Origin of the sequence: Paenibacillus sp. NPDC056933 (assembly GCF_042674385.1) — a bacterium.
Lineage (GTDB): Bacteria > Bacillota > Bacilli > Paenibacillales > Paenibacillaceae > Paenibacillus.
Map to the genome: position 1 here is coordinate 346030 of NZ_JBHUQN010000001.1, position 184754 is coordinate 530783.

156 protein-coding genes and 3 pseudogenes (1 of these 159 running past the window's edge) are annotated in these 184754 nt (G+C 47.8%); 93 read left to right on the forward strand and 66 right to left on the reverse strand.

Annotation, left to right across the window (positions count from 1 at the left end; genetic code table 11):
• The 5 genes from ACFTRD_RS01440 to ACFTRD_RS01460 form a co-directional block, all read left to right on the forward strand.
• A protein-coding gene (locus tag ACFTRD_RS01440; RefSeq protein ID WP_379377299.1) for a substrate-binding domain-containing protein crosses the window boundary here: on the forward strand, window positions 1-977 show its 3' portion. Its footprint begins 250 nt before the window's first position; only the last 977 of its 1227 coding nucleotides appear in the window; the start codon falls outside the window, past its left edge; it ends in the stop codon at window positions 975-977.
• Between the two features lie 121 nt (window positions 978-1098).
• Window positions 1099-2160 (forward strand): galactose ABC transporter substrate-binding protein, encoded by a 1062-nt coding sequence (locus ACFTRD_RS01445; RefSeq protein WP_062320799.1) that lies wholly within the window; start codon window positions 1099-1101, stop codon window positions 2158-2160.
• Window positions 2161-2234: 74 nt separating this feature from the next.
• Window positions 2235-3740, forward strand: coding sequence for a sugar ABC transporter ATP-binding protein (locus ACFTRD_RS01450; RefSeq protein ID WP_379377302.1), 1506 nt, complete (start codon window positions 2235-2237; stop codon window positions 3738-3740).
• A gap of 14 nt (window positions 3741-3754) precedes the next feature.
• The gene (gene mglC / locus ACFTRD_RS01455; RefSeq protein WP_379377304.1) at window positions 3755-4774 is read left to right on the forward strand and encodes a galactose/methyl galactoside ABC transporter permease MglC; all 1020 of its coding nucleotides are present in this window, start codon (window positions 3755-3757) and stop codon (window positions 4772-4774) included.
• A gap of 670 nt (window positions 4775-5444) precedes the next feature.
• Window positions 5445-7016 carry an ATP-binding protein gene (locus ACFTRD_RS01460; RefSeq protein WP_379377306.1) on the forward strand — a complete coding sequence of 524 codons (1572 nt, stop codon included), beginning with the start codon at window positions 5445-5447 and terminating at the stop codon, window positions 7014-7016.
• 101 nt (window positions 7017-7117) lie between these two features.
• On the opposite strand, the gene ACFTRD_RS01465 is transcribed toward ACFTRD_RS01460, so the two are convergent.
• The 3 genes from ACFTRD_RS01465 to ACFTRD_RS01475 all read right to left on the reverse strand — a co-directional run bounded on the left by ACFTRD_RS01465 (window position 7118) and on the right by ACFTRD_RS01475 (window position 11160).
• On the reverse strand, window positions 7118-8950 hold the full coding sequence (locus ACFTRD_RS01465; RefSeq protein ID WP_379381107.1) for an ABC transporter ATP-binding protein: 1833 nt from the start codon (window positions 8948-8950) through the stop codon (window positions 7118-7120).
• Window positions 8934-10655: an ABC transporter ATP-binding protein gene (locus tag ACFTRD_RS01470; RefSeq protein ID WP_379377308.1), complete on the reverse strand. Its 1722-nt coding sequence runs from the start codon at window positions 10653-10655 to the stop codon at window positions 8934-8936. Before ACFTRD_RS01470 ends, ACFTRD_RS01465 begins: the two co-directional genes overlap by 17 nt.
• A gap of 70 nt (window positions 10656-10725) precedes the next feature.
• Window positions 10726-11160: a MarR family winged helix-turn-helix transcriptional regulator gene (locus tag ACFTRD_RS01475; RefSeq protein ID WP_379377310.1), complete on the reverse strand. Its 435-nt coding sequence runs from the start codon at window positions 11158-11160 to the stop codon at window positions 10726-10728.
• Window positions 11161-11380: 220 nt separating this feature from the next.
• On the opposite strand from ACFTRD_RS01475, the gene ACFTRD_RS01480 reads away from it, so the two are divergent.
• From ACFTRD_RS01480 to ACFTRD_RS01495, 4 genes are all read left to right on the forward strand, one after another.
• Window positions 11381-12310 carry an NUDIX hydrolase gene (locus tag ACFTRD_RS01480; RefSeq protein ID WP_379377312.1) on the forward strand — a complete coding sequence of 310 codons (930 nt, stop codon included), beginning with the start codon at window positions 11381-11383 and terminating at the stop codon, window positions 12308-12310.
• Between the two features lie 110 nt (window positions 12311-12420).
• Window positions 12421-12918 (forward strand): riboflavin biosynthesis intermediates N-glycosidase, encoded by a 498-nt coding sequence (locus ACFTRD_RS01485; RefSeq protein WP_379377314.1) that lies wholly within the window; start codon window positions 12421-12423, stop codon window positions 12916-12918.
• Window positions 12899-13849, forward strand: a complete 951-nt coding sequence (locus tag ACFTRD_RS01490) for a TIGR02452 family protein (RefSeq protein ID WP_379377316.1) — start codon at window positions 12899-12901, stop codon at window positions 13847-13849. Before ACFTRD_RS01485 ends, ACFTRD_RS01490 begins: the two co-directional genes overlap by 20 nt.
• Before the next feature lie 45 nt (window positions 13850-13894).
• A complete protein-coding gene (locus ACFTRD_RS01495; RefSeq protein ID WP_379377318.1) occupies window positions 13895-14317 on the forward strand; it encodes a macro domain-containing protein in 423 nt (140 codons plus the stop codon).
• Between the two features lie 173 nt (window positions 14318-14490).
• Here ACFTRD_RS01495 and ACFTRD_RS01500 read toward each other — a convergent pair whose 3' ends face one another.
• The 6 genes from ACFTRD_RS01500 to ACFTRD_RS01525 all read right to left on the reverse strand — a co-directional run bounded on the left by ACFTRD_RS01500 (window position 14491) and on the right by ACFTRD_RS01525 (window position 20973).
• On the reverse strand, window positions 14491-15438 hold the full coding sequence (locus ACFTRD_RS01500; protein WP_379377320.1) for an iron-hydroxamate ABC transporter substrate-binding protein: 948 nt from the start codon (window positions 15436-15438) through the stop codon (window positions 14491-14493).
• 91 nt (window positions 15439-15529) lie between these two features.
• The gene (locus ACFTRD_RS01505; RefSeq protein WP_379377322.1) at window positions 15530-16546 is read right to left on the reverse strand and encodes a FecCD family ABC transporter permease; all 1017 of its coding nucleotides are present in this window, start codon (window positions 16544-16546) and stop codon (window positions 15530-15532) included.
• Between the two features lie 2 nt (window positions 16547-16548).
• A complete protein-coding gene (locus ACFTRD_RS01510) occupies window positions 16549-17520 on the reverse strand; it encodes a FecCD family ABC transporter permease (RefSeq protein ID WP_379381109.1) in 972 nt (323 codons plus the stop codon).
• Between the two features lie 201 nt (window positions 17521-17721).
• The gene (locus ACFTRD_RS01515; protein ID WP_379377324.1) at window positions 17722-19440 is read right to left on the reverse strand and encodes a helix-turn-helix domain-containing protein; all 1719 of its coding nucleotides are present in this window, start codon (window positions 19438-19440) and stop codon (window positions 17722-17724) included.
• Window positions 19441-19473: 33 nt separating this feature from the next.
• Window positions 19474-20223, reverse strand: a complete 750-nt coding sequence (locus ACFTRD_RS01520) for an ABC transporter permease (protein WP_379377326.1) — start codon at window positions 20221-20223, stop codon at window positions 19474-19476.
• Window positions 20224-20232: 9 nt separating this feature from the next.
• On the reverse strand, window positions 20233-20973 hold the full coding sequence (locus ACFTRD_RS01525) for an ABC transporter ATP-binding protein (protein WP_379377328.1): 741 nt from the start codon (window positions 20971-20973) through the stop codon (window positions 20233-20235).
• A 269-nt stretch (window positions 20974-21242) separates the two neighbouring features.
• On the opposite strand from ACFTRD_RS01525, the gene ACFTRD_RS01530 reads away from it, so the two are divergent.
• Window positions 21243-22244, forward strand: a complete 1002-nt coding sequence (locus tag ACFTRD_RS01530; protein ID WP_379381111.1) for a Gfo/Idh/MocA family protein — start codon at window positions 21243-21245, stop codon at window positions 22242-22244.
• Window positions 22245-22265: 21 nt separating this feature from the next.
• Complete coding sequence (gene pcp / locus ACFTRD_RS01535; protein ID WP_379377330.1) at window positions 22266-22886, forward strand: pyroglutamyl-peptidase I; 621 nt, start codon at window positions 22266-22268, stop codon at window positions 22884-22886.
• Between the two features lie 799 nt (window positions 22887-23685).
• On the opposite strand, the gene ACFTRD_RS01540 is transcribed toward pcp, so the two are convergent.
• Both ACFTRD_RS01540 and ACFTRD_RS01545 read right to left on the reverse strand, forming a co-directional pair.
• Window positions 23686-24528: a 1,4-dihydroxy-6-naphtoate synthase gene (locus ACFTRD_RS01540; protein ID WP_379377332.1), complete on the reverse strand. Its 843-nt coding sequence runs from the start codon at window positions 24526-24528 to the stop codon at window positions 23686-23688.
• Window positions 24525-25400, reverse strand: coding sequence for a futalosine hydrolase (locus tag ACFTRD_RS01545; protein ID WP_379377334.1), 876 nt, complete (start codon window positions 25398-25400; stop codon window positions 24525-24527). The genes ACFTRD_RS01540 and ACFTRD_RS01545 overlap by 4 nt, the downstream gene beginning before the upstream one ends.
• Before the next feature lie 685 nt (window positions 25401-26085).
• Here ACFTRD_RS01545 and ACFTRD_RS01550 point away from each other — a divergent pair.
• The 12 genes from ACFTRD_RS01550 (at window position 26086) to ACFTRD_RS01605 (ending at window position 38309) form a co-directional block, all read left to right on the forward strand.
• On the forward strand, window positions 26086-26475 hold the full coding sequence (locus ACFTRD_RS01550; protein ID WP_379377336.1) for a GntR family transcriptional regulator: 390 nt from the start codon (window positions 26086-26088) through the stop codon (window positions 26473-26475).
• Window positions 26468-27370: an ABC transporter ATP-binding protein gene (locus ACFTRD_RS01555; protein WP_379377338.1), complete on the forward strand. Its 903-nt coding sequence runs from the start codon at window positions 26468-26470 to the stop codon at window positions 27368-27370. Before ACFTRD_RS01550 ends, ACFTRD_RS01555 begins: the two co-directional genes overlap by 8 nt.
• Window positions 27345-29372: a hypothetical protein gene (locus ACFTRD_RS01560; protein WP_379377340.1), complete on the forward strand. Its 2028-nt coding sequence runs from the start codon at window positions 27345-27347 to the stop codon at window positions 29370-29372. The genes ACFTRD_RS01555 and ACFTRD_RS01560 overlap by 26 nt, the downstream gene beginning before the upstream one ends.
• Before the next feature lie 243 nt (window positions 29373-29615).
• Window positions 29616-30701, forward strand: coding sequence for a hypothetical protein (locus ACFTRD_RS01565; RefSeq protein WP_379377342.1), 1086 nt, complete (start codon window positions 29616-29618; stop codon window positions 30699-30701).
• Between the two features lie 110 nt (window positions 30702-30811).
• Window positions 30812-31333 (forward strand): nickel-responsive transcriptional regulator NikR, encoded by a 522-nt coding sequence (gene nikR / locus ACFTRD_RS01570; protein ID WP_379377344.1) that lies wholly within the window; start codon window positions 30812-30814, stop codon window positions 31331-31333.
• A gap of 305 nt (window positions 31334-31638) precedes the next feature.
• On the forward strand, window positions 31639-33285 hold the full coding sequence (locus ACFTRD_RS01575; RefSeq protein WP_379377346.1) for an ABC transporter substrate-binding protein: 1647 nt from the start codon (window positions 31639-31641) through the stop codon (window positions 33283-33285).
• Window positions 33286-33326: 41 nt separating this feature from the next.
• Complete coding sequence (locus ACFTRD_RS01580) at window positions 33327-34322, forward strand: ABC transporter permease (protein ID WP_379377348.1); 996 nt, start codon at window positions 33327-33329, stop codon at window positions 34320-34322.
• On the forward strand, window positions 34319-35314 hold the full coding sequence (locus ACFTRD_RS01585) for an ABC transporter permease (RefSeq protein WP_379377350.1): 996 nt from the start codon (window positions 34319-34321) through the stop codon (window positions 35312-35314). Before ACFTRD_RS01580 ends, ACFTRD_RS01585 begins: the two co-directional genes overlap by 4 nt.
• A gap of 2 nt (window positions 35315-35316) precedes the next feature.
• On the forward strand, window positions 35317-36273 hold the full coding sequence (locus tag ACFTRD_RS01590) for an oligopeptide/dipeptide ABC transporter ATP-binding protein (protein ID WP_379377352.1): 957 nt from the start codon (window positions 35317-35319) through the stop codon (window positions 36271-36273).
• On the forward strand, window positions 36263-36865 hold the full coding sequence (locus ACFTRD_RS01595) for an ABC transporter ATP-binding protein (protein WP_379377354.1): 603 nt from the start codon (window positions 36263-36265) through the stop codon (window positions 36863-36865). The genes ACFTRD_RS01590 and ACFTRD_RS01595 overlap by 11 nt, the downstream gene beginning before the upstream one ends.
• Before the next feature lie 251 nt (window positions 36866-37116).
• A complete protein-coding gene (locus ACFTRD_RS01600; RefSeq protein WP_379377355.1) occupies window positions 37117-37434 on the forward strand; it encodes a transposase in 318 nt (105 codons plus the stop codon).
• An 11-nt stretch (window positions 37435-37445) separates the two neighbouring features.
• Window positions 37446-38309, forward strand: coding sequence for an IS3 family transposase (locus tag ACFTRD_RS01605; RefSeq protein WP_379377357.1), 864 nt, complete (start codon window positions 37446-37448; stop codon window positions 38307-38309).
• A gap of 212 nt (window positions 38310-38521) precedes the next feature.
• On the opposite strand, the gene ACFTRD_RS01610 is transcribed toward ACFTRD_RS01605, so the two are convergent.
• The gene (locus ACFTRD_RS01610) at window positions 38522-39703 is read right to left on the reverse strand and encodes a MalY/PatB family protein (protein ID WP_379377359.1); all 1182 of its coding nucleotides are present in this window, start codon (window positions 39701-39703) and stop codon (window positions 38522-38524) included.
• A 503-nt stretch (window positions 39704-40206) separates the two neighbouring features.
• Window positions 40207-42207: a S9 family peptidase gene (locus ACFTRD_RS01615; RefSeq protein ID WP_379377361.1), complete on the reverse strand. Its 2001-nt coding sequence runs from the start codon at window positions 42205-42207 to the stop codon at window positions 40207-40209.
• A 341-nt stretch (window positions 42208-42548) separates the two neighbouring features.
• On the opposite strand from ACFTRD_RS01615, the gene ACFTRD_RS01620 reads away from it, so the two are divergent.
• From ACFTRD_RS01620 to ACFTRD_RS01645, 6 genes are all read left to right on the forward strand, one after another.
• Window positions 42549-43100, forward strand: coding sequence for an STM3941 family protein (locus tag ACFTRD_RS01620; RefSeq protein WP_379377363.1), 552 nt, complete (start codon window positions 42549-42551; stop codon window positions 43098-43100).
• A 57-nt stretch (window positions 43101-43157) separates the two neighbouring features.
• Window positions 43158-44024 carry an aldo/keto reductase gene (locus ACFTRD_RS01625; RefSeq protein WP_379377365.1) on the forward strand — a complete coding sequence of 289 codons (867 nt, stop codon included), beginning with the start codon at window positions 43158-43160 and terminating at the stop codon, window positions 44022-44024.
• Between the two features lie 182 nt (window positions 44025-44206).
• A complete protein-coding gene (locus tag ACFTRD_RS01630; RefSeq protein ID WP_379377367.1) occupies window positions 44207-44617 on the forward strand; it encodes a GntR family transcriptional regulator in 411 nt (136 codons plus the stop codon).
• Entirely contained in the window at window positions 44610-45308 is a 699-nt protein-coding gene (locus ACFTRD_RS01635; RefSeq protein WP_379377369.1) for an ABC transporter ATP-binding protein, read from the forward strand. Before ACFTRD_RS01630 ends, ACFTRD_RS01635 begins: the two co-directional genes overlap by 8 nt.
• Window positions 45305-46045 (forward strand): hypothetical protein, encoded by a 741-nt coding sequence (locus tag ACFTRD_RS01640; protein WP_379377371.1) that lies wholly within the window; start codon window positions 45305-45307, stop codon window positions 46043-46045. Before ACFTRD_RS01635 ends, ACFTRD_RS01640 begins: the two co-directional genes overlap by 4 nt.
• A gap of 136 nt (window positions 46046-46181) precedes the next feature.
• Entirely contained in the window at window positions 46182-46679 is a 498-nt protein-coding gene (locus ACFTRD_RS01645) for an LURP-one-related/scramblase family protein (RefSeq protein WP_379377373.1), read from the forward strand.
• A 405-nt stretch (window positions 46680-47084) separates the two neighbouring features.
• Here ACFTRD_RS01645 and ACFTRD_RS01650 read toward each other — a convergent pair whose 3' ends face one another.
• Together ACFTRD_RS01650 and ACFTRD_RS01655 are read right to left on the reverse strand one after the other, a co-directional pair.
• Window positions 47085-47978 (reverse strand): WYL domain-containing protein, encoded by an 894-nt coding sequence (locus ACFTRD_RS01650; protein ID WP_379377375.1) that lies wholly within the window; start codon window positions 47976-47978, stop codon window positions 47085-47087.
• Window positions 47926-49281 carry a helix-turn-helix transcriptional regulator gene (locus ACFTRD_RS01655; RefSeq protein ID WP_379377377.1) on the reverse strand — a complete coding sequence of 452 codons (1356 nt, stop codon included), beginning with the start codon at window positions 49279-49281 and terminating at the stop codon, window positions 47926-47928. Before ACFTRD_RS01655 ends, ACFTRD_RS01650 begins: the two co-directional genes overlap by 53 nt.
• A 423-nt stretch (window positions 49282-49704) precedes the next feature.
• Between ACFTRD_RS01655 and ACFTRD_RS01660 the strand changes: the two are divergent.
• The 3 genes and pseudogenes from ACFTRD_RS01660 to ACFTRD_RS01670 all read left to right on the forward strand — a co-directional run bounded on the left by ACFTRD_RS01660 (window position 49705) and on the right by ACFTRD_RS01670 (window position 52643).
• A pseudogene (locus ACFTRD_RS01660) lies at window positions 49705-51197 on the forward strand (TROVE domain-containing protein).
• A 79-nt stretch (window positions 51198-51276) separates the two neighbouring features.
• Complete coding sequence (locus tag ACFTRD_RS01665) at window positions 51277-52083, forward strand: nucleotidyltransferase domain-containing protein (RefSeq protein WP_379377379.1); 807 nt, start codon at window positions 51277-51279, stop codon at window positions 52081-52083.
• A gap of 308 nt (window positions 52084-52391) precedes the next feature.
• A complete protein-coding gene (locus tag ACFTRD_RS01670) occupies window positions 52392-52643 on the forward strand; it encodes an RNA-binding protein (RefSeq protein WP_192264376.1) in 252 nt (83 codons plus the stop codon).
• Window positions 52644-52718: 75 nt separating this feature from the next.
• Here the strand turns inward: ACFTRD_RS01670 and ACFTRD_RS01675 are convergent, their stop codons facing one another.
• On the reverse strand, window positions 52719-53507 hold the full coding sequence (locus ACFTRD_RS01675; protein ID WP_379377382.1) for an S-layer homology domain-containing protein: 789 nt from the start codon (window positions 53505-53507) through the stop codon (window positions 52719-52721).
• A gap of 217 nt (window positions 53508-53724) precedes the next feature.
• On the reverse strand, window positions 53725-54645 hold the full coding sequence (locus ACFTRD_RS01680; RefSeq protein WP_379381113.1) for an AEC family transporter: 921 nt from the start codon (window positions 54643-54645) through the stop codon (window positions 53725-53727).
• 122 nt (window positions 54646-54767) lie between these two features.
• Between ACFTRD_RS01680 and ACFTRD_RS01685 the strand changes: the two genes are divergently transcribed.
• The 3 genes from ACFTRD_RS01685 (at window position 54768) to ACFTRD_RS01695 (ending at window position 57660) form a co-directional block, all read left to right on the forward strand.
• Entirely contained in the window at window positions 54768-55283 is a 516-nt protein-coding gene (locus tag ACFTRD_RS01685) for a mismatch-specific DNA-glycosylase (protein ID WP_379377384.1), read from the forward strand.
• Between the two features lie 228 nt (window positions 55284-55511).
• Complete coding sequence (locus ACFTRD_RS01690) at window positions 55512-56084, forward strand: RNA polymerase sigma factor (RefSeq protein WP_379377386.1); 573 nt, start codon at window positions 55512-55514, stop codon at window positions 56082-56084.
• Window positions 56065-57660 (forward strand): hypothetical protein, encoded by a 1596-nt coding sequence (locus ACFTRD_RS01695; protein ID WP_379377388.1) that lies wholly within the window; start codon window positions 56065-56067, stop codon window positions 57658-57660. Before ACFTRD_RS01690 ends, ACFTRD_RS01695 begins: the two co-directional genes overlap by 20 nt.
• Window positions 57661-57806: 146 nt before the next feature.
• On the opposite strand, the gene ACFTRD_RS01700 is transcribed toward ACFTRD_RS01695, so the two are convergent.
• Entirely contained in the window at window positions 57807-58865 is a 1059-nt protein-coding gene (locus tag ACFTRD_RS01700) for a LacI family DNA-binding transcriptional regulator (RefSeq protein WP_379377390.1), read from the reverse strand.
• 261 nt (window positions 58866-59126) lie between these two features.
• Between ACFTRD_RS01700 and ACFTRD_RS01705 the strand changes: the two genes are divergently transcribed.
• Complete coding sequence (locus ACFTRD_RS01705) at window positions 59127-60446, forward strand: glycoside hydrolase family 125 protein (RefSeq protein WP_379377392.1); 1320 nt, start codon at window positions 59127-59129, stop codon at window positions 60444-60446.
• A 310-nt stretch (window positions 60447-60756) separates the two neighbouring features.
• Here ACFTRD_RS01705 and ACFTRD_RS01710 read toward each other — a convergent pair whose 3' ends face one another.
• On the reverse strand, window positions 60757-61812 hold the full coding sequence (locus ACFTRD_RS01710) for a Gfo/Idh/MocA family protein (RefSeq protein ID WP_379377394.1): 1056 nt from the start codon (window positions 61810-61812) through the stop codon (window positions 60757-60759).
• Window positions 61813-61886: 74 nt separating this feature from the next.
• Window positions 61887-62774: a sugar phosphate isomerase/epimerase family protein gene (locus ACFTRD_RS01715; RefSeq protein WP_379377396.1), complete on the reverse strand. Its 888-nt coding sequence runs from the start codon at window positions 62772-62774 to the stop codon at window positions 61887-61889.
• 130 nt (window positions 62775-62904) lie between these two features.
• On the opposite strand from ACFTRD_RS01715, the gene ACFTRD_RS01720 reads away from it, so the two are divergent.
• The gene (locus tag ACFTRD_RS01720) at window positions 62905-63792 is read left to right on the forward strand and encodes a helix-turn-helix transcriptional regulator (protein WP_192264398.1); all 888 of its coding nucleotides are present in this window, start codon (window positions 62905-62907) and stop codon (window positions 63790-63792) included.
• A 116-nt stretch (window positions 63793-63908) separates the two neighbouring features.
• Here ACFTRD_RS01720 and ACFTRD_RS01725 read toward each other — a convergent pair whose 3' ends face one another.
• On the reverse strand, window positions 63909-64592 hold the full coding sequence (locus ACFTRD_RS01725; protein ID WP_192264402.1) for a serine/threonine protein kinase: 684 nt from the start codon (window positions 64590-64592) through the stop codon (window positions 63909-63911).
• A 579-nt stretch (window positions 64593-65171) separates the two neighbouring features.
• Here ACFTRD_RS01725 and ACFTRD_RS01730 point away from each other — a divergent pair.
• Window positions 65172-66089 (forward strand): PD-(D/E)XK nuclease family protein, encoded by a 918-nt coding sequence (locus tag ACFTRD_RS01730; protein WP_379377399.1) that lies wholly within the window; start codon window positions 65172-65174, stop codon window positions 66087-66089.
• 157 nt (window positions 66090-66246) lie between these two features.
• Here the strand turns inward: ACFTRD_RS01730 and ald are convergent, their stop codons facing one another.
• On the reverse strand, window positions 66247-67380 hold the full coding sequence (gene ald, locus ACFTRD_RS01735; RefSeq protein ID WP_379377401.1) for an alanine dehydrogenase: 1134 nt from the start codon (window positions 67378-67380) through the stop codon (window positions 66247-66249).
• Window positions 67381-67570: 190 nt separating this feature from the next.
• Between ald and ACFTRD_RS01740 the strand changes: the two genes are divergently transcribed.
• On the forward strand, window positions 67571-69241 hold the full coding sequence (locus ACFTRD_RS01740) for a PucR family transcriptional regulator (RefSeq protein ID WP_379377403.1): 1671 nt from the start codon (window positions 67571-67573) through the stop codon (window positions 69239-69241).
• A gap of 55 nt (window positions 69242-69296) precedes the next feature.
• Here ACFTRD_RS01740 and ACFTRD_RS01745 read toward each other — a convergent pair whose 3' ends face one another.
• Entirely contained in the window at window positions 69297-69578 is a 282-nt protein-coding gene (locus ACFTRD_RS01745) for a hypothetical protein (RefSeq protein ID WP_379377405.1), read from the reverse strand.
• A 348-nt stretch (window positions 69579-69926) separates the two neighbouring features.
• On the opposite strand from ACFTRD_RS01745, the gene ACFTRD_RS01750 reads away from it, so the two are divergent.
• Window positions 69927-71996 (forward strand): nSTAND1 domain-containing NTPase, encoded by a 2070-nt coding sequence (locus ACFTRD_RS01750; RefSeq protein WP_379377407.1) that lies wholly within the window; start codon window positions 69927-69929, stop codon window positions 71994-71996.
• A gap of 308 nt (window positions 71997-72304) precedes the next feature.
• On the opposite strand, the gene ACFTRD_RS01755 is transcribed toward ACFTRD_RS01750, so the two are convergent.
• The 3 genes from ACFTRD_RS01755 to ACFTRD_RS01765 all read right to left on the reverse strand — a co-directional run bounded on the left by ACFTRD_RS01755 (window position 72305) and on the right by ACFTRD_RS01765 (window position 75927).
• Window positions 72305-72613 carry a hypothetical protein gene (locus tag ACFTRD_RS01755; protein WP_379377409.1) on the reverse strand — a complete coding sequence of 103 codons (309 nt, stop codon included), beginning with the start codon at window positions 72611-72613 and terminating at the stop codon, window positions 72305-72307.
• A 114-nt stretch (window positions 72614-72727) separates the two neighbouring features.
• The gene (locus ACFTRD_RS01760) at window positions 72728-74425 is read right to left on the reverse strand and encodes a sigma-54 interaction domain-containing protein (protein ID WP_379377411.1); all 1698 of its coding nucleotides are present in this window, start codon (window positions 74423-74425) and stop codon (window positions 72728-72730) included.
• A gap of 578 nt (window positions 74426-75003) precedes the next feature.
• Window positions 75004-75927, reverse strand: coding sequence for a proline dehydrogenase family protein (locus tag ACFTRD_RS01765; protein WP_379377413.1), 924 nt, complete (start codon window positions 75925-75927; stop codon window positions 75004-75006).
• Between the two features lie 242 nt (window positions 75928-76169).
• Here ACFTRD_RS01765 and pruA point away from each other — a divergent pair, with 242 nt between their 5' ends.
• Together pruA and rpoN are read left to right on the forward strand one after the other, a co-directional pair.
• Entirely contained in the window at window positions 76170-77717 is a 1548-nt protein-coding gene (pruA, locus tag ACFTRD_RS01770) for an L-glutamate gamma-semialdehyde dehydrogenase (RefSeq protein WP_379377415.1), read from the forward strand.
• Window positions 77718-77840: 123 nt separating this feature from the next.
• Window positions 77841-79145, forward strand: a complete 1305-nt coding sequence (gene rpoN / locus ACFTRD_RS01775; RefSeq protein ID WP_379377417.1) for an RNA polymerase factor sigma-54 — start codon at window positions 77841-77843, stop codon at window positions 79143-79145.
• A 153-nt stretch (window positions 79146-79298) separates the two neighbouring features.
• Here the strand turns inward: rpoN and ACFTRD_RS01780 are convergent, their stop codons facing one another.
• Window positions 79299-80732 carry an aspartate ammonia-lyase gene (locus ACFTRD_RS01780; protein ID WP_379377419.1) on the reverse strand — a complete coding sequence of 478 codons (1434 nt, stop codon included), beginning with the start codon at window positions 80730-80732 and terminating at the stop codon, window positions 79299-79301.
• 323 nt (window positions 80733-81055) lie between these two features.
• Between ACFTRD_RS01780 and ACFTRD_RS01785 the strand changes: the two genes are divergently transcribed.
• The 3 genes from ACFTRD_RS01785 (at window position 81056) to ACFTRD_RS01795 (ending at window position 84333) form a co-directional block, all read left to right on the forward strand.
• Window positions 81056-82333, forward strand: a complete 1278-nt coding sequence (locus ACFTRD_RS01785) for a methyl-accepting chemotaxis protein (RefSeq protein WP_379377421.1) — start codon at window positions 81056-81058, stop codon at window positions 82331-82333.
• A gap of 203 nt (window positions 82334-82536) precedes the next feature.
• A complete protein-coding gene (locus tag ACFTRD_RS01790) occupies window positions 82537-83382 on the forward strand; it encodes a hypothetical protein (protein ID WP_379377423.1) in 846 nt (281 codons plus the stop codon).
• A 243-nt stretch (window positions 83383-83625) separates the two neighbouring features.
• Window positions 83626-84333, forward strand: coding sequence for a stalk domain-containing protein (locus ACFTRD_RS01795; protein WP_379377425.1), 708 nt, complete (start codon window positions 83626-83628; stop codon window positions 84331-84333).
• Window positions 84334-84439: 106 nt separating this feature from the next.
• Here ACFTRD_RS01795 and ACFTRD_RS01800 read toward each other — a convergent pair whose 3' ends face one another.
• Complete coding sequence (locus ACFTRD_RS01800; RefSeq protein WP_379377427.1) at window positions 84440-85414, reverse strand: ring-cleaving dioxygenase; 975 nt, start codon at window positions 85412-85414, stop codon at window positions 84440-84442.
• Window positions 85415-85891: 477 nt separating this feature from the next.
• On the opposite strand from ACFTRD_RS01800, the gene ACFTRD_RS01805 reads away from it, so the two are divergent.
• Window positions 85892-86653 (forward strand): YwaF family protein, encoded by a 762-nt coding sequence (locus tag ACFTRD_RS01805; RefSeq protein WP_379377429.1) that lies wholly within the window; start codon window positions 85892-85894, stop codon window positions 86651-86653.
• Between the two features lie 96 nt (window positions 86654-86749).
• Here the strand turns inward: ACFTRD_RS01805 and ACFTRD_RS01810 are convergent, their stop codons facing one another.
• From ACFTRD_RS01810 to ACFTRD_RS01820, 3 genes are all read right to left on the reverse strand, one after another.
• Window positions 86750-87544 (reverse strand): SDR family oxidoreductase, encoded by a 795-nt coding sequence (locus tag ACFTRD_RS01810; RefSeq protein WP_379377431.1) that lies wholly within the window; start codon window positions 87542-87544, stop codon window positions 86750-86752.
• Window positions 87545-87700: 156 nt separating this feature from the next.
• On the reverse strand, window positions 87701-87958 hold the full coding sequence (locus tag ACFTRD_RS01815; RefSeq protein WP_379377433.1) for a YqkE family protein: 258 nt from the start codon (window positions 87956-87958) through the stop codon (window positions 87701-87703).
• Window positions 87959-88451: 493 nt separating this feature from the next.
• A complete protein-coding gene (locus ACFTRD_RS01820) occupies window positions 88452-89099 on the reverse strand; it encodes a peptidylprolyl isomerase (protein WP_379377435.1) in 648 nt (215 codons plus the stop codon).
• Between the two features lie 255 nt (window positions 89100-89354).
• Between ACFTRD_RS01820 and ACFTRD_RS01825 the strand changes: the two genes are divergently transcribed.
• Complete coding sequence (locus ACFTRD_RS01825) at window positions 89355-90566, forward strand: MFS transporter (RefSeq protein ID WP_379381115.1); 1212 nt, start codon at window positions 89355-89357, stop codon at window positions 90564-90566.
• 189 nt (window positions 90567-90755) lie between these two features.
• Here ACFTRD_RS01825 and ACFTRD_RS01830 read toward each other — a convergent pair whose 3' ends face one another.
• From ACFTRD_RS01830 to ACFTRD_RS01840, 3 genes are all read right to left on the reverse strand, one after another.
• Window positions 90756-90956, reverse strand: a complete 201-nt coding sequence (locus tag ACFTRD_RS01830) for a hypothetical protein (protein WP_379377437.1) — start codon at window positions 90954-90956, stop codon at window positions 90756-90758.
• Between the two features lie 38 nt (window positions 90957-90994).
• Window positions 90995-91372 (reverse strand): hypothetical protein, encoded by a 378-nt coding sequence (locus ACFTRD_RS01835; protein ID WP_379377439.1) that lies wholly within the window; start codon window positions 91370-91372, stop codon window positions 90995-90997.
• 80 nt (window positions 91373-91452) lie between these two features.
• Window positions 91453-91614: a hypothetical protein gene (locus ACFTRD_RS01840; protein ID WP_192264458.1), complete on the reverse strand. Its 162-nt coding sequence runs from the start codon at window positions 91612-91614 to the stop codon at window positions 91453-91455.
• A 147-nt stretch (window positions 91615-91761) separates the two neighbouring features.
• On the opposite strand from ACFTRD_RS01840, the gene ACFTRD_RS01845 reads away from it, so the two are divergent.
• Window positions 91762-92043, forward strand: a complete 282-nt coding sequence (locus tag ACFTRD_RS01845) for a hypothetical protein (protein ID WP_379377442.1) — start codon at window positions 91762-91764, stop codon at window positions 92041-92043.
• Window positions 92044-92207: 164 nt separating this feature from the next.
• Window positions 92208-94109 (forward strand): ATP-binding protein, encoded by a 1902-nt coding sequence (locus ACFTRD_RS01850; RefSeq protein WP_379377444.1) that lies wholly within the window; start codon window positions 92208-92210, stop codon window positions 94107-94109.
• A 76-nt stretch (window positions 94110-94185) separates the two neighbouring features.
• Here ACFTRD_RS01850 and ACFTRD_RS01855 read toward each other — a convergent pair whose 3' ends face one another.
• Window positions 94186-94428, reverse strand: a complete 243-nt coding sequence (locus ACFTRD_RS01855; protein ID WP_379377446.1) for an NHLP leader peptide family RiPP precursor — start codon at window positions 94426-94428, stop codon at window positions 94186-94188.
• 54 nt (window positions 94429-94482) lie between these two features.
• Complete coding sequence (locus tag ACFTRD_RS01860) at window positions 94483-95430, reverse strand: hypothetical protein (RefSeq protein WP_379377448.1); 948 nt, start codon at window positions 95428-95430, stop codon at window positions 94483-94485.
• A 220-nt stretch (window positions 95431-95650) separates the two neighbouring features.
• Here ACFTRD_RS01860 and ACFTRD_RS01865 point away from each other — a divergent pair, with 220 nt between their 5' ends.
• Window positions 95651-96388 (forward strand): hypothetical protein, encoded by a 738-nt coding sequence (locus ACFTRD_RS01865; protein ID WP_379377450.1) that lies wholly within the window; start codon window positions 95651-95653, stop codon window positions 96386-96388.
• Window positions 96389-96444: 56 nt separating this feature from the next.
• On the opposite strand, the pseudogene ACFTRD_RS01870 reads toward ACFTRD_RS01865, so the two are convergent.
• The 5 genes and pseudogenes from ACFTRD_RS01870 to ACFTRD_RS01890 form a co-directional block, all read right to left on the reverse strand.
• Window positions 96445-97747, reverse strand: a pseudogene (locus tag ACFTRD_RS01870) (IS3 family transposase).
• A gap of 409 nt (window positions 97748-98156) precedes the next feature.
• Window positions 98157-98987, reverse strand: a complete 831-nt coding sequence (locus ACFTRD_RS01875) for a polymorphic toxin type 44 domain-containing protein (protein WP_379377452.1) — start codon at window positions 98985-98987, stop codon at window positions 98157-98159.
• Between the two features lie 831 nt (window positions 98988-99818).
• Window positions 99819-100262: pseudogene (locus ACFTRD_RS01880) on the reverse strand (HTH domain-containing protein); the annotation flags it as partial.
• 138 nt (window positions 100263-100400) lie between these two features.
• The gene (locus ACFTRD_RS01885; protein ID WP_379377454.1) at window positions 100401-101654 is read right to left on the reverse strand and encodes an acyltransferase; all 1254 of its coding nucleotides are present in this window, start codon (window positions 101652-101654) and stop codon (window positions 100401-100403) included.
• A 161-nt stretch (window positions 101655-101815) separates the two neighbouring features.
• Complete coding sequence (locus tag ACFTRD_RS01890) at window positions 101816-102820, reverse strand: LCP family protein (RefSeq protein ID WP_379377456.1); 1005 nt, start codon at window positions 102818-102820, stop codon at window positions 101816-101818.
• A gap of 191 nt (window positions 102821-103011) precedes the next feature.
• Between ACFTRD_RS01890 and ACFTRD_RS01895 the strand changes: the two genes are divergently transcribed.
• The 5 genes from ACFTRD_RS01895 to ACFTRD_RS01915 all read left to right on the forward strand — a co-directional run bounded on the left by ACFTRD_RS01895 (window position 103012) and on the right by ACFTRD_RS01915 (window position 113408).
• Window positions 103012-103563 carry an undecaprenyl-diphosphatase gene (locus ACFTRD_RS01895; protein ID WP_379377458.1) on the forward strand — a complete coding sequence of 184 codons (552 nt, stop codon included), beginning with the start codon at window positions 103012-103014 and terminating at the stop codon, window positions 103561-103563.
• A gap of 195 nt (window positions 103564-103758) precedes the next feature.
• The gene (locus ACFTRD_RS01900) at window positions 103759-105495 is read left to right on the forward strand and encodes a methyl-accepting chemotaxis protein (RefSeq protein ID WP_379377460.1); all 1737 of its coding nucleotides are present in this window, start codon (window positions 103759-103761) and stop codon (window positions 105493-105495) included.
• 332 nt (window positions 105496-105827) lie between these two features.
• Window positions 105828-108821, forward strand: a complete 2994-nt coding sequence (locus ACFTRD_RS01905) for a glycoside hydrolase family 9 protein (protein ID WP_379381117.1) — start codon at window positions 105828-105830, stop codon at window positions 108819-108821.
• A gap of 54 nt (window positions 108822-108875) precedes the next feature.
• Entirely contained in the window at window positions 108876-112157 is a 3282-nt protein-coding gene (locus ACFTRD_RS01910; RefSeq protein ID WP_379377462.1) for a glycoside hydrolase family 48 protein, read from the forward strand.
• A gap of 435 nt (window positions 112158-112592) precedes the next feature.
• On the forward strand, window positions 112593-113408 hold the full coding sequence (locus ACFTRD_RS01915) for a C40 family peptidase (RefSeq protein ID WP_379377464.1): 816 nt from the start codon (window positions 112593-112595) through the stop codon (window positions 113406-113408).
• 99 nt (window positions 113409-113507) lie between these two features.
• Here the strand turns inward: ACFTRD_RS01915 and ACFTRD_RS01920 are convergent, their stop codons facing one another.
• On the reverse strand, window positions 113508-114416 hold the full coding sequence (locus ACFTRD_RS01920; RefSeq protein ID WP_192264489.1) for an ArsR/SmtB family transcription factor: 909 nt from the start codon (window positions 114414-114416) through the stop codon (window positions 113508-113510).
• Between the two features lie 376 nt (window positions 114417-114792).
• On the opposite strand from ACFTRD_RS01920, the gene arfA reads away from it, so the two are divergent.
• Window positions 114793-116298, forward strand: coding sequence for an arabinosylfuranosidase ArfA (gene arfA / locus ACFTRD_RS01925; protein ID WP_379377467.1), 1506 nt, complete (start codon window positions 114793-114795; stop codon window positions 116296-116298).
• Window positions 116299-116850: 552 nt separating this feature from the next.
• On the opposite strand, the gene ACFTRD_RS01930 is transcribed toward arfA, so the two are convergent.
• The gene (locus ACFTRD_RS01930) at window positions 116851-117624 is read right to left on the reverse strand and encodes an MBL fold metallo-hydrolase (RefSeq protein WP_379377469.1); all 774 of its coding nucleotides are present in this window, start codon (window positions 117622-117624) and stop codon (window positions 116851-116853) included.
• Between the two features lie 128 nt (window positions 117625-117752).
• Here ACFTRD_RS01930 and ACFTRD_RS01935 point away from each other — a divergent pair, with 128 nt between their 5' ends.
• Window positions 117753-118184 (forward strand): Lrp/AsnC family transcriptional regulator, encoded by a 432-nt coding sequence (locus tag ACFTRD_RS01935; RefSeq protein WP_379377471.1) that lies wholly within the window; start codon window positions 117753-117755, stop codon window positions 118182-118184.
• A gap of 14 nt (window positions 118185-118198) precedes the next feature.
• On the opposite strand, the gene ACFTRD_RS01940 is transcribed toward ACFTRD_RS01935, so the two are convergent.
• From ACFTRD_RS01940 to ACFTRD_RS01955, 4 genes are all read right to left on the reverse strand, one after another.
• Window positions 118199-118420, reverse strand: a complete 222-nt coding sequence (locus tag ACFTRD_RS01940; RefSeq protein ID WP_379377473.1) for a hypothetical protein — start codon at window positions 118418-118420, stop codon at window positions 118199-118201.
• Window positions 118395-118559: a hypothetical protein gene (locus ACFTRD_RS01945; RefSeq protein WP_379377475.1), complete on the reverse strand. Its 165-nt coding sequence runs from the start codon at window positions 118557-118559 to the stop codon at window positions 118395-118397. Before ACFTRD_RS01945 ends, ACFTRD_RS01940 begins: the two co-directional genes overlap by 26 nt.
• 111 nt (window positions 118560-118670) lie before the next feature.
• A complete protein-coding gene (locus ACFTRD_RS01950; RefSeq protein WP_379381119.1) occupies window positions 118671-120416 on the reverse strand; it encodes an ABC transporter ATP-binding protein in 1746 nt (581 codons plus the stop codon).
• A gap of 106 nt (window positions 120417-120522) precedes the next feature.
• Window positions 120523-122265 carry an ABC transporter ATP-binding protein gene (locus ACFTRD_RS01955; protein WP_379377477.1) on the reverse strand — a complete coding sequence of 581 codons (1743 nt, stop codon included), beginning with the start codon at window positions 122263-122265 and terminating at the stop codon, window positions 120523-120525.
• A gap of 363 nt (window positions 122266-122628) precedes the next feature.
• On the opposite strand from ACFTRD_RS01955, the gene ACFTRD_RS01960 reads away from it, so the two are divergent.
• The 8 genes from ACFTRD_RS01960 (at window position 122629) to ACFTRD_RS01995 (ending at window position 134317) form a co-directional block, all read left to right on the forward strand.
• Window positions 122629-123552: an S-layer homology domain-containing protein gene (locus tag ACFTRD_RS01960; protein ID WP_379377479.1), complete on the forward strand. Its 924-nt coding sequence runs from the start codon at window positions 122629-122631 to the stop codon at window positions 123550-123552.
• 1073 nt (window positions 123553-124625) lie between these two features.
• A complete protein-coding gene (locus ACFTRD_RS01965) occupies window positions 124626-125597 on the forward strand; it encodes an ABC transporter permease (protein ID WP_379377481.1) in 972 nt (323 codons plus the stop codon).
• Between the two features lie 16 nt (window positions 125598-125613).
• Complete coding sequence (locus ACFTRD_RS01970; protein ID WP_379377483.1) at window positions 125614-126522, forward strand: carbohydrate ABC transporter permease; 909 nt, start codon at window positions 125614-125616, stop codon at window positions 126520-126522.
• A 41-nt stretch (window positions 126523-126563) separates the two neighbouring features.
• Window positions 126564-128159 carry an extracellular solute-binding protein gene (locus tag ACFTRD_RS01975; RefSeq protein ID WP_379377486.1) on the forward strand — a complete coding sequence of 532 codons (1596 nt, stop codon included), beginning with the start codon at window positions 126564-126566 and terminating at the stop codon, window positions 128157-128159.
• 92 nt (window positions 128160-128251) lie between these two features.
• A complete protein-coding gene (locus ACFTRD_RS01980; protein WP_379377488.1) occupies window positions 128252-129538 on the forward strand; it encodes an alpha-L-fucosidase in 1287 nt (428 codons plus the stop codon).
• Window positions 129539-129601: 63 nt separating this feature from the next.
• Entirely contained in the window at window positions 129602-130624 is a 1023-nt protein-coding gene (locus tag ACFTRD_RS01985; protein ID WP_379377490.1) for a carbohydrate-binding family 9-like protein, read from the forward strand.
• Between the two features lie 7 nt (window positions 130625-130631).
• Entirely contained in the window at window positions 130632-133265 is a 2634-nt protein-coding gene (locus ACFTRD_RS01990; RefSeq protein ID WP_379377492.1) for a transglutaminase domain-containing protein, read from the forward strand.
• A 5-nt stretch (window positions 133266-133270) separates the two neighbouring features.
• Window positions 133271-134317 carry a glycoside hydrolase family 18 protein gene (locus ACFTRD_RS01995; protein ID WP_379377494.1) on the forward strand — a complete coding sequence of 349 codons (1047 nt, stop codon included), beginning with the start codon at window positions 133271-133273 and terminating at the stop codon, window positions 134315-134317.
• A gap of 151 nt (window positions 134318-134468) precedes the next feature.
• Here the strand turns inward: ACFTRD_RS01995 and ACFTRD_RS02000 are convergent, their stop codons facing one another.
• The 3 genes from ACFTRD_RS02000 to ACFTRD_RS02010 form a co-directional block, all read right to left on the reverse strand.
• Complete coding sequence (locus ACFTRD_RS02000) at window positions 134469-136769, reverse strand: helix-turn-helix domain-containing protein (protein WP_379377496.1); 2301 nt, start codon at window positions 136767-136769, stop codon at window positions 134469-134471.
• Between the two features lie 327 nt (window positions 136770-137096).
• Entirely contained in the window at window positions 137097-138623 is a 1527-nt protein-coding gene (locus ACFTRD_RS02005; RefSeq protein WP_379377498.1) for a glycoside hydrolase family 43 protein, read from the reverse strand.
• A 9-nt stretch (window positions 138624-138632) separates the two neighbouring features.
• Complete coding sequence (locus ACFTRD_RS02010) at window positions 138633-140321, reverse strand: ABC transporter substrate-binding protein (RefSeq protein ID WP_379377500.1); 1689 nt, start codon at window positions 140319-140321, stop codon at window positions 138633-138635.
• A gap of 186 nt (window positions 140322-140507) precedes the next feature.
• On the opposite strand from ACFTRD_RS02010, the gene ACFTRD_RS02015 reads away from it, so the two are divergent.
• On the forward strand, window positions 140508-141371 hold the full coding sequence (locus ACFTRD_RS02015) for a helix-turn-helix domain-containing protein (protein WP_379377502.1): 864 nt from the start codon (window positions 140508-140510) through the stop codon (window positions 141369-141371).
• Window positions 141372-141533: 162 nt separating this feature from the next.
• On the opposite strand, the gene ACFTRD_RS02020 is transcribed toward ACFTRD_RS02015, so the two are convergent.
• The 3 genes from ACFTRD_RS02020 to ACFTRD_RS02030 form a co-directional block, all read right to left on the reverse strand.
• Complete coding sequence (locus ACFTRD_RS02020) at window positions 141534-142103, reverse strand: YdeI/OmpD-associated family protein (protein WP_379377504.1); 570 nt, start codon at window positions 142101-142103, stop codon at window positions 141534-141536.
• Between the two features lie 23 nt (window positions 142104-142126).
• Window positions 142127-142636: a DinB family protein gene (locus tag ACFTRD_RS02025; RefSeq protein ID WP_379377506.1), complete on the reverse strand. Its 510-nt coding sequence runs from the start codon at window positions 142634-142636 to the stop codon at window positions 142127-142129.
• 80 nt (window positions 142637-142716) lie between these two features.
• On the reverse strand, window positions 142717-143634 hold the full coding sequence (locus tag ACFTRD_RS02030; RefSeq protein WP_379377508.1) for a helix-turn-helix transcriptional regulator: 918 nt from the start codon (window positions 143632-143634) through the stop codon (window positions 142717-142719).
• A gap of 256 nt (window positions 143635-143890) precedes the next feature.
• Here ACFTRD_RS02030 and ACFTRD_RS02035 point away from each other — a divergent pair, with 256 nt between their 5' ends.
• On the forward strand, window positions 143891-144238 hold the full coding sequence (locus ACFTRD_RS02035) for an ArsR/SmtB family transcription factor (RefSeq protein ID WP_379377510.1): 348 nt from the start codon (window positions 143891-143893) through the stop codon (window positions 144236-144238).
• Window positions 144239-144268: 30 nt separating this feature from the next.
• Window positions 144269-144784: an SRPBCC domain-containing protein gene (locus ACFTRD_RS02040; protein WP_379377512.1), complete on the forward strand. Its 516-nt coding sequence runs from the start codon at window positions 144269-144271 to the stop codon at window positions 144782-144784.
• Between the two features lie 78 nt (window positions 144785-144862).
• Here ACFTRD_RS02040 and ACFTRD_RS02045 read toward each other — a convergent pair whose 3' ends face one another.
• A complete protein-coding gene (locus ACFTRD_RS02045; RefSeq protein ID WP_062323924.1) occupies window positions 144863-145780 on the reverse strand; it encodes an ArsR/SmtB family transcription factor in 918 nt (305 codons plus the stop codon).
• A gap of 335 nt (window positions 145781-146115) precedes the next feature.
• Between ACFTRD_RS02045 and abnA the strand changes: the two genes are divergently transcribed.
• The 7 genes from abnA (at window position 146116) to ACFTRD_RS02080 (ending at window position 154749) form a co-directional block, all read left to right on the forward strand.
• Window positions 146116-147093, forward strand: coding sequence for an arabinan endo-1,5-alpha-L-arabinosidase AbnA (abnA, locus tag ACFTRD_RS02050; protein WP_379377515.1), 978 nt, complete (start codon window positions 146116-146118; stop codon window positions 147091-147093).
• A 132-nt stretch (window positions 147094-147225) separates the two neighbouring features.
• A complete protein-coding gene (locus ACFTRD_RS02055; RefSeq protein WP_379377517.1) occupies window positions 147226-148566 on the forward strand; it encodes an ABC transporter substrate-binding protein in 1341 nt (446 codons plus the stop codon).
• Window positions 148567-148812: 246 nt separating this feature from the next.
• Window positions 148813-149703 (forward strand): carbohydrate ABC transporter permease, encoded by an 891-nt coding sequence (locus tag ACFTRD_RS02060; protein WP_062324023.1) that lies wholly within the window; start codon window positions 148813-148815, stop codon window positions 149701-149703.
• A gap of 26 nt (window positions 149704-149729) precedes the next feature.
• Complete coding sequence (locus tag ACFTRD_RS02065) at window positions 149730-150572, forward strand: carbohydrate ABC transporter permease (protein ID WP_062323920.1); 843 nt, start codon at window positions 149730-149732, stop codon at window positions 150570-150572.
• Between the two features lie 56 nt (window positions 150573-150628).
• Complete coding sequence (locus ACFTRD_RS02070; RefSeq protein ID WP_379377520.1) at window positions 150629-152050, forward strand: arabinan endo-1,5-alpha-L-arabinosidase; 1422 nt, start codon at window positions 150629-150631, stop codon at window positions 152048-152050.
• A gap of 669 nt (window positions 152051-152719) precedes the next feature.
• On the forward strand, window positions 152720-153700 hold the full coding sequence (locus tag ACFTRD_RS02075) for a glycoside hydrolase family 43 protein (RefSeq protein ID WP_379377522.1): 981 nt from the start codon (window positions 152720-152722) through the stop codon (window positions 153698-153700).
• 194 nt (window positions 153701-153894) lie between these two features.
• Window positions 153895-154749 carry an EcsC family protein gene (locus ACFTRD_RS02080; RefSeq protein WP_379377524.1) on the forward strand — a complete coding sequence of 285 codons (855 nt, stop codon included), beginning with the start codon at window positions 153895-153897 and terminating at the stop codon, window positions 154747-154749.
• 552 nt (window positions 154750-155301) lie between these two features.
• On the opposite strand, the gene ACFTRD_RS02085 is transcribed toward ACFTRD_RS02080, so the two are convergent.
• The 7 genes from ACFTRD_RS02085 to ACFTRD_RS02115 form a co-directional block, all read right to left on the reverse strand.
• On the reverse strand, window positions 155302-156570 hold the full coding sequence (locus ACFTRD_RS02085; protein ID WP_379381121.1) for an MFS transporter: 1269 nt from the start codon (window positions 156568-156570) through the stop codon (window positions 155302-155304).
• Between the two features lie 356 nt (window positions 156571-156926).
• Entirely contained in the window at window positions 156927-157418 is a 492-nt protein-coding gene (queF, locus tag ACFTRD_RS02090) for a preQ(1) synthase (protein ID WP_192264557.1), read from the reverse strand.
• A 123-nt stretch (window positions 157419-157541) separates the two neighbouring features.
• A complete protein-coding gene (gene queE / locus ACFTRD_RS02095) occupies window positions 157542-158252 on the reverse strand; it encodes a 7-carboxy-7-deazaguanine synthase QueE (RefSeq protein ID WP_379381123.1) in 711 nt (236 codons plus the stop codon).
• Between the two features lie 127 nt (window positions 158253-158379).
• A complete protein-coding gene (gene queD, locus ACFTRD_RS02100) occupies window positions 158380-158871 on the reverse strand; it encodes a 6-carboxytetrahydropterin synthase QueD (RefSeq protein WP_379377527.1) in 492 nt (163 codons plus the stop codon).
• The gene (gene queC / locus ACFTRD_RS02105) at window positions 158868-159548 is read right to left on the reverse strand and encodes a 7-cyano-7-deazaguanine synthase QueC (RefSeq protein WP_379381125.1); all 681 of its coding nucleotides are present in this window, start codon (window positions 159546-159548) and stop codon (window positions 158868-158870) included. The genes queD and queC overlap by 4 nt, the downstream gene beginning before the upstream one ends.
• 366 nt (window positions 159549-159914) lie before the next feature.
• Window positions 159915-160619 carry an AIM24 family protein gene (locus ACFTRD_RS02110; RefSeq protein ID WP_379377530.1) on the reverse strand — a complete coding sequence of 235 codons (705 nt, stop codon included), beginning with the start codon at window positions 160617-160619 and terminating at the stop codon, window positions 159915-159917.
• A gap of 18 nt (window positions 160620-160637) precedes the next feature.
• Window positions 160638-161093, reverse strand: coding sequence for a hypothetical protein (locus ACFTRD_RS02115; RefSeq protein WP_379377532.1), 456 nt, complete (start codon window positions 161091-161093; stop codon window positions 160638-160640).
• A gap of 336 nt (window positions 161094-161429) precedes the next feature.
• Between ACFTRD_RS02115 and ACFTRD_RS02120 the strand changes: the two genes are divergently transcribed.
• From ACFTRD_RS02120 to ACFTRD_RS02130, 3 genes are all read left to right on the forward strand, one after another.
• Window positions 161430-161597 (forward strand): hypothetical protein, encoded by a 168-nt coding sequence (locus ACFTRD_RS02120; RefSeq protein WP_192264566.1) that lies wholly within the window; start codon window positions 161430-161432, stop codon window positions 161595-161597.
• Window positions 161598-161804: 207 nt separating this feature from the next.
• A complete protein-coding gene (locus tag ACFTRD_RS02125; protein ID WP_379377534.1) occupies window positions 161805-162509 on the forward strand; it encodes a hypothetical protein in 705 nt (234 codons plus the stop codon).
• Window positions 162510-162670: 161 nt separating this feature from the next.
• The gene (locus ACFTRD_RS02130) at window positions 162671-163636 is read left to right on the forward strand and encodes a helix-turn-helix transcriptional regulator (RefSeq protein ID WP_379377536.1); all 966 of its coding nucleotides are present in this window, start codon (window positions 162671-162673) and stop codon (window positions 163634-163636) included.
• A 64-nt stretch (window positions 163637-163700) separates the two neighbouring features.
• Here ACFTRD_RS02130 and ACFTRD_RS02135 read toward each other — a convergent pair whose 3' ends face one another.
• Entirely contained in the window at window positions 163701-164369 is a 669-nt protein-coding gene (locus ACFTRD_RS02135; RefSeq protein WP_192264573.1) for a 3'-5' exonuclease, read from the reverse strand.
• A gap of 526 nt (window positions 164370-164895) precedes the next feature.
• Between ACFTRD_RS02135 and ACFTRD_RS02140 the strand changes: the two genes are divergently transcribed.
• Window positions 164896-166674: a proline--tRNA ligase gene (locus ACFTRD_RS02140; RefSeq protein WP_379377539.1), complete on the forward strand. Its 1779-nt coding sequence runs from the start codon at window positions 164896-164898 to the stop codon at window positions 166672-166674.
• Between the two features lie 616 nt (window positions 166675-167290).
• Here ACFTRD_RS02140 and ACFTRD_RS02145 read toward each other — a convergent pair.
• The 3 genes from ACFTRD_RS02145 to ACFTRD_RS02155 all read right to left on the reverse strand — a co-directional run bounded on the left by ACFTRD_RS02145 (window position 167291) and on the right by ACFTRD_RS02155 (window position 170156).
• Entirely contained in the window at window positions 167291-169069 is a 1779-nt protein-coding gene (locus tag ACFTRD_RS02145; RefSeq protein WP_379377541.1) for a 5'-nucleotidase C-terminal domain-containing protein, read from the reverse strand.
• Between the two features lie 190 nt (window positions 169070-169259).
• Window positions 169260-169667, reverse strand: coding sequence for an ImmA/IrrE family metallo-endopeptidase (locus ACFTRD_RS02150; RefSeq protein WP_192264581.1), 408 nt, complete (start codon window positions 169665-169667; stop codon window positions 169260-169262).
• 42 nt (window positions 169668-169709) lie between these two features.
• Complete coding sequence (locus ACFTRD_RS02155) at window positions 169710-170156, reverse strand: helix-turn-helix domain-containing protein (RefSeq protein WP_379381127.1); 447 nt, start codon at window positions 170154-170156, stop codon at window positions 169710-169712.
• A gap of 870 nt (window positions 170157-171026) precedes the next feature.
• Between ACFTRD_RS02155 and ACFTRD_RS02160 the strand changes: the two genes are divergently transcribed.
• From ACFTRD_RS02160 to ACFTRD_RS02190, 7 genes are all read left to right on the forward strand, one after another.
• Window positions 171027-171509 carry an ArpU family phage packaging/lysis transcriptional regulator gene (locus tag ACFTRD_RS02160; RefSeq protein ID WP_192264584.1) on the forward strand — a complete coding sequence of 161 codons (483 nt, stop codon included), beginning with the start codon at window positions 171027-171029 and terminating at the stop codon, window positions 171507-171509.
• A gap of 98 nt (window positions 171510-171607) precedes the next feature.
• The gene (locus ACFTRD_RS02165) at window positions 171608-173284 is read left to right on the forward strand and encodes a GAF domain-containing sensor histidine kinase (RefSeq protein WP_379377544.1); all 1677 of its coding nucleotides are present in this window, start codon (window positions 171608-171610) and stop codon (window positions 173282-173284) included.
• 18 nt (window positions 173285-173302) lie between these two features.
• Complete coding sequence (locus tag ACFTRD_RS02170) at window positions 173303-174040, forward strand: response regulator (protein ID WP_379377546.1); 738 nt, start codon at window positions 173303-173305, stop codon at window positions 174038-174040.
• Between the two features lie 191 nt (window positions 174041-174231).
• Window positions 174232-174807 (forward strand): NADPH-dependent FMN reductase, encoded by a 576-nt coding sequence (locus tag ACFTRD_RS02175; protein WP_379377547.1) that lies wholly within the window; start codon window positions 174232-174234, stop codon window positions 174805-174807.
• 59 nt (window positions 174808-174866) lie between these two features.
• The gene (locus ACFTRD_RS02180; protein ID WP_379377548.1) at window positions 174867-175346 is read left to right on the forward strand and encodes a VOC family protein; all 480 of its coding nucleotides are present in this window, start codon (window positions 174867-174869) and stop codon (window positions 175344-175346) included.
• Entirely contained in the window at window positions 175336-175971 is a 636-nt protein-coding gene (locus ACFTRD_RS02185) for a VOC family protein (RefSeq protein ID WP_379377549.1), read from the forward strand. Before ACFTRD_RS02180 ends, ACFTRD_RS02185 begins: the two co-directional genes overlap by 11 nt.
• Before the next feature lie 94 nt (window positions 175972-176065).
• Entirely contained in the window at window positions 176066-177088 is a 1023-nt protein-coding gene (locus ACFTRD_RS02190) for a hypothetical protein (protein WP_379377550.1), read from the forward strand.
• Between the two features lie 59 nt (window positions 177089-177147).
• Here ACFTRD_RS02190 and ACFTRD_RS02195 read toward each other — a convergent pair whose 3' ends face one another.
• A complete protein-coding gene (locus ACFTRD_RS02195; protein ID WP_192264594.1) occupies window positions 177148-177630 on the reverse strand; it encodes a hypothetical protein in 483 nt (160 codons plus the stop codon).
• Between the two features lie 351 nt (window positions 177631-177981).
• Here ACFTRD_RS02195 and ACFTRD_RS02200 point away from each other — a divergent pair, with 351 nt between their 5' ends.
• The 7 genes from ACFTRD_RS02200 to ACFTRD_RS02230 form a co-directional block, all read left to right on the forward strand.
• Window positions 177982-179838, forward strand: coding sequence for a DUF4127 family protein (locus ACFTRD_RS02200; RefSeq protein WP_379377551.1), 1857 nt, complete (start codon window positions 177982-177984; stop codon window positions 179836-179838).
• 335 nt (window positions 179839-180173) lie between these two features.
• Window positions 180174-181079, forward strand: coding sequence for a hypothetical protein (locus tag ACFTRD_RS02205; RefSeq protein ID WP_379377552.1), 906 nt, complete (start codon window positions 180174-180176; stop codon window positions 181077-181079).
• 201 nt (window positions 181080-181280) lie between these two features.
• The gene (locus tag ACFTRD_RS02210; RefSeq protein WP_379377553.1) at window positions 181281-181481 is read left to right on the forward strand and encodes a YqzN/YkzM domain-containing protein; all 201 of its coding nucleotides are present in this window, start codon (window positions 181281-181283) and stop codon (window positions 181479-181481) included.
• Window positions 181481-182944: a phage tail sheath family protein gene (locus ACFTRD_RS02215; RefSeq protein WP_379377554.1), complete on the forward strand. Its 1464-nt coding sequence runs from the start codon at window positions 181481-181483 to the stop codon at window positions 182942-182944. Before ACFTRD_RS02210 ends, ACFTRD_RS02215 begins: the two co-directional genes overlap by 1 nt.
• A gap of 96 nt (window positions 182945-183040) precedes the next feature.
• A complete protein-coding gene (locus ACFTRD_RS02220) occupies window positions 183041-183448 on the forward strand; it encodes a phage tail tube protein (RefSeq protein ID WP_062323853.1) in 408 nt (135 codons plus the stop codon).
• A 183-nt stretch (window positions 183449-183631) separates the two neighbouring features.
• Complete coding sequence (locus ACFTRD_RS02225) at window positions 183632-184066, forward strand: phage tail assembly chaperone (protein WP_062323851.1); 435 nt, start codon at window positions 183632-183634, stop codon at window positions 184064-184066.
• Between the two features lie 228 nt (window positions 184067-184294).
• A partial coding sequence (locus ACFTRD_RS02230) for a hypothetical protein (RefSeq protein WP_379377555.1) occupies window positions 184295-184754 on the forward strand: 460 nt, incomplete at its 3' end.

A 184754-nucleotide genomic window follows, 5' to 3' on the forward strand; every position in this document is an offset into this window, starting at 1 on the left:
CAATGATTACACCAGCCGGAACAGGCGAATTGGCGGAAGCGATAAGGCTTGGGGCTGAAGCAGCTGCCAAGGAGGCGGGGGCGGAGCTGATTACGGTGGAGGCCTTCCCATCCGCAGGGGTTAATTACGCACCATCTAACCCCGACTTTACAGCAGGACAGCGAAAGGTCAACCAAGAACATTTGCCAAATGGGAATTATCCACTGAGCGAAAGTGAACAAGCTCAGGTCGATGCCGTATCGCTGGCACTGGAAGAGGGAGCCTCGGCACTGTTGATTGATCCCTTGAGTGAGAGGGCACTCATAGAGATTATCCAGAAGACCCAAACAATGAATGTCAACGGAGCGGTCATCCCCGTGATTGTGCTGAACGATGAGTTTCCTGTAAAAGGTATAACAAGTGTCATCTCGATGGATAACGTCGAGGCTGGACGGCAGGCGGGCCAGGCCATGGCTGATCTTCTCGGAGGACGAGGACGTGTAGCCTTACTGGGTCCTGATCCGGTAAACCCGGGTCTGATTCACCGGGAGCAAGGGGTGGAGGAATCACTGGCCAAGTATCCGGGCATTCATGTGGAGCCTCCATTCGTATGCAGCACCCGGGATGGTTGTTGGCAGGCAGCGAAGCAACTGCTGGACCAGCAGGAGGTGGATGGTTTCATTGCCCTGCAGGAACCTGCTTCTCTGGGAGCAGCCGATGAACTGAATCGGCGTACGTCGGGGAATAACGGGATAAAGGCAAAGATTGTGGGATTTGGCAGTGAGCAGCAGCAGCTGGAGCAGTTGCAGGAGGGTAAAATCCAACACTTAATTGTACAAAACGGATTCAGTGCAGGATATCTTGGTGTGAATCAGGCCGTTGCGAGGCTGAACAATCAACAAGTGCAAGCAAGGGTGACGCTGGAAACGAAACTGGTCAGTACGGACAATATGTTCTGGATGGATAATCAGAAGCTGCTGTTTCCTTTTGTACAATGAAGGTTCATTTCAGGAAGATTTCGATAAAACAGAGGAAGATATTGTATTCGAATTCAAGGTAAACCCTTTCATAATAAAGACATCGGTGAAGCCGAATGAACTTGGGGGAGGTCATTAGGATATGAAAAAAACGTGGATGACGCTGCTGCTTACGGCATGTATGGTTGCAGCGGCGGGGTGCAGCAGTGGCGGAGACAGCGCAGGCGGAAGTACAGGAACGGACACAGGAGGTCAGGCAGCGGCAGGGACAGAAACGCCGAAAATTGGCGTGGCAATCTATAAGTTCGATGACACGTTCATGACAGGGGTACGGAATGCGATGACCGCAGCAGCGGAAGGCAAAGCGACGCTGGATATCGTGGACAGCCAGAACGCACAGCCGACCCAGAATGAAAAGGTCGATCTGTTTGTATCCAAGAAGTACAATGCGATGGCCGTGAATCCGGTTGACCGGACCGCAGCAGGTGTCATCATCGATAAAGCCAAAGCCGCAAGCATTCCGGTCGTCTTCCTGAACCGTGAGCCGGTTGCCGAAGACATGAACAAGTGGGATAAAGTATATTACGTTGGAGCCAAAGCGGAAGAGTCCGGCACGATCTCCGGTCAGCTCATTGTGGATTACTGGAAAGCCCACCCGGAAGCGGATAAAAACGGTGACGGCAAGCTGCAATACGTCATGCTGAAAGGCGAGCCAGGCCACCAGGATGCAGAGCTGCGGACCAAATATTCCGTTCAGGCAATCCAGGACGCAGGTATTGAAGTGGAAGCACTGGCGGAAGATACCGCGATGTGGGATCGGGTCAAAGGCCAGGAGAAAATGCAGGCGTTCCTTGCCTCTCACGGAGACAAGATTGAAGCGGTATTGGCAAACAATGATGACATGGCACTCGGAGCCATTGAGGCGTTGAAGGCAGCTGGATACTTCAAGGACGGCAAAACGATGCCGGTTGTCGGTGTAGATGCGACTGCTCCAGCCATTCAGGCCCTTCAGGACGGAACGATGCTGGGCACGGTGTTGAACGATGCCAAGAACCAGGGCGCAGCGACGGTTGCCCTCGCTTCCGTACTTGCGAAGGGTGAGACACCGACAAAGGAAAATACGGGATATGATATCACGGATGGCAAATACGTCTGGATTGCCTACAAAAAAATTACGAAAGACAACATTGCCGACGCCCAATAACAGCAGCAGACAGGGACGTCCGTCATGAGATGGCGTCCTTTTTTGCCGGGTTTTATGGAAAGGGAGGATGAAAGATGGAATCACCTTACCTGCTGGAGATGGACGGAATATCCAAAGCATTTCCGGGTGTGCAGGCACTGAGTCAGGTCACATTGAAGGTAAAGCCGGGAACGGTTCATGCGCTGATGGGGGAGAACGGAGCGGGCAAATCCACGCTGATGAAATGTCTATTCGGCATGTATCGCCCAGATGAAGGAACGATTCGGATGGACGGCAATGAGGTAGAGATTCCGAGTTCCAAGGCGGCGCTTCAGCATGGCATATCGATGATTCATCAGGAGCTGAATCCGGTACCTCATCGTCCGGTGATGGAGAACATCTGGCTGGGACGCTTTCCAATGAGGGGATTGCTGGTGGATGAGAAACGAATGTATGCAGATACACTGGCCTTGTTCAAAGATCTCAATTTGGACATTGATCCGAAGGCACAGGCTGGAACGCTATCCGTTTCCAAAATACAGTCGATGGAAATCGCCAAAGCGGTCTCTTTTCAATCCAAAGTCATCGTGATGGATGAGCCCACGTCCTCGCTCACGGGTAAGGAAGTGGATCAGCTCTTCGCCATTATTAATCAGCTGCGTAGTCGCGGGGTATCCATTATCTACATTTCGCACAAGATGGAGGAAATTCTGACGATTTCGGATGAGGTCACGATTATGCGGGATGGTTTTGTGGTGGGTACCTGGGAGGCTGCCGATTTAACGACAGACCTGATCATTACCCGCATGGTGGGACGTGATTTGGATGAACGGTTCCCGGAACGTACGAATGTACCTGGAGATGTGATATTGAAGGCAGAAGGCTTAACTTCCAGTCAGCCGCATTCGTTCCGGGATGTGACATTTGATTTGCGGAAAGGCGAAGTGCTTGGAATTGGCGGTCTTGTTGGGGCACAGCGGACGGAATTGATTGAGTCATTGTTTGGCTTACGCGGACTTGCTTCAGGGACGATTTCGATCCATGGGCGAAAGGTGAAGATCAAGTCACCCGCCGCAGCAAAGCGTCATAACATTGCCCTGCTGACCGAGGAGCGAAGAGTCACGGGAATATTTCCGGTGTTGTCCGTGTATGAGAATACCATTATTGCGAGTCTTGGTCGTTACCAGAATCGGATGGGGCTGTTGGATGAGAAGCGGGGCCGAGAGGAGGCACGCGAGCAGACCCAGAAGTTCAGAACCAAGACGCCTTCGGTTAACACGCTGATTCGCAACCTGTCTGGTGGTAATCAACAGAAGGTACTTCTCGCTAGATGGTTATTGACCGACCCGGAGATTCTACTGCTTGATGAACCGACACGCGGAATTGATGTGGGCGCCAAATTTGAAATCTACACCATTATTACGGAACTGGCCCGACAGGGCAAAAGCATTATTATGATCAGCTCGGAGATGCCCGAACTGCTGGGGATGTCGGATCGAATTATGGTCATGAGTGAAGGGCGGCTCACTGGAATTGTGAACGGTGCCGAGGCAACAGAGCAGGATATCATGAGGCTGGCCGCACAGCAGCGGATGGCTTAGTCAGGAGGGAACACATGAATACACAGGTAATCAATCAGGTGAAGCAGTATGTGGCGCAGAGCGCGATCTTTATTGTGCTGATCCTGCTCGTCATTGGTATTGCCATTGCCGATCCGCACTTTCTTGCTTTCTCTACACTTCGGGATATATTACAACAGTCCTCCACACGGGCTATCATTGCGCTGGGTGCGGCGTTTATCCTCGTAACGGGAGGAGTCGATCTCTCCGCAGGACGGGTCGTTGGTCTAACGGCTGTCGTATCCGCATCCATGCTGCAAATCGACGAATATGCCAATCGGTTCTTTCCTGATCTGCCACACCTATGGGTGGGATTACCGATCGTCATCGGGATCATCGCGGGCCTGGCAGTCGGTCTCGTCAACGGCATCATTGTAGCCAAATTACATGTTCCACCCTTTATCGCGACACTGGGCACCATGGTTGCGGTATATGGTCTGAACTCGATTTATTTTGATACGGAGCCGAATCAGTCCCAACCGATTGGTGGACTGAGACCTGATTTTACCGTTATTGGATCTGGTTACATTGATCTTGGCGGTGGTTATTCCATTCCGTATATCGTATTGATTGCCATAGCGGTTGCGCTGATCTGCTGGGTCGTCTTCAACAAGACCCGCCTCGGGAAGAACATGTATGCGATCGGTGGCAACATTCAGGCTGCGCATGTGTCCGGCATTCACGTGGCACGCAATCTGATTGCGTTGTATGCCATTGCAGGTGCACTGTATGGACTGGGCGGTGTACTGGAAGCCGCGCGTACGGGCGGGGCAACGAACAATTACGGCAATATGTATGAGCTTGATGCCATAGCCGCTTGCGTTGTGGGGGGCGTCTCCACCGCAGGTGGTATTGGAACGGTGCCCGGTGTTATGGCAGGGGTGCTGATCTTTGGAGTTATCAACTATGGTCTGACCTTTATCGGTGTAAGTCCTTACTGGCAGCTCATTATTAAAGGATTGATTATTGTGGCTGCGGTGGCATTTGATATCCGTAAGTATATGGCGAAAAAATAGAAATGCTGTAATGAAGTATAAGCCAGCTTCCTGGAATGACAGGGGGGCTGGCCTTATACTTGTTTTATTTTTCTAATGGAATATAGCCCATATTACACCGTAAAGTGGAAAGATCATCACGCTAGTGATCAGCATGAAACCACCGACCTTGTAGGCCACCTTTGTACCATAGTGAGTATGATACTTGCGGGCAATCAAAAAGGAAAATAACCAAAAGATTGCCGCAGCCACAAAGGGAATATGAAATCCTTGATTTCCATTGCTATAAATAGGCAAGTTCAGTAGAGTAAACAAATAGTGGCTGAACTGCACCTTTTCTTGCCCCAAGGAAAATTAAACGCAAACCCCATAGCCAGCACAAGTAGAGAAAGGGTTCCGATGCCCAACGGTTTTCTTTGTTGTATCATACGTTTTCCTCCATAACCAAGTTTACCTCCTAAATAAATCCATTACATGTATTGTATCACAGTACGGATCATTATAATTGGAGGATTGTTTCGTATTCTCCTTTTTCCTATAAACCGTTTGTCCTACTTTATTTATAAACTTATACATTCATGTGAATTTGACGATCCTCCAATAATCGACAACATCAGCTAATCATAATCGATATAATACATGTAAATATGATCTTAGATGTGAGTACAGTCAAAAGGGGGGGCGAGGCTGTTTGCTGAGTTACACGATGAAAATGGTTATTTTCCCGTTGGGATGTCTGCTTGTTATCCTGTCCTCTTATTTTCTAGGGCTTACTCCCCATCTTGCGTTAATGATATGTGCTGGTGTGTTATTTGTAGCAAGTATATACGGGGAAAAACGGTATCCAGTATTGCGTAACATCCATTGGGTCTTTCTCGGCATATTCCATTATTTCAGTGAACTGAACTGGTGTAATATGTTGTATTACCTGCTTATTATGTTGATGATTCATGATAAACAGCGTGTCACACAGACATTACCCATTTCGATGTTGATCGTGTTCGAATATACCGTGATTCGGCTTTCGTATGTGACGATAGATACATATAATTTGCTGGTGTCCATGTTTGACATGTTAACAGCGATTGTCATCATCTTGTTGTATCATACCTTGATTAATAGCGAGACAGAGAGACGAAGACTACGGGAAAAAAATCATTTTCTTACTATGCACGACCCGCTCACCGGGTTACTGAATTACGAGGGATATATGAATGTATTGAAGGAAACGGCAGACGAGCAACGATCTTTTTTGCTGATTATTTTGAACATTCAGAATTTCAACGGATTTGACAAAGAGGTTGAAGACAACTGGAGTAATATAATCAAAGCCACAGGCGAGAGTGTGTCGAAACAATTTGAAGATGCGTATGGCGTATCCCGGTATGCGGGGGATCGGTATGCTGTGGTTTTGCCTGAAATACAAAATATCGAAGAGCGCATGGCTTCACTGCTGACCGGGGAATTAAAGGGGCTGCAGGTAAACTACATTATTTCCCTATATCCGGGAATGTCTGAGACATTGCAGCACTTTATTACGCTCTCGGAGGACAGGTTGTTCCAGCAGCAGCGCAGCAAATGGTTGAAAAATGAAGAGGAGGTCTTCCGTTCGGAAAGACTCCGGGCTGTAGGCGAACTGGCAGCTGGCATGGCTCATGAAATCCGTAATCCGCTGACTGCCATTCGGGGATTTTTGCAGTTATCACGAGGACAGGCGTTTAATATCGCTCCTTGGTATGAGGTCATTATGGGTGAGGTAACACGGGTAACGGATCTGACGGCCGAGTTTTTACAGTTTTCCAAACCACAGGCCAATCACATGAAGCCCGAACGAGTGGGGCAATGCCTTGAACGAGTCATGTCGTTAACCGAATCGGATGCGGCATCGCGCGGGCATCAGATTACCCTTAAAATGACTGGTGAGCCAGTTGTGGTAAATATGGATCGTGACAAGATCGTGCAGGTCCTGATTAACCTGATCCGCAATGCCTTTGAAGCTATGGCTGACCCCGGTGAGGTACTTATTGATCTGTTGCATGATGGAGACCAAGCGCTGATCTCCATTACCGATACGGGCAGCGGTATTCCAGAGAATTCACTGGCAACGATCTTTAATCCATTCTATACAACCAAGGAAGAGGGGACTGGATTGGGGCTGGCGCTCTGTCAGAAAATCGCTCAGGACCATCATGGGAAAATTACCGTTCGTAGTGAAATGGGGGTTGGCTCTACATTCACTCTTCATCTGCCTATAGGAGCTTAACGCCAATGACAAAACGCCGCAAATCGGATTCCTGAAGAATCGTTTGCGGCGTTATTTTACCGTGTTTTTGGTGTGTTCGAATCAAAAGAAAATAGACTCCCTCAGCTGAGTTGACCTTGTTGCAACTGATAGTAAAAACCTTGCTGTTGCATCAACTCATCATGGCTGCCTCGTTCGGCGATCTTGCTGTCATCAATGACCAGAATCTGATCAGCCTCACGAATTGTGCTTAGCCTATGGGCAATGACAAAGCTGGTGCGATCCTTCATCAAGGTACGCATCGCTTCCTGAATCTGCATTTCGGTGCGTGTATCAATGCTGCTGGTCGCTTCATCCAGAATAAGAATGGCAGGATCAGCGAGAATGGCACGAGCGATGGTTAACAGTTGTCGCTGTCCCTGACTCAGATTGCTGCCACCGGAAATGATCGGGGTATCATAACCCTGCGATAACTTGCGGATGAAGGCGTGGGCATTGGCGAGCCGCGCCGCTTGTTGAATCTGTTCATCCGTTGCATCCGGTTTGCCGTAGGCAATATTGTCACGAATGGTGCCGGAGAACAGATAAGCATCCTGTAACACAATGCCAAGCTCGCACCGCAGCTGGTCTTTCTCAAGTTCCGAGATGTCACAGTCATCAATGGTGATCCGTCCGCCCGTAATCTCGTAAAAACGGGGCAGCAGGTTGATAATGGTCGTTTTGCCTGCGCCAGTCGGCCCGACAAGCGCAATCATCTCACCTGGCTTTGCGGTGAAGCTGACCTTTTTCAGGATTTCCCTCTCGGGGGTATACCCAAAAGATACATCCTCAAATACAACTTTCCCCTGAATCTGCCCCAACTGTTTCTTCTGTTCTTCCACGTATTCACTTGGTGTATCCATAATGTGGAACACGCGTTCAGCACCTGCAATAGCTGCTTGAATCAGGTTGTACTGGTTCGCCAAATCATTGATGGGCCGCTCAATCTGCCGGGAGTAAGCAAGGAAACTTACAATCAGCCCGATGGACGTCAGATCATGATAAGCCATCCATCCACCTACGGCTGCCAGTATGGCAAAGCCGATATTGTTCATAACATTCATCGTCGGCCCAACCAGACCCGATACGCTCTGAGCCTGGGTACTGGAAGTGCGAAGCTTCTCGTTCAGATTCTGAAAATGTTGTTGTGCCTGCTCCTGGCGGTTATAGGCTGCAACCACCTTTTGTCCGGCAATGGTTTCCTGAGCGTAGCCATTAAGCTCACCAAGCAACTTTTGCTGGGCGGTAAAATGTTTGCGCGTTCTTGAAGCGATCAGCCGAGTGGCGATCGTAATCAGGGGAACCGTGACCAGACTGAGCAATGTCAGTCGGACATCCAGGGCTAGCATAATCGACAGGGAGCCAACCAGCAAGATGGCGCTGGACATCAATTGAGTTACACTTTGATTCAGTGTCGTGGACACGTTATCGATATCATTGGTAGCCCGGCTCATCAGATCGCCGCTTTGATTTTTATCAAAAAAGTGGATGGGCAGCTGCTGCAGCCGTGAAAACAGGGCATGGCGCAAATCCTTCACTGTCAGTTGGGACACACCAATCATGACATAGGATTGAGCCCACATCATGAACGAGCCGAGGACGTATACGGTTAGCAATAACATACAGTCTTTCAGCAGGCCATCCGTCATTTTGGGAACGATATGTTCATTGACCGCACGACCGAGAAGATAAGGTCCTGCCAGATTCAATAACGTCCCAAGAGCCGTCAGTACCAGAGCAGTGATTACCCCTTTGCGATGTCGGCCCATGTATGACCACACCCTGATGATGGCATGCCGGGCATTCTTGGCTCTTACTTTGGGAACCGGACCCCGGCCGGGTGGCCCGGGTCTTCCAATCGGCGGAACAACGGTCTGATGGATGGAGGAAGAAGCGTTTTTAGCCAAATTGAACATCCTCCTTCCGTTGCTGCGAATAATAGATGGATTGGTAAAGTGACGAATGGGCCATGAGATGCTCATGTGTACCACTTGCCAAGATTTCGCCTTCATCAAGCACGTAAATACAGTCTGCATCCTTCACGGAAGATATCCGTTGTGCAATCAGGAAGGTGGTACTGTTTTTCATTAGTGAATGCAGCGCCTTCTGAATGCTTGCTTCGGTACGCAGATCGACGGCACTGGTGCTGTCGTCCAGAATCAGAACCTCAGGTTGCATGAGCAGGGCACGGGCAATAGAAATCCGCTGTTTCTGCCCACCCGAGAGATTGACCCCGCGCTGACCCAGCTCCGTGTCATACCCATCTTTCAAATTCATAATAAAATCATCAGCTGCCGCTGCTTGAGCTGCGGCACGCAGTTCGGCTTCCGTTGCATCAGGTCTGCCGAAGCGGATATTATCCCGAATGCTGCCACTGAACAGGATGGACTCCTGTAATACGATGGACACACGTCTGCGAAGATCCTGGAGATCCCAGTTACGCACGTTTACTCCATTCACGAGCACTTCACCCTGTGAGGCATCATACAAGCGGGGGATCAGCTGTACAAGGGAGGTTTTGCCTGATCCTGTAGAGCCGAGCAAGGCCACTTTTTCTCCCGGCCGAGCCGTCAGCGTAATTCCGGAGAGAGTATGTTCTCCATCATAGCGGAAATATACGTCCCTGAATTCCACCTGACCTGCTCCTTTACGAGACATATCATCTCCCGATTGGATATCAGGCTGGGTGTGAAGCACCTCGTTGATGCGTGTTGCAGACACTTTGGCACGGGAGAAGCTCATCATCATCATGCCGATTGAGGTAAGTGATGAGAGAACAACTGTTACGTAGTTGATAAAAGCAATCAAATCCCCGGCGGCAATATCGCCTCCGACCACCTGAAAGCCTCCAAACCACAGCACCGCTACAATGGTCGCATTCAGCATCAGGCTTAATACCGGTGCATTCAGCGATACGATGCGCCAGGCCTTCACTGCCGTATGGGTATAATCTTCATTGGCTTGCTGGAAACGCTTCTTCTCCTGACGTGCGCGTGCAAAAGCTTTGACGACACGAATGCCGGCAAGATTCTCCTGAAGAACGGCGTTCACCTTGTCGAGCTTGTTCTGAACGCTGGCGAACAGTGGATAGGAAGCGGAGATCAGGATGTATAAAATGATAAACAGAATCGGCACGGACAAAATGAGAATGAGCGCCAGTTTGACACTGATCGTAAACGCCATAATAATACTGCCGATAATCAGCATCGGCGAACGGATAAACATACGCAGAAGCATCTGTACAAAGGTCTGCATCTGAGTAATGTCACTCGTCAGTCGCGTGATCAGCGAACCCTCCTGGAAGGTATCCAGATTACGGAACGAGAACTTCTGGATATGATCAAACAATTCCTGGCGCAGATCGGTGCCATATCCAACCGCAGCTTTGCTTGAAAACAGCGTACATCCTGCACCGCCAATCCATCCGATTAACGCAAAAAGAAGCATAAATATACCTGTAGTCACGATGTGGGACAGGTTCCCTGCAAGAACACCATCATCCACAATGCTGGACATCAGCTTGGGTTGAAGCAGATCCATGGCAACCTCAAGGACCATGAGCAGCGGAGCAAGAATGGCCGCTGACTTATACGGGGTAAGGTATCGTTTTAACGTCCACAATGGGAAAAATCACCTCATTCGTTATGGAATAATCATGTTGCAAATATTCTTGCAGACAGAAACACCTCATTTAATATTCTCGCAGATTCTGAACCATGCGCTGGACGAGCGCCGACATCAGCTGCGATTCCTCGGGTGTAAAATCTTTCTGGGCTTGGCGATCGAGCTCCTGGAATACTTCTTTCAGTTCCTTAAGCGCAGCACGGCCCTGATCGGTCAGATAGACACGCAGACTGCGCAGATCCTTCGAATCAGCTTCACGCCGTATAAACCCTGAGCTTTCCATACGTTTCAGCATTACCGTCACCGTTGCTGGGGCTCGGCGAAGCTGTTCGGCCAGTTGTTTCTGGGTCTGACCATCTTCACGTTCAAGCTGGAACAGCAGCGGCGGTTGTCCAGGATATAACTCAGGGTGGTTGACAAGCTTCTCATGAACCTTGTAACGCTGTAGCTTGACGAGTTCTGATAGTTGGCCCATTAACCGTTCATTTCGAGTTGATTTCATAAGCGCTTCCATCCTTTTAATTAGTCGACTAACTAAATGATAAGTTTCATTTGACATATCGTCAAGTGATTTTTGACATTCATAGGAGGGATGCTTGAGCTGCCATAATGAACTTTTACAAGGAGATGGGAAATATTGACGCAGGACTGAAGGATATGTTAGATTGTTATTAACTTATTGTTAATAACAAAATGTTAATAACAGAATGGGGTCTTTCGAAATGACATATGAGGGTAATTCTGATCAAAATCCATTAGACCATCAGAATCACGTGAATATTAGTGAACAACAGTTTCTTGAAACCTATGACGCGGGAGATTACGAACATCCTTCCGTAACGGTGGACATGTTGGTATTTACGATACGAAGTGAAACGCAGGAGAACTATCGCAAACTTGCGGAGCCAGAGCTCCAGTTACTGCTGATTCGTCGGGGAGGTCATCCCTATATGGGGCAGTGGGCGCTTCCAGGTGGATTTGTCTCCATGCAGGAATCGTTGGAAGATGCCGCTAGACGGGAACTTTTTACCGAAACCGGACTGGATGATATCTATCTGGAGCAGCTGTATACCTGGGGGGATGTGCATCGTGATCCACGTACGCGTGTAATCAGCTGTTCCTACATGGCGCTGGTCGACAGCAGCGAACTGCAGCTTCAGGCTGGCGATGATGCCAGCGAAGCAGACTGGTTTCGGATGGAACAGCGGCTTCTGGAGGAGAAACGCCATATCCATGAGCGTGGACGCGTGACGGAGCGCAGGGTGCAGTTAATTTTGACCAATGGAACAGAGCAATTGTCGGCTGTCATTGAGACGAAGGAAACGTTGGAAGGCAGAGTGCGCAGCAGCAATATCACCGTGAATGAGGTTCAAGGAATTGCTTTTGATCATGCGAAGATCATTCATTACGCGCTGGAACGTCTGCGGGCGAAGGTGGAGTATACGGATATTGCTTTTAATTTGATGCCGGAGACATTTACACTAACCGCTCTTCAGAAAGTATACGAGACCATCAGTGGCAAAAAACTGCTGGCTGCAGCTTTCCGGCGCAAAATCGCCGATTGGGTCATCGAAACGGGGGAGTATTCGGGGAAAGCCGGACATCGCCCATCCCGCTTATACAGACTGAACCCGGAAAGATTGGTTCCGTAGACGTTGATATGTATGCAAAGAAGACCATTCAAAGGCAAAGTGATTCAAGATAGAAGATGCATTGCATTCAACTATCGAATGATGGATCAACAAGTTAGGAGGGGATATCCATGGAGAAGTTTACATTTTTCTGGCGCACAGCGTCTCCGTTCTCACAGTGGCACAAGGCGGATTTTACCGTGAATGGCGTTCAATACACGAGTGCAGAGCAATATATGATGCACCAGAAAGCACTGCTGTTCGGCGATCAGATCACGGCAGATAAGATCCTGAAAGCAAGCTCCGCTTCGGTACAAAAAAAGCTTGGCAGACAGGTCGCAGGATTCGACCAAACGGTATGGGAAGCGGAGTGCAAACGTATTGTCTATGATGGCAACGAAGCCAAATTCACCCAAAACGGACAACTGTTGACCATGCTGCTCGCCACCCGCGGTACGACGCTTGTGGAGGCAAGCCCGGATGACCGCATCTGGGGTGTTGGACTGGCGGAAGAAGACCCGCGCATTCGTAATAGAAGAACATGGCGGGGAACCAACTGGCTGGGTGAGATCCTCACCCGTCTTAGAGAAAATATAGGAAGTGATGAAGATGAACGACCAACAACGTAAGAACGATTCTCTGAACAACAATTACAGTAAAACAACAGGCGTTAATAACACGAGCGTACGTTCCAAACGATCCCGTATCGCCCATCAGACGCTGGCTATCCTGGAAGAAGGAGAATACGTGAACGGGTATGATCGCAGGGTTCGGATCGGTGCGGATTTACAGCGAGCGATCCGGGATTCGGTATTATACCGTCCGTTGGAGCTTGTCGCTCTTCGAGAAAAGAGAGCTAAAGAGGTGGTACAATTGCAATCTTTGGCCGGAGCTCCTGTCGAGGCTTCAACCGTTCGCATTGAGGTTACGGGCGAGACTACACTCGCAGCAGCTTCACGCCTTTCTGTGGATGAAGGCAGGGAAGATGTCGTTTGCCTGAACTTTGCATCAGCGAAAAATCCCGGCGGCGGCTTCCTGGGAGGCAGCCAGGCACAGGAGGAAAGCTTGGCCCGGGCTACAGGCCTGTACCCATGTATCGCCCAAATGAGCGAAATGTATGATTACAATCGCAAGCTGAGATCCTGTTTGTACTCGGATTACATGATCTATTCGCCTGCTGTTCCGGTGATTCGTGATGACGAGGACCGGCTGCTCGACAAATATAATTTGACGGCATTCATCACAGCGCCTGCTGTAAATGCAGGAGTGGTGAGAGAGCGGGAAGATGCCGATGATCAGCAGATTGAGTCCGTCATGAAAGGGCGCATTCGCTATATTCTGGACGTGGCTGCGCTGCATGGACATCGAACCATTGTACTAGGTGCATATGGCTGCGGCGTATTTAGAAATGATCCGGCGAAGGTAGCGACGTATTTTCATGATGTATTGGTGGGAGAGAACTTCAGGTCTTCCTTTGAACGAATTGTATTTGCCGTATTGGACCGGACAGCGGGACAGAAAACGCTCAAGGCATTTGAAGATCGTTTGGCTGGAGAGTGATCTGGAAAAGTAAAAAATTCAAAAGGTGTAAGGGGGAGTATACACATGGAGTTTCGTGAGATACAGCAGGATTTGTTTGCCATGGATGACACCTACACGCTTGCACACTGTATTTCCGCAGATGCCCGCATGGGTGCAGGAATTGCTGTACAGTTTCGGCAGCGATTTGGATTGGAGGTTCTCCAGGAACAGGCGCAGCAGGAGCCGCTTGAGATCGGACAGTGTTACCGGGTAGGACGGACACTGAATCTGGTCACCAAGGCCAAGTTCTCGAACAAACCGACCTATCAGTCGTTCACTCGTGCGGTGGAATCCATGCGTGACATCTGCGTTAGAGACGGTCTTAACCAAGTGGCGATGCCACAGATTGGCTGCGGACTGGACAGGTTGAAGTGGGATAAGGTGAGGGGCATTATTCAGGACACTTTTGCCGAAACGGATGTTGAGATTGTCGTTTGTACCTTGTGATTAGACCATGCCGACGGACTTTCACCTACAGGAATACAAGTATGGATACAAGCATGGATACAAAAAACCTCTGCTTTGAGCGGATGGAGAGAGAGCATGTTAGCTGACTCTGTTCCTATCTTCAAAGAGAGGTTTTTTTGGTGTTTTTTTATATGTTGTGCGTAAGGATCATTTTATTTCTTGGAGAACATTTCTTTAGCCTCATCCATGGCCATTTTATTGCCGATTGAAGAATAGTCCAGCCAAGGCTGAGCACCGATCGGGTAGACATGGCCTGCTTTGACCGCCTTCAGCCCTTGCCAGATCGGATTGTTTTGCAGTTCTTTGAACATGTTCTGAGCCTCGTCATCCGAGTTCACGACAACGAAGATCGCATCTGCATCAAAGTCGGGCAGCACCTCACGGGAAACAACTTGATAGGGTTTGGACGAATCGAATTCCTCAATGCCTTTGGCTGGGGTCAATCCCAGATCTTCATACAAGATTGGACCCATTGGACGGCGCTTGCTGAATACACGCAATTCTTTGGCGGTAACACGGATAGCCATTACGGTGCCGTCACCGATTGTATCATGGATCAGGGATTTCACTTCTTCCGTTTCAGTCGCATAATCCTGAATGTATTGCTCGGCTTCTTTTTCACGGTTCACCAGTTTACCAATGACTTTCAGGTGGTCGCGCCAAGTGCCATCATCCAGATTGAAGACGTGTACAGGGGCAATTTTTTCGAATTTGGCAATATCATCACCGGAGAATTCTTCGTCCAGATAGATGACATCCGGTTTCAGAGCAAGCAAGGCTTCCATATCCGGGTCCTTCACGGGACCGAGCGGCGTTGTATTTTGAAGACGGTCAGCAACATGGGACAGGAAACCTTTGGCTTCCCCACCGATCACCGAACCAACGGGCGTAATGCCGAGAGACAGCAGGTCATTGGTCAGATGGATCGACATGGATGCGATGCGTTGTTCACCGGAAGCTGAATTGGTGTCTTGTGCAGCGTTCGAAGTGTCCGTAGCAGAACCTTCCGATGTAGAGGATGAATCCTTGGCGTTCCCGCAGGCAGCGAGTACAAGCACCAGACAGATGCTCACGAAGAGCATAAGGTTTTTCTTTAACATGTGTAATCTCAATCTCCTTGAACATCTCATGGATGTAGTTTTTATGTTGAAAATAACGATGAAATCCTTCGGGTTGTTCCGGATAAAGCCATTACTTGGTTCGTACCAGCAGGTATAAAAAGTAAGGTGCGCCTATCGCTGCAACCACCACGCCTGCCGGAATGGCATTGGGCTGAAAGATCGTTCGCCCGACCGTATCGGCGGCGACCAGGATCACCATGCCGATGAGTCCAGCGGCCGGGATCAGATGGCGATGCATCGGGCCAACCAGTCTGCGGGCCAGATGCGGCGCCGCCAGACCAATGAATCCGATCCCGCCGGCCATGGACACACTGACGGCAGATAAGGCTACCGTACACAATAGCAAAATCACACGTTGGGATCTGACGGGTGTACCAATACTCGTGGCGGCAGCATCTCCCAGATTGAAGGCATCCAGCGTTTTGGAGCGGCTCCATATGTACGAGATGCACAGCACAACCCATGGAAGCAATGCTTGAACATGAACCCAGTCTCTGCCCCAGACGCTGCCTGCCAGCCAACGAGCGGCGAAGGAATAGGTATCTTCATCCAAACGAAGAGACAAATATAGTGTCAGCGCATGGAAACCGGCTGCTACGGCAATGCCCACCAGAATGAGTTTAATGGGGGACACTCCATTATGCCGATCATAGGATAGCAGCATGATAATCAGCGCCGCGGAGACACTGCCTGCAAAAGCAAACAATGGAATCAGCAAAGCAACGGACCCCTCCATGGAATGGGAGAAGGTTACAAATACCATCAATCCAAAAGCCGCTCCTGCATGTAATCCGAGAATACCCGGGTCGGCCAGTGGATTGCGGGTAATGCCTTGCAGCGCAGCACCAGCAATACCCAATCCGGCCCCAGCCAGTACAGTAACCAGAATGCGTGGCAGCCGATAGTCGAATAATACAATCTGATCATCCGGCGTACCATTGCCGAGAAGGGTATGAAGCACGGCCATTGGTGACAAGCGAATCGTGCCTGTGTTGAGGCTGATCACGATAACGGCACAGGCGATACAGAGCAGGGTTACGCTGACTGCTATGGAACGTTTGCCTCGTGAGGGTGTATTGGTGTTCATTACTATAGAGCCCTCCTTTCTTTCCGGGCCAGATAGAGGAAGAAGGGCACACCGACAAAGGCGACCATAATGCCTACTGCCAATTCTTCGGGCGGGTTCACAATGCGTGAGCCCAGATCAGCGAGCACCAGCAAGACGGCTCCGAGCAGGGAGGACATCGGAATGATGAGCCGATAATCCACCCCAACTAATTTGCGAGAAATATGTGGAATGACCAGTCCAACGAAGCCGATCGAGCCCACAGCGGACACGGATACACCAGCCAGCACAACAACCGCCGTCAGGGCGAGCAGTCTGGTCCAGCGGAGGTTAATCCCGAGATTAATCGCAACTTCTTCTCCGAGCGACATAAGGGAGATCCGACGGGCCATAGGCAAAGTGAGCACGAGAGTAACCAGTAGAACAGGCAGAATCAGCTTCAGATGCCGCCATTCAATCCCCCCGAAACCACCCGCATACCAGAAGGCCAAATCTTGGCTCAAGTCAAAATATATGGCGACACCAGTGCTGAGCGAACTCAGCATGGCTGCAATAACGGCACCCGCAACGGTAAGCCTTATGGACGACAGACCTCCGGGTGCCGCCATACCCAGCAGGAAAATGAGCAGCGTGCCGAGCACTGCCCCTGTAAATGACAGGAACATGATCCAGCCATAAGGCAATCCCGGCCAAAAGGCGAAGCTAAGCGCCACGACAAAGGTAGCACCTGCATTGATCCCCAGAATGCCGGTGTCTGCCAGCGGATTGCGTGTGATTCCTTGCATGAGCGCCCCGGCTACAGCAAAGGCTGCGCCAATGACAGCAGCGGCAATGACACGTGGCAGCCGCAGCTCGTGAATAATCTGATGTGGCGTCAAAGCCGGGTTGTACTGAAATATGGCAGTCCATACGGTCTCCAGTGTTAGTCCCTTGGCACCAAGAGAAATGGCGACAAACATACTAAGCAGCAGTGCGGCAATGGCCGCCAAAAACATCAGGCTAACCGTCACTGCGGATTTTTTTGATTTGGACGGACGTTGTGACAGTCCCGGATGTTGAATGCGGGTCACTCCTTTGTTACCAACAACGCTTGCTGTTGTTATTGATTATCATTATCAATTAGTGAACATTATAAAATCTTAATTCAGGCCCGTACATGGCATAAATTAAGATTATAGAGATGGACATTTTATAGATTACAGAAATGCGGGTTTGTTCGTCAACATGGAGAGCGCTTCATCGAGCTGGATGTTGATGGAATACGGAGCGTATACCACCCATGAATTCCAGTCTATAACATGCACACGTCCAGCTTTTACCGCGGGATAGTTTTTCCACAACGGATCAGCAGTAATATGTTGCAACAGGGTGCTGCGTTCATGGATGGACGTGACTGCAATCAGGAGTACATCTGCTTCCAAGCCATCCCAGTCTCCAGGCGTGAAAGACATCCAGTTGAAACCGACACCAGCTGGTTTGCCTGCCAGTTCTCTCTGAATTCGATCAGGAGCGGCCAGTTGCAGACTGCGGTAAAAGACATGGCCGAAATTGCGGTTGCTGTACATGCGCGGTCCTTTTGCGGTCAGGGTACAGACAGCGACGGTGACCTCACCTGCCGTTTCCCTGATCTTTTTGCGAGCCCGCTCTGCCTTGCGCTCATGCCGATCCAGCCACTCCTTTGCCGCTTGAGTACGATCCACAATAAAGGCAATTTTCTGCAAATGACCGAACACGTCTGTCTCATTCCAGGGGATGGTGATGATTGGAGCGACATCTCCGATATGTTCCATCGCTTTAGCGGCTGCATTGTCCTTGGTCAGAATCAAGTCGGGATTCACATCCAGGAATGCCTGACGTCCCTGTTCCCATGGTTCATAGGCATGGAATGGCAGGGTCAACGATTGGGGAACATGGGGCAGATGGCCCTGGATTTGAGCTGCACATGGTGTGATGCCAAGCGTCATCAGGTGATCGGTGTATGGATAGGAGAGTGAGACGATATTTCGATGTACCTGCTTGGCATAGGAAGTTGGCGCATAACCCGCGTGGTTCCTAAAGCGGCGGCTGAAATAGAATTCGTCCCGATAGCCTACCTGGCGGGCGATATCACGAATACGCAGTTCTGAAGTCATGAGCAATTCCTTGGCCCGATTCATTCGTAAATGAGTGATATATTCGATTGGATTTTTCTGCATCCGGCTCTTGAATAGCTGGGAATAATACGATGGATGCATGCCGGCCAGTTCCGCCAGCTTCTCCAGCTTGATTTCGTTCATATAGTTTTCCCGCATGTACTGCAAGGTTGATCTGAGCCACTGCTCTGGCTCGTCCTGTTCTTCCGCATCCGACTGGCCTCCCTGCGGCCAGAGCGTATGAAGCAGATCGGTCAAAAGCAGCTGCACTTTCAGGCTGGTCTGTGAAGCTTCAGTTGTTAATTGTGCGGCAATTCGCTGTATCCCATAGTAAGGACCCTGAATCCACCCTGTTACAGGTGAACCAAGCTCTCGCTTATATATTCGCCGTTCTTCCGTTTTCTCAGCCACTCGAAACAGATCGAAATGGATGATATACAATTCAATCTCATGGTCAGCATCAGAGAAAAGCTCCAGAGAAGTTCCAGGTGTAGACAAGAAGGCGGATTTACGAGTGACGAGGGATTCGATACCGTTCGCTACCAGTTTGCCCGTGAATTTGTGCATATAGACAAAGGTATGGTGAGGGAGCTCGGTCTGACGCCATCGCCAATGCGTGTTCAAGGTAACCAACTCTGCATGACGCAGTTCGAGCAGCGCATCGTTCAGAAAAGATTCCATTTCCGTTCGTGTCATGGATTCATCAGTGCGTTTCGGCTGATCTGGTTGGGCTAACGTATGGGTGGTCTTCCGGTTATTATTGGTGATGGGATGGGTTAACATGGTGTGGCCTCCTTTCCTCGCGAAGTTGATATATCATAGCGAACGCAGCCGCATATCCGATGTGAACCACTGTCGGTATGTCATCAGGCTAAGCAGGATGCTGGTAATAGCGGCTGAACTGGTAAACGCGAACACGATTAAAATCTGGTAACGGACGGCCTCAACCGGATCGGCACCCGCAATAATCATGCCTGTCATCATGCCAGGAAGCTGTACAAGTCCTACCGTTTTCATGCCATCGATCGTGGGGATCATGCTGGATTTTACGGAACGTTTTAATACGTCCTGAAAAGCACGTCTTGGCGTTGCACCCAGTGCAAGCAGGGATTCAATCTCTCCTTTGGAGGACTCGACCTCGCGTTTCATCTGATTCAGGAACAGCCCGGACACCACCATGGCATTACCGATGGTCATCCCGCTCAATGGAATAATGTATTGGGGAGTAGGCTCTACAATCCCAAGTCCCAACAACAGCCCCATCATGAGCAGCTCCGTAACCGTAATGGCAGCCGCAATATACAAGGAAATCCAGCGAAGTCCTTTGCCGCGTTTGCCAGCATTAATGGAGGCTACTATAATCATGAATCCGACAATGGCAATGATGAGAGCAGGGTGATCCGAGTTAAAAATAAATTGAAGTACATATCCGACAAGCAACAGCTGTACAGCGGAACGAATGGTTCCTATGGCAATATCCTTTTCCAGATCAAGCTTCTGCCAGACAGAGATGAGCATGGTGAGCATCACAAATATAATGGTAAAACTCAGAGCAATGAGTGACATGATTTCTCCTTATTCTGCCGCAGGGGCAGGGTGCATAATGAATTGTCTGGCCAGGTCGGTGGACGGGTTGTCAAAAAAGTGGGCTGTCGGCTGGCGCTCCAGCAGTGTCTGATTGCCCATAAACCAGGTGGTTGTACTGAATGATTGTGCCTGTTCCTGATCATGGGTAACCCAGACGAGAGAAGTACCTTCCTGCTGGCTCCAGCGGGTCAATTGCTCTTCCACCAGGCGGGCGTTTGTCCGATCCAGGGAGGCGGTCACTTCATCCAGCAGCAGTACCTCAGGACGAAGCATCATGGAACGGATTAGGGCTATGCGCTGTTTCTCCCCACCGGAGAGGTCGATGGCCCGCTTTTGAATATCAAGATTTTCCAATCCCATCCCTGCAAGCAGGCGTCGGGCGAGATCCTGATCGTATGGCTGCCTGTGAAGCAGGTGCACCGTTTTCAGGTTATCTTCCACACTGCCTGCCAGCATGACAGCCTGCTGTGCGACATAAGTCATGCGCATGCGCCAAATACGGGGATCGGAATCCCGATAAGAAATTCCTTTCCAGATCAGGTCTCCTTCATCAGGAATATCCAGCAGGGCGAGAATGCGGAGCAATGTGCTTTTCCCTTGACCGGATGCACCGAGTATGGCAATACGCTCCCCCTGCTCCACTCCCGCGTTCACTTGTTCGAATAAAATACGCTGCTCGGTTAAACCAATACGTTTCACAAGTTTATCAATGGTTAAAAGTGTGGACAAAGTCGGGTCGTCCTTTCATCCGTGATCTGCAATCATCTTAGCAAAAATACGGAATAATTGAAATGAGAGTGAATCTCAATTGGATCATTGAACGTAGTTCATTGAAATTAGAGCATGAAATGTAGTTCGTTGGATATAAAGCTTTGCATGTGAAAGATGAAACCGGTCTGACGCAAGCGGTTCTTTTTGGTAAAATAAAGAAGACTCCGTGTTGGCCTAATCGAGATCGTGATCTTTTTAAATATTTTGATATCAGGGGAGGCTTTATGATGACGAAAATTGTTGGACGGGACAAAGTGAATTGGGGCATTATGGGTACGGGATGGATTGCATCCCAGTTCGCGCGGGATCTGGAGCATGCCGGGAACGCCGTAAAAGCGGCGGTGGGTTCACGAACTGCGGGTAGCGCAGAGAAGTTTGCAGCTGAATATGGTTTTGCACGCGCTTACGGTTCATATGATGAGATGCTGCAGGACCCTGAAGTGGATATTATTTATGTGGCAACACCGCATCCGTTACATAAGGAAAATGTGCTTGCCTGTCTGGAAGCAGGCAAAGCGGTACTCTGTGAGAAACCGTTTACGATGAATGCCCGTCAATTGGAGCAGCTGGTGGAGAAGGCGCGTGAGCGCAAGCTTTTTCTCATGGAAGGCATGTGGACACGCTTTCTGCCGCCGATTACCCAAGCGAGAGCATGGATTGCGGAAGGCAGAATCGGCGAGGTACGTCTGGTCAAAGCAGATTTTGGTTTCCGTGTAGGCTGGGAGCCGGAAGGCAGGTTGCTTAACCCGGAGCTGGGTGGGGGTGCTTTGCTGGATGCGGGTGTGTATCCGATCTCGTTTGCGTCCATGATTTTTGGCGAGCAGCCTCAGCATGTGTGGAGTACGGCGAATATTGGACAGACGGGTGTGGATGAACAGTTCTCCGTACTGTTGTCTTATTCGGAAGGTCGTTCTGCATCGCTGAATGGGGCGATTCGTCTTAACTTGAGTAACGAAGCGGTCATATATGGCACGGAAGGGTACATTCGTTTACCGTTTTTCCTGGCGGGCAAAGAAGCCTATCTGCACGTGAATGGCCAGGACGAACCGGAGAAATTTACCGATGACCGGACGTGTATTGGATATGCGTTTGAAGCGGAGGAAGCAGGGCGCTGCATTCTGGAAGGACGGACGGAGAGCAGAACGATTCAACTGGACGAATCCCTGGAGATTATGAAGCTGATGGACACGATTCGTGGGCAGTGGGGCCTGCGGTACAAATCCGAGTAAATAGACAGGAGTGGAAAAACGATGGTGAAAATTCTGATCTCCGGATTTGAACCTTTTGGCGGGGATGCAGTGAATCCGACGGGCGAGCTGATGGAGGCACTTGCGCATGAAGTGATGGAGGGAGCAGAGTTAAAAACAGTGCTGCTGCCTGTGCACTTCGATGAATGTGCAGATCTGCTCATCTCAGAGATGGAATCCTATCAACCGGATGTTGTCATCGCCTGTGGTTTGGCCAAAGGCAGGACAGCCATTACACCTGAACGGATTGCTGTTAATGTCAAAGATATTCCTCCTGGCTCCTATGCGGACAACCAGGGCCACCTTCCCGTAGACGAGCTCATAGTGGAAGGCAGCCCAGACGGTCTGTTCTCTACATTGCCGATTCGTGCGATGGTGAATAACATGGGGGCAGCAGGCATCCCGGCTGCGGTGTCCAATACGGCAGGCACGTATATTTGCAACAATACGATGTACCGTGTGCTGGATCATATCCGATTGAAACAGCTTCCGATTCGTGCCGGATTTGTACATTTTCCGGCTTCAACAGAGATGGCTGTGCTTCAGCCTTCCGTGCCCTCACTGCCCATTCCTATGATGCTGGATGCCCTGCGGGTTATGATTCGCACGGTAGTGGCGGAGTAATTGAGTTCGTCGCGTTGTAAGTTGAAGAAGAACGATGATTTTAAAATGGATGGAAGAACGGTGAGACCTGATATGTGGTGGGATCAACACATGCTGAGTGTTGGATCAAGAATGTGTAGAGGTTCGTTTTATTGTTGAAATAGCTTAAAAAGGGGTGTCCTATGGTCATGAACATGACTTTACAGGACATCCCTTTTTGTTATAGGTAGTGGCATTGAGTGGCTGTACAGCCACTTGGGGGCGTTGAACAAATAAAAAAACGATGAACCAACCAACCAATGAACAGCGAAGTAGCGAATCGACAAACTAACCAACCAGCTGACGACCGAACCAACGAAGAAGCGAACGGAGGCACAAACGATCTAACGAATCGGTCGAACAAATCAACCCACGGACCACTCGTTCTACAGACCAATCAACGAAAGAACGAACTGAGACACAGGCGTTCTAACGAACCGACGAATCAATCAACCCACAAACCAATCGGTCCAGCCATCACATCTAATGAACTAGAGTCACGCTAATGGGCGAAATTCCACAGATTCTGAAATCTAACGAATCACAGAAGCGCTATTTCGGCATTCTTTTTGTTTTTTCTGTTTTTTCGCCGAGTTTTACCAGAATAACGTGACTGAGATTCGTTAATATTGCCATTCCGCTCGATCCTGCTTAATAAGGTGTTACCGATTCTTTAGCGCATTAGTCACGAAGATTATCAGCATGGAGACGGTGCCCAACAAAAGCATAGGAACGAGATTTGGCACAGCTTCATTGCCATTTTCTGCCGGGTGAGCCAGAGTTAGATCCGCAATAAATCGAGATCAAACTCGGGAACAAGTCCTTCTTTCATCGCTCTTCCAAGCAACGCCGTAATTGCACCGTAACCGTCATCGCCCAGGTTGGCGCTGAACTCGTTAACATACAAGCCAATATGCTGTGCAGTGACATCAGGGTCCATCTCTTGTGCATGTTCCATGACGTATGCTTTGGACTCATTCGGATGCGCCCAAGCATATTCTACCGAGGCACGTGCCCAACCCGCAAGAGCATGCGCATCCAGGTTGCGACGCGCGATGATCGCGCCCAGCGGGATTGGCAGGCCAGTGTCGCTTTCCCACCAGTTACCGAGATCTGTCATCAGCTTGAGATCATAGTTTTGGTACGTGAAGCGTGCTTCATGGATAACCAAGCCGGCATCGATCTTGCCATCCCGGACAGCAGGCATAATCTGATCGAATGGCATAACGACAATCTCGCCTACGCCGCCGGGTACATTTTGTGCTGCCCAGAGACGGAATAACAGGTAGGCAGTCGAACGTTCGCTTGGAACAGCAACACGGCGTCCTGAGAGGTAGGCCGGATCGGTTGTGCCGTTAGCGGTCAGAACCAGTGGGCCGCATCCTCTGCCAAGTGCGCCGCCCGCAGGCAAGAGCGCATAATCATTCAGCACATAAGGCAGTGCTGCATAGGATATTTTCATAACTTCAGGTGTATCTGGTCCATCCGGATTAGCCGCAAGGCCGTTGGTTATATCGATGTCCGCATACCGGACATCCAGCTCCGGTGCACCTGGAATCAGTCCATGCACCCAAGCGTGAAAGATAAATGTATCGTTGGGACAAGGGGAAAATGCAATTTTCATGATGTAAGTACCTCCCGTAAAATGGAACTTGCAGCCTGGAGCGCACCCAGGGCGTCCTTGATGCGCCAGGCGTCGCGGTCGCGTGGACCGACCGCGTTGGATATAGCCCGCAGTTCAAGTGCTGGCACGCCGAACTGCTGGGCTGCGGTTGCTACGCCGAAGCCTTCCATGCCTTCGGCGGCGGCATCCGGCACGCGGCGCAGCAGCTCCGCGGCCGTCTCGGCAGTTCCGGTCGCCGTGGATACGGTGACCGCCGTGCCTCCGCTGACAGCGAGCCCTGCCCGCTGCAGCTCATGGCGCAGGCGCGTGGCAAGCTCCGCGTCCGCCGCCACACTGGACGAGCCGAAGCCGAGCTCGTCCACGCTGAGGAAGCCGTCTGGCGTCTGCGAGCCCAGATCGGCGGCAACCATGGCGTCGGCCACCACAAGGGAGCCGACGTCCGCCCGGCCGGGGAACCCGCCGCCGATGCCGGCACTGACCACCAGCGTATACGCTGGGGTCAGTCCGGTCCCGGCCAGGGGCCCCGGCCTTGAGGATGCGGCAGATGCCTGTGCCGCATCGGGTTCGGTTGGCGCGGCGGAGCCCTGCGCCAGCGCATTTGCGCCAGCCGCTGCTGAGGCAAAGGCCAGCGCGGCAGCGGTTCCCGCTGCGGCCGAGGCGGGGCCAACGCCCGCAGCAATCACATCAAAACGTTCCGCAGCCTGATTACCCAGGCCGCGCAGTACAGCCTCTTTTTCCGCATCAACGGCGGTTACAATTAATACACGCTGTATCGAAGCTGCTAATGCCGGGGTTATTTCTGAGCTTTTTACCCTGTTTGTGGTTTCTGAACGATTACCCTCTATAGAATCATTCTGTCTCTGTTCATTCATCCCGAACTCTCCCTTGTAAAGTGTTAGATTCAAAACGGTATAAATGCATCCCGAATGGGATGTGCAAGATAATCAAGAATAATGATGTCTATCTGAACGGGACGTTTCACCGGATTTTGTCCTTCAAATAGGCGGAATCCAAGAATAATCGAACATTTTGTGCTTGAGTGCTAGAGCCTGTCCTGTCCACCTTTTGAAAGGTAACTATTACAATATGTACCGTACATGCGGACAGAGAGAGACAGTTCTATACAACGAGCGAAGCGAGCAAGTGAACAATTACAACTTTCTTCTCCATCATAACGGAAGGGGAAAGATCAGAACAAGCTTTGAACGTATATAGCCCGAAAAGCGTGTTAACCAACTATAACAACCAGCCCGATCCGATCCGAACCAAACAGTTCAATCCAAACAGTTCAATCCAAACTAATCCGCCAATCCGAACTAAGAAATTGCATCCTTTTTATTTTCAGGTAATCTATTTCTTTATTTTATATGTCATTTTAATCATATATAAACCTAACGCGAATCATAAGAGAAGTCAAAGTAAAGGATTGACAATCTGTATTAACTGTATTAATAATAGTAGTACAGTTAATACACCTTAGTGTTGGATACATACACTTCACATACAGTCATCGTTCTTCAATAGGGTATTACTACATTTTCAGAGAGGAGGTGCGGGATGTTCGAATTGGATGTACGCAGCCGTAAGGCGATCTATGAGCAGCTGGTGGACAAAATCAAAGAAATGATCGTGTACGGTGTTCTCCAACCCGATGAGCAGCTGCCTTCCGTTCGCACGCTGTCCGGGCAGCTTACCGTTAATCCGAATACGATTCAGAAAGCGTACCGGGAACTTGAACGTGAAGGTTATATCTATTCATTGCAGGGAAAGGGGAGCTTCGTATCATCGTCCGTGGAACATCCGAATGCAGCCATGAGAGATGAAATTAGAGCCGCTCTGGTGAAGCTGATTGCGGAAGCTTCATATTCCGGTTTAACTAAAGCCGATATGACGCTTTTATTTGAGGAAGCGATGGCCCGTATAGAGAAGGGGGAGCCTCATGATTGAGCTGAATCAGGTCATTAAGGCCTTTGAACAGGAAAAAGCCGTTGATGGCGTAACGATGCAAGTACATAAAGGATCGATCTACGGTTTGCTCGGTTCAAACGGGGCAGGCAAAACGTCGCTGCTCAAAATACTGGCAGGCATCTATCGTCAGGATAGCGGGACAGTTCGCATGGATGGCCAAGAAATATATGAAAATATGGACCTTAAGGGACGCACGATTTTTATGGCAGATGCGCCATACTTTTTCCCGCAATCGTCCATCGCTCAGATGGCCGCCTTCTATCGTTCGGTATACCCACGCTGGAATGAGGAACGCTTCGTACAACTCGGTAGTGTATTTAAACTGGATGTCAAACGAAAACTGCATCGCATGTCCAAAGGCATGCGCCGTCAGGCAGCCGTGTGGCTCGGGCTCAGCTGTATGCCTGAAGTACTGCTCATGGATGAGCCGATTGATGGACTTGATCCGGTCATGCGGCAGCAGATCAAGAATCTGCTGTTCCAGGAAGCAGCGGAGCGTCAGGTGACGATTCTGATCTCATCCCACAATTTGCGTGAGATTGAAGACCTGTGCGACCATGTTGCCATCATGCACAAAGGGCGGATTATTGTAGAGAAAGACTTGGATGATCTGAAGGCTGATACACATAAAATTCAGGTCGCTTTCCGTCATCCTGATCATGCCAAGGCAATGGATGAACAGGTGAATATTTTGCATGAAGAGAAGCGGGGCAGTGTCTCCCTGTTTATTGTGAAAGGTAATCGCGAGGCTGTAACGGAACGATTCCGTGCATTTGATCCCTATCTGCTGGATGTGCTGCCGCTGACGCTGGAAGAAATATTTATCTATGAAATGGAGGATGCAGGATATGATATTCAACCGATTGTTCTGTAACCGGGGCATCCTGATCCAAAATTTCAGGCAGCATGGATGGATCGGCATCCTGTACCTGATCACGTTGTTGTTTTCACTACCACTTTATATCGCAACCGAGTATCGGGAAGTGCCACAGAAGATTACGAGTTTGTTCCAGGCGAATGGGGAAGTACAAATCCTGTTTGCCATTACCTTGCCGGTAGCTGCGGGAATATTTTTATTCCGTTATATTCAATCCGGTGCGCCTTCGGATCTGTTCCACGGTTTGCCGCTGCGCCGCAAGCATCTGTTAACCGTGAATTTGTTGACAGGATTTATGATGATCCTGCTTCCGATCTGGATCACGACTGCCATTACAGGCTGGGTATGGGCGGTTTTGGATCAGCCCGCGTTTACATTCGGAGGTAGTTCAATCTGGATGTGGGGACTCAGTATGAGCATCTACTCGTTGTTTATGTTCATGCTGACCGTGGTGGTAGGCATGTGCATCGGACAGTCCGTATTGCAGGGACTCACCGTGTACGCGCTCCTTTTGTTACCTGTTGTCGTATGGTTCATTTTATCTCTGCATCTTCAGCATTACCTGCTGGGATATCCGTACGATGATGTTGGGCGAAATGCAGTAAAAATATCTCTAGTCCTTCGCATGGATTCGATTGGTGGAGCTCCTGTGATCCGTTGGGAACTCATTATCTATTCATTATTAACGCTGTTGTTCATCCCGCTGACTTACGTATTCTACGCGAAGAGACAGGTGGAATCCGCTACCCAAGCGGTGACGTTTACGCTTGTTAAACCCATATTCCGATTTGGTTTAATGTTTACGCTGGTTTTAATTGGCGGAGCCTACTTCACCATTATTGCTCCAAGAGGATCATCGGGGTGGGGGATCTTCGGATATATCCTCGGTGGAATTGTTGGTTATATTGTTGCCGAGATGATTATCCGCAAGACGTGGCTGATCTGGAGCAGCAAACTGTTGCCCAAGCTCGCTCTATATGGCATCGTGGCTGGATTGATTCTGTACGTACCTGTTGCCGATTGGAATGGATATGCTGAACGGGTGCCTGAACTGAACAAGGTCAACAGTATCAAGCTTGGCGGAGATCGTTACACTTATAGCAATGGTATCAATCAGAAGGTGGATGATGGACCATTTTATTCGGATGATCCGGAATATATGGAAGCCGTTATCAATCTTCATCAGAAGATCGTGGATTCCGATCTGCCTTTGCTGGGTGATCCTATCAATCCAGGTCTGGTAAATGATGAGTATGTTTTTATGAACTACAAGTTGGATAATGGCAAGGTGATGAAACGCAAATATTACATTCCCGAACCTGAATTTCGTCAGGAATTGATGGCGCTGAAGCAGTCTCAGGCTTACAAAAAATTTGCATTTGATACGTATAAGCTGGATGAGGACGCGCTAAGTATTGGCATTCGCTCAACGATTAGTTCATACCGAAAAGTATATATTAGCAATCCGAATCAAGTTCGTGAATTCAAGGAATTGCTGAAACAGGACATTATGGACCAGACCTACGAGGAACAACGTTCTCCGTGGCAGTCTTTTGCATACGCGGAAATGAATCAGGATTCCTCATCGAATGACCCTTTACAACCCAAGGAGATGTGGAATTTTGAGATCAAACCAAGCTATGACCGGGTACTGCACTGGCTCAAAGAGAACAAATTATACGAGCAACTGGAATTTTCAGTAGATGAGGTGGCTTCCGCACAATTTGTAAAGCAGGAGATCAACAGTCCCGGAAATCCTCAGATGGTGTACCCTCAGTCAGATTATATCGACGGGAATCTAAGCGGCAACAAACAGATCGCTACCAAAAATAAAAAAATTATCAGCGAATTGCTTCAACGTCAACGGTCCGGTTATCAAACAGAGAGAGATACCATCTATCAGATCAAATTGAATGTCACCCGTGGGGAGAACATCTATATGATACTGAAAGAAGAGGACCTGACGGAAGAGATGAAAGCCATCCTGGTCGGACAGTAAGGTTATCTTTATACGGGAAGGGTTCTCCCGTTGAAACAACTTGATTTCTCTAACTGACTTGACCAGATACTACGTATGGAATATATTAGAAAAAGGTAGTGGTTCGATTCGAAATGATGACCATTTTCGGCGAATCCCATATGGAACGGCTTATGAGGGAAGCACCCGTAAGAGCAGGCAATACGCCTGACTTGCGGGTGCTTTTTTGTTTTTTCTACTTTCCATATCAGGGAGCGCAATCGAATGACCGCTCAGGTACATCCAGCAGGTTATATCTATCAATTCAATCGAAGGGAGCAGAAGAGAATGCAAACCGGAATAGTAGAGGACAGGAGCAATCATCAGGCGAGTCTTTGTTCATGTCTAGGACAAGCCAGACAAAGCCGCTCAAATGAGGAGAATGAAGAGGAGCAACAGATTATGGACCAATTCCAAAAGAGAAGCGTTAGAGAACATACTCTCATAGGGACACGACCTGGATCTCGCCCTAACCTTCGCGCTAACATATGGACCCGTATGAGCCTGGGACTCATCATCATGTTCAGTATGAGTGTGATTTATTATTCTTCCCCTGCTGAAGGTGCGGGCCCTGAGCTTGGTGTAACCGCGCAGAAAGCATGGGAGAGCGTGCTGAGCAAGGCCGATTCACAGACAAAGTTGTCCCTGCAACGAGCGTATGAGAACGTGGGGAACTGGACGACCCAAGAGCAGTCTTGGGAACAAAAAACAAAGACACTACATGCCGCGAATACGTCGGAATTGGCAAGGTTGCGTGTGGAAATCAGGCAAACTGATGACGCGAAGATCGCAGGTCTAGCTGAAAAGGTAAAACAAACCGAGGCCCGGTATGAGCCTTTGTTTGCCTTGTACAGTTCAGTAAATAAGCAGCTGGACGCCGCCAAAGCGATCAAAAACAAGGAATGGAGTGCTGCTATTCGTACCCAAGCGGATACGTTGAAACCTGTTGTTCAGCTTGCCCGAGAAGACATACGTTTCAAGAAAAAGGAGCTTGCCGAAGCACGCAAACGAAAGAGCACAGAAGTGAAACGGTTGCGCACTGTACTGGCTGGAGCTGATCCAGTGAAGAAGCAGATTCAAACGGGCAAAAAACAGGCGAGCCTGTCAAGAGAGCGATATTCAAATGCGTTACAACAGTTCAAACAGAATACAAAGCAAGGTCAGCCATCACGTGTATTAAGCTCGTTGAACGCACTGGCTGCTGCGGCAGAGAAATGGGCTGGCTCCAAACAGCATATTTATACACTGGAACAGAAGGTAAGCGCCACCTATGCCAACGTCAGACAGGAACTGGCCAAGAGATCCAAATAAAATAGAGAGATACTTTATTCTTGCTGCCACAACAGAGAAACAACTGTACAGTCGATGAGAAGACAGGACTGTGGTACACTCGAAGCAAACGAGGCGGCAGGAGGATATGAATGGTAGACAAAGATGATTTGACCCGGTTCGGCGTGGCATTTCCCACACCTCTGATCGAACAGTTTGACCAGTATATTGAAGAGCAGGGATACAAAAATCGATCGGAAGCTTTCCGTGATTTGGTCCGTAAAACATTGCTGGAGCCTTCTGCATTGCATTCCGAGCAGGATGTAGCTGGAACCATTGTGATGGTGTATGACCATCATATTAGTGATCTCCCTATTCGGTTAATGGAGCTGCAGCACGAGGCACACCATGATATCATCTCCAATATGCATGTGCATCTGAACCATGATCAGTGTCTGGAGGTGATTGCGGTGCGGGGCAACTTAGGACGATTGCGTCATCTGCATCAGCAGATCCAGGTTCAAAAAGGAGTACTGTATGCAGAGCTGTCCGTCACGTATGTGGATGAGCTTAATAAAATGGCAAGCCATCATAACCATAGTCACAATCATGATCAAAATCGCCATAGTCATCACCATCACCATCACCATCATCCTAATTCTTCAACGGATTAACTTGAAAATTTCTTCCGACCCATTGGTTTTAGCTGACTTTGCCCATAGCTCATATGTAGAACAACAGATTAAACGGTACAATGCCGATAATCTGTTGTTTTTTTTGTTTGTTATAATACCTCACTTCAAATAGCGTTCCGTCTACCGATCCTCCTGTGAATATCATTTTAATTCCCTGTAAGTGAAAATAAATGGATTTCGAAGTTAAGTTTATTGACACATAAAATCTTTTTTGTGCTACAATTTTCAAAAAAAGTGACACGAAAATGAATTGTACAGCAGAACGCAGAGGGGGAACAGTGAAGATGGGCAGATTTTCATGGGGAAAACGATCGGTTCGAGCGGGGTTAGGCATTTTGCTTAGTTGTACAGTTGGGTTATCGGGATGTACGCAGGGGGCATCCTCATCGATAACAGAGAGCGTTCAGCAGGCGGCTTCTCTTCCCAAAGACGAACTGGTGCTGGCCGTTGGCACGGAACCCGAAGGTGGATTTGATCCAACTACAGGTTGGGGACAGTACGGTTCGCCACTCTTTCAGAGTACCTTGTTGAAACGGGATGCCAAGCTTCAACTGGTCAATGATCTGGCGACAGACCACTCCGTCAGTAGAGATGGGCTGACTTGGACCGTCAAACTCCGGGATGATGTCAAGTTCTCCGATGGCGAGCCACTGACGGCCGAAGATGTCAGATTTACGTTTGAGACGGCTGCGAAGAGTGGATCGGTCATCGATTTGACCAATATGGCTGAAGTGAAGGCCCCGGATGCAACAACTGTCGTCTTTACATTAAAGTCACCACAGTCCACGTTTATCAGTCTTCTGACTACGCTGGGCATTGTGCCTGAGCACGCCTATGGTTCCGATTATGCGGAGCATCCGGTCGGGTCCGGTCCATACAAGCTGGTACAGTGGGATAAGGGGCAGCAGGCGATCGTTGAGGCTAACGAGCAATATTATGGGAAAAAGTCCGCATTCCGCAAATTGACGTTCCTCTATCTGGATGAAGATGCGGCCTTTGCAGCAGCACAGGCGGGTACTGTTGATATTGCGGCTATCCCGGCGGCATTCAGTAAGCAGCAGGTAAGCGGTATGAAGCTGGAATCGGTAAAAACCGTCGATAACCGGGGCATCATGTTCCCGATGCAACCTGCAGGCGCCCAGTCTGGTGACGGGCTACCAGCAGGCAACGATGTTACATCCGACATCTCCATTCGCAAGGCAGTAAATGTTGCAATTGATCGTAATGCTCTGGTGGAAGGTGTACTGGAGGGGCATGGGCGTCCGGCCTACTCGGTCAGTGATGATTTGCCTTGGGGTAATCCGGTTTCTGTATTTGCAGATGCGAATCCGGATGAAGCGAAGCAGATTCTGGCGGCTGGCGGCTGGATAGATTCAGATGGCGACGGTTTTGTTGAGAAAAACGGCGTAAAGGCTGAATTCAATCTGCTTTATTTTGCTGGGGATTTAACAAGACAATCTCTGGCACTGGCTGCTGCGGATATGGTAGCCCAGGCAGGGATCAAGATCAATGTGGAGGGCAAGAGTCGCGAAGAGACGAAAAAGCTGGCCTATACCAATGCCGTATTATTTGGCTGGGGAAGTCATGATCCGCTTGAGACTTACAACCTCTACAGTAGTACCCATAAAGGGGAAGGGTATTACAATACAGGGTTGTACAACAACCCAACCGTAGACTCTTGGATGCAACAGGCCCTCCAAGCGACAACGGAAGAAGAGGCACTACCCTTTTGGCAGAAAGCCGAGTGGGATGGATCAACAGGATTCAGTTATCAGGGTGATGCGCCATGGGCATGGCTGGTGAATATTGATCATCTGTATCTGGTGAAAAATGGTCTGAATATCGGTGAGCAGCAAATCCATCCACATGGTCACGGGTGGCCAGTGACATCCAATCTGGAGGAATGGTCCTGGAATGACGATTCGAAATAAAAGCTCTGCAGTAGCTTTAGCCTGAATTGGGGAGAGATTGGATGACAGACGGAGTGAGATGGGCCAGATTTATCGGATTTAAAATGTTGCGGCTTGTATCTTTACTGGTGGGAGTCAGCGTGGTGTCTTTTATACTGATGCAGTTCTCTCCTGTGGACCCGGTCGAGGCCTACATTGGTGGAGACATGATCAGGGTGAGCGCAGAGCAGCGCACGCTTATTGAGGAACGTTGGGGACTCAATGATTCACCCGTAGAGCGACTGCTTACGTGGGGACAGGCGCTGATTCAGGGTGATCTGGGAACCTCGATGATCTACAGGCAGCCGGTTGCAGATATCATCCAGGAACGATTCATGAATTCTGTTGCTCTTATGGCGGTGGCATGGCTGTTATCCGGTCTGATCGGATTCGGTCTGGGGGTCGTTGCTGCCATGAGGCGGGATTCGCGGCTGGATCGTCTGATCTGTTGGTACTGTTACACCCTGGCTTCCACACCGGTATTCTGGATGGCCTTGTTACTGCTCATGGTATTCGGTGTGTGGCTTGGGTGGCTCCCGGTTGGACTTGGTGTGCCTGCGGGCATGACGGCAGATCAAGTGACATGGGGGGATCGGGCGAAGCACATGATATTGCCTGCGTTGACTTTGAGTTTGACGGGCGTGGCCGCGATCGCCCTGCATACCCGGCAGAAGCTGGTGGATGTGCTGGACTCGGACTATATTCTTTTTGCAAGGGCACGAGGTGAACGAGGTGTTCAATTGTTTCGTCGCCATGGATTCAGACATGTCGTACTGCCAGCATTGACGCTGCAATTTGCTTCATTTAGTGAATTGTTTGGTGGGGCCGTGCTCGCGGAGCAGGTGTTTTCCTATCCCGGACTGGGGCAGGCAACGGTTCAGGCCGGATTGCGCGGTGATGTGCCGCTGCTGTTGGGGCTTGTGCTGTGTAGTGCCGTATTTGTGTTTACAGGCAATATGATTGCCGACATTCTTTATCGTATTATTGATCCGCGCATCAAGGAGGAGGCGATAGGATGAAACAGACATTGGAGCGTCCCTCCCGGCCTGCGGGTCAGACTGCACAGCAGCCAAAAGCAAATTCTGTAAATGGTGAGGAGAGCAACAAGAGGGATTGGGGATCAATACGTCCACGTCCACATGCTCGTGGAGCAAAAGGGTATACCGATCCCGGCGTCAGTAATCTTCGTTTCCGTAATCCGCGCAAATGGGCACTTATCTGGGGAACTTTAGGCGTAATCTGGATTGCTGTCGTATGGCTGACGGGCAGACTGCTTCCTGCTGAATCGACGCTGACATCCTTGATAGATCGGAATCTGGCTCCAACCTGGGCGCATCCTTTCGGTACGGATTGGCTGGGGAGAGATATGTTCATGCGCACATGGAGAGGATTGGCAACGAGCATTCAGGTAGGTTTGCTGGCGGCTTGTGGTGGTGGACTCATTGCGCTGGTGCTGGGTCTGACTGCTGCTTCAGGGAAAGCTGCGGATCGGGTGATCTCATGGGTTATTGACCTCTTCCTGAGCGTTCCCCACCTGGTATCGCTGGTGATGCTCGCCTTTGTATTCGGTGGAGGTTTGCCTGGGGTGGCGTTAGCCATTGCCCTGACCCATTGGCCGAATCTGGCCCGAATTGTACGGGCAGAGATGATTCAGCTGAAATCATCGGAGTATATTCACATCTCACGGAGATTGGGTCATTCGCGAATGCGTATTGCGGTTCAGCACATGCTGCCTCATCTGATCCCACAGCTGTTCGTGGGAGTGCTGCTGATCTTCCCTCATGCGATTCTGCATGAGGCAGCGATTACGTTTCTGGGGCTGGGGCTGTCGCCGCAGCAGCCAGCGATCGGAATTATTTTATCAGAGTCCATGAGATATTTGTCCGCAGGTATGTGGTGGTTGGCCTTTTTCCCGGGACTCGCATTGCTGTTGGTCGTTCGTGCGTTCGATGTGCTGGGGAGTAGTTTGAAGACATTAACGGGAACCGGCAGTTCAAGGGAGGGGGTGTAGACATGGCTCTTCTTGAAGTAGAGGGAGTATCGGTTTCGTTTCGGCGTGCGCGGGGATGGTTTGGGCACGAGGAGAACCTTGTTATTCAGGATCTGAATCTGTCTGTTCATGAAGGTGAGATTGTAGCGGTCGTAGGGGCGAGCGGATCGGGGAAAAGTGTACTGGCACAGGCGATCATGGGCATTCTTCCTGCCAATGCCAGGCTGGAAGGCCGGATTAGCTATGCGGGCGAACCCTTGACTCTGGAGCGGCAGCTTCATTTGCGAGGCGATGAACTGGTGTACATTCCGCAATCGGTCAGTTATCTGGACCCGCTGTTGAAGGTAGGCAGACAGGTTCAGTGCGTAAATCAAAAGTCTGGACGGCATCCCCGATCGACGCCCCGATCCGTGATGCAAAAGGCAGAGCAGGAGTTGTCAGGACGTTATCACTTGCCTCAGGGCACATCGGACAAATATCCGTTTGAGCTATCAGGCGGCATGGCTCGGCGGGTGTTGATGGCAACGGCCACCTCCGGTGATCCGAAACTCATTATTGCAGATGAGCCAACACCTGGCATCCATCCTGAAGTGCTGGCTGAAACGATGAGGCATTTTCGTCAACTGGCCAATGAAGGCGTCGGTATCCTTTGGATTACTCATGATATTACGACTGCCTTGACGGCAGCGGATCGCATATCCGTATTTTACGCAGGTTCCAATGTAGAGACGGCACAGGTTGGTGATTTTACGGAAACGGGCGAACGTTTGCGGCATCCATATACAAAAGCGCTTTGGAACACGTTGCCGCAGAACGAATTCCAACCTCTATCTGGTACCCAGCCTGTAGCGGGTCAACGGTTGTCAGAGGGATGCTCATTTGCACCACGCTGCATCGGAGCGACTACGGCATGTACCAGTGGCCGTCCTGAACTGCGCAAGGTTCGCTATGGTGAAGTGAGGTGCATTCATGCCACTTGAAGCCAGAAAGACAGGTTATCGTTATGGTAAAGAAGCTTGGGTATTTCAGAATGTAAACATGGAATTACATCCGGGGGAAGCCGTTGGCTTGTGGGGTCCTAGCGGTTGTGGCAAAACAAGTCTGGGGCGTATCCTTGCCGGGTATGCGAAACCAATGACAGGTCAAGTGCTGCTGGATGGCAATCCGCTTCCCCAAACCGGAACCTGTCCGGTTCAGCTTGTATTCCAGCATCCGGAGAAAGCCGTGAATCCACGCTGGCGGATGCGCCGTGTACTGAAGGAAGCGGCAATCGAGGATCAGGAGCTGCTTGACGCCTTGGGCATTCAGGAGAATTGGCTGGATCGCAGGCCCGGTGAGTTGTCGGGCGGTGAATTGCAACGATTCTGCGTTGCACGTGCACTCGGCACAGCAACTCGTTACCTGATCGCCGATGAGATGACTACCATGCTGGATGCCATTACCCAGGCACAGATCTGGCATACCGTAATGAACATCGCCCGTCAGCGCAACCTGGGGTTGTTGGTCATCAGCCATGATCGGGAATTGCTGGACAGGTTATGCGATCGGATTGTGCAGATGCCAACTTCATAGCTTACGGGGGGATAAACAGTTTTCGAATATAAAAGGGGTGTCCGGGCAGTCAATCATGAACTTAATCATGGAATGACTACAGGGACAGCCCCTTTTGGAATTTTAACGAACTCAATGCTTTAACGAACCGAGCGCGTGTTATTAGACGAAATTCTACAGTTTCGGTGTTGGAACGAATCATATGGAGCTAGAATAAAAAGTGGACACCCGTTAACGGACGGAAGGATAATAAAGCTAACGGAGGTGTCCACATGGGAGAACAGCGGCAACGATATAACGAAGAATTCAAGAAACAAACGGTCAAATTTATTCAAGAGCAGACGAAGACACTTGGAGATTTGGCAGAAGAACTCAACATTCCAAAAAGTACCTTGCACCAATGGATGAGTAAGTACCGCGAGCTAAAACATGAGCCTGTTGCTAGCATAGATCGAGTGAAGGAACTGGAAGCAGAGCTTCAAGAGATGCGCCGGTTGCTTCAAGAGAAAGAGCACACGCTTGCGGATACACAAGAAGAACTAGCGATTGTAAAAAAAGCAGTGCACATCTTCAGCAAACCAAAGAGCTAAGATTTCAGTTTGTGGAAGACCATCGCTCCGAGTTTCCTTTGGAGAAGATGTGCAAAACCTTTCAAGTATCACGGAGCGGATATTACAAATGGCGAATGGAACGAGCCAGCAAGCGACAGAACCGCAAAGACGAGGTTATGAAGCGTATTCGGTATCATTTTTACGACCACCAGATGCGGTGTGGAAGCCCGAAAATTACGTATCTGCTCCATTTAGAAGGGCTGCGAATCTCTTCACGTACCGTCAGTATATACATGCGTCAAATGAATCTACGTTCTGTGGTCATGCCCAAATATCGTGTTCAGACTACGGATTCCAAACACGACCATCCCGTTGCGCCGAATACGCTGAATCAGCAATTCAAAACATCCAAACCGAATACGGTATGGGTTACCGACATCACCTACATTCCTTGCCGAGGAGGTCGTCTGTACCTCGCCAGCGTTCTGGATTTGTGCACACGTGAAATTGTAGGCTGGCGTCTATATAACCATATGGAAACCAGCTTGGTGATGGGTGCATTGGAGGAAGCTTACAAGACCAAACGCCCCGCTCCGGGATTACTCCATCACTCGGATCGCGGCTCTCAGTACACGTCAAAAGAATACGTGGAGCAACTGAAATCATACGGAATGGAATCAAGTATGAGCCGCCGAGGAAACTGTTATGATAACGCCTGTATTGAGTCATGGCACAGTATTTTAAAGAAGGAACTCATTTACTGTAACCCTCGTTTTAAGACGCCGGAAGAGGCCTATACCGCCATCTACCAGTACATTGAGTTCTATTACAACCGCAAGCGAATGCATGGCGCGCTAGGGTACCTTTCCCCTGCTCGATTTGCGATGAATTTTACGGACAAATCCGCAGCGTAGTGTCTACTTTTTTGACATAGGTCCAATAGACACCTTATATGCCCTTACTGCCTGAATTTCCACAGAGTTTTGCCATAATGACAATAATAAAGTAGCTGGAGTTCGTTAGCCTTCCCATTTCACGCTAAACTTCGGAATAAGGTGTAACCGATTCATTAGCGTCTTGAATTTACTTTAACGTAATTTACTTTAACGTAATCTACTTACTTATCCTACAGTTTGCTCAGCAGCACAGACAATCTGCGCATGGCTTCTTCAACTGTTGAACGTGGACAGGCCACATTGATGCGCATGAATCCTGTACCTTCCGCTCCGAAATTGCTTCCATCATTGAAGGCAAGTCCTGCTTCCTTGAGCAGCATATTGCACAGTTGCGATTGCGGGACTTTCAGCTTTCGGAAATCCATCCATAACAGGTAAGTCGCTTCTGGAAGATGGATTCCGATTTGCGGCATATGTTCCATAACGTACTGCTGCACATATTCCATATTTCCACGGATATAGGCAAGACAATCATCCAGCCATTGCTCAGCACCGTTGTACGCAGCTTCAGTAGCGACAGCTCCCAGCGTGCTGATGCTGGCAAGCCCCATCGTCTTCACACCCTGCATGAATGATTCACGCAGCTTGGCATTCGGAATGATGATATTGGAAGTGCACAGACCTGGAATGTTGAACGTTTTACTCGGTGCTGTACAGATAATGCTGAGATCAGCGACAGCTTCGGAAATAAGGGCCAGCGGCGTATGAGTGCTGCGCTGATGAACGAGATCAGCATGAATCTCATCCGAGACCATAATGACATTATATTGCACACACAGGGTGGCGAGGCTTTCGAGCTCCTCACGAGTCCACACACGCCCGACCGGGTTGTGGGGACTGCACAAAATCAGCATTTTGACACGGCCAGTCTTGAAGCAGGATTCCAGATGCTCCAGATCCATGGCGTAATGTCCGTTGTTTTCTATCAGAGGATTGGTCATCAGTTCTCTGCCTTGACCACGTACCACTTCATAGAAGGGCGCATACACCGGAGTCTGGATTACTACCGCATCTCCCGGTTCAGTGAATCGTTGTATGGCAATGCTGAGTGCAGGCACAATACCCGGGGTGAATACAATCCATTCATCGTTAATGCTCCAGTTGTGACGTCGCTCCATCCATCCCGCCACCGCTGTATGGTACGCATCGGTTCGCACTGTATAACCAAAAATCCCATGTTCCATTCGATTCTTCAGCGCCTGAATGACCGATGGTGGAGCAGCGAAGTCCATATCGGCAACCCACATGGGTAGTGCATCCGCGACGCCAAAGATTTCTTCAAGCGCATCCCATTTCTCTGATCCGGTCGTGAGCCGGTTAATCGGCTCGTCAAATGTACTTTTATTATTCATTGCATAAATCCCCCCTTGATATCCGTTCCTTCGACTACAATCGACAGATTATTATCTAATAAATCCGGTAATTTCGCAACTTGCAAATCATCTGGATGAACTCCATGATGTATGTCCCGAAATCCGGGACTTTATTCATGTAAGAACAGGTTTCCGAGCTGTCGCATAGCCTAAAGACGAAAAACACTAATTTTGTAAGTCGCTAGTCCTGTTTTTCGTGTAAAACGTTCACAACCTCTCTATGATTCCACCATTTGGTATCGCCGTATCTAGCAGGACAACAAGTGATCCAATTCATTTCTTTCATATAATCAACAAGGCATAACACCTTAGTAACAGTTCCGTATCCAAGTCTTAAACAGCAAAAACCACCAGGGCAGGTCATATGTATGACGGCTGCCACTGGTGGTTTTCGCTGATCCTATACTCTAACCGAGTGTAAAGAAGTGAAATAGGAGAATTGCATTTATCTATTATTTTATGAATTTAATCTTACTACGCCATTACAGGTGCTCATTAAACCATCCAGCTATATGTTCCAGACGGCGAACTCGTAAGTGGGGATTACCTCCCCGTGACAACTCGTGGTTGGCTCCCGGGAAACGAACGAACCGGGTCGTCTGTTTGCGCCGCTTTAAGGCAACATACAGTTGTTCAGCCTGTTCAATCGGACAACGCAGATCCTGCTCACTATGTAATATCAGCAGCGGCGTGCTGACGTTACCGACATAAGCGAGTGGGGAGTGTTTCCACAACTTCTCGGTGTCATCCCATGCATTACCGCCAATCTGATCCTCCGTGAAAAAGAACCCAATATCACTCACCCCGTAGAACGAGAGCCAGTTAGAGATGGAACGCTGAGTGACAGCTGCCTTGAAACGGTCGGTATGTCCAACGATCCAGTTGGTCATAAAGCCGCCATAGCTGCCGCCAGTGACGCCCAAACGGGATTCGTCGATAAACGAATATCGGGACAACGCGTAATCCATCGCTTCCATCAGATCCCGGTAATCTCCACCGCCATAATCACCCCGGCAGGCATTCACGAATTGCTGTCCGTATCCGAGCCCTCCTCGCGGATTGATATATACAACAGCGTATCCCTGTGCTGCGAGGATCTGGAACTCATGCATAAACGTAAAACCATACATCATATGTGGACCGCCATGAATCTCAAGGATGGTTGGGACTTTGACTCCTTCTACCATGCCAGTTGGTTTCAGCATCCAGCCTTGCAGTCGCAGGCCGTCAGAGGAATCGAACCAGAAGGTCTCTGGTGTGCTAAGTTGAATCTCTTCATCCAGTTGAGGATTGCTATGGGTCAAAGGTATGGGCTTGGCCCCGATCTCATCAGGTTGAGTATATAGATAAAGATCACCAGGACTGAGTACATCAGCTACGGCTGCAACGATCTGACCATTCTCCAGCTCAGCAAACTGATAGAACTCTTTCCCGGCTTCTAAAATATATTCGGCATTGCTGCCGTCCCGCGCAAAACGGGCAATACGGACACTGCCTTCAATAGTAGCAAGACAGAGGATGGATGAACCATCATGACTGAATACCGGACCCGTATTCGTCAGGTGTGAGCGCATATCACCAACGAGGCTGTGATTCATCTGTACATCCCAATCCTTGCTCAGACACGTGGGTTTGCCGCCTGAGATCGGAAGTGTGTAGAGCTTCACCAACGTAGCATTTCCATAAGAGCGGTCGCTGGCAAGCAGCGCAAGGGATTGTCCATCGGGTGCGTACGTCAGTCGGCCAAAAGAATATCCTTCGGGAGTCAACTGCTGGACGTCTGATCCGTCTGCCTTGGCACGATACACATGGTTGGTCAAGGTGTAATCGTTATGTTCTTCGCCCTCTTCCGGCATCTGGGCAATCCAGGCAATGGACTCTCCATCTGGTGACCACGCATAGTCTCCAACATCATAATGTCCTGTGGTTACAGGGGCAGCCTCACCGCCCTCGGCTGGAACACGAAAGAGATGGGTTCGTCTACCGTTCCACAGTCCACTGCTGTCAGATTTCATTCGAATTCGGTCCACAACGAGTTCTTGCAGCGGTTTTTTATCTGTATTTTCAGTTTCTTCTTCGTCTTTTTCGCTCATGTCGACAGATGATTTAACCAGGAGAGTAAGCCCATCCGGTGACCAGAGGAGGGAGCTGACACCATGTTTCAAGTGGCTGATTTGCCGTGCTTCTCCTCCATCTGAGGCGATTAGCCACACTTGTGTTTTACCTTCATGTTCCCTTAGAAAAGCAAGTTGTGTTCCATCCGGCGACCAGGCAGGAGCATGATCTTTCTCTCCAGAAGTGAAAGGTCTGTCCTTCTGGTTCTCCAGGTTGAGGAGTCTCAGGTGAGAAGAATAACCGTCTCGTGCTTCATTTGTTTTTCGGCTTACATATACTACTTGTCCGCCCTGAGGGGACGGAGTCGGATCATTAACCCATGTAATATGATATAGATCTTCCGAGGTTATGCCGCGCAGACTGTTCATTATTTGTCCTCCCACCATGATTCAGAATATTTAATTTCCTAACCTTTCCATTTATATTAACGGAAAGCATAGGTCAGGACAATACGATTTTGGACGAACGTACTCCTGTTTCTTAACAATATCACCTGTCGGAAAAGGGATTATTGGTAGCATGACGAATCCTAATGTTGAACAGTCATGAAATGGACGAAATGCTGCCTGAAAATGATGTTTAATGTCAGTGGAATCTGTTTAATGAACCATGCAATTTAAGTATATTTGGCAAACCAGCTCATTTAATGAGCTGTACCCCGTTTATATATAACATTCAGTCTCAGTCACCATGAAGGAGGAGCATCACAGTGTCCACATCCCATGATCAACAGCACGTGGAATACCCGAGCCGGAAACGAATGGCATGGCTTACAGTCGGGGCAGCACTTTTTGTAGCAGCCGGATTTTTTTTAATGTTTGATGATGCTTCTGCCAAGGGCTCCGCCATTTCTTCTGTAATAGGTTTGTTCTCCATTTTGTTTTTTGGGCTTTGTCTCTGCTACAGCCTGGTGAAGATGATGAAGAAGGAGCCTTCCTTTGTTGTAGATAAGCATGGATTTGTGGATTCATCTTCGTATGCATCAGGAGGGTTAATTGCCTGGAAAGATGTTGAGAATATTTTTATGTATGAATTCATGGGACAGAAGATGATCGGGGTTAAATTGTGGGACGAGAAAGCTTTTTTGGATCGTCAGAACGGAATGAAACGCAAATTAATGACAGTAAACAGCAGTATCGTTGATGCTACCGTAAGCATTGCTCAGAAAAGCCTCACCCTGCCACTGGATCAGCTGTATATCCTGATGGTGGAGCGTTGGAAGCGTGCTAATGAGGGGGAACAAGGAAGAGATGATCTGTGATCGGTTTAATAATGAATAAATAGGGATGATGAGTAGTTTCGGATTGGAGGAATACAGATGATATATGGAAATCAGACGCGTACGATCCAGCTACCCGATGGGACAACACTGCCTGCAATCGGACAGGGAACATGGAACATGGGTGAGAAGCAATCCAGTCGGAGAGAAGAAGTTCAGGCATTGCGTTATGGTATTGAACGTGGAATGACGGTGATTGACACCGCTGAGATGTATGCAGAAGGCGGGGCAGAAGAGGTAACTGGTGAGGCCATAGTAGACTGTCGGGATGATGTGTTCCTGGTATCCAAGGTGTATCCTCATCATGCGGATCGGAAGCAAATGATCACCGCTTGTGAGCGCAGCCTATCACGTCTGGGTACAGATCGCCTGGATCTGTACTTGCTGCACTGGCGTGGAGGTGTGCCGTTGGAAGAGACGGTCGAAGCCATGGAACAGTTGAAACAATCAGGCAAAATATTGCGCTGGGGTGTCTCGAATCTGGACACAGAGGACATGCAGGAACTATGGAACATTCCGGGTGGTCATCAATGTGCCGTGAATCAGGTGCTGTATCATGCAGCTTCTCGTGGTATTGAATATGAACTGCTTCCCTGGCTGAGGGAGCGCCATGTTCCGGTCATGGCGTATTGTCCACTGGCACAAGGGGGGAGGCTTCGCAAAGGATTGATGGAACATTCAGTCATCCGTGAGATTGCGAAGGATCGAGGGGTCAGCCCTTCACAAATTGCGTTATCCTGGGTTATCAGGGATGGAGACGTAATGGCAATCCCCAAGGCTGTGCAGCTGGATCATGTTGAAGAGAACGCTGCAGCGATGGACGTTATTTTGAGCCAAGATGAAGTGGTTCGGTTGAATGAGGCATTCCCTCCACCGGAGGGCAAAATGCCTTTGGATATCGTGTAGATACCTTCTGGTTAGACCAATCACATCATACAATGAATTTTTCAGGAGTAGCATCAAGAGCAGATCTCGGGATCTGCTCTTTTTTTTGCATATATATCAAAATAATTAAATGGGCTTTACAATACCAAAACACTAGTGTACTATGTAACTAACACACAGATACAGAGAGGAGCGAGAACATTGTGAGCATCGAATTTGACAACAACTTGCCAATCTATCTGCAGATCATGCAGTACATCAAAAGACAGATTGTGACCGGGGCACTTAAGGCAGGCGATAAAATTCCTTCGGTTCGTGAGCTCGCGGCCGAATTACAGATCAATCCCAATACGGTACAACGGACATTTCAGGAGTTGGAGCGGGAAGAAGTGGTTGAAACGAAGCGAGGTCTGGGCCGATACGTGACAAGTGAGGAGTCGAAAATTATGACGATCAAAAAAGAGATGGCTGGTGAATTGTTGGAGCGTTTTCTGACAGGAATGCAGGAACTGGGCATTGAAGAACAGGATATCGTAACGATCGTGGCTGATGCCGTTTCAGAAGGAAAGCAATCACTGCATCGCGATGGAAGAGGAGGAGCAGTGAATGAGTAATATTCTTGAGCTGAACCATGTAAGCAAAATGTATGGAGGTAAGAAGGCCCTTCATGACATCACGCTGGATATCGCACCAGGCCGAATTGTAGGGCTGCTCGGCAGTAACGGCAGCGGCAAAAGTACGCTGATGAAGCTGGTTGCAGGATTGCTTCATCCCAGCAGTGGAGATGTTCGTGTCACGGGAAAAGCGGTTGGGTTGGAAACGAAGTCGTTGGTATCCTTTATGCCGGACCGCCCGTTGACCGAGAATTGGATGAAGGTACGGGACGCGGTTGCGTATTACCGCGATTTCTACGCTGATTTTGATGAAGCCAAAGCCAGAGAGATGCTTGATTTCATGAAGCTGGGAGAGGGAGAACGGGTACGGCACTTGTCCAAGGGCATGAATGAGCGCCTGCAGCTCACACTGGCTCTTTCCCGTAAGGCTCGCCTTTATTTGCTGGATGAACCGATTGGCGGGGTGGACCCGGTTGCCCGGGGCAAAATTCTGGATGCCATTGTGAAGTTCTATGACGAAGACAGCAGTCTCATCATCTCTACACATCTTGTAACGGATATCGAACGAATTTTTGATGAAGTGATCTTCATCCGTGAAGGCGAATTGGTGATGCGGGAAGAAGTGGAGACACTGCGACTCAAGTACGGTAAAAGTGTGGATGAGATGTTCAAGGAGGTCTATGCGGAATGATGACATTGCTGAAGTATGACTTTAGAAGGAATTGGAATACGCTGTTGGCTGGGCTCGCTGTATTGATTATTGTTCAAATTGGGCTGGCATTGTTTTTTTCTGAAGTAACAGGGAGTATTATAGGCGTTATTGCATATGTAGGAGCAGGTGTGGCCATTTATGTGAAAATGATCAAGAGCTACAGGTCCAATATCCGTTCATATAATCGCCGTCTTGTACCTGTAAAAGGACTGTCTCACATCTTGTCTCCGATCATATTCGGAACACTCTGCTGGCTGGGCTTAATGATTGTTGCCGCCATTCACTACTTTATTTATAGTGCAACGCACACAGGCATAAACTTTGCCAGCTACATTAACGATTCGGGCATTCATCTTTCGGAGATTCTTAATTTGCTGCTGTTTCTCTGGTGGGTAGCTTTGTTCGGTATCATAATCATCTTTCTCTCTATCTCCATTGGAGGCAGCTTCCGCTTTAAAACAGGACCTTGGATTAGTATTGTCGCATTTTTCCTACTAATCAATCTTATTAGCTGGCTGGAGAATCTCATCTTCTCGGGTCGCTTTAACCCGAACGAATTGTTTCAGTTCACGAAAGAAAGTACAGGGCTCTCCATTACGTCCAATCGAATCATATGGTCAGATGGAACATGGGCGAATATCATCTTTGAAATCATTGTGGCTGTGATTTTGGTTGGCGTTGCTGTATACCTGAATAATAAAAAAGTTGAAGTCTAAGTAAAGATTCTGTCAGCTGCAGGTTGAGCTGACAGATTTTTTTATTTTGAAGCAATTCCCAGTTCTTATACGTAGATAGGGATATATGTCGTTTTGCATAAGGGAGGAAGGTTTATTTCTTGTAAGGAGGGGTTTTATGGAACTCTATTTTAGAGATAATTTCTTTAATGCGGGGCACACGGAGATTATGAACCATGAACAGGAACAGGCAGGTCATCTCGATTTGAAAAGTGCCTTTGGCTCATCGCTGGATGTATTTGATAACTCGGGGCTGATCTGTAGCGGTAAATTTCGCATGTTAAGTAACCGTTGGGATGTGACTTCAGCCGATGGAAGGGAATGGGACGTTTTACGGGCGAGGATCAGCTTTTTCAGTAAAAAGTATGAGTACGATGCTGGAACGCGTGGGGTATATGAGGTTTCCGCTCCAGTGTTTTCGCAGGAATATGATATTACCGGGATGGGCGGCAGAATCGTGGCAAGTTTCAGGCGTACAAGTGGCTGGTTCAGTTCAGGGGCTTTTGTGTTAGACAACCAATCGGAACAACTGAACTCATATGAATTGATTGCAGTTGTGATGGGCGTGCATGCAATTAATAAAAGAAGGAATTCGGCTGCCAGTAGCAGCACCTAGAGGCAGGCGAGTGGAGTGAAGTGAAGTGAAGTGGGATTAACTGTCCCGAAAGCAGCTTCACTGCCCATTCCAATCTCTGTTGCCTACGCTAACGAATCCCTGGCACCTTATAGGGAGGATTATCACCGATTCCTAAGGATAACGAACTTCACAGTCGCTATTCCGTTGGAACCCTGCCAGTGGTTCGACAGGGCGAGGAAATAACGAGTCTGTGATTCGTTAAACGGCCAATCTGTTGTTAGGAACTCGAATAGAGCCTGCTCGGTTCGTTAAACGTTTGTGAAGCAAATCATCAAAAGGGGTGTCCCGTCATCTTCATGACTATGGGGTAGCCCCCTTTGTGTATTATGGAAAATTAAATTATTGGAAAATCATCGGCAAATGGTTGGCAGAAAAAGATGTACTTTAGGCAGAATCACTGCCATCCGCCTTGGTTAAAGGGCCTTCTACAGGGTGGTTTCGCACCTCTCCATAAGTCCGTTCAGTCTGTACTTCAGGCTCGGATTCAGCATATCGCGCCAATACCTTGGCGGCTGTCTCCGACATTCGCGCTCGAAGGGCAACATGATCTGCAATCCGTACCCGTTTGCCCAGAAAACGCATTTTGGACAGCACATAATCCATCTCATTCCGCGGTATGGTCAATTCAATGCGGTACGTCTGATGCGCTTCCACATATTCTACCTGCTTCTCGAAGCAGGAGAAGGCATACAGAATTCGCGACAACTCCTGATTGAACTCCGGCAGGACTTCGATCGTCACGGTCGTCTTCCGATTCTCCGTTAATATAGCGATTTGAGCAGTGTATTGAGAAGCGAGTTCCGGTTGGATCGGCTGGGCTTCCGCAGCAATGATGCTGTGCAGCTTGGTTGACATCAGCTTGCCGTAGTGTGGAGCATACCAGAGCACGTACCATTCCTTTTTAACCATGGAATATTCGAGCTTGTAGGGGAATCCAAACTGATCCTGGCTGATTCGCCGATTGCGGCCACGCCCTGTCAAACGAAACCCCTGCTGATGCAGAATGATCTGTCGTAACGGTTTGAGCAGCGGGTGAAAGACGCTATTTTCTTCACTTTTGGCTTTTTCGGTGAGGTAATCCTGAAGATCCAAATTTTGCTCTGCCTCCAGCATGTCATGCATTTTGTGCAACGTGTCAGGATTCAGCGCTTCTGGTGCGGCAGGGTGATTCAGCATCATGCGCAGCCAGGCCCGTTCTTGTGAAGTCCAGGTGAACAGTCCGGTTTCATTCAATCTCGTCATCATCTGGTAGTTGAACATCTTCTCGAACAGATTCATAATATTGCGCAATCTCCTTCCATTCCTTAATCATCTCCTGACGCAGCCTATGGGGTGCAATCACCTCGCAGCTTGAACCAAAGCTCCGAAGCCACGGCTTAATCTCGGTGGTACCATTGACCTGGATTTCATACAGAAAAGTATCATCGGTTTCAGGCGTAATTGAACCCCATTGGCCTTGCAGACGTACCCGATCCAGAATGAAGTTGCGCTGGCCGTCCTGAGGATGGAAGAATCGGGCTTGAACCGTTACCGTGTTCCCCGTATCCACCAGCCAGCTGTAGCGGCTGATCTCGGCCCACTGCTGCTTCAGTTCGTGCATATATTCGTCTTCGACCGAATCCTGTTCCTCCAGCTGTGTAATGCCCTCCATTCGGAATTTTACAAAGCCACGGCGTCCCTGATATCCAATCACATACCAGCGACCATACTGATGGTCATAGACGACTTCAAGCGGTACGATCCGATTGGATCGTCCTCCTGCTTCCCGTTCAAAGCGTGGATTCGTATTCTGCGAGCTGTAACTGGATGGTCTTTTGGGTGAATAATAGAGAAACTGGACATGTTTTCGCTGGCGAATCGCACTAAGCAGGGTGTACAGATGTGCTTCGTCCAGAATGCGTGAATAATAGTGGTATTTGTATATAAATGGTTCGGTGGCTTCTTCCTGCGGATAGTTTGCGGTTATGGCTTTTTTGAGACTGTCCCGCAATAAATATCCCTGGACGGACGGAACCTGGGTGTTCGCCATGATATCCACAAAATCATACAGCTCCAGCTGTTCTTCCACGGTTAGCCCCGTGAGTACGTCCTGCTGCAAAAGATAACGATAAGGCCTGCCTCCGGGTTCCTTGCGGATCACCCCGACCTCTTCCAGATACTTCAGATCAGAGCGAATCGTCTTTTCGTCAGGCAGCGCCAGATCGTCTGGCAGGTCAGCGCAGCAGGCGTCCAGCAGTTCCATCGCGGTCAGGGCTTTATCCTGTAAGGTATGCAAAAGGACGGAAAGACGTTGAACCTCAGTCTCTTTCATCGACTTGGCACGAAAAAGGAAGAGCAGCAGGGGTTCTGCGGATTCCCCATATTGGAAGCGCACGAGATCTGCCATCTCTTTGCTGTGTTCCGAACCGGTGCGTTGGTCCACGACAGTCTGCATGATTTCTTTTAATCGGCGTTGGGTTTTATCAAAGGTATGTACGGATATGCCGAGCCGTTCGGCATACTGTTTGCGGTTATATGCACCGCTTGTCAGGGACAACATGCGCAGAAACTGAATTTCTTTGTCAAAGCTCTCTTTAGCCATGAGCATTCACTCCTTGTTATCCCTTCATTGTAGCAGGATGAGTGACGCGTTTCATTTTAAACTTATGAAGGTTGAATCCATTTCATAATACCTTTGGGCTGCTTCAATCGTTACAAAACGATATTTTTATGAGTTATGAAATTGATTCGTCGCCATACTTTCGCCATGTTCGCGTGCAAATGTGTGAGGCATAATAAGGTTGTGAAGCGGGGCAGCAACAAGCTCTGCGGATCAAGGTTCCGAGGCGCCAGGGAGGGTTACTTCGACTGTTAATCGACCAGGTCGTTGGTTCGAATCCAATCGCCGCCGTTCATGGCGGTGTAGCTCAGCGGTAGAGCGGGTATTATACCTTCCCACCTTTTTCCTCGGAACATTTTATGTTGGAACATGAATGAATTAGACTCACACCGGGAGGTCATGAGTATGAGTAGAGCGAAACAATTATTCAATCAACCTCAGCCAACCATACGCAATCATGAGGGCTACGGAGCCTATGAGCGATTGGTGGAGGAACAATATATACAGCTGTTGATGACCAATACATTGAACAACACGTTTTATGCAGATACACAGCAACTGATGGATGATGCGATGGTCAGTCATCAGGAGATGGCTGAGGTCGATGCGGGGTTTATGGCGCGGGCGCTGGTCTATGCTCGTAATGAAGGCATGATGCGGTTACAGCCTCTATACGGCCTGGCACTCTTGTCCAAAGTGGATCCAGATCAGTTTGCGAAGGTATTCTCCAAGGTGGTACAGACACCGGCTGACTTGGCCGATTTTCTAACGATTCTAAGAGGAACGGGTCGGGGGCAGGGCGGTCGGGCGGTGAAACGTCAGGTGAGTCTCTTTTTGAACGGGATCAGCGAATACTGGGCGATTAAATACAACGGACGCGGGCGTGGATACAGTTTGGGCGATATGATCGCTACAGCACATCCCAAGCCGACAGATATGAAACAACAGGCATTATTCCGTTATTTGCGCGGACATGAGGTAGATCTTGCAGATCTGCCGCAGTTACAGGCGCTGGAGAAGCTGAAATCCATCCCAAACCCGGCAGTCAGATGCATCTGATCGAAAAAGGTAAACTGCCGTATTCGGTGGTCACTTCGATCATGCAGCCGACACGTACGGTATGGGAGGCGTTGATGTCCCAGATGCCCACCTTTGCCTTGTTACGTCATCTGAATGCGATGGATCGGGCGGGAGTTTTTGAAAAATCGAAAAATATCGATTACGTAACGGGCCGTCTTACGGATGCAGAATCCCTGCGTAAGTCGCGCATCTTGCCTTTCCGCTTCGCCAGTGCATATGAAATGATCGCAAGAGAAGAGCTTCGATATGCTTTGCGGGAAGCGGTGGAGCTATCGATTGGCAACTTGCCAGCGCTGCCGGGAAGAACCGCGATTTTCCTGGATCGCTCAGGTTCCATGCAAGGGGATTATTTGCGGATTGGTTCGGTGCTGGCACTGGCACTTTATAAACAAACAAGAGGTAATTCGCTGTTCTGGCTATTCGACCATATGGTTGAAGATGCTCGTCCGAAGATGAATGAGAGCATCCTTTCCCAGGCTCACCGGATTCGCGCACAAGGTGGAACGGACACGGGGCGTCCTGTACGAGAGCTTCGGGATATCGGAGAGAAAGTGGATCAGATCATTATGATCACTGATGAACAGCAGAATGAAGGCAGTCCGTTATATGCCGAGCTTGAGCGTTATCGCCGGATGATGAATCCGGAGCTGAAGGCGTTTATCGTGGATATTGCACCGTACCAGCAGGCGATGTTACCGCCACGGGATGGTAAAACCTTTTATATCTATGGCTGGAGTGAAACGGTACTGACGTATATTGCAGAGACTGTGGCGGGATATGATACACTCGCAAACCGGGTGCGGGCGATGGAAATTTAATTCATTTGCAAGAATGACCCGTAACGGGGAGGTCACCCGTGAAATTATAACGTGATTGTGCTTAAAGGAGGCAATGGACATGACCCATGTTCATGAAGAAATGAGAGAAACGATTAGACAGCAGCTGAAGCAGATTGAACAGGAGGAGCAGGTGCGAATCATCTATGCCTGTGAATCGGGCAGCCGGGCGTGGGGATTTCCTTCACAGGATAGCGATTATGATGTGCGTTTTCTATATGTGAGACCGCTGGAATGGTACTTGTCCATTGAGGAACAAAGGGATGTGATCGAACGTCCGATCAGCGATCAGCTAGATATCAATGGTTGGGATTTGCGCAAAGCTTTGAAGCTGTTTCGCAAGTCAAATCCACCGCTGCTGGAGTGGCTGCAATCCCCAATTCAGTATGATGAACCGTACAGCGTGGCAGAGCATATTCGTGCCCTATCGCCTTTGACCTTTTCACCGAAGTCCTGCATGTATCATTATCTGAATATGGCGAAGGGGAATTTTCGGGATTATTTGCAGGGTGAGCAGGTGAAGATCAAAAAGTATTTCTATGTGCTGCGCCCATTGCTCGCCTGCGGCTGGATCGAACGTTATGATGCGATGCCACCGATGGGATTCGAAGAGCTTGTGCAAGAGCTTGTGCCTCAAAGCGCGCCGCTCTATACGGAAATCCATGAATTGCTGCGGCGGAAAAAGGCAGGCGAGGAACTGGATCTGGAACCGCAGCTACCAGCCATACAGGCGTATTTGGCGGAGAAGATCGAACATTTTGAACGACTGGCCTCCCGGATGGAGAATGAGCAGATTATTCCATATGAAGAATTGGATCGGATCTTCTGTTTTGCGTTGCAAGAGGTGTGGCCTCCAACCTGCCATTAAAGTACGAGGTCGTGCGTATTTGCACATCATGAGTCTGAACCGGTGGACCCACGTTTATTACAGGATTGGTGGAGCATGGGACTTCTGATTCCTTTGGATGCAAGGTTATAGGGCAGGTTTGGTAGATCCAAGCCTGCTTTTTGTCTATTTTTTGTCAAAATACTATAATCGAGATAATTAAAATTAGGAGTTTTAACATTAATATAAATAACTTAAGCCCTATATGTTTCCAATCTGTTCTGGGTAATAATGAATAGTAAGTAAGTAATCATTGGAATCTCACCACGTAACGATAGGGGGTAACCTGTATGGCGTCAATTATTCTGCTGGTGAAACAGGCGGAGGACGATGAAAAGGTTATTTATCGATTCGGACCGAATGAGCGGAAGATGGGACTCATTGAGATGAATAAGGTCAAGGAAAGTGTGAAAGAACTGGAGCCTGTTCAGGTTGAGGGAGTGAGCTCAAGTTTTTATTTCAATCGGGCTGCTCAGCGACTGGTTCGATGTTTGTTCAGAGAAGGCGGCAAGTTCCCGGAACGGACGACATGTGAATCTTAGTATAAAACCATTAAAATAAAACACTCTGTATCCATTGTTGTAGTTGGATACAGAGTGTTTTTGCGTTTTGCGTCTCTACTTGCTCGAATATTTTGTAAGTGTACCTTTTTCTTTTAGATCGAGATATAGCCTGTGAAGGATGGTTGCAGCTTCAGCTCTTGTAATTGCTTTTTTGGGATTAAAGAGCCCTTCATTGGTGGTCATTATGCCTTCCTTTTGAAGAGCTGCTAATCTTCTTGCTAATATACTTGAATGGTCATCTGCAGGCTCTAGTTCATCAAAAAGTAAAGGATACAATTTGTTCGTTCCATCAAGGGTATAATCATATCGCCCATCATCTAGTAGGTCATCACTATACTCGCGTTTAGGAATATCTTTCATTGTGTTCAGGATGTCGTATACTTCTTGATCATTGTCGATCTCATCATACAATTCAGGAAGCAGGTTCACTACGCCAATTCGGGTAAGCTTATGATCTGGATAAAAATAGTTAACCCCATTCTTATATGCATATGTAGAGTAAGTATATTCTGAAAGTGCTTTGGATGTGGAAGCATATGCCCAGTGACTAGAGGGTACATCCTTAAACTTTCTTGTGGGTAAATCGTCATTTGTTATGTACTTATCAAATAACTGAGAAAACATGGTGATGAATTCTGCCTTGGTCACGTTATTGTCGGGTTTAAAAGTTCCATTTTTGTACCCTTTAATAATTCCTTTCTTGCTCATAAATTCAATTGATTCGATGGCCCAAGAGTGTTTATATTGAGTGACATCCTTAAATGTGGAACTTTTGGCGCTTGCTGCTGTAGAGCCTACAATGAGAGATGATAAGAGAAACATAATGATTAATAGTTTTTTCATGCTGACTTCCTCTCTGCTTTATATTTGTATCCTAATGAAACTCCTGAATTTTAGCATAAATAAATAATTACGTATACGTTTTTTAGAGATAAATGAATTGTTTATCCTATATAAAAACGAAATCAAGCACTTGTGTTAATCGGATAGAGAAAAAAGACCTAGCTTCACTGTGTAAAGGTAGGCCTTTCTATTCTAAAAGTTTATATCACTTTAATCTTCAGAACGTCTTCGCAAAAGAAATCAGTGCGGTAATCGTAATAATATTAAGCAACGTCGAGATTAGAACCGTCTGGGCGGCAAAGTCGGGCTCGTTATCATATTCCTCCGCCAGAATGGACGCATTGACTCCGGTAGGCATACCGGATGCGATAATAAGGGCCTGAGCAGCGATACCTTGCAAACCGAGCAGCAGCACAATGGAAATCCCGATGGCCGGGCCAATCAGCAAACGCAGAAATGTGCTAATATACACATCAAGGCGGTACAGCCGAATTGGATATTTTACGATCTGTGCTCCCAGCGTCAATAGCGCCACGGCAACCATACTTTGCTGCGCATAGGTCAGCGGCATGGATAGGAACGTCGGCAAAGGAACCTTCCACATGTGAAACAAAATGCCAAGCAACAGCGCATAAGGAACGGGCATTTTGAGAAATCCGATGATTACCGCCCGGTAGTTGCCTTTGAGCTTCGCACCTTGAATGGACAATACGCCGTAGGTGAAAGTCAGTAATGCCTGTAAAGACATGACTAATGCCTGGATGGAAGAGGCCAGCGGATCACCACGGAATACCAGGGAATTGATGGGCAACCCATAATTACCTGCATTGTCCAGCATGATACTGTTGTTGAAGGCGGCCTTCATGCCTTTATTCATCCGAAGTGAGCGCGCAAATACAGAACCTACAATATAGAGGATCAATACATATATCGCGTAAAAGAGTGTGACGGTTCCGAGCAGCTCACCCGACATATCGGAGTGGTACATGCTCATAAATACGGCTGCGGGGGTAATACAATAGAAATTGATTTTGGCGAGGGTGTACAAGTCCAGCTTGAACACCTTTTGCATCCAGGACCCGACGGCGATCAAGAGAAAGACGGGCAGGACGACTTCAAGCATGATGTCTGCAATCATCAGTTCAGCTTCCTTTTTCATGAAAATTTCAGTCCGATTTCGAAAATACCTCAACCATTATATCATTTTATACACAGATGGAAGATGTAAAATGACTAAAAAAGAGAAGGGGGCCTTTCATTATGATTCCAGATCATCTGGATTATGGTTTATCGATCTTATTTATCGGTTTTAATCCGAGTATCACGTCTGGAGAGACGGGTCATCATTATGCTTATAAAGGAAACCGTTTCTGGCGCATTCTTGAGCGGGCCGGATTGACTCCCCGTTTATATGATGCACAAGAGGATGGAGAGTTGCTGAAGCTGGGTTATGGATTTACCAATATTGTGGCCCGGCCGACAAGAGGCATGGAGGATATTACAAAAGAGGAATATGCAGAGGGAAGGCAGATTTTAAGGCAAAAGCTGGAGGAATACCGACCAGACATTGCCTGTTTCGTTGGGAAAGGGGTATACACCCAGTACAGTCAGCGTGCCAAAGCGGAATGGGGATTTCAGGACGACCCGGTCGTCAAGGAAATTCATGAGTTTGTTGCTCCGTCATCCAGCGGACTCGTGCGCATGTCAATGGATGAGATTGTAGCGATCTATTCACAGCTTGCCGATTTTGTATCGGAGAAGAACAGGGTAGATTGAGAGATAAGAGTAAGCGGCTGCGACGGAATGAGTGATTCAGAAAATTCACCCCGAAACTGTAGAGAATGTGCAGCAACAATAACAATATATTGGTATGCAGAGTTCGCCCATTCGGTTTTCACCCGGTGGCGCGAATTCTTTTTTTTGGATAAAGTGAGAGGTTTCGGGAAGTGCTTCCGTCTATATAGTACAGAACCATGCATGGAAGCTGTAGAGAAGGGGGATTACATGACTCAACAGATACCAGAGGAGGAGCTCATTCAGCGTATTATTGCGGGGGACAAACAGCTATTTGCTGTGCTCGTGGATCGATATAAACATAAAGTATTCGGCATTTTGCGTGGAATGGGTGCGAGTCATTCAGATGCACAGGATCTCGCTCAGGATACATTTCTTCGGATTTACCGCTATCTTCCGTCGAGGCGGCAGGGAAGCAGTTTCTCATCCTGGGTATACACCATCGCTGTGAATCGGATGCGGGATTTTATGCGGCAACAGAAACCCGTGATGACTGCTGTTCATCCAGCTTTGGAACAAACCAGTGATGAAACGCCTGAGAAACATGTACTGCATAAGGAGATGCAGCGTGAAATCTATCGCCAGATGGAGCAACTGCCGGAATCGTATCGGCTGGTGCTGCTGCTTAAATATACGAATGAGCTGAGCTACGAAGAGATTGCAGACATCACGGACATGAGTTCCGCCCAAGTGCGTAATGCACTTTACCGGGGGAAGAAAACGTTGAAGAAACAAATGGAGCGCAAAGGAGGTTTATCGACGTATGAAGCCTATTCCAAATGATGAGGACCGGATGTGGGAACAGCATTTGTTCCGTGAAGAACCGGATGCGGACTTTACGCTTGAGGTGATGCAGAAACTGGATGGAATGTCCATGTTGAGCGCAGAAGACGGGAATCCATTTACGAAAAAGACCTCCAAGTCCCATTGGATGCGCCGGTCGGGAATTGCAGCGGCGGCAGTTGTGATCCTTGCGGGAGGGGCCTGGTTTGCTTTTGATCACACAGCAAAATCTACGCAGCCCACGGTAAATGCCGTAAATCAGCGGCTCCCAGATATACCTGTACCAGAAGAGATAAGATCTCATTATCTTACGGATGATTACAAGCGTCTGAAACCACTTGGTCTGGTCATTAACCCGAATATTCAAATAGTAGATCAGGGATACACGCTCAAGATTAGAGATGTCCTAATGGATCGTTCACAAATTATTATTATAACAGAGCAAAGCAACCCCGACGGCAGCACGATACCGGTTGTTTATCCGGAGGCGGGAAGAATTCATGTTACAGATGAAGAGGGGAATCGTGTTGCTTCAATGGCGGTAGATACGAGGCTTAGCGGTGGGATGTATCAAAGATTTGTATTCCAATTGAATGATGATATTCCAGATCAAATATTTGTACGGGGAGAATTAAGTTATTTAAAAATTCCTGATTATTATAATGTTCGTACTGGGGAAATTAAAGCAAGTAATACAACGGTCGATTGGAGCTTTAAATTCAACATCGATATGACCAGAGTCAAATCACTGGCTGTTGAGGATACCATGAATAACACCTACACCACTCCTGAAGGCTTGAAACTGGATATGACTCAGTTTGTACGTACGCCAAATGGGACCCGTATTGACATGAATGTGAGTCTGGACGATCAACTTCGTGCCAAAGTCGGAGAGAATTGGGCGGATGATATGGACTTGATGTATCATATCGAAATTCCTGAAACGAATGAATATCGGATTTTCAATGGAAGCAGGCCTAATGCACGTCAAGCCAAGTTCAGGTTCCGTGATCAGAGTGGCTTGAGGGATGGTGGGCCGTTGAAGTTGTCGGAGACATGGGACCCTGCTTATGTTACGGTAGATGCGAAGAAGATTCGCTTTGTCCTGGATGGATATACCATCCCGGTGCGGGAGGAGAAGTCCGTGGAAGTGGATTTAGAAAAGATGCGTAAGGATGCTGAATTCTACACCTACGTACTGCAGTTTGAACAGCTTGGAGATGAACTATTATTTTCTGATTTTAATTACAAACCGCTGTGGGAGTCCTATGACAAAAACTACTCACTTGTCCTGGAGGGAAGAGGGACTTTCCGAAATTCTTTAGATGGCGATCGCTGGGTGGCTGTGGATCCGGAAGGAAAAGAGTATCCTGTTCAAGTAATCGGTTTTCCAGACCAGCCTAACAATAACGGAGAATACGTTGCAGAAAATCTGAAATTGATCATCCGCGGCTTTTACAAAGAAGACGGAACGAAATTCACCTTAAAAAGAACAGCAGTAATTAACCGAGAGTACGGTGATGTGAATTGGGAAGTAGATCTTCCATCGTACGCAAGCCTGCCTTGGCAAAAATAACAATCGTGAATGCCAAGAAACGGAATAAGCTTGGATGTATGACTAAATAGGGATGAAAGGCCCCACATAATAACATGTGGGGCCTTTTTGGTATTCAATAAAGTTAAGTTGTACTGAGGCTAAGGAGGTTACGTGCATGTTTTGAGTTACGCAGATTCCCGTGGAATCAAAGTAGTCGATAACATCACCGTTTCCTTTGGTGTGCCCGGCCGTTCAATCCTGCGCTGCAAAGCTTCAATAGCGCGCTGACCCAGTTCCTCTTTGCAGAGGTTGACCGTGGTCAGAGGCGGAGAGGATGCAGCCGCGGCATGCACATTGTCGATACCGATGACAAGACAATCTCCAGGTGTGGAGAATCCCATTTCCTGCAACTTATTCATCCACTGGAGGGCAATATCATCATTGACGCCAATCCAGGCATCGGGGCGTTCGTCATTCGGCATGTTTTGGATTGTTGCGGCCAATTGGTCGATCCATTCCCCGTTCTCGTAAGGAATATTCCATTCTCTGAATGTCGTCATACGACTGCTGTCTGCGTGAAAATGGTTCAAGGCCAGCTCGATGCCAATCTTTCGCTGCGCGAAGCTGGCAGCACGACCATCATCCGTAATCAGACCAATGCGGCGACACTGCATCGACATTAAATATCTCGCCACAGTAATACCTGCTTCCAGGTTATCATGGCTGATGGTATCACAGTTCAACAGGGGCTCCTGATGGTCTACGAGCACAATGGGGCGGCCCGTCTGAGCCAGTCGTTGCAGGACTGCATGGGGGAAAGCCCCCATGGCGATGACTCCCGCACACCGTTCCCAGTCCAAATGGGGAGCGATTGCCCGTTCTGGCGGCGTGTGTTCATCAGCGACTCCCAGAGAGGGAGATACAATGGCATGATGCCACCCTCTTTCATTACAGGCAGAGATCATGCCGGAGAGTACGCGCTGCCAGTAGTGCGGTTCCCCCCGGTTGAGCTGATTCATGCAGATGAGGGCAAACGGCGGCTCAGACTGATCTTCATTGATTCCAGTGGACACAGTGCTGCTGCCTGGAGTGCTCTGGCGATATCCCAAGGCACGGGCTAGTTCAAGTACACGGGCGCGAGTCGCTTCACTGACACCTGTCTTGCCGCTGAGTGCGCGGGATACGGCGTATTTGGATAATCCGAGCTGGTCAGCCAGCGTCTGGATAGAAACTTTACGTGACATTTCATTACTCCTTCATATGTAAACGATTTGATAAATTCAATGAGTCAATTCCAGTCTATATAAATTGAACTAAACATTTACACGAGAACGGAGAGGACAGAATTATCCTGTATGAATTGACGATCATCTTCCGGCAAAGTACACTTACAAATAATAATGTTATTATAATTTATCATAACGAAAATAACAATAAAGTGCAAATGGTTGATTGAAACTATGCAAACCCATGTGGAAAACTACATTTCAAAGGAGACGATATTCATGGAACAGTTCAGATTACCGAAAATACCGATGCCGCATCTGGAATTGCCGCAAGCTGTGCAGAACATTCTCACCGAGGCCGAGGAACGGCTGCAACATAGACCAAGATTGCTGGCACAGTTTCGTAACTGTTTTCCTAACACCCTGGAAACGACGACTAAACTATTGGATGACGGAACAACCTTTGTAATTACAGGAGATATCCCGGCCATGTGGCTGCGTGATTCAGTAGAGCAGGTGATGCATTACGTCCCGCTCGCAAAGGAAGACGAACAGCTGCAGCGGATCATAGGAGGGCTTATCAAACGGCATACGTTCTATGCGGATATCGATATCTATGCCAATGCGTTCAACGAAACGGCTAATGGATGGCATTGGGATGCCAACGATGAGACAGAGATGTCGCCGTGGGTGTGGGAGCGCAAGTTTGAACTGGATTCACTCTGTTTCTCCATGCGGCTCGCCTATGCGTATTGGCGTGAGACGGAATTGACAGATATATTTGACGAGCGTTTCAAGAGGGTGATGGAGAGCATAGTAGGTCTGTGGAAAACGGAGCAGCGGCATGGGGAGCACTCGCCATATCAATTCATGCGCCGGAATTGTCCAGCCCACGATACGCTCCGCAACGAAGGATTAGGGATGCCGGTAAACTATACCGGCATGATCTGGTCCGGCTTCCGCCCCAGCGATGATGCATGTGATTTTCATTATAATATTCCGGCGAATATGTTCGCAGCGGTGACTTTGCGTCAGATGGGGGAGATTGCGAGGTGGGTGTTCCGGGATGAACAACTGGTGAGCACAATGGGTCTTTTGGAAGAAGAAATACGGCATGGTATTTCCCTATACGGTACGTACCGTCACCCGGAGTATGGGCCGATTTATGCCTATGAGACGGATGGTTACGGCAACTTTTGCCTCATGGATGATGCAGGTACGCCGGGACTTATGTCGATTCCATATTTTGAGTATGCTTCCACCGAGGACATCGTGTACCAGAATACACGCCGTTTTATTTTGAGCAAGGAAAATCCGTTCTATTATGAAGGACAAATAGCCAAAGGCATTGGCAGCCCCCATACTCCGCCCGGATACATCTGGCATATGGCGCTGTCCATGCAGGGTCTGACCGCAGACAACGATAAGGAAATGCTGGAGATGATTGAGCTGCTGGAGAACACGGATGCAGGCACCGGGTACATGCATGAAGGTTTTCATTCGGATGATCCGAACACGTTCACAAGGCCATGGTTTGCCTGGTCGAACAGTCTATTCTCGCAGCTTGTGTACAAAGCAATGAAAAAAGGAATTCTATAAGTAATACATTTCAAAGAAAAGAGCCATTGCCTGCAAAGCAGCCGTTCCGGTTACGAATCGTTCTTTCGATCGCTGTTATCCCCGGATTTCCTGATCGCCTTTTTCAAAGTCGAAATCCGGTGATAAAGGCGAACACTTCGTTTCTTCAGAATCGATTTCGTCCCCTGCACTGCGTTTGATATTTCGCATGACATTTTTTTGCCGACATCATTTCTAGAATAGAAGAGTAAGCAGACAAAAAGCCCAAACTGCTAAAGATTCGCAGTTTGGGCTTTGGTTTATGAGGAGGGCTATTCGGCTCACGGCTTCACTATACAGTCTTAAGCAGATCGGCGATGAACACCTTTTGACCTGTGCGTGCACTTTCAAGGGACGCAAGGACCATGGCCATGCTAAACTGGTTGTCACTGCAATCGGTCTCAGGCAGTTGCCCGGATTCCAGGGCTGCGAACATGTCTTCGAGGCAGCCATGGTGCCCTGTCTTCTCCATCACAGGCTGTTGCCCTTCAATCCGCTCACACGGCTGGAAAAAGGACGGTTTGCCTTCCGCATCCAGATGCTGCGCCGAGACCACTTCAGCATAAATGTCATCATGTCCATCCCAGATCGCGGTTCCTTTTTCTCCGGTTACGCGCCAGGATGCCTCCCATGAAGTAGGCACACCTTCTGTGCACCAGGACCCTCGATAGTCAAACACGGAGCCGTCGGACATTTCAAAAATGCACAACGCCATCGCATTGCCTTTGTACCACGAACCTGGAGGATTGAATTCGTGGCAGTAGACCGAGACCGGATTCGCACCGAGAATATATCGTGCCTGGTCGAAGGTATGTATCGCCATATCCAGGAGCAGTGGACTATCCATCAGGTCACGGAAACCACCGAAATGGGGTCCAAGGAAGAAGTCTGCTCCTGCATAACCGACTTGACCAATGGTTCCTTCCGAGATCAACTGCCGATAAGCGCGAATGCGCGGATCGAAACGACGATTTTGCATCACCGCCTGAATATTGCCCGTACGGCGTGCAGCCTGAACAATATCTTCACAATCAGCGAACGATTCCGCCAGAGGCTTTTCGCCAAATACATGGCAACCCTGTTGTAACGCCGTCATGGCAATTCCATGATGGCTCGCTGGAATGGTGACATCGAATACAATATTGGCATCGGTTGCGCGAATGGCCTCGCTGATATCCGTAAACGTGGGACAGGAGAGGCCATGCCGTGCAGCGAGGGCGACAGCAGTCTGTTCATACAGATCGACAAGCCCTACAATTTCCGTGTCCGGCCTTTGCATGGCGTAATCAACCCAGGTGTTGGACATGGCCCCGCAGCCAGCCACAACCACCCGGTAAGGATGACTCATCTTATCAGCTCCTTATGCTTCTGATTTTCTATGCTCGTGCAATAGATATCATGTACCTCAGTGTTATCCTGTTTCTATACCGGATTAGGAACGAAATCTCCACCACGGCATTGTTTCAAATATCGCAGCGCGTGCACCTGTCCGGTCATTTCGAGTTCATCTTTGTAGACAGGATCATGCCAGCCTTCAATGTCGATCGTTCCCTGATATCCGTTTTGGCGCAGAATCGTAATGATGTCGGACCAGTTGGTATCCCCGAAGCCGGGCGTACGGTGCCAGACAAATTCACGTGGGCCATGAACGCCATATTCCTTGACGATATCCCAGGCAATGGTGGCATCTTTGCCATGCACATGGAACACTTTAGGCGCCCACCTGCGCAGCTGCGGAATCGGGTCGATCAGGCTGGACATTTGATGACATGGCTCCCATTCCAGTCCAATATTTTCATCGGGAACCGCATCGAACATCATCTCCCAGGCCGTCGGATTATGCGCGATATTCCAATCACCCGTCTGCCATGTACCACCCATATCACAATTCTCAAAAGCAATGCGTACACCCCGGTCTGCTGCCCGGCGTGCCAGTTCTCCAAACACTTCCTTGAACCTTGGAATCGATTGGTCAATCGGTTGATCGGTAAGTCGTCCGGTGAACCCGGAGACGATATCTGCTCCGAAGAGCTGGGCGTGGTCAATAGCCCGTTCCCAGCTGGCGAGTGTATCAGCATTATCCCCGGTTCCGGTGAGCGGATTACCAAATACACTTACTGCAGAGATGATAATACCTTGTTCGTCCACGATTTCACGAACACGTTTGGCTGTTTCGGCCAGGTCCAAATCACCAGTCGTTTGCCAGAAGGTCAGATTGAATGATTCAAAGCCATGTTTCATGATCTGTGGGATGACGCGGACTGCGTCGTGCCCACCTACGAGGGTGCCTATGCGTAACGGATTATTCATGGTTGTATTTCACTCCAATATTGGCTTATAGTACTTCGTGACACACTCATTATAGCCGGGCATCTACAGGATGGCTCTATACAATCTTGTGCAATATTAGTCGGATCTTGTGAGGAGGGGGTTAGACGTCGTGCTGGACCTGAAAGCGCTTCACGAAAATACCCGTATTGACCATAAATCGTACCCTTTTCAGTTGTTCCAAAACCGCTGTCGAGAAATGAAGGCGGAAGAATGCATTTTATACTTGCACTGGCATGAACACTTTGAACTGATTGTCATGCGACGGGGCAGTGCACAATTTCATATCGATAGCAGGCCTTATGTGGCTCACGCAGGTGAGGTCATTATTATACCTGGAGGCGCATTACACGTGGGATATGCACTGGAAGATGGAGATGTAGATTATGACTCAATCGTGGTCAATCCTGCCTTATTTCATGATTTTACGCATGATCCCGTTCATTTGAAATATGTGGCACCCTACTTGGAGGGAAGGGTCAGGTTTCCGGTGAAACCGGTGGAGCAGGATATCATTTGCCAAGGCTATTATTCCCTGTTGAACGAAGCCGTGGAAGAGATGGCATTACAGCCACCAGCCTACCAACTCGTTGTAAAATCCAAGCTGCATGCCTTGTTCACGCTGCTTGCCCGAACATTTATGCCACACCAGCTTCCTGACAAAACGACTGGATCGTATTTTCCCAATCGGGAACGATTCAAGCATTTGATTGAGCAGATTGAAGCGGAGCCGACAGGGAAAATGTCGGTTACCGAGGCTGCTGGCCAGGTGGGGCTGAATACGTATCATTTTTGCAAAATGTTCAAAAAACTGACCGGACGTACCTTCGTGGAATATGTGAACGGGTGCCGAATGACGAAAGCGGAACAGCTGCTGCAGGAGAGCAGCCTGACCATTACCGAGATCGCCGCTCGGGTTGGCTGCGAGAATGCCAATTATTTTACGAAGCTGTATAAACAATATAAGGGCATGACCCCTTCCCAAGGGCGACTGAAATAGCAGACTCAGCGTTATCTCTGTACAAACAAAAATCCGGATACTCGCCAATCCCTGGCGTTGATCCGGATTATTTTATGGAGATCAGAACATGAACATGATCTGTTTATGCAAAGGTTTTATTTCATAAATTTCGAGAATAATCGGTTGGCTTTTTTGGAGAGGTCGTCCATTTTGACATTGGCCTGATCAAGCTGATTGTATCCCCATTTGATCGTTTGCAGCATGCGTGGAGATATGGGCGTACCTTTGATCCGTGGATAGATATTGTGATAGGCCCAGACGAGATGCTCCCAGCGATTGTCATTGCCGTCCTGAATGTACTCGGATACGTCGATGACTTTACCGCGTCCGTTCTGGAGAAGTACATTTTTCAGGTGAATGTCCCGTGGATTCAGGCCACGGCTGCGTACAGCTTCGCGAGCTTCGTCCACATCGAGCATCACCTGCTCGGGGACCGGGATTCCTTTTTCCAGACATTCCAGCAAGGTATCCCCGGGTTCAAAACTGATCACAAGAATATTCCGGCCGCTGCCGTAATAGGTGGGGAAATAGGGCAAGCCCTTAAGCTGCTCATATACCTGCTTTTCATTTTCCAATTTGTCCAGGGCATGATCTGAGTACATCTTGAAGGCGTACTGCGGCAAGCCGTCATACGTAAATACTGCCGCATCCGTTCCTGTGCCAATGCAGTTCAGTCCTTCTACATGGCCAATGATGTTCACGAGCTCATTCCGGTCGCTTCCGATGACTTGGATTTGTTGTAATGCTTCTTCCGCCTGGAACCAATCCGGTCGATTCATGGGTGGTGCCTCCTTTTAGGATATGCCTGTACCATATTTTTTAATATAAGATGAACTTATGAAGTTTACACTTGGCTGCTCCGTGTGCAGAATATTCCTTGTAGTTGACGTTCTAACGAACCGAGTAGGTCTTATTGAACGGAGACCTACAGATTTCAAAATTTAACGAGTCGGTACCGCTTTATTGGCCCGTTTTGCACGTTGTACAATCGGAATATAGCTGATAAGCGTGGCTGGAGTTCGTTAGATCTCGCAACGCTGCGTTATCAATGTAATAAGGTGTACTGGATTCTTTAGCGCCGGGACCAACTTTTACCTGCCTCTCCGTTTTAGTGTAAGTGGTAAGGTTCATCTTATATCAAAGCAAAATCCTGTACTCTATTTAGTATATTATGCGTTCTGATGTGTAATTTCATCTTTTGGTGATGTTACTATATAAACGTTACGGATTGAATCGGAAACGGTTGCGGTCAGAAGAAAATAACGGAAGGGTGCTTGCAGCGTTTTTGTCCTTTCCTATATACTGTGAGCATTAAGGGATCTCATGCAGATCCGGCATACAGAAAGGCAGAATATCTTATGGCACAATACCCGCAGTGGTCTTATTCGCAGTCGCGGGCGAGTATGTTCGATGAGTGCCTGCGCAAATATTATTATCATTATTATGGAGCCCATAACGGCTGGAAGGCAGAGTCGGCTGATGAGATGCAGATACGTCTGTATCGGTTGAAACAGCTCAGTAATCTATACCTTGTATTCGGTGACCTCGCCCACCGGATGTGTGAATCTGCGGTTCGCAGCAGGGAAGAAGGTAAAGATAAACCGCGTGAGCACTTTCTGGAACAGACGATGCGCAAGCTGCTCAATCAGGCGTATGTGGAGTCCATGGACCAGGATCAGTGGCGGCTGGACCCCAAGAACCGGGTGATGTTGTCTGAGATGTATTACGGGGATGACACGTTGAATGACCGAATAGCGACGATCAAAGAGCGAGCTTCGGCCTGTGTCGGTAACCTGTATCAGACGCTCACGTGGGAGGAACTGTCCCGCGCGAGTACGGATATTTTGGAGATTGAGAAATGGGATACCATGATGCTGCACGATACGCGCGTGTATGTGAAGATGGACTTGTTATATCGTCGCAGCAACGGCAATATCGTTATAGTGGACTGGAAGACAGGCAAGGAGGATGATTTCTCGGATCAGTTGATGCTGTACGCATCCTATGTGAGGGAGCATTATCGGGTTCCGCTGGAGCAGATTGAGCTGCGGGTGGAGTATCTGTTAACCGGAACACACCGAGAGTTTACTGCAACGGAAGAGGATATCCTGAAGGTGGAGGAGAACGTGGGGCGGTATATTGTTGAGATGCGCTCCTGTGTGGATGATGAGTATTACAATCGTCCCAAGGACGTCTCCTATTTCACGCCAATGCCTTCGCGCCGTGCTTGCCGGGACTGTAATTTCCGCGAGGTGTGCAGTGAGCGTGCTGTGTAGGGAGCTGAAGTAACTGAACAAATAAGTCTTTAAGGGCGATTTCATATGTGTAAATAAAACAAGAAGCGCCAGCCTGGACAGGATCTGCCCGGACTGGCGCTTCTATACGTTCCACAGGCCGGGCAACAAGGCGCCGAGTGGAACGGTCATCCAAAGATCATTGGACCGAGGCGGTATTCTCCAGCGCCTGTCCTGCGGGAACATAGGCATGCCCGAGATCCCGGGCAACCGCCTCATAGGTGATATGTCCATTCAGCACGTTCACCGCGCTGCGAATGGACGCACTGCCGCGAATCGCGGCCGCTGCACCGTGGTTCGCCAGCTGCAGCGCATAAGGCATCGTGGCGTTGGTCAGCGCCACCGTAGACGTGCGCGGCACGGCGCCTGGCATGTTCGCTACCGCGTAATGCACAACACCATGCTTCACGTAGGTTGGTTCATCGTGGGTCGTGATATGATCAATGGTCTCCACAATTCCGCCCTGATCAATCGCCACATCCACAATGACCGAACCGGGTGCCATGGTGGTGACCATCTGCTCGCTGACCAAGGTTGGCGCCTTGGCGCCCGGAATCAGCACCGCACAGATCAGCAGGTCGGCCGCCGCAACAGCCGCCGCAATATTGGATGGACTTGATACCAGGGTATGAATCTGATTACCAAAAATATCATCCAGCTGGCGCAGACGATTCAGATTCAAATCGAGGATGGTCACATCCGCACCCAGACCAATCGCAATTTTGGCGGCATTTGTGCCCACCGTGCCACCACCAATAACCACAACCTTGCCACGGCTTACGCCGGGTACTCCGGATAACAGAATGCCTTTGCCACCTTCCGTTTTCTCCAGCAGCTGCGCTCCAATCTGAGCCGACATGCGTCCGGCTACTTCACTCATCGGGGTGAGCAGAGGCAGCGTGCCGTTGACCTCCAGTGTCTCATACGCAATAGCGGTTACCCGGCTTTCAATCAGTGCCTTCGCCAATGCAGGCTCCGCTGCGAGGTGCAGGTAAGTGAAGAGAATCAAGCCGGGACGAAAATAGGCGTATTCGCTGGCAAGAGGTTCTTTGACCTTGATAATCAGTTCTGCGTCTGCCCAAACCGATGAAGCGGTATCCCGAAGCTCTGCGCCGGCTGACTGATATTCCCTGTCTGTGAATCCACTGCCGAGCCCGGCGCCTTGTTCAATCATCACCTGATGACCGGCTCTGACAAAATCAGCAGCTCCGGCCGGGGTCATTGCTACACGATTTTCATTGTTTTTGATTTCTTTCGGAATTCCGATTCTCATCGCCATGCACCTCGTCCATTTAATGGTTGTTAGCTTATACTACAAGTTTATGACTTGGATAATGGTTTTGCACCTTACTTCATGTCTATCTTTTATGAATTTGAATCAACAAAATGTCGAGAAAAGACTATTCAGGACATTTGTCCATGGCTTATAATGTAAGAAAAAATGACACTACGAGGGATCGATATTGAGAAATGACCGTGTTTTTACGATAAAGGATATCTTGGCTCGCCCCGTCTTTGCCAAAGCGCGTCTTGCTGCTGGGAAAGAGGGGACATCCCGTCAGGTTGGCTGGGTCCATGTGTTGGAGATTACCAATGTTTCTCCATTTGTAAGTCCCCATGATCTTATTTTATCCACAGGACTATGGCTTCAATCGGAGGAAGGGCGTGAAGAATATCTGCTCCAGTTAATTCGGAGCGAAGCGGCGGGGTTATGCGTGGAGTTTGGCACGAGCATTCATGGCATTCCTGAAGAATTGATTGAACTGGCTGACAGGCATCAATTTCCGCTTATCGTGTTTGAGCAGCCGGTCCGTTTCGTTGAGATTACGCAAGATATTCACGCTTTGCTGATTAATCATCAACACCAGCTGCTGAAGAGCCTGGAAACCTATTCGCGTCAGCTTCAGCAGCGAACATTACAGAGTACAGACATATCGGCTCTGCTTCACCTTTTGCATGAATACGCGGCCAAGCCGGTTGTGTATATCTCGTCCATGGAACCGGGCAGTTTCGTGCCAGAGCTGACTTCGGAGACACAGCAAGCGATCTACACATGGTATGAACAGGAGGTGGAGCATCTGGATCTCAATGATTCGGACACCGAGTTGTGGTTCCATCTGGACGAGGAACAGGTGTTGCTGTGTCACCCGGTCGTATGTTTTGGTCAGGTTTTTTCCGCTGTCGGCATGATTGTGCATCCTACAGCGCCCGTCGAGTATCTCAAATTGTTACTCGATTATACAGCGAAGGCAGCAGCTGCACTGACTCTGCGTTCCCAGTTTCTGGAGGAGAAGATGGTGCGCAACCAGAATGAGCTGATTCAGGATCTGATGAACGGCAACATTCTTCATGAGGAGCAGGCTCAGACCCGAATGGGACTCCGTTTGCTGGTCAAGGGACAGTACTGGTTTGCAGGCGGGGTTATTGAGATGGAGCACCGTCTGAAGGGAATTGGCCGTGAGCGAATGGAATCCAACCATCAGGATATTCTGGTTCTGCTGCGTTCCTTGCTCAAAAAGAATAATCTGTCCAGTCTCATCATGCTGAAAAACAATCAGGTATATGTATGCTGTGCCAAGGAAGAGAGCAAGACATCCACGCGAAATCAACTGGTCAAATTGTTAGAAGGCATTCTTGGTGATGTAAAGAGATTTGCGAATCGCAACCTGAAGCAGGTTGTGATTCATGCCGGATTTGGCAAAATTCGCAACCGCTTGACAGGCATGCCTGATAGTCTCCGGGAAGCTTATCAGGTGATTGAAGTTTCACGCTCCGTAGATCGGCTGGAACATATTCATTTTTACGAACGTATGGGTATATATCAAATGTTAAAAGCATTGCCCCAATCGTTTCTTCAGCCCTTTGTCAATGACCATTTGGGCGTTTTGATTGAGCATGATCGGACCCATCATCTAAGGTTGGTGGAGACATTGGATGTCTTTTTGCAAAACTTCGGCTCCAAGCGGGATGCTGCTGCGCAATTGTTCATACATCGGCAAACCTTGTACAATAGATTGGAAAAGTTGGCAGAATTAATGGGACCTGATTTTATGGATCAGGAGAGAAGAATCTGTCTGGAGATGGCACTTCTTGCTCATGCCATGATCGAGGATGAACAGGATTTTTCATCTTGATGGACCAGGTTGGAAAGACAATCCAGACTGTGCATCATTGTATGATCTGCACAGTCTAGCAATTTTTACTGATGCGACGAGCGTGACGTAAAGCGGTCGGTAATATGGTTTTGCCAAGATCCGGGCGGCGCCCGTGATACAGCTTGGGTTGACCGGAAGAGGGAGCAAGCGACAATGAGGTGGGAGTGACCAAACGATATGGTGAAGAGCCTCGTTCCGGAAGATTTTCCGTTTCCATTGTTTTGGATAATACTCCGCTTTGTAACCATTCATCAAGCCGCTCTCGGTTGATTCCTAGTTGTCCGCTCAGATTATAAATATCGAGATTTTTTATCACACATATCCGCCTTTCCTGGAATATCGGGGCTGTATTGGTTATGAAAGGGAAGCATGAAGTTCGAAATGGATAGATGCTCATGGACTTCAGCAATTTGCATCACGCAAAATGCCCAATGGATGGGTGTGCCCGATCGGCGGAATAATCGATTGCGTTCAACAGTGGCGTGTGAAAGGTGTGTGTAAACCGGTTAAAGGTTAGTACACCGCTGTTTTGTGCATTTTCTATAATTTGGATTTTAACTAGATTTTATCACTTCATATGCAACTGTGCGTCTCAATATAGTCTCATTTTTGTGGAGAAAATAAAGGTTGTGGAACGTACCAGTATCTAGTACGGAGGACGCTGATGGGAAACAGTAGTGAAGTTCAATACGATAGATATTATGGTCATGGAAAACGATTCATAGGTCGAGTCAAGGAACTAATGGAGCTGGACCGATGGTTCAGCAATCCGGAAGCTCCTTTAACCATTTTTTCAGTTACGGGTATGGGTGGGATTGGTAAATCCTCCTTGTTGTCCGAGATGTTGTCCGTTGCCCGAAACCAGGGGGCGACCGCCATATGGATGGATGGCAGATCATGCGGCTCGACACCGTCGGTCTTTCTGGAGTATTTGTCCTCTACATTGGGCCTGGAGACTATGGGTACTGATAGTAGGACTCGGTCCTTGAGTCTTCTGAGTCAGACTTCGGGACAGAGACGGCTGGTCCTTGCTGTGGATAACTATGAGGAACTGGCACTTCTGGAAAGTTGGTTCATGGAAGTGTTCGTATCCAAGCTTCCGTTATGCGGTGTACTCATCATTCTGGCTTCAAGACCGGAGCTCGCTTCAGCGTGGCGAACACATCCAAGGTTGCGGCAGCGCCTTGTAAAGATGCCTCTTCCACATTTTACGGTTGAAGAAGTGTCCGAATATATTGCGGTAGCAGGATCACTGAACAAGGGCATGGCAGGGACGATTGCACGTATGACGGATGGACACCCGCTGGGACTGGCGCTTGCCGTTGAAGCTGCAGACCAGCGCAGGCATATTCCTCTTTCCGAGTGGACCGAATTATCACAGATGATTAGCGCCAGGCTTCTGCTTGAATTGACGCTTCCCCGTCTGCATCCGATGGTAGAGGTATTAACGTTGCTGGAAACAGCCAATCAGGAATTGTTGGCATCCGTGCTGCAGACCGAGGTGACGCTTGAAGAATACAACGTCCTGAGACGCATGTCGTTCATTCGTTCCGGACCCAATGGGCTGGCGCTGCATGACATGGCCAGATTGCATCTGCTCCGGGATTTTCGGCAACGTGAACCACAGCGATTGCAAGCCATGCGGTTGCGAATTGCGGGGGTGCTCAAGCCGCTCCATGAACAAGCAGATCCGCATGAGCGACGTCAGATAACCAGGAAAATGCTCCTTTTGTGTCAGGAATCCATGCTCCAGCACCGGAAATATGCTGACGTGTCGGCAGATTCACTGTTCTCTCCATTGGAAGTGATGAGAGCGGAGGACTTGCCATCATTGCAGAAATTGCTCCAACAATGGTGTGAGTATAGCGTTGAGCCTTGGCAGGCGCCTTCTTATCCCGCCTTTTTGGATGAACTTGCACATCGGTATCCTGAGGGGATCGTATTGATGCGTGACAAGGATGGCGAGCCGATTGCGATGTTCATTACAGTGCTTGTGCACCGGGAGAGCAGTGGGATGCTTTCCAACTATTTTCCGACCGAAATGCAGGAGTGTTTCACACCGGAGGAGCTGAACTGCGATCCAGACCAGACGGATACTCATTTTGCAGTATTGGCGGCGGCAAGGGATGATGTGCCAGGCTACAAACGTGAAGAACTGGTAGGTTATATGTCGCTGGATCGCTTGTCGCTCTTGGGAGAAGGGGCAAGAGTTATATTGGTCGCAACCAATCCGCATCTCAAGCTATTTTTGCAGAGCATTGGGTTCCGGATCAGAAGAACACGAACTCGCTTGTGTGACGTGTATGCAGATCAGGCGGATGTACTGGATCTGGATTTGCGCAGTGGACAATTCGGTGACTGGGTGATGTCCTTGCTGGATCCGGATGCAAAAGCCAGTGGGGTACCGCAGAGGGCATCGGGTGTGGATCGGTTACCTTGGTCCGAGCGTGATGTGCGCAAATTGTTGACTCATCTGCACTCTCCCGGAGAATTACATGAGTATGCAGCACGAGTAAGTAATATGGCGGATGGACTTCAATTACAGATGCATGTGCTGGACTTGCTGGAGGGGCGGGTTCACGGTATTTCTCAGCAGGATCAGATGCTGTTATATGCAGCCTATTGGACACATGCTGGCAATCCAACTGCCGCAGCACAGGCTTGCTCGATGAGTCGGGCTACGTTCTATCGACATCTGCGAACGGCTTTGAACCGGTTGGCGCGAGTTCTGTAACCTGTCAGAAAGAATAATACGGACCCATGAAAATAAGCATCATTGGAATAACCAAAAAACACACAGTAACCGGCCAATAGAGCCAGTCCTGCGTGTTTTTTTGATGGAATCAATCTCGATCAGATGACTATGAGATCCAGGGTTCTTGAAGCTGATTGGGTAGTGGAATAGAAGGACAAACAGCTAAAGAGTTCATGATTAAGACTAGAGTCCAGAAATTCGCCAAAGAGGCATTTAATATAGAGGTAGAACCCAAAATTGTTTTGACGCATTATACGAAGACACCCAAGTGAAAAAATGTTTATTACTTACTTTATCCTAAATTCAACCCATTCCTTATTAATTGGGTCTTGAATAAACAACCTTACACCATTTTCACTTTCCGCTTTAAATATTTCTAAGTTGCTTTCTACTCCATCGTCCGCATCAGTTTTTTCATTTGTTGAAATGAGAGAATCATCAACAGGAACATCTGTTTTGTAAAATTCATACTTCTTGCCTTCAAAATTAATCCAGGATGTTGGGTCGTCTCCTTTAGGTGGATTATTTGCAGAATGATTTGAACAGCCACTCAAGAGGAGCATGACAATAAAAAGAAATGCAAATTTATTATTCATTGATTTCACCTCATCATTTCATAAATTTTCCAGTGAAATGATCAAAGTACACGAGCCAGTTATTCCGCTTAACCATTCTCTGTATCATTCATTATAACGAGAAGAAGAGGCTGGTCATAGACCGAGCCTCTTCATGCGGTTATAGAGCGTTGCTCTGGAGATGCCAAGCTGCCGGGCGAGCGTTCTTTTGTTGCCTCCGGCGGCTTTCAGATATTGCAGCAGGAGTTCTGACTCATAGGAATCAAGCTGTTCCTGATAGGACCCGGGGGATATCTCGGCAGATTTGATCTGGGGGTCTCCGTCACGGAGAGTAACGGGCTCTTCCAATCCTTTAGCGTTTGCGGCCGATCCTGATTTCAACTCATACGGGGAATGGAGCTGTACCGTCTCGTCCAATACGGTTGGTACATGCCCGTTGTCTGAGATGAAGGTATCCGGCAGATATTCAGGCTTGACCTCACCGTCCGTGGTGAGAATGGTGATTCGCTCAATCACATTTCTTAATTCCCGCACGTTGCCTGGCCAGCCATAGTTGAATAACAGCTTGAATACCTCGGGCGGAATCAATTCAATATGACGGTTGTACAGCAAGGAAAACTCTTGCAGGAACGTCTGAGTCAACTCGTAAATATCTTCCTTGCGCATCCGCAGGGGAGGAATAACCAGATTAATGACATTCAGTCGATAGTAGAGATCCTCCCGGAACTGATTTTGGGAGATCATGCTTAGCAGATTCTGATTGGTGGCTGCGATAATCCGGCAACTTGCGTGTTTCATGCGTGTTCCGCCAACAGGGAAGTAACTCTTCTCCTGCAATACACGAAGCAGCTTCACCTGAAGCTCCAGCGGCATTTCACCTATTTCGTCCAAAAAGAGTGTGCCGCCTTCGGCAAGTTCGATTTTTCCCTTTTTCCCCTTGGGATCAGCTCCTGAGAATGCGCCCTTCTCATAACCAAATAACTCACTCTCAAATAATGAAGCAGGAATGGCCCCGCAATTAATGGCGATAAACGGTGCTGTCTGCGGTTCACGAAGGTCGTGAATGGCTTTGGCAAATAGCTCTTTGCCTGTTCCGCTCTCGCCAAGAATGAGCACGGTAGCTGAAGTGGTACTGATTTTGCGAATGGTGTCCAGACATTGTTTCATCACCAGGCTACTGCCCTTGATTCTGGCAAAAGGGTCAGAATCCGGACGCAGACGGGCAACGGCCTTCTCCAGATGCTGGACTTTGGATGTCATATGTAATAACTCCTGATGCAAGCGGATTTCGGTTGTTATGTCCACTTCAGCGGCAACCGCGCCTACAATGCGTCCATCCAGGTGCACCGGACGTGCATTGATCAGAGCAAAAAGATCGGGTCTTGGTTGGTGCTGCTTTCGGTATACCGTTTCGCCGGTATATAGCGTTTTGAGCGATTGGAGGCGATCTGGCGGAAAGAAGTCTGCTGCCGGTTTTCCGATGATATCTTTTTTGTTAATGGAAAAAACATGCTCCGCACCCGATGTCCAGTAGGTTACCTTGGCTTCTTCATTGATCAGTGTCAGAGCCGAACCTGCCGTTTCCAGCGTTGTCTCGAAATAAGCTTCCATAAGGCGATGGGCGTACATAATGGCTTGAAGAACATCGGTTACAGCAATATATCCCAATGTGGGTCCCTCATCCTGTATCAACAAATAGGGACTTGTGTTGAACAGGGGGACAGCCTCTTCCAATTTTGTAGAGGAAGGAATGATCGTCAAAGAGAGGTCTGAATCCAGGGTACTCATATCTGTGCGTAATAAAGACATCAAATCTGGAAGTAAATGTTTCATCGGTATCACCTCAGTTAGAGCATAACTTTTGGGAACTACACCTGTTAAATAGCTGCATGGAAGTTATCTGCGAAAAGATGGAGTGGGACACATGCTGATTATTCATATTATAGCTTTCCAAATGAAGTGTGTATATATTTTTTGACATGGAGCGTACATCTCATAGCCGTAGAAGATAGCAATATGGATGTATTCAAAATAGAACACGCTTTCAAATTTATAGTTTAGTCATAACAGTTAAATATAGAATGAGAATTGGGATATGTGGTTGGTTATTTGTTATTAAACTTGACATTGGATGTTGATGTACAGCGTTATACGATGGCCATTTTATCAACCGACCCATTGACAATATTCAATTCTTAGAGGAAATGGATGGTGTCCAGAAAAGTAGACATTTCAATTTGAGAATGCTCATTTTTTAGACATTACAAAGGGAACTATTGGTTAGGTAAGGTCCGATTCTCTGCAGAACGATATGTACAGAAAAGAAACCATGTGCCTGGAAAGAAAATGGCCGCATGGTTTTTATTCTTGTCGTTGTTCATTTATAATGTGTTGATTCAGCTGAAGAATAACTATCTGAACATGTTTTTGACGACCATCCAGAGATTGGCTGGCTTCTCGGCAAGACGGCGGGTGTAGTACGGGTACCACATGGTGCCGTAGGGCACGTAACAACGAATGCGGTATCCTTCCCTAGCCAAACGTTCCTGTTCGCTCATGCGCAAACCGTATAACATTTGAAATTCAAATGCATCGGGGGAGATTCCCCGGTCCTTTGCGTACTGCTTGGTCCATTTAATAATGTTGTCATCATGGGATGCAACCGCGGTGTATACGCCTTGATCGAGATGATTTCGAATCATGGTTTTGAATTGATCAATCACTTCAGAAGCATTCTGATAAGCTACGGATGCAGGCTCCTTGTATGCTCCCTTGACCAGACGCAGTCGAATTCCTTCCCGAATCATGTCCCGCGTATCTTCCACGGTACGATGCAAGTAGGCTTGCAGTACCGTTCCTGTATTATCCAGTCCCTCCGAGTGTAAACGGCGCACGATATCCAATGTCGCTTGAGTAAATGGGCTGTCTTCCATATCGATACGTACAAACAGATCATGTGTCTTGGCCTTGACGGCAACAGCACGGATATTGTTGTAACCTTCATCCGGGTCCAGTGCAAGTCCCATCTGGGTTGGCTTAAGCGAGACGTTGGAGTCTGCACCCTGACGGGCAATGCCTTCCACCAGTCGTATATACTCATCCCGGTACAACGCGGCTTCTTTTAATTGGGTAATGCCTTCGCCCAGATGATCCAATGTCGCCATAATGCCTTTGTTGTTAAGTGCCCGAATCTCTTCGAGAGCCTCTTCCAGTGTATTGCCAGCGATGAACTTGCCTGCGAGCTTTTTGCCATATTTGATGGACAGATTCTCCACAGCTTTATTACCTGCAACGGTCAGCAGCGTCTTGCGGTACATTTCCGTTCCGATACTCATCGGGATTTCCTCCTTATGGATCATGCTTCTTCATAACCAAATTACCAAGCAATAATCATGCCAAAGTTGGTCTGGATGGGAATAAAGCAGACATTTATTTCAAAAAATATTTTTCTCAAAAAATATTCCTTCTCCAATCGGAGTTGGCATGGATTTTGCTACATATATTGGGTGATGAGTAAAATGCATGGCAGCTCAGGCTAACAGCCAGCGAACCCCAAATTCTGAAGGAGGAATCATTGATGAACATCCCTTTTGTTAACGAACCATTCACACCCTTTACGGTCCCGGCTAACCGGGAAGCATTTGAGAACGCGTTGCGTAAGGTAGAAGCTGAGCTTGGGCAGGAATACTCCATCATTATTGGTGGGCAAAAAATAACAAGTACCCGCACGCTAACCTCGGTCAACCCTGCGGTGAAAGAACAGGTCGTCGGAACGATCTACCAGGCAGATCAGGAACTCGCCGAGCAGGCGATCCAGACCGCTGCGGAAACATTCCGCACCTGGAAACATACGGACCCGAATGAACGTGCCCGGTATTTGTACAAAGCGGCGGCGCTTATGCGGCGGCGCAAGCACGAATTCTCGGCCTGGATGGTATATGAAGCAGGCAAGACATGGCCTGAAGCGGATGCGGATACAGCGGAAGCCATTGATTTTATGGAGTTTTATGCGCGTGAGATGCAACGGCTGAGTGAGCCTCAGCCGCTTACCCGGATTGCAGGCGAAGATAATGAGCTGAGTTATATTCCGCTTGGTGTAGGGATTGTAATTCCACCATGGAACTTCCCGCTCGCCATTATGGCAGGTATGACCTCGGCTGCGCTGGTCTCCGGCAACACAGTCGTATTGAAGCCTGCGAGCACAACACCGGTCATTGCGGCCAAATTCATGGAATTGCTTGCGGAAGTGGGTGTGCCTGATGGCGTAGTGAACTATTTGCCAGGACCGGGCAGTGAGGTTGGTGATTACCTGGTAGATCATGCGCTTACCCGTTTTATCAGTTTCACAGGCTCCAGAGATGTCGGCCTGCGGATTAACGAACGTGCAGCACGCACCGCTCCGGGACAGAAATGGATCAAACGAGTCATTGCAGAAATGGGCGGCAAGGATTCCATCGTTGTGGATAGCGACAGTGATCTGGAATTGGCTGCGGAATCTATTACAGCTTCAGCGTTTGGTTTTTCCGGACAGAAATGCTCCGCGTGTTCTCGCGCCATTATTCATAAAGATGTATATGACGAGGTACTCGAAAAAGTGATTGAACGGACCAAGCAGCTGACGATGGGCAGCCCGCTTGAAGTTGGTAGTCAGGTTGGCCCCGTTATCGATGATAAAGCATACGCCAAAATCAAAGAATATATTGAGATTGGCAAAGGGGAAGGACGCCTTGTATGGGGCGGTACTACAGGGAATGGGGAAGGTTATTTTATTGAACCGACCATTATTGCCGATGTAGACCCGCAGGCGCGGATCTCACAGGAAGAGATTTTTGGACCCGTGCTGGCTTTTATCAAGGCAGACTCTTTCGAAGCTGCGCTGGATATAGCCAACAATACGGATTATGGTCTGACTGGTGCGGTAATTTCGCGTAATCGTGAACATCTGGAACAAGCCAGACGGGAATTTTTTGCGGGCAACTTGTATTTTAACCGTAAATGCACAGGCGCTTTGGTGGGCACACATCCATTTGGTGGATTTAACATGTCGGGGACAGATTCCAAAGCAGGCGGAAGAGACTATTTGCTGCTGTTCACGCAAGCAAAGCTGGTATCCGAGAAATATTAAATTTGGACGGTTGGGCTTGAATCCGCTGACAATCATTTGGTTTCTATGCTATTATTCTGAAAAAATGATCTTTTGTTCGTCGGCATACTGAGGTTGCTTGAGAAGCACTAAGGAGGGAGACGGATGTTAGGCGTTCAGTTGATACAGGAGGGGCGTATTCGATTATCCATTACGCCGGAGATGAAACAATCCATTCATTTGCTAACCTTGTCAGGTCAAGAATTGGCTCGTTATTTGCAAGACATCGCAGATGAGAATCCGGTGCTTGAGCTGGAAGAACCCCCTGCTCTGCGCGCCCGGCTCCCTCGTCGAATGAATCAGGGGCAGCTCTATTCTTACGATCCATTGCTACAGGCAAGAGGGGCTGAGCCTACGCTCGAACAGCTGCTGACGTCCCAGCTTCGCTTGCTGGGTCTCCCTTCTGCTCTGAAGACAACAGCTGTATATCTGGCTGGTTGTGTGAATGCTGATGGTTATCTGGCCATGGAGCTGGAGGAAGTTGTACTGGCAAAAGGGATATCCGTGGCTGAGGCTGAAGCTGCTCTGGACATCCTCCAGTCGCTGGACCCGGCAGGAGTGGGCGCCCGCAATTTGCGTGAATGCCTGTTGCTGCAGATTAGAAGGGACCGGGCTGCTAATCCGCATGCGGAGCTGATGGTGGAGGAGGGACTGGAGGAGCTCATTCGATTCCATCCCGGCAGAGCAGGGAACCGTCTGGGAATTACCTCGAAGCAAGCGCAGGCAGCGTATGACTATATTGCCCGTCTGGACCCGAAACCTTGCCGATCGATGGGGTGTATGGAACGTCTGCATTACATTATTCCGGATGCTGTTGTGGATATCAGGAACAATGAGGTTTCTCTTCGCTTGAATTCAGCAGGTATACCGCGTGTATCCCTGAACGAGGCTTGCTGTCGTTGGATTCGAGACGCCAATGCAGATGAAGTCTGGTCAGGTCGGGCAATCGAAGCGAGAGCAATTATTCGCAGTGTGCGCATGCGCCGCAGAACGTTGATGAGTGTGCTGACTGCAGTGATGAGTGAACAGGAATCCTTTCTTCGTGAAGGAACTGCCAGTCTGAAACCGCTCAATTTGGCGACGATTGCCGAAGTTGTTGGTATGCATGAATCGACGGTGAGCCGTGCTGTAAGTGGCAAATATGTTCAGACGCCTCATGGTATGTATGAGCTCAAGGCTTTTTTTGCTTCCGGAATTGAAAAGGTGAGCGGAGAAATGACCTCTGCGCCATCGGTGAAGCTCAGACTGAAAGACCTGATTCGTTCCGAACAGGCGGAACGCCCATACTCGGACAGTCAGCTTACGGCGTTGCTCGCCAAAGAAGGAATTGTCATCTCTCGCCGTACGGTGGCCAAGTACAGGGAGGAGCTTCAGATATTGCCCTCGCTAGAACGGAAACGCTGGGCATGAATGAGCCTTTGATTCGAGATATAGGCTATAAATAAAACCCCCGCGGGCCTGGTACCGGTCTGCGGGGGTTGTTCGTTCCGATTTAACAGCGATCGAAAGGTTGTTCTGTCATCGGAGTTTCAGTGCAAATATTCATTGTTGAACTTCAACAGCTTACAATCGTTCCATATTACGCAGGAAATGTTCTCCGGCAATCCCTGGTGTGGTCATTTGCTCCGGGTGCAAAATTTCTTCCAGCTCGATCGGTGTCAGCAGACCCCGTTCCAGAATAATCTCCTGCAACGTATGTCCGGTTTTCAACGCTTCTTTTACAATGGAAGCTGCCACATCATAGCCAAGATGTGGATTGAGCGCTGTAATTACGCTGAAGCTTTGCTTCATGATCAGCTCGCAGCGTTCACGGTTCGCTTCCATCTCTTCCACGGCATAACGGGTGAATACATCGATGCCGTTATTCATAATTTTCAGCGACTGTAGCAAGTTGAATGCGATAACCGGGCCCATAACGTTCAGCTCGAACTGACCGGCTTCGCAGGCCATGCAGATCGTATGGTCGTTCCCCATCACCTGGAAGGATACCTGATTGATGACCTCAGCCATAACCGGATTGACTTTACCCGGCATAATGGAAGAACCAGGCTGACGGGGCGGCAGGCGCAGTTCGTTGAATCCCGCACGTGGGCCGGAAGCCATCATTCGAATATCATTACAGATTTTGGACAGGCTGACCGCACATACTTTCAGCGCAGCTGACAATTCCAGGTATGCATCTGTATTCTGCGTGGCATCCACGAGATCTTCAGCCGTATGCAGATTCAATCCGGTCACATCGGACAGATGCTCCGTGACCTTGACGATGTATTCGGGTTTGGCGTTAAGGCCTGTACCTACAGCTGTCGCTCCCAGGTTAATGGTGAGCAGGCGGCGATTCGCGAATTGGAGACGCTCTATATCACGTCCGATTACACGTGCATAGGCACCGAACTCTTGTCCGAGCCGAATAGGTACGGCATCCTGAAGATGTGTCCGGCCTACCTTGACTACATCATCGAATTCCTGTTCCTTTTTGTGGAAGGCAGCCTGCAGACGCTTCATCGTATCCAACAACGTTTCGGATAGCCGATAAGCCGCAATGCGCAGTGCGGTTGGGATCACGTCATTGGTGGATTGGGACATATTCACATGGTTATTGGGATTGCAGTGGAAGTAATCTCCCTTATTCTGCAATAGCAGTTCCAACCCGCGATTCGCGAGAATCTCGTTCATATTCATATTCATGGAGGTGCCAGCACCGCCCTGAATGGAGTCTACAATAAAATGATCCAGATGATGGCCTTTCATCATTTCTTCAGCAGCCATGACAATGACATCGCCGATTTTGCGCGGCAGCATTCTCAGCTCCATATTTGTGATGGCTGCAGCTTTCTTCACCGCAGCCAGAGCTGTAATCAGCTCCCGGTGAACCGGAACGCCGGTAATCGGGAAGTTTTCTACAGCCCGTACCGTCTGTATTCCGTAATAGGCATACTCAGGAATTTCTTTTTCTCCAATAAAATCTTTCTCCGTCCTTGTGGACATTGTAGACATTTCGTTCGCCTCCAGTGGCATCCAAAAATAGGTCAGCTCCGGCAATGCCGAAGCGCACTCAGTATATCATTTAAGCAAAATGGATGCCAACCTAAATGATTTCACCCGAATTGCCGATAAATAATTTAAATTAAGGATATCACCTTGACTAAATGGTCATTCAGCTAACCCGTAAAAATCTGTCTTATCCATTATGCTCCACTTGAATGAAGTCATGCATGGGCATCAGGACAGCCATCAATTTGTCGTTTGCAGTGATCTAAATCACATGTTATTTGGTTATCTACTGGTAAAATAGGAAAAAAGGACTATGAGGTGTACATATGAAATGGACTTTAGGCGCAAAAACCGTCGCAGGCTTGGTACTAATTTCACTTATTACGTACGGAACTAGCGGCTTTTTTATATTTTTTCTCCAGGATTGGCTCTCATTCTCCATGCCGAGCTGGTTGTATGTCTCCATCGTTCTTGTCATGGGTGTCTGCTGGAACGGAATTTTGGGCTGGTTTGCCTCTCGCTGGCTGACTCGTCCAATTGTGCATCTGTCCCGTGCTGCACAACAAGTCTCATCGGGAGACTTGACGGTCGAGATTCCGCAGCGGCTTACAGAAGATGAACTTACTGTATTGTATGATGCTTTTCGCGTAATGGTTTCCAATCTGAGAAGTATCGTGAACGATATCTCGGATAGCACACGAACAACTTCACAGAATGCCCAGTCACTTAGTGAAGCCATTACCCAGGCAGCGGAGCAGATCGAGATGATGTCGGATGCCGTGGATCATATTGCAGTGGGTGTAGAAGAACAGAAGGTGACTTCCGAGAAATCACTGGTTACAGCAGGGGAGATGCTGAATGATTTTCAGCGTATGCACAGTCAGTCGATCAGCATGACAGAAATGTCCGGCCAGATGGAACGATCGGTAGATCACACGAAGCAGACCTTTTCTTCTTTAATGAAAGGAATGGACGAGCTGGCGGAGTCCCACAATCGTTCCCGTGACATCATGTTGTTGCTCGAGAAGGAAGCCTCCGATATTGAAGCCATTACCCAGTCGGTCAAAAACATTGCAGAGGAAACAGGCCTGCTTGCCCTGAATGCTTCCATTGAGGCCGCACGTGCGGGAGAAGAGGGTTCAGGTTTTGCTGTGGTGGCCCAACAGATCCGGAAGCTGGCAGATGAGAGCAAACAATCAGTGCATCGGATTAATGAACTGATCAGCCGCGTACAGCAACGAATTAAGGACACAGCTCAACTGATTCATGAACAGCATGGTTTGGTTATTAACGAATCCGAGCGTACAATCTCTGTCGATCAGACATTGCAAGAGCTAACGGGCACCGTGGAAGTGTTCATGAAAGGCGCACATGACATCGGGTCCAAGATTGCAGAACAGACGGGCCGCGTGGAACAGACACACGGTCATGTGAAAAAGATTCAGGGAGAAGCCGGATCGTTCTCGGATGAAGCGAGACGGATTATGGATGCAGCGCATGAAGAAACGGCAATCATGGAGGAAATATCGTCCTCGGCTGAAGAGCTGAGACAGCTAACCGATCGATTAATGGACAAAACGAAAGCATTTCGGATGCAGCCTTAGGCTGTTCCGGAATGCTTTTTTTTTCGTACTTCGATATCGTTATTTTGCTTATTATGGTTAAAGCCGAACATTCTTTCGTAAAAATAAATATTCGTAAAGTTTTTTTCTAGAGTCTGAACAAAAATCTATACAAAATCTGAACAATTGACCGATAATGACGATATAATAGAATTAATCCATTATAGAAGAAGGAGCCCAGCATATTGAAAACTTGGACAGGTATCCTGCTGATGATTATTTTGGCGGTAGCTACGATTAGTATAACCTCAGCTGCCAGAACCATGAATGAATCGCAAAAACAGCTTAACATAGATGATCAAACCAGCCAGACCGCAGCGGTCTCGGCTTCCAATATAGAAACAATGAATGAAACAACATTTACAACGAAAGAAACAACTCCCGTTAAGGAGGAGTATGTTTCGGTTGCTCCAGAGAATGAAAACGTAAAATTATACCCCATGAAAGTTGAAGGTTCAGGATATATATATAACGGAATGGCGCTGGAAGTGAACGGAAAGACTCGGGAATTCGGCGAATGGCAGGGTGAAGGTGGATCTTATAAACCCGAAGTGCACGAGCTGGATCTGAACGGAGATGGCAAGAAGGAGATTGTTGTGTTGTTTACAGCCGGTCATGGAACAGGCATTTATCTGGGCGAGGCGCATATTATCGATCCAAGTACGCTGGAAGAGATGAAGATGCAATCACTGGATGCGACTGTGAAGCAGCATGTGGAATCGAAAGTCCGTGTGGCGCCAGGTCAGATTACGATCAACGTTACCGTTGACGGGGTTCATGCAGAACCTTCTCTGGTGGAGGAAGACACTAGCGAGGGAGTGTATAACGAAGAACTCAAGTTCGGCGGTGTTGTTTATTACAGTGTGGAGAATGGGAAATTAGTTGTATCGGCAGCGGGTGCTTATGGGAATGGTTTATATGACGGTGATCTAACTTTTGCCTATGAATATAAAGATGGCGAATGGAAGGCTTCAGATTTGAAGTACAGCACAGAAGAGTATGAAGAGGAGTACTATGAATCGTTTGATTGAATCAGTTAATTAGAGAAGAGCGGACTTGCAGCAGCAATGAAAAAAATATACCCCCATTGTCTTAATGGCACAGGGAAAAGGGTGAGGCTGAAAAAATCGTATACATTTAGCCTCGCTTTGTGCTATCCAAATTCAAATTTTATTCCAGAAATTTTCCTTGAAAAGATTGACATTCTTACTTTAGTCGTTTAAATGTATAAAGGATGGAACTCATCTATTTTATACTTTCAGGAGGTATAGTTAATGAAGAAGAAGGTCGTATTGGGCTTAATGGTGGGTACACTAACACTCGGTATCGGTACGGGGGCATTGGCAGCAACGGGTCTTGAACCGATCAAAGCATTTCTCAACAGCAAGATATCTCTGAAAATGAATGGGACAACGGTAACAGCCAAAGATGCCAATGGCAAGACAGTTTTACCGATTACGTACAATGGAACGACTTATCTGCCTGTACGTGCAGTAGGTGACCTGTTGGGTACTGAGATCAGTTATGACAGTGCTAGCTCCTCCGTAATTATTGGCGGAAGTAATGGATCAGCTCCAACGGAAACGAACAAACTGACATTGAGTTCGCTCGGAGAAACCGTGTTGGGAACGTCTGATTGGCATACCAAAGATCCTGCAGATACTTCCTATAAGGGCAAGGATTACAAAGATGTTTATTTGCATAATGATTCGGTCAAGCTGGGAAACAGCTTCCAAATCATGACGAAAAAGAAATATTCCAAATTACATCTCGAACTGGCAGCAGTAGGGGGTTCCCAGGAAATTAAAATAATGGATGGCAATAATACTACCCTGAAATCTGTATCGCTTGCTGCGGAAGATGGTTTGATTGGTGTTGATGTGGATGTATCCAAAACGGACTTTGTGGTTGTCGAGATTGTGGAAGAGACGCCTGATTCTTCCCTGTTTGTGCCCCTGACTACATCTTATTTGATCAAATAAAATGACTTTATGGTACGTGAAAAACGATTATCCTCTGAACATCAGCCGGGTTTCTCGGGATGATGCACAGCGATAATCGTTTATTTTTTTCTATTGGAATCGTTGATTATCGAATCATGGTGTCCAGCGGTTTCAGTTTGGATTCGATCTCAGCCCGGCGGCCTTCAAGGAATGGAGGCAACGCCAGGGATTCACCAAGATGAGCCATTTCTTCATCCGTATCGAAGCCGGGACCGTCTGTTGCAAGTTCGAACAGGATACCATTTGGTTCACGGAAGTACAGAGAGCGGAAGTAGAAACGGTCTACGAAACCGGAGTTCGGGAATCGGAAGTTATGAACCCTTTCCACCCACTGTTTCAGTTCTTCTTCATTATCCACCCGGAAGGCGACATGGTGTACACTGCCGCGTCCAGGACGTTCCTGAGCAAGGTCGTTTCGTTCTTCGACATGAACCTCGGAGCCGCTGCCACCTTCACCGGATTCGAAGACGAGTACATCGGGTTGACCTGCGACAAAAGCAGGATACGTCCCTTTTTGACGGAAGCCGAGCAGTTCTGTGAGGACTGGAGTGGTAAGAGATGCATCTTTGACGGTAAGATGCACCGGGCCCAAGCCTACAATACCATATTCAGCAGGTACGGGGCTTTGATCCCAAGGTTTGCCTCCGGCAACACCTGCATCGTGTTCATCGGAGACAAGAATCAGGCGCTGTCCTTCGAAATCGCTAAACGAAAGCGTGGCGCGCCCTCCTCGCTCAGTGATTTCTCCATGAGGCACATCGAATTCATCAAAACGTTGCTGCCAGTAAGTAAGAGCTGCATCACTAGGAACACGAAGTGACGTTGCCGAGATGCTGTTCATGCCTTCGCGGGTCTGCCCGGCCATCGGAATTTCGAAGAAGGTAAGTTCGGTTCCGGGATTCCCTTTTTCATCGCCATAGAAGAGGTGGTAGACCGAAACATCATCCTGGTTGACTGTTTTTTTGATGAGTCGCAGCCCCATGACGTTGGTATAGAAACGATAATTCTCAGCGGCGTGTGCAGTAAGTGCGGATACATGGTGAAGTCCTTTGATTTGCATAATAATTCCTCCTGGTTATATAGGTTCAACTAATGAGTATTTACACGGGCACTCCGATGACAGAATAACCTTCCGATCGCTGTTATCCCCAGATTTTATGATTCCTCTTTTCAATGGGGGAAATCCGGGGATAAGCGTATGCTTCCGAAGCAGCCTTCTTTCAGAAAGCTTTCAGGCGAAGTGTATGCTTTCGAAGTAGCTTTCTTGTAGAAAGCTTGCAGCTTCGCTTCTTCAGTTTATTTCTGTCCTCTTCGTTATCGTGTAAATGTTTAGAAGAACATATTTATAATATTTCCATAAATAAAGTTACTAACTTTTAGTTTGTTTCGTTGTTGAATTTATCTTAACATAAAGATATTTAAATAACAATCCTTTTTTAGAATTGCATCTGGACACTTCATTCATTCAATGCCAAAATGAAAAAGTTAACATTAAAGAGATATATTGTGTTGTGAAATGGGAAGGAGTAAGAAACACATGGCTTTTCCACAGTGGCTTGACCCTTATGATACAGAGCCTTTTATGCTGTTTTCCACTTCGCATCTATGGGCGATCAGCCTGACTGCTGTACTGATTATACTGATGTTCCTGCTTCGGAACTGGCTACGTTCATTGTCACCCAACACACGCCGTATCATTCGTATTACCCTGGCTTGTGTCATGTTCGGCTGTGAGAGCGTTCTTCAGCTCTGGTATGTATATGGGGGTGTTTGGAGTCTTCAGACTTCATTGCCGCTGGAACTATGCAGTCTGTCCCTTCTGTTAGCAGCGCTACTATTATTGATACGCAGCCGATTGCTTCATTCTGCATTGCTGTTCGCAGGAATAGCAGGAGCCTTGATGGCGATCGTAACGCCTAACCTCGGATATGCTTATGCGCATTTTCGTTTTATTCAATTTTTTGCTGCTCACGCCTGTATTATTCTGGCGTTGCTCTATATGACTTGGGTGGAACAGATGCGTCCCAGCTGGAAATCGGTGCTGGGTTCAATGATTTTCGTGAATATGGCTGCGCTGATCGTATATGGCGTGGATGTCCTGCTTAACGCCAATTATATGTTCCTCAGACATAAACCGGATACGCCTTCCGTGCTCGACATGTTGGGCCCATATCCTTTGTACATTCTTGGGGAAGAGGTACTGGCTATCGTGATATTTTCCCTGATGTACTTGCTGATTTTTTCCATTCCGGAGCGGCTGAATAACCGCGTGAAGAGAGGAAAGAGTTCAGCACTCTAGTTAAAGATGAAACCAAACATCCCGCAGCAGTCTGGATATCCAGGCAGTTTGCGGGATGTTGGAGCTGTTAACTCACAGTGAGCAGAATATGAATCCTTATCCACGTAATAAAGATTCCGCTCCATCCACGTAGATCCGGGTACCGGTCACATGGGAAGATTCATCTGAGGCGAGGAAGAGCACCAGATTGGCCACCTGCTTCGACGTTCCGGGTTCACCCTTGAGCGGGTGTTCATGACCTTCCGGGAATTCAACAGGAATCTGTACTTCTTTCAGATCGTCTGAAGGATAGGTATTGTCATCGATGTTGGTATCAATGGCGCCCGGACATACGGCGTTGACACGAATCTTATACTGGGCAAGTTCCAGTGCAGCCATCTTCGTAAAAGCCGTTTGCCCTGCTTTGCTGGAGGCGTATGCAGAGAACCCGATGCCAGAGAATACACGGTTACCGTTAATGGAACTTGTAATAATAATGCTTCCTCCCCGGTCCTTCAAATGGGGGATGGCATACTTCACAGTTGCAAACGTGCCGCGCATATTGATGCCCATCGTCTGGTCCCAGTCCTCAGGTTCCATCGTTTCAATCGGAGCCATCGTGCCGTTGATGCCGGCATTGGCAAACACGATATCCAGCTGTCCGGCTTTCCCTACCGCCTGATTGATGGCCTTCTGTACATTGTCCGGTTTGGATATATCACATTCAATGACGTGGGCTTCTCCGCCTGCGTTCTCTATCGTCTGTTTGGTCTTCTCAGCATTCTCCGGGGTCCGGTCCAGCAAGAACACTTTGGCTCCATGTTCAGCAAAACGAATGGCAGTAGCTTGACCGATACCAGATCCACCCCCGGTCACAATCGCAACTTTCCCTTGCAAACGTTGTTCAGTCATCCTGATCCCTCCGATTCCTATGAATTGTCAGTATTACTCTCTATCTCTACATACCCGGCTCTGAAAAGGTGAATCAGTTGAAACCATATAAAAAAGGACCGCTTGGCGGCCCTTCATTTGCATCCTGGATGATAAAACCATCGGTTTGCTGCCTATTTACTTATGTTTCTTCCAGTCCATCGAACTATTGTTCAACAAGTACTCAAAATCATTATCTTTTCGCTTCTGTTCCGCTTTACGGACTTCTTCAGCTTGCTGGCGTTCCTGCTCTTTGCGGTCTGCCTCGGCAGCCTTGGCCTCGTCCGCCTGAGCTTTCAATTTCTCCAGTACATCACTGCTCAGCAGGTCCTTCAGTGTGGTCGGTTTATCTTGTGCTGCTTTGGGAGCAGGGGTGTTTTTTTTTGATTTTGCCATGGGATAATCTCCTTTCAAAAACATGAATCAGCTTCCATTTATACTTCAGTAGTCATAGTATATCAGGTTCACGTAACCCATTCCATGAAACGAAAGAACAAAAGCAGGAAATAGAGGGTTACGTGACGAATGAAAGCGGGTATAAACTCATATATTATTACCGATACTGCGACTATTCCCTGAAGAAAGGAGTCGTTGTTCGTGGAAGTAAACCGCAGTTTACTGAAAGGGCTTGCATGGGGTGTAGCTTTCAGCTGCCCGCTATGGATCGCGATCATCGGATGGTTGCGTTTGATGGGATGGATGTATTGAGAACAGCGGGTTGCAGAGCTGCTGCATATAGAGTCGTGCCAGATGAGGGCATTTTTTATAAAGTCAATTATGTAAACGCTAACATTGAATAAAGCTCTGCCTTGCGGGAATGCGCAGGACAGAGCTTTTGTTTGTCTTACAAGTAAAACGTAGAGCTGATGATGATTGGCTGTATTAGCAATTAAGGCATTTTTACCGGTTCTGGATACTCCAGACCGTGGGTGTCAACCGTGACTTTTTTCATCACCTGATCGTTAACCGGTTTGTCATGTTCGCCTATTTGTTGAGCTGCAATGCCATCAACGACGTCCATACCTTCTGTCACTTTACCGAATGTGGCATACGCATTATCCAGATAATCGGCATCCGCTAACATGATGAAAAACTGGGAGCCTGCGGAGTCCAGATTATCGGATTTACGTGCCATGGAGATGACTCCACGGGTATGATTCAAATGATTTTTGTGCCCATTGGAAGTGAATTCACCCTTAATGGTATATCCCGGACCGCCTAAACCATTGCCGTTCGGATCACCGCCCTGAATCATGAACCCTGGAACGACGCGATGAAAGATCAATCCGTCATAGAAACCTTTATTCGCTAATGAGATGAAATTGTACACGGTATTGGGCGCAATCTCAGGATACAGCTCGATGACAATTTTTTGCCCGTCTTGCATTTCAATTGTAGCCACTGGATTTGGACCTTCAGGCGGTGCCGGGACAGCTTCCGTTGCGCCACTTGAAGGGCGTCCGCAACCATTAATGACAATAAGCAGCATCGCCAGAACGAGCGACACAGCTGTTGTTTTTTTCCACCGAAAAGACATAAGAACGTTCCCCCTTGCATCTCTGCATAATATATTTAGTCAGAATTATTCTCGGATAATCCCTCAACTATCATACCGTTTTTGCGGACAAAATGGCAATGCAAGGCAGATGTTAAGGACAGCAAGGGATGGTGTAAATGCTTACAGAGGTGTAAAATAAGGAAAATGCTTCCGCAGCAGGGACGTACGGGTCTGTTCCGTCCGCTCCAATACACGGCAGTCCCGGCGTCAGTAACGGAAAGGACGTGCGGGTATATGGACTTCTCGTGGAAGCGTAATCTGGTGATTTTGTGGATTGGTGTGTTCTTTTGCAGCACCGCTTATTCAATCTCCATCCCATTTCTGCCTTTGTTTCTGAGTGGCGATCTGGGCGTTCGTAATCACCTGGAGTTCTGGTCAGGGCTTGCCTTCGGCATCACCTTCCTGGCAAGTGCGCTGGTGTCTCCCTTCTGGGGGTCACTGGCTGACAAATACGGGCGCAAGCCAATGCTGATCCGGTCGGGATACAGCCTTGCGGTTTTGTATTTGATCAATTATTTTGTGCAGGACCCCTATTCGCTAATCGTGGTTCGTTTGTTTCAAGGACTGCTGGCGGGGTTTGTTCCGGCGGCCATTGCGCTGGTGGGCACCAACACACCGGAAGAGAAGACAGGGTATGCACTGGGTATCATGTCTACAGCCGGGGCAACAGGGGGTATCATCGGCCCGTTAATTGGCGGGGTGGTAAGCCACTATTACGGTAACCGGAATGCGTTTTTATTTTCAGCCATCGTGGTGTTAGTCTCCGCTCTGATCGCGACGTTCTGGGTAAAAGAAGAGAACTTCAACCGGAACAAAGCGCGTTCTCATGTGATGGATGATATCCGGGAGGCCAGGGCCAATCGATTATTTATTACGGTGCTTGGCATGATGGGCATATGTACGTTCTCTGTCATGATTCTGGAGCCATTATTGACCGTGTACGTGATGGAAATGGGCATTCAGCCTGATCGTGCCTCTCTCAGCTCGGGTATTATTTTCTCCGCAGTTGGTGTAGCAACGGTCATTATGGCACCGCGTTGGGGTAAGATTGGTTCGAGAATCGGATATGGCAAAGTGCTGATCATTGGCCTCGTTGGTGGAGCGATTGGTAACCTTCTGCAGTTTTTCACTACAGGTTATATCGGATTCGGCATATTGCGATTTGTGTATGGGCTGTTCTTCGCAGCGGTGTTCCCCGCGATTAATGCGATGATTGTGCAAGTGACTGAACCTGGCTTCCGTGGCAGAGCATTCAGCCTGAATCAATCAGCTTCTCAGATCGGTACGATGGCGGGGCCGATTATCGGTGGTGTTCTCGGTGGCTGGCTGCCGATCCGCTGGATTTTTATCATCAATGGAATTGCACTCCTGATTACCGCCATTGTGGCGAAGTGGGCCAGACTGGAACATAAATTGCCGGGAATGGGCAATCCTATGCCGAAATAAACGATAATGATCAATGGGCAGAAGAAGTAGAAGGCATGCAGGGAAGATGGCTCCGCAGGTTACGGAAGTCATCTTTTTCTGTGTGGATTTTTCCATTCCTTTAATAATATAAAACAAAAAGAAACCTCGGTGTGACGAGGTTTCCTATGTTGGTATTTAGAAGCCGATTCCAAGCAATTTGAATGCAGCCTACTTTCGATTTCGAGCAGATGCATTCTTTGAAGATTGTTCTTCCTTGGGAATGGCATGCTCCACAGCATCAAGCTGATCCTCATCTTTTAATGCTCCCGGGAAAGATTCTTCCGTGAACAGTCCGAATCCCGGATCAATATCCCGTTCGGTCACCAGGTTATCAGGCTCGTGTACATCTCGTTTGTGTTCATCCTTCATCGTGTTTGCACCTCCTTATCAGGCTAGGGTTACACGTGTTAGCGCCGTGGTGGGTTATCGCTCTCAGGTTTGGCATCTGCACCGGCACCGTTCAGCAGGTCTGTACCGTGCAGCGCATCCGGATCGGGTGCAGCTGGATCAACCGGACTGTCCGGTTGCAGAAGATCGGCATCGGGTACGGATTCAAGCGGCGTTTCTGCCAAGCGGGAATCCAATTCCTGTTCCTTCACAGCTGTCGCAGCTACAGGTGGCATATCCACCGTATCCTCGGTATTGATTCGTCTTCCGGAAACTTCATCAAAGGTATCCATATCTCCTTCAGGAACCTCCGTTTCCGGTGGAATATCACGTAACCTCTGATATCGGTCGTAATAGCGATCGCTCTCTTCATTGCTAATCGGTTTGTCTGACAACATAAGTAACACTCCCTTTCAGTGGGTTATATTCAATGGTTGTTTGTTTTAGTGATTCCCTTGAGTTGCCAAAAAGCTACGACTTAAAATTTGGGAAACACATACTTGACCAGAAAGTACAGGAAACCGAAAAAAATAATGATATAAGCCGCATATTTGATAAATGTGGAAGCCACTCTGCTCGAGTCTGACTTATGTTGAATGTCTTTATGTTCTACCTCTACCGTTTTGTGTGGCTCGTTCATTCGAATCATCTCCTTAAAGGGTAAGTGTTTGCTTTGAAGAACCATTACACCTGGAAGGGAAGCTTGAATCGCCATGGGTGGTTTTGCAGCATTTGATGTTTTCCCTATGTTATGATTAGACATGCAAAGTTGAGGGAGGGATTCCAATTGGATTGGTATACGCTAGGCAATATGATCACTCGAATCCGAATTGGGCAGAAGGCATCTACGCCCGGTTTTTCCCGTACCGTTATTCGTCGTCCAGATGGACTGTTCTGGGTAGGCGGGATATGGTCAGGACAGGTTGTCCAGTTACGGGATTATCTTTTCTCGGATATATGGACCATCTATGACGATGAAGAAACGGAGCAATGGTTGGAATTCCGTACCGAGGTTGAACAGAAAGAGCGTGAAATGATTGAAAACCAGTTCGAAGATTTGCGCGGTTAACAGAAAGAATCCTCGAATTTCCGATAGAGAAATGGAAAAAGAACGATATATTTACTAAAATATGAATTTTCATTTTCCTCCAAGAAGGTGACACGTTAAACCATGGCGAATGATAAATGAGAGGACTTGGGGTTAGAGAAAATAAGAACTTTGAGGTGCTGTAAATGGAAAATGTGCCCAAAGCTATCAGCATCTTATGGATGAGCCTGTTGATTATGCTCTGCTTGCCGCACGGGATAATCTCAGCAAATGCAGGAGAGGTTAAGAGACCTGTATCCATTACGGGATGGGAAGTAAAATGGGGGAACGCAAACGATCAGGGGTTCATTAGCGAGGTTCAAGGTTCGGACGAGATCTGGGAGAAGCAGAGCGCCGAAAAGATGGAATACAGCATCATTGATCCACCTTCAGGCTCGCTTTGGACTCGTGTGACTATTCCTGAAATAAGCGATGATAGCTCGGCAATTCGCTTTGAGAATATTAAAGGGAATCATATTGTAATCTACCTGGAAGATCGCAAGGTGTATGAGAACTATCATTACAATTATGATAACAATGCTGTATTGCTTCCCTTATCAAGTGAAAATTCTGGTGGAGCACTATATGTCTGGTCCGAGAATGAGAGAGGCAGACTTGGCATCTACGGAACGGTTCAGGTTGGGTCGTATGCTACATTGCAGGAAAAGTACATTCACAATGGATTACTTGATGTGATATTGGGGGCTACCTTTGTATTCACAGCCATTACCATGCTGAGCTGCACATTTTTCCTGGGCAAATTTCATAAAGGATTGTGGATTTCGCTATGCATCGTAATGGGTTCCATCGGAACAATGATCATCACCTATTCGCAATTTTTATACACGTTCTACCAGGTTTACGGTAATCTATACTCCGTATTGTTTGACTTGGCAATGCTGATGGGCATGCCTGCACTCTGTTATTTTTTTGAACAAATTATCGGACCAGGTCCTTATGGCATCTTCACCAAACTGAGAAAATTCCAATTTATCTATTCCATAGTTGCTGTGGCTGCCCTGTTCATCAGTTTTATTTCCGGCGGTCAGTGGGACATGTTCTACAGTGTGTTGGTTCAGAACGTGATTGGATTCATTCTCGTAGTCCTTTTGAGTATATTATTGATCGGCACAATCACCAAAGCGTTGCAGCGGAACAGGGAAGCCATTTTGCTTGCTACGGGATTCGGCACATTTGCCTTAATCAGTGTTGCTGAACTACTGTGGTATTACCAGCGAAATGGAACCTATCACCTGATCTGGTGGAAATGGTCGATGGTTGCCTTTGTAATTTCTCTTATTGCCATACTGGGAAGTCGATTTGCTGAAAAACATACCAAAGTGCTTGAATATTCCAAAGAATTGGAGTTGTTCAATAATGAATTGCAGCGCTCTGAGAAAATGGAGATTATTAGTGAACTGGCAGCTTCGGTTGCCCATGAAGTTCGTAATCCGCTGCAGGTGACTCGAGGGTTCCTTCAACTCATGACGGAGCAGGAGGACAACAAAAACAAGGGATATGTGCGAATTGCTCTGGAGGAGCTGGATCGGGCTTCTGGCATTATTACCGATTTTCTTACGTTTGCCAAACCCGAGTTTGATCATATTACCTCTCTGAATATCGGGGATGAGTTTAACCATATTGAAGGCATTCTTGTACCAATGGCTAATCTGGAAGGTGGTAAAATTACAACCGATATTCCTCCGAATCTATGGATCAGAGGCAATTCTTCCAAGTTCAAACAGGCTTTTATCAATATAATTAAGAACAGTATTGAAGCTTTGCAGGGACAAGGTCAGATTGATATCTGGGCCTATGCTCAAGATGGGTTCGTCAAAGTGCATGTCAGGGACAATGGGGAAGGCATGGATGAGGAAGCGCTGATCAGGCTTGGTGAGCCATATTTCTCAAATAAAATTAAGGGAACGGGTCTTGGGATGATGGTCACCTTCCGAATCGTGGAGGCCATGCATGGGCAGATCAGCTTTACAAGCACAAAAGGGGTAGGAACGGAAGCTGTTGTATCTTTTGCCGAGTTCGTCGAATGACAACCGGCAGAAGGTACAATGGCTTTTTTGTTCGCTACCCCTTGTAATGATTTAAAACACGATTAATACAAACTGCTTAACTTCTCCAAGGTCCGCAATTCACATCATATTGCACTTTGGATGGATTGGGAGGAATCACGAGCACATAATCGTTCTGTTGTTCTTCAACGGTACGAACTTGAATGTGTTCAGGAATATCAATACCAAATGCTTCACGAAGCGCCTGCTTCGGATTGGAGTGCAGCTGTTGTCTGAAGTGCTCATCTGTCCAGGCTTTCTCAATAATATCCTCATGCAACGTTTTTTCTGATACCATCATCGTCAACATTCCCTTCATATTTAAAATTCAACTGAACCAGCTCGCCTCTTGTGATCAGGAACCATGATGTTGCTCGCTCATCCAGTAATGAAACCCGCCTTGAAGTAGCATTTTCTTATGCTGTTCAATGTTCTGAACAGCCTGTCCCAAAATGCTGCATAAGTAGGAATTAAACGCTTCGAGATGCGGAATTCCCAAGTTAGAAGATGTTAATTTCATATTATATTGTCTGGCGATGTTAACATAAGAGTTCATGAATTGAGTATTGTACACATTATCATGTACACATTCGCTTACAGGATGAGCCGGGTAAGGGTGTTCCAATGCTGCGGATATGTGGGAGAGGAAGCTGTTGTAATTTCCATGCACAGCATCTTGTTTCGTGTCTGTGAAGTCATCTGTCATCTGGAGTGTCATCAATGCAATATTGACGGCAGAACATACCGAAGTAATGCGATGCCCTTGTTCCAAAAGAAGGAGTGACCCAGCTGTTCCAAGCTGAAGTGGGGCGGCTTTTTGTGCAATTAACAATGGGCTTCTCTTGAAATAATCAATGGAGTTCTCACCGGTGACACTTATGGCCCAATCCTCGACGTACTGCCTGAAATATGTCCAGAATGGGGAAGATAGGCGGAAAAGCTCCGAATATGCACAGAGGGCGTCCATATAGTATAGATTACCCAGTGATAACTTCAGTGTTGTATCTGTGGGGCGTTCATCCATAACTTCGTCCTGATTCAGAAAATATAACATATGCATGAGACAGGCAGTACTCAGTCTGTGTGCTTTCGCTTGGGGGAGTCCATCCGAGAGATGCATCCACAGCGGAATAATATAGCCAATATAGCTGTGACCCGAATCTCGTAACAAAGGATTGACCAAATGAATCTGTTCTAGTGCATGTTCTGACATTGGTTCAGGATATTTCTGTACCAGCTGCTCTGCCGCAGCGAACACCACCTCCACATCGGATTTAAACGGATCAAACCATTCTCTCCGCATCGTTTGGTTACGCCCTTCCCGTGATAAAGTGATTAAGGACTATTTGACTAGATCATGAAGTTACTGTAAGTATACCGGAAATGAATTGAAAAAAATAGGAGGTTTAGTGATGAATTGTGAAAAAAATAATGACTTTTTGTATTTTTATGGCATAAAAAAGGGGAAGTTAGGCTCAAACTAAGAGAGCATAGGATTTTGACATATGAAAGGCGGCAGAGAAATGAAATACAGATGGAAAATGTGGATGGCAGCCGGACTGGCAGCCATATTTATATCAACAACAAATGGACATATGGCGTTTGCTGATTCGAACAGAATTGTTGAGGAGCCCCATGCGGTGATATCTTCCACCTCCACAAATCAGACCAAGCCTTGTATGCAGGCAGGCCATGGCCTGTTTATGATTGGGGAGACCGCAGATTTACTCGGTATTGGGCTTCGGGACATGAAGGAACAGATGGAGCTTGGCAAAACGCTGACTCAGATTGCCAAAGAGCGCAAGGGACTTAGTGAAGAACAATTATTGGAGAAGCTGAAGCCGTCGCTTTCTCAGCGATTGGATAAAGCTGCTGAAGAAGGCTGTCTCACGAAAGAGCAGGCAGCAGCAGCCAAAGCGGGTATGGATACCAAGCTGAAGAAGGTAATCAATACACCTTTGCGGGAATTAAGACGTGAGTTTGCTCACCATAGCAGTAGACGTCCGATGCTGGACAAGGGAGCTATTGCGCACTTTATCGGCATCACTCCGGAGCAACTTCATCAGCAGCTTCAGAGCGGGAAGTCGCTGGCTGAAATTGCTCAGGCAAAAGGCATCAGCGAAACGCAGCTGGTGGACAAGCTAAAGGAACAATTGACAGGTGACCTGAAGAGATTCGTCAATCAGAAAGGGAATGCACATCATGCTCCCGCTCCTCAGGATCCAGTACCCGGACGATCGGCTTCTACAGAAGTGAAGTGAAAAAGAGCGTCTTCCACTAAACTGTACCCTATGTAAAGCACATTTCTAAAAAAGACCTACATGACTTGAAGAAGGTGATCTCTGTATTCTACAGGGGTCATCCTTTTTAAGGTCCACTGGTATCTGTAGTGGTTGTAGTAGGTCATATATGCTTTAATTTCTCGTTTAACCTCATCTAACGTCGTGCAGTTCTTCGGCGAAACTTCATCCTTAAAATGACCCAAAGAACGACTCCTGCGGAGCATTATCCCAGCAGTTTCCTCGTCTGGACATGGATTGCCCAAGGCCCATTCGTTTCACTTTCTTCTGAAAATCCGGATGAGTATAGTGGGTACCCTGATCGGAATGAATGAAGGCAACTTTGGTCTTCTTCCACCTTCGATTCTTCTGTAAGTGAAGCAAGGTATTTGTCGCGAGATCCATGGTGATTCGTTCCGACACATGGTAAGCCAGAATTTCATTAGTGGAGCTATCCTTGATCGTGGACAAATAAGCTCGCTTTCCTTTACCGTATTCTAAGTAGGTAATATCGGTTAGAAGCACTTTCCCAGGCACTCCCTGTTTGAAATTACGTTGTAACAAGTTAGGCACGGTCCGATGTTCGTGGGTCGCCTTCATCATTCGTTTGTACGGATTGGCCTTTCGAATAGGACAACCGATATCATATTTTTTCATGATTCTTCGAATTCGCTTGAGATTCCAGACGATCTGAAACTGTCCTTCCAGTGTCATCTTGATGGAGCGTGCTCCCTTGTTACGCTTTTTAAAATGGAAGGCTCGGCTGATGTGAACGCGAAGCTCTTCATCGGGTTGTTCGTTCTGATGGCGTCTGTGGATGGCCGAAGCCGTCCAGTACCGATAGTCCACTTGTGGAGACGCCTGCAACCTCGCACAGAACACTCACCATCCGCTTTAGATGGTATTTCTGAACCACAGTTCGAATCATTTGGTAGACACAGCTGGCTGCTCGTTTTACTCGTGGTTCCACCCCCGTTCGGCCATGCGAATCTTTTTTAAGAGTTCATTCTCTGCTTAGAGCAGGTGAATTTGTGCTTCGAGCCTCGCATTTTTTTCTTCCAAAGTTAACTCCCGCTTTAGAGGTCTCCCTGAATGTGTCGCTCTTGCATCGTGTAAGCCTAGGGAGCCCTGTTCTCTGTAACTGGCTCTCCACCGTGTTCCAGCAGCTTTGATGCGAGTCATTCCAATGATCTGAACGTCGAATCCACATGCCTCAAAAATATCTCTAGGTAGCTTTCCTTGCTGATTTGATGCAATAAAGAGTTGTTTGAACTCGTCTGTATACGTGATTCCCTTCGTAGATACGGATTTCACATATGGGTTTGCAGAAAGCTGCTTCACTTCGCCTGCTGTAAAGGTTTTTTACTCATTGATGTATCTCCATTCCGGTCTCTTTTCTTGGCATACAACAAAAATACCCTATAGAGAGACTTTTTTGAAGTGTCTACTCTATAGGGTACAGTTTATAAATTGAGAAGGTACTTTTTTTAGTAAAATAATAATAGTTTCTGCTTTAGCAGATTCGGAGCTCAAGACACCTCTACTAAATCGGATTCAATCGATAAAGCATTTCTTGGACTTAACGCTACTGAACTTGCTAGAAAGGCTGTAAAGCTCGTTGAGGTCACGCAGCTAAAAAATGATCTTGAAGATGAAAAAGCACTTGTACAAGTACTGACTAGTGGGGCGTACAAGGATATAGAAAAGCTGTCGAAAAAAGGATCGACAGCTTACCCGGGTCAATATTTTCTTAAGGTGATTCATTGTAACCTTGTCTGACGGCATTTTTATCATTCTCATCATCAATTTTATAGCTTGTAGCCAATCCTACAGCATCGCCAGCCAACAAAAGAATAGGCAAACTGAAAAGTTCTTTTCCTGTAAATCCATAGTTATAGTTACCAAACCATTCGGAGGTACGTAACTCAGTACCGTTTTTAACTTTTGCGGTCCACAACTTTCTGGCCGGGTAATAATAAGGAACAGACTTATAGTCCCAAACTCCACCTGGTTGTACTTTAGCAACCCACATGCCTACTGTAGCACTGTACGCTGCTTGAGGATTTCCCCATATGCCAGTAGCCAAATTCATGTAATAGTTTTTAACTTCTGTTCTATTTTGATTGGCCATATAATATGCGTTTAAATATGGAGGTGCATCCGGATCAGCCATGATTGAGATTACAGAATCATTATAAAACTGACCAGTTTGGTCTTGATGAAAAACACTCTCAGTTATCTCTTCTTGTGTACCAATCTGAAGGTCGAAGTTCTGGTCGAACTTAATGCCACCACCAGTTGCTAAAATGACATCATTTGAACCATCTAAATTGTCTATGTACTGATCCAATAAAGTCGACTCAACTACTGTCTCAATTGCACTAGTGTTTACCGCAATGGTTCCATCTCCATTCAATGAAGCATATCCGTTATCAACAACATATTGATGGATTTCCTTTAGGGAATTCAGATCCTTCTCAATAGATGGTGGAGAGTCAGGTGAAACACTTGCAGAAGCTACGCTGGAGAGAACCAGTGCTGATAGGGAAACAATGGATAGTATTTTACCAAAGAATTTCAAGAATTATAACCTCCTAAAAATGTAATATAAATTTATTATAATAGGAAAATATAGGAAAGTAAACTCTATTATAGTATATATGCAATTTAATATCTTGAACTATCTATTATTGTTCTATATTATATTCAATAGGAATATTATAGGAGTGAAGACAATGAAAAGTTTCAATAAAATTGTATTGAGCAGCATTCCCAGTGCGATATTTCTATACATTTTCTTTCTACCGCAGTTAAATTACTACCGAATCGTTCGATTAACAGGGTGGACAAATAGCATTACTACAACGGCAATTAGTATATTTAGTGTAATTCTAATACTTATATTCATATGTATGGTCTACATCATAACGAAGAGGTTATTAGGCGATGAAAAGCTGAAATACCTGCCGGTCATTTCTTGGATTCCATTTTATATTATCCTTATTCTACTTAATAATGAGCTAATCCCAATCATAGAACCGGCAGACAAACCTTCTCCAAGTACAGGTTTACTCCTTATATTTTCATACGTTTTCTTACCTATTGTTCTTACGTTTATCATCGGGGTTTCTACTTCGCGGCAGAAAAAGTAATATACCAATAAGTCATGTTAGTCGCCATTTTGGCGACTTTTTTGTTTGCTTAATGATCAATTTACACTCATCGGCTTTTTTTTTTTTTTTTTTTTTTTTGAAAAAATGGTTGTATTAATGATTCTCTAGTTTATGTGAATGAATATAAATGATTCTATGATCAATATAAATAATGTACCACTTTGGATAAGATAAGGTACCCAAAAGGGTACCTACAAAAGTAAACTGTACCCTATGTAAAGCACATTTCTAAAAAAGACCTACATGACTTGAAGAAGGTGATCTCTGTATTCTACAGGGGTCATCCTTTTTAAGGTCCACTGGTACCTGTAGTGGTTGTAGTAGGTCATATATGCTTTAATTTCTCGTTTAACCTCATCGAGCCTCGCATTTTTTTCTTCCAAAGTTAACTCCCGCTTTAGAGGTCTCCCTGAATGTGTCGCTCTTGCATCGTGTAAGCCTAGGGAGCCTTGTTCTCTGTAACTGGCTCTCCACCGTGTTCCAGCAGCTTTGATGCGAGTCATTCCAATGATCTGAACGTCGAATCCACATGCCTCAAAAATATCTCTAGGCAGCTTTCCTTGCTGATTTGATGCAATAAAGAGTTGTTTGAATTCGTCCGTATACGTAATTCCTTTCGTAGATACGGACTTCACGTATGGGTTCGCAGAAAGCTGCTTCACTTCGCCTGCTGTAAAGGTTTTTTACTCATTGATGTATCTCCATTCCGGTCTCTTTTCTTGGCATACAACAAAAATACCCTATAGAGAGACTTTTTTGAAGTGTCTACTCTATAGGGTACAGTTTACACAAGGAAGACGCTCTTTTTCATCCAACGATGTCTAACTGGTTTCTGGGCTGCGATTAGAGCGGGCTGACGGATGAAGCTCAGGTGAACTTCTTTTGCCCAGAGCAACAGCACTATCTTGCAGGCCCGGATGATTATGTTTTTTACGGTACAGTCCGATGGTGAAGCGGGACCCGGGAAGTTTTGAAAGTCCCCAACTGATGGCAAGAGACAGTGCGGCAGTTACGACGAACGACAGTAGTGTTATGGGCAGATGCCAGCCACTGAGCTGGAGCGGTCTGGTGACATAAGCGATTCCATAGATGACCAGTGCATGAACAAGGTACCCACCGAAGGAATATCGACCGATCCACGCCAGAAGGCGTTGAAATGGTCTGTCTTTGTCACGCAGCAGTACAAGAAGTCCATAGAACATGAACAGCTGCGCAATAATAATCAAGAATGTCGTCGGTTTCAGATAGGTTGAAATATTCAGGTTGACGACATCTCCTGATCCCCGCAGCACATCGTAACCTAACCAGATGTACATTCCAACGAACATACATATCATCCAGGGCAGCAAACGTGTAGTCCAACTCCTCCAGCTATCGACTGACCAGGCACATACGGCGCCAAGCAAAAAGTAGAACCAGTACATAATCCATGAATAGGAACGATATTCCAACAAACTCGACCAGGGTTGGGTTAAGGCTGTTGTCCACCCGCCCATATCATAGTAGGACCACTTCATCAGCAATGTGTACAGCGCTGACGCGATGACAACCAGCACAATGACCGAGTGCGTGGGAGTGATAGGGCTGACCTTTCCGATACATCGTTGAATGAATTTGGCTCCTGTAAGAAACAGAGGGAACAAAATATAGAATTGGAACACCATAATGACAAACCACAGATGGTATCCTGTCTGTGGCAGGAACAGTTCGCGAACAAGACTACGGAAGTCTGGTGTACCCAAATGCCAGAACTCGGGGGTGAATATCCGTACGGACAACCAATAGATGAACGTCCATACCACAAAGGGTACATAAATATCTCCAAACCGTTTACGAATAAACCGGGGGTAATCCGGTTTGGTGTGGCTGTGATGGTAGAACAAGAGTGCTCCAGACAGAAACACAAATGTTGGCGTGCCAAAACGAGTCAGATGATAAATCATGGTCAGCATGATGGAATCCGGTTGTTGAATATCGGGACGATATATATATTCCGCGATGTTATGCTGCATCACAATAGCGAGAAATGCGAGGCCTCGCAGTTGGGTCCATTCCATGATTCGCGGTTTATTCACGTGTATTCCTCCTTCATGTAACCGGGAATTCATCATTTAAGGGTACCTGCTGAACATTAAGGCTGCATTAAATGGGGAAAATAGGTATAAGAAAAGACGGCCTTAGCCGCCTTTAAATCGAAATTTATTGCTAAACTTGCTTCTTTTTGTTTTCATCCAATTTAGTTTAAGTCTTGTACTTTCGTCGATTCATCCTCTGAAGATTTCGCATCTTCTTCAAACAAATTCTGAATGTATGCTTTGAGTTTGGTTTCATTCACACCCAGCACCTGAGCAGAACCTACAAGCTCGTTCGTTAACAGCTTGTTTGGGGGAATCTGCTGTTTATCGATTTCATTCACGTTGATATCGAATCCGAGCGAAGCCAATTTTAACATCTGCGTTGGGCCGAGGTCTGTTTCAACATAGGGAGCGATGGCTTCCAATATTTCAGGGATTTTGAATAGTGAAGTTGTGCTTTGCATCTTCTTGGCCAGTTCAGTCATGAAAATCCGCTGCCGCTCTGTGCGGGTAAAATCGGAGGTGGCATCATGTCTGAAACGGACATACTGGAGAGCGGTTTTTCCGTCCATATGCTGCAGTCCCTTTTTAAGATCAATATCGTACATATGCTTGTCTGCTTTACTGGTGTAATACATGTCTTTCTCCACATCAATGTCGATCCCGCCTACAGCGTCAACCAGTGCCATAAACCCGGTGAAGTCCGTGTAGACGTAATGCTGAATGGGAATACCGAGCAGGTTACCCACGGTTTGTTTGGTCAGATCAACACCCCCATAAGAAAAAGCGGCATTAAGTCTGCTCTTTCCATGGCCTGGAATGTCAACATAAGTGTCCCTTAGAACGGAGAAAAGGTGGGCTTTCTTGGAGACCGGATCAATGGAAGCGACCATAACAGAGTCTGAACGGCCGGCATCATCTCCCCTGGAATCTCCACCAAGAAGCAGGATGTTCACCCGTTCTTTACCGTCCCATTTAGGAAATGGTGTGGATGGGGATTCTGCGTTTTGATCTGTCCCTGAAGATGAATCGGAGGGAGAAGTCGTACCGGAAGCGGTCGAGATGCTATTGGCAAAATGAACGATCGAATATCCGTAGTATACAATGACACCTGTTACGGCAAGTGCCAGGGTCAGGGCTGTCCCCCATAACCATTTCTTAAGCATAATCTTCACCTTTCTATGAATGAACTGATATGTAACCCAAACTATTTTAACAAAAAGAAAGAAAAATGTCCCCTTTGATTTCGAATGTTCGGTTGTAAGCAGGAATATTTGACAAATAGTTTGTAGCTATTTATCATTTATCATGTAAAAAATAATCATGTTTTTTGTAAGGAGGATATTAAACCGCTATTATGAATCAATCAATATTTAATTGGATTAATCAGTTTGCAGACCGAATTCCGTTTCTGGACTGGTTTATGGTTACATCGGCTGAATATGCCGTCTGGGTTATGATTGGACTGCTTGTCATTGTATGGTTTCTCGGTGAACCTTCAAAGCAACGAATTGTATTTTATGCATGTGTAGCTTCGATTGTAGCGCTTAGTCTGGCCAAATGGGGAATTTCACCTATGGTGGGTCACCCGCGGCCATTTATGGAAGGTACGGTGAATCAACTGGTACCGCATGTACCAGATCCATCTTTCCCAAGCAAACATGCTTCCTTTGTCTTTGCTCTGGCTGCGGCATCTTTCTTCATCGGACGTCGCTTTGGAATATTGATGCTTTTGCTCGCTTTACTGACAGGAGTATCACGTGTATATGTAGGTGTACATTATCCTGGGGATATTCTGGGTGGGTTCATTCTGGGTAGTTTGGTCAGTGTAATATTGATTGCTACGCGCAATTACACCAAGTCGGTTCCCGATTTTTTCATCAACCTTCATCGTCGGGTTTTCCGTTAAAACGAAGAATATGTAGGGATCGGAAGGGAACTTCCGCTTACGAAGCCTTACGTTTTTGGTACGCCAAAGACTTAAGGCTTTTTGTGTCTATTTCGAAGTTAACTGAAATTTATGAAAATTGAATTCGGATATCTACATTTCATGACGAAAGGTGTCGATATACTATAAATATGTACTAGTTGAGGAGTGGGGAACATGAAAGAGGCGCAGGGAAGCGTAACGAGGAAATTGAGATTAACAATTCGAATGAAATTACTGACCGGATTTCTATTGGTAGTGGCTTTACTGGCTTTTGTCAGCATTTATGCGCTGACCCAAATTCATGTTATGTCAAACAAAGCGGATGATGTCGACAAGACATGGATGCCCAGTGTATCTCTGTTGGGCCAGATGAATGGTGATGTTTCCGATGTGGAACGCCTTGCGCTCGCAGTCATTGTGGAACAGGACAAAAATGAAACAGCCAAGTTAAAAGAGGCTTTGGATCAGCTCCTTAGCAAGGTTGAGGATGAACGAAAACAGTTGTTAACTTTCATAGATAACAATGAAGAGGCAATGAAACTTTACAATGAGTTTAGCACCAACTATGAGGCATATCTGGCAAAGATGCCTGCATTCATTGAACTAGGATTGAAAAACGATTATGAAGAGGCCAGCAAACTGCACACAGCGGCATATTCATTGTGGTATACAGCCAACGATTCCATTGTCAAATTGATTAAAATGGGGAATGAAGGGTCAGATTCAGCTACGAATGCATCGGTTGATTCTGCTGAACAAGCATTCAATGTTATATTGGCAGTAACCATTGTTGCTTTCCTGGTTGCCATGTTTATTGCTTTCTTTATTGCGAGCATCATTTCGAAGCCAATCAAGAAGATGAATGTAGCGGCCATGCTTATTGCCAATGGTGACTTGACCAGTGAGAAGATTGTTCTCAAGAATAAGGATGAGCTGGGAACGCTGGCGGATTCCTTCAATACGATGACTGGCAACCTGCGCGCAATGATTCAATCGGTATCGTTCACATCTGAACAGGTAGCAGCCTCTTCAGAGGAGCTCCTTGCGAGTGCAGAGCAGAATACGAAGGCTTCGGAACAGATTTCCGAAACGGTTGAAGAACTGGCCGTAGGTACTTCTGATCAAGTGGACATGGTGAAGCGGTCTTCACAGGCAATGAGTGAGATGGCGCTTGGTTCGGAACAGATCGCCGAGCTTGCTCAAAGTGTATCTGTATCGGCTGTTGATGCTGCGAATCAGTCTGCTGAAGGGAATATGATTATTCAGCAGGCTGTTGAACAGATGGGTTCTGTTCGCAATTCCATTGCATCACTGACAGAACTGGTTACAGGGCTGGGAGAACGTTCTGCAGAGATTGGCACCATTACTGAGGTGATCAACAATATCGCTCGCCAGACCAATCTCCTTGCCCTCAATGCAGCGATTGAAGCGGCACGTGCAGGTGAGCACGGACGTGGTTTCGCGGTTGTAGCCGGAGAAGTGCGGAAGCTTGCAGAGGAGTCTTCTACATCTGCGCAACGAATTACGGATCTCGTGCAATTGATTCAGAAGGATACAGACCATGCCGTACAGGCTGTGAAAGTGAACAGCAATGAAACGGAGGCCGGAATTGAGATTGTAACAGCGGCAGGACAAGCCTTTGAGCAGATTTCAAGTGCGGTTAATAAGGTGGCTGGTGAGATTCAGGAAGTATCCGCAGGTTCGGAGGAAATGTCAGCAAGTACGAATGAAGTTGTAGGATATGTGGATCAGATCTCCAATATTGCTGGAGAAGCAGCAGGCGGAGTGCATAATGTATCCGCCGCAACCCAGCAGCAGCTGGCTTCCATGGAAGAGATTGCTTCGTCTGCAGGCTCTTTGTCCAAAATGGCAGAAGAGTTGCAGGAGCAAATCAACAAATTCAGAGTGTAAACGAGCCAAAAGACAGAATGGTCAGACTGGATAGTACCAGGATTGTCATTCAGCCTGTAGCAAGGATTATACGAAACTTCAGGACGGTTTCTCATATCGTGTCCATCGATATGAGAGGCTGTCTTTTTGGTTATATCCATAACCGAACATGTCACAACAATGTTATTCCAGAAGTCACCAGCGCTGATATTTCAACTGAAGTAAAAGGTTATAATGGTAATTAATGGTGGAAAATACATGGAGTCACACCATAGAAAGGAGCGGGTCATATTACATCCGTGTAATTGGAAAATTACGAGACGACGATTGTAAAAGGAGATGAATAGTTGAACATGAAGGGAAGCTGGTGGAGACGAGTCGCTATTCTTGCGTTATCGGCAGGGCTACTGGCAGGAAGTAATTCCATACAGGCATGGAATGGCAAGGCAGATGCGGCTGCCGGAAACCATAACTATGCTGAAGCATTACAGAAAGCCGTTTACTTTTATGAAACCCAGCGTTCAGGGAAATTGCCAGAAGACAACCGGGTAGAATGGCGCGGTGATTCCGGATTGAACGACGGATCGGATGTTGGGGTCGATCTGACCGGAGGATGGTATGATGCCGGTGATCACGTAAAATTCGGTCTGCCCATGGCTTATTCTGCCACGATGTTAGCCTGGTCCATTGTGGAATACCGCGAGGGATACGAACAGGCAGGACAGCTGGATGCCATTAAGGATAATTTGAAATGGACCACGGACTATTTTGTGAAAGCGCATACGAAACCGAATGAACTATGGGGACAAGTCGGAGCGGGGAATACCGACCATTCCTGGTGGGGACCGGCTGAAGTGATGCAGATGAATCGCCCGGCCTTTAAGATCGATGCATCCTGTCCAGGTAGTGAACTTGCAGGAGAGACAGCGGCAGCGCTTGCAGCTTCATCCATCGTGTTTCGGGACAGTGATCCGGCCTATGCTGACAAACTGCTGAAACATGCCAAGGAATTATATAGCTTCGGGGATACGTACCGTGGGAAGTATACAGATTGCATCACAGATGCCCAGTCTTTCTACAACTCATGGACGGGTTATGAGGATGAGCTTGCATGGGCAGCGACATGGTTATATATGGCTACAAATGATAGCGCTTACTTGTCCAAAGCGATTGCCACAGCGAATCAGTGGCAGGCGGATGGGCAGAACGGGAACTGGGCATATACATGGACCCAGGGCTGGGATGACAAACATTATGGAGCTCAGATTTTGCTGGCTCGCATTACGTCCAGCCTGAACATGCCGGAAGCGGCACGGTTTATTCAATCGACAGAGCGAAATCTCGATTATTGGTCTGTAGGCACGAATGGAGAACGTATCAAGTATACACCGGGCGGGTTGGCCTGGCTTGATACATGGGGATCGCTCCGTTATGCAGCGAATGCATCGTTCATTGCTTTTGTGTATTCCGATTGGGTCAGTGATCCGGTGAAGAAAACAAGGTATCAGAACTTTGCCGTATCTCAAATGAACTACATTTTGGGGGATAATCCACGCCAGAGCAGTTATGTGGTTGGCTATGGTCAGAATCCGCCGAAACACCCGCATCACCGAACCTCTCACGGCTCATGGGCAAACAGCGACAGTGTTCCTTCTGATCACCGTCACATCCTGTACGGCGCAATGGTTGGTGGACCGGATGCAGCAGATGCCTACACCGATTCAATTGGAGATTACGTTAGCAATGAGGTGGCAACCGATTATAATGCGGGATTTACAGGTGCGTTAGCCAAGATGAATCTGCTGTATGGACAGAATGATCAGCCTATCGCGAACTTTCCGGCTCCCGAAGCGAAGACGGATGAGTTCTTTGTCGAAGCTGCTGTGAAGGCATCCGGTTCCAACTATACCGAAATTAAGGCTCAACTGAACAATCGTTCGGGCTGGCCAGCACGTATGGGCGATAAGTTGTCCTTCCGATATTACATCGATCTGAGTGAAGTGTATGCCGCAGGATATACCGTTTCCGACGTTAATATTACAACTGCCTACACCGAGGGGGCTACCGTATCCCAGCCGGTTGTGGTTGATGCGACGAAGAGAATCTATGCGATTACTGCCGATTTCACCGGAACCAAAATCTATCCAGGCGGGGAGGGACATTATCGTAAAGAGGTGGTGTTCCGCATTACCGGGCCACAAGGCGCCTGGAATGCAAATAATGATCATTCATTCCAGGGCTTGGGCACGGGCAATGTGGCGAAGAGCATATATCTTCCGGTATACGATGCAGGCAATCGGATTTATGGCCAGGAGCCTGATGCCACATCGGTTGTCACGCCTGTTGCACCTTCGGGGGTTCAAGCCATAGCAGGGAACGCTCAGGTCATCCTGAACTGGGCTGCATCACCTGGGGCAGCATCGTACACCGTGAAACGCGCTGAGGTGAGTGGGGGGCCATATACTTCTGTAGCGACAGGAGTGAGTGGATTGACGTACACGAACACGGAGCTGACGAACGGAAAGACCTATTATTATGTTGTGACGGCTGTGAATACAGCGGGTGAGTCGCCGGGATCTCTGCCAGTCTCCGCTACACCATGGGCTGGAACATCTGTGCCCGGCGCGCTGACATTAAGCGGAACGGCAGGCAACGCCCAGACGCTTCTGACCTGGACGGCAGCAGAGGGAGCTGCGAGTTATCAGGTACAACGTGCAATTATTGGAGGTGCATATGCCAATGTCGCAACTGGATTGTCTGTTTTGACTTATACCGATACGACAGCGGTAAATGGCACGGCATACAATTATCGAATTGCCGCTGTTAATGCGAGCGGACAGACGTTGTCCAATGTCGTGACACTGACACCGAGTGCGCCTCCTGAAACGTCGGGCACGCTTGAAGTGCAGTATCGTAACGGAGGGTCAGGTGCTTCCGGCAATGCGGTGACTCCGCAGTTTAATCTAAAAAACACAGGGACTCAGGTTATTGATCTGAGTACCGTGAAGCTCCGGTATTATTTTACGAAGGATGGCACGGGAGATCTGAGCTTCTGGTGTGATTATGCGCAGATCGGGACGGCCAATATTGAAGGCAAATTTGTTGAGGTGAATCCGGCGAAGGGTACAGCGGATACGGTTCTGGAGATCAGCTTCAAATCCGGCGCAGGCAGTCTGGCTCCCGGAGCGGAGACAGGCATGATCCAGGGGCGTTTTTCCAAGAACAATTGGAGCAATTTTGATCAGAGCAACGACTATTCCTATGACGCAACCAAGACGGATTTTACCGCCTGGACTCAGGTGACAGGGTATCAGGACGGAACGAAAGTATGGGGGATTGAGCCATAGTCTGATGCCCAAGCCAACAGTGATTCAAGTATAATTCCACCATTTTAGGGAGGTATGTATATGTTGAAGTCAGCTGCAAAGAAAAGTTTGACGGCCATGCTTGCAGGGACCGTTATGTTGACCGGATACTCCGGATTATGGGCGGGCCCCCAAACGGCTTATGCTGAAGAGCAGATGATCGAGGCTCAGGCGGACGGAATAAACGAAGCGCGATTTTTGCAATTGTATGATCAGTTGAAAGACCCGGCCAACGGCTACTTTTCACCGGAAGGTATTCCGTATCACTCTGTTGAGACACTGATGAGCGAGGCCCCGGATTACGGGCATATGTCCACGTCGGAGGCGTACAGTTATTGGTTATGGCTGGAGACCATGTACGGTCACTATACTGGAGACTGGTCCAAACTTGAAGCGGCCTGGGACAGCATGGAGAAGTACATTATCCCGGTCAATGAAGGCGATGGCAAGGAAGAGCAGCCGACCATGAGCTTCTACAACCCGAACAGCCCAGCCACGTATGCAGCGGAAAAACCGTTCCCGGACCAGTATCCATCCACACTTAATGGGCAATATGCAGCGGGGAAAGATCCGCTGGATGCCGAATTCAAGGCGTCCTATGGGAATAATCAGACTTATCTGATGCACTGGCTTATCGACGTGGATAACTGGTACGGATACGGGAATCTGCTGAATCCATCCCATACAACGTCGTATGTGAATACGTTCCAGCGTGGGGAGCAGGAGTCTGTGTGGGAGGCCATTCCTCACCCATCGCAGGATGATAAATCATTTGGTAAAGCAAACGAGGGGTTCATGAGTCTGTTCACGAAGGAGAATCAGGCACCGTCAGCACAGTGGCGTTACACCAATGCAACGGATGCCGATGCACGTGCGGTGCAGGTGCTCTACTGGGCGAAAGAAATGGGATATAACAATACGGAATATCTGGATAAAGCGAAGAAGATGGGAGACTATCTGCGCTACGGCATGTACGACAAGTACTTCCAGAAGATCGGCAGTGCGAAGAACGGTACGCCAAGTGCGGGAACAGGCAAGGATTCCAACATGTATCTCATGGCCTGGTATACGTCATGGGGTGGTGGTTTGGGTCAAGGCGGGGACTGGGCATGGCGCATTGGAGCGAGTCATACCCATCAGGCCTATCAGAATCCGGTTGCAGCCTATGCCTTGTCTGATCCAGCTGGCGGCTTGATTCCGAAATCAGCTACGGCCAAAGCAGACTGGAATGCCACGCTGAAGCGCCAGCTGGAATTCTATACCTGGCTGCAATCCCATGAAGGGGCCATCGGCGGGGGAGCAACCAACAGCATAGGCGGTTCCTACGGGGCTTATCCGGCAGGAGTCAGCACATTCTATGACATGGCTTATCAGGAAGCACCTGTATATCGTGATCCGGATTCCAACACCTGGTTTGGATTTCAGGCCTGGCCGCTGGAGCGGGTGGCAGAGATGTATTATATTCTTGCCGAGAGCGGTGACCTCAGCTCCGAGAACTTCAAGATGGCCAAGAAGGTCATTACGAAGTGGATCGACTGGACCAAGGATTATGTGTTTGTCGGGGAGCGTCCTGTAACGGATGAACAAGGCTATTATCTGAACGCAGCTGGACAGCGCATCATGGGCGGAACCAATGTTCAGGTTGCGACTACGCCAGCTCCGGGCGAGTTCTGGATTCCAGGCGGTCAGGAATGGCAGGGACAACCGGATAAATGGAACGGCTTCAGCACGTTTACGAATAACCCGAACTTCCATGCGGTTACCAAAGATCCAGTGCAGGACACAGGAGTATTGGGAAGTTACATCAAGGCGCTGACGTTCTTCGCGGCAGGAACCCAGGCGGAGAGCGGTACGCTGAGCGCGAAAGGGCAGGAAGCAAAGGATCTGGCCGAGACGCTGCTTAATACGGCTTGGGACTACAATGATGGTGTGGGGATTGTTACGGAAGAGGAGCGTAAAGACTATTTCCGTTTCTTTGCCAAAGAAATTTACATCCCGGCGAATTGGTCCGGAACCTTCGGCCAAGGCAATACGATTCCTGGCACAGCAGGAATACCTTCCGATCCGGCGAAAGGCGGGAACGGCGTATACATCGGGTATTCCGATCTGCGTCCGGTAATCAAGCAGGACCCAGCTTGGGCTTACCTGGATAACCTGTACAAAACATCGTACAATCCAACAACGAAAAAATGGGAAAATGGCGTACCAACCTTTACGTATCACCGTTTCTGGTCACAGGTGGATATGGCTACCGCGTATGGCGAATATGATCGTCTCCTTGGTGATGCCGGAGGTCCAGGGGTTCAGGTGCCAGCAGCTCCAGCTGGTCTGACAGCTGCAGCGGGCAGTGAAGAGGTCGTTCTGAACTGGAATACTGCCTCCAATGCCTCTTCTTATACTGTAAAACGTGCAGAAGTGAACGGTGGTCCGTATACACCCGTAGCAACAGGGGTTACAGGCGGCACCTTCACAGATACGGGATTGACGAATGGCAAAACGTACTATTATGTGGTGACTGCTGTCAATACAGTTGGCGAATCTGCACCTTCTGCTCAAGCGTCTGCTACTCCGCAAGCGGGAACAGTCGTGCCGGGAGTGTTAACCCTTACGGGAACGGCAGGCAATAATCAGGCTGTGCTGACATGGACCGCATCGACCGGAGCAGCAAGTTACAAGGTGCAACGCTCGGTTGCAGGAGGAGCCTATGCCGATTTAGCTGCGGGTCTGACGGCACTGACGTACGTCGATGCAACGGCAGTGAACGGTACCGCATACAATTACCGAGTGGTGGCGGTAAATGCAAGCGGGCAGACATTGTCCAATGTAGTGACGGTGACCCCAACAGCGCCTCCGGTAACAACAGGTGCACTTGAGGTGCAATACCGCAATGGCGGTTCAGGGACGTCAGGCAATGCGGTGAACCCTCAGTTCAATATCAAGAACACAGGCACGACAGCCGTGGATCTGAGCCAGGTGAAGCTGCGGTATTACTTTACGAAGGATAGTGCATCAGATCTGAGTTTCTGGTGTGATTATGCCGAGATTGGCAGCGGTAATGTGGAGGCTAAATTTGTGACTGTAGATCCGGCTAAGGGCACAGCGGATACGTATCTGGAGATTGGATTCAAATCCGGGGCAGGCAGTTTGGCTGCCGGAGCAGAGACGGGAATTATTCAAGGTCGCTTCTCGAAGAACAACTGGACCAATTTTGATCAGACCAATGATTATTCTTTTGATGCCACCAAAACGGCATTCAGTGCATGGAACAAAGTGACCGCATATATTGGCGGAGTTAACGCATGGGGCATTGAGCCATAATCGATTCCTATTGAATCAAGGAGTACAGCCGGGGAGAAATCTCCGGCTTTTTGCATGTCGGAGAGTCTTCAGGTTGTATTCAGGCAGCTTAACCGTCAAATGAAACATAGTAATGTTTACCAATTATAGAGCTTGAATATTAAAACATAGGTCATCTGACGCATGTTTTGCAAGATAAACGGTTTAGGTCTAATTTCTACAGAAAACGAAGCACAGCAAATAGTTACAATAATTTAACCTTTGAAAAAGAAGTGATTTACGGTAGTTTTAGCCAACTGGTGTGAGATGTTTCCCTGATTCTTAGTGCTCAAGCCTGCCAGATTGAATACAGGACTTTGGACTGATGATCGTTATGGACAGCCCGTTTTACAATGGGGCAAGCCCGGCAAATGAGGCCAGGTTAAAATTCTGTAACATCAGGGGGAACACGACATCATGAACTGGAAAAGCAAGATCATTACTGCGAGTGTAACAGCAACGATGCTGATGGGAAGTCTGACAACAGGAGCATTAACGACACCGGCATCGGCAGCCACGGTTCAGAATTCAAAGGTTAAAGTGATCTGGGGAGTAAATCTGCGTACATCACCATCTTCCTCCGCAAGCATTGTTCGTTTGGTGCCAAAAGGGGAAACGGTTACGGTTACTCAAAAATCCGGCTCAGGCTGGTATAAAATTAAGGATTCTGGCAATCGGACAGGATACATATCTTCTTCCTCAAAATATACAAAAGCCGTGAAAGGCAACACGACAACAGGAAGTGGCAGTACGAGTGGGTCTGGTTCAGGCAGCAGTACGTCTGTTACAGGCAGTGCTTCTGTGGAGAAAGTCATAGCTGCTGGCATGAAATATTGGGGAACGCCTTATGAGTTTGGTGCTAGTCGTAACAGTACGGCAACGTTTGACTGTTCAAGCTTTGTCCGCCGGGCATTTATGGATGCACTTGGAATAAAGCTTCCGTCCGATTCACGTCAACAAGGAGCCTATGTAAAAGCCAATGGTACCGTTAAGACCAATTGGAAAAATCTGAAGCGCGGTGATCTGATGTACTTTATGTCCTATAAAGGCAGCTCGGCATCATCGTACTCTGGCGTGAATAAATCCAAGGCGGCCATTACTCACACGGGCATCTATCTTGGGGACGGCAAAGTGCTGCATACCTATTCCAACGCTGGTGGCGGTGTGACGATTAGCGACATCTCCGGTAAACACTGGGAGTACCGGTTCCTGTTTGGTGGAAGTGCGCTCTAAATCCATGCTCGCGTATTAATTCAGAACATTCTATGAACATCTTTAGGACCTTCCATCTCTGCCTATTCAGCGGATGGAAGGTTTTTTTGGTTATTTACTTCAGTCCTGATAGTACAGACGGAACAGGATATCCTGATCATAGTTGCCGAATCCCTGACCATATAACGTCAGCCCGCCCACATGCTGCGCATCTTCCTCCACGGAGAGGCGCAATGTCCATTGGTTGCGTTCCACGGGAATATCCGCAAGCGTAATTTCGGACATATGCTGTCCATCGATGAATGTCCCCTCATGCGTAATCCGCAGTACCTTGAGCATACCGTACTGATTGACACTGTCGCTCCACCATTCCGGGGTAAACATCCCCCGTCCATTTCCAGAATCTCCAGGGCTTGTCCATTCACCCAATCGGATTCCGTTGAGCATAAATGTAATGTCCGAGGGCCAGTTCGGATTGACTGAAGGTGCTTCGGAGCCCATCTCAAGTGATAATTCAATGGCACTGATCTGTTGACCGGACAAGATATAGTTTGGGATTTTGTATTCTACAAATCCACGTCCAAACCAAAGAATGTGGGCATGCATCCGTTCAGGATCCAGAAAATAACGAGGATCATCATACTGTCCAATGACCTGATTGGAGGTAGCCAGACCACAGGTCGGATATACATCAAAATGGGTATAATGTCCAACAGGGATTGCCACTTCATGAAGCTTGCGGGAGGCCCCGGTTTCCTGTGGCATGGAGATGCCAATCCAGTCGACAGCCAGGCTGTTCATTTTGTGCGTACCGCCATCCTTGCGAATCATTTTGGACTGAATAATGCCCACATCCTGAAGCTTGCGGACATGCATGGTTACGATTGCGCTGCTCAGGCCGAGTGATGCGGCAATGTCCTTCACATTCATTGGGGTCTCTGCGACAAGCCTGATAATCTGGAGACGGACCTCACTCGCGAGTGCCTCGTATAATGGCAGCCATTCAGCATCGGTATTTGCTCTGATCACATCTGTTCCTCCAGGTAATATGAGTTGATCTAGTGTTATTCACACGAGGCCACTACGCTGACAGAATAACCTTCCAATCGCTGTTATCCCCGGATTTCTTTGATTCCCCATGTATAATGAGTGAAATCCGGTGATAAAGGCGACCGCTACGCTTCTACAGGTTTTTTCTGTCCTCTTCGTTTACGTGTAAATATCGAGTTAACTCATATCTATTATTTTTATAGAATTAAGTTAAACATAAATCCAGCCAAAAGAATAACATTTTGCAAAATTCATGTTGAAATTGGTGTCATAATCGATTTTAATATAAATATGAACGTTGATCCATAGATTATCAATTAATTTTTATATTAATCTTAGGGAGATGAACTTCACGATGGAAAAAGCAAAAATGACGGTAGACAAGGATTTTACAATTGGCGTAGTTGATAAACGATTATACGGTTCATTTATTGAACATCTAGGACGTGCCGTTTACGGTGGAGTATATGAGCCGGGTCATCCTACAGCGAATGAAGCGGGTTTTCGTGGAGATGTGCTGGAGATGGTTAAGGAGCTGCAGGTTCCGATTGTACGGTACCCTGGTGGTAACTTTGTATCCGGTTACAATTGGGAGGATTCTGTCGGACCTGTATCTGAACGCAAACGCAGACTTGAACTGGCATGGAGAACAATCGAGACCAATGAATTCGGGTTTAATGAATTTGTGGATTGGTCCAAACAGGCGAATTCGGAAGTGATGATGGCCGTCAATTTGGGAACACGGGGTGTAGACGCAGCCCGTAACATCGTGGAGTACAGCAATCATCCGGAAGGTTCTTATTATAGTGACTTGCGCATTAAACATGGATATAAAGAGCCCCATGCGATCAAAACCTGGTGTCTTGGCAATGAAATGGACGGACCGTGGCAGATTGGTCACAAAACAGCAGAAGAGTATGGACGGGTAGCGCTCGAAGCGGCAAAAGTAATGAAATGGACGGACCCAACAATTGAGCTGGTCGCTTGCGGAAGTTCATCCCTGGGTATGCCATCTTTCCCGGAATGGGAAGCAACGGTGCTGGATCATACGTATGATCATGTTGAATATCTATCCCTGCATCAGTATTATGGTAACGCTGAACAGGATACGCCAACATTCCTTGCGCGTTCCCTTGAAATGGATCGTTTTATCGATACGGTCAAAGCGACCTGTGATTATATCAAGGCGAAGAAGCGCAGCAAGAAGACGATGTTCCTGTCCTTTGATGAATGGAATGTTTGGTATCACTCCAACGAAAGCGACAAGAAGCTGGACCCATGGCAGATTGCTCCGCCACAGCTGGAGGATGTATACAACCATGAAGATGCACTGCTTGTGGGCTGCATGCTGATCAGCATGCTGAAACATGCGGACCGAGTTAAAATGGCATGTCTGGCGCAGCTCGTCAACGTTATCGCTCCGATTATGACGGATAATGGAGGTGCTGCATGGAGACAGACGATCTTCTATCCGTTCATGCATGCTTCCGTGTTCGGGCGTGGAACAGCACTTGTGCCGTTGATCCAGTCTCCCAAATATGACACCAAACAAATTACGGATGTTCCTTATTTGGAGGCCATTGCTGTGCATAACGAGGAGCAGGGTGAAGTGACTGTTTTCGCCGTGAATCGTCATTTGGAAGAATCGCTCCCGCTTGAAGTGGATCTGCGCAGCTTTGGGAAGTGCCGCTTGATAGAGCATATTGTGCTGGAAAGTGATGATCTGAAGGCAGCCAATACTGCAGCAGAGCCGAATCGTGTCGCTCCTCATAACCGTGGTGATGCAGGGGTATCGGAGACACTGATTACGGCAAGCTTGGCCAAAGCATCGTGGAACGTAATCCGCTTGAAAGTTCAGTAATCAAGCAGGAAGAATCATGCGGGTTGCACGATGGACAAAGGAGACAGAGGAATCGCAGAACACGGAAATACAAGGCACTTCGATTCAGAATAACCGCCGGATTGCTGTGACTTCCGATTAGAAAAAAGGCTGGATGCGAGTTTTATACGCATTCAGTCTTTTTTGTAGTGCACAGTGTTCCGCATTTACGTGGCACAAAGCGTATTCATCCCATTTTGAGTGCCACAAGAGGAATTTCTAATGTGTTCCAGCTTCTAACGAATCGTTATTCCGGAAAGATCTGCGGCAGCACAATGCAAAGAGAATGTAAAAAGGGGAATTGGACGTCTACAATTCGTTAGAACGGCGAACTTGTGTTATTTTGCCATATAGAGCTGCCCGGATTCGTTAACGATTGTACAAACCGTATTCCCTAGAGGTTTAACGTGCAGTATTCGCTAGCCGTTTGGTTTTGTTGTGATAATTCAAAAGAATCAGTCCCTCCAAGCCACTTATGTTTATGACCCGGGGACTGACTATTATGAATTTTATGTCTCATCGCATCAATGAATTTTACTTCAACCCGGTCCCCGCTTCAAACACAAAGCTCTCGCCGTCACGTGGAATGAGCACTTGCCCGTCCAGCTGCTCGGAGGCGAGATAACTGGCGAGATCCACGCGGGACATCATGCAATGATTTATGGCATCCATATGCACAGCGATAACGTGTGCATCCGGTGCATGGCGTTTCACGGCAGCTACGTCAGGTCCGTCCATCGTGATCGGATCTCCTTGCAGGAAGCGGGCACCACCAGCATTTACCACAATCACTTCAGGCTGATATTGACGAATGGCTTCTGATGGTTCTTCACACCAGATGGTATCACCGGCGATATAGGAGACAGGTTCTCCGTCAGCTTCCAATACAAAACCAGACACCTTGCCCATACGTTCGCCGATTTCCCCGGTTCCGTGATGTCCCGAAGTGCGGGCAAAACGTACGGAGTGGTACTCATGTTTGTCATCCACGGCAGTAACGTTAGTAAATCCGGCTCCTGTGAACACAGCCTCATCTCCTGGCTGACACAGCAGAGGTACATCCTTGCGGAGCTGTTTGGCTGCTGCTTCATCCCAGTGATCGGGGTGGGTATGCGTAACGATCAGCAGATCCGGATTCATATAATCCGTTTCCGTCTCAGGCAAAGAAACTCTTGGATTGCGTAATTCATTGGGCGTGTTTGGAAAAGCAGGCATTACTTCTTTATCCATCAACATGGGATCAACCAGTATGTTCAGACCCCCATATTCCAACCATAATGTTGCATTACGAATCAATTGAATTTTCATTGTATCTGCACTCCTTCAGGAATTAATGTTATTATCCTATATGTTATACAACCCGTTTTGAGGCGTAAATGACACACTGAAAGAAAACAGGCCGCTTTAATTTCAAGTTGAAAGGATTGCGATACATCATGAATGAAACGATAGATGATACAGATATTCGTATTCTGCAAAGCCTGATTCGGGACTCCAAACGCTCCCACAAGGAGATCGGCGAAGAGGTTCATCTGACTGGGCAGGCTGTAGGTGCGAGAGTGCGCAAGCTGCATGATTTGGGTGTCCTTGAAGGGTATACGGTAAAATGGAACCCGGAACGCCTCGGCATGGGCCTGCAAGCATTTGTGACGATTTTTCTCAATTCCGGCGACAGACATGCCGCCTTCCGTGAATTTGTGGCTGCGCGTGAAGACATCGTGGAGGTTCACCGTGTCAGCGGAGAGGGCTGTTACCTGATGCGAGTACGCACAGGCACATTGGAGCAGCTTGACAGCTTGCTGGAAGCCATCTTGCCTTATGGAAATTACAGAATGAACCTGTCAGTCGGTATCGAAAAGTCAGAATGAGGTGAGCTGAGTTTTCAGTTGTCCTGTTGTTGTTTCTCGCGCAGCGTTGCCTGCAGAAGGACTATGGCTCGACAGAGCTCTTTTTTGGTAAGCAAATGATCGGTCTGGATATGATGACGGGTACCGTCTTTCAGGTACAAGGCAATCATGGGGGATGCGGACAATATCCATTTGCTGAGGGCGGAAGAGGCAAGTTCGATTTTACGAATTTCATTCCAGGGAATGGTCCTCGTCATAGATGATCCATAACAGGACCAAGCATAACAGTAAAAAGAGAAGACTTAGGGCTCCTTTCCATAGAGCCGTGAAGCGGCGGTAGCTGATCTGACGATGCTCAAGCTCCGACTCTGATGATTCATGTAATTCAGGTTTCATAAGTAACGCCTCCTTATCATCATTTCCCAGAAAATATACCAAACATGCCGCCTGCATCGCAGAGCGGCACGTTCAACGTTGATTTAAACTTACTTGATTCAAGATGATGCTCTAACCAGAGATAGCTGAATCATTACCGGCTTCACGCGCATGGGTGTAGAGATCGGCATATACCCCTTCTGCATCAATCAGCTTCTGATGTGAGCCTTCCTCGACAATCTCGCCATTCTCCATAACGAGAATTCGATCTGCATGCATGACCGTAGATAGACGATGCGCAATGACGATCGTTGTCCTTCCCTGAGAGACGGATTCCAGAGCCTGTTGTACCAATTGTTCGGTATGTGAATCCAGATTCGCGGTTGCTTCATCCAGGATGAGCACTCGGGGCTGAAAGACCACGATCCGGGCAAACGATATCAGTTGACGCTCTCCGGCGGACAGACCACTTCCGCGTTCGGAAAGCCGTGTATCATAGCCTTGCGGCAAACGTGAAATCATGGCATGTGCTCCGACGAATCGGCAGGCCTGAATGGCCTGCTCTCTTGTAATATCCTCGCGGAACATTCGTACATTGTCAATGATGGAGCCCGAGAAGAGGAACGGTTCCTGTTGGATCAGACCAACAATGCGATGGAGACTGGCCTGTGGGAAATGACGGATGTCTGTGCCATCAATCTCAATGCTGCCCCCATTCACATCGTAGAAGCGGTTGAGCAGGGAGATCAGTGTACTTTTGCCAGCCCCTGTAGTTCCTACAATGCCCACCATTTCACCTGGGTAGAGATGCAGATTCATATGCTGGATCAGGGGGCGCTCTGCCCGGTAGCCAAACGATACATCATTAAAATCAATCTGCCCCATCACGTTCCGGGGTTCAAGTGTAGACGCGAGTTCGGGTTTCGGGTCAGCGACTTCCGGACGGGTACTCAGAATGTTCCAGATCCGATCCATGGATACGGTTGTTGACTGGAATGTGTTCCACTGCATGGTGATCTGGTTAATCGGCTGGAAGAACTGACGGATATAACTGATAAATGCATAGAGCACACCCACTTGCAATGATTCACCCAGCACGGCGCGTCCTCCAAGCCAGACCATCATGACGAGCGCCGCATTGCCGAGAATATCAAACGTTCGGTTGAAAATAACGTTGGAACGGGCCTGTGCGATATTGGCCTTTAGGTGAAGTGTGTTCTGCTCCTTGAATCTTTTCTTCTGTTCTTCTTCCTGATGGAAAGCCTGGATCAAAAACATGCCGGACAGGTTCTCTGCCGTGAACGCAATCAGACGGGAGAGGCGAGTGCGGGCATTCTGATAAGCTCTGCGCAGTCGACTTCGGAACAATACGGCCACAATGGCGATTACAGGCAAGACGATAAGAGAATACCCTGCAAGCACCGGATCGAGCTGGAACATAAACACGATAATGAGCACCAGCATCATGCCATCCCGGATGAGACTAAGCAGCACCTGGGTGAAGAAACTGCTGATCGTCTCCGTATCACTGGATACATTCGTAACCAGACTGCCGATATGGAACCGGTCGAAGAAAGACATCGACATTTTGGAGATATGCTTGAACAGGTCTTTACGAATGCGAGAGACGATATTCTGACCGACATGCTGCAGCAGATTGTTCTGTACATAGGTGAAAATAAAACTGATCACTGCCAGCCCCAAAAAGACAGCTGCCAACTCGACAAGGAAGCCTACACTGGTCTGGCCAATCGCCAGATGATCATCGATGGCGATCTTCACCAGATAAGGCTGGAGCAGATCTGCGGAAATACCAAGCAGGGAGCAGAGAAAGATACCCGCAAAAGCCCATTTATGGGGTTTGGCGTAGGACATCATCGCTTTGAATGAAGTACGCTTACTCTGGTCTGCGCCTGCATCGGAACCGGAGCGATGTCCTGGAGGTGCTTGCGCGCCCGCATCTGAACGAACTTCAGCGTTACGGTCAGTCATGATGTAATCCCTCCTCCTGCAAACGGTAGGTTGCAGCATATAACCCTTTGGCAGCCATCAGCTCTGCATGTGTTCCCTGTTCGGCAATTCGCCCTTCGTCGAGAACGATAATTTCGTCGGCATGACGGACTGCACTGATTCGGTGAGAGATAATTAGCGTTGTTTTGCCTTTGCCAATCTCACGCAGGCTGCGCAGAATGCCACTTTCGGTGACGGCATCCACTGCACTCATGCTGTCATCCAGAACGAGCACCTGGGCTTTTTTGATCAACCCCCGGGCCAGACTCGTACGCTGACGCTGACCACCAGACAATGTAAGTCCACGTTCGCCCAGCAGCGTATCGAATTGATCGGGGAACCGGATAATGTTCTCGTATATCATCGCTTGTCGTGCACTGTGCTCTACCGTGTCGAGCGAAACCTCGCGGTCGCTAAAAGCGATGTTGTCACGAATGGTCGTACTGAACAGAAATCCGTCCTGTGGCACATAGGCAATACGAGATCGCAGACTCTCCAGCGAAAGATGCCGAATATCAGTGTTGTTAATACGGATGGTGCCTTCAGGCGGTTCGTATGTACGCAGCAGCAATTTCACGAAGGTGCTTTTACCGGAACCTGTTTTGCCCACAATGCCCACGGTTCGTCCTGCCTGGATGTTCAAACTGATGTTTTTGAGCGCAGGGGTTGAACTGCCGGGATAAGAAAAGGACAGATTCTCAATCGTAATGTCGTTCACGGCTTTAAGACTTGTTGCATGGGGAAGTTCGCGTACATCAGGCACTTCCGTCAACAAATCATTAACCCGCTCCAATGATGCTCCAGAACGCTGCATGGTATTAATCACATTACCAATTTGTTGTAGCGGTCCCATGATGATTCGCAAATATAACGTCAATGCAACAAAGCTTCCGAGTGTAATGGAGTTCTGCATCGTCAAAATCCCGCCAACAAGCAGCGAGACAACTAGTGAAATGGCACCCAGCAGTGGTAGCAGGGCCTGAAATAGAGAGGACAGACGGACGAGCCGCAGCTGCTTGCTTTTGATTGCATCTACTGTGATGCCAAATCGTTCACGGGCACTGTCTTCAATGGCAAATGTTTTCGTTACGCGAATACCACCTAGCTGCTCTTCTGCGGATTCCGTCATGGTTGCAAGAGCATCCTGCACATCACGAGAGCGCTTGCGAATTCGCGGACCGAAAAAAACGACCAGAAACGGAATAGCCAGCAAAGGCATAATACTGATCAGAATAAGTTTCATCGGGATTCCGCTGAGCAGCATCATCACAATGCAGGATAATAACAGAAAGGTTGCATTGGTCATCATGGTTACGCCATTGGAGATGGCTTCACGTACGGAAGTGACATCATTCATGACGTAACTGAGCAGTTTCCCATTTCCCTGTTTGGAGAAATAGTGCTCACTCAGTTCGGAGAACTTGCCGAAAATGCGCTCACGTGTCATGAATTCGAAGCGTCGTCCAAGCTTCATGATCATGAATTGCCCGGTACCGAATAACAGATTATAAGCGATGGCTATGGCTAAAAGCGAAAGACTATACCGAATGACCGTATTCATTTGAAGTGTGTGTTGCATGAGCTGATCCGTGAAGCTGCCCAGAATTCGGGGCAAGGATGCCTGGCCCACATTGGAGACAATAATCAGTAGTACAGCGAACAGGTATACGGGCCAGTTGGCAATGACATAGCCTCGTAGTAATCCTTTCTTGGACATAAGATTGGTTCTCCTTTGTTGAGGGGGATGAAAGTTAGTTCGCAAGCGGAGTCAAGAAAAGGGCCGACACCTGTGAATTAGCGCGTCGTGCCCTCTTACTTTATGCAATCCGGTTTGCTGTTTATCCGTCATTCGATAGAATTTCTCTATTCTTATTTTTGCGCTAAATGATAAGGATGTCAACGAAGCAAGTAAGCATCATGGAAGAAGCCAGATCAGCGCCCGTAGCGAAAGGGATGTATGCGGTATTTCCTTCATTTATTCACCAGATGTCGATTTTACTGAAACATTTCCGATGGGTCTCCCGTCTGTAGGGTTGAAAAGGTCAAAAATTGGATTTACTAACTATGGAGGTGCCAGGAAATGAAACATAAAAAAGGATTGGCTGCTACGCTTGCACTCTGCGTGTCTTTAACGGCGGGAGGTGCATCGGTACTCGCTTTTTCGGATGTAAAAGATGAAGGACAAAAAACAATTGTGGACTCGTTGCAATCAAAGGGCATTGTTAATGGAGTAACGGCGGATTTGTTCCGTCCGGATCTCGCATTGTCCGAGCCACAGGGTGTTCAACTGATCGTGAAAGCGTTTGGTCTGAAAAATGAATACGCTGCCGCTTCGGCACAAAATAAAATAAGCCCTGACACGTGGTATGCTGATGCTGTTCAGGCTGCCACTCAAAATGGACTCTCCATTCCGGTGGAATTGAACCCGCAAGGGAAAATGACGCGTGAGCAGTTTGCCATTTTGCTCCTTGAAGGGATTAACACAACCGGAGAATATCCGGTGATCATGCTGTATAATGATATTAAAGACGAAAAAAAAATCGGTAAGGACGCCAAATCTGCGGTCCAGAACCTGCTGAACATGGACATCATCGAACTGGATAAGGACGGTAACTTCCGTCCAGATCAGTCGCTTACCCGTATGGAGGCTGCAAGCATGATCTTCAATGCACTTGAGTTTGTAGATAAGCACGGCAATGGCGGATCGACAGAACCGGCTCCAACGAATCCGGGCGAAGGGCAACAGGGGATTGTACCTACGGTTACATCAACCAAAGTGGATGACAAAACGGTGAAAGTCAAACTGACTGCGCAAATGCCACATCCTGGTTATGGATTGAAGATTGAAGATGTGAAACTGGAGAAGGATGGACGTGCCATCGTGCTGTATACGATCACCCAGCCTGATCCGGACATGATGTATCCAATGGTGATTACCGATGTAACCGCAGAGACAGACATTCCCACAGGATATACTGCAGAAGCACAACCTTCTGGAAAATAAGCTAATCAAGCCAGCACGCTTCGATCCTTGATCGGAGCGTGCTTTTTTTATTTTCTCAAAACCGTTGATTAAGACTGAACCGGTTGCTTCGCGGGAGTGTTTTTCTCAAGACGAATCCTTTTATAGTATGATGACTTCGTGGATTGAGGGTTTGTGTTATTAAATATTACATGATTATAGTTAATGATCTGTATAAGTGGTATATAAATTAACATAAAAAGAGTGTTCAACTGGAATATGAATTCACTATTAAGTTGCTCAATGTTAACAGAGTGACTGTTTTTTTTGCTTTTTCTTGAGCATTTTGATGAAATCAGATCACCATGTCATGTGCAAAATCAACATATATGACGGAATATGCCTAGTGTTTATAAGGGTTTATATGAATTGGTGCCCAAGATAAAAACGACATATATACGAATGGGGGAAGCAACTCATAGAATAAGGACAAGCAATTACGGGCTTGAAAAAGTCAATGAAGTTATGATAGATAATATTACATCATAATTAAATCTATCTTTAATCATCTTTTCTTGGCAGAGAAAGAGAATGCATGAGGAAAGGAGCGAACCAGAAGCAACGAGGGAAACTACTACTATAGATAGACTTGGACTGAAATTCACGATACATTGGAATGATCTTTGAGATGTGAATACCATGCACCACGAACATATGTGGGTTTTAACTTTAAGGTCTGTTTTCCGACTTATGTTTCATTCTGACATCTTTCAAGTATGTGAAATGAAATTCTAAATGACAACTTTAGGAGGGAAATGAGTCAAATTCCACATGTTTTACTTCCCCAAAATGACAATGACAAGCTGGACTGAAAGTTATAAATCCCCGTTGTAACAGCATTTCTTGGTTTTAGAAAGGGAAAATGGAAATGGCATATTTACGGATTCGGAAATGATCCATAAACTCAGTATGTAAGCGTTACCAATTCAGAAGGAGCAGAGCGCCCGTGCAATATAGAAATGTTGACCGGGACTCATTCCTTATTTTTGAACAGGAGTGCTTCGCTCTTCCTTACCAAACGGCCGGATTTTCATTAGAAAAGGAGGAAACAACTGATGCAGCCAAATGGGAAGTCCGCCTTGTCGCAAAACTTATCGGTGCACACGATTCCGAACAGCAAGAAAAATAAATTAGGGAGAAGGATGATCCGAAACTGGGAGTTGTATCTGTTTATCGCGCCAGCATTTCTATACTTTCTGATTTTCCACTACGGGCCGATGTACGGTATACAAATCGCATTCAAAAACTTTATCCCGACGCTTGGTGTCACGGGAAGCCCGTGGGTCGGGTTCGATCATTTCATCCGTTTCTTCAATTCTTATTATTTTTGGGATCTACTATGGAATACCCTTAGCATTAGCTTGTATGAGCTGGCTATAGGTTTTCCGCTGCCGATCATTCTTGCGTTAGCTTTCAATGAAGTCAGGGATTCATTCTTCAAGCGTACCGTACAGACCGTCACGTATGCACCACATTTCATTTCAGTCGTCGTGATGTCGGGTATGATCATTACCTTTTTGTCTCCCTCATCAGGCATGATTGTCAATTTGGTGGAGGCTCTTGGATTTCAGGCTCCTCAATTCCTGACAGACCCTGCCTGGTTCAAAACGGTGTATGTCCTGTCGGGGGTTTGGCAGAGCGCGGGCTGGGGGACCATTATATACCTTGCCGCCCTTTCGGGTGTGGACCCGCAACTGCATGAAGCAGCTGTGGTGGATGGTGCGAGCCGGTTTAAACGGATCCTGCATATTAACATTCCAGCGATCATCCCTACGATTACCATTTTGTTAATTCTGAATATGGGCAGTATTCTGGGCGTCGGATTCGAGAAAATCTTGCTGCTGCAAAATCCGTTGAACATGGGTTCATCCGATGTCATTTCAACATTCGTCTACCGGTCCGGTCTGGTTGATGCGCAATACAGTTTCTCCACAGCTGTAGGATTATTCAACTCCGTAGTTAATGCGATTCTGCTGATTACGGTGAACCAAATTGCACGTCGCACCAGTGAAAACAGTTTGTGGTAAAAGGAGGGGAAAACACATGTCATCCGCGGTTAAGGAAAGCAGAAGCGATAAAGTGTTCTTATGGTGCAACTACATCTATCTGACGATAGCGCTCGTCATTGTGCTTTACCCGCTGTTATACATCATTAGCGCCTCAATCAGTGATCCCAAATTTGTAAGCTCCGGTGAGATGTGGCTGCTACCCAAAGGGATTACGTTTGAAGGTTATGCCCGTGTGTTTGAGAACACCAACATCTGGATTGGGTACAAAAATACGATCATCTATACTGTCGTAGGTACACTCGTCAACCTGATGGTCACTCTTCCGGCAGCCTACGCGCTCAGCCGCTCTGATTTTGTAGGACGTGGGTTCTTCATGGCCATGTTTATGGTCACGATGTTTTTCAGCGGAGGGCTTGTCCCGAGCTACTTGCTGGTTAAGGATCTTGGTATGGTGAACAGCATGTGGGCACTTATTCTGCCAGGCGCTGCATCCATCTGGAATATTATCGTATGCCGTACGTTCTTTCAATCGACCATTCCCAAAGAGCTCCAGGAAGCGGCCCACATCGACGGGTGTACCAACACCCGGTTGTTCATCCGAATTGTGCTTCCGCTCTCTATGCCGATTATTGCCGTTATGGCACTCTTCTATGGAGTGGGACACTGGAATAGCTATTTCAGTGCCATGATCTATCTGAATGATTCTTCCAAGTACCCGCTGCAGCTATTTCTGCGTCAAATTCTGGTGCTTCAGGAAATGGCGGCTCAAGGGGGAGGGGCCATCGATACTTCTTCAGCAACGGCGATGAATTCCAAAGCGGAAATTGCTGCGCTGGTCAAATATGCCGTCATTATTGTTTCAACTTTACCTGTGATTGCGATTTATCCATTCCTTCAGCGTTACTTTGTGCAGGGTGTTATGATCGGTTCCGTCAAGGGATGATCTTAAACCATAATCCACACCAAAAAAGGGGAGTTGTCGTCATGAAAAAGCTTCGTAAGGCTTCATCCATTGCACTCTGCCTCACCCTATCCGCAGCATTGCTTGCAGCTTGTGGTTCCAATGAAGATGGAGGTTCTGCGACTTCAAATGTCGAAGGGGTCAAAAAAGAAGGATTCCCAATTGTGGACAAACCGCTTACGTTAAAGATCATGTCTCAGGATGCGGGCGTAGCCGACTGGAACACGATGCCAGTCCTGCAAGAGATGGAGAAATTGTCCGGCATCAAGCTAGAGTACCAGCTTTCGCCGATCGACAGCTTTGAAACGAAGAAGAATCTGGTATTCGCAAGCGGCGATTTACCGGATATGTTCTACGCTGCGGATCTCAAGCCTGCCGAGCAGGTGACTTATGGCACCCAGGGCATCCTGATCCCGTTGGAAAAATACATTGACGAAGGTTATGCCCCGAATATCAAAAAAATTCTCGATGAGAACCCGGATGTCCGCAAGTCATTTACAACGCCTGATGGACATATGTATGCACTCCCATTCATCGATACAGCGGCTGTGTGGTACAGAGGCCCGATGTGGTACAACGGGGAATTCCTAAAGGCACTTAATGCAGAAGAGCCTAAGACTACGGAAGAATTGTATACGTATCTCAAGCGTGTTAAAGAAGAAGACCCTAATGGCAATGGCCAGCAAGATGAAATTCCGCTGACTTCTGTAAAACTGGATGATCTTCGCATGTTTTTCTTCGGCTTCTGGGGAATGTACAACGAAGGGATCTATTCCGATAAGGACGGTAAAGTCCACTATCCTTATCAAGAAGAAGGCTACAAAGGATATCTGACGTTTATGAACCGTTTGTGGAAGGAAGATTTGCTGGATCATGAGACCTTCTCCCAAACTGGCGATCAGAAAAAAGCAAAAGGTGAAAGCAACAAACTTGCGCTGTTCAACGATTACCATCCGTACTTCACGCTCGGCGGTGAACCTAGCACGAAGCATCCGCTGATGACACCGGTGAAGAGTGAGGTCGCAGACTCTCCTGTATACGGAAAGCACCCGGGCATGTCGGCTCGCGGTACCTTTGCTATTACAAGCAGCAACCCGTCCCCTGAGGCGACGATGCGCTGGATTGATTATATGTATAGCTACGAAGGTGCGACTTTGTTCAACCAAGGTCCTGAAGGCGTGTTGTGGAAATTCAAAGACAAGGAAAATCATGTGAAAGAGTGGCTCCCTGTTCCTGGAGGTGGGGATCGTGAGGAATATCGCGGTAAAATCACGCCGAACTTCGGCATCTTGACACCAGGCATCAATGATCCGGATGTAGCGAAGGGGCTCCGCACCGAATTTGACGAGTGGATTGACCAGCAGAATCAGGAGAAGTTGGTACCTATCGGAAAAGCTCCTTTTCCTAACGTGTATTTGACTAATGAAGAGCAAAGCGAAGCAACTGCTTTATTGTCTGACCTGGATACGTACGTCAAGCAGATGGAAGCGAAGTTCGTGACCGGCCAGGAACCGCTTGAGAACTGGGATAAGTACATCGCACAGATTAAGAAAATGGGCAGCGACCGTATCGTCGAACTGTATCAAGGGGCATACGACCGCTGGAATTCCGGTAAATAAAAAAAGTCTATCGACACACATCCATGGAGACAGATCGGGTTTACGGATTTTACACTCGCATAGAAAGACTTCGGAGAGAGGTGTGAACAAGGATGCAGAAATGGTTCGAAGAGGCCAAGCTGGGGATATTTATCCACTATGGCATCTATGCTGTGGACGGCGTTGCGGAATCGTGGTCCTTCTATAATGGAAGGATCTCGTACGAAGAATACATGAAGCAACTGGACGGTTTTACGGCATCGGAATTCAACGCGGAGAAATGGGCGGACCTGATTGAGAAATCAGGAGCCCGGTATGCCGTGCTGACAACGAAGCATCATGATGGTGTTGCTCTGTGGGATACGCAATATAGTGACCTCAATGTCGTCAAACAGACACCAGCGAATCGGGACATCGTGAGGGAATATGCGGAAGCGATTCGGGAGAAGGGCATCCATTTGGGAATGTATTTCTCGCTGATTGATTGGTCGCACCCGGATTATCCTAGCGTGTATGAAGGTGGGAAGGTACCGGAGGATCTCAGCAGCGTCAATCGCCATTCAAGTCCTGTAGACGGTGTTCAGGATCAGGAGAAATGGAAAAGATTCCTTGAATTCAATAACCACCAACTGCAGGAGATCTTGACGAATTACGGAAAAGTGGATCTGTTATGGTTCGATGGGGACTGGGAACGGAGTGCCGAGCAGTGGAATCTGCCAGAGTTCAAGCATTACCTGCAATCCTTTAACCCGGAAATTATCATCAACTCCCGCCTTCAGGGTTATGGGGATTACAAGACCCCGGAGCAGGGCATTCCGATTACAAGACCGGAGGGACCATGGGAATTCTGTACCACGATCAACACCTCTTGGGGTTATGTACCAACAGACGATAAATATAAATCCCTAAATCAGATCATTCGAATGTTCTGTGACTGTATCTCGATGGGTGGCAATATGCTGCTGGATATCGGTCCACGCGAGGATGGCACCATCGATAAGAGGCAGGAGGATATTCTGCTTGGGCTGGGAGCATGGATTCGCACCCATGAAGAAGCTGTATTCGGAACGGGTGAAGGCATTATGTCTCGCTATTATCTGGGGGGGAGCACCGTATCCGAGGATAGAAAGACGTTGTATCTGTTTGTGTATGACGAGCCAAAAGAGAATGTGTGCATCAAAGGTCTCTGCAATAAGATCAAGAAGATTACCGTGCTGCACTCGGGCCAAGAGCTTACTCATGAAATCCATGGGGGCGTGCCCTGGTTCAATATCCCGGGGACAACGTGGATCAAGATGACCCCGGAGGACACGCATGAACAGGTGACCGTTCTTAAGCTCGAATTCGATGAGGAGCTGGAAATGTACGGCGGCTCAGGAGCCGTTGTCACCCATAACTAACCATTACGGGGAGGGCATGTGCCAATAGATGCATGCCCTCCCTTATGAATTGGAGAGAGCGAAATGAACCAAAGTGGAGTGCCGGAGCCGAAGATTGAGTATGCTCCCAAACATTATATATGCAAGCGTGCAAAGGAGCCGCTGGCGCTGGATGGTCGTGTGGATAAGGCATTCTGGGATGCAGCCGATTGGACGGATGATTTCGTTGATATCGAAGGCGATCTTCGTCCGAAGCCCGGGAAACAGACGCGGGTAAAAATGCTGTGGGATGACGATTATTTCTATTTTGCTGCCGAACTGATTGAAGATCAGATCTGGGCTACGTTGACCGAGCGGGATTCTGTTATTTTCTATGACAATGACTTTGAGATTTTTATCGATCCCGATGGGGATTCCCATCAATATTATGAGTTCGAGATCAATGCGCTCAATACGGTATGGGATCTGTTATTGGTAAAGCCATATCGGGATGGTGGACCTCCGGTCAACGGTTGGGATATCAGCGGTCTCCAGACGGCCGTGTATATTGATGGGGAGCTGAACAGACCTGGCGCCGATAACCGGAAATGGAGCGTGGAGGTCGCGATTCCCTGGACCAGTCTAAAGGAATGCGCCGAAGGCAACCGTCCGCCTGCACCAGGTGAGTTCTGGCGCGTCAACTTCTCGCGTGTGGAATGGCAGACCGAAGTACAAGACGGTGAGTACCGCAAGGTGCTGAACCCGGAGACAGGCAATCCTTATCCCGAGGACAACTGGGTCTGGTCGCCCATGGGTATTATCAACATGCATTACCCGGAGCTGTGGGGTTATGTCGTATTCACTGATGACGGGACGCCTCAGTCCTTTGAGCTTCCGGAAGATGAACGAATCAAATGGGAGCTTCGCAAGCTCTACTATCGGGAGCGCAATTATTATGAAACCCATGGTGAATTTACGCAGGATGTGAAGCAACTTATGGGTGATGAATCATTGAATTGCCAGCCTGTAATTGAAACGACCCGTAGCCTGTTCCAGATTACTGCGCCTTCCTCGGACGGCACGACCTTAATCTGCATTCGGGAAGACGGAAAGCTGTGGAAGGAGTGAGCTTGCCATGACCAGCCAAACGTTGGTGTTCTCGATGGATGCACAGTCATTGGAGCGGATCGAGCAGAAGTTCCGGGAGAAGGTCAACTTTGCCGATGCCCGCAAGGATAAACTGTTTCATGTTTTTCAGCAGAAATTAACGGAAGAAGAGGCATGGGCCTTGAAGTATGTGTATGCCTACATGCCAGTGAACGATATGGCTGATTATGACGGGGAGCTGTTCTTGAGCCATGTGCGCCGGGCTTTGGACATCCGCAAGCGTGTGCCTTGGGGAGACCGCGTTCCGGATCATCTGTTTCTGCATTTTGTGCTTCCCTATCGAATCAATACGGAGAATATAGAGGATTTCCGCGGCATTATATTTGACGAGTTGGCCGACAGGACAGCAAAGTTATCCATGGCGGATGCCATTCTGGAGACCAATTACTGGTGTCATGAGAAAGCAACCTATATTGGCAGCGATCTGCGCACGATATCGCCGCTCACGATGATCCGGAATGCCCGCGGTCGATGCGGGGAGGAGTCCACGCTGGCAGTAGCCGCTCTCCGTAGCATCGGCATACCTGCACGTCAGGTCTACACACCGCGCTGGGCTCACTGTGACAGCAACCATGCTTGGGTAGAAGCTTGGGCAGACGGCCAATGGTATTACATTGGGGCATGCGAGCCGGAAGCTGGATTGAATCAAGGATGGTTCAGCCCGCCAGCCCGCAGGGCCATGCTGATCAATACGAGGATTTTTGCCGACTATCCGGGACCAGAGGACATTACCCTTAATGAGAAGGGATATACGGAGATTAATTTGCTGGAGAACTATGCGCCTGCTCGTACGATCTGTGTAAAGGTGAAAAATGAGCAGGGAGAACCCGTGCCTGATGCGAGCGTTCGCTTCGAGCTGTACAACACAGCGGAATTTTACCCGATCGCCGAAATCAGGACGGACGCACAAGGGAAGGCAACCTTTAAAACAGGTTATGGGGATCTATTGATTCGTGCGGTTAATGGAAGCAAGTGGAGTGAAATCCTGTTCGAAGCTCAGAACAGTGATCATGTTGAGCTGGTGTTGGACTCGTCAGAGCAACCATCTGGGAGCGTGGATTTTGATATGGTCCCTCCGCCTGAAGGGGAAGGAGAGGTCGCCACTGCGTTACCCGAAGAGAAGATTCAGGAACATAACCGTCGTCTGGAGGAAGGGGCGAAGACCCGGAGCGGGTATGAGGGAACCTTCCTGAGTGAAGAGGAGGCTTTCTCGCTGGCTCAAGGGGTTGGACTACCCCAAGAACGTGTATGGGATATTCTTCAGAAGGCACGGGGGAACAGCCGTGAAATCGCAGTTTTCCTTAAGGAACGTTCCGAGAAATATGGTGAGTGGCCGCTCCGACTGTTGGAGTCGATGAATGAAAAAGATTTAATTGATACCTTTCGCCAGACGCTGGACGATCATCTGATCGGTGCGCTCTCGCAGCGAGGATCATGGGCAGAGGAAACGTTCGTGAGATACATCCTGTGTCCGCGGATTTCCTATGAAATGCTGGTCCCTTATCGAGGTATATTCCAGAATGCCTATTCGGCGGACGAGGCAGCAGCGTTCAGGGAAAATCCTTCGACGCTTGCCCGAATTCTTGCACAGGAGTATGACTACCATGAGGATCTCCCTAACCTGAAAGGCAAGGGGAATCCGGCAGGCACTTACAGTCTGATGAAGGGGGACTCTCAGTCGTTGGACATTCTGTTTGTGGCTGTATGCCGCAGTTTGGGGATTCTCGCCCGATTGCATCCAAGCGAGCAGAAACCACAGTACCTAAGTGACAGAGGGTGGGAGGATGCGGTATTCAGTCTCAGTACACCTCCCAATCGGGAGAGTGCAAGCTGGGGAATGCTGCAACTCCTCCGGGATTCAGAGGCTCGGGAGGATGCGCCGTCAGCATCCTATGCGGAGAATTTCTCGTTGGCCCGTCTGGAGGATGGCGTCTACAAGACATTGATATATCCTTATGGCAGCACGGATGTCTATAGCGATCCATTTGAGGTTGAACCGGGAGCTTATCGCTTAACGACCGGCATCCGTCTGAAAGATGGAACGGTAAGAGTCCGCTTCATTTACTGCATCGTTCGCGCTGGAGACACCACGGAGGTTGTATTAACTTATCGCGAGACAATGGTAGACATCCCAGTTCTGGGCAAACTGGCGACCGACAGTGAGTTGACTCGGCTGGATGGTTCAGAGGTGGTACTTCATGATCTTCTGGGATCAGAGGGGGCCGTTGCTGCGTGGATTGAACCAGAACGGGAGCCGACCAAGCATCTGATTCGTGAGCTGTGTGAGCTGGCTGAGCCGCTGGATAAGCTGGGCGTGCCAATCGTGCTTGTGATCGGAGATACAGAATGGAACGCCTCCTTTGACTCTGGGGCTTATCCGAAGCTGCCGGTACGTACGGTTTTTGTACGGGATTCAAGCTATGCATCCTTGTCCGGTTTCATTTCGAAACCTGTCGCTCACGAAGCGGGCTATCCGCATCTGTTCGTGCTGGATAATCAGGATCAAATCCGTTATTCGGCCTCCGGGTACAAGATTGGTACAGGCAAGGAAGCTCTGCAGATTGCTTCTGCAATATCTCAATCATTGAATGGATCGGAGTGAAGAGGATGACGAAATATATTGCTGCTGGTTATGTCGTCGATTCTGTTCTTCCCGACATGACGGATGAGGATCTGTTGAAATTAACACATCTGAATGTAGCCTTTGGTCATGTCAAGAATGATGAAATCACCACCGAGCATCTACAGAACGGCGATGTGGTTAGGAAAATCAAGCGGGAGCATCCAAATCTTAAGGTGCTGCTTTCTGTTGGCGGATGGAGTGCTGGCGGTTTCTCCGAAGCCGCCTCAACGCAAGCGGGGCGGGACAGCATGGCCGCATCGGCGGTCCGGGTGCTGAAGAAATACCCTTTTGACGGGATTGATCTGGACTGGGAGTATCCATGTTACGGTGAAGCTGGCATCGCATCAAGTCCAGATGATAAACGGAATTTCACCTTGCTTCTCAAGGCGATCCGGGAGACTCTGGATGCCAAGGGCATTGAGGATAGCCGCCATTATCTGCTCACGATTGCGGCAGGGGCTGACCAATACTACGTAGATGGTACAGAGATGGCTGAGGTACAGCAGTATCTGGACTTTGTGCAGTTGATGACCTATGATATGCGCGGCGGCTTTCAGGTTCTGACCGGACATCATACGAATCTGTATACGCCAACCGGAGATCTGTTCCGAATCAGTACGGATGCTTCCGTGAATCTGTTCATCCGTGCTGGCGTCCCGAAGGAGAAGATCGTTATCGGTGCCGCGTTCTACTCACGTGTATGGACTGAGGTTCCGGACCGAAACCACGGTCTCCACCAAATGGCCGGCAGCACAGGCGGCTACGGTCCGGCATTTGCCGAGCTGGAAGCAAAGTACATCAACAAGAATGGTTACGTTCGTTATTGGGATGATGAAGCGTGCGCACCGTTTCTGTTCAATGGGTCCAGCCTAATTTCTTATGATGATGAAGAATCAATCCAGTGCAAATGCGATTACGTGAAGGATCAAGGCCTGGCCGGGATCATGTTCTGGGAATACGGCTGTGACCCTACCCACCGTTTGCTGGGTGCAATGCATCAAGGGCTTCAAGATATTTCGGCTGCAAAATAGAAGAAGCTCGGCGTACGAAGTCGTTTGGAGCGCTCAAAAAGTGAACTTGAAAATACGGAAACCTCCCCTTCACCATACGGTGAAAGGGAGGTTTCTATTTATTCGGTGAATCGGTATCCGATGCACTCCGTATTGACGTCATTCGAATCCTTTATCCAATACACTCTTCATCGTCATCTTCCGGGGAATCGGCGGAGCCGTTGGGACGGTGCATTTTGCGGTACTGTCCTGGTGTGTAACCCGTCTCTTTCTTGAATTTGCGGATGAAGTTCGGTGTGTCCAGATAACCGACGCGCGTGATGATATCTTTTAACGGATCGCTAGTATGCAGCAGCAGCCGAATGACCTCATCCATCCGTTTCTGCCAAATATATTGGGTGAAATTCATGCCGATCTTTTCTTTGAAGGAACGACTGAAATACGAGGAAGAGATCGTGAATTTGGATGAGATCGTACCCAGACTGAGATCATAATCCGAGAAATTGGCATCAATATAAGCAACGATTTCATCCATCAGGGAACTTTCTTCCGTCTCGCTCTTCGCCTCGACATGGGCGCAGATTTCGGCGGCAAGACCAGTCAGCTTCTTCTCCAAATCTTCCAGCGAGTCATAGGAAGTGATTCTTGGAAGTTGATTAACTACATGATGAATGCCGAGCTCCGATGCGGTTTTTAGCATCGTATTCAGAATATCGAAGCAGATGCAACGCAGCAGCGGTACGGACGGCATTTCAGCTTTTAGGGTATTTAACGCGGTTGATACCATCTGAACAGCCACATCATAACTGCCCTGTTTCAAGCTCTGAACCAGCTTCAGCAACACATCCTTAGGGACCCAGAAGGAAGAGTCCTGTGTACCGGAACCGGAAAGGGCGTTGAAGAAGGTGCTGCTGCCCTGTCCGTGAAGCATCGATGCTTCCAGAGCGGTGGATGCCTCGATGTAGGATTGATTCAACTGCTCTGGATAACTATACCGATTGCCTATTCCGATTGCAGGCGCAACGCCGGTGTGTTCTGTCACCATCCATTGCAGTTGTGCAACGATAGGCTCCATACGGGCATTCAAGCTGGCTTCATGCCCAATTTCGGCATCAAATCCGACAATGAGGGCCAATTGGTCAGCCTGTGGAAGCTCGACGCCGTATGCATAGGCGGACAACTCCGGCAGTTCCACATCATTCATCAGCTGCACAACCGTACGCTGTTCAGGGTTATCCCCGATGGGAAAAGCATGCATTTCCCAGCCCATAGTCATGACAAAATAATGGGATCGGTTGAAGTGTATGCCGAGCTTGTCCGTAAACTCGGAGGGAAATTCTCCAGTATGACCATGTTTCAGCAGCATGAGCAGAATATGATTGCGAGCATAGGGTTCCTGAAGGTCCACGCGTTGACTGTAATCGTGCAATGTCTTCTTGATCCATTCCAGCTCGTTGGTGGTTGTGGACGTATCAGGATCGTTTTTCAACCGTATGAACTCCATTAAGTCTGAAATCGGATGGTATTGTCGACGGGCCAACATAATCGCAAGGATGGTACCCATTACCACCACGAAGGAGAAAACAAGAACAACAAAGGTACGAATATGGACGATTCGGCTAAAAAATTGATTGCTCGGCATAGCGGTTACATAAGTCCAGCCAACGTCTGATTTGACGGATACAACCGAATGCGGTTCTTGATTTAAGGAGAGACTGTGTGTTCCCGGCTCAAGTTCAAACAGAGATTTGACTTCCTGTTCGGTAATGGTTTCCCCTTTATAATTGGCGGCCAGCACCTGCCCATAATTATCGAAAATATAAGTCATCCCATGGTAGTCGCTGAGAATGGAATCAATCAATCCGGTCAGATTGGACTCGTGAATCAAGTACATGACAGTGCCGTGGGCGGGCGTATTATTAGGTGCAATCGGCACAAGGTAGGCCAGCATGGAATTGGGTACTTTGGTTCCTTGAACGACTTGCTCGGCTGGTCGTATCGTGGGGAACTGAACGTTATTCAAATCCCGGATCATGTCCGTTTTGTTCCATGTATTAAATTTGTAGCGGCCCGTGAATACATCCAGGTTTTCAGAGCCCTGAGACGAGTAGATGTTATCATCTCCGCGGAAGAACAGAAATAGTTCATCGATAATGGAACTGGTCGCCTTGTATTTGACCAAGGCACTAATCGATTCCCTGCTATAGTAGGGATGGTGGGTCCAATAACGAGTTAGCTGCTCATCGTAGGCGATACGAAATGCAATGTCCTGCAATTCTTTCATGCGGTCATCAATGACCGTTTTGGCTTGAGTGAGCTGATTGACATTGGTCTGTTCGATCTCTGAACGGAGCGTGTCCACAGCATTGTGATAAATAATGATGGTTAATATAACAAGAGGGATAAGGAAAATGGAGATATAGGATAGTGTGTACTTAAGCAGAAGCTTGGACTTGAAGTGATTCCATTTCATATCTGCAACCTCCCGTTTTTCTTTCGTGCTGCAGCGATAGCGCTCTCATAAAGACAGTGAAGTATTACCATGATGCCGAGCTGCTAGGTGTTCCTACTAAAAATATTAGGAGAACTTCTCTAATAAATCAATGAATCTTTTCTGAGATTTAAGGGGAGTCATGCAGAACGTTTCTTGAGAGAATCGATGTATATAAGCATAGCAAAATCCCCTTCAGGGATACTCCTGTCCTTATGTTACCACACAAGGCTTTTCAAAGAGTATCTACTTGAAGGGGATAATTATAATAGAGCATATATTTTGTTTTCTTACATTAAACATGGAAGGTCAAACCAACATTTTATCCAGAGGTTCATAATCAAACCAATCGAATAGGCTTGGCGTACCTTCTCCCGATGGATCATGGGCATACATGGCGATGATGATTCCTGTGAAGCCACCCGCCACTTCAGTAGAGAGCAGATGTGTTTCGCCAGAGCCGAGTACAGTGCCAGTTGTTGAGCCTTGCTGTACGGAGAAAGTGAAAGTATCACGCTGGGCCTGGATCTGTAATATTACAGGTCCTGCTTCGCAATTTTGAATTTCCTCGGTTCTTAATGAACCGACCGTTCGCCGGAATATCATTTTTTTCTGACCATCGATCCGCTTTATAGCCAAATCATAATGATATTTCTCATTCATATGCACGGTCAATCCCGCTTCGTTGCCATTGTGGGTTGGCTCAAAGTTCAGTTTGACAGCCATGTTGCATAAAAAATGGCTTAAGCGACGACCGACAAAGGCGGGATTTCCACCATCATTGAGAGACATAGAGTTCCCTCGCAGGACAAGGTGGCCCGGGTGTTCTGTGAGGGACCAGCTGCCAGGGGCCGGATTTCGCAGGAAGAGCCAGTCCAGACCAAGTGTGGACCCTTTGAAATCATCCCGAATTGCTTTGCGGGGCCATTGGACTTCAGGCAGCTGCGGCCCGGTCATGACAGGCTCGATATGTCCGTCATGACCGATTACAGGCCATCCGTCACTTGTCCAGTTCACAGGTGCGAGGAACGTCTCACGCCCCAAATGATGCCGCATGGGGTAGGCTGCAGGACGAATTCCAAGGCATACCGCCCACCAGCTCCCGTCATGTGCTTGAACCAGATCCGCATGGCCAGTGGCATGAATACTGCTTTTCATGCTTCGGTTCGACAGGATCGGATTATGGGGGCAGGGAACGAAAGGCCCGTAGGGATCAGTGCTTCGCGCAATGGTTTCCATATGGCCGTATTCGGTCCCTCCCTCGGCAATCATTAGATAATAGAAACCTTTTATTTTGTAGAGATGTGGGGCCTCGGGTGCAGCACCACCGGTGCCTTTCCAGATGAATTGGCTCTCCGTCAGTTTATGCCCCGTCAAGATGTCAATTTCACACTGGTAGATTCCTTCACCCTCAGCGCCATTACAGGCCGATTGAAAGTATGTGCGACCATCATCATCGAAGAATAGGGAGGGGTCTATACCATCCTGGGCAACAAAAATGGGCTCAGACCACGGTCCTTCAGGTTGCCTGCTCCGTACATAGAAATTGCCGCCTGCACTTACATTGGTGGTCGTCATGTAGAACCAGCCATCATGGTGCCGTATGGTCGGTGCATAAATGCCACCGGAGCTACCCGCTTTGGCGAGTGGAAGCTGTTCGACAGAAGTGAGAACATGGCCGATCTGGCGCCAATTCACAAGATCCTTGCTGTGAAAAAGGGGTACACCCGGGAAATATTCAAACGTGCTGGTTACAAGGTAATAATCTTCATTTACCCGACAGATGCTGGGATCAGGATAGAAGCCTGGAATTACCGGATTAGTGTAGTTCTTCATGTTGTGCTCCTATTCATTCCAGAGTTGGATGCGATCCTGGACGTATTTGGTGAATCCCTGTTCCATTTTTTCGACACCTGCATCAATGAGCTTCTGCTGATAGTCATTCCAGATGGCATCGAATTCTTCCGGTTTGGACATGACAGCCAGTGGAATCTGCTTCCATGTAATGTCCTTCACCTTGTTGGCTATGATGTTGATTTCATCATCACTTGGCACAGAGATGTTCCATACCGCTCCCCATGGTTTTACCGGGAAGTCCTTCTCATTCGGAAACAGATCCATCCAGGTCGTTGCATCATAAGCTTTAAGGGTTTCTTTCTCTGCATCTGTGTAATTCTCAATGATCTGCTCCGGGAAGTTCTTGGTAAAGTAATTACCAGTGGAGTCTTTGACGCCATCCCCATAATGACCACCGATATTGGTGTAAAGGCCTACGCCGGATTCTTTGGTAAAAGCGATATTGTCATTGATAATACGCTGCTGCACATCCGCAGGCACAACCCGTTTGCCATCCTCCATGGTATATTGCTTGCCTTCAACGCCCCAGTAGTTGAGAATCTGTCCTTCTTCGGAAGCGAGGAAATCCAGGAATTTAATGGCTCGAACCGGATCCTCAGCGCTTTCAGTTATTCCAACTCCCCAGCCGGCCATGAAACCTGTGGACTGGTAGCGATTATCCTTGTACTGATCAGACAGCATCACAGAATAATGACCATAGGTCTGATCATTTTTTCCTGCTGACTTCAACGCTTTTTCTCCATCGGAGTAACCCCAGTCAGCATCAATCAGACCAATTACGCGACCTGAAGCAACTTTGGCGAGATATTGGTCGTTTTTCTGAACAAAAGATTCCTGATCAAGCAAACCGGTATTATACATATGGTTAAGCCACTGAAAATACTCTTTCTCGCCTTCCGTGCGGAAATGATAGGTAGCTTCATGCGTATCCGGATCAATGTAGTACTCACCATCTCCTGATTTGCCCGTGGTCTCGGCAGCAGGGTTTGTCACGGTAATTTGGATATGCCAATCATCCGCATTCAGTGACAAGCCGATATTTTTGTTGCCATTTTCATCGGTAGGGTGCTTCTCCATGTATGATCGAATGACATTTTCATAATCTTGCAGTGTCTTGATCTGAGGGTACCCCGCCTCCTTCACAGCCCGATGCTGCAGTTCGAAGCCTGCGCCTGCCACGAAGTTGACTCCATCGATGGCTGAGTAGGTAGGAATGACATAGATGGACGGGTCATCGTTGCTGTAGCGCAAACGCTTGATTTGGTCACCGAACAGTTTCTTGATGTTTGGGGCATGTTGTTCGATTAGATCGGTAAGGTCCAGCATGGCACCTGCATCAACCAATTTGTCCAAATCCCCTTTGGGACTGATCAGATCGGGGTAATCGCCGCTTGCAGCGATCAGTGCCAGTCGCTGCGCGGGGTCCGACACGGCGAATTCGGCATCAAGCGTAATACCTGTCTTTTTGGTAATTTCCTTGCCGACATCATCCTGCATCTTATTCCAGTTCGCGTTGGAATCTGCTCCGAAGAAAGTCAACGTCATCGGTGAAGTATCACTGGCATTTCCTTCATTGCCTTCCACGCTTTCATTACCACTACTGCATCCAGCCAACAAGCTTAAGGAGAGTGTAAGTGCGACAGAGCATTTTGTAATCTTTTTCATCGAATGAACCATATTAACCCCCTGATGTTTTCTATTATTTTTTTGAATGCGGTTACAATAGTGCCCTTAATCTGTGCTGTATTTTAATCACTACATGAGGAATTATATCGATCCAACCCGTCGGCAAACCTTGATTTTTCGGACCTGGAGTAGCATGATATAGACATTCAACCCAACACAGATCATGGAGGGGAACTGTTGAGCAAAGCCTATTTGAACTGGTTTACAGCCGACCTTGAATTTCCTTTTTATATTCAATATGGAGGACATGATGAAGACACTGAACTGCACAGGCATGTGGACTTCTCGGAACTTGTCATTGTCCTGAATGGCAATGCGACACATGTAGTCCATACGGAGGAGTTTTTTGTTAAGAAGGGCAATGTATTGGTGATCAATGGTTCCACTCCGCATGCCTACAGGGCCCCTCATGATTTTCAGATATGCAACATTATGTTTAGACCCGAAATGCTCGCTTCCGCCGGACCGGATCTGAGGAAATCCAAAGGATTTCAGGCTTTGTTTGTATTGGAGCCGTTTTATCGTAATATACACTCCTATTCGAGTAAAATGGCCTTGGCTATTCCTAACCTGGAGTACGTGGAATCGCTAATTTCTGTCATGATTGAGGAGTATAAAAGCAAGCAGCAAGGATATCAGACGATGCTGGTCTCCCGTTTTACCGAGATGGTTGTTTATCTGTCGAGGCACTATGATACACAGGATAAGGGGGTAGAGGGTACTAATCTGTTGCATCTGGCCAATGCCATTTCCTATATCGAGGATCATTATCTCGAACCCCTGTCCCTGGAGGAGATTGCAGGGAAGTCGAATGTTTCGGTAAGGCACCTGAACCGGATCTTTCGATCCTATTATCAGATGACACCGATCTCCTATTTACAGAAGCTGCGTCTGGAAAAGGCATGTCATCTGTTAAAACACGGAAACCTGTCCATTACGGAAATTTCTTATAAATGCGGGTTTAACGACAGCAATTATTTTACCCGCCAGTTCACAAAGGTATATGGCATGTCTCCCAAGATGTACAGGCAAACTCTATAACATTCCACTATGGTACGATATGGTATCTGCCACGGAGTCTGTATAACGATACTGAGGCCGATTACAAAAAAAACAGGATCTCCTGATTGAGAGATCCTGTCCTGCGTTGCAATGACAAACTTTATCCTGTAATTCGATTCAATTCAATGATTTTAATGCCGTTCAATAATCCAAAAGACGTCCGTAGTCATGCCATTGACCGTACATTTTGTTTTCTTTCGTGTGTGTTATGAATTTATCCAGTCTACTTTTGAATAGTTCAGGCTGATTTCTAACGCTTTGGATCGTGTCGATCCGAACTTTTTGATAAAGAGCTGGAAATGCCAAGAAATTCGCATAAACCTGCTTTTCCTCTTTTAGCCTTTGCTCGATAACAAAATCCATTTTAAAAGCATCGTGATCCATCTCAGGAAGTACGTTTCTTCCTTCGCCGCTCATTAATCCCAACTTTTCAAGACGGCGGACACGTTCTTTATTCAATTCAGTCCATGAACTTCGTTTGCTTCGGGGAGACAATCTCTGCGCAAGCTGATTTTCGGATATTTTCTTTTTGACCCCATCGATCCAGCCAAAGCAAAGTGATTCTTCGACCGCGTCCAAATATAACAGCGTGTTTTTGGTTGGTTTCATGCTGACAACGACCCAGCAGGATTTCTGAGTCTTTCCATGCTCCTGCAACCAAATTCTCAAATCTTCTCTTGAATTCGCGGTAATTAAATGTTCGTTTTCCATTGATGAAATATCGTCCATCTTCGCTATACTTTAGCGGATTCCTGATACCAGAAAAGGGCATAGTCGTTCATGACGGATGCGTGGCCTAATTGACGCAGCATGGTCGATATATTGCCTCTGTGATAGGTCCCGTGATTCACTACTTGCAGTACAATTTCCGAAAGGCGGGTTTGGCGGATACCGGCATATGGATTGTCAAGCAGGATCGTTTGCTCGAGATCATCTTGGCTTTGGAACCATTTATTGTATTGATCCGATAACTGGGCAAACAGATGGATGTATTTATCTACTGAATCCAGGATGTTTTCATTTAACGGCATACATGTTTGCAGGGCTTCACGCATATCTACCCCGGTCAAAACCAGATACCATGTCTTATCAACCACATAGATATGGTTAAGAGCATGTGCAAGGGTCGGGAACGAGCTGTTTACTTCCTGACTCAGAACAGAAGGCGGGAGTTCCTTGATTCTTCCCAAGATCGTTTGGTTGGCCCATGTGTGGTAGTTATACATTTGTTCTGGATGGTTCATTTGTATCGTCTCCTTTGGATTGGTTATGGATTGGACTGTTTATAAAATGATTATAAAAAAAGAAGTATGACAACAGACTGTCATACTTCCTCATAAAGTTGGAGTGCATTTCGAAGTTGTTTTTGTATGATTCCTCTCAGTTCAAGAGGCTCAAGAACTTCAACCCCACTACCCAAACTCAGCAGAAAAGAGCAAAGCCATCTCGCTTCCAGCGGTTGATCAACCGGGATGCGCATCGTCATACTTCCATCGTCATGAAATTGTTTATCCGCTTGGTGAAAATGATCCAACGCCTCTGCTAATGCATCCGGGCTCACCCGAAATACTACATCACGAACCTCACCTTTCCATTCTCTGTTAGACAAAGGCGCCTCTTTCGGCACATCGAGATGCGGCTGGAAGGAGCCCTCTGTCAGGGACAGATGGATCATTCGTGATAGACGAAACTCCCGATAATCCTGTCGTGATCGGCAAAATCCATAAACATACCAATTTCGATATTTAAAATGAAGTCTCACCGGTTCCATAAAACGGGTTGTATATTCATTTTTTGTATTAATGTAATCAAAAGAGATGACTTTACATTCGGTAATGGCAGTGCGTAAATCACGAAGTGCATCCGGAGTCGTTCGATGAGTTTCCAGGTCCACTTCCAGACTTGACGTTTGCTGCTGTGTTCCAACCGTTCTCAGTCGTTCAATCGTTCCTTGCGCACGCGCGTCTTCAAACACGGTGGAGAGACTGCTAAGCACGGTGATCAGGGAATCGACATCGTACGAACCGAGCAAGCTTTTATCCATCTTGTATCCATCCATCATGCCATATCCGCCCTTATGCCCTTGAAACGAGATGACCGGGAATCCAGCAGCACAGATGGCATCGATATCCCGATAGATGGTTCTTTGAGACACTTGAAACTCTTCAGCCAGCCTAGAGGCAGACAACACTTCATGATTCAGCAGCTTGTAGATGATTGAGATCAATCGCTCCAACTTCATATATAGTCCCCACCTGTTATTCCAATTCGTAACACTGGTGATTATTATTACAGATTGTCAATAAAATTCAAATAGTATTTCCATCGGGATATAGTATGCAACATTCGGGATTATTTGATAAAAGTTATGAAACCTTTGATAATATTCCTTTACAGGAATATTCCTTATAGGGTATACTTTGAATATCAGGAAGAAGACATTTTGGTGAAGGAGATGAGATTTACCTAATACACTATAACTGAATGAGGTGAACAGCATGTCAGGACACAATCCGGGTATGGATATGGCCTTGCTGGGCGCTTTGGCTGAACCGAATCGTATGAATATCGTCGAATTATTACGTGATGGTCCTCTTACTGTGGGGGAAATTGCTGAACAGCTGGGATTACGTCAACCTCAAGCTTCGAAGCATTTGAAAGTGCTCAGTGATCATGGCATTTTGGACGTAAAGGCCGAGGCCAACCGCAGGATTTACAAGCTCCGTCCAGAACCCTTTCAAACGTTGGATGAGTGGGTGCAGTCGTTTCAGAACATCATGGAAGACCGTTTTGACAATCTGGATCATTATTTGCGTGAACTGCAAAGCAAGAAAGACAAACCATAGGCATGCGCTAACTCATAAGGAGGAATGACAATGTTAAGCAACGGAATGGTGTCGAGTGTGGAAAATGAAAAGGTACTTGTACTTGAGCGTGTATTTGACGCACCTCGTGAGCTTGTGTTCAGCATGTTCAAGGAAGCGGAACATCTTCAGCGCTGGTGGGGACCGAGAGGTTGGGCCATTCCTGTCTGTAATGTGGATTTTCGACCAGGCGGTGTTTGGCATTACTGCATGAAATGTGAGGATAAGAACCAGGGAGATTTTTACGGTATGGAATCTTGGGGAAAAGGTGTGTATAAGGAAATTGTTGAGCCGGAACGGATTGTTTATACCGATTATTTCTCGGACGCTGAAGGCAACACAGATGAGAACCTGCCGACAACCGAAGTAACCATGCTATTCATTGATCTTGGGGGCAAGACAAAGATCGTTAATCGATCAGAGTATGTATCCGCAGAGGCATTGCAAACCGTCATGGATATGGGGATGTTGCAGGGAATTACGGAAACATGGGACCGTCTGGCGGAGCGTCTGAACGAAGTGAAGTAACAGAAAATGAAAACAGCCGTCCGTTTTTAACTGGGCGGCTGTTTGTTGATTTTGAGGTGTAACACAGTTTATACTCAACTATTCCTCTTGCACATTATAAAGTACACGGGCAAGCAGATTCTGTCCATAATTACCGAAATTTTTGCCGAAGATCGTTAATCCCCGTTTATTCAAAGGTCCGTCGGTAACGGCAATCCGAAAATGGATATCGCTCTTGTAATCCAGGCCGATCTCGTTCAGGGTAACATCCGAGATACGGCATCCATCAATATAACTGCCCTCCTGGGTAATGCGGATCAGCTTCAGCATTCCGTATTGGTTCAGATGCGGTGGCCACCAGTCCGGGTTGAACGTACCCCGGGTATTGCCAAAATCACCTGGGCTCGTCCAGCAGCCAATCTCAATGCCGTTGACGTAGAAATAGATATCCGAAGGGTAGTTGTCGCAGAAACCAGGTGCTTCCGAACCCAATTCCATGGACAACTGGATTTCGCTGAACGTCTGGTTAGGCTTGAGGTAGTTGGGGATGCGATATTCCAGATAACCTTCAGCCAGCCAAATCATCTCCGCATCAATACGGAGCGGATCGGCAAAATAGCGAGGATCATCGAACTCGCCGACGATGCTGTCCCGGGTAGCAAGACCACATGTAGGGGCTGCCTGATAATCACTGTAATGACCTACCTGAATTTCAACCTCGTATCGGTTATAAATTTCCTGTGAACGCAGGTCCACCATTAGTTTTTCCTCATTGAGATAACAAATCTTCTGAATTCCGTGTTTGCCAACTGCAGTATTGATCTCGATCAATCCGCTTTCTTCCAACTTTTTGATATGCATGGTGATCGCGCCGTTGCTAAGTCCAAGTTTGGTTGCCAGATCATTGAGATTAAGACTTTGGTTCTTCGCCAGCAGCTCAATGATCTGAATCCGGATTTCCGAACTGAGCGCCTTGAAAATATTCACACCCGACATCAGATCTTTAATATAAATCATAGGTGGAGTTCCTTTCCCCGTTCTGAACAAAGCCCTCCTGATCATGGGCTTCTGCACATTTATATGTTTTATTTTAGATAATTATAAATGATTAACCGATGGAAGGGAAGGGCAGAGAAAAGGAAGCCAAATCCCTTGTTTACTTAGCATAATTAAGAGTATTACTTATAAATTGTTAAATATTATCTTTAAAAAATAACATGAATCATTTCATATATATTTGAAATATACCATTGAAATGTAATGTAACCGCTTTTATAATCCTAGTATACCTAAATTGATTTAATACTTCATGAACCAAATTAACTATTTGATCAGGAGAGGTGGAATTCAGTTTGGAAAAGTTCAAAGGATTAAAAGGTTTGAGGAAAAAGCGTTGGGCATTACCGGCACTGCTGGTACTTGTTTTGTTACTGGCAGGTCAGTCTCGGGCATTCGCAGCATTCTGGAATTTGACCGGAGATATTGCGGTCCATGATCCTTCAATCATCAAAGAGGGAACCTCCTGGTATACCTTTTCAACCGGTCCGGGCATTCAGGTACTGAAATCGGATAACGGGTCATCCTGGTATCGTGTTCCGCAAATCTTTCTGAGCAAGCCTTCCTGGTGGGCTACTGCCGTTCCGGGACAGAGCGGTTTGGACGTATGGGCACCGGACGTCGAACAGTATAACGGTAAAGTGTGGTTGTATTATTCCATTTCTACCTTCGGTTCCAACCGCTCCGCTATTGGTCTTGCGTCTGCGAACAGCATCGGTGCGGGTCAGTGGAAGGATGAAGGGCTGGTGCTTCAGTCTACATCTGCCAATAACTACAATGCCATTGATCCGAATCTGGTCATCGATGCTTCAGGCAACCCGTGGCTTGCTTTCGGTTCTTTTTGGAGCGGCTTGAAGATTGTGAAACTCGATAAAACCACGATGAAACCGACCGGAAGCATATCCTCCATTGCGGCGCGTCCGAATAATGGCGGAGCCATTGAAGCTCCAAGTATTGTGTACCGTAATGGTTATTATTACTTGTTTGCATCGATTGATTCGTGCTGCCAGGGTGTGAACAGCACGTACAAAATGGTCTATGGTCGTTCAACGAGTATAACGGGTCCGTATGTGGACAAAAACGGTGTGAACATGTTGAATGGCGGAGGAACCCTGTTGGATTCAGGGAATGTCAAGTGGAAGGGACCAGGCGGACAGGATGTGTATAACGGTAATGTGATTGCGCGTCACGCATACGATGCGGATGATAATGGCAATCCAAAATTGCTGATTAACGACTTGCTGTGGGATTCCAGCGGGTGGCCAACGTACTAGTTTATTTTATATAAACATAAAATGTTTTAATAAAGTATTGACTAAATCGATCTGGATTTGATAAATTTAACAACAGAAATCTTATTTTACTGAATTGAATACGGTTACAAATCCAGATCAGGAGGGGTTCAGATGGTAAAGAAAAAAAGATTGGTCACACTTATGCTTCTAATGCTGGTAAGTGCACTCGTGTTTGCGGGCTGCGGAGGAGGCAGCAGTTCAAGCGGGGACAAGGAATTGACATTCATGTTCCGGGGTGGCACGGATGAACAGAAGGCTTATCAAGCCGTTGTTAAGAAATTTGAAGAAGAGCATCCGGGTGTCAAAGTCAAAATTATCGTAACAGCTGCGGATCAATACGCAACAAAATTGAGAGCTGCCATTACAGGCAACAGCTTGCCGGACGTTTTCTATTTTAACCCTGGTGATGTAAAAGCCTATGTGAATAGCAACGTGCTGATGAACCTGACACCTTATATTGAAAATAATGCGGACGTAGATCTGGACAACATCTGGAAGTATGGTATGGACTTGTACCGCTATGATGGCAAAATGGCAGGTCAGGGCGATATCTACGGCATGCCGAAAGATCTGGGTCCGTTTGCACTCGGTTATAACAAGACATTATTTGAAAAAGAAGGCATCCCATTCCCGGATAAGGACAAGCCATATACATGGGAAGAGTTCATTAAGGTAAACCAGCAAGCAACGAAGGATACGAATGGAGACGGCAAACCGGATGTATTCGGTACAGGCTTCAATGTACAGTGGGCACTGCAGTCCTTTGTATGGAGTAATGGTGCAGACTGGCTGGATGAAAGCAAAACGAAGGTAACCATTGATGATCCGAAATTTGCGGAAGCATTGCAATTCTTTGCCGATATGCAGAACAAATACAAAATCACACCTTCCATTGAGGAAGCGCAAACCTTGGATACGTACCAACGCTGGATGAAAGGGGAAATGGCTTTCTTCCCTGTAGGTCCGTGGGATATGAGTACGTTCGAGAAACTGCCTTTCGAATATGACTTGCTGCCTTTCCCTGCCGGCTCTACCGGAAAATCAGCGACGTGGATCGGTTCCCTGGGTATCGGTGTATCGTCCAAAACGAAACATCCGGAAGAAGCTGCAGCATTGGTTAATTACCTCACAGCTTCGAAGGAAGGCATGCAGCAACTGGTGGACGCCAAAGTACAGATTCCGAATCTGCTTGATATGGCAGACGAGTGGGCCAAGGATACTTCGACGAAACCGGCCAACAAACAGGAGTTCATTGATATCGTAGAAGATTACGGCCGTGCGCTGCCAGGCAACTACACATACAATGCGGAGTGGTACGACCTGTTCTTCACCGATATTCAGCCGGTGCTGGATGGCAAGATTACAGCCGCAGACTATGTGAAGCAGCAGCAGCCCAAAATGCAAAAGCTGTTGGACAAAGCGGTGGAGCAAGAGAAAAAATCTCAGAAATAAGCATGTTGCAACATGCTGAAATAATGTGACTGGAATGATTGAAGGGTAGGTTCTAGAGAGAAGTAGCCTACGCAAAATGGATAGAGTCGTAGATTCCGTGTTCAAAAAAAGGCGATGCCAGCAGCCTGCTATCACGCTGCTGGCATCATTTTGGATTCCATACGGGCATGTTGCATGAATTGATCAAGCAAGCAGGCATCCATCGATTCATGCAACATGCTGATATTAGAAACAGGGGTGAGCGCAGTGATTACAAAATCTAGTTTGTATCGCAAAGAGAGGCTGTACGGATATTTGTTTATTTTGCCTCCGGTTCTTGGTTTGCTGATCTTTGTTTTGTTCCCTTTTCTGTATTCCTTGTACGGTTCGTTTACGGATTGGGATGGCTTGGGACAGATGAACTTTATCGGTTTAGCCAATTTTAAGGATTTGCTCACGGATGATCTGTTTTACAAAGCGATGTTCAACACCTTTTATCTGATGCTGGGTATCCCGATCGGTTTGTTGCTTGCATTGCTGCTGGCAATGGGTCTGAATCGTAAAATCCCCGGCACAACGACGTTCCGTGTGATCTATTATATTCCGGTCATTTCTTCCCTTGCGGCGGTGTCCATCATGTGGAACTGGGCGTACAACGGGGATTACGGATTGGTTAACCAATTCCTGGATCTTTTCGGTATTGAAGGCCCTAACTGGCTCGCAAACAAAGATACGGTTAAACCGGCCCTCATTATTATGACAGTGTGGAAAGGCCTCGGTTACACGATGTTATTGTATCTGGCTGCATTGCAAAGTGTATCACGTACATATTACGAGGCGGCCGAGCTTGATGGAGCGAACGGGTTCCAGATCTTCCGCAACATCACCTGGCCGATGGTGAAGCCGGTTACCTTTTTCCTCGTCGTTACGAATATCATTGGTGGTTCCCAAATCTTCACTGAAATGAACATTATGACACCTACGGGTGGTCCTGAATATTCATCGGCATCGATTGTCTTCTACATCTGGCAGAAAGCATTCAGTAACCTGCAAATGGGTTATGCCTCAGCGATGGCCATGATTCTTGGTATTTTCATATTTGTTATTACCTTGGTGCAATTCAAAATGAACGAAAAATCAGCCTATGATGGAGATTAATGGTCTAGGAAAGGAGTGAACAGGAGATGTCTTACAGTCAAAAGAGGAAATTAACGAACTCTATCATTTTTATCGTTTTGGCAATTGGTGCGATTGCGATGATTGCACCACTGATCTGGATGCTGTCCACTTCTGTGAAGGAGAAGCAGGATGTGTTCGCGCTTCCGCCCGTATGGATACCTGAAGTGTTCCAATTCGGAAAGTATAAGGAAATCTGGGAAGCAGGTCCGCTACTCAGCGGGATTAAGAACAGCTTAATCGTGGCGGTCAGTGTTACCGTTGTCGGGACGTTTACGTCCAGTATTGCAGCCTTTGCTTTTGCCAAATTGAGATTTCCACATAAAAACAAACTGTTTCTTGCTTTGCTCGCATCCATGATGATTCCGTATCCGACCGTTATGATTCCGCAATTCATCATGTTCTCGAAGCTGGGCTGGGTGGACACGCTGTTGCCGCTTATCGTTCCAGGATTATTTGGTAACGTGGTCATGATCTTCTTCCTTCGTCAATACCTGCTAAGTGTACCTGACGCCATTATTGAGGCAGCGAAAATTGATGGCAGCTCCTATTTCCGACTGTACTCCAGCATTACGTTCCCGCTGATTAAACCAGCGATCGCTGCTCAACTGATTCTCTGGTTCATGGGTATCTGGAACGATTATCTGGCGCCGATTATTTATCTGAATTCACCGGAGAAGCAGACGCTACAGCTCGTTATAGCAAACTTTAATGCCACGTATGCGATCCAGACGGATTACCCGCTTATTATGGCCGCGTCCATTGTTGCGCTGCTGCCAGTGTTGATCATCTTCCTGATCTTCCAGAAACAGATTATTGAATCGGTAGCGATCTCCGGAGTGAAAGGATGAATCAGCGGAGAACATTCCGCGGGTGGACGAATTCAGGAAAAGGAGTTGTTGCATCCATGTTGCTATTGCTGTTGGTTGGAGCTACGGGCTGTTCTGGAGATGGCGCCGGAGAATCGGTGTCCCCGCCGGTCTTTCCTGCTGCTCCCCATGATAATCAATTGTATGACACCTCCATTCTGGACGATGAATCGCGTTGGACGGTGAACAATGCACACGATCCGGCCATTATCAAAACCGACCAGGGGTATTATGTCTATTCCACCGACGTTCGTGTAGCGGGAGAAGCGAAACCCGGGGTAATGGTTCGTAAATCGGATGATCTGATCAACTGGACTTGGGTAGGTCAGGCTCTGCCGGGTATTCCGAAGGATGCACTCGATTGGACAGGGGCAGTCAATCTGTGGGCACCGGATGTGATTCAGGTTGGTGACACCTACCGCATGTATTATTCGGCCTCGACCTTTGGTAGTACCCGGTCGGCAATTGGATTGCAAACCTCAACTTCACCAGAAGGCCCATGGAAGGACGAAGGACTGGTTGTTAAAACAGCGGAGAATGAAAAGGATAAGCTGAATGCCATTGATGCCAATCCGATAGTAGATGCCGAAGGCAATCCATGGATGGTGTACGGTTCATTTTTTGACGGGATATACATTGCACCTCTCGATCCCGAAACCGGAAAGTTCAAGGAGAAGGGGTATGGTACCCGCATTGCCGCACGTGATCGTGCTACGGAAGAAGGTGCGGTGGAAGGGCCGTATATTGTATATAACCCGGAGTTCAAAAAATATTATCTGTTCGTCTCATATGATTCCTTATTCGAGGATTATAACGTGCGTGTAGCCCGCGCTGATTCGATTACAGGCCCTTACACAGACGTAAATGGCATGAACATGCTCGATACGGAGCACCTCCCGCAGTATGAGGTAGGAACCAAAATTCTGGGTGGTTACCGTTTCACGGAAGGTGAAGGCTGGATTGCGCCTGGACATAACTCTGTCCTCCAAGATGGCGCCGATTATTATATCGTACATCATGCGAGGGGCGAGACGGATAAAAACTGGCCTTATCTGCATGTACGCAAAATGCTGTGGACCAAGGACGGCTGGCCTGTTGTGTCCCCGGAACGTTATGCAGGTGAAACTGCCCAGGACATTCCGGAGTCGATGATCGCCGGGGAGTGGGAAGGCATGGCGCTTGATCCGTCGGTGGACGGACAGGTGCAGGCCGTGCCCTATGCATTGGAGAGAAATGGTCAAATTAAAAGTGCAAACGCTTCAGGCAAATGGACGTTTGATGGCAAACAAACGCTCACGCTGGAGTGGAAAGAAAGCCCGTGGGGCGGAGCTTCCACAGAGGAGCTCAAGCTTCTCCCGTCCTGGGACTGGGAGCGAAGCCAGCCTACACTTGCTGTGACGGGCCTGAACGACCGTGGCATTGCCGTCTGGGGCAAACAGATTAGTGCCACAGAGAAGTAGAGAGCCATAGATATGGCTCGAAGTTAGGTGGAGCCGACCGAGCGAAGCGGTCGACCCCATAGACCGAGCCACACGGATGGCTCGGAGTTTGGATTTGGTTCAGCGAGCGTGGAAAGAGCGAGGCTGTGCGCATTGAAGGGTGCACAAGCAGCGTAGGGGGAGGAAGGAATTGAAGGAGCGTCTTTGGCGTCCGATTTCAACCGCTGAGTGCGGTGGAATAAGGGAATCGGAGGACAAGAGAGCGACAAGGCCCTGCCACCCCCGGAGCGTCCGCGGTGTACCCTCAGCTGGCCGATAGCTTACGGCCAGCCGTGTCTTTAGTGGGGAGAGTCGACCGAGCGAAGCGGTTGATCCCACATATACAGAGCCACACCGATGGCTCGGAGTTTGGATTTGGTTCAGCGAGCGTGGAAAGAGCGAAGCTGTGCGTATTGAAGGGTTGCACAAGCAGTGTAGGGGGAGGAAGGAGCCGCAGGAACGTCTTTGGCATCCGATTTCAACCGCTGAGTGCGGTGGAATAAGGGAATCGGAGGACAAGAGAGCAACAAGGCCCTGCCACCCCCGGAGCGTCCGCGGTGTACCCCCAGCAATAGGTTTTATGTTTTCCGCTTAAGGTCTACAACTCCTCACTCCGAGCCATACACACACATTTGAAAGGGGAGCGTTCTCATGACTGATTCCATTACATTTACCAATCCTATCCTGGAGCAGCGGGCTGATCCGTGGGTGTACCGTCATACAGATGGTTACTATTATTTCTCTGCTTCCGTGCCGGCCTTTGACCGAATTGAAATCCGGCGTGCACAGACGCTGGAAGAGTTGAGAGATGCCGAGCCTGTAACGGCATGGCACAAACGTGATTCAGGACCGATGAGTGCCAATATCTGGGCACCCGAAATTCATTTTATCGAGGGCAAATGGTACATATACTACGCTGCTGCTCATACAAGCGAGACGAACGAGGGCCTTTTCGACCACCGGATGTATGTATTGGAGAATGATTCTGCAAATCCACTGGAAGGTGAATGGGTAGAAAAAGGACAAATTCAAACACGCTGGGAGACGTTTGCATTGGATGCAACGACCTTTGAGCATAAAGGAATCCGCTATCTGGTCTGGGCCCAAAAAGATCCGGATATTGTAGGCAACTCGAATTTGTACATTTCCGAAATGGAGAATCCGTGGACGCTGCGCGGTGAACAGGTGATGATTTCTACACCTGAATACGATTGGGAGATCATCGGCTTCAAGGTGAATGAAGGGGCAGCAGTACTGCACCGGAATGGGCGACTCTTCATCGGTTACTCGGCAAGTGCGACTGACTACAATTATTGTATGGGTTTGCTCACGGCGGATGAAGATGCCGACTTGCTTGATCCAGCAAGCTGGGTGAAATCGCCTAAACCGGTATTCCAGACGTGTGAGGCAAACGGCCAATATGGCCCGGGTCATAACAGCTTTACCGTATCGCCAGACGGCAAGACAGATATTCTGATCTATCACGCGCGTAATTACAAAGAGATTGAAGGAGACCCTCTTTACGATCCAAATCGTCATGCTCGTGCACAGGTGATTCGTTGGAACGAAGATGGTACGCCTGATTTTGGAATTCCTGTTCCGGATGGAAAGGCTGCGGCTGAAACGAAATAATAATACTGCATTTTTTACAGAGTAAGCCCTTAGTCAGCGAGCCATGCGGATTAGGGGCTTTTACTTATGCCCATATTGAGATGGTGGGCTTGAATACGGAGATGAGAGTCTGGAATATAAGCAACCATACCGTTAACCTTTGCGTATGAGCTGTATACAGGATCACTACATACAACAATATTAGGAGGCCATATATGGATTCACGCGAGACATTGGACCGGGAACTGGAACAGATTATAAAATGGGAAAAAGAGCAAAAGGATTTGTTTATTTGGGACAAAATTGGTCGTTTGCCATTTGCCATGCTGGATAAAGTCATGCCCAAAGCACTGAAACAGAAGATTGGAGACGCGTTGAACGATGTCGGGCAGTATGTACAGAATGGCGGCAAGTTTCTCGTTCAGAAAAAGAAGGTAGCCAAGCTGCTCCAAGAGGAAGCTATCCAATCCGGGTATTCCATGAAGGAAGATGAAGATACTTATCTTATTGAAGAGGATGCAGCAGCAGAAGATACTGCAAAGATCCACAGCGTGGAGGGTTTACCTCTTGAAGTACTTGATCGTACTGCTGATAGCATTACGGACAGTCGAACCAAGTTTGCTGCCGCACAAGGAGCCGCAACAGGCTTTGGCGGAATAGTAACGATTGCGGCGGATATCCCGATCGTGATGGGACTTTCCCTAAAAGTGCTGCAGGAGATGGCACTATGCTACGGATATGATCCCGACGAACCGCAGGAACGCATATTCATTGTCAAATGTCTGCAATTCTCCTCTGCCGATATTGTGGGCAAGAAAGCAATTATTGATGAACTCGCCGATTATGATAATCCCGACAAACAGGTGGAGGTTATCTCACAAATGCAGGGCTGGCGGGAGGTTTTTAATTCCTACAGCGAATCGTTTGGTTGGAAAAAGCTGTTCCAGCTCATTCCGATTGCCGGCATGGTATTTGGGTCAGTGAGTAATAAGAATACGATTCGGGATGTCGCCGAGGCCGGAAAAATGTTATATAAAAAGCGGCTGATTCTTCAACGCCTTTCGCAATGATGTCCATCACCAAAATTGGTAATGGGACGACATATACTTGGCTCTAATTCTGACGCTAGCGAATCTATGGCACCCTATTATGGCGTATAGAAGGATGAGTTGATTCTAAGGAATCTCACCATCGCTATTTGCATGATGATCATACTAAATGTTGCGGAAACATACCAAACATGAGGAATAAGACGTCTGTAATTCGTTACATTGGCGGATTGCCAGAAATGATGCTATTAAAGTGCGTTGGATTCGTTATACACATGTGATCCTAATGTATTCAATAATTGCTCGCAGGCTCAGTTGCTGCCGCTCTTGTTGGCTGACCACCCTTGTCATCATGAAGTGGGGCGCTGCGTGCTGGAAGCTTGAATACAGCTGATGCTAACGATGGTAAAACACAAACGGGATGAAGCCCTTAAGGTAAAGGCTTCATCCCGTTTGCACATCTTGGCGTTGACTCGACGCCGGTTAATCTTCTGACGTCACTTTTCGCTAGGCCGTCTTAACAGTTTTCTTTTGTTTCTTTGTGGATTGGACGTTATGTTATATAGATTTTTTTTATTCTTCGCTACCGTTCTCTTCCGCCCAGCGGTTCAGCAATTTATCCGATGGAAGCAGGAAGGTGAAGATGCCGATTAGTGGCAGGAAGCTGCACATTTGCATGACTGGCGATACGCCGAACACATCGATCCAGTTTCCGAGCACGAGTGCGCCCAGACCGCCCATACCAAATGCCAAACCGGTGATCAGGCCAGAGACGGTTCCGATTTTGCCCGGAATGAGCATTTGTGCATACACAACGGTCACCGAGAAACTGGACAACATGATGAACCCAATAATGCTCAGCAACACGGCTGTCCAGAACAGATTGGCGTAAGGCAACAACAGCGCCAGGGGAGCGGCTCCGGCCATCGACAGGAAGATCATGTTGCGTTTGCCGAAGCGATCCGCCAGTGGACCGCCAAAGAATGTACCAAGTGCCCCGGCAGCCAGGAACAGGAAGATATAGATTTGTGCGTCTTCTGTGGACAAGTTGAATGTATCCTTTAGGTTAAACGCATAAAAGCTGCCGATCGAAGCGACATACCACGAACGGACAAAGACGAGCAGGATCAATATCGTAATGGCAGCAGCAATCTTTTTGCGTAACGCCGGATTGGGAGCACGACGGGCTGCCGCCTGTCTGCGCAAATACCCTCCCGATTGCAGCATGCGTCCATACCAGCGAGCGATATAGATTTGGACCGCAATTCCCGCAGCAGCAATCCCGGTAAACCCAATGGCACCGAACAGTCCAAACGGGATGAAAATCCATCGGGTGAGCAATGGAGCCAGAGACTGACCAGCATTACCACCTACCTGGAAGATGGACTGAGCCAGGCCCCGACGAGGCCCTGCGGCCATATGGGATACTCTTGAACCTTCCGGATGGAATGCTGCCGAACCGAGACCAACAAAGATGACGGAGATCAGGACAGCCATATAACTGTCGGCGAAGGCAAGCAGCAGCATGCCAGTGAACGTAAAGCCCATGCCAATAGGCAAGATGGAAGGTGTTGGTTTTTTATCGGCAAACCAGCCTACAACAGGCTGCATAATGGACGCGGTAAAGTTGATGGCGAACGAAATCCATCCGATCTGCGTATAAGTGAGATGCATGGAGTCTTTCAGAATTGGAAAAATGGCAGGAATGACAGATTGGATCGAATCGTTGAAGAGATGAACCAGACTGATGGCAATCAAGATCCGGTAAACGGTACCTTGGGCATCCAATCCGGGTGGAGCTTTTGAACGCACAGCGGCGTCTTTGGATAATGAATTTTGCATGGACATGTACAGTTCTCCTTTGGTCGCGGTCACGAGGGATCAGCGCCTGATGATGTGATGTGCCTAAGCATATTGTTACATAATAGGACAGATTTGAAGGGTCGACAAGGGGAACAGGAGAAATTAACGTTCTTATTTTAATGTAAAACGAATGATATACTTCAGGGAATGTACAAATTAAAGTTCTATTGAATATCTGATCTTCTTACTTGAACGCGAATCCAATCTATACGATTGATTGCAAACGCTCAAGTTCCATACCACACAAAAAGCCGAATTTCTTCAGATAGAAGAGTTCGGCTTTTGTGCGCTCTATAATTTTATTTTATATCTGCCATAACTGATGTAACTGCCGATTAACGATTATCAATCGTCTCGGGATACATATCATGATTCATCATGCGATGCTCGGCCATTTGTTCATACTTCGTCCCAGGCTTGCCATAGTTGGTGTACGGGTCGATGGAGATTCCGCCGCGCGGCGTGAATTTGCCCCACACTTCAATGTAGCGCGGGTCCATCAGTTTGATCAGGTCGTTCATGATGATGTTCACACAATCCTCGTGGAAATCCCCATGGTTGCGGAAGCTGAACAGGTACAGCTTAAGCGACTTGCTCTCCACCATCTTCACATCAGGGATGTAGCTGATATAGATGGTTGCGAAGTCCGGCTGACCGGTGATCGGGCACAGGCTGGTGAACTCCGGGCAGTTAAATTTGACAAAATAATCACGGTAAGGATGTTTGTTATCAAAGCTTTCCAGAATGCCCGGGTCATATTCAAACGTATATTTTACGCCCTGGTTGCCCAGCAGCGTCAGGTCTTGCATTTCGTCAGGTTGTCTCATCGATTCGTAAACGCTCCTTAGTTCCGGCGACGCACGAAGCTTGCCGGTATATATGATAGGCACTGTTAGCCTCTGTTTGTTTCCAAAATTACATCATGCCGCCCATTCCACCCATACAGCCCATCAGACGCCGCGTTTGTTTCCCCATACCAACGTATGCAGCTGTGGAAGCACACGAACGTCGTTCAAATCGTCAGATGCACTGACTTGATCGATTAACCACTCGTAACGGGCAAGCAGGGAAGACGCGAGATCAGGTGTATCGGCAGAAGTCACATCCGGGTTCCCGGTCTGCAAAAATAAAGCTGTGCCCGGATACCGTGCATGCACACGGCGGGCATAGTCCAGGTCTGTCTCATCAAAGATCACGATCTTCAGACTATGGCTTCGTTCCACCGGGCCAGCAGCCAGTCGGTGGATCAGATCATCCAGCACAGCCCAGTCGGTGTCCATGCCTGAGCTGGGAGGCTTGGGCGAGACAGTGACTTCGTCAATGTCCGCCAGCCAGGGCTGCCAGCGGGAGCCCTGCGTCTCCACCGCGATGCGGATGCCGTTCTCCCGCAGCAAGGCGATCAATCCGCCCAGTGAAGCGAGCAGGGCGGGGTTGCCGCCCGAGATGGTCACATGGGAGAAGCGTGAACCGCCGACGCGGCGCAATTCTTCCCACACGTCTTCCGGTGTAATCATCCGGATCAGGTCCTTGCCGCTGCCGTCCCAAGTAAAGGCCGAGTCACACCAGGAGCAGCGATAATCACAGCCCGCGGTGCGGACGAACATCGTTTTCTGCCCAATGACCATGCCTTCACCTTGAATTGTAGGGCCAAAGATCTCCATCACAGGAATACGAGCCTCTTTACTGCGTTCGTGTCCATGAGGAAGCGTGTTATCAGCTAATCCCTCCGCAGGAGGAGCATTTGTTCCATCCTGATTGATGGACGTTGTGAGTTGACCTAGCTCCAATCTACTCATCGATCATCCACTCCCGTCTGGCCTCGGCATAGCTGGTAGGTGTCTCATATAGGCGGACAAACTCTGTCCGACCGCCTTCAGTCATGGTCACATATGGCTCAGTCTGCAGGGCATGTTCCATTTGTTCGAACAACCAGACCACCATATTTTCAGCCGTTGTATTCATAAGGGGAAGAGTCTCGTTCAAATACTGATGATCCAGATAACCTTCAATTTGTGTTTTCCATATCTCCTTGATATGTCCAAAATCAACCGTAAGTCCTGTCTCACCCGGATAACCGCTAATCCCGAAAACAACTTTATAGGTATGCCCGTGCAAATTCTTGCACTTGCCTTCATAACAATGCAGGTGATGTGCCGCGTCAAACGTGAATTCCTTACTTACAAGTACACGTTTACGGTGATAGCGCAGCTGATCAGGGAGGATATCTTCTCCAATGCGCTGCAACCGTTCCACAATACGAAAAGTTCCCGGTTCTCTCATCGTACATCCGCTCCTAAAGATCCGGCAGCCGTGCGTTGCTGCACATAGCGATCCAGTCCGGCTTTGCGCAATTTGCAGGCCGGGCATTCGCCGCAGCCATCGCCGATGATTCCATTGTAACAAGTCAGTGTGCGCTCTCGTACATAATCGAAGGCGCCGAGGTCATCCGCCATTTTCCACGTCTGGGCTTTGTCCAGCCACATCAGTGGGGTATGGATGACAAACGGGTAGTCCATCGACAGATTTAGCGTAACATTCATCGATTTCACAAATGAATCCCGACAATCCGGGTAACCGCTGAAATCCGTCTCGCATACACCTGTGACGAGGTGACGAGCCCCTTTTTGCTTCGCCATAATCGCCGCAAAACTGAGAAACAGCAGATTTCGCCCATCGACAAATGTACTCGGCAGTTCGCCTTCCTCATGTGTAATCTCCACATCGGTGCGAGTGAGAGCATTGGGCGCAAGCTGGTTTAACAAGCTCATGTCCAGCACCGTTTGCTGTATACCCAGATCGCGAGCAATCTCGGCGGCACACTCAATCTCCAGCTTGTGACGCTGGCCGTAATCGAAGGTAACCACTTCAACCTCGGCAAATTGCTGTTTGGCCCAGAACAAACAAGTCGTACTGTCCTGGCCACCGCTGAATACAACGACTGCTTTTTCTTCGTTCAACATAAAAAAACCTCTCCATCTTCTTAAGATCAATCCATGCGCATAGGCACAGAGTGTCGGAAGAACAGAGAAGTTCATGAACTGGCATCCATCAAAAAACACACCTTCTCGCAGGCTGCTTCAAAAAAAGCAGGAACGATCTAGTGTCCTTAGTTTTTTACGTACATTGTTACCTAAAATGTACGCAAGACTTATTGACCAATGAAGGTCAAGTCTTATAGAGGGAGTTCGCGAACCTCTCCCATGCTCCAGGCATGGATTTTCTTCTTCAATTGTCCGGTACAGTATAACACAATTTCAATCCGGCGAGCAGGCTTTCCAATGAGAAGCAAGTTTAATCTGAACTTAACGTCAGGATGTATGGATCTATTTAATTAAAACATTTCCAAACGGAATGACTTCCTTCAGAATCCGCTTAAACAAGCCTTCGTCGTTCAGATCCTGTTCCAGTCTATGATTTTCACGGCCAGCCTGAAAGAGTACAGAGCCATGTCCTGTCATCTTCCAATGATAGTTCATATGTTGGCTGGCAAGGTTGTTCCCATAAACTGTAAGTTCAAGCTGCGCATTCTCAGGATAGGCGATGATGCTTCCCGCGTCCACATAAAGTGGTGCAGTGGGGTGCAGTTCCTGTTGACAGACCTGACCTTGTGTCAGCAATCCGATCTTTCCTTTGCCGGAAAATTTCATTTTGACTGCGTCACGGGTGATCAGCATGTTTTTGATTTTTTGAATTTTGGTATGCATTGTAACACCGTCGGAGTAAAAAAACAGGTGCCGGAAGTCGTACAGCAGATCGCTGTTCTCACTCAGTTCAACTTCCTTCATGGTGAATCCGGGAGGCAGGGCGGCCACAAATTGGCAGGGACCGGTGATTTCGGATTTAATCAGCTTTTTTTTGCGGTACATGCCAGTAATATTCATGATTTTATCATGACGGCTACTGCTAGGACCGCGAAAAGCGACAATTTGCTGGGGGTGCAGAATATGGAGGCGGTCGTCCTGGATTAGCGAGAACGTGACCACCTGCCCGGCTCCGCCAGCTTCACTATTATTCAGGTGTATGTGCATGTGGTTGCTCCTGTTCTTTTATACTCGGCCTGAGCGGCGACGCATTCCCCAGCGCATCACTCGGATCAGAATGAAGTATCCCAATATGAGAGAAACGGCTGTGATCACCATTGTCTGAATGCGTTTGGTAGTTGCCGTTTTGGCATCCTGATCATTTTGCAGCTTGCTTACCATATCGGTCAGTTTCTCATTTTGAGCTAGCAGCAACTCGTTCTGGGCTTTAAAGGCTTCGACATTTGCCTGGGCTTGTCCCAATTGAGCGGAGGTCTGATTCAATTGTTCCAGCGTTTGTTGGTAGCTTTCCTGCAACGCATTTACTTCTCCTGGAAGCTCAGAAACACGTTCCCAACCACTATAGATATCTGAAAATATATTGGCATTCGCTGCACTTACTGTAGAAGTCAAGGAAACAGCAAACAATACACATGTGGTGAATAACACCCGAATGAAATAACCCTGAATGGATTTTGGCATGAATGGCACCTTCTTTCGGTTACATAATCGTTTGCCGATTTCGTCGTCATTTGTTGAAATACGGCTCTTTCATTATACGTCAAAACCAGGGCAATGGGTTCAAGATGATCTAGTTTTAATTACCCTATATTGAATTAATTTAATACAAACACGGTTGTTTAACTTTTAATTTGCAGGGGTAATAGAAGTGCAGGGTAGCAACCCGGACAGTTCTGCATATGCATATATCCATTTCTTCCGTTCCGGGTACCTGCTATTCATATTGACGAAAATGAATGAACGAAACGAATATATCCGATGCTCAAAAAGATCGTGAATACAAAGGAGTAAAAACATATGTACACATCAGAACAAACACCAACAACCAAAACGATTATGATCACTGTAAACGGTGAGCCAATCGGGCGTGAATTGATTATTGACAGCGTTACCTATGCTCCAGTTACTAATCCTGAGTCATTACAGTCTTTACACAAAATGGGTATGAATTCAGCGACCGTTTAATTTAGGACCTCTCATATTGAAGTACTCTAAAAGCTTGGCAAATTGCCAAGCTTTTTCGTCGTAAATTGTCGTATTTAGACGGATTAAGGGATGAAAAACTAATATTATGGAAAAATTTCCTGCGAACATATGTTCCGTGACAATATAGTGTCCATTTACCCTGATAACTTAGAAGATAATACCTATAAATCGGGGGAGAGACTACCAGTGAACTCAGTCTTTGAAGTATCTTATTCGTGGAATCGAGAGGCCATACCGACAGGGGGAGCCGACCCCGTATATATGATGGTTGAATGGCGTAATGGAGCCCCTGCCAAAAGACTCAGGAAAATAGCACCCAAAATTGTGTCGAGAGACTTGGAACTTTTGCTCAAACCGGAATTTGGAATTCAACTGAAAGGCATCTATGGTTGCCGCTCCAAAGAAACGGATATTGGCTGGGTTCTAAGACTTGGGGACGTGTACAAGGGAGAGAGTAAGCAAATTTTGCTCGAATTTTCCATGGGACCACGCGTCTCAGGAAAAACCGCCGTTTGTTCAGCTTATTGGAGTACACGGAAATTGAAACAAAGCCAGAGGGTACTGCTGCGCAGAGAGCAATTGTATATCCAGTATACTAGCCATTTGGGTATGCTGCGACAGCCGGAAGACCCTAAGGTAGAGAAGACGATCAAATTAAGCGAAACGGTCCCTTTGATTAAACAAGCCTTGCGTGCTTATGAAAGAGGTCGTTCACAAGAAGGAAGTAATATGCTGCGTCGGCATGCAGATGCTTTGTTAATTGAAGCCGCTCGCAAGCAGGACCTGGATTATTATTATGAGGCCGAAATCGTGGAGAAACTTCGTCACCATTATGGAGAGACTTTTGCTTCCATATATAACAATCGCGAAAATTCCATGTTAGGTGAATAGGGACAAAGAACTAGTGATGACGGTGTGGTTGGGAATGTTTCTACATAATTATTTGAAGGTGAAGTAAAGGAATAAGTCGAATGTACTAAACAACATACTAATAAAAGATGGATGGAGCTGTATCGAATTTATTGAAACAACATAGTGGAGGGTCCGGCAAAATGACAGACCGACTGATCCGATTAATGCGCATTATAACTCTTGTGCAGGCTAAGCCGGGGATTCTGGCCCGTGAACTTGCCGAGCGGTGCGAGACAACGGAAAGGACGATATACCGCGACATGGAGGCCCTCAGTGCAATGCATATCCCTATCGCCAACATGGGACATGGAAGAGGATACATGTTTATCAGCCATTTTGCCATGTATCCGCTGAATTGGTCTGATGAAGAAGCTCAAGCCTTTATGCACCTGGCAGAAGTCATGGAGAATATTCGTCCGTTGCTGAAGCCCGCTTTTGAGAGCGCGTATGAGAAAGTGGTTGCTTCGAATCAGAAAAACAAAACAGAACGAGTGGAATGGACCGAGCAAATTAGCGTGCTATTCAAAGTAGGTACGCCTGCTTGGCACAATGAAAATACGGATCTTCTGAATCATTCCCTTGTGACCTTACTGGAGGCTGGAATATCACAGAACACCATTGAAGGAGAATACCTGTCTCAAGGTAAAAAAGGGATTGTACGGGTTGACCCCTATTGCCTCATCCCCCGTGAGTACCGATTTGACCTGTTGGCATATTGTCACCTATCTGAGAAACTGAGAATATTTCAAGTGAGTCGTTTGCACAGGGTTCGTATTTTGCCTCGCACGTTTCGCAAAGATGATTACCTGTTACAATCCTACTTCCGTACGCCACGAGAACATGGCAGCAGTACGGAGTGGATTGCATTCAAGATCAGATTCTCGCCGCACGCTGTGGAGCGTGTTATGGAGGAGCAGTTTTTTGCCCGCCCCATTTTAACAATCGAACCGGAAGGCACATTGTTGTTTGAGGCCATATTGAGTGATGAACAAGGATTTCTGACCTGGCTATCTCAATATGGACCCGATGCCGAGATTCTTGAACCCGAGAAATTCCGCCTCATCATGAGAGAACGTCTGGAACGCTGGCGGGGAATCTACAACTGAGACCGTAACATTGAATAGGCCTCACACTCTTGCCTTTTGTGCCATAAGGTTAGGGCTGGGGGAATTACTCTTTGGCCTTGAAAAGGTGTGCCAGATTACCAAAAGGGGATTCTTTATCTTCATCAACACTACTGGAATAGACCACTTTGGATGTTATCCCTTCATCATCAGCTGCACAATTGGTTTCCAGGTTAAATTGGTCAAATTGGTGCATGAACACTTTGGCTGTATTGATGGCATCATCCAATGCACGGTGTTGTGTCCCGTCGAATTCAATTCCGCACAATTCAAGCGCCTGGGCGAGTCCAAGTTGACGGAATTTTCCTTCCCTGTGCACTGTACGTGACCATTGCTGCTGGAGATCATTATGGTTGGTGATCCAGGCGACATCGAGTTGATGCGTACGGCAATGAGAGATCAGTTTGCTGCGATCATCGGGTCCCCAGGAGCACATGTAATAGGGATCACTTCCCATCCAGGTCATAAATTGATTCAATGCTTCTGGAAAAAGAGGGGCTGCATCAATATCCTTCTGGGTAATGCCCGTGAATTGAACCGTGTCGGTTGACAGAACGGATTTATTGGAAGGACGAACATAAGTATGGAACGTGTCTGAAACGCACAGGCCGTTCTCACCATCTGTGACTTTGACGGCACCAATATCTATAATTTCCGAAGAGTAACGTGTATTGCGACTTACCGTGAATTCAAGATCATAAATAATATATGGCATAGGACTAACTCCTTTATCAATTAATACATGGTTTCTATTTCTCTATATTACAGGGAACGCACGGTCATGTCAGCCATCGCTCGGCAATTCATTTTAGTAAATGGGGTGTAACCGGGTGGTTGACAATTTCTTGTAAATGTACTAAGGTGAGCAAAAATGATAACAGCGATCAACGAGGACATAATTATGTCAGTCAGCTTCTACAGAGAGGAAACCACGTAGTGTAAGGTTTCTGCTGCTGCTTCATAATTCCTACCTCGCGAGCTGCGGAGCAGATAACCTATAGGGTTGCAACCTCCGCCGGATGGGCCCGTTATGCTCAGAAGGACTGCATACTTCGAATCGCAAAGTTTGCGAACAGAAGCGGTGAATGAAGATTGCCCAAGAAGATCTGGTGGCAAGCCGAAATCGATAAAATGCAGTTAAATAAGGGTGGTACCACGACACATTCGTCCCTTGACGGATGTGTCTTTTTGCTGTTTATAACTTGATTTACAATACATTCAGAAGATAAGAGGTGTGCAAGATGCGTCAAAGTGAAATGCTTGTTCCAACATTACGTGAGGCACCGGCAGAGGCCGATGCAGCAGGACATCGCTGGTTACTGCGTTCCGGCATGATTCGCCAGCTGGCAGCGGGAGTATACAGCTATTTGCCTTTAGGTCGACGTATATTGCTGAACGTGGAACGTATCGTTCGCGAAGAAATGGACCGTGCCGGCTGTCAGGAAGTATTGCTGCCAATCATGCAGCCAGCTGAGCTGTGGGAGGAATCTGGAAGATACACGCAATATGGCCCTGAGTTGATGCGGCTGAAAGATCGTCATGCACGTGAGTTCGCCCTCGGTCCAACCCATGAAGAAGTGGTAACGTCGCTGGCTCGCGATGAGGTGAATTCCTATCGGAAGCTGCCGTTTACACTTTATCAGATTGGCACCAAGTTCAGAGATGAGCGTCGTCCGAGATTCGGATTGCTGCGCGGCCGGGAGTTCATTATGAAGGATGCCTATTCCTTTGCATCCGACTGGGAAGAGCTGGATCGCACCTATCAGGCGATGAATACCGCATATTCCCGAATCTTGGAGCGGTGTGGTCTGGAGTATATCCGGGTGGAGGCGGATGCAGGAACCATTGGGGGGCAGGGGGAGACCCATGAGTTCATGGCACTTGCCGATGTGGGGGAAGATACGATTGTAACCTGCAAACATTGTGGATACGCCGCGAATCTGGAGAAAGCCGGATATCAGGCTTCCGGATCTTCCTTGAAGGCTGCACCGAATGAAGATGCCACTTCGATTTCTGACGATTCCACAGCTACGGCCCATAAATGTGATGAGGAAGCAGCAAACACGTTGGTACGAATCCAAACGCCAGGGGTGCGTACGATTGCTGAACTAAGTGCTTTTGTGGGCGAGGATGCTCAGCATATGATCAAAACGTTGCTGTATCAAGCCGATGGTCAATTGGTCGCGGCGCTTGTTCGCGGGGATCATGAGCTGAATGATATTGCACTAAAGCAGGTATTGGGTGCGGAAGAATTGATCCTGGCTGACGAGGCATCACTTGCGAAGTACCCGAATCTGACGGTAGGTTTCCTGGGGCCCATTGGACTGGGTCTGCCGATGGTAGTAGATGCCGATGTAGCTGCAATGGAACATGCAATTACAGGGGCCAATGAAATCGATGTACACTACTCCAATGTACAACCGGGTAAGGACTTTGCTTTGGACAAAGTTGAACAAATCCGTTTTGCTGCTGAAGGTGACGGTTGCCCGGTTTGTGGAGAACGACTGGTATTCACGAAAGGCATTGAAGTGGGGCATATCTTCAAACTTGGAACCAAGTACAGTGATGCGATGGGCGCCTCGTTCCTGGATCGCAACGGACGTCAGTGTGCGCCTGTAATGGGGTGTTACGGTATTGGTGTATCTCGACTCATGGCTGCTATAGCCGAACAATACGCTGGGGAAGATGGCATCCGTTGGCCTGCTGCTATCGCTCCGTATCATGTACATCTGATTGCTGTTAGCTGGAAAGACGAACAACAACGCCAGCTTACGCTTGAATTGGAACAGCAGCTTCTGGATGAAGGATACTCTGTTCTCGTGGATGATCGGGATGAGCGGCCAGGGGTGAAGTTCAAGGATGCGGAATTGATCGGGTTGCCTGTTCAGATTGTAATTGGCCGAGGAGCAGCCGACGGGCAGGTTGAATTGGGATCACATGCGCTGGCAGCATCAGGTGAAACCAAGCGGAAGGGCATGACTGCTCAAGAAGCTATAACGTATGTGAAGGAACAGCTTTAATCTGGAAGAAATCTCTGTCCATATGTGAAAAAGCCTCTAGAAACCGTCGAATAATATCAGAGCATATAATAGTTCCGATTATTATGCGGTAAACTATTTTTGGGGCTGAGCCACAGCCTAAAGCCTTAAAAAGAGGGCTACAGACATAGAATAAAGCTGCGAATGCCTGCTTTATTCATACCAAATGACTATCCTTTGAAAAGTTGTATTCTATATACAACGGTTTTGGATTTAAGCCAGTCTCCGCATGGTATGCGCGAAGATATGGATGTGCAAATATGCAAAACATCGCTGCAAATAATTATCCTTTGGAATGGCAGATAACCTTGCAGGAATGGCAATGATGCGAGTTTTTGCTATAGTCCATGTTTTAGGTGCAGGGATGAGACTGTACAGGGAAGACACATTGAGGATTTATTTTTACAGCAAAGCATATTTTTATAAACAGGGCACCTCCAGCTCTATGAGATCATGTTTAGATAAGGTGAAATGACATTGGAAAGGGTGACCCTCAACCGCTTATGGCGGCACGAGAGTCACCCTTTGTTGCTGGTACAATCATTTCAGATACGGATGCACCATGGATATGATTGGACCGGGTTGCTCTTACTTTAGCTTAAGAGGCTGCAGGCAGCTTCAATTGTTGGCCTGGATAAATCCAGTGTGGATTTTTGATATGGTTCAGCTTTTGCAGCGTCTGCCACGTTGTGCCGTATTTTTTGGAGATGGAGTACAAGGAATCCCCAGATTTAACAACATGCAGTTTGGCAGGAGCTGGCTTGCCTGGTGTCGGTTTCGACGGCGTTTCTGGTTTTGGTGCTTCGGGCTTCGGTGTAGTTGGTGCTGGTGTTTCTGTCGAAGGAGCTTTGGCTTCCTTGATCCGGCCGTCTGTTTTGATAGCGACAGCCCCCAGTTTTTGCATGTATTCGATCAATGCTTCATCCATGGCTCCATACATGCCTGACGTTGTGTATTTGGCAAACATCGTGTATTCGTCACCACCAACAGCAGTGAAATCATTCGTAGCCAGCGTATACGTTGCTTTCGGATCAAGGACTTTATCGCCAATCATGACGGAGTGTACACGACTGCCTTTTGCAGCAGAAGAATCAATGCTGAAGGTCATGCCGGATACTTGCGGGAATCCACCGCTTGGTTCAGGATAGGATGCTACACCGTTCTCAAGGGCTGCGAGTACATCGGAGCCTTTGACTTCAAGTGTTACAACCTGATTACCAAAAGGAAGAACAGTGATAATATCACCTTTCGTTACGATGCCTTTTTCAATGGAAGAACGAATACCGCCACCGTTTGTGAGTGCGATATCGGCTTGGCTGACGTCACGGATGGCATCTGCCAGCAGGTCACCCAGGTTGGTTTCACCTGCACGTACTTGTTCACGTTTACCGTCCAGCAGAATTGCTGTATTGGCTACTTCTTCTTTCAGGATCGGTTCTTGTTCTTTCTGAATGGAGTTCACCAGTGCGGCAACTTTCTCATTCGGTTTAATGTCTTTTGCTTCTGTTTCATCAATCAGTGTTGCTTGTTTTTTTGTGACTTTGCCACCATCTACCCACAGATCGATCACGCCTACAAAGTTGGTATACTCTCCGGCGCTGGCGATCAATGTTCCATTATCGGATACAAGACCGTCTTGCAGAACCGTATGGCTATGACCGTCGATGAATACATCAATGCCTGGCACTTCTTTGACCACTTTGAAACTAGTATCGGTGCTGGACGCGTCTTGTCCAAGGTGTCCCAATACAACAACAACATCTACTTTGCTGCGAATTTCGTTTACGAGTACTTTGGCTTCCGCAGTTGGGTCTGTAATATCAAGACCTTCCACATTTTTCGGATTCGTTTTGTACATGGTTTCCGGAGTAGTCAGCGCAATGATACCGATTTTCACGCCGTCTACCTCTTTAATGAGATAAGGCTCGAAGAGACGAGTCCCGTCTTTCTTTTTCACATTGGCACTGAGCATGGGGAAGTTCATCATATCCGCAAGTTCGATGAGGCGCTCAGAACCGTAGTTAAATTCGTGGTTACCCGGTACAATGGCCTGATAACCGATTTCGTTCATGACTTTAACAATGCTTTCGCCGTTAACAAGTGTGGCAAAAGTTGTACCATGTACAGCATCTCCGGCATCGAGAAGAAGGGTATTGGGGTTTTCGCTACGGTATTTGTCCGCAATGCCAGCTACTTTGGCGAAACCCATCGCAGGTGAGGACTCCGCTGCGCGTGCGTGCGTGTCATTCGTATGTAGAATCGTAATATGCTTATCTGTGCCCGGAGTGGTATCCGTTGCAGCTGCTGCGATGCCTACACTGCCAAACAGCAGACAGAGCGTTAGCAGAAGTGAAACGTAAGTCTTCCAGATTTTCATATGAATCAGTAACCTCCCCAAAATAATAATCTCTTGAGCGTTTGCACAACTCATGTTGTATTTTACCAGACTATTATTAGGAAATCTCATGATTTGCGTAAAAATAAGTAACCTGAAAGTGACATCTGATTCTCATGGTGGAAGCTATAGAGGAAATTTGATTTCCTAGGAACATATGTTCTTAAAAAGACTAAAAAAAATGCTGCACTTCACGTGGCAGTCCTGTACGCAAACAAAATTTCTCCAGTGATTCATCGGGTTCAGGCGTGACCCCTGAAGTCAGAAGTTGAATCGCAAAACGATTGGCCTGTCTTTCCAGTTTACCTGGTGCAAAGTAGGAGTGCTCCTCCAGAAAAAAACGGTTTATACCTTTGTGCAATCGGTCATGTCCAAGTTCATGGGCGCACACAAAACGCTGCCATTCCGGCGGTAAATCATTGTGAATGACGATAAATCTGCGGCGGAGCTTACGGAAATACAGTCCTTTGGTGGACTTGCCCAGATTAGTGAACCGGATCTGTATTCCAATGGCTCTGGCAATGCTGAAAGGGCAGTTCGTCCGGTGTTTTCGAATCAGCTTTGTTACAATGTCATCCATATCATCTCACCTGCTGCTTCATTTTGTTCAGCTCGCTATGCCTCATGGGCGCTCATCCGGCTCGTTTGTTTTTTTGCGTTTGTTCATCTGCTTGGCTTCCCAGAACAGACCTGTCAGCACATCTTTGATTCGTTTCTTGTCCTCGTCATCCAGTGGGATGCCGTCAAACATCAGATCATCCTCATCTTCCAGCATCTTCTTGAAATCCCGACGATCCTTGTAGGTTGCCCACTCGGGGGCGTCCTGAAGCCCGGTAGCTGTGTTTGCAGCTTCAATGTATCCGGCCTGTTTCATCATATCCGCGTAAGGAACCGAGAGTGCATCCGAAATTTTGCGAATGGTGGCGGGCTTCGGAACGCCTCGGACCCCATTCTCAATGCGTGAAATTTGCGAGTTGCTGATTCCTGCTGCTTCGGCGAGCTGATTGATGCTGTGTCCCTGTTGCTCGCGCAGTTGTTTCAGATAAGGACCAAAAGCGTGCTCCACAATTCATGCCACTCCTTTGATTCGTACAAGTGCCTAAATTATATATTAAGTGAATTTGTCTTACACGAGTCACTCCGATGGCAGAACAACCTTCCGATCACTGTTATCCCCAGATTTCTTTGATTCCCTTCTTATGAGGGAGAAATCCGGTGATAAAGGTGAACGCTACGCTTCTTCAGGTTTTTTCTACCCTCTCCGTTAATGTGCAATATAGCATTCAATCTTAAGATATAAAAAGTCGGACTTATACGAGGATCTTTAATTATCTGTACTATATCGTATATATACCATTAGGTAAAGAGATATGAAACAATTATGCCAAAAGGTAAAGGAAATGAGAGCGAAGGTTTTATTTTATCCTTAAAACGACCCAAAATGAAGGTTTACGTCGATCCCCAGAAAGTGGTATCCTCAAATAGAAATACGAACAAAATACGAACAAAATGTAAAGTTAAGACAAGTTGTACGAGGGAGGAAATGAATTATTCCTGCTTCATGGCTGACTTAAATTGATTCCAAAAGGCAACAGGAAAAACTTGAAAAATGCCGTTACTATTTCTGAGAACTGGATAACCCTAATAAAAGGAGTATGTTGTATTCATCCAAAGAGCGATTCAAATCAGCAATAGGTAGATCGAAAAGGTTCTATTCGTCTATCTATTGTACCCGTAAGCGACTGGAACCGAATAATACAAAATACCAAAGATGAGATGAATACGAGTTTAACTTTTATAGAATGAACTTTAAGTTACGCAAAACGAAGAGGACAGAAAAAAGATGGAGAAGCGAAGCGCGCTCGCCTGTCATCGGAGTGGAACATGCGAAGCTGCTAGACTTTCATTCTATATCGAATGTTAAAGGAGGAGAATGAATATGGAACTGATGCTGCCCGAATTGGACCGACGCAAAACACAGACTGCTGTTGAAGCCGCGCTGGAAAAATACCGGATTTATAAAACGATTGCTTTTGAAGAACGGGAGGTGATGGTGACGGCGAGTTACGCAGAGCGCTTCCATGGTGCAACGAATGTGACCGGGGATTCCACAGCCAGAACGGCAATTTATAATGTGGATGTGCAGCGTGCACGTCAGGCTTACTGCGATACGATTGATTTTGTGGTATCCCGCTTGAGCGAAAAGGAGCGTGTGCTCGTTAGAGAACGATATTTGAAGGATGACGATGTATTTGACTATAAAGTGTATAACCATGTGTTTGACCCGCCTGTCAGCAAGGATACGTATACGAAGATTCGGACGCGTGCTTTCTATAAAATGGCGCTGGCTTTGTCCGACCGTGGTCTGATGAATATGGAACCATTATCTGTATCTCGCAAAGAACGACAGAAGCTGGGCTGAGAACGCAATGCAAGAAGTTCATCCTTTTATATCCTTCGCTGATTGTATACAATAATTGAACAACAACACTAGGGATCAGTCAAAGGAGAGGAATCCGCATGACGGAACAAGCCGGGATGCAGGAGATGTATACACTGAAGACGATCGCGGAAACGCTCAATACGTCCAACGACCTGAATCTGATGCTGGATACGGTCCTCGGCAAACTATTGGAACTGACGGGGCTGACTGCGGGCTGGGTGTTCCTGATTGGTACGCAGGGAGAATACTCCTGTATTTCTGATCACGGTCTGCCTCCTGCTCTGCTGCGTAAAGACAAGGAGCCCATGCGCTGCGGTACGTGCTGGTGCGTAAATCGCTTCCGGGACGGGAGACTTGATAATGCCGTCAATATTATAAACTGCAAACGTCTGGAGGATGCTGTCGAACATCAATGGGGAGATACGCATGACATCACCCATCATGCAACGGTTCCACTGCGCTCGGGGGAGAAGATGCTGGGACTGCTGAATGTTGCTGCTCCGGGGAAAGAGCATTTCAGTGATAGTGAGCTGGCACTTCTGCAGGCGGTAGCCTATCAGATCGGCAGTGCAATGGAACGGATGCGATTATACAGCGCGGAGCAAAGGCGTGCAGATCTGTACGTCAGGCTGGGGGAGTTCAGCCGTTCGCTGGGTATGACAGTCAATGATTGCAACAATGCAGATGATATGGCCAAGAGGGTTGTCAAGCTGCTGGGTCATCATTATGACTGGCCTTTTGTCGCACTCGTTTCCCAGAAGAATGGAAGCTTTCGGGTACAGGCTGCCCATACCCATGGCAAGACTGAGTTGCCGACACGTTGCGACCTTTCTTCCGAGGGGGAGAGTCATATGCGGCGTGTGATTCATTCTCACCGTGCAGAGATATTGTCGGCACCGGAAATTCAAGAAGTTTCTACACGATGCCTTAACGCGGTGAATCCGTCCGCTCTGCTTTTGGGCTTGGCCGCTCCAATTCCATTAAGTGCTCCCGGCGAAACGGCAGTGCTGGTGGTTGGATTGGCCTCGGCCGATGGTTTCCTTCAGGCAGATCGTGAGGTTCTCGATGCACTGGCTGAGCATATTACAGCCTCATGGGAAAGCTTGAGGCTGGTGGATAAACGCCGGGAGCTGACCCGATTGGAGGAACGAAATCGACTGGCCCGGGATTTACATGACTCGGTGAATCAGATTTTGTTCTCCCTTTCCTTGACAGCCAAAGGTGCGGAGAGCATGCTGGCTGGTTCAGAACAAGAATATCTGCATCCGGCAGCCGAAGCAATGAAGGATATTCGCTCATTGTCGCAGGAAGCATTGAAGGAAATGCGCACCCTGATCATGCAGCTGCGTCCGGCGGGTCTGGAATCTGGTCTGCTCAGTGCATTACAGGAATATGGTACAGGGCAGGGGCTTCAGGTCGTTGTAACACGGACGGGGATGCGTTCCTTGCCTCGAAGCATTGAGGAAGGACTGTGGCGCATCGGTCAGGAAGCGCTCAATAATATACGTAAACACGCGGGAGTCACTTCCGCTGAGATCATTCTTCAGTTAAGCGATAATGAAGCGATATTAACGGTTACAGATCGTGGGAAGGGTGGGGCCAAACGGCGTGAGGCCATGCCCCCCACTTCACTTGGCCTGTCCATCATGAGGGAACGTGCCCAATCGCTGGGCGGCAGCCTCGAACTTGTAAGTTCATCCCGTAAGGGAACATCGGTAACGGTCGTCATTCCACTTCCGTTCGAATCTGTATAAAGTCAGGGGGAAGAAGATATGCCGATTACGATTTTGCTCGCTGACGATCATGCGATGGTGAGGCGTGGGTTACATGTTTTTTTGTCCACACAGTCGGATATGGAAGTGGTGGGTGAAGCTTCGAACGGGCTGGAAGCCCTGGAACAAGCAGAGGAGTTGCATCCGGATGTTGTATTAATGGATCTGCATATGCCGGTACTTGACGGAATTGAGACAGCGAGAAGAATTCGTACGCTCTTGCCTGGAATCCGTATCATCGTGCTTACTTCCTTTTCGGATCAGGATCATGTGGTACCCGCCGTGCGTGCAGGCGTGAAAGGATATCTGTTAAAAGATATCGAGCCGGAGAACCTGGCTGTTGCTATCCGTAATGTGCACGCAGGTCAGGTGGAACTTCATCCAGCGGCGGCGGGACAATTGATGCATGTGATGGCTTCCTCTGAATTATCAGTAAATGATGGGCATCTCCGTGCTAATGCGCATACAGATACTCCGCCTCAGAATAAAGAACAGCACGGTCAGGTGAACGAATCATGTTCGATTGACCGCAGTGGTGGACCGGACATGCTTACCCGTCGGGAGCGAGAGGTACTGGGGTTGATCGCGCAAGGTTTGAGTAATAAAGAGATTGCCGTACAACTGGTCATTACCGAAAAAACGGTCAAAACACATGTTAGTCATCTCTTGGACAAGTTGGGGCTGGCAGATCGGACGCAAGCTGCGCTTCATGCCGTAAGAAATGGCTGGGTTGTCTGATCCATTCCGACATATTCTCAGTCTAAAGTCGTAGAAACTCAACCCAAAGGTTGAGTTTTTTTGTGCTGCAAGTTAAGTCTATCTGCCGACGATTCCAAGGTGGAAGCAAGGTAAGATGACAGTAGGGAAAGTTGAAACGTAACATAACGCACAGCTTGAATGTTGAACTAATTTGAGGGAGAGTGACATATATGAATATCATCATTTTGGCAGGCAGTAATCGGAAAAATGCAACCAGTACACGTTTGGGAGAATATGCTGTGGAGGTAATTAGCGGTGAGGGGCATGAAGCCAGCCTGTTCGACTTGTATCAGACACCGCTCCCATTCTATGCGCCGGATGAAAAACAGAATGAAGATCCAAACCTGGCAGACCTGAACACGCGCATGCTCGCGGCAGATGCCATCATTTTATCTACGCCCGAGTATCACGGCAGCATCAGCGGCGTACTCAAAAATGCGTTGGATCACCTAAGTCAAGCTCACTTCAGTGGCAAACCAGTGTTGTCGATCAGTTCATCAGGCGGAGCCGTTGGTGTGAGCTCGCTTTTGCAATTGCAGGCAATTGTCCGCAATTTGCACGGCATTAACGCTCAGGAGTGGATTTCCATTGGCGGTGCACAGCGGAGAAGGTTTGAAGCTACATTTGATGGATACGAAGAATATGAAGGCAGCCAGGATATCGAAGATCGGGTTCAGCGGGTCATCGGTTCATTCTTGAATCTGGCCCAGACGTTAACGGCTGCACGGAAATCTTCCGGGAGTTGAGAGAAAGAAGTAGTGGAGGCTAACCATAGATAAAGAGAGAGAGAAAAGAGGTTTTCATCATGATTAAAGGCATATTTGAGACGCATCTGAACGTAACGGATCTGGAAAGATCCCATCATTTCTATAAACAGATCGTTGGATTGCCGCATGCTTATGGGCAGAAGGAACGAGGGAACTCCTTTTATTGGATTGGCGGTGAAGGCAACGCCATGCTGGGATTGTGGCAAAAAGATCCTTCCGAGGTGAAGCGGCAGCATTTTGCTTTTCAGGTATCGTTGAAGGATATGAAAGAAGCCGTCACCTATCTGGAGGATAAAGGGATCAAGACGCATAACTTTCTGGATGATGATATCGGTGAACTGTATGTATTCGGCTGGATGCCTGCAGTGTCCGTCTATTTTACCGATCCGGATGGTCATTCTCTGGAATTCATATCGATGCTCCCGGATGAAGCGAAGCCGGAACTCGGCATGGTGCCCTGGAGTCAGTGGGAGAAAATGCACGGTCGGGCAAAGGAGGAGACATCGCATGATCTTTGAAGAAGTCAGATTATATACAGCACGACTGGAAGACATCAAACCATTTTATATAGATATTTTGGGCTTGCAGTTGCTTGAGGAGTCCGAGCATTCCCTCACGCTACGAGTTGGATTGACAAAGATGATATTCATGCGGAGTGAAGCAGATCAAAATCCGTTTTATCACTTCGCATGGTTGATCCCAACGAATCGTTTTCAGGAAGCCAAGGCATGGGCTGCGGCACGAGTACGTCTGAGTCGGCATGAGGATCAAGATGAGACTTACTCCACCAACTGGGACTCTCATTCGCTTTACTTTGAAGACCCTGCCGGTAACATCCTGGAACTGATTGCTCATCATCCCCTTCATAACGAGAGTGACCATCCCTTTTCGGAGAAGGAGCTGCTGCAAGTGTGTGAGGTGGGGTTAGTTACGGAAGATGTGCTTTCCACGGTGGATGAACTTGAGCGGATGGGATTGAAACGATGGAGAGAGATTAGTGATACCTTTGCCCCCATAGGTGATGCGAACGGTCTGTTTATAGTGGTGAAAAAGGAACGAACCTGGTTCTTCTCCGAGCAAAAATCAAACATATATCCACTTGAAGTGTCGATCCGTGACGTCGGAAAACTTCGCATTGGGTAAAATTCGGACCAAAAGGCAAAATGGGCATATGTGCACGATTTGAATCATCATATAGAAGTAAACGCTTTAAAAGGGGTGTTTTGCATAAATCCGAATGCAATATGCTAAAAAACGGTTGCTGGTCGTTCGTATTATTAGTTTGGCATCGATGAAGGGTGGTGGCATGTTGGATCGACGTTTGTTGGAAGAAGGGCTGACCATCATGGTATCCAGTCGGGAGCGTACAGGTGATTTGTGGCACGCCCATTATGGAGCGGGAGCTATTGCGGCTTATTTTTGGGTACGGGAAAATCGTCTCACTGCCCTTGCAGCGGGCAGCGTTATGGCTGAGGCGAAAGCGATGCTTCGCCAGCACGGGTTGAACGATGAGGTGAGTTCCTTGAAAGGTGAAGTTTTACCGAGGGAAGAGTCCGAAGCTCGTATTACGGCAGCGCTGGATCGAACCATCGGCGAGCTGCACTGGGTTGGACATCAGGCCATCTACGGTGCCCTCAGTCTGAAAGCCATTCGTGAGCTGGATGGTTGGGGGACGGAGCACGACATGGACCAGATGGTTGAACTTATTGATTCGTTTGAGCGAACCATACCGGGGAGATCCTGGGTGAACACCACCGTGAAAGAAATTCGCAGCTTGAAAATAGATGAGGCCGACGGGTTCCCAGATATTGAACGACCAGAACAATTATCCCATCTCATTCTGGATGAGCTTGGCGCTTTCCGGACGATCTATCAGGCGGAAGCGCATCATGATCTAATCGGTCATATGCTGACCTATGGGCACGCGCTTAACATATTATATGAACTGGATTATCCTGCGTTGTTCCGCAAAGGCATTCCTCCATTTCTCACCATGGTGAAGGCACTGCGCCTGAGCCGGGATGTGGATGTTGAGCAGGAGATGCCAACGCTGCAATCTCCAGTCGATCAATTGCCATTGATCCGTGCGGAGCGTTCCGAGGCACTGCCACATGAGCTGGATTACTGGCTTACCGACAGACGTTCCCGTGACTGGAACGGAGGTCATGTGTTCAAATTTCCATTCAGCTTCTATCATCACGCCCGAAACGTAAACTCGGTTCCGGAAAGCTGGGAAAACTTCCGCTATATTATTGCGTGAGAAAATATACATTCAAGAGAGGGAGCACTGCCTGAGAAGGCGGTGCTCCGTTTTATCGTTTAACGGGGCCAAATTTCAAGGATAAACAGGATCAGCATGACTCTGGATACCAGCATGTATGGTGATCTTCGGATAGGTTGACGCGCTGTCCATACTCCCCAGGAACTCATAAGTGCAATACTACCCCAGAATATCCACAAGGGAATGCCTTCGGGCGTCAATGGAAAGGACAGCGGGGGCAGTCTCGTGAAACCAGTCCCAAGAAGAACAATGGTCATATAGACAAACACAACAAAAAGCAGCTCAAACAGCAGGGTTTGCAGCCAGAAATAATAGATGTGGAACACTCGAAGCAGAATGACCGTGACCAGGATAAACAGGATCCCAACGGATGAGAATGTTGCAGTGGTCCATCCAAGGAGAGATGTAGTTACAACATCTGTTTCCTGATAAAAGGTATACATTGTCAACGCATACATAACGGGGCCAGCCATATAACTGGTAATAGCGATCCACAGATAGAACCAGAGCTTTTTTTTCATGATCGTATCCATCCTTTATTGTAAATAGAGTTTGAAAGGCTGCTTATATCATATAAACAGCATCAGGAATGGTTTGGTTGGATGATCCGGCAGAAGTCTCTGCAAGAAACCGACGTTTAACCGCTATGATGGCGTCAGTATTCAGACTTTATACGTACGGATAACCGTCAGCGCGACCGATTTAAACATGTAATATTATATTATCGGATCAGCAGCAAGTGACATATCCCGATAAGCACATACGCTAATGTACAGACCGGCCAGGGCTGTTTTTTTCATGCGGTGATTGCACACTTGCTCTGATCGGGTACTAAAGAAAGACTGAATATATCTAACAGGAGGTTTTAGGATATGAAAACAGTATTGTATGTTCCACTGGATGATCGTCCAGCGAATCTGGATGACGTCATTGTACAAGGGAAGGCTGCCGGTATCCATATCATTACACCACACCTGGGTGACATTCAAAATCGTCTGGATTCCGAAAAAACGGTGGAAGGCACAACTTTGCTTGGAACGTCTACGCCTGCGTATGGAAAACCGTCCAACATTCATGATTTCATTCTGAAGCATGCCGCCAAAGTCGATGGATTCATCCTCTCTTCGGATATGCTGGCTTATGGCGGGCTGATTGGCAGTCGCCAGCTTCGTGAAAATGGAGGGGGCGCATATCCGGATTACGACCAGGACACCACCCGTTTGCTCGATGTGATCAAAGCCATTAAAGGAAAGTATCCACGCAAACCGGTGTTTGTAATGGATACCATTATGCGACTTGCCACCACCTCATTTGCAGACGGCCTCGCATTGGATGCGTACAACGAGTCACGTGCACTGATGCAGCAGCCGCGCCAGTCCTTTACGGCATTCGAGGACATTGTGAACGGGTACAACCTGTCTCCAGAGTCTACGGAATATGGGGAAACGACTTATTTTAATAAAGAGCAATACTACAACACCAGACAACATAAATTCAAAACGAATCTGTACATCTTGGATCAGCTCGCCCGCAAAGGATATATTGATTTTCTCGCCGTAGGTGTTGATGATGCGAATACACAGGGCGTTCAGATTAATGAAATCCATTATGTGGAGGCACGGATCAATGAATGGCTCGGTGGGACGGACGGACAAAACCCCGAGCGGGCGATTATCCTTCCAGATGCCGATGGTTTGGGTCACGCTCTGGTGGCACGCATGGCTAACCAATTGCTGCGCGGCGGGGCGAAAACACGTTATGCCGTGAAATATTTCGGTCCCCATGGTTCCACGATCATTAATACCTACGAATATATGAATCTGCACGAGAATGTGGTGCGCCATGTGGATATTGTAGGTGGTGTGGTTGTGGCGGATTCCGCTTATCCAGAGCCTAATGTGGGAACAGGTACAACTTCCAATGTGGAAAATGGGAATGAATTAACGAGTGCTACATCTGTCGATGAAGCTTCTTCGTTTGACATGGCGTCTGAGCTGGATCGCATGACGAATCGCCATCCAGGTAAACCAGGGGGAAAGCCGGGTGTGGACATTGAGATTATTGCCATTACGGCCCTGGATCAGGTGCAGGCGGCTGTGGCGCAATTGACGAGCAATGGTGAGAAGGGTTTTCCTTCGGTTTTGATTGATTTTGTAGGAAAAGGTCCAGCCAACGTCGATGTAGCCGAAGCACTCCTGAACAGTCCGTATACGGGTCGGGTTCTGGGTTACAGCGCATGGAATACGCCGGGGAACAAAATCGGTATGGCTGTGGGCATGGGACAATCCCGTTATGCTCTGATTACAACAGAAACACATGCCCACGCGTTGCGAGATGCCATGAATGCCCATGGGTCATTGTTGTTCAAGCGTTTCCTGAAAGATTACTACTATAAAGCAGTAGCGATTGCAGATATTCGCACGTATTCGAGAGCGCATGCGCTGTATACCAATGTGGCAACCCTTGCAGATCAGAACATGTCACTCTTCAACTCCGAGGAGGATTACGCTCATTTGCAGACGTTGCTGCGGGATTTGATGCAGACCCATACAGTGACACTGGCGGGAAAACCAGCCTTTGCCCAAGGGAATGTAGCGATGAAACAAATTTGTAATGGAAAAGCGGTCTATGCGGAGTATTGCAGTGCACTGTTGGAATATGCAAATCCCGATTTCATCTGGGGGCGTGCGTTTGAGATCACATTGAATCCAAAGGTTGCGCTGAAATAAGGTGGTGTTGATGACATGAGACGCGCTGAGTCGTCTTTTTTCCACCCCAGTTACACCCTTAATCGCACCGAAGTCGTACGAATCACCATCCGCGCTAGCAATGAAAGGGTGTAAGATTGTATTATCGGATCAATAGCAAAGGACACACACCGAAAGCACATACGCTAATGTAAAGACCAGCCGAAGGGCTGGTCTTTTTGATGCGGTGAAAGGTGTCCTGCTTTGGCTCCGGTAGATATTCAGAAGCTGCATTAAGGGGGAATTCGCTGCTGCTACATTGTCGCTGCGCAATGCAGGCAGATCGCAAACTTGCAGCTGAAGGGGGCGAAATGAATGTGTCTAATCGTAGTGGATTAAACACTTTGGCACACACAGACCGATTAAGCAGCGCCATCAGGCAAACGCTGAAGCAGAAGCTGGAGGTGCTTGTCCCTGCCTGGAATGGCCGAGTACAGGATATTCCTGCATCGGGTGAGGGGTTAACCGGACCATGTGCTGTGATTGCTTTTGCGGAAGAAGTACCGAAGTCTGCTTGGGCGGGATATAGGAGGGTCATCAAAATCTCTCCATATGCACGTCCCGAAGACGGAGGCGCTGAACAAGTGGAAGCTTGGTCAGCAGTGCTGATGGAAGGACTGCATCAGGTTCGGCTGGAGGATGAGGAAGGCGGGGCATTTACCTGTATTTATCTGGGCTCCTCGGACTGTGATCGTGTGGACGCCGGTTCTGGACTGGTGACGCGCAGCCTGCGGTTTGGGGTGTATGTTCCTGAAACGATGGAACGCGCTCAAGCTGAAACAGCAGATTCGTGGATGGATGCACTTCAAAGCTGGACACAAGCTCAGCTCGGACAGGAATGGTTCGTATATGGGGATGTCTGGCCTGGAGGTTATAGGACCCAGTCCATATTGTGGAGATTGACGGGATGCAATATAACTGCCGCAGGGACTTCGGCGTTGGAGGTTCGTAAGCAATGGATTGGCCATGTGGTGGCTGCGAATGTAGGAGATGTCCGACAAACGGTCACACATCTGGTTGAACAACTGGCTGTACAAACCCGTATTGCTTTGTCGGATAGTGACGATACGCGATATGTGACGGTGGATGAAGTTTCTGCCGATTTGCAGGCAGACGCTTACTTGAACGGTCAGATTCGTTTGACGCTGCAGCAACGTATTCGCCGTCCGGGTACAGAAGCGCCTTTGATCCGCGAGATTCATCATAGCAAGGGGATAGAGTAAACGTTAGTCGAGAGGAACTCTGAGTACAGGTTCCAGATTGTAGCTTTAAAAATGATAGCTTTAGCATCAAAATCATAGGTTCATAGGATCAAAAATTCATAGTTCAAATCATAGCTTCATGCTTCAAGATCGTAGCTCGGAAGTCATAACGTGAAATTATCGTTTTGCAAAATCATAGTCAAACAATGAGGTGAGATGGCCATGGCAAGCTCCGTGAAAAAAAGCAAGCAGGCTGCCCCGCAATATACGCGGGCCGAGCTGATGAATCATGCCGAAGCCCTCTTTGCCGTTAAGGCAGAGGTGCTGTACGGTGCGCTGTACGAAGCAGCGCAGGAGACGTTTTCCATTGAAGAGGCACAGGTGCGAATTAACCAATTTATGAAAGCGAAGGTGAAGGGATAATGGCAGGCGGAACTTGGGAGCAAACGAATCGTCCGGTCCTTCCGGGCTTATATATGAATTTTCAGGCGGCAGCGTCTTCGGCTATTCAAGCAGGTAATCGAGGAACGGTGGTTGTGCCGATTAAAGCGAACTGGGGTCCTGTAGGTACTTTTGTAGAAGTTGGCAGTGAAGCTGCAATTGAACGTATTTTCTCGGCACATGCCTTGGATAACGGAACAGCCTATACATCCTTAAAGCTCGCTCTGCTGGGTGGACCGAAAAAGCTGCTCGCTTACCGGGTAGCCGGAGAAACGGCGAAAGCAGCCACGCTTACGTTGAAAGACAGTAGTGATGCAGCCGTTCTACAACTTGACGCCAAGTATCCAGGCGACCGAGGTAACGGGTTCTACGTCACGATTCAGCCGGGTGTAATTGATAATACGAAGCATGAAGTTCGCTTGTTTGAAGGCAATCGGATGCTGTACGCGCTTCTGACTGCAGATATTTCGGCAGCGTCGCTGGCGAAAGAGATCAATGCGGATGAAAGTAACATCTGGATTAATGCTCAGGCGATTGGCGATGGTACAGGTGTCGTTGCAACCGTTGCGGGAGCGGCGTTCAAAGGTGGTGCAAGTGGAAACGATGGACTGACCAATGCGGAATATATTGCTGTGCAAGGCGCGCTGGAAGGTGAGCAATTTGACGTGCTCGCACTGGATCATGCGGCGGATGCGCCTTTGCTGGCGAGCTTTGCAGCATGGGTCAAACGTGTGCGCAGTGAGGGTAAACCCGTGATGGCTGTATTCGGCGGTTCTACGGCAGACGACACCTCTGCTACAGCAGCACAGAAAGCGGCAGCACGTTCCCTCACGTTGAACCATGAGGGCGTAATTAATGTCGGTACGGGTGTGCGTCTGGGAGATGCGTTCTACAGCTCGGCGGAAACGTCTGCTTATGTCGCAGGTCTAATTGCCGGACAACGTCTGAATGAATCCACGACATATGCACCAACTCCGTTCGATGACGTGACACGCCGCTGGACTCGTGCAGAACAGGAGCAGGCGGTACAGAATGGCGTATTTATTTTCTTCCATGATGGACGTCAGGTGAAGGCACTTCGGGGAGTAAATACACTCGTGACCCCGGCCGCAGGACAGAATAATGCCTGGAAAAAAATTCGTTCCATCCGTGTAATGGATGCAATTAACACGGATTTGCAGCGTTCCGCTGAAGATACGTATATTGGCAAAGTGAACAATACGGAAGAGGGGCGTCAGGCGCTAATCGGTGTGATGAAAGCCTATCTGGCGCTGCTCGCACAGAGCAATGTCATTGAAGCAGAGGGATACGATGTCATTCTCGACCCGGCGTATTATGGTGCTGCACCGATTCTCAAGCCGGAGGCGGATCAGGTATTCCTGCAATGGAATGTGAAGCTGACTGATGTGATGGAGCAGTTGTTTGGTACATTTTACGTGCAATAAGTTAGGTGTGTAAGAGGTAATGGTATTTTAAAAGAAACTACGATTCGGTGAACGGATGGTATATACGATATTTTCTAATCTCAAGGAGGAATTGTCATGTTGGATGCGTCAAGAGTGATTCTCGGTACCCACGGTCAGCTGCATATCGATGGTGTGTGGCAGACCAATATTAATAAGCTGGAGGCCAGCGTGGAAATCGAGAAGCGTGAGCTGAATCTGGTCGGCAACGATTGGAAAGTACACAAGAATGGTGCGAAAAAAGGAACAGGCACAATGACGGGTTACAAAGTCACTTCGGATATGATCCAGCGCGGATTCACCAAGTTCCAGATCATCTCGAAGCTGAACGATCCCGAATCTTACGGACATGAGAGTGTCTTGCTGAAAGGCTGCATGGTGGATAAAATCCAGCTCGCCAACTGGACAGCGGGTGAGGAAGTACCGGAGGAGACAGGTTTTACATTTGAAGGATTTGAGCTGTTGAATCCGATTGTTGCGAACTAAGGATGGAATGACTTCGAACATCGGAAAGACCTCGTAACAAAGCTTGTCTGATCAGGCGTACGGGCAACGAGATTTATCAGAAGCGGGATACAAAGGCAGGCCGAGAAATTCTCGGTCTCTTTGTTGTCCCTGAATTTGTAAGATGGCTGACCCATTTGTGAATTAAAAAGGAGATCGCACCCTATGAGTATGAATGAGAATCTATCTGAAGAACAAATTTTGGATCAATTGTTTGAAGCAGCAGAGCGTTTGCCGGAAGAGAATGTACGCATTCAACGTTTGGATCTGCTGCTTACCCTGCGTGGATTAACGTCCTCCAAAGTGGATCAGATCCGCGAACGCTGTACGATTCGGAAAACGGTCAAAGGCCGCACCGAGGAAAAGGTGGATACCGAAACGTTTAATGCGCTGCTGATCTCCGAAGCCACGGTGAAAATGAATGTGCGCGGACTCGAATTGTCCGGTTGGGGAGACAACCGTATTACCGGACGCATGAAGCTGTCCGGTGGGGAACAAGCAGTTCGCCGTATGCTGCTCGCGGGTGAGCTGGACGCCGTTGGCGACAAAGTGCTGGAGCTGTCTGGCTTCGGTGTGGAGATTGAAGACCTAAAAAACTGATTCACTCCGGCGGGATGACCACGTTCTTATATCACATGTGGGTTCGTCATCATCTCCGGCCCGGAGAGTTCTGGTCTTTGCCACGCGGGGAGCGCTCGCTGTTGATTGCTTTTTCGGAAGAGGAGTTGGAGAGCAGCATTCAAGAATAACTGCTAATAGAGGTGATAGAGTTTGTTTGAGAATATTGTTAGCGAGGGCATTAAATCCTTCAGTAGATTGAGGAATTACTTGGGGAAAACTAACAAAAAAAAATCTTTTAATTCGCCTGCTATAAGTACAATTCATAAGATTGTTTCTAGAAGTGCGATGTTTAAACCTAAAATTAATTTTAGTGAAAATAAAAATTCAAAGTTTTTAAAGAAGAATAAAAATTTTAATAAACTGCTTAAAGGAACAGGATCGCTAATAAAAGCAGTGGCAAATCAAAAAAGTTATCATACGGGACCTCATTTTAATTCAGTTGAAAAAAAGAAAGATGCATCTATAGGGGACAAACTAAATTTCTTATGGAATAAGTCTGTATCAGGAGTAAAAGGTGCTATTGGGTGGACAGGAGATAAGGCAAATTTCTTATGGGATAAGTCTGTATCAGGAGTAAAAGGTGCTATTGGGTGGACAGGAGATAAGGCAAATTTCTTATGGGATAAGTCTGTATCAGGAGTAAAAGGTGCTATTGGGTGGACAGGAG

Bases quoted from the DNA above. Each gene is read 5' to 3' on its own strand.
- ACFTRD_RS01690 (WP_379377386.1), top strand. From the start codon at position 55,512: ATGACTCAACAGATACCAGAGGAGGAGCTCATTCAGCGTATTATTGCG.
- ACFTRD_RS02000 (WP_379377496.1), bottom strand. From the start codon at position 136,769: ATGAAATGGAATCACTTCAAGTCCAAGCTTCTGCTTAAGTACACACTA.
- ACFTRD_RS02075 (WP_379377522.1), top strand. From the start codon at position 152,720: ATGACTGATTCCATTACATTTACCAATCCTATCCTGGAGCAGCGGGCT.
- ACFTRD_RS01510 (WP_379381109.1), bottom strand. From the start codon at position 17,520: ATGTTTTTGGCGGCCATTGCCGCACTGCTGCTTAGTATGTTTGTCGCC.
- ACFTRD_RS01990 (WP_379377492.1), top strand. From the start codon at position 130,632: ATGACCAGCCAAACGTTGGTGTTCTCGATGGATGCACAGTCATTGGAG.
- ACFTRD_RS01890 (WP_379377456.1), bottom strand. From the start codon at position 102,820: ATGCTTAAGAAATGGTTATGGGGGACAGCCCTGACCCTGGCACTTGCC.
- ACFTRD_RS02005 (WP_379377498.1), bottom strand. From the start codon at position 138,623: ATGAAGAACTACACTAATCCGGTAATTCCAGGCTTCTATCCTGATCCC.
- ACFTRD_RS01465 (WP_379381107.1), bottom strand. From the start codon at position 8,950: ATGTTCAATTTGGCTAAAAACGCTTCTTCCTCCATCCATCAGACCGTT.
- ACFTRD_RS02035 (WP_379377510.1), top strand. From the start codon at position 143,891: ATGTCAGGACACAATCCGGGTATGGATATGGCCTTGCTGGGCGCTTTG.
- ACFTRD_RS01840 (WP_192264458.1), bottom strand. From the start codon at position 91,614: ATGAACGAGCCACACAAAACGGTAGAGGTAGAACATAAAGACATTCAA.
- ACFTRD_RS01800 (WP_379377427.1), bottom strand. From the start codon at position 85,414: ATGCAAATCAAAGGACTTCACCATGTATCCGCACTTACTGCACACGCC.
- ACFTRD_RS02120 (WP_192264566.1), top strand. From the start codon at position 161,430: ATGTACACATCAGAACAAACACCAACAACCAAAACGATTATGATCACT.
- ACFTRD_RS02165 (WP_379377544.1), top strand. From the start codon at position 171,608: ATGACGGAACAAGCCGGGATGCAGGAGATGTATACACTGAAGACGATC.
- ACFTRD_RS01585 (WP_379377350.1), top strand. From the start codon at position 34,319: ATGAAACAGACATTGGAGCGTCCCTCCCGGCCTGCGGGTCAGACTGCA.
- ACFTRD_RS01765 (WP_379377413.1), bottom strand. From the start codon at position 75,927: ATGAGTATCGGAACGGAAATGTACCGCAAGACGCTGCTGACCGTTGCA.
- pcp (WP_379377330.1), top strand. From the start codon at position 22,266: ATGGTGAAAATTCTGATCTCCGGATTTGAACCTTTTGGCGGGGATGCA.
- ACFTRD_RS01850 (WP_379377444.1), top strand. From the start codon at position 92,208: ATGGAAAATGTGCCCAAAGCTATCAGCATCTTATGGATGAGCCTGTTG.
- ACFTRD_RS01760 (WP_379377411.1), bottom strand. From the start codon at position 74,425: ATGAAACATTTACTTCCAGATTTGATGTCTTTATTACGCACAGATATG.
- ACFTRD_RS01940 (WP_379377473.1), bottom strand. From the start codon at position 118,420: ATGACGAGGACCATTCCCTGGAATGAAATTCGTAAAATCGAACTTGCC.
- ACFTRD_RS01700 (WP_379377390.1), bottom strand. From the start codon at position 58,865: ATGTCACGTAAAGTTTCTATCCAGACGCTGGCTGACCAGCTCGGATTA.
- ACFTRD_RS01960 (WP_379377479.1), top strand. From the start codon at position 122,629: ATGAAACATAAAAAAGGATTGGCTGCTACGCTTGCACTCTGCGTGTCT.
- ACFTRD_RS01985 (WP_379377490.1), top strand. From the start codon at position 129,602: ATGAACCAAAGTGGAGTGCCGGAGCCGAAGATTGAGTATGCTCCCAAA.
- ACFTRD_RS02065 (WP_062323920.1), top strand. From the start codon at position 149,730: ATGTCTTACAGTCAAAAGAGGAAATTAACGAACTCTATCATTTTTATC.
- ACFTRD_RS01830 (WP_379377437.1), bottom strand. From the start codon at position 90,956: ATGAAGGATGAACACAAACGAGATGTACACGAGCCTGATAACCTGGTG.
- ACFTRD_RS01935 (WP_379377471.1), top strand. From the start codon at position 117,753: ATGAATGAAACGATAGATGATACAGATATTCGTATTCTGCAAAGCCTG.
- ACFTRD_RS01495 (WP_379377318.1), top strand. From the start codon at position 13,895: ATGGAGTTTCGTGAGATACAGCAGGATTTGTTTGCCATGGATGACACC.
- ACFTRD_RS01625 (WP_379377365.1), top strand. From the start codon at position 43,158: ATGATATATGGAAATCAGACGCGTACGATCCAGCTACCCGATGGGACA.
- ACFTRD_RS01955 (WP_379377477.1), bottom strand. From the start codon at position 122,265: ATGTCCAAGAAAGGATTACTACGAGGCTATGTCATTGCCAACTGGCCC.
- ald (WP_379377401.1), bottom strand. From the start codon at position 67,380: ATGAGAATCGGAATTCCGAAAGAAATCAAAAACAATGAAAATCGTGTA.
- ACFTRD_RS01950 (WP_379381119.1), bottom strand. From the start codon at position 120,416: ATGATGTCCTACGCCAAACCCCATAAATGGGCTTTTGCGGGTATCTTT.
- ACFTRD_RS01545 (WP_379377334.1), bottom strand. From the start codon at position 25,400: ATGAATGAACAGAGACAGAATGATTCTATAGAGGGTAATCGTTCAGAA.
- nikR (WP_379377344.1), top strand. From the start codon at position 30,812: ATGGTAGACAAAGATGATTTGACCCGGTTCGGCGTGGCATTTCCCACA.
- ACFTRD_RS02225 (WP_062323851.1), top strand. From the start codon at position 183,632: ATGAGTATGAATGAGAATCTATCTGAAGAACAAATTTTGGATCAATTG.
- ACFTRD_RS01580 (WP_379377348.1), top strand. From the start codon at position 33,327: ATGACAGACGGAGTGAGATGGGCCAGATTTATCGGATTTAAAATGTTG.
- ACFTRD_RS01645 (WP_379377373.1), top strand. From the start codon at position 46,182: ATGGAACTCTATTTTAGAGATAATTTCTTTAATGCGGGGCACACGGAG.
- rpoN (WP_379377417.1), top strand. From the start codon at position 77,841: ATGTTAGGCGTTCAGTTGATACAGGAGGGGCGTATTCGATTATCCATT.
- ACFTRD_RS01915 (WP_379377464.1), top strand. From the start codon at position 112,593: ATGAACTGGAAAAGCAAGATCATTACTGCGAGTGTAACAGCAACGATG.
- ACFTRD_RS01590 (WP_379377352.1), top strand. From the start codon at position 35,317: ATGGCTCTTCTTGAAGTAGAGGGAGTATCGGTTTCGTTTCGGCGTGCG.
- arfA (WP_379377467.1), top strand. From the start codon at position 114,793: ATGGAAAAAGCAAAAATGACGGTAGACAAGGATTTTACAATTGGCGTA.
- ACFTRD_RS01565 (WP_379377342.1), top strand. From the start codon at position 29,616: ATGACCGCTCAGGTACATCCAGCAGGTTATATCTATCAATTCAATCGA.
- ACFTRD_RS01865 (WP_379377450.1), top strand. From the start codon at position 95,651: ATGAAATACAGATGGAAAATGTGGATGGCAGCCGGACTGGCAGCCATA.
- ACFTRD_RS01610 (WP_379377359.1), bottom strand. From the start codon at position 39,703: ATGAATAATAAAAGTACATTTGACGAGCCGATTAACCGGCTCACGACC.
- ACFTRD_RS01785 (WP_379377421.1), top strand. From the start codon at position 81,056: ATGAAATGGACTTTAGGCGCAAAAACCGTCGCAGGCTTGGTACTAATT.
- ACFTRD_RS01650 (WP_379377375.1), bottom strand. From the start codon at position 47,978: ATGAATCTGTTCGAGAAGATGTTCAACTACCAGATGATGACGAGATTG.
- ACFTRD_RS01505 (WP_379377322.1), bottom strand. From the start codon at position 16,546: ATGAACACCAATACACCCTCACGAGGCAAACGTTCCATAGCAGTCAGC.
- ACFTRD_RS01730 (WP_379377399.1), top strand. From the start codon at position 65,172: ATGGCACAATACCCGCAGTGGTCTTATTCGCAGTCGCGGGCGAGTATG.
- ACFTRD_RS02170 (WP_379377546.1), top strand. From the start codon at position 173,303: ATGCCGATTACGATTTTGCTCGCTGACGATCATGCGATGGTGAGGCGT.
- queF (WP_192264557.1), bottom strand. From the start codon at position 157,418: ATGAGACAACCTGACGAAATGCAAGACCTGACGCTGCTGGGCAACCAG.
- ACFTRD_RS01675 (WP_379377382.1), bottom strand. From the start codon at position 53,507: ATGAAAAAACTATTAATCATTATGTTTCTCTTATCATCTCTCATTGTA.
- ACFTRD_RS02045 (WP_062323924.1), bottom strand. From the start codon at position 145,780: ATGATTTATATTAAAGATCTGATGTCGGGTGTGAATATTTTCAAGGCG.
- ACFTRD_RS01780 (WP_379377419.1), bottom strand. From the start codon at position 80,732: ATGTCTACAATGTCCACAAGGACGGAGAAAGATTTTATTGGAGAAAAA.
- ACFTRD_RS02200 (WP_379377551.1), top strand. From the start codon at position 177,982: ATGAAAACAGTATTGTATGTTCCACTGGATGATCGTCCAGCGAATCTG.
- ACFTRD_RS02055 (WP_379377517.1), top strand. From the start codon at position 147,226: ATGGTAAAGAAAAAAAGATTGGTCACACTTATGCTTCTAATGCTGGTA.
- ACFTRD_RS02070 (WP_379377520.1), top strand. From the start codon at position 150,629: ATGTTGCTATTGCTGTTGGTTGGAGCTACGGGCTGTTCTGGAGATGGC.
- ACFTRD_RS01640 (WP_379377371.1), top strand. From the start codon at position 45,305: ATGATGACATTGCTGAAGTATGACTTTAGAAGGAATTGGAATACGCTG.
- ACFTRD_RS01695 (WP_379377388.1), top strand. From the start codon at position 56,065: ATGAAGCCTATTCCAAATGATGAGGACCGGATGTGGGAACAGCATTTG.
- ACFTRD_RS01515 (WP_379377324.1), bottom strand. From the start codon at position 19,440: ATGTTAACCCATCCCATCACCAATAATAACCGGAAGACCACCCATACG.
- ACFTRD_RS01895 (WP_379377458.1), top strand. From the start codon at position 103,012: ATGAATCAATCAATATTTAATTGGATTAATCAGTTTGCAGACCGAATT.
- ACFTRD_RS01670 (WP_192264376.1), top strand. From the start codon at position 52,392: ATGGCGTCAATTATTCTGCTGGTGAAACAGGCGGAGGACGATGAAAAG.
- ACFTRD_RS01930 (WP_379377469.1), bottom strand. From the start codon at position 117,624: ATGAAAATTCAATTGATTCGTAATGCAACATTATGGTTGGAATATGGG.
- ACFTRD_RS02135 (WP_192264573.1), bottom strand. From the start codon at position 164,369: ATGCCATATATTATTTATGATCTTGAATTCACGGTAAGTCGCAATACA.
- ACFTRD_RS01995 (WP_379377494.1), top strand. From the start codon at position 133,271: ATGACGAAATATATTGCTGCTGGTTATGTCGTCGATTCTGTTCTTCCC.
- queE (WP_379381123.1), bottom strand. From the start codon at position 158,252: ATGGAGATCTTTGGCCCTACAATTCAAGGTGAAGGCATGGTCATTGGG.
- ACFTRD_RS02085 (WP_379381121.1), bottom strand. From the start codon at position 156,570: ATGCAAAATTCATTATCCAAAGACGCCGCTGTGCGTTCAAAAGCTCCA.
- ACFTRD_RS02195 (WP_192264594.1), bottom strand. From the start codon at position 177,630: ATGAAAAAAAAGCTCTGGTTCTATCTGTGGATCGCTATTACCAGTTAT.
- ACFTRD_RS02215 (WP_379377554.1), top strand. From the start codon at position 181,481: ATGGCAGGCGGAACTTGGGAGCAAACGAATCGTCCGGTCCTTCCGGGC.
- ACFTRD_RS01945 (WP_379377475.1), bottom strand. From the start codon at position 118,559: ATGAAACCTGAATTACATGAATCATCAGAGTCGGAGCTTGAGCATCGT.
- ACFTRD_RS01710 (WP_379377394.1), bottom strand. From the start codon at position 61,812: ATGAGTCATCCTTACCGGGTGGTTGTGGCTGGCTGCGGGGCCATGTCC.
- ACFTRD_RS01490 (WP_379377316.1), top strand. From the start codon at position 12,899: ATGAACGACCAACAACGTAAGAACGATTCTCTGAACAACAATTACAGT.
- ACFTRD_RS01485 (WP_379377314.1), top strand. From the start codon at position 12,421: ATGGAGAAGTTTACATTTTTCTGGCGCACAGCGTCTCCGTTCTCACAG.
- ACFTRD_RS02220 (WP_062323853.1), top strand. From the start codon at position 183,041: ATGTTGGATGCGTCAAGAGTGATTCTCGGTACCCACGGTCAGCTGCAT.
- ACFTRD_RS01905 (WP_379381117.1), top strand. From the start codon at position 105,828: ATGAAGGGAAGCTGGTGGAGACGAGTCGCTATTCTTGCGTTATCGGCA.
- ACFTRD_RS02145 (WP_379377541.1), bottom strand. From the start codon at position 169,069: ATGAAAATCTGGAAGACTTACGTTTCACTTCTGCTAACGCTCTGTCTG.
- ACFTRD_RS01965 (WP_379377481.1), top strand. From the start codon at position 124,626: ATGCAGCCAAATGGGAAGTCCGCCTTGTCGCAAAACTTATCGGTGCAC.
- pruA (WP_379377415.1), top strand. From the start codon at position 76,170: ATGAACATCCCTTTTGTTAACGAACCATTCACACCCTTTACGGTCCCG.
- ACFTRD_RS02025 (WP_379377506.1), bottom strand. From the start codon at position 142,636: ATGAACCATCCAGAACAAATGTATAACTACCACACATGGGCCAACCAA.
- ACFTRD_RS01540 (WP_379377332.1), bottom strand. From the start codon at position 24,528: ATGAAAATTGCATTTTCCCCTTGTCCCAACGATACATTTATCTTTCAC.
- ACFTRD_RS01480 (WP_379377312.1), top strand. From the start codon at position 11,381: ATGACATATGAGGGTAATTCTGATCAAAATCCATTAGACCATCAGAAT.
- queD (WP_379377527.1), bottom strand. From the start codon at position 158,871: ATGAGAGAACCGGGAACTTTTCGTATTGTGGAACGGTTGCAGCGCATT.
- ACFTRD_RS01980 (WP_379377488.1), top strand. From the start codon at position 128,252: ATGCAGAAATGGTTCGAAGAGGCCAAGCTGGGGATATTTATCCACTAT.
- ACFTRD_RS01560 (WP_379377340.1), top strand. From the start codon at position 27,345: ATGATATTCAACCGATTGTTCTGTAACCGGGGCATCCTGATCCAAAAT.
- ACFTRD_RS02010 (WP_379377500.1), bottom strand. From the start codon at position 140,321: ATGGTTCATTCGATGAAAAAGATTACAAAATGCTCTGTCGCACTTACA.
- ACFTRD_RS02130 (WP_379377536.1), top strand. From the start codon at position 162,671: ATGACAGACCGACTGATCCGATTAATGCGCATTATAACTCTTGTGCAG.
- ACFTRD_RS01860 (WP_379377448.1), bottom strand. From the start codon at position 95,430: ATGCGGAGAGAATGGTTTGATCCGTTTAAATCCGATGTGGAGGTGGTG.
- ACFTRD_RS02210 (WP_379377553.1), top strand. From the start codon at position 181,281: ATGGCAAGCTCCGTGAAAAAAAGCAAGCAGGCTGCCCCGCAATATACG.
- ACFTRD_RS01820 (WP_379377435.1), bottom strand. From the start codon at position 89,099: ATGTCTTTTCGGTGGAAAAAAACAACAGCTGTGTCGCTCGTTCTGGCG.
- ACFTRD_RS01725 (WP_192264402.1), bottom strand. From the start codon at position 64,592: ATGAATCGACCGGATTGGTTCCAGGCGGAAGAAGCATTACAACAAATC.
- ACFTRD_RS01855 (WP_379377446.1), bottom strand. From the start codon at position 94,428: ATGATGGTATCAGAAAAAACGTTGCATGAGGATATTATTGAGAAAGCC.
- ACFTRD_RS01595 (WP_379377354.1), top strand. From the start codon at position 36,263: ATGCCACTTGAAGCCAGAAAGACAGGTTATCGTTATGGTAAAGAAGCT.
- ACFTRD_RS02020 (WP_379377504.1), bottom strand. From the start codon at position 142,103: ATGGAAAACGAACATTTAATTACCGCGAATTCAAGAGAAGATTTGAGA.
- ACFTRD_RS01475 (WP_379377310.1), bottom strand. From the start codon at position 11,160: ATGAAATCAACTCGAAATGAACGGTTAATGGGCCAACTATCAGAACTC.
- ACFTRD_RS01445 (WP_062320799.1), top strand. From the start codon at position 1,099: ATGAAAAAAACGTGGATGACGCTGCTGCTTACGGCATGTATGGTTGCA.
- ACFTRD_RS01600 (WP_379377355.1), top strand. From the start codon at position 37,117: ATGGGAGAACAGCGGCAACGATATAACGAAGAATTCAAGAAACAAACG.
- ACFTRD_RS01975 (WP_379377486.1), top strand. From the start codon at position 126,564: ATGAAAAAGCTTCGTAAGGCTTCATCCATTGCACTCTGCCTCACCCTA.
- ACFTRD_RS01910 (WP_379377462.1), top strand. From the start codon at position 108,876: ATGTATATGTTGAAGTCAGCTGCAAAGAAAAGTTTGACGGCCATGCTT.
- ACFTRD_RS01665 (WP_379377379.1), top strand. From the start codon at position 51,277: ATGACCCATGTTCATGAAGAAATGAGAGAAACGATTAGACAGCAGCTG.
- ACFTRD_RS01680 (WP_379381113.1), bottom strand. From the start codon at position 54,645: ATGATTGCAGACATCATGCTTGAAGTCGTCCTGCCCGTCTTTCTCTTG.
- ACFTRD_RS01750 (WP_379377407.1), top strand. From the start codon at position 69,927: ATGGGAAACAGTAGTGAAGTTCAATACGATAGATATTATGGTCATGGA.
- ACFTRD_RS01550 (WP_379377336.1), top strand. From the start codon at position 26,086: ATGTTCGAATTGGATGTACGCAGCCGTAAGGCGATCTATGAGCAGCTG.
- ACFTRD_RS01635 (WP_379377369.1), top strand. From the start codon at position 44,610: ATGAGTAATATTCTTGAGCTGAACCATGTAAGCAAAATGTATGGAGGT.
- ACFTRD_RS01815 (WP_379377433.1), bottom strand. From the start codon at position 87,958: ATGGCAAAATCAAAAAAAAACACCCCTGCTCCCAAAGCAGCACAAGAT.
- ACFTRD_RS01655 (WP_379377377.1), bottom strand. From the start codon at position 49,281: ATGGCTAAAGAGAGCTTTGACAAAGAAATTCAGTTTCTGCGCATGTTG.
- ACFTRD_RS01715 (WP_379377396.1), bottom strand. From the start codon at position 62,774: ATGAATAATCCGTTACGCATAGGCACCCTCGTAGGTGGGCACGACGCA.
- ACFTRD_RS01795 (WP_379377425.1), top strand. From the start codon at position 83,626: ATGAAGAAGAAGGTCGTATTGGGCTTAATGGTGGGTACACTAACACTC.
- ACFTRD_RS02030 (WP_379377508.1), bottom strand. From the start codon at position 143,634: ATGAAGTTGGAGCGATTGATCTCAATCATCTACAAGCTGCTGAATCAT.
- ACFTRD_RS01555 (WP_379377338.1), top strand. From the start codon at position 26,468: ATGATTGAGCTGAATCAGGTCATTAAGGCCTTTGAACAGGAAAAAGCC.
- ACFTRD_RS01615 (WP_379377361.1), bottom strand. From the start codon at position 42,207: ATGAACAGTCTGCGCGGCATAACCTCGGAAGATCTATATCATATTACA.
- ACFTRD_RS02140 (WP_379377539.1), top strand. From the start codon at position 164,896: ATGCGTCAAAGTGAAATGCTTGTTCCAACATTACGTGAGGCACCGGCA.
- ACFTRD_RS01530 (WP_379381111.1), top strand. From the start codon at position 21,243: ATGACGAAAATTGTTGGACGGGACAAAGTGAATTGGGGCATTATGGGT.
- ACFTRD_RS01825 (WP_379381115.1), top strand. From the start codon at position 89,355: ATGGACTTCTCGTGGAAGCGTAATCTGGTGATTTTGTGGATTGGTGTG.
- ACFTRD_RS01575 (WP_379377346.1), top strand. From the start codon at position 31,639: ATGGGCAGATTTTCATGGGGAAAACGATCGGTTCGAGCGGGGTTAGGC.
- ACFTRD_RS02160 (WP_192264584.1), top strand. From the start codon at position 171,027: ATGGAACTGATGCTGCCCGAATTGGACCGACGCAAAACACAGACTGCT.
- ACFTRD_RS02190 (WP_379377550.1), top strand. From the start codon at position 176,066: ATGCAATATGCTAAAAAACGGTTGCTGGTCGTTCGTATTATTAGTTTG.
- ACFTRD_RS01685 (WP_379377384.1), top strand. From the start codon at position 54,768: ATGATTCCAGATCATCTGGATTATGGTTTATCGATCTTATTTATCGGT.
- ACFTRD_RS02185 (WP_379377549.1), top strand. From the start codon at position 175,336: ATGATCTTTGAAGAAGTCAGATTATATACAGCACGACTGGAAGACATC.
- ACFTRD_RS02150 (WP_192264581.1), bottom strand. From the start codon at position 169,667: ATGGATGACATTGTAACAAAGCTGATTCGAAAACACCGGACGAACTGC.
- ACFTRD_RS01805 (WP_379377429.1), top strand. From the start codon at position 85,892: ATGGCTTTTCCACAGTGGCTTGACCCTTATGATACAGAGCCTTTTATG.
- mglC (WP_379377304.1), top strand. From the start codon at position 3,755: ATGAATACACAGGTAATCAATCAGGTGAAGCAGTATGTGGCGCAGAGC.
- ACFTRD_RS01520 (WP_379377326.1), bottom strand. From the start codon at position 20,223: ATGTCACTCATTGCTCTGAGTTTTACCATTATATTTGTGATGCTCACC.
- ACFTRD_RS01755 (WP_379377409.1), bottom strand. From the start codon at position 72,613: ATGAATAATAAATTTGCATTTCTTTTTATTGTCATGCTCCTCTTGAGT.
- ACFTRD_RS02180 (WP_379377548.1), top strand. From the start codon at position 174,867: ATGATTAAAGGCATATTTGAGACGCATCTGAACGTAACGGATCTGGAA.
- ACFTRD_RS02080 (WP_379377524.1), top strand. From the start codon at position 153,895: ATGGATTCACGCGAGACATTGGACCGGGAACTGGAACAGATTATAAAA.
- ACFTRD_RS02040 (WP_379377512.1), top strand. From the start codon at position 144,269: ATGTTAAGCAACGGAATGGTGTCGAGTGTGGAAAATGAAAAGGTACTT.
- ACFTRD_RS02175 (WP_379377547.1), top strand. From the start codon at position 174,232: ATGAATATCATCATTTTGGCAGGCAGTAATCGGAAAAATGCAACCAGT.
- ACFTRD_RS01500 (WP_379377320.1), bottom strand. From the start codon at position 15,438: ATGTTAAAGAAAAACCTTATGCTCTTCGTGAGCATCTGTCTGGTGCTT.
- ACFTRD_RS01835 (WP_379377439.1), bottom strand. From the start codon at position 91,372: ATGTTGTCAGACAAACCGATTAGCAATGAAGAGAGCGATCGCTATTAC.
- ACFTRD_RS01450 (WP_379377302.1), top strand. From the start codon at position 2,235: ATGGAATCACCTTACCTGCTGGAGATGGACGGAATATCCAAAGCATTT.
- ACFTRD_RS01970 (WP_379377483.1), top strand. From the start codon at position 125,614: ATGTCATCCGCGGTTAAGGAAAGCAGAAGCGATAAAGTGTTCTTATGG.
- ACFTRD_RS01810 (WP_379377431.1), bottom strand. From the start codon at position 87,544: ATGACTGAACAACGTTTGCAAGGGAAAGTTGCGATTGTGACCGGGGGT.
- ACFTRD_RS02115 (WP_379377532.1), bottom strand. From the start codon at position 161,093: ATGCCAAAATCCATTCAGGGTTATTTCATTCGGGTGTTATTCACCACA.
- ACFTRD_RS01705 (WP_379377392.1), top strand. From the start codon at position 59,127: ATGGAACAGTTCAGATTACCGAAAATACCGATGCCGCATCTGGAATTG.
- ACFTRD_RS02110 (WP_379377530.1), bottom strand. From the start codon at position 160,619: ATGCACATACACCTGAATAATAGTGAAGCTGGCGGAGCCGGGCAGGTG.
- ACFTRD_RS01900 (WP_379377460.1), top strand. From the start codon at position 103,759: ATGAAAGAGGCGCAGGGAAGCGTAACGAGGAAATTGAGATTAACAATT.